The organism is Streptomyces sp. NPDC001714, from assembly GCF_042892755.1.
Classification (GTDB): Bacteria; Actinomycetota; Actinomycetes; order Streptomycetales; family Streptomycetaceae; genus Streptomyces.
This window is the reverse complement of sequence record NZ_JBIAUL010000011.1, coordinates 1-203,024: the sequence shown is the minus strand read 5'-3', so window position 1 is coordinate 203,024 and position 203,024 is coordinate 1. Positions and strand designations below refer to the sequence as shown.

The following is a 203,024-nucleotide window of genomic DNA, read 5'->3' as shown; positions in this document are numbered from 1 at the left end:
GCGGGGAACTGCGCGAGAACCCACGACGCGCCCGCACCCGACCGCCGGCCTCAGCCCGGCTCGGGGGCGCGGGGAACTGCGCGAGAACCCACGACGCGCCCGCACCCGACCGCCGGCCTCAGCCCGGCTCGGGGGCGCGGGGAACTGCGCGAGAACCCACGACGCACCGGCACCCGACCGCCGGCCTCAGCCCGGCTCGGGGGCGCGGGGAACTGCGCGAACCCGCAGCCCACCCGCACCCCGCAAACGCGGCCCGACGCTACGCCGTGACCTCCGAGCGGTCCCCGCCCCACAGCGTGTGGAACGCCCCCTCCCGGTCCACCCTCCGGTACGTGTGCGCCCCGAAGAAGTCCCGCTGCCCCTGCGTCAGCGCCGCAGGCAACCGCTCCGCCCGCAACGCGTCGTAGTACGCCAGCGCCGCCGAGAACCCAGGCACGGCAACCCCCTCCCGCGTCGCCGCGACGACCACCTCACGCCAGTCGTCCTGCGCCTCCGCGATCTCCCGCGCGAACGTCTCGTCCGACAGCAGGCTCGGCAGGTCCGCCCGCGCGTCGTACGCCGCCCGGATCCGGTCCAGGAACGCCGCCCGGATGATGCAGCCGCCGCGCCAGATCGAGGACACCGCCCCGAGGTCGATGTCCCAGTCGTACTCGTCGCTGCCCGCCTGGATCTCGTGGAAGCCCTGCGTGTACGACACGATCTTCGACGCGTACAGCGCCTGCTCCACCCGGTCCGCGAACGCCCCCGCCTCCGCCTCGGACAGCGCCTTCGGCTTCGGCCCCGCCAGCCCGCGGGACGCGGCCCGCAGATCGGCGTGACCGGACAGCGAGCGCGCGAAGACCGCCTCGGCGATGCCCGACACCGGCACGCCCAGGTCGAGCGCGATCTGGACGGTCCAGCGGCCGGTACCCTTCTGCTCCGCCTGGTCCACCACCACGTCCACGAACGGCTTGCCGGTCGCGGCGTCCACGTGCGCCAGCACCTCCGCCGTGATCTCGATCAGGTACGAGTCGAGCCGGCCCGTGTTCCACGTGCGGAAGATGTCCGCGATCTGCGCGGGGGAGTACCCGGCGACATCGCGCAGCAACTGGTACGCCTCGCCGATCAGCTGCATGTCGGCGTACTCGATGCCGTTGTGGACCATCTTCACGAAGTGCCCGGCGCCGTCGGGGCCGATGTGTGTCACGCAGGGCGCGCCGTCGGCCGCCTTCGCCGAGATCTTCTCCAGCATCGGGCCCAGCGAGTCGTACGACTCCCTCGGACCGCCCGGCATGATGCTCGGGCCGTGCAGCGCGCCCTCCTCACCGCCGGACACGCCCATGCCCACGAAGTGGATGCCCTGCTCGCGCAGCGCCTTCTCGCGGCGCCGGGTGTCCGCGAAGTGCGCGTTGCCGCCGTCGATGATCATGTCGCCGGGCTCCAGGAGCGGTGCGAACTCCTCGATCACCGCGTCCGTCGGACCGCCCGCCTTGACCATGATGACCAGCCGGCGCGGCCGCTCCAGCGCCGCCACGAACTCCTTGGCGGTCTCGGCCGCGATGAAGTCGCCCTCGTCCCCGAAGTTCTCCACCAACTCGTGTGTCTTCGACACCGTGCGGTTGTGCAACGCCACCGTGTAGCCGTTGCGCGCGAAGTTCCGGGCGAGGTTGCGGCCCATGACCGCGAGACCCGTGACGCCGATCTGCGCCGAAGTGCTCATACCGCCTGCTCCTCAAGAATCAAGTCGATCCCGTAGAACGTGCAAGGGATGCTGCCGCCGCTCATGCCCGCCAGTATTGCCCAAAGGCCATCCTGACCCGCCGTTCGACCGGCCGCACTTGCAGATACGGACCGGACGGGTCCGACGGCTCAGTAACCTCGTGAAACGCTTCCCGGACGTCCCGTCGCACCCATATGGCTGACGGTGTGTCAACGCCCATCCGCTCCAGACCCGTTCGGGCGGGACGGCCGAGCCCCCAGGGGCGAGAGGCGGCTGATTGCCGTCTTGTCATGGCCTGTTCGGGGCACTTACTTTTGGCCTTCCTGACGCGTGTGGCGAGGGGGGCTTCAGACATGGCCGAACGCGGCCGGCACCGCCGGTACCAGCCGAACAGGATCAACCGCGCCTCGCTCACGGTCACGGCGGGCGGCGCCGGCCTCGCGCTCCCGCTCGCCGCCGCCTCGAGCGCCGACGCGGCCTCCGTGTCCACCTGGGACCGGGTCGCCGCCTGCGAGTCCAGCGGCGACTGGGGCATCAACACCGGCAACGGATTCTACGGCGGGCTCCAGTTCACCCAGTCCACCTGGGAGGCCTACGGGGGCACGAGGTACGCGCCGCGCGCCGACCTCGCCACCAAGGACCAGCAGATAGCGGTGGCGGAGAAGGTGCTCGACGGCCAGGGGCCGGGCGCCTGGCCGGTCTGCTCGGTGCGGGCCGGGCTGACCCGCGGCGGCGACACCCCCGACGTGCACACCGAGAGCGCCGCCACCCACCCCGCGACGAACCACGCCGCGAAGAGCTCGGCCAAGAGCTCCGCGAAGAGTTCCGTACGGGACGTACAGCCGCAGACCACACCGCAGTCCAGGGCCGGCAAGGCCGAGATGTACACCGTGGTGCACGGCGACACGCTCTCCGGAATCGCCGAGGAACACGACGTGGCCGGGGGCTGGCACCGGCTGTACGCGGCCAACCGCACGACGGTCGGCCCCGACCCCGACCTGATCCTGCCGGGACAGCGGCTGAGCCTGACGGGCCGGGCCGCACAGGCCGAATCGGCGGCGAAGAAGGCGGCCGCCAAGACCAAGGCCCACCCGAAGACCGAGGCCAGGAGCAGGACCAAGGAAGGGACGGCCAAGGCCGCCACGCACACCGGTCACTCCCTCGTCGCCCCCGTCGACGCCCCGATCGGCACCCCCTACCACGCGGCCGGCTCGCACTGGTCGAAGGGCTACCACACCGGCGTCGACTTCCTCGTGCCCACCGGCACCTCCGTCAGGGCGGTCGAGGCCGGGCAGGTCGTCACGGCGGGCTGGGGCGGCTCCTACGGCTACCAGGTGGTGATCCGGCACGCCGACGGCCGTTACACGCAGTACGGCCATCTGTCGGCGATCTCCGTGCGGGCCGGGCAGAGCGTCTCCACGGGCCGGCGGATCGGCCGTTCGGGCTCCACCGGAAACGCCACGGGCCCGCATCTGCACTTCGAGGTGCGGACGGGGCCCGGTTTCGGCACGGACGTCGACCCGGTCGCCTATCTCCGGGCCGGCGGCGTCAGGATCTGATCCGCAACCGGCGCCGGTCCAGGAGCGGACCGTGCACGTAGTCGGCGGCGGGCAGCAGCACATCGGCCACGGGCGGGACCACGTCCGGCGACGCGGACCCCGACCGCTGCTGCGGCATCTCGACAAGTGAGGTCAACACAGGGTGCCCGGCGGCGTCGTCCACCGGACGGACCGCAGCCGACCCGGCACCCGCCGGCTCGGCCTGCGCCAGTCCCGCCTCGGCCAGTTCCACCAGCGCCTCGACCAGTGGCTCGGGCGACACCTCGGCCACGGCGGACTCCGGCACCGGCCGGGCCGGGTGCGGGGTGCGCTCGATGCGCTCGGTCGTCAGCAGGATCAGGCCGCCCGCCGCCACCACACCGCAGCCCAGCGCCAGCAGGGTGCCCGTCGCTCCGTAGCGGAACGTCTCGCCGAACATCGTGATGCCGACCGCAGCGGCCAGTACCGGGTTGACCACGGTCAGCGTGGCCAGGGGCGCGGCCAGGCCGCCGCCGCGGTAGGCGGCCTGGGAGATCAGGACGCCCGCGACCGCGTAGGCGCCGATCACGGACAGCCAGAGCAGGTCGGCGGTGGCGATCCCGCCGTCCCAGTCGATCGCCACGACCTTGGTGAACACCGAGGACATGCCGAAGGCTATGCCGGACGCGACGGCGAGCAGCACGCTGCGCACCGCGGGGTGGCGGTGCGCGGCCCGGCCCGCGACCATCAGCGCGACGACCGCCGCGCCGGTGACCAGCGCGACCCCGATCCGCCCGGCGGAGTCCAGGGCGTGCGAGTCGGAGGAGCCGACCAGGGAGAGCAGACCCGCCAGACCGACCGTCGCCATGATCGCGCCCCGCCAGGCGGTCGTCCCGGCCCTGCGGCCGACGAACAGGGCCGCCATGGGCAGCGCGAACACGATGGTGAGCGCGCCCAGCGGCTGGACCAGGCTCAGCGGGCCGTAGGCCAGCGCCACCACGTGCAGCAGGCCGCCGAGGCCGTTGAGCGCCATCGCTCCCCACCAGCTCGGGCGGCGCAGCGGCGCGTACGGCTCGTCGGGGGAGGAGACCGCCACCTGCTCCTGCACGATCGCTCCGCCGGCGTAGGCGACGGCGGAGACGAAGGAAAGCAACACGGACAACGCGAGGGCACTCATACTCGGCTCCTCTGCGTCAGGCGGGACCGTGTGGACCCACGCGGTGATCGGTCGGCTTCCATGAGCAACACTCTGCCGGTCCGGGTGCTTCCCGTCGTCGTACCTGAGCACCTAATGGGTCCTACTACCGATGGAGTACGAGGGGATCCCGATCATCCCCAGGGTGGGGGCCGCCGGGTGGAGGCGGTGTGCGTCCGGGACCCCGGGATCCCTGGTACTACTGCTGTTCGTGGACCTGTTCGAGGACCTGGACCCCGGTCTCGCCGCGCTCCGCCCGCTCGGCGGCTTCTTCCTCCTGCGCACCCTCCGATCGGAGGTAGGAGGCTCCGACGCGGCGCGGATCGACGAACTCGCGACGCTGGCAAAGGCCTATAAAAAACTCACATCGGATGTTTATGGAAATGCCCTGACTTTCCGTGTCGATGCCGTCTCGAGGCGTCTGCGTGCCACCGAACCCCGGGTCGCCGCCTCCATCGCCCATCAGGCACTGGCCGCCCGGCTCTGGTCCGTCGCCCTCGGCTGCGCCGTCCGCTACGGCCGCCTTCCCGACCTCGACCCGGGCCTGCTCCGCTGGGACACCGCTGCCACCGCCCCCGACGACCTCTGGCTCACCGAGGTGCGCGCGCTGCCCGGCGCTGCCGACCCGGCCACACTCGCCGACGCGGTCGTACGGGCCGTCGTACGCGGTCACCTCGAACCCCTCGGGGAAGCCCTGCGGGACCGCTACGGTCTCGCCGCGGGCCTGCTGTGGGGCAACGCCGGCTCCGCGCTGGCCGGTGCCGCACGGGAGCTGGACCGCTGGGCGCGTGCGAACGACTGTGCGGATACGGCCGCCCGGACCCGCGCCCTCGCCGACGCCCTCTTCGCGCACCCCCTGCTGAGCGCCACCGGCACCCGCACCGGCCTGGCCTTCCGGCGCCGCAGCTGCTGCCTCTACTACCGGGTACCGGGCGGCGGGGTCTGCGGTGACTGTTGTTTCACACAACCACCGCGCTCTTCCCCGCGCGCCGTATCTGGGTGACCATGGAACAACCGGCCGTGGAGAGCGAGGGGTTGCGGGTGCGAGTCGGACTGCTGACCCGGGAGTACCCCCCGGACGTCTACGGCGGCGCGGGTGTTCACGTGGAGTTCCTCGCCAGGGAGTTGCGGCCCCTGGTCGACCTGGAGGTGCACTGCTGGGGCGAGGGCCGCGGGGTCGGCGTCGTCCGGCACCGTCCCTGGTCCGCCCTGGACACCGCCAACGACGCGCTGCGCACCTTCTCCGTGGATCTCGCCATGGCCGCGGGCCTCGAAGGCCGCGAGCTCGTCCACTCCCACACCTGGTACGCCAACCTGGCCGGCCACGTCGCCAAGATGCTGTACGGCGTCCCGCACGTGGTGACCGCGCACTCGCTGGAGCCGCTGCGGCCCTGGAAGGCCGAGCAACTCGGCGGCGGCTACGCCCTGTCGAGCTGGGCCGAGCGCAGCGCGATCGAGGCCGCCGACGGCGTGATCGCGGTGTCCGGGGCGATGCGCGCGGACATCCTCGACTGCTACCCCGCCCTGGACCCGGCGAAGGTCCACGTCGTGCACAACGGCATCGACGCCGCCCTCTACCGCCCGGACCGCGGCACCGACGTCCTGGCCCGCGTCGGCATCGACCCCGGCCGCCCGTACGTGCTGTTCGTCGGCCGGATCACCCGCCAGAAGGGCGTGCCCCATCTGCTGCGCGCGGTACGGGACATCGACCCGGCGGCGCAGGTCGTGCTGTGTGCGGGGGCGCCCGACACCCCGGAGATCGACCGGGAGTTCCGCGAGCTGTTCGCGGAGCTGAGCCGGGCCCGCGAGGGCGTGCACTGGATCCCGCAGATGCTGCCGCGCGCCGACGTCATCCAACTCCTCACCCACGCGGCCGTGTTCGCCTGCCCCTCGGTCTACGAGCCGCTCGGCATCGTCAACCTGGAGGCGATGGCCTGCGGCACGCCCGTGGTGGCGTCCCGGGTCGGCGGTATCCCCGAGGTCGTCGAGGACGGCAAGACGGGCCTGCTGGTCGACCTGGACGACGACTTCGAGGACGGCCTGGCGCGGGCGCTGGACGCCGTCGTCGGCGACCGGGAGACGGCCCGCCGGATGGGCGAGGCCGGACGGGAGCGCGCCGTGGGGGAGTTCGGCTGGGACGCGGTGGCCCGGCGCACGGTCCGGCTCTACGAGGAGATCCTCAAGCAGGCGTAACGACAGGCGTAACGAACAGGCCGCCTGTTCGACGTGATCCCGGTGCAGGCTTAGTGGATGTGCTCCCAGGGCAAGCATGGAGCACCAGGGTGAGGGGAGCGGCCATGCGTCGTGGTGGACCGTCGGTACTCGGGATCGTGCTCGCCGGCGGAGAGGGCAAGCGCCTGATGCCGTTGACCGCCGACCGAGCCAAACCAGCTGTCACCTTCGGCGGTACCTACCGCCTGGTCGACTTCGTGCTGTCCAACCTCGTCAACGCGGACGTGCTGCGCATCTGCGTGCTGACCCAGTACAAGTCGCACTCGCTGGACCGGCACATCACCACCACCTGGCGGATGTCCAGCCTGCTCGGCAACTACGTCACCCCGGTCCCGGCCCAGCAGCGGCTCGGCCCGCGCTGGTACCTGGGCAGCGCGGACGCCATCCTGCAGTCCCTCAACCTCGTCCACGACGAACAGCCCGACTACGTCGCGGTGTTCGGTGCGGACCATGTCTACCGCATGGACCCCCGGCAGATGCTGGAGCAGCACATCGAGGGCGGCGCCGGGGTCACGGTCGCGGGCATCCGCATCCCGCGCGTGGAGTCCTCGGCGTTCGGTGTGATCACCCCGGGCTCGGACGGGCAGACGATAGAGACCTTCCTGGAGAAGCCCGCCGACCCGCCGGGCCTGCCGGACGCCCCGGACTGCGTCTTCGCCTCCATGGGCAACTACATCTTCACCACCAAGGCCCTGGTGGAGGCCCTGCACCGGGACGCCGAGGACGACGGCTCGGTGCACGACATGGGCGGCTCGATCCTGCCCCAGCTCACCGCCCGCGGCGAGGCCCAGCTCTACGACTTCGGTACCAACCACGTCCCCGGCGAGACCAGCCGCGACCGCGGCTACTGGCGGGACGTCGGCACCCTCGACGCGTACTACGACGCCCACATGGACCTGATCGCCGAGCGGCCCGCCTTCAACCTCTTCAACCGCAGCTGGCCGATCTACACCCACTCGTACCAGCTCTCGCCGGCCCGCTTCAACGCGGGCGGCATGGCGAGCGAGTCCATCATCAGCGCCGGCTGCCTGATCCGGGGCCAGGTCACCCGGTCCGTGCTGTCCCCGGGCGTGCGGGTCGACCCGGGCGCGGTGGTCCAGGGGTCGATCCTGCACGACAACGTGGTCGTGGGCCGGGGCGCGGTGGTGCGCGGCGCGGTGCTGGACAAGAACGTCGAGGTCCCGCCCGGCGCGACGATAGGCGTCAACCCAGAGCGCGACTCGGAGCTGTACACCGTCTCCAAGGGCGGGGTCATCGCCCTCGGAAAGGGGCAGCTGGTCTCGTAGCCCTGCCGCTCGCCATGGGCCCGGCGCCGTCCCCGCGCCGGGCCCGACCCGTACGCGAGCGACGCCCGCGCGAGTGACTCACGCGCGAGCGACGCGCGCGAGTGACTCACATGCGAGCGACTCATGTACGACCGACTCATGTGCGAGCCAGTTCACGCGTGACCCAACTCGTGCGCGACGCGCTGCGAGTGAATAACCCTCATTTGCCGGACTTTGCGCCACTCTCCCCTCACGATGCAGACAGCAATGTCGAACTTCGGAGGTCATCCGACATGAGAGGGACCAGTGGTATGTCACATACCACCTCGGTTCTCCGGCGCACCCGGCTGTGCCTCGCCGCCGCGCTGACAGCGTCCGCGCTGCTCGGCGCCCCGGCCGCGGGGGCCGCCGAATCGGCCGACGGCCACCTCGCCGACCTGGTGAACCCCTTCATCGGCAGCCAGGACGAGGGCAACACGTTCCCCGGCGCGGCCGTGCCCTTCGGCATGGTGCAGCTCTCCCCGGACACCGGGCACAGCACCGGCTACGACTACTCCCAGCACCGGATCCGCGGCTTCTCCCTGGTCCACCTCTCCGGTGTCGGCTGCGCCATCGGCGGTGACCTGCCCGTGCTGCCCACCACCGGGGACGTCACGCAGACGGACTACGCCGAGTACGCCGCCGGGTTCGACCACGCCGACGAGGCGGCGAGCCCCGGCTACTACCGCGTCGGCCTCGACTCGGGCGTGACGGCCGAGCTGACCGCGACCGCCCGCACCGGCGTGCAGCGCTACACCTTCCCGGCCACCGGCAAGGCCAACGTCCTGCTCAACGCCCGCCAGGCGCTGCACAAGCCGGTCGGCAGCGACGTCGAGATCCTCGACGACCACACCGTCCGCACCCGGATCACCGGCCACGGCTTCTGCCGCGAGACCGCCCCGTACACCGTCTACACGGTCACCCGCTTCAGCCGTCCTTTCACCGCGTACGGCACCTGGAACGGCACCGCGGTCACCCCCGGCTCCCGCACCGGCGCCGACGGTGCCTACGTCCGCTTCGACACCACCCGGAACCGCACGGTCGAGGCGACCACCGCCCTGTCGTACGTCGACGCGCACGGCGCCGAAGTCAATCTGCGCGCCGAGGGCGGCCGTTCGTTCGACGCGGTACGGCAGAGCGCGCGGGACGCCTGGGAGCGGCGGCTCGCCGACGTCCGCGTCCAGGGCGGCTCCCCGACCCTGCGCCGTACCTTCTACTCGTCCCTGTACCGCACGTTCCTCGCGCCCAACGTCGGCGAGGACGCCGACGGCCGCTACACCGGCTGGGACCGCCGGATCCACCGCGCCCAGGGGTTCACGCACTACCAGAACTGGTCGCTCTGGGACACCTACCGCACCCAGGCCCAGGCGCTGGCCCTGCTCGCCCCGCGCGAGGCCCGCGACATGGCCCTGTCGGTGCTGAAGATCGACGAGGAGGGCGGCTGGCTGCCCAAGTGGGGCTACGGCACGGTCGAGACGAACATCATGACCGGCGACCCGGTCACCCCCTTCCTGACCACCGCCTACCAGCTGGGCCTGCTCAAGGGCCACGAGGAGCGGGCCTACCGGGCGTTGAGGAAGAACGCCGACGGCGTGCCGCCGGCCGCCAACGCCGGGGTCGGCCGTGAGGCCAACGCCGAGTACCTCGCCGACGGCTTCGCGCCGTACTTCAAGGGTCGCCCGCACACCAAGGTGGGCGACTCCGACTACGACCACGGCGCCTCCGTCACCCTGGAGTACGCGCTGTCCGACGCGATGCTCGGGCAGATGGCCCGGGACCTCGGCCATGTCGAGGACGCGGCCCGGTACGCCACCCGGGCGCAGAACTACCGCAACGTCTTCGACCCCTCCACCGGCTTCTTCCGCGCCCGCGACGCCTCCGGCCTCTTCACCGGCGACCCCGACCCGGCCCGCGGCATCGGCTTCCACGAGGGCACCGCCTGGCAGTACCAGTGGCTCGTCCCACAGGACCTGCCCGGCGTGATCTCCCTGATCGGCGGCGAACGCGCCACCAACGCCCGGCTGGACTCCTTCTTCGCGTACGACAGGCTGCTCGCCGACCCGGAGCGGACCGCGCGCGAGGTGTGGGTGCACGGCAACGCGTACACCTACTACAACGCGGCCGTCTACAACCCCATGAACGAGCCCGACCTGATCGCCCCGTACACCTACCTCTCCACCGGCCAGCCCTGGAAGACCACCGACGTGGTGCACGCGGCGCTGACCCTGTTCACCGACGGCCCGACCGGGATGACCGGCAACGACGACCTCGGCACCATGTCCGCCTGGAACGTCCTGTCGTCCCTCGGCCTCTTCCCCGTGCAGCCCGGCTACGGCACCTGGGGCCTGTCCACGCCCGTCTTCGACCGGGCCGACGTCCGCCTCGACCGCCGCTTCTGGCCGAGCGGCGGGTTCACGGTGACCGCACCGGGCACCTCGGCCGCCGACCGGTACGTACAGTCGGCCCGGACCGACGGATCGGACTACGGCCGTACCTATCTGACGACCGGTGCGCTGCGCTCCCTGCGGTCGCTGGCGTTCACGGTCGGCCCGCGCCCGTCAGAGTGGGGTACGTCACCCGAGGCGGGACCACCGGCGCTGAAGTGACCTCAGGTGTCGCAGGTGTCCCGCCTCTTTCGGAGGAGGCGGGACTTAATCTGCTGTTAACTGAGCGTAGCGTAATCGTACTTGACCGTAATCGTGAGTCGGCGTTTGACTGCTGATCCACCCTCCGTCAACGCGAGGCACCCTTTTTGATGACTGCGACTGCTGACCTGCTCGCCCCGCTCGATCTGGCGTTCTGGAACATCGAGTCCGAACAACACCCGATGCACCTCGGCGCGCTGGGCGTCTTCTCGGCGCACTCGCCGACCGCCGGCGCGCACGCCGCCGACCTGCTGGCGGGCCGGGCCGCCGCCGTGCCCGGACTGCGCATGCGCATCAGAGACGTCTGGCAGCCGTTCGCGTTCGGCAGCGCCGCCCGCGAGACCGACCCGGACTTCGATCCGCTGAACCACGTCCGGCTGCACGCCCCGACCGCCGACTTCCAGACCGTCGCCGGCCGGCTGATGGAGCGTCCGCTGGAGCGCGGCCGGCCGCCGTGGGAGGCGCATGTGCTGCCCGGCGAGGACGGGGTGTCCTTCGCGGTGCTGTTCAAGTTCCACCACGCCCTCGCCGACGGGCTGCGCGCCCTCAAGCTGGCCGCCGGCGTCATGGACCCGCTCGACCTGCCCGTGCGCGCCCCCCGCTCGATCGAGCCGCCGCGCCCGATGCTGGCGCTGCCCGACGTGCGCAGGCTGCCCGAGCTGGTGCGCGGCGCCCTCTCCGACGTGGGCCGGGCCCTCGACATCGGCGCCTCCGTCGCCCTGTCCGCCCTCGGGGTGAGCTCCTCGGCCGCGCTGAGGTCCGAGCCCACCGGCACCCGGAGCATCGCCGGGGTCGACCTCGACATCGACGACGTGCACCGCGTCCGCAAGGCCGTCGGCGGCACCGTCAACGACGTCCTGATCGCCGTCGTCGCCGGCGCCCTGCGCCGCTGGCTGGACGAGCGCGGCGACGGCACCGAGGGCGTCGCCCCGCGTGCCCTGATCCCCGTCTCCAAGCGCCGGCCGCGCACCGCGGCCCCCCAGGGCAACCGGCTCTCCGGGTACCTGATACGGCTTCCGGTCGACAACCCCGACCCGCTCGCCCGCCTCGACCGCGTCCGCACGGCGATGGTGCGCAACAAGGACGCCGGCCCCAACCGGGGCGCCGGTGCCGTCGCCCTGCTCGCCGACCACGTGCCCGCGCTCGGGCACCGGCTCGGCGGGCCGCTCGTCGGCCAGGCCGCCCGGCTCTGGTTCGACATCCTGGTCACGAGCGTGCCGCTGCCAGGCGTCGGCCTGCGCCTCGGAGGTCACCCGCTCACCGCCGTCTACCCGCTGGCCCCGCTCGCGCCCGGCCAGTCCCTGGCGGTCGCCATCTCCACCTACCGCAACCACGTCCACTACGGCCTGGTCGCCGACGCGAGCGCCGTCCCCGACCTCGACGTGCTGGCCCGCGCGGTCACCGACGAGGTGGACTCGCTGATCGCGGTCTGCGATCCATGATCCGGCCGGGTTTGGAGGTATTGCCCGGCGCTCCGTAAAATTCCCGGTTCGAAAGCAGGCGCGAGTCGGAGCGCCGCTGGTGGATCAGGGAAGCGGCAGCGCGATGACGGTGACACAGGACGGCCCGGCGGCCGAGAACGCGGTGCGGGCCGTGGACGAGGCCGTGGACGAGGCCGTGGTCCACGGCCCCGGCATCGACCCCGAGCGGCTCGCCGTCTGCCTCGGCGTGCTCGCCGAACTGGATGAGCTGGAGGTCGACCACCCGGACGCCATCGCGGTGCGCCGGGCCACGGCCGGCATCTACCGCACGGTCAAGCAGCGCCGCCGCCAGGAGCGCCGGGCCGCCAAGACCGCCCACGACAAGGCGGTCACCGAGGCCACCGCGACCGGCTCCGCCCAGCGCATCGACGACGAGACCGAGGGCCTGCTGCCCTCCTCCCGGACCGAGGAGGGCAGGGTCGCGGGCATACTCCAGCGCCCGCGCTCCTGCTACACCTGCAAGACCCGCTACGTCGAGGTCGACTACTTCTACCACCAGCTCTGTCCGGACTGCGCCCGGCTGAACCGCGCCAAGCGCGACGCCCGCGCCGACCTGACCGGCAAGCGCGCCCTGCTCACCGGCGGCCGCGCCAAGATCGGCATGTACATCGCGCTGCGGCTGCTGCGCGACGGCGCCCACACGACGATCACCACGCGCTTCCCGAAGGACGCCATCCGCCGGTTCAAGGCGATGGAGGACTCGGCGGACTGGCTGCACCGCCTGGAGGTCGTCGGCATCGACCTGCGCGACCCGGCGCAGGCCGTCGCCCTCGCGGAGCAGGTCGGCGCGGCGGGCCCGCTCGACATCCTGATCAACAACGCGACGCAGACCGTACGCCGGCTGCCGTCGGCGTACGCGGCCCTGGTCGAGGGCGAGAGCGCCCCGCTGCCCGCCGGTGAGCTCCCCGCCCACCAGGTCATCGGCGCCTTCAACTCCGGCGCCGTCGACGGCCTCGCCGCGCTGCCCCTCGGCACCAGCGGCCTGGACGCGCAGCAGGTCGCCGACCTCGCCCTCGTCGCGGGCAACGCGAGTGTGGCCCGGCACCTCGACGGCACCGCCATCGACGCGGGCGGCCTCGTCCCCGACGTCGTCGACACCAACACCTGGGTGCAGACCATCGACCAGATCTCCCCGGTGGAGCTCCTGGAGACCCAGCTCTGCAACTACACGTCGCCGTTCATCCTGATCAGCGCGCTCCGGCCGGCCATGGCCGAGGCCGCGAAGAAGGCGGCGCGCGGCCGGTCGTACGTGGTCAACGTGTCGGCGATGGAGGGCGTCTTCGGCCGCGGTTACAAGGGCGCCGGGCACCCCAACACCAACGCGGCCAAGGCCGCCATGAACATGGTCACGCGGACCAGCGCGACGGAGATGTTCCAGACCGACGGCATCCTCATGACCTCCGTCGACACGGGGTGGATCACCGACGAGCGACCGCACTTCGACAAGCTGCGGCTGGCCGAGGAGGGCTTCCACGCCCCCCTCGACCTGATCGACGGCGCGGCCCGGGTCTACGACCCGATCGTGCGCGGTGAGGAGGGCGACGACGTGTACGGGGTCTTCCTGAAGGACTACGAGCCGGGCAAGTGGTGAGCCCGGCCTGATCCTCCGGTGGTCCGGCCGGTGGGGGCGGGCGGTTGTGGGATGGGTGCGGGTGGGTGAGGGCTGGTCGCGCAGTTCCTCCCCCGGCCTTCGGCCGGGGGTACCCCCAGTGCCCCTGGGGGGTTGCGCCTGCGGCGTCGAGAGATGGTGCCGGTCGCGCCTAGGTTGCCGTGTGCGCCGCCCGTACCCGGGTACCGCCGTCCACCACCAGGTCCGCTCCCGTCACCCACTCCGCCGCGTCCGAGGCCAGCCACAGCACCGCGCCCGCCACGTCCTCCGGCTCGCCGATCCGCCCCATCGGCAGTCCCGCGGCGATCTCGGCCTCCCGCGGCTCCCACATGAAGCGGGCCATCTCCGTGCGCACCAGCCCCGGCGACACCGAGTTCACCCGGACCCGGGGTGCCAGTTCCCCCGCCAGCTGCTGGGCGAGGTGCAGCAGCGCCGCCTTGCTGGTGCCGTACGCGCCCACGTGGGGGCCGACGTGGGCCGCGCCCTCCGTGCAGATGTTGATCACCGAGCCGCCGTGCTCCCGCATCCAGCCGCGCCACGCGCACTGCGTCAGCCGCAGCGGGGCCTCCACGTTGACCGTGAACGCCTCCCGCCACAGGCCCAGGTCGGCGTCCATGAGCGGGCCGTACGGGCGGTTGGTCGCCGCGTTGTTGACGAGGATGTCCAGCCGTCCGAACTCGGTCAGCGCCAGCCGGGTCAGCTCCCGGGCGTGCTCCGGCTCGGCGACGCTGCCGGCCAGACCGATCCCGCCCAGCTCGGCGGCCGTGCGCCGTACCTCCTCCGGGTCCCGCGCGCTCACGCACACCAGCGCGCCGGCCGCCGCGAGCGCCTCGGCGACCGCGCGCCCGATCCCGCGGGTGCCGCCGGTGACGACGGCCGCCCGGCCCCGGAGCCCGTACGACGGCCCGTACGATGACGTCATCGCCGTACCGTCTCATGACGGAACGTCAGTCGACAGCCCCCAGACGGGAGTTGCGGGTGGCGACCAGTTCCAGGACGGTCCGCCAGTCTTCCAGGACGCCCGCGTCGAAGCCTGCGGTGCGGCTCTCCTCGTCGGCCTGGCGCAGTCGCAGTACGTCGTCGTGGGTGGCGGCGCCGTCCCCGCGGACGAGATGGTAGACGCGTTCCCCGAGGAGGTGGCGTACCGCGTGCGCGGCGCCGTCGGCGGGGCCGAGCAGTTCCTCGATGCCGTGCACCAGGCCTGCCACCTGGAGTTCCTTGTCGGCGGGGCGGCTGCGGCGCAGTAGTGCCGCGGTGCGCAGTGCGCGCTGGTGCCGGCAGGCGTACAGCAGATCCATCAGCTCCTCGACGCTGCGCAGCTCCATGCGTCAGTCCTTCCGCGAGACAGCCGTTGTCCTGCGCCATCGGATCATGTCGAGTTTTCGACCCGGCCAACGCAACCTGAACTGCGCAGCCTGTGAGGGGAGCGGAGCCTGCTCCTTCGAAGATGTGTTCGCGCGCGCAGGTCGAGCGGACTGGCCGTAAACGGGGCATCATGTTACGAACAGGTACATTTCAGGGTCGTCAAAATGCGGAGTGACTCGCGATAGTTACACCTTGTTTGCACTCCCTATCGAGCGGACCCCTGCTCATTTGGTTAATCTGTAGGGGACGGACAGCAACAAGGGGTCCCACCCACACCCACGGTCCGTCCCGGGACAAGCCGGTCGACAACGGCCTGCTCTCTTCTGAGTTACCGGCGCCACCGCGTCCGAACTGGCCTTCAATCCAGACCCAAGCGGGCGCCAAGCACCGGAATGCAGACTGTCCGGTACGCCCCGAGGGTGACCGACACAAAAGGAGTGCGCGGTGACACCTGAGAAGACGAATCGCGAGCAGCGCCCCAAGGAACGCACGGAGCGCGCGGGCAGCCGGCCCGGACAGCTCGGCAGCCTCGACGTGTGGGCCCGGTCCGCCCCGATCCGCCTCGCGGGTTACGAGGAGGATCTCGCCGAGCCCCACATCCTGCCGAGCGTGGACTGACCGGCCGGTCAGTCCCGCCGCGATCGCCGACGCGCATGGGCGTGCGAGACTCACGCCCATGCTGATCAGAGAAGCCGCCGCGGCCGACTGGCCGCAGATCTGGCCCTTCTGGCACCGGATCGTCGCCGCCGCCGAGACCTACGGCTGGGACCCCGACACCTCGGAGCAGGCGGCCCGCACGCTGTGGATGAGCCCGGCGAAACGTGTCTACGTCGCCGAGGATCCCACCGGAGCCGTGGTCGGCTCCGCCTACCTGACCCCCAACTACGGGGGACCCGCCGCAGGCGTCGCCAACGCCGGCTTCATGGTCGATCCCGACCAGGGCGGCCGGGGCATCGGGCGCGCACTCGCCGAGCACGTCCTCGCCGAGGCCCGGGCACACGGCTACCGGGCGATGGTCTTCAACGCAGTCGTCGAGACCAACCCGGCCGTGGCCCTGTGGACCTCCCTGGGCTTCACCATCCTCGGCACCGTCCCGCGGGCCTTCGACCACCCCAGGCACGGTCCGGTCGGCCTGCACATCATGTACCGCGCCCTGTGACCCGGCCGCGCCGCGCCTCGGAGTCCTAGCCGATCAGCGCCTCGGACACCCGCCACAGCCGGGCCGCGTTGTCCCGGTCCAGGGCGTACGGCGCGACCCCGCCGACGGCACCGGCCCGCTCGGTCACCGGCCCGGCCTCCGCGCAGTCCTCGAAGTAGCGGCCGCTGACGCCCGCCACGGTCGGCGAGCCGGCCAGCAGCACCGAGGTCGCGGCGCCCTGCTCCACGGTCTTCTGCGGCGGCAGGGCGATGGCGCCCGACTCGATGAACTCCTCGACCTGCTTCAGGTCCATGTGCCGGGCCAGGTTGGTGTCGGCGATGTTGCCCGGCATCAGGGCGTTGGCCGTGATGCCGTCGTCGGCCCAGCGCTCGGCGGCGGCGACGGCGAACAGGATGTTCGCGGTCTTCGACTGGCCGTAGGAGGTCCACGGGTCGTAGGGGCGGAACCGGTAGTCCAGGTCGTCGAAGACGACGGGGGAGAAGAGGTGGCCGGTGGAGCTGACCGAGACGATCCGGGCGCCGTCCGCCGCCGCCAGCGCCCGGTGGAGGCCGGTGGTGAGGGCGAAGTGGCCCAGGTGGTTGACGCCGAACTGCTGCTCGTGCCCGTCGGGGGTGCGGGTGACCTCTGTCGGGGCCATCACGCCGGCGTTGTTGACGAGGATGTGCAGCGGGCCCTGCCAGTCGGCCACGAAGGCCGCGACGGTCGACCGGTCGGCAAGGTCGAGCCGCCCCACGGTCAACTCACCGGATTCGCAGGGGAGTTCGGCTTCCAGGCGGGCCACCACGCGGTCGCCCGCCTCGGTGTCACGGACGGCCAGGGTGACGTCGGCGCCGGCCGAGGCGAGCGCGCGGGCCGTCTCCACACCGATTCCGGAACTGGCTCCGGTCACCACGGCCCGGCGGCCGTGCAGGTCGACGCCGTCGATGACCTCGGCGGCGGTGGTGGTGGCGCCGAAGGTGCCGGGAGTGTGGGGTACGGACATGGGGGTCTCCTGTGGATGTGTGCGTGGGGGGTGTGACCTCGACGGTCACCTCGTGGGTGCTCAGCCGTTCAAGGTCCCCATGAACTCGGGTGCGTAGCGCTCGCCGGTGACCACGCCGTGCGGGGCGACCGCCTCGATGGCGGCGAGGTCGTCCGCGGTGAGGGCGATGCCGGTCGCGGCGATGTTCTCCTCCAGGTAGCGGCGGCGCTTGGTGCCGGGAATGGCGACCGCGCCCTGGTGCTGGACCCAGGCGAGCGCCAGCTGGGAGGGTGTGACGCCCTTGTCGGCGGCGAGCCGGCGCACCTCGCTGACCACGTCGAGGTTGCGCCGGAAGTTCTCGCCCTGGAAGCGCGGGTCGGTGCGGCGCCAGTCGTCCGCGGCGAAGTCGTCCGGGCTGGTGATCGCGCCGGAGAGGAAGCCGCGCCCCAGCGGGGAGTAGGCGACCAGGCCGATGTTCAGCTCCCTGAGGGTGTCCAGGACGCCGTTGTGCTCGATGCCGCGCTCGAAGAGGGAGTACTCGATCTGCAGGGCGGTGACCGGGTGGACGGCGTGGGCGCGCCGGATGGTCTGCGCGGAGGCCTCGGAGAGGCCGATGTGCCGGATCTTGCCCGCGGCGACCAGCTCGGCCAGGGCGCCGACGGTGTCCTCGATCGGCACCTGGGGGTCGATGCGGTGCAGGTAGTAGAGGTCGACGTGGTCGGTGCCGAGGTGGCGCAGCGACCGGTCCAGGGCGTGGCGCACATACTCCGGCGTGCCGTTCAGGCCGGCCACCTGGCCGTCGTCGGTGATCTCCACCCCCGTCTTGGTCGCGACCACCGCGGACTCCCGGCGCCCGGCCAGCGCCCTGCCGAGCAGCTGCTCGTTCACGAAGGGGCCGTAGCTCTCGGCGGTGTCGAGCAGGGTGACGCCGAGCTCCAGCGCCCGGTCGACGGTGGCCAGCGACTCGGTCTCGTCGGTGGCGCCGTAGAAGGCGCTCATGCCCATGAGGCCGAGGCCCTGGACACCTACGGTCAGGCCCTGGCCGCCCAGTGCGCGCTGTTCCATGAGGTTCCTCGATTCCATAACTAACTGGATAGATACCTGGACCGTAGGTCCTGCCTCGCTGTCATGTCAATAACTAGATAGTTACTTGGTAGGGTAGTGGTCATGTCACGGGATTCCAGTGCCACCAAGGCCCGGCTGCTCGACGCGGCCTTCAGCGAATTCGCCGCGTACGGCATCGCCGGTGCCCGGGTGGACCGGATCGCCGAGACCGCGGGGGCCAACAAGCGGTTGATCTACGTCTATTTCGGCAACAAGGAGCAGCTCTTCGACGAGGTGCTGACCCGGGCGATGACGGCGGGCGCCGAGTCCGTGCCGTTCGACGTCGAGGACCTGCCCGGATACGCCGGCGCGATCTTCGACCACCTCGTGGCACGGCCGGACCTGATGCGCCTACGGCTGTGGAAGCTGCTGGAGCGCCCCTCCGCCACCGGACTCGAACAGGACGCGTTCCGGAACAAGGCCGCCCTCGTGGCCGAGGCGCAGCAGCGCGGCGACCTCGACCCGGCCATGGCCCCCGGCGACCTCCTGACCATGGTGCTGGCGGCGGCCCAGGCCTGGTTCTGGGCCGCCGAGGGCGTCGACCCCAAGGAGGTCGGCGAGTCCTGGCCCGAGGAGCGGCTGGCCCTGCACCGCGCGGCGGTCGTGGAGGCGGCCCGCCGGATGAGCGAGCCCAGGTCCTAGTCGAGCGGCGCCGTCCGCTGCCACGGCCGCAGCGTCTCGAGCTGCTGGGCCACCTCCAGCAGGACCGCCTCCGACCCCGGCCTGCCCACCAGCTGTACGGCGCAGGGGGCGCCCGAGGGCAGTGTGCCGAACGGGACCGACATCGCCGGCCAGCCGGTGAGGTTCCAGGCCGGGGTCAGGGGGGAGTGGTTGGACCCGGCCAGGGCGTTGCGCAGCCAGCCCCGCTCGTGCCAGGGGCCGGCCTTCGGGGCGTGGCGGGCCAGGGCCGGGGTGAGCAGCACGTCGTACTCGGTGAAGAACCGGGTGAGCCGGGCGCGCAGCCGCTCGCGGGAGTCGCCCACCTGGACCCCGCGCAGGAAGCGGCGCCCGATGGCCGCGTGCACCCGGGTCCGCCGGGCCAGCAGGGCGGGGTCCAGGCCGGCCGCGTCCACGGCCGTCCCGGCGGTCCAGTGCCGGATCGCGGTGACACCGATCGACGCCGGGTACGGCGGCTCGGCGCGCCGCACCTCGTGCCCGGTGCCCGACAGCAGCCCGGCCGCCTCCGTCACCGCGTTCGTATACGGTTTGCTCACGGTCACCCCGACCAGCGGGCTGCGCAGCGATACGGCGATCCTCCGCGGCGTGCGCTGCCCGGCACTCCCGAACTCCCTCTCCGCCAGCACCGAGAGCACCAGCCGGACGTCCTCCACGGTGGTCGCCAGCGGCCCGTTCTCCGACATGCCGAACCAGTCGCCGTTGCCGATCCCGGCCGGCACCACGCCGAACCCCGGCTTGATGGTGACCAGACCGCAGTTGGCCGCGGGGATCCGCAGCGAGCCCATGCCGTCGTTGCCGAGGGCGATCGGCGCCAGCCCGGCGGCGACCGCGGCCGCGCTGCCGCCCGAGGAGCCGCCCGCGCTGCGCCGGGTGTCCCACGGGTTGCGGGTGATGCCGTGGGCCCCCTCGGTGGTGCCGAAGACACACAGCTCGGGCACGTTGGTCAGCCCGATGACCACCGCGCCCGCCGCCCGCAGCCGTGCCACGGTGACATGGTCCGCGTCGGCGGGCGTGTCCGGCATCGCGGCCGAACCGTCCAGGTGCGCCTCGCCGCGCACCGCCAGATTGTCCTTCACCGCCAACGGCACCCCGGCAAGGGGGAGTTCGGCGAGGTCGGCGCGGGCCGCGACCTCGTCCGCCTCCGCCAGCGCCGCGTCCGCCCGGACCTTGCGGAACGCGCCGATCCGCCCGTCGAGCCGGGCGATCCGCTCCAGATACCCGGCGACCACCTCCCGCGGAGTGGCCCGCTTCTCGCGTACGGCGGCGGCTGTCTCGGCGGCCGTCCGGCCGGCCCAGTCGGTCACGGGCGCTCCTCGGGGTGTGGGAAGGCGGCTTACTCGTCGGTACGAAAGGGCACTCTGCCCGGCCGCGGGCCCCACGTCGAGGGTCCCGGCTGCTGGTGATGCCGAGTCGATGCGCCACGAACCGAGAGTCGGTGTCGGCACTCGTCCCGCGGATCATCCGACCACTGGTTCAACTCCTGCTGGAGCACGCCCCATTGACAGGCTTCTGAGCCCGCTCAATCATCAGACATCCGATGAATGGAGCCGCGCAATGAGCATGTCTCCTTGTCCGAGACGTCAGGTCCTGGGGATCGCGGCGGGCGCCGCCGCGGCGGCCGCCCTGCCCTTCGCCGTGCCGACCGAGGCGCATGCCGCCGGGACGGCCGATGAGCAGGCCGAAGCGGGGGCCTCGTCGCCCTGGGTGCCCGTCCCCGATCCGATTCCCGTACCGCTCGACTCCCTCTATGACAACGATGGCATCGACACCGCCGCCGCCCGGGGCGGTGACTTCGACGGCTCCGGCTACACGTTCCCGGGCGAGGAACTCCCGGCCGGACGGGTCGAGGTCGACGGCATCCCCTTCGACTTCCCGGCCGCCACGGCGGGCGCCAAGAACAACGTTGTCGCGCTCGGCCAGCGCCTCGATCTCCCCAAGGGCCGCTACCTTTCGGCCCTCTTCCTCACCGCCGGCAGCTACGGCAACGCCTCCGGCACGGCAACCGTCCACTACGCCGACGGCACGACCAGCACCGGCGGCCTGAGCGGCGGCGACTGGTACTCGGTGGGCGGGTCCCTGTCGGCGCCGTACCGCTACCAGCCGGACGGCGGCAAGGACGGGCACAGGGTCGGGATCGGCACCTCAGAGGGTGGATCGACCCGCAGCGCGAGGCCGTCGCCCTGACCCTGCCGGTCACCGGTCCGGCGGAGGCCGGCAAGACCGCCCTGCACGTCTTCGCGCTCTCCCTCCAGCCTGTCGCCCAGCGGCGGGCGCTGGCCCTGCTCGACACCCGGTCCACCAGTTCCCTGCTCGACGCCACCGGCGCCCAGAGCGTCGAGGCCACCGTCGTCAACGCGGGCACCGTCGCGATCCTGGCGGCCGACACGGTGTCCGTACGCGTCGACGTCCCCGGCGCCCGCACCGTCGAGCCCGCCCGCATCCGCCGCCTCGACCCCGGTGAGCAGGCACGCGTCCGCGTCGTTATCCATAACCGTACGGGTACCGCGCAGGATGGTGAGGCGGTCAACTGCGGGTGGAACACGCCCGTTGTCGTCACCGGCCGGAAGCTGGTGCACCGAGTGTCCCGCTCCCGGCCGCCGACGACTCACTCAGGGGCCACCAGGCCCCGTACTGCTCTGGTGCAGCGAAATGCAGCACCATTAACCACTGCGCACCAGCTCGATGCCCGAGTGGTTCAACCGTTCCTTGGCGGCGACCAGGACTGGGACCTGGTGCACCGGCGCACCCCGAACGGTCCTGGGTGCACTGGTCGTCCGCTTTCGCGTCCTGGTCGGCGACGCACATCACGTGTGCGGTCCGTGCCAAGTGGGCGGATTCCCTTGCGACCTGGCCATGTGGACGTGGCCAGAGGCGACGGGGAGGCCCCGAACCATCTCGCTGGTGGAACGGGGGCCCCGACTGCTGACGCCACACCCGGCGTCCCAGGTCGCAAGGGACACGTTACACACCTCCTGGCGTGTCGCATCGTGGGCCGTCGCACCGTTCACTCGATCGTGGTCACCTACGCCAAAGAAGCCTGCCTGCCCAGGAGTTATGCTTCGGGAGCCTCGTGGGCGGGCCACGCCCCGCGTAACCCGTACACCCTGGATCCGCTGCCGTACATGCGACATCGGCGGCGCCAACGACAGCGTCCATGTCCTCGCCGAGTTCTTCAACCACGCCAAGGACCGGGCGCGCCCCGTCGACGTGACCGTCAACGACCGCTCGGGCATCGGCTTCCACGACTACACGACGCCCGAGTACACGACGTACGCCGACACCGTCGTCGCCAAGTGGGAGGCCAGCCGGGGCCTCGACCCCCGCAGTTACGGCTACAACCGGGAGACCCCGGACGACGCCTACATGACCGCCGAGGAGGTCGTGCACAGCCTGGTCGACATCGTCTCCAAGAACGGCAACTTCCTCCTGGACATCGGCCCGCGCGCCGACGGCACCATCCCGGAGATCATGCAGACCCGGCTGCGCGAGACGGGCGCCTGGCTCGCCGTCAACGGCGAGGCGATCTACGCCACCACCTACTGGTCGCGCATGGCCCAGCTCGGCGACGACCTCCGGTTCACGGTCCGCCCGGACGAGGCCTTCTACATCCACTCCCTGACCCGGCCGGGCGCCAGGCTCACCGTCGAGGCACCGGTGCCGATACGCGTCGGCGACAAGGTCACCATGCTCGGCCATGGCAGGCCCCTGACCTGGACGGTCTCCAACGGTGCCCTGGTGATCGACGTGCCCGAGGCGGCCCGCAGGGCGGGCCGGCACGTGTGGGTGTTCAAGGTGGAGTGGCATGCGTGAGGTCGGGCAGAGGCTGCTGCGGCTCCTCGGAACCGCGGCAGTGCTGACCCTGCCGGCGGCACCGACCTCGGCGGTGACGCAGGAGCAGCGGACGGCCACCCCCGTCACCGTACCCGCACTCACCGACTGGACTTCGGCACAAGGGAGTTACGCGTTCGGCTCCGGTACGCGTCTCGTCGCCTCGGACGCGGCCGGGCGCAGGGTCGCCGACACCCTCGCCGACGACCTCCGCGCGGCGGGACACGGCGTGGTCCCGGTCGCCACGGGCGCCGCTTCCCGCCCCGGTGACGTCGTCATCGACGTCCGCCCGTCGGCGCGGTCCACGCTGGGCACCGAGGGCCACGAACTCGCGCCGCCGGTACGGGCCAGGCGCTGGCGGGCCCGGATCACCGGGGCGCGGGCGGAGCCACGGCTTGCGGAGTTCGGGCTGTACCGGTCAGCCGTCCGACCGGACGACACCACCGACATGAGCCCGCAGGTCGAGCGGCAGCAGGGCCTCGATACGTGACAACTCCGCGGGCGTCGGCGCGGGTTCGCAGGCCAGTCGCAGGAGACCCAGGTGGGCATCGGCGGTCGCGTGGGCGGCGAGCAGTCGCTGGGCCGCGTCGATGCGTACCGGGACCGGGGCGTTCGAAGCACCGAGCACCGATCTCAGGGTCCGCCTGGCCACGTCACGCGCCGTGCGCCAGCGCATGAGCTCGCCGGCCGCGCGCACCCGGTGCTGGGCGCCGGCCTGCCCGTCGTCCAGCACCCTGAGGCAGGCGGACTCCGCCTCGCAGCCGATGCCCAGCTCCCCCCAGGCTGACGCGGCGGCGAGATGGGCCTCGGCATCCGTGGTGCCTGGGTGGGAGAGGCCGAGGAGGATCCGGCGCCCCTCGTCCCCCAGATCCTTGGTGAGGAGGGCGGCGGCCTGGGCGCGCACCCCGACCGGGTGGGCCGTGTCCGCGGCCAGGGCACGGGTGAGGGGGACGCGGTTGAACGCGCCGCTCGCCGGGAGGCGCTCGCACACCGCCACGCGGAGTTCGGGCGGGACGGCGGCGTCGGCGGCCAGGGGATACCAGTCGTCGGCCGGATTCCCGGCGGCCACCCGGGCCGCCGCGATCCGCTCCGCGAGCGGCGCCTCGGCGTCCCGCGCCCAGGCCAGCAGGTGTTCCCGGACCTGGTCGGATTCGGCCTCGGTGTGCACCAGCAGCCACAGTTCGCCGAGCTGTGTGACCGCTTCCGGGCGGCGCAGGGCCAGCGACTCGAGCCAGTACGCCGCGGCTTCGCGGGGATCGACTCCGGCGAGGGCGCCCGCCGGAGCGTCGACGCTCTCCTCCTGGCCGACGAACGACTGGGCCTGGAGGAGATCGGGGTGGTGCACGTAGTTGCTGTGACCGCCGAGAGCCAGGTGGAGACCCAGACAGTGCATCCGGTCCGGGGAGACCCCGGCCATCAGGGTCTTCCACCGGGGATACGGAACCAGTCCGAGCAGCTTCTCGCAGGCCCGGGCGCGAGCCGACGGAGCTGCCGCAGGATCCTCCGCGACCGCGCACAGGGCACGCCGGAGCAGCGGCACCACTTCGGCGTCGTCGAACTCCCAGTTGACGTCGAAGTCGAGGAAGGAGTCCGTGGGGACGGTCTCGTCGTCGAGCATCGCGTACAGGCGTCTGCGAAGGATCACCTCCGGAGTCATGGCGTCGGCCAGGGACAGCAGCCGCCACAGGTGCTCGTCCGGCAGCCCGGCCTCGTCGAGAACGCGATGCAGGGTCTCGGACGCGGCGCGCAGGTCGACCTCGGCCAGCTTCTCCAGGGCCTCGATGCGGTACCGCATACCCACCCGCCGGTCCTCGGCGACACGGCGCAGCAGTGTCGAAGCGGTGCCCCGTTCGCCGGAGTTCAGCAGCATGGTCGCCGCGTCCAACCGGGCACCGCCGGGAAGCCCATCGTCCGCCGCGATGCCGCTGACGAGCTCCGCGGCGGCGGCCGGATCCAGCTCCTCCATCGCCTCCGCCGCCTCCAGCCGGTCGGCGGCTCCGATCCCGGGGTCCACCGCGAGGTCCACCAGGGGGGAACGCAGCGACTTCGAGGCGCCCAGAGCGATGAGTGCGGAGACATGTTCGACACGCTCCCCGACGGGGAGCCGAGGATCCTCGAACACCTCCGCCAGCAGGTGCCGGGCGCGGACCGGTTCCCCGACCTCCCGGAGAAGTTCCACACACCGGCCCACATTCCAGCGGTCGGCCCGAAGACCGTTCAGGCAGTCCAGCGCCAGGGCCGGCTGATCGACCCGGACCAGCCGGGTGACCGCCTCCCACCGGTCGTGGTCGGGCAGGCGCCCGTCCCGTGCCGTGCGCTCGACGAGAGCCACGTCGTCGACGAAGCCCACCGCGTAGGAGACGGCACCCTCGGGCGAGCGGGGATCTTCGACGACCTGTGTGGACACGAGACGTCTCGTCTCCATGTCGGTCAGGTGCTTGGTCGCCCAGTGCCGCAGGTACAGGGGCACGGCGGGATCCGAACACAGCGCGGTGAGAGCCTGCGGTGCGACCGGGGTCAGCAGAATGCCCCGCAGCACCCGGAGCATGTGCGGATCGTCCGCCAGCGCCGGGTTGTCGGCCAGCGCGTCGGCCAGGACGGAGAGAGTCGCTTCGGACGAGCCGGTCCACCAGGAACCCAGGTTGTCGTTCACGTGCAGGCGGGGGAAGTCCACCGTGCGCAGCAGCGTCGCGAGCGAGGCCGTTCCGGCTGCCGTGTCCAGTGCGAGCAGGGCGACGGCCGCCTTCTGCCGGGTCGCGGGCACATGACCGGAATCCTCGGCCAGGGCCGTGAGACGACGGCACGCCCCCCGGTGGTCGCCCGCCGACGCCAGCAGTTCCGCCGCGTCGACCCGGACGTCCGCCGGGAGGTCCGGGTCGTCCGCCAGGGCGGTGGCCAGCGCCGCGGCCCCTTCGGTGTGCCGCGCCACCAGGTGCCGCAGTGCATCGACCCGTGCCCGGTGCGCCACACCGGGATCGCCGACGACAGCGACCAGGCCGGACGGGGCGAGCACCGCGTACAAGCGGTCCAGCACCGCTTCCGGCTGGATGTCACCGACGTGGACTCCGCTGTCGTACAGCTTGAGCACGGCTCCTGTGAAACGCGCCGTCAGTTCCTCGTCCGTGACCAGTTCGTCGCTGAGGATCGTGGCGCACAGCAGCAGGTCGCGCCAGCCGCCGCCGTCCACGACGGTGCGCAGGAACTCGGCGATGGGCATGCCCTGTTCGTGCCAGCGGGCGGCCATGAACAGCACCAGGTTGGGGCGTTCGGCCGCGATCGCCCCGCGGACCGTCCGCAGGGCCTCGGGATCCTTGGGGTTGAGGCGGTCGGCGAGGGCGTGCCCGGCCAGATACTCCTGGATGGTGTGGTGGAGGAAGTAGAGGGCGCCGCCGCGCTGCCGGATCAGGCCGGTGAAGGTGAGGGCGCGCAGCACGGTCTCCGGCGGGGTGTACTCGGCCAGCAGCTCCGCCGCCTGGTCGAGCAGGGGGCGCGCGTCTCCGCTCTGGCGCAGTTCGGCCACGGGGTGCAGCACGTCGTAGACCCGCTCCAGCAGGTCCGGGGTGATGCCGTGCGGGCCCGGGTCGCTGCGCCGGAGGCGCTGGGCCCCCTTCTCACGGAGGATGCCGATGAACCGGGCGTACAGCTCGGCGGGGTTGCGGGGCAGGTCCCGTACGGCGGCGACCGCGCAGATCATCGTCAGGTAGAGCGGATTGCGCGCCACCTCCGCGAGCCGGCCCTGACGCAGGGCCTCGGTGAGCGCGTCCGCCCGCGTCCGGGCGTCCTCGACGCGGAGCGCCGTGAACCAGGTACGGACGAGTTCTCCGACCTCGGCGTGGTCGAATTCGAGCAGAGCGTAGCGCTCCAGCTCGTCCAGCCGGCTCATCTCCGCGGTCACCAGCGACCGGCTCGCCACCACGAACCGCAGATGGGGTTCCCGTGCCCAGCGCTGGATCATCCGGATGACCCGGCTGCGGTCCTCCGGGTCGAGCACCTCGTCGAGTCCGTCGACGCAGACCAGCCAGTCGACGGACGGCATGGGCGCGGACTCGAAGAGTTCCGGCACGGGGGAGCGGCGCAGCCCGGGCAGGTCGCGGGCCAGCGCGTTCGCCAGGGCCTCGGGCAGCGGGCGGTCCACGAGCTGGTCGGCGGTGACCAGGACCGGGATGTACGAGGGGGCCTGTCCGGGGTCGTCGAGCCAGGCGGTGGCCGCCGTGAACGCGAGGCGGCGCAGCAGGCTCGACTTGCCGCTGCCGGCCCCGCCGGTGAACAGGACGTGGCGATGTGCGGTGAGCACGCTCTCGGCGGCGGCGGCGCCGTCACGTCCGGACGGACGGCGGCCGCGGGGGCCGTCGGCGGCGGTCCGGTCCTCGGTGTGTGAGGCTTCCTGACGGACGTACACCGCCGACAGGGGCACGTCCCCCGCGTCCGTGAGCAGGGCGGCGTACGGGTGCTCGTCGGCGGCCTCGCGTGCCGCCTCCAGGTAGTCCCGCAGCTGCGCGGCCGGATACCGGTGGCCTCCCGCCCGTACCTGGCCGTCCGTGAGCGTCTCCAGCCAGGTGACCGGCGCCGGCGGCACGGCACAGCGGGTCAGGATCTCGCCGATCGGGACCATGTGGGCGCTGCCGGCCTTGTCGGAGCGCGCGAGCATCCCGCAGACCGCGCCGGTGCGTTCGTTCACCACCGGGCTGCCGCTGAAACCCTCGCCGACCGGGGTGCCGTAGCCCCGGGGCATGGCCATCGGGTCCTCGAACGCGAGGCGGGAGTCGCCCTGGTACTCAAGTGCGGCCCACTGGCCCGCACGGTAGTGGCCCTTGGGGTGACCGTAGGCCCGGAGCCGGTCGCCCAGGGCGGTGGCCGGGGAGGTGAGCACGTACGGCGTCCCGGCGTCGCACCGCAGGAAGGCCACGTCGAGTCCGTTGTCGGCCCGGTGCCGGTCCTCGTCGGTCACCGTCAGTGTGAACTCCGCCCCGGTCCCGATGCGTCCCCGCACTTCGTCGGCCCCGGTCACCACGTGCGCGCACGTCACCACGACCCCGGGCGCGATCACGAACCCGGTACCCCCCGCATGCCCACCGGGCAGGTCCAGTGCGACGGTCGCCGACTCCAGCAGCCTCCTCCAGCCGTCCACGGCTACGCTCCCCGGACCTCCTCGGCGGTCCACTCCAAGGTCACCTTCCACGCGGACCTGGACGACGCCCTGCCCACGACCGCCAGGAACTGCCCGGTGTCGAAGGAGACGTCGCACCCGAATTCGACCGTCGCCTTCGACGCTCCCGTCTCCCGGAGCCGCGTGCCCATCGCGCGGGCCACCGCCGTGAGGCCGTCGAGGACCGGGTCGAGACTGGGGCGGCGCCAGCCGATCTCCTGTTCCTCGCCCAGGGCGAGTGCCGGCACGCCTTCGCCGGGAGCCACCGACATCAGGATCGTCTGGCCCTCGATGTCGACCGGGACCGTCGTCCGCGTGCCCTCGTCCACTGGCTTCCCCCGTAACAGACCTCAGGTAGACGGCTCATCGTAGCGAGCGGCCGCCCCCGTGCTGCCCCGTACCGTCAGCCGGGGCACCGGCACCCGTACCGCCCGGGCCGAGCCGCCGTCCAGCAGGGCGGTCAGCTCGCGGGCCGCCGTGCGGCCGAACTCCGCGCTGTCGCGGGAGAGGGCGGAGAGCCAGGGCTTGACCATGCGGCACAGGGCCGAGTCCTCCCAGGAGACGACGGAGACGTCGGCGGGGACCGAGTAGCCGAGTTCCGCCGCGGCCGCGACGCCGGCCACCGCCATCACGTCGTTGTCGTAGATCAGGGCCGTCGGGGGCGGGGTCGCGCGCAGGACGCGGCGGGTGACGGCCGCGCCCTCGGCGTCGGAGTAGTCGGTGGTGACCGAGTGGACCTCGGACAGGCCGCGGCGGTCGGCCTCGGCGCGCAGGGTGCGGATCCGGCGCTCGGTGTGCGCGAGGCCGGGCAGGCCGGCGATGTGCACGATGCGCCGGTGGCCGAGACCGGTCAGCTCGTCGACCACCGACGCCATCGCGGCCGCGTCGTCCGCCCAGACCGTGGAGAGTTCGGGGTGGCGTTCGTCGGGGGCGCCGCCGATCACCACGGCGGGCAGGCCCAGTTCGTCGAGCAGGTCGGGGCGGGGGTCGTCGGCGCGCGGGTCGACGACCAGGACGCCGTCGACGCGGTGCTCCGCCCACCAGCGGCGGTAGACCGCGCACTCGTCGGCCACGTCCTCCGCCATCTGGAAGAGCAGACCGAGATGGCGTTCGGCGAGCACCTCCTGGATGCCCGAGACCAGTTGGAGGAAGAAGGAGTCCACGCCCAGCGAGTGCGCGGGACGGGCGAGGACGAAGCCGACGGTGGCCGCGCCCTCGCCGGAGAGGGCGCGGGCGGCCGTGCTGGGACGCCAGCCGAGCTGCTCGGCGACCCGCTGGACCCGGGCCCTGGTCGTCTCGGAGACCCCGGGGCGGCCGTTGAGCGCGAAGGAGACCGCGCTCTCGGAGACGCCGGCGCGGCGCGCGATGTCCTTCATCGTCGGCCGGCGCGCGGGGACGCGTTTCTCCGCCAACTCACTTCCTCATTCGCCTCGGGACCGTGACCTGCTAATGCGCTTGAGTGGCCATACCCTAAAGCGCATTAGCGATCCGTGGCAATACGTTCGTAACACCTTTCTGAGCAGGGGTTTTGAGTCACTAATGACTTTAGCTGCGCCGAATCCATTGACGTGGTGCCAAAACGGCGTGCAAGGTCTGGCGCGGCACCTCCGGCCGACCCCGCCGCAAAGGAGCAACGGACCATGCGCATCTCCCGCAGAGCCTTCGCCCTCGCCGCTGCCGCCGTCCTCGCCCTGCCGCTGAGCGCCTGCGGTTCCGGCGGAGACGACGGCGGTTCCACCGACGCCTCGGGCAAGGTCGAGGGTGACATCACCTTCCAGACCTGGAACCTGCGCGCGAACTTCAAGTCGTACTTCGACGGCCTGGTCGCGGACTTCGAGAAGAAGTACCCCGGCACCCACGTGAAGTGGATCGACCAGCCGGCCGAGGGCTACGCCGACAAGATCAGCGCGGACGCGGCCGGCGGCACCCTCCCCGACGTCGTCAACGTCTCCCCGGACCTGGTCGCCCCGCTCGCCAAGGCGGGCCTCGCCCTCGACCTCGACAAGGCGGCGGCCAAGTACAGGTCCGAGTACCTGGCAGGCGCCTGGGCCAGCCATCAGATACCGGGGACGAGCGGGACGTACGCCTTCCCCTGGTACCTGAACACCGGGCCGCTCTTCTACAACAAGACGCTGTTCGAACAGGCCGGACTCGATCCGGAGCAGCCGCCGAAGACGTACGACCAACTCTTCGCCGACGCGCTGAAGATGGCGCAGCAGAGCGGTGGCAAGGTCGCCACCCTCGCCAACGTGCCGACGATCGAGGACTTCGGGCGGTACGGCTCGCAGCTGATGAACAAGGCGGGGACCGGCTTCGCCTTCAACGACGCGAAGGGCGTCGAACTGCTCACCAAGTACAAGGAGTTGTACGACGCCAAGGCGCTCGACCCGCAGGCACTGACCGCCACCCCCGAGTCCACCGGCAAGAAGTTCCTCACCGGGGCCGTCGCCATGAACCCCGGCAGCGCGCTCGACCTGGACAACTTCAAGAAGCAGGCGCCGAACCTGTACAAGAACATCGGCATCACCGACCAGATCACCAGCACCGGCCACGTCAACATGTACGTGATGGGCGTGATGGTCAACTCCAGGACCAGGCACACGGCGGCCGCCGTCGCCTTCGCGCACTTCGTGACCGACGCGCAGAACCAGATGTCCTTCGCAAGGAAGGTCGCCATCTTCCCGAGCACCGCCGGCTCCCTCGACGACCCGTACTTCACCAAGGAGGACGGCACCGACGAGACCCGGGTGCGCATCGCCGCCGCCAAGTCGCTGAAGAACGCGGTCAACTACACGCCGGTCCTGTTCAGCGACCAGATGAAGACCGCGCTGCGCAACGAGGTCGCCAGGACGCTGCAGGGCAAGGAGAGCCCCAAGGCGGCCCTCGACAACGCTGTCAAGGCCTGCGACCGCCTGCTCCAGCAGGAGGGCTGAGGACCCGATGGCCGGCGTGACTCGCGTGCGGCGCCAACTTCCCACCAGCCCCTGGCTGTTCGCCGCCCCCGGGCTGCTGGTCGTCGGCGCCTTCGTGCTCTACCCCTTCGTCTCGACGGTGGTCAACTCCTTCACGGACCGCCGCACCCTGGTCCCGGGCCGCTTCGTCGGCCTCGCCAACTTCCGCGAGCTGATCCACGACGACATGTTCTGGACCGGCCTGCGCAACAGCACCCTGTACATCGTCGGGGTGGTGCCCGCCCTCGTCGTCCTGCCGCTGCTGCTCGCCCTGCTGGTGCAGAAGAACATCCCCGGCATCACCTTCTTCCGGTCCGCCTTCTACACCCCGGTCGTCGCCTCGGTCGTCGTGGTCGGCCTCATCTGGGTGTGGCTCCTCGACGAACGCGGTCTGGTCAACTCGCTCCTCGAGACCGTCGGGATCGGCCGGGTCGGCTTCCTCAGCGACCAGTGGCTGCTCCTGCTGAGCGCGATGGCGGTCACGGTCTGGAAGGGCCTCGGCTACTACATGATCATCTATCTGGCGGCGCTCGCCGACGTGCCGCGCGAACTGCACGAGGCCGCCGCCGTGGACGGCGCCGGAGCCGTCCGCCGCTTCCTCGCCGTCACCGTGCCCGCGGTCCGCTCCACCATGGTGCTGGTCGCCGCGCTCTCCTCGGTCGCCGCCTTCAAGACGTTCTCCGAGGTCTACCTGCTGGCCGGACCGGACGGCGGCCCGGCCGGCGAGGACACCACCCTCGTGATGCTCGTCCAGCAGACCGGCACCGGACTGACCGGCCGGGTCGGCTACGCCTCGGCGCTCTCCGTCGTCGTCTTCGTGGTGACGGTGGCGCTGATGCTCCTCGTGCTGCGCGCCGACCGGAGGGAGCGGACATGACCGTCACCGAGGAACGCGTGCGGACCGTGCCTCCGGCGAAGGAGGCGCGCGTCACCGACGAACACGGCCGCCGCATCCGGATCGGTGAACTGGCCCTGCGCTACGCCCTGTTGCTGTTCGTCCTGGCCGTCACCGTCGGCCCGTTCCTGTGGCAGCTGTCCACCTCGCTCAAGGGACCGACCGAGGACATCTTCAGCTCGCCGCCCAGCTTCGTGCCGCAACACCCCACGCTGCACAACTACCGGCGGGTCGCCGACACCATCCCCGTGTGGGACTACGCCCTCAACTCCCTGAAGGTCGCGAGCGCGAGCGTGGTCACCAACTGCGTAGGCTCGGCACTCGCCGGGTACGCCCTGGCCCGGCTGCGCTACCGGGGCCGCCGTATCGCCACCCTGGCCTTCATCCTCGCGATGCTCGTGCCGGTGGAGGGCATCATCATCGCCCAGTTCACCACCATGCGCGAACTCGGCCTCAACAACACCCTGATCGGCGTCGTCCTGCCGGGCTCGATCGGCGCCATGAACGTGCTGCTGATGCGCAACGCCTTCCTCAACCTGCCGTACGAGATCGAGGAAGCGGCCTACGTCGACGGCGCCGACGTCTGGCAGCGGTTCCTGCGGATCGCCCTGCCCTCGGTCAGGGGCACCGTCGCCGTCGTCGCGATCTTCGCCTTCATGGGCGCCTGGGACGACTTCCTGTGGCCCCTCATCGTGCTCAGCGACCCCTCCAGGTTCACGCTCACCATCGGCCTCAACTACCTGCACGGCACCTTCGCCAACGACGAGCGCCTCGTCGCCGCCGGCACCGTGATCGCCGTGGCCCCGCTCATCGCCCTGTTCGCCTGCCTCCAGAGGTACTTCTTCCGGGGCGTCGGCGAGGGAGCCGTCAAGGGCTGACCCCCGTCAATCGCCAGCAAGGAACACGCATGCCTCCTGCCGTGCGCTTCGGCGTCAACTACACCCCCAGTGAAGGGTGGTTCCATCACTGGCTCGACTTCGACCTGGACCCGGTGCGCGCCGACCTCGACTCGATCGCCGCACTGGGACTCGACCACATCCGGGTCTTCCCGTTGTGGCCCTACTTCCAGCCCGACCGCACCCTGATCCGCCCCCGTGCGGTGGAGCAGCTCGTCGCCCTCGCCGACGCGGCGGCCGAGCGCGGCCTGGACGTCAACGTCGACGGCCTGCAAGGGCACCTGAGCAGCTTCGACTTCCTGCCCGCCTGGACCCGCACCTGGCACCGGCGCAACCTCTTCACCGACCCGCAGGTCGTCGAGGGCGAGGCCGCCTACCTGCGCACCCTCGCTGCGGCCCTCGCGGACCGGCCCAACTTCATCGGGATGACCATCGGCAACGAGGTCAACCAGTTCGCCGCAGGACCGCACCCCGATCCGGACCGGATCAGCGAAGCGGACGCGGAACAGTGGCTCGTACGGCTGCTGACCGCCTGTGCCGAGGGCGCCCCCGACAGGCTGCACCTGCACGCCTCCTACGACGCCGCCTGGTACCAGGACGACCAGCCCTTCACCCCCGACCACTCCGCCCGCCTCGGCGCGGTCACCGCCGTGCACTCCTGGGTGTTCGACGGCACCGCACAGCGGCACGGCCGCACCGCCCTCCAGACCGAGCAACACGCGGCCTACCTGGTCGAGTTGAGCAAGGCCTGGGCGCAGGACGCGCACCGGCCCGTCTGGCTCCAGGAAGTGGGCGCGCCCGCGCCGCTGATCCCCGCCGAGCACGCGGCCGCCTTCGCCGAGGCGACGATCACCGCCGTCCTGGACTGCCCCGACCTGTGGGGCATCACCTGGTGGTGCTCCCACGACGTCAGCCGGAGCCTCGCCGACTTCCCCGAACTCGAATACGGGCTCGGCCTGCTGACCAACGACCGCAAGCCCAAGGACATCGCCCACGTCCTCGCGGCGGCCGAGCCCGCGGCGGCGCGGACGCGCGGCACCGCACTCGTCGTGCCCGCCGACCCGGCCCTGCGCACCCTGAACGCCCCCGGCGGACCCGTCTTCGACGCCTGGTTCCGGCTCGCCGCCGACGGTGCCCGCCCCACCACCGTCCTCGACACCCGCGCGGCCGACCGGGACCATCTCACCGCGCGCGGCATCACCGAAGTCGTCACACCCGACCAGGTACTCCCCACCCCACAAGGAGACACCCGCTCGTGAACCCCAGCAGACGCACCGTCCTCATCGCCGCCACCGCGGCCGCCTTTTTACCCACCCCCGCCACGGCCGCCACCCAGCAGGCCGGCGAGGCCGCCACCACGGCCACCCCGCCGTACGCCTCCTACTTCTACCCGGACTCGTTCCCCTCCGGCAGCCCGGGCACCGGCATCACCTGGCGCAGCCTGAAGACCTGGACGGCGGCCGGCGACACCGACCTCGCCTTCAACGCGGCCTCCGTGCCGCTCGCCGCCCGCTTCACCCCGACCCCCGCCAACACCACCGCCCGCTCCGGGCAGGCACGCATCCAGACGCTGGTGTCCTTCGGACCGACGTCCGGCAACCCCTCCCAGGGCTCGGCCACCGCCGACTACTACGCCCTCACACACTGGGCCTACCTCGACGAACTGGTCTTCTGGGGCGGCTCGGCGGGCGAGGGGCTGATCCTCGCCCCGAACGCGCCGATCGTCGACGCGGCCCACCGGCACGGCGTACCCGTCCTCGGCAACATCTTCCTGCCGCCCACCGCCTACGGCGGCCAGCTCCAGTGGACCCGCGACCTGGTCCAGACCGACGCCACCGGCCACTACCCCCTTGCGGCCCGACTCGTCGCCCTGGCCGCCGCCTACGGCTTCGACGGCTGGTTCGTGAACGCCGAGACCAGCGGCGGCAACACCGCCCTCGGCACCGCCATGCTCGGCTTCGTCACCGAGCTCAGGTCCCTCGCGGCGGCCCGGGGACAGCGGGTCACCTGGTACGACGCGATGACCGTCAACGGCACGGTCAGCTGGCAGGGCGCGCTGAACAGCCAGAACCAGGCGTTCTTCCAGGCCGCCGACGACATGTTCGTCGACTTCCGGTGGAGCGCCTCGACCCTCGCGTCGTCGGGCACGAAGGCGGTGCAACTCGGACGCAGCCGCTACGCGTTGTGGGCCGGAGTGGATGTCGAGTCCAACGGCTCCAACACCTCCGTGAACTGGGACGCGATGGTGCCCAGCGGCTCGGCGCACCTCACGTCCGTCGGCTTCTACCGGCCCGAGTGGACCCGCAACCACCTGCCCGCGAGCCGTACTCCCGGCGACTTCCACGCCGCCGACGACCGGTTCTGGACCGGGCGGTCACTGGACCCGTCCCGACCCGACGGCACGGACCCATGGCGGGCGCCGGCCGTGTCGGTGGCGGACCGGTCGACGGTGTCGGCGGTGCCGTTCGCGAGCGTCTTCAACACCGGGCACGGGCTGCGCTGGTACGAGGAGGGCGAGGTCACCTCGGACACGGCCTGGAACCACCTCGGCCTGCAGGACCGGCTCCCGTCCCGGCGCTGGGCGGTACGGACGGCCGGCACCCGGCCGACCGTGACCTTCGACTTCGCCGACGCCTGGCGCGGCGGCAGCAGCGTCCTGGTGGACGGGGCCCTGGACCAGCCCGTGGTGCTGGACCTGTACGCGACCCAGTTGCAGATCACCGCACAGACGGTTGTCGAGCTGACGTACCGGACCGACGCTGGGAGCGTGGACGTCGAGCTGGCCATCGCCACCGCCGAGCCGGGCAGCGCCGGCGCGGCACCGCCGTACACCTATCTGCCGGTGGAGTCGGGCGACGGCTGGTCGACCGCGACCGTCCCGCTCACCGGTCTCTCCGGAACGGTCCACGCCCTCGGTGTCCGCCTCACGGCGACCGACGGGCCGGTCCGGTGGCGGCTCGGCGGAATCGCCGTACGGGAGGGGACGAACACCCCCGCCGCTCCCGCCGCTCCCGCCGACCCGCAGATCACCGCGGCCGACGGCGGAAACCTGCGCCTCGCCTGGGGCGCGGCCCCCGGCGCCGTGCGCCACTACACCCTCCACCGCCTCCTCCCCGACGGCACCCGGCGCTTCCTCGGCGCCACCGGCCAGCGGGCCTATTTCCTGACCGCTCTCCAGCCGGAGCAGGGCGAGACGACGGCACGGTTCGAAGTGCGCGCGGTAGGGGAGCTGTACACCTCGTCGGACCCCGTGACCGTCACGCACACCTGGTAACCGGTAACCAACCAACGGAGCACCCCCCATGCATGACGACCGCAGCCTGGTCGAAGCCCGCCTGAGGCGCGTCCTCGACGAGCGCATCCGCCCCGCCGTGTACCCCGAGTCCGTGCCGCTCGACGTCGCGGTGTGGCACGCGCCCGGCGAGCCCGTGCCGGTCGACGAGGGCCTCGCGGCCGAGCCCGAGCCGATCGCGGTGGGCGCCCGGTGGGGTGCTCCGTGGGGCACCAGCTGGTTCCGGGTGACCGGAACCGTCCCCGCACAGTGGGCCGGGCGGACCGTGGAGGCCCTCCTCGACCTCGGCTTCGACGAGAACATGCCCGGCTTCCAGTGCGAGGGCCTGGTCTACCGCCCCGACGGCACCCCGGTGAAGGGGCTCAACCCCCGCAACCAGTGGGTCCGCGTCGGCGCCCCCGTCGAGGGCGGCGAACAGGTCCGGCTGCACATCGAGGCCGCCTCCAACCCCGTCATCCTCGACTACCACCCGTTCCGGCCCACCTGGCTCGGCGACAAGGACACCGCCGGGCAGGAACCGCAGTACACGCTCACCCGGATGGACCTCGCCGTCTTCGACGAGACCGTGTGGCAGCTCGTCATCGACCTGGAGGTGCTCGGCGAGCTGATGGCCGAGCTGCCGGCCGACGCGCAGCGCCGCCACGAGATCCTGCGCGCGGTCGAGCGGGCCCTGGACGCGGTCGACCTCCAGGACGTGAACGGCACGGCGGCCCAGGCCCGTGCCCGCCTCACCGGCGTCCTCTCCGCCCCCGCCGTACCCTCCGCGCACCGGATCAGCGCGGTGGGGCACGCGCACATCGACTCGGCGTGGCTGTGGCCGCTGCGCGAGACGGTCCGCAAGGTGGCCCGCACCACGGCCAACATGACCGCCCTCATCGAGGACGAGCCCGAGTTCGTGTTCGCCATGTCCCAGGCCCAGCAGTGGGCCTGGGTGAAGGAACACCGGCCCGAGGTGTGGGCGCGGGTGAAGAAGGCGGTCGCCGAGGGGCGGTTCGTGCCGGCCGGCGGGATGTGGGTGGAGTCGGACACCAACATGCCGGGTTCGGAGGCGATGGCCCGTCAGTTCGTGCACGGCAAGCGGTTCTTCCTCGAGGAGTTCGGCATCGAGAACGACGAGGCGTGGCTGCCCGACACCTTCGGCTTCGCCGCCGGACTCCCGCAGATCATCAGGGCGGCGGGCTCGACCCGGCTGCTCACCCAGAAGATCTCCTGGTCCCAGACGAACAGGTTCCCGCACCACACCTTCCAGTGGGAGGGCATCGACGGCACCCGGATCTTCACGCACTTCCCGCCCGTCGACACCTACAACTGCTCCATGAAGGGCAGCGAACTCGCCCACGCGGCCCGCAACTTCAAGGACAAGGGCCGCGCCCGGCACTCCCTCGCACCCACCGGATGGGGCGACGGGGGCGGCGGCACGACGCGTGAGATGGTCGCCAAGGCGGCCCGGGCACGGGACCTGGAGGGCTCGCCGACGGTCGTCTGGGAGACCCCGGAGCAGTTCTTCGACAAGGCCGAGGCCGAATACCCGGACCCGCCCGTCTGGGTCGGCGAGCTCTACCTGGAACTGCACCGCGCCACCCTCACCAGCCAGGCGAAGACCAAGCAGGGCAACCGGCGCAGCGAACACCTCCTGCGCGAGGCCGAACTGTGGGCGGCCACGGCGGCCGTACGCACCGGGTTCCCCTACCCCTACGAGGAGTTGGACCGCATCTGGAAGACGGTCCTGCTCCACCAGTTCCACGACATCCTGCCGGGTTCGTCCATCGCCTGGGTGCACCGGGAGGCGAGGGCGACCTACCAGCGGCTCGCGACCGAACTCGACCGGATCATCGACGCGGCCCAGCGAGCCCTGGCGGGGGAGGGCGGCCGGCCGCTGCTGTTCAACGCGGCACCGCACAGCCGGGGCGGCGTCCCCGCCGGGGGCGCGGCGCCGGAGCAGCCGTCCGGCGAGGTGACCGTGTCGGACCGGCCCGAGGGCGGGCACGTCCTCGCCAACGGCCTGCTGCGGATCGAGATCGACGCCCGGGGCCTGGTCGTGTCCGCCTACGACCTCGACGCCGACCGCGAGACCATCGCCCCGGGCGCGGCCGCCAACCTGCTCCAGCTTCACCCGGACTTCCCGAACATGTGGGACGCCTGGGACGTCGACGCCTTCTACCGCAACGCGGTCACGGACCTCACGCAGACCGACGAGCTGACGGCCGGCGAGGAGGGCGTCCGGATCGTGCGCTCCTTCGGCTCGTCCCGGGTCACCCAGGTGCTGTCCCTGTCGCCGGGGGAGCGCCGGCTGCTGATCGACACGGAGGTGGACTGGCACGAGACGGAGAAGTTCCTGAAACTTGCCTTCCCCCTGGACGTGCACGCCGAACGGTACGCGTCGGAGACCCAGTTCGGGCACTTCCACCGCCCGACCCACACCAACACCTCATGGGAGGCGGCGAAGTTCGAGGCCTGCAACCACCGCTTCCTCCACCTCGAGGAACCGGGCTGGGGAGTGGCGATCGTCAATGACTCGACCTACGGCCACGACGTCACGCGCAGCGTCCGCACGGACGGCGACAGGGGTACGACGACGACGGTCCGCGTCTCACTGCTGCGCGCCCCCCGCTTCCCCGACCCCGAGACCGACCAGGGCATCCACCGCTTCCGGCACGCACTGGTACCGGGCGCGGGCATCGCGGACGCGGTCCGGGAGGGCTGGCGGATCAACCTGGCGGAGCGCCGGGTGACGGGAGCGCGAGAGGTGGCCCCGCTGGTCACGGTCGACAACGACGCGGTGGTGATCACGGCCGTGAAGCTGGCCGACGACGGCAGCGGGGATGTGGTGGTCCGCTTGCACGAGGCCCATGGGGGCCGGGCTCGCGCGACGCTGAGGGCGGGCTTCGAGGCCGCGTCCGTCGTGGTGACGGACCTGCTGGAGCGAGTGCTGCCGGACGTGCCGGAGCACCCGGGCGGCGACGTCGAACTCCGCCTTCGTCCGTTCGAGCTGATGACACTGCGCTTCACCAGGCCCTGAGCCGCGCCCCCGACGCAACACCCCCGGACGGCACGCCGTCCGGGGACCCGCGCCTCACGGGGACGGCGGGGGCACCGGCGCGGCCGGTACGGCGTCCTGCGTGACGGCGATGGGCCGGACGGTGCCGTCGCGCAGGACCCGGACCCGGGCTCGGCGGCTCGCCTCGTAGGCATGGTGGTGCGCCTGCGGGAAGTGCATGCTGTCGAGGTCGCCGCCGGGCAGGAAGCGGATCAGCCAGGCGACGGACTCGGGTCCTTCGGTGGCGGCCGCGGTCGCCGTCAGGAGCTTCTCGTAGTCGCTCCGCAGGCTGCCGAAGCCGGCGCTCGGGGTGCTCTGGAAGTACCGGAAGACCGCGTGGGTCCGTGACGGCGGTACGGCATTCGGGATTTCGTACGTATGCAGGTGCTCGCCACTGCTGAGCCGCTGCAGGCAGTCGTCCACCTCGTCCTCCGGAGAGAAGGCGTAGAGCCAGTCCCGTGCCTTCACCCCCTCGGTGCCCGGCAGCTCCGCCCTGGCGCGCAGGTCCTCCACGATGCCCGTGACGCCGTAGGGTGCCAGTACCGAGACCAGCCGGTGCGGGGCGGAGACGGACTCGTCCTCGTCGTCCTGGATGTTCCAGCGGTCCAGGAGGACCACCTCGCCGTTGACGATCGCCGTACGGATGACATCCAGGCCCACCGGCACTCCCCAGGCGGCCAGGGTCGCCGAGGCGGCCACCCTGATGCTCACATCGGGGTGGCGGACGAATCCGTCGAGTTCCTCGGGGTCTCCGGGGCTCTCGTCCAGGCACTCGAGCGCCAGGCAGCGGGCCTGGACCGTCACGGTGTGGTCCCGGACGAGGGCGAGCAGTTCGTCGTGCGGTGCCCGGCCGTGGCCGGCGGCGACATGGTCGCGTACGGCCGTCAGCAGCGCGGTGCCGCTGCCCATGGACCGGAACCGGTCAAGCAGCGTTCGTACCCCCGTGTCACCCGCTGCGTCCAGATATGCCCCGGCCACGTCCTCGTGGTCGAGCGGCCGCTGGAGGAGTCCCAGCAGCCGTTCGGCAGTGCCGGGCTCCCGGGTGTTCTTCAGCGCGTCCCGCACGGCCGCCGCGACGACCTCGAACCACTGGAGGCCCACGCGCCTCTCCAGCGCCCTCAGGAGGACGTCCGCGGGAGCGCCCGCCTGGCCCAGCGCCCGCACGACCAGCGCGATGCCCTTGGCCGACGACCAGGTGCCGCGTCGGGATCCGTCACCCGCGTGCGTGAGCCGCCGCTCCAACTCGGTATGGAGCGCGGGGACCGCGGCCTCCACCCGTAGTGTGCCCAGAGCGGTGATCAGCGCCTCCCGCAGGTAGTCGACGGAGTCGACCCCGCCCAGTGAGAACGCGCCCAGCAGCCGCTCGCCCACCCGTCGGCCGCCGTGCGCCTCCAGGGCCTGGATCAGCGCGAGCCGGGCCTCGCCGTCACGTTGGTCGTCGCAGATGTACGCGACGACCTCGTCCAGCTGCTCGTCCGACCGTGCCATCCCGACCAGTGCCTCGGCCGCCCGGCGCATCTCGTCCAGGTGCTGGGATCTGCCCAGCAGATCCCAGACCGTGGCCACGATCTCCCGCCGCAACGCCACGTCGGCCACTCTGGGGCTCCCCGTCAGACAGCGGGCCGCGAGCAGCAGGTCGGTGTGGAAGAGGTCGTCGTCGGGCAGGACGAGCAGTCCGGAGCCGTCGGTACGCGGCTCGTCCGGCTCCAGTTGCAGCAGCCCCGCCAGCAGCGGGGACGCGTCCGGCAGCACTCCTGCCAGCAGCAGGATCACCTCCTCCCACCACGGGTCGTACCGTGCCGTCACCGCCTGCCGGACCCCCTCCGCACCACGCTCCAGCAGGGCGGCCGCGGTGAAGTGTTCCTGGAGCGTGAGGTGCAGGAAGCCGTACCAGCCGTGCGCCTGTGGTTTGAGCAGACCGTACTGCGCGGCGATCTCGTCGAGGATCGCGCGGCTGTCCTCCGGGGCGAGGTCGATCGTCGGCAGGAAGCGGGCGATCTGGTCCAGGAGATCGTCCTCGGGGAAGTAGCGCAGTCCACGCTGGTGGTAGTGGCGGGCGATCTCCTTCAGCAGATCCTGTTTGCGGTCGGTGGTGAAGCGGCTGTAGCGCGAGATCTTGCGGTGCGCGTCCCACTCGCGGAGCAGGACTTCCACGCACCGCTGGTACAACGCCGCCCGCCGCTCGGGGAGTTCGAGATCCCGTTCGTAGACGATCGCGATCAGGCTGAGCAGCAGCGGATTGGCGGCCAGGGTCTGCAGCCGGCCGTTCGCCGACAGGGCGCGGACCAGGCCGGCCCGGCGACGGTCGTCGGGGCCGAACCAGTTGGAGACGAATGTCTCGATCTGCGGCCACTCGAAGTCCAGCGCCTCCAGTACCTGGAACTGAGGCAGCCCGCCCCGCCAGCCCTGCCGGCGGCATGTCGTGGCGATCGGGGCCCGGGGGAACCGCGTCGCCAGCCGGGCGAGTTCGGCGGTGACCCTGCGGTACGCGCTCTCCGCCTCCCGTGCGCTCTCTCCGCCCAGCACCTCGTCCAGGCCGTCCAGCAGCAGCGCCGCGCTGCCGTCGGTGAGCTTCTCCACGACGTAGTCGCGGGCGTCCTCGAAGCCGTACTGGTCCGCCCAGTGCTCGGCCAGGTGGTCGAGCAGCGACTCGTGCCCGCTCTCGACGAACCGGAACAACTCGACGTACGCCGGGAGCACGGGCAGGGACTCGTGCTCCGACTGAGTGGCCATGCGCAGAGCCAGGTGCCGCAGCATCGTCGTCTTGCCGGCGCCCGGGTCACCCACGACCACGATGCGCCGGTACCGCTGGAGGGCGTCCACGGGCGCGTAGGTGTGGACGGCGGCCTGGGTCTCCGCAGCCGCCCTGGCCTCGGCACGCTCCGCCTCCGTACGCCAGCTCCGACGCTCCGCGTCCGGCCGGTGGGCCTGCCGCTCCACCTCGTCGGCGGACAGGAACCGCAACGGCTGCTGTTCCTGCACGCCCACCTGCACGTACAGTCGCTCCAGTCGCAAGGGCCGCGACATGTCAAGGATGCGCAGGGTCGACAGCTCCTGCACCAGCCGGCCGCAGTACGCCGCCGCCCCCGCCTCCAGGTTGGAGCGCCGGGCCGCCACGCGCCGGGCGGCCTGCTCCCGCTCCTGTTCCTCCTCCCGGGCGGCCCGCCGGCGCTCCCGCTCCGTCTGCTGCCGCTCGTGCTCCCACTCCTGCTCTTTCAACCGCATCTGGGCGACCGTCTCCAGCCGGATCTTCTCCCGTTCCAGGCTCTGGACACGCTGCACCTGCCACAGCGCCACCGCCGCGGCGATCACGGCGGCCAGCAGCCCGCCCAGTGCGGTGACGACGGACGCGCTGTCCAGCGCAAGGTGCTCACCCGACAGCGACACAGGCCCCCGCCCCTCTGTGACGACTCATGTCGATTGTGGCAGCACGCGCAGCCGATGAAACCCCTTTGTCTCTATGCCGGTTGTGGACTTCTCCCAGAACGGCGGGCCCATGGCGTCGGCGAGCTCGCCGGTCCTACGCGCCGAGCTGTGCGCGCAGCCACTCCTCCACCTCACCCACATGCGCGGCCGCCGCAGCCCTCGCCGCCTCCGGATCCCGGGCGACGAGGGCGCGGTGGATCGCCGCATGTTCTCGCCGCGTCCTGTCGAACGCCCCCTCCTCCTCGTACCCCCGCCACACCCGCGCCCGGAACGTCCGCGACGACAGCCCCTCCAGGATCGCGGCCATCGTGTCGTTCCCCGCGGCCCCCGCGATCACCCGGTGGAACGCGAGGTCGTGCGCGAGGATCTCCTCGGGATCGTCGGTCGCGTTCATCGCCGTGAGGTGCTTCTCCACCTCGCCCAGCTGGTCTGCCGTGATCCGCGCGGCGGCGAGCGCCGTCGCCGTCGACTCGAGAACCCGCCGCACCTCCAGCAGCTCCACCAGCCGCGGCCCGCGTGAGAGGTCGGCGACCACACCGAACGTCTCCAGCAGGTCGCCCGCCTCCAGCTGGGTGACGTAGATGCCGGACCCGTGCCGGGCCTCCAGCACGCCCAGGACCGTCAGCGCACGGATCGCCTCGCGCATGGAGCTGCGGGACATGCCCAGCTGGGCGGCGAGATCCCGTTCCGTCGGCAGCCGTTGGCCCGGCTCCAGGCGCCCCTCCGCGATCATCGCCTTGATCCGCTCGATGGCGCGCTGCGTCACCGTGCCCTTCTGTGGCGCCCTCTCGTCCACACCGCTCCTCCTGTCGCCGGTGCGCCGAAGTCTAACCAGCGAGGTGGTCCGACCACTACGCCTCATTGGGTGGGAAATTAGCGTCTGCGGGGTGTTGAAAGGGCAGAGTGGTCTGATAAGTATGCGGGCATCTGCTCGAACACGCTCGATGAGGAGCTGCCAAGATGCCCGGCGGAACACTGAGGAAGCGGAACAGGACCCGGATCATCGGCGCGACGGCCGTGGCCGTCGGAGCCTCGCTCGTGCTCGCTGCCTGCGGCAGCACCAAGGACACCGGCAGCGGCAGCGCCGGAGGCGGTGGCACCGGCAAGGTCGGGGTGATCCTGCCCCTGCTGACCTCGCCGTTCTGGCAGTCGTACAACGACTATGTGCCCAAGATGGCGAAGTCCGAGGGCGTGGACGCGCTGAAGACGGTCAACTCCAACAGTGACCCCTCGCAGCAGATCACCGACATCAACAACGAGCTGAACCAGGGCGTGAAGGGGCTGGTCGTGGCCCCGCTGGACAGCGCCGCCATCGAGGCGGGCCTCGACCAGGCCGAGCGCAAGGGCGTGCCGGTGGTCGCCGTGGACGTCGCGCCCGACAAGGGCAAGGTCGCCATGGTGGTGCGCGCCGACAACGTCGCCTACGGCGAGAAGGCCTGCGACTACCTCGGCCGGCACGTCACCAGCGGCAAGGTCGTGCAGATCATGGGCGACCTGGCCTCGGTCAACGGCCGGGACCGCTCGGAGGCGTTCCGCTCCTGCGTGAAGAAGAAGTACCCGAAGCTCAAGGTCCTGGAGATCCCCGCCAAGTGGGAGTCCGACACGGCCGCCTCCCAGCTGGGCACGCTGCTCAACGCCAACCCCGACATCAAGGGCATCTACATGCAGGCCGGCGGTGTCTACCTCGCGCCCACCCTGCAGACCCTGAAGTCCAAGGGCATGCTCAAGACCGCCGGGCAGAGCGGGCACATAGTGATCGTCTCCAACGACGGCATCCCGCAGGAGTTCGACGCCATCCGCAAGGGCCAGATCGACGCCACCGTCTCCCAGCCCGCCGACGCCTACGCCAAGTACGGCATGTACTACATCAAGGCGGCGATGGAGGGGAAGACGTTCAAGCCGGGTCCGACCGACCACGACTCCACCATCGTCAAGCTGCCGAGCGGGATCCTTGAGGACCAGCTGCCCGCGCCCCTGGTCACCAAGGACAACGTGGACGACCCGAAGCTGTGGGGCAACACGGTCAAATGATCACGCCACTCGTTGAGGCCCGGGACATCGTCAAGCGGTACGGCCCGACCGTCGCCCTCGCCGACGGCCGGCTCACCGTACTGCCGGGCGAGTCCCACGCCCTCGTCGGCCGCAACGGCGCCGGCAAGTCCACCCTGGTCAACGTCCTCACCGGCCTCCAGGCCCCGGACGAGGGCTCGGTCCGCTTCGACGGCGAACCCGCGCCCGCGCTCGGCGACCGGGACGCCTGGCGGCGCAAGGTGGCCTGCGTCTACCAGAAGCCGACCGTCGTACCGGAGCTGACGGTCGCCGAGAACCTCTTCATCAACCGGCAGCCCCTGCACCGGGGTCTCATCAGCTGGCGCCGGCTGCGCAGTGAGGCGGCCGCGCTCCTCGACACCTGGGACGTCCGGGTCGACCCCGAGGCGCGCACCGCCGACCTCAAGGTCGAGGACCGTCAAATGGTCGAGATCGCCCGGGCGTTGAGCTTCGGCGCCCGGTTCATCGTCCTCGACGAGCCGACCGCCCAGCTCGACAACCGGGAGATCGAGCGGCTGTTCAGCCGGATGCGGGCGCTCCAGGACTCGGGCGTGACCTTCCTGTTCATCTCGCACCACCTCCAGGAGGTCTACGAGGTCTGCCAGACCGTCACCGTGCTCCGCGACGCCCGCTGGATCGTCACCGCCCCCGTCGCCGACCTGCCCAGGGCCGCCCTGGTGGAGGCGATGGCGGGGGAGGCGGTGACCCGGCAGGAACTGGCGGCACGGGACGCGGTGGACGCCGAAGCACCCGTCGTCCTCAGCACCAGCGGGCTCACGTCCGAGTCGTACGACCGCATCGATCTCACCGTCCGCAGCGGCGAGGTGGTCGGCCTGGCCGGCACCAGCGGCAGCGGCAAGATCGAACTCGCCGAGACCATCGCCGGGTTGCGCACCCCGACCGGCGGGACCGCACAACTGGAGGAGAAGCAGCTGCCGTTCGGTGACGTGCGGGCCGCGCTCAGAGCGGGCGTCGGCTTCGTGCCCCGCGACCGGCACGACCAGGGACTCGTGGCCGGCATGAGCATCGGCGACAACGCCACCATGACCGTCCTCGACCGGCTCGGCCGCGGCGGGTTCGTCGGCACCGACCGCAAACGCGGCTTCGCCACCGGACTGATCGAACGCCTCGACATCCACGCCGAGGGCCCCGACCAGCCCGTCTCCGACCTGTCCGGCGGGAACGCGCAGAAGGTCGTCATGGCCCGCGCCCTCGCCTCGGAACCCCGGCTGCTGGTCCTGGTCAACCCCACCGCGGGCGTCGACGTGAAGTCCAAGGAGTCCCTGCTGGCCCGCGTGGACAGCGCCCGCGAGGACGGCACCGCCGTGCTGGTCGTCTCCGACGAACTCGACGACCTGCGCCGCTGCGACCGCGTCCTCGTCCTCTTCCACGGCCGGATCGTCGCCGAACACCCGGCCGGCTGGCACGACCACGAGCTGATCGCCTCCATAGAAGGAGTGGACTCCATGCCCGAAGGAGTGGACCATGGCTGAGACCAAGGCCCCGCCGCTCACCCCGGTGCGCTCCCCGGACCCGCGCGCGGCCCGCACCGTCATCCTGCGCCGGGCCCGTGAACTCGCCCTCGTCCCCGCCCTGCTGCTGCTCATGGTGCTCGGCACGGTGGTCAACGACTCGTTCCTCACCGAGCGCAACCTGATCTCCATCCTGGGCGCCTCCGCCGCCCTCGCGATGGTGGTGCTCGCCGAGTCGCTGGTCCTGATCACCGGGAAGTTCGACCTCTCCCTGGAGTCGGTCGTCGGTATCGCGCCCGCCGTCGGCGCCCTCCTGGTGCTGCCGTCGGCCGAGTCCGGCTGGGGCACGGAGTTCCCCGCCGCCCTCGCCATGGTGGCGATCCTGGTCGTCGGCGCGGCGGTCGGCGCCTTCAACGGCATCCTGGTCGTCAAGTTCAAGCTCAACGCGTTCATCGTGACGCTGGCGATGCTGATCGTGCTGCGCGGTGTGCTGGTCGGCGCGACCAAGGGCAAGACCCTGTTCGGGATGCCCGACAGCTTCTTCACCCTGGCCACCACCACGTTTCTCAGCGTCCCCATGTCGGTGTGGCTGGCCGCGGTCGCCTTCGCGGTCACCGGGCTCGTGCTGAAGTACCACCGCGTCGGCCGCGCCCTGTACGCCATCGGCGGCAACGCCGACGCGGCCCGCGCCGCCGGTATCCGCGTCGACCGGGTGATGCTCGGGGTGTTCGTGGTGGCCGGTGTCCTCGCCTCCGTCGGCGGCATCATGCAGACCGGGTACGTGGGCGCGATCAGCGCCAACCAGGGCAACAACATGATCTTCACGGTCTTCGCCGCGGCGGTGATCGGCGGCATCAGCCTGGACGGCGGCAAGGGCACCATGTTCGGCGCCCTGACCGGCGTACTCCTTCTGGGTGTCGTACAGAACCTGCTCACCCTGGCGCAGGTGCCGTCGTTCTGGATCCAGGCCATCTACGGCGGCATCATCCTGGTCGCTCTCATGATCGCCCGTGTCACCACGGGACGGGCCCAGGACTGACCGGACCGCGTCCCGACCTCCTACCGACGGAAAGGCAATCCGTGTCCCCGAGCCCCGCCCGCATCACCGCGGTCGACACCCACGACATCCGCTTCCCCACCTCGCGCGAGCTCGACGGCTCCGACGCGATGAACCCGGACCCCGACTACTCGGCGGCCTATGTCGTGCTGCGCACCGACGCGGGCGACGGGCACGAGGGGCACGGGTTCACGTTCACCATCGGGCGGGGCAACGACGTCCAGGTCGCCGCGATCGACGCGCTGCGGAACCATGTGCTCGGCCGCCCCGTCGACGAGATCTGCGACGACCCCGCATCCCTCTACCGGGACCTGATCGGCGACAGCCAGCTGCGCTGGCTCGGCCCCGAGAAGGGCGTGATGCACATGGCGATCGGCGCGGTGACCAACGCCGTCTGGGACCTCGCCGCCCGCCGCGCCGGCAAGCCCCTGTGGCAGCTGCTCGCCGACGCCGAGCCCGAGTGGATCGTCCGCCAGATCGACTTCCGCTACCTCACCGACGCCCTCACCCCGCAAGAGGCCCTGGCCATCCTCCGGCAGGGCCGGGAAGGCGCCGCGGAGCGGCGGGCCCGCCTCCTGGAGCGCGGCTTCCCCGCCTACACCACCTCCGCCGGCTGGCTCGGCTACGACGACGAGAAGCTCACCCGGCTCGCCGCCCAGGCGGTCGCCGACGGCTTCCGGCAGATCAAGCTGAAGGTCGGCGCCGACCTCGAGGACGACATCCGGCGCTGCCGGGTCGCCCGCCAGGTCGTCGGCCCGGACATCCGCATGGCGATCGACGCCAACCAGCGCTGGAACGTCGACGAGGCGATCCGCTGGACCAAGGCTCTCGCCGGGTTCGACCCGTACTGGATCGAGGAGCCCACCAGCCCCGACGACATCCTCGGCCACGCGGCGATCCGCCGGGCGGTCGCCCCGGTCAAGGTGGCCACCGGAGAGCACGTCCAGAACCGGATCGTCTTCAAGCAACTGCTCCAGGCCGGCGCCCTCGACGTCGTCCAGATCGACGCGGCCCGGGTCGCCGGTGTCAACGAGAACCTCGCCATCCTGCTGCTGGCCGCCAAGTTCGGCGTCCCCGTCTGCCCGCACGCCGGCGGCGTCGGACTGTGCGAACTCGTCCAGCACCTCTCGATGTTCGACTACCTGGCCGTCTCCGGAACCACCGAGGACCGGGTCATCGAGTACGTCGATCACCTGCACGACCACTTCCTCGATCCGGTGGTGATCCGCGAAGGTCATTACACGGCACCCACCGCACCGGGCTTCTCGGCCGCCATGCGACCGGAGTCCGTCGCGGAGTACACCTACCCCGGCGGCACCTTCTGGGCCGCCGACCCCGAAACGCAGAAGGGACAGGCGGCATGACCGACTTCGAGGGTCTGAGGGCCCTGGTCACCGGCGGCGCCTCCGGGATCGGGCGGGCCACCGCCGAGCTGCTCGCCGAGCGCGGTGCCCAGGTCGCCGTCCTCGACCTCGACCCGTCCGCCGTCGAGAAGCCGCTGCTGGGCTTCCGGGCCGACGTCACCGACGACGCCTCCGTGCGCACGGCCGTGGAGAGCGCCGTGGAAGCACTGGGCGGCCTCGACGTCCTCGTCAACAACGCGGGCATCGGCGCCCAGGGCACGGTCGAGGACAACGACGACGACGAGTGGCGCCGCGTCTTCGACGTCAACGTCCTCGGCATGGTCCGCGCCGCGCGCGCCGCCCTCCCGCACCTGCGCCGTTCCGCGCACGCGGCGATCGTCAACACCTGCTCCATCGCCGCCACCGCGGGCCTGCCGCAACGCGCCCTGTACAGCGCCACCAAGGGCGCCGTGTACTCCCTCACCCTGGCCATGGCCGCCGACCACGTCCGCGAGGGGGTCCGCGTCAACTGCGTCAACCCCGGCACGGCGGACACCCCGTGGATCGGCCGCCTCCTTGACCGGGCGTCCGACCCGGCGGCCGAGCGCGCCGCCCTGGAGGCCCGCCAGCCCTCCGGGCGCCTGGTCTCCACCGCCGAGGTCGCCGGTGCCATCGCCTACCTGGCGAGCCCCCTGTCCGGCGCCACCACCGGTACCTCCCTCGCCGTCGACGGCGGCATGCAGGGCCTCAGGCTGCGGCCGGTGGGCCGGTGAACGCCCTCGGCCGCAGCGGCGTCCGGGTCAGCCCGCTGGGCCTCGGCGCCGCCGTGATCGGCAACCTGTACACCGAACTCCCCGACCAGCAGGCGTACGACACCGTCACCGCCGCCTGGCAGCACGGCATCCGCTACTTCGACACCGCGCCCCACTACGGCCTGGGGCTGTCGGAGCGGCGGCTGGGCGAGGCCCTGCGCCGGTACGACCGGGACGCGTACACCCTCTCCACCAAGGTCGGCCGCCGGCTGGAGCCGGGGCCCGGCGACGGGGACGACCTCGCCAACGGCTTCGCCGTCCCGGACACCCTGCGCCGGGTCTGGGACTTCACCGCCGACGGCATCCGCCGCACTCTGGAGGCCAGCCTGCAGCGGCTCGGCCTCGACCGGGTCGACGTCGTCTACCTGCACGACCCCGACGACCACGCCGAACAGGCCTTCCGCGAGGGCTACCCGGCCCTGGAGAAGCTCCGCGCCGAGGGGATCGTGGGTGCGATCGGCGCCGGCATGAACCAGGCGGCGATGCTCACCCGGTTCGTCCGCGACACCGACGTCGACGTGGTGCTGTGCGCGGGCCGCTACACCCTCCTCGACCAGAGCGCCCTCACCGACCTGCTCCCGGCCGCCGCGGACCGCGGCACCTCGGTGGTGATCGGCGGGGCCTTCAACTCCGGGCTGCTGGCCGACCCGAAACCCGACGCCACCTACAACTACGCCCAGGTCTCCGACGAACTGCTGTCCCGCGCCCTGCGCCTCAAGGCCCTCGCGGAAGAGCACGGGACCACGCTGCGCGCCGCCGCCCTCGCCTTCTGCGCGGCGCATCCGGCCGTGGCGAGCGTCCTGGTCGGGGCCCGCTCGGCGGCCGAGATCGCGGACGGGGCGGAGCAGTTCGCCACGCATGTCCCCGCCGCGTTCTGGCAGGAGCTGCACGCCACCGGCCTGCTGCCCGCCGACGCCCCCGTGCCCACGGAGGACCCGTCATGAGAGTCGCCCTGCACACCAGGGTCCGCGCCGACCGCATCCCCGAGTACGAGGCCGCCCACCGCGAGGTCCCCGCCGAACTCACCGACGCCATCCGGGCCGCCGGTGCCACCTCCTGGACCATCTGGCGCAGCGGCACCGACCTCTTCCACGTCCTGGACTGCGCCGACTACGGCCGGCTCCTCGCCGAGCTGGAGAAGCTCCCGGTCAACGTGGCCTGGCAGGCCCGGATGGCCGAACTCCTCGACGTCGTCCACGACTACTCCGAGGCGGGCTCGCAGGCCGGCCTGCCCGTCGTATGGGAGCTGCCATGACGATCGACGCCCACCACCACGTCTGGGACCTCTCGGTACGGGACCAGGACTGGATCACCGGGCCCGAACTCCAGCCGCTCAGAAGGAACTTCACCGTCGAGGACCTCGAACCCGAGGCGGCGGCGGCCGGGGTCACCCGCACGGTGCTCGTCCAGACGATCACCGTCCCCGAGGAGACCCCCGAGTTCCTCGCCCTCGCCGACGCCCACGACCTGGTCGCCGGAGTCGTCGGCTGGACCGACCTGACCCGCCCGGACGTCGCCGACGAGCTCGCCCGCCTGCGCGAACTCCCGGGCGGCTCCCACCTGAAGGGCATCCGCCACCAGGTGCAGGGCGAACCCGACCCGGAGTGGCTGCTGCGCCCGGACGTCGCCCGGGGCCTGGCCGCGCTCGCGGACGCGGGCCTCGTCTACGACCTCATCGTCCAGGGCCACCAGCTCCCGGCCGCCGTCAAGGCCGCCGAGTCCCACCCGGACCTCACCTTCGTCCTCGACCACCTGGGCAAGCCGCCCATCGCCTCCGGCACCCTCGAACCCTGGGCCACCGCCGTCCGCACCCTCGCCGCCCGGCCCAACACCGTCTGCAAGCTCTCCGGCATGGTCACGGAGGCCGACCCCGCCTCCTGGACCGTCGACGACCTGCGCCCGTACGCCGACACGGTCCTGGACGCCTTCGGCCCCGACCGCCTGATGTTCGGCTCGGACTGGCCGGTGTGCGTCCTGGCCGCAAGCTACGGCGAAGTCCTCGACGCGGCGAACCGGTTGGTCGCCCCCGCCGACCGCACCGCCGTCTTCGAGACCACCGCCACCCGCGTCTACGGCCTCTGAGCCGCGCCCGCCAGCCGGGTCGGCGGCAGGTACTCCCGCACGTACGTCCGCTCCCAGCACGCGCCCGTCTCCCGGAGCTCCCGCCAACTGGTGTAGCGGTAGCGGAAGAGACGGGCGCGGACGAAGCGCGGGGGCTCGTCGGGCGGGAAGGGGGAGCGGCGCAGCAGCCGCAGCGTGTCGCGGTCGTTCTCCAGGAGGCGCTCCACCAGACCGCCGAACCAGTCCCCGGCGTACGCGGGGGAGAGGGCGGCGAACCACATCAGCCAGTCCAGGCGGAGGTGGTAGGGCGCGAACTGGCGCGGCCAGTGCCGGGGATCGCCCGGCTTGCCCCTGAACTCGTACTCCCGCCAGTCCGAGTCCTCGCGCGGGGTGCCGTCCAGCGTGCCCTCGACCACCACCTCGTAGCGGATCCGGCTGACGCTGCCGAACGCGCCGTAGGTGTTGACCAGGTGGAGCGGGTCGAAGGAGCGGTTCATGACCTGGCGGCGGGAGATCATGTTCACCACCGGGTGGTAGCTCAGGAACAGAAGCAGCGCGGCCACGGCGAGGACCACCACCTCGTACCAGAGCGGGGTGGGCGGCGCGGTGGTGCGGTCCGTGGGCAGCCGGAGGGCGGACAGGGCCAGCACGATGGTGATCCAGTTCAGCCAGGAGAAGTTCCCGGAGACCACCAGCCACAGCTGGGTGAGGATCATCAGGGACGCGGCCGCCGTCGCGATCGGCTGGGGGGTGAACAGCAGGACGGGGACGACGAGCTGGGTGAGGTGGTTCGCGGCCACCTCGGCCTTGTGCACCGGCCCCGGCAGGTGGTGGAAGAACCAGCTCAGCGGGCCCGGCATCGGCTGGGTCTCGTGGTGGTAGTGCAGGCAGGTCAGCTTGCGCCAGCAGGCGTCCCCGCGCATCTTGATCAGGCCCGCCCCGAACTCCACCCGGAACAGGATCCAGCGCAGCAGGAAGAGCACGACGACCGGCGGGGCCACCTCGTCGTTGCCCAGGAACGCGGCGAGGAAGCCGACCTCCAGGAGCAGGGACTCCCAGCCGAACGCGTACCAGGTCTGGCCGACGTTGACGATCGAGAGGTACAGCGCCCAGGGGACCAGCCACAGCACCATCCCGGCCCACAGCGGGAGTTCGGAGTCCGCGCCCGCCAGCAGCGCCGCCGACACCGCGCAGCCCGCCCAGGCGCAGCCCGCGAAGAGACGGTCCGAGTAGCGCAGCTGGAACAGGCTCGGCGCCCGCCGGAAGGGGACGCGGGCGACGTACCTCGGGATCGGCAGCATCCCGCGCTCGCCCAGCAGGGCCCGGAACTGCAGCGCGGCCGTCAGGAACGCGACGAGGTACACGCCGGCCAGAGCCCGCTGGAAGACCAGCCGGCTCACCCAGTACCCGGGGTCGGTGAACCAGTCCACGGCCGTGCGCTCCTGCCTCTCTCCAGTGTGCGGCCCCGGGATCAGCCGGGGCCTGTCACCCTGTGTACCGCGCCTGCCCGCTTGCGTAACCCGAGCGAGTGAAGCAGACAATAGGGGAAGAATTGCCCGTATGGGGTTCCCCTGGCATGGTGGCCCCATGGCTGACCGGGGAGCGAGCGCTCCGTCACTCCCGGACGACTGGCCCGCCCATCTGGACCACCCGATCCTGGCGCTCAACCACATGGGCACCTTCGACTGGGACCTCGACGCCGGCCTGTTCCACATGGACACCCAGGCGTACGAGGTGTTCGACCTGACCCCCGAGGAGTACGACGGCCGCCCCGAGTCCCTCGCCGTCCGCGTACCCCCTGCCGAGTCCAGCAGGCTGGACGCGGTGGTGTCCCAGGCCATCAAGGACGGCAGCGAGAACTACGGGACGTACTTCCGCATCCGGCGCCGCGACGGCACCCCGCGCTGGACCCACACCCAGGGCTACATCCGGCGCGACCAGACGGGCCGCCCGCGCCGGGTCGTCGGGATCGTCCGGGACGCCACCCAGGAGCTGGAGGACAGCGAGTCCCGGAACCTGCGGGACGCCCAGGGAAAGGCGCTGCGCCGGCAGACCGGCGTCGTCCAGGCGGTCACCGCCGCGCTCGCGCACGCCAGCAGCGTCCAGGAGGTCATCGACGTCCTCAAGGACACCCACGGCGTCCCCAACCTGGGCGCCACCAGCCTGGTGATGGGCCTGGTCGAGGCTGGCCGGATCCGGCTCGTCGCCGAGGGGCCGGCCGGCAGCTTCGTGCCCGGCACCCGGATCACCCGGATAGACGAGCCGTACCCGATGGGCGAGGTGGTGCGGACCCTCAGCCCGTGCTTCATCGAGTCACCGGAGGATTTCGCCGAGGGCTACCCGATACTGTGGCCGCACATCACCGACCTGCACATCACCTCGGCCGCCTATCTGCCCCTGATCGCCCAGGCCCGCCCGATCGGCGCCATGGGCCTGCTCTACAACGACCGGCTCGGTTTCTCCACCGAGGAACGCGCCGTCCTGGTCGCCCTCGGCAGCAGCATCGCGCAGAGCCTGCAGCGGGCCATGCTCTTCGAGCAGGAGAAGGACCTCGCCCAGGGCCTCCAGCAGGCCATGCTGCCGCGCACCATCCCCAGCGTGCCCGGGGCCGACGTCGCCGTCCGCTACCGCTCGGCGAGCGCCGGCGGTTCCCTGGGCCGGGACATCGGCGGCGACTGGTACGACCTCATCCCGCTGCCCGGCGGCCGGGTCGGCGCGGTCATCGGCGACGTCCAGGGCCACGACACCCACGCGGCGGCCGTCATGGGCCAGCTGCGCATCGTGCTGCGCGCCTACGCCGCCGAGGGCCACGCCCCGGCCACCGTGATGGCCCGCGCCTCCGTCTTCCTGGACGAGCTCGACACCGACCGCTTCGCCACCTGCCTGTACGCCGAGGCCGACCTGGCCACCGGCGTCGTCCAGGTGGTCCGTGCCGGGCACATCGACCCGCTGGTCCGCTCCGCCGAGGGCCGCTGCCGCCGGGTTCCCGTCGAGGGCGGGCTGCCGCTCGGCCTGTCCGCCGAGTTCCACAGCCTCGAATACCCGGTGTCCACCCTGGAGCTCGACCCCGGCGAGACGCTGCTGCTGTGCACCGACGGGCTCGTCGAACAGCCCGGCGAGGACCTCGGGGACGGCATGCGGGCCCTGATCGAGCAGGTCGCCGAGGGGCCCGAGGACGTGCGCGACCTCGCCGACCGGCTGATCGAGGTCGCCGACGAGCGGGCCGGTGACGACGACATGGCCCTGCTCCTGCTGCGCCGCCGCGGCTCCGACACCGCGCAGGCCGTCGGCCGCCTCCAGCAGCACGTGGCCTCCGGCGACCCCGAGGCGCTCGCCCTGGCCCGGCACATGGTCCGCGCCGCCGGCCGCGCCTGGGGCGCCGGCGACCGCGCCGACGAGATCGAGCTGGTCGCCGACGAGCTGATCACCAACGCGCTGATGCACACCGAGGGCTCCGCGATCGTCACCCTCAGGGTCCTCGGCGGCGACGACCGCCGGCTGCGCGTCGAGGTCGAGGACTCCTCCAGCGCCCTGCCGCGGCGCCGCGAGGCGGGCGAGGACGGGGTGTCCGGGCGGGGGCTGCTGCTCGTCGACCAGCTCGCCGAGGTGTGGGGCGTGGAGGCGCGTGGCGGCGGCAAGGCGGTGTGGTGCGAGTTCCGGATGGCGGAGAAGGAGGAGGGGGGCAGCGCCCCGTAAGGGGCGCTGGGGGTACCCCCGGCCGAAGGCTGGGGGAGGAACTGCGCGACCAGCCCGCACCGCGCCGCAGACGCCAGACGACCCGATGCGGCACTTCCGGCGGAGCATAGCCGCAGCGGATGGCACCCTGGACGCATGCCCGAACTGCCCGAGGTCGAAGCGCTCAGGGACTTCCTGACCGAGAACCTGGTCGGCCGCCGGATCGTACGCGTGCTGCCGGTCGCCATCAGCGTCCTGAAGACGTACGACCCCCCGGTCGGCGCCTTCGAGGGCAGCGAGGTCGTCGCCGTGCACCGGCACGGCAAGTTCCTGGACGTCGAGGGTGACCGCGGACTGCGGTTCGTGACCCACCTGGCCCGCGCGGGCTGGCTCCAGTGGAAGGACCGGCTCCCGGACGGGCTGCCCCGCCCCGGGAAGGGCCCGCTGGCGCTACGGGCGGCCCTGGAGACCGGCGCGGGCTTCGACCTCACCGAGGCCGGCACCCAGAAGAAGCTGGCCGTGTACGTCGTCCGCGACCCGCAGGACGTCCCCGGTATCGCCCGGCTAGGCCCCGACCCGCTCGCCGCGGACTTCGGCGAGGCCCGCCTGGCGGCCCTGCTGGCGGACGAGCGACGGCAGCTGAAGGGCGCCCTGCGCGACCAGAGCCTGATCGCCGGGGTGGGCAACGCCTACAGCGACGAGATCCTGCACGCGGCGAAGATGTCCCCGTTCAAGCTGGCCGCGTCCCTGACGCCCGAGGAGACGCACCGGCTGTACGAGGCGCTGCGCACCACCCTCACCGAGGCGGTGGAGCGCTCCCACGGCCTGGCGGCGGGGCGGCTCAAGGCCGAGAAGAAGAGCGGGCTGCGGGTCCACGGCCGGACCGGCGAGCCCTGCCCGGTCTGCGGCGACACCATCCGCGAGGTCTCCTTCAGCGACTCCTCGCTGCAGTACTGCCCGACCTGCCAGACCGGCGGCAAGCCGCTCGCGGACCGCCGGATGTCCCGGCTGCTCAGGTAGCCCGTTCTCACTTGGGGTCCAGGGTCACCAGACGCTGCCCGTCCGCGTTGCGCACCTCGTAGCGGTCGATCTCGTCCGCGTGCATCGAGGAGGCGCCCGTCATGGTGCTCACCCGGTCGTCGTGGTCCCGCTCCGCCCAGGTGGTGACGATCTGCTCGGAGCCGTCGTCACCGACGGCGACCAGGCGGCAGGAGCGCGGTCCGTCCGGGTCCTTCACCTCCAGCTCGATCGAGCTGCCGGAGTCCGTGTCCTGCGACTTCACCTGCGCCCAGATGCCGGACTGCGCGTCGGTGGCCGCGGTGACCCGGACGGCCGGCGCGGCGTCGTGAGCGACGTAGGTCGCGATACCGGGGCCGGCGACCGCGAACACCACCGAGGCTGCCAGGCCGTACAGCAGCCTGCGGCGCTTGGCGCGGTGCCGGGTCGCGACCTCGGCGAGCAGCCGGTCGAGCAGCCGGGGCCCGGGCTGGGCCATGGGGTGCACGAAGCGCGGCGTGGCCCGGCGGTACAGCATCAACTGCCGTGCCGCGGGGCCGAACTCGGTCACGTGTGCCGTGCAGCTCGGGCACTCCATGAGATGGTCCTCGAAGCGGAAGGCCTCCGCCTCGTCCAGCACGCCGAGCGCGTACGCGCCGACGTCGCGATGCCTTTCCAGGGACCTCATGCCGAATCCTCGTGCCGATGGGTGCGGGTGGGGGTTACTCGTTGCTCCTTGCTCCCACCCGTACGCAGTCGGCAGCCGTTTCACTCAAGCCACGTACAGAATCGTAATCAACGGATTCGGAGCGGCCGGGCCCGCGGATTGGTCCTGAATCAAAAAAGATGGATGGCGAGGTGTCCCAGCGGCAGACCGAGCCGCCAGGCGGGGGTCCACACCTTCGGTCCGTCGTCCTCGCCGAACACCGAACCGCCGCCCGGCACCGCGTCCAGGTCGGGCGCGAGCAGCTCGGTCTCCTCCAGCCAGCGCCAGGCCGCCGTGGCCAGGTCCAGGTCGGGTGACGGCCCGCCCGACTCGAGCGCCTCGGCGTTCACCACAGCCATACGTTCGCTGACCCAGTCCTGCCACGGCTGGTCGTACGCCGTGAGCGAAAGCCAGTTCTCCAACTGGGACACGACCCGGATGCCCGACAGTTCGCCGTCCGTGTCGGAGAGGAAGATGGTCAGCGCCAGCGCGTCGCGGCCGGCCCGGAACTCGAAGGACGTCGGTGGCATGAGATCGCCGGTGCGCAGCAGCTCGTCGGCGATGTACTCGGCGTACAGCCAGGCCATCGGGACCGCCAGTTCCCCGCTCCCGGCCCCGTCCGTGCTCTCTTGACCTCTGTGCAGCATCCCGTCCTGCCTTCCTCCGGTGCGCGCGTGGCCCCGACCCCGGGTCCGTCCCTCTCCCGGTGCGGAACACGGATGAAGACAGCTGATTGCTCAAACACGGTCCTCAGCAAGGCGCTTTACCGAGGTTTGACCTGGCTTACGGTTTCATCGCAGGTCGGGTGCATAACCGGGCAGAACCCGGCGCAGGGCGCGCAGCGCGTAGTACGCCCGCGATTTCACGGTACCGGGTGGAATCCCCAGGGCCTCGGCGGCTTCCGCCACACTCGCCCCTTGGAAATACACCAGCACCAGGACTTCACGGTGTTCCGGGGTGAGAGTCTTCACAGCCTCCCGGACGTCGAGCGTCGCGGCGGCGCGTTCGGCGTGGTCGCCGGTGGCCCGGGTGTTCTCCAGAACGGCGTCGTGCACCTCGGCGGGTCGCGCCTGCCGGGCCCGGCGCGCGTCGATGGCGAGCCGCCTGCCGACCGTCAGCAGCCAGGGCAGCACGGAGTCGAAGTCGTCGGCGCGCAGCGCCTCGGGATGCTGCCAGGCGCGTACGAGGGTCTCCTGGACGAGGTCCTCGGCCCGCTGCCGGTCCCCGTCGCTGAGCCGCAGCAGCAGCGCGAAGAGCGGTCGGCCGTGCTCGCGCTGGAGCGCGACGAGCTCGTGCTCGGCGGTCGTCGTCCCGTGGGGAAGGGTGGTTCCGGCCGTCATGGCCGTATGGCATCGCAGGGCCCGGCCGGGGGACAGGGGACGTACAGGGATGTGCGGCGGACGGTCGATCGCGTCGGTGAACGGTGCGACGAACGGTCCCTCCCACCCCGTACCCGACCCGGATGGGTCAATCGGGGCGCCTGAGTTGTTTGCGGCCGCCTCCACCTTCGTACCCATTGATCTGTAAATCGGACAAGGCTTGCGACTCTGGGGTACTCCTGATGATCAATCGCAGACGCCAGGCGGCCCTGGCCCTGACCGCCCTGCTCGCCGCCGCTGCCGCCTGTCAGAACCACGTGCGGGAGGAGAACGCCGCTCCGCCCCCGCACCCGGCGCCCGCCGTGCCCGCCACCGGCTTCACCCTCGTCGCCTCCGGTGACGTCATGCCGCAGAACTCCGCGACCGACCACGCGAACTTCGACGCGGGCGGCAACGGCTACGACTTCCGGCCGATGCTGGCCGGTGTCGAACCCGTCGTCTCCCACGCCGACCTGGCGCTCTGTCACCTGGCGACGGTCACCGGCGCGGACGGCGGCCACACCGGCCTCACCTCCCCGCCGCAGCTCGCCGAGGCCCTGGCCGCCACCGGCTACGACGGCTGCTCCACCGCCTCCGACCGCGCCCTCGACGACGGCGCCGCCGGCATCCAGCGCACCCTCGACGCCCTGGACCGGGTGGGCGTCAGGCACTCCGGCACCGCCCGCACCCAGGCCGAGGCCGGCACCCTCACCCTGCTGACCGCGGGCCGCGCCCGGGTGGCCCAGCTCTCCTACACCTATGACGTCAACGGCAACTCCCTGCCGCCCGGCCAGCCCTGGGCGGTCGGCCTCCTCGACGAGAACCGCATCCTCGCCGACGCGCGCGCCGCCCGGCAGGCCGGCGCCGACGTGGTCGTGGTCTCCGTGCACTGGGGCACCGAAGGCACGGACGCCCCCGACCAGCAGCAGCTCGACCTCGCCAAACGGCTCACGGCCGCGCGCACCGGCGGCCGCCCCGACATCGACCTGCTCCTCGGCACCCACGCGCACATCCCGCAGGCCTACGAGAAGGTCAACGGCACCTGGGTGGTCTACGGTCTCGGCGACCAGCTGGCCGGCGAGATGTACAACAGCCAGGGCCGGCAGGACCCGCGCGGCAACCAGTCCACCCTCGCCCGCTTCACCTTCACCCCGCCCACCCGCCCGGGCGGCCGCTGGGAGGTCGCCAAGGCCGAGTTCATCCCGCAGCTGTACGACGTCGACGCCGGCCGGGTCGTCGACCTCAACGCGGCCATCGACCAGGGCGCCGACTTCACCGCCACCCGGGACGCCATCCGCGACGTCGTGCTCAGCCGCGGCGCCGCCAAGGACGGGCTCATCATGGGGGAGTAGCGGCGGTCACCCGGCGCGGCGGCCACCCCGCGCGGCGGTCACTCCACGTCGACGTGGTCGAACGTCTTCAGCAGCTGCTTCAGCACCCGCACGCACGCCGTGATCTCGGCGTCGGTCAGGTCGCCGCCGACCTGCCGGTTCAGGGCGTGCTCGCGGGCCAGCACCGCGGTGATGGTGGCCCGCCCCTCGGCCGTGAGCCGGATCAGGGAGGAGCGCTGGTGCGCCGGGTTGGGGATGACCTCGGCCCAGCCGCGCGCCACCGCGTCGTTCACCATGCGCTGCACGAACTGCCGGCTCAGCGCCATGATCCGGCCCATCTGGGGCACCGTCATGGGCTCGTACCGGCGCAGCAGGTCCAGCACCGAGCGCACCCCGACCGAGGCCCCCTCGATCTGCTCGCCCTGTTCGACCTTGCGGAAGGCGCGCCGGTAGAGCGGGCCGATCAGATCGAACACCTCGGTGATGCGCTCGCCCAGTTCGTCGGGGGCCAGGGGCTTGTCGATGTCGTTCACCCGGCCATCATGCACCGAGCCGTCATGACAACCGAGGTGTCGGAATCACCATGACAACCCGGTTGTCAAAATCTTCCGAAGATGACACCTTGGTTGTCATGAATGGTGCTGCGGACGTCCGCTTCTTCCCGTCCTCCGACGGCGACCTCGCCTACCTCGACACCGGCTCCGGCGACCCGGTGGTCCTGCTCCACTCCGGATACGTCGACCACCGCTTCTGGCACCGGCAGATCCCGGCGCTCGCCGCCGAGTACCGGGTCATCGCCCCGGACGTGCGCGGCCACGGCTTCTCCGCCAACGCGAGCAGGCCGTTCCGGTGGGCCGACGACCTCGCCGCACTCCTGCGCCACCTCGACGTCGGACCCGCCGTCCTCGTCGGTGTCTCGATGGGCGGGGTGATCGCCACCGACACCGTGCTGGAACACCCCGACCTGGTCCGCGCGGTGGTCACCTGCGGGGCGGTGACGGGCGACTTCCGGTACACGGACCCCTGGCACACGGAACTCCAGGCCGAGTACGCCCGCACCCTGGGCGCCGGTGACATCGAGGGCTGGCTCGACGCCTTCGTGAAGGTCGTACCGGGCGAGCACCGCAGTCCCGACGCCGTCGACCCGGAAATCCCGCGCCGGCTGCGGGAGATGGCCCTGCACATGATCTCGAAGCACACCCCCGACGAGCCCGACCGGCTGGTGCGCGTGACCGACTCCTGGTCCCGGGTGCCGAAGATCGACGTCCCGGTGCTCACGATCAACGGCGGTCTGGAACCCGCCGACCTGCTCGCCGCCGCCGAGCGCCTGGCTCGCGAGGTCCCGGACGGCCGCGCCGAGATCGTCGAGGGCACGGACCACTACCCGAACCTGGAGCGGCCCGAGGAGTTCAACGCCCTCCTGCTCGGCTTCCTCCGTGGCCTCTAACCCCCGGCCAGCCGCGACCTCTTGTACGAGTAGCCGAAGTAGGTCACGCACCCGATCACGAACCAGACCGCGAACCGCACCCAGGTCTCCCACTTCAGGAACGTGATCAGCCAGATCGAGAAGACGACACCCAGCGCCGGCACGAACGGCATCCACGGCGTACGGAAGGTGCGCGGCAGCTCCGGCTGCCGGTAGCGCAGCACGATCACCGCCGCGCACACCACCACGAACGCCAGCAGGATGCCGATGTTGGTGAGTTCGGCCGCCTCGCCGATCGGCACGAACCCGGCGAGCAGTGCCGAGGCCACCCCGACGATCCAGGTCACCCGGGTCGGCACGTGCCGCGTCGGGTGCGTCTTCGCGAACCACGCGGGCAGCAGTCCGTCCCGCGACATGCTGAACCACACCCGGGTCACACCCAGCATGAACGTGAACATGACCGTGAGGATGCCGATGATCGCCCCCACCGCGATCACGTCCGCGAGCCCGCTCAGCCCCACCGACTTGAACGCCGTCGAGAAGCCGCTCTCCGGGTCGATGTCCTTGTAGTTCTGCATGCCCGTCAGGACCAGGCAGGCCGCCACGTACAGCACCATCGAGATCGCCAGCGAGTAGATGATCGCCTTCGGCATGTGCCGCTGGGCGTCCTTCGACTCCTCGGCCGCCGTCGACATGGCGTCGTACCCGAAGACCGCGAAGAACACCGTCGCCGCTCCGGTGAACGCGCCGCTGATGCCGAACGGGAAGAAGGGGTGGTAGTTCGACGTGTTGATGTGGAAGACGCCGACAGCGATCACCAGCAGTACCACCAGCACCTTCAGCACCACCACGAACGTCTCGAACCGGGCGGCGCTGCGGATGCCGAGGTTCAGCAGGTAGGCGATGAGGAGACAGAGCGCGGCGGCGAACAGGTCGACCCGGTGGCCGTCGCCGGTGCCGGGGGCGCCCAGCATCCAGTGCGGCAGGTTCGCCCCCATCTCCTCGACCAGGAAGCTGAAGTACCCGGAGATGCCGATCGCGACCACCGCCACGATCGCCGTGTACTCCAGGAGCAGGTCCCAGCCGATGAACCAGCCCGCGAACTCGCCGAGCACCGCGTAGCCGTACGTGTACGCCGACCCCGCCTTGGGGATCAGCCCGGCGAACTCGGCGTACGACAGCGCGGCGCAGGCGCTCGCCACCCCGGCGATGAGGAACGAGACCAGGACGGCGGGCCCTGCCGTCTCGTTGGCGACCGTGCCGGCGAGGGTGAAGATGCCCGCGCCGATGATGCCGCCCACGCCGATCGCGGTGAGCTGCACCAGCCCGAGCGATCTGTCGAGCCGGGCGCCCTCGGTGACCTCCGTCTCCTCGATGTGTTCGATGGGTTTGCGACGGAGAATTCCTTCACCCATGCGGAGCTTGGCCATGTGCCTCACCTCTTCGCCGATCGCGAACGGCTGACGGCCGATCATGATGGCCCAGGGGCGTCAGGGACGGAAGACGCCACGCACGGTCTCGGCCCAGCCCGGCGTCCAGGTGCGGGCGGCGGGGCGCGGCGGGCGGGCCTCGGCGAGATGGGTGCGCAGGGCGGGAAGGGCCGGGTGCGGGTTGGCGGTGGCCCAGAGCAGGGAGTGCGGGTAGAGCGGGGTCGGGTCCACCAGCGGGATCCGGCGCAGGTCGTGGCCGTCCGGCCAGACCAGCCGGGTCTGCTCGCTGACGAGGGTCGCCAGGGTGCCGGAGCCCGCGAGCCCGTCCTGCAGCGCCCCGGAGAAGTTGGGGCCGGAGGAGTCGATGGTGAGTCCGAACTCGGCGGCGAGGGAGGCGTAGTACGCGGCCCACTCGGTGCCCTCCACGATCCCCGGGATCCAGATCCGGTGCCCGGCCAGCTCGCCGGGCGTGACCGAGGTCCGGCTCGCCAGGGCGTGCCCCGGGCCGGTGAGCAGCTGGACGGGTTCGTCGTACACCCGGGCGGCCTCGATGCCCCTCGGCAGTGGCCGGCCCGGCATGGCGACCGCCCGGAAGGACGCGTCGATGGCACCGGAGCGCAGGGCGGTCAGCGCCGATTCCACGTCGAAGAGGGTGACGACGTCCAGGGCGAGGTCCGGGTGCGCCTCGTGGAAGCCGCGCAGCAGCGCCGCCGGGGCGAGCCGGGGGCCGACCACGTCGACCCGCAGCGGGCGCCGGCCGCGCTGTACGGAGGCGACCGCCCGCTCCTCGGCCAGCAGCAGCTCGCGGGCGGGCGGCAGGAAGGCCCGGCCGTCGACGGTCGGCTCGGCGCCCCGGGCGGTCCGGGTGAACAGCCGCACCCCCAGCTCCTTCTCCAGCGCCGCGATCCGCTTCGACACGGCCTGCTGGGTGACCCCCAGCACGGCGGCGGCCTCCTGGAACTGCCCGGAGTCGGCCACGGTGACGAAGGTGCGCACGGCGGTGAGATCCACCTCCACACGGTACAACCGATGGTTGTGGCAGTGCGTCCGGAGGTTGTTTGATTCGGCGACCACCTGCGCGTTTTCATGTCCCGGGTCAACGGGAGGTTGTGCATGGGGCGGCGGTTCGGGTGGCTGTGGGCCGCGTACTCGGTGAGTGCGCTCGGTACGTATCTGGCGTTCGACGCGTTCTCGGTGATCGCCGTCATCGCGCTGCACGCGGGATCCGCCGAGGTGGCGCTGATCGCGGCGGCCGGGCCCGCCGTGGGCGCGGTGGCGGCGGTGCCGCTCGGGCCGTGGGTGGAGTTCCGGCATAAACGGCCGGTGATGATGGCGATGGACCTGATCAGGTTCGCCGCGCTGCTCACCGTCCCGGCCGCCTACGTGCTCGGCGTCCTCGGCATCGGCCAGCTGCTGCTGGTCTCGGTGATCGTCGCGGCCGCCGACATCACCTTCGGCGCGGCCTCCGGCGCCTTCCTGAAGGCCCTCGTCCCGGCCAACCGGCTGCTCACCGCGAACGCCCGGTTCGAGTCCGCCAACTGGACCGCGCTGGTCCTCGGCCCACCCCTCGGCGGCGCCGCGATCGGCCTGTTCGGGCCGGTGACGACCGTCGCGGCGAACGCGGTCAGCTTCCTGCTGTCGGCCCTCGGCATCCGGGCCGTCGGCGGCGACGAGCCCCGCCCCGCACCCAGGGACGCGCAGCGCCTGCGCGCCGCCGACCTGCTCGACGGCTGGCGGTACATCCTCAGCAGCCCGGCCCTGCGCCCCCTCTTCCTCAACAGCCTCGCGGGCAACGCCCTGATCATGGTCGCCGCACCCCTGCTGGCCGTCCTCATGCTCGGCCCGCTCGGCTTCGCCCCCTGGCAGTACGGCCTCGCCTTCGCCGTGCCCTGCCTGGGCGGCCTCCTCGGCGCCCGGATCGCCCGTCCGCTGGTCGCCAGGTACGGGCAGTGGCGGGTGCTGCGCACCGCGAGCGCCCTGCGCGCCGTCTGGCCCCTCGGGCTGGCCTTCGTCGGGCCCGGGCTGTCCGGACTGCTGCTGGTGATGGTCCTGGAGCTCGGGGTGATCACCTGCTCGGCCGTCTACAGCCCGGTGTACGCCACCCGCCGCCTGGAGCACACCCCCGACGACCGGGTCGCCCGCACCCTGTCCGCCTGGTCGGTCACCGGCAAGGCCACCACGGCAGCCATGACCGCCCTGTGGGGCCTGCTGGCGAGCCTCACCGGCCCGCGCAGCGCGATCGCCGTCGCCGGGATCCTGCTCCTGGCGACCCCGCTGCTGCTCCTGCGGGAGACCGCTACGGTACGACCGTCACCGGCCACCGTCCCGCCTTCACCAGACGGATCGCGACCGAGCCGATGAACCGGTGGCCCGCCTGCTCGGAGGCGCCCACGACGACGGCGTCCGCCTTCAGCTCGTCGGCCGCCTTCACCATGCCGCCGTAGGCGTCCCCGCGGAAGGTGTGGAACTCCCAGCGCACCTCGAATATCCCCTTGAGCCGCTCGGCCGCCTCCCGGATCTGCCCGACCAGCTCCTCCGCGATCTCGTCGGTGGTCTCCGCCACCGGGGCCCCGAGCGCCGCGCCGGCCGCCAGGACCGGCTGGACGTACACGATGGCCAGCAGCGCGTGCTGCCGCCGGGCCAGACCCGCGGCGTAGGAGGTCGCGCGCCACGAGGAGTCCGAGCCGTCCATACCGACCACGATGACCTTGGGGCCGTCCGTGCCCCGCTCGAACTTGTGTTGTTCCGCCACGATCCGAGGCTATCGGAATCCGCAGGTCCGGTGGGTGTCCGGGGCCGCGCAGTTCCTCCCCCAGCCTTCGGTCGGGGGACCCCCGGCGCCCCTGAAAGCAGGGGGCTGCACGGCGCCCCGTCAGGGGCGCGGGGAACTGCGCGAGCAGCCCCCACCGGCCCGCACCCGCTCGACGGGCGGGCCCGGCAGGGCCTTCCTACAGTCAGAGACATGAGTGCCGCCGTGGAGCCCGCCACGGGCAGGGAGCCGGCGGGCCCGATACGCCCGCCCCGCGACGGGCGGCTGACCTGGGTGCCGGAGGCCTTCGGAACGTTCTTCGGCGCCCTCGCCCTGCTGTGCGCCCTGCTCTCCTTCATCGCCCCGCTGCGCGTGCTGCTCCGCCCGGTCGTGCACTTCATCGACGCCGTCGTGGTGCCCGTCAGCCCCAACCTGGCGTACGCCGTCTTCCTGTTCCTGCTCGGCGGCGCCACCGCCGCCCGCAAGAAGGTCGCCTGGTGGCTGGTGGTGATCTACCTCGGCCTGCTGGTGCTGGCCGACGTCCTGACCGTCGCCTTCGGCTTCGGCTGGTACCCGTTCAGCTCACTGGTGGTCTGCGGGCTCGCCCTGGCCCTGCTGATCGCGGCCCGCCGGGAGTTCTACGCCGCCTCCCGAAGAGCCGCCGTACGCCGGGCCCTCGCCGTCCTGCTGGTCGGCCTGCTCGTGGCGATCTTGGCCGGCTGGGGCCTGGTCTCCCTCTTCCCCGGCTCGCTCCCGCACGGCCAGCACCTGGCCTGGGCGGCCGACCGGGTCTGCGGCGGACTCGTGTCCGTCCGCACCTACGCAGGACGGCCGCCCCGCTTCGTCTCCTTCCTCCTCGGCCTCTTCGGCGCCCTGGCCCTGCTCAACGCGGCTGCCACCCTGTTCCGTTCGCAGCGCCTGGAAGCCGCCCTGCACGGCGACGAGGAGGCCCGTATCCGCGCCCTCCTCAAGGCCTACGGCTCCCGGGACTCCCTCGGCTACTTCGCCACCCGGCGCGACAAGGCCGTCGTCTTCTCGCCCAGCGGCAAGGCCGCCGTCACCTACCGGGTCGAGGCCGGCGTCTGCCTGGCCAGCGGCGACCCCGTCGGCGACCCGGAGGCCTGGCCGCACGCCATCGCCGCCTGGCTGGACGTGGCCCGCCGGCACGCCTGGGCGCCCGCGGTGATGGGCGCCTCCGAGGACGGCGCCAGGGCCTACGTCCGCGCCGGCCTCGGCGCCCTGCAACTCGGCGACGAGGCGATCCTGCACGTCGCCGGCTTCGACCTGGGCGGCCGGGAGATGCGGGTCACCCGGCAGGCCGTCAACCGCGTCCGGCGCACCGGGGCGACCTGCCGCATCCACCGCCACGCCGCCCTCACCGAGACGGAGATGGAGGAGGTCGTCGACAAGGCCGACGCCTGGCGCGACACCGAGACCGAGCGCGGCTTCTCCATGGCCCTGGACCGGCTCGGCGACCCCGCCGACGGCGACTGCCTGCTCGTCGAGGCCATGGCCGAGGACGGCCGGCTGCTCGCCCTGCTCTCCTTCGTGCCCTGGGGCGGCGACGGCGTCTCCCTCGACCTGATGCGCCGTGACCGCACCGCACCCAACGGGGTCATGGAGTTCATGGTGGCCGAGCTGTGTGCGGCCGCCCCCAAACTGGGCGTGCGCCGCATCTCGCTGAACTTCGCCGTCTTCCGCTCGGTCTTCGAGGAGGGCGCCCGGATCGGTGCCGGACCGGTGCTGCGGCTGTGGCGCCGGCTGCTGCTGTTCTTCTCCCGCTGGTGGCAGCTGGAGGCCCTGTACCGGTCCAACGCCAAGTACCGCCCCGAGTGGTACCCGCGCTTCCTCTGCTACGGCGACGCGGGCTCCCTCGCCCGGATCGGCCTCGCCTCCGGAATCGCCGAAGGCTTCGTCTCCGTACCTTCCCTGCGCAAACTCTGGGGAAAGGGGCACCCGCAGACCGGACCGCGGCCCGTCGAGGCGCCGCCGTCCGCGCCGGTGCCCGGTGTCGACGGAGGGGACGGGACCGGGCCCGGCGCACCGGGCGCCGGCCTGCCGGACCAGTTCCGGGTCCGGCGCCGCAAGCTGGACCGGCTGCGGGCGGCGGGCGTCGACCCCTACCCGGTGGCCGCCGGAGGCCCGCCCCGCGCCCTCGCCGAGGTGCGCGACGGCGAGACGGCCACCGTCGCCGGGCGGATCATGCTGGTCCGCGACTTCGGCGGCATCGTCTTCGTGACGCTGCGCGACTGGTCCGGCGACCGCCAACTCGCCCTCACCCGCGCCGGGTCGGGACCCGCCCTCGACCGGTTCACCGCCGACACCGACATCGGCGACCAGATCACCGCCACCGGCCGCATGGGCGTCAGCGACCAGGGCGAACCGACCCTCTTCGTCACCGACTGGCAGCTCACCGCCAAGTGCCTGCGCCCGCTGCCCGACAAGCACCGCGGGCTCGCCGACCCCGAGGCCCGGGTCCGCCGCCGCTACCTCGACCTCGCCACCAGCCCCGCCGCCCGCGCCGTGGTCCGCACCCGCTCCACCGCCGTACAGGCGCTGCGCCAGGGCCTCCTGGACCGTGGCTACCTGGAGGTCGAGACCCCGATGCTCCAGCAGATCCACGGCGGCGCCAACGCCCGCCCCTTCACCACCCACATCAACGCCTACGACCTCGACCTGCACCTGCGCATCGCCCCCGAGCTGTACCTCAAACGGCTCTGCGTCGGCGGTCTGGAGAAGGTCTTCGAACTCGGCCGGACCTTCCGCAACGAAGGCGTCTCCCACAAGCACAACCCCGAGTTCACGATGCTGGAGGCCTACCAGGCGTACGCCGACTACGACGTGATGCTCGACCTCGCCCGCGAACTGGTCCAGGGCGCCGCGACCGCCGCCTTCGGCACGCCGGTGGCCCGCAGGGACGGGCAGGAGTACGACATCTCGGGCGCCTGGCCGGTCAAGTCCGTGTACGGGGCGATCTCCGAGGTGCTGGGGGAGGAGATCGGCCCCGGCACCGAACTGCTGCGGCTGCACCGGCACTGCGACCGCGTCGGGGTGCCGTACACCGCCGACGACGGGCCCGGCGACGTGGTCCTCGAGATGTACGAGCGTCTGGTGGAGGAACAGACCGGGCTCCCCACCTTCTACAAGGACTTCCCGACCGACGTCTCCCCGCTCACCCGGCAGCACCGTACCGACCCCCGGCTCGCCGAACGCTGGGACCTGGTCGCCTTCGGCACCGAACTCGGCACCGCCTACTCCGAACTGACCGACCCCCTCGAACAGCGCCGCCGGCTCACCGCGCAGTCGCTGCTCGCGGCCGGCGGCGACCCCGAGGCGATGGAACTCGACGAGGACTTCCTCGACGCCCTCGAATACGCGATGCCGCCCACCGGTGGGCTCGGTATCGGCGTCGACCGGCTCGTCATGTTCCTCACCGGACTGACCATCCGCGAGACGCTCCCCTTCCCGCTGGTCCGCCGCCGCTGATGTTCTAGGCCTTTTCTTACCGAAACCTTTTGTTGCTGGTCCGTGCGGGTGCTTTCCCACCGCCGCACCGGTGTTGATGCGCTGCGCCGGAGTCCTGCCGGGCGACTGATGAGTCATGGAGAAGGATCAGTTGTTCACCCGGCGCCGGCTGCTGCTCGCCGGCGGTGCCGCTCTGGGAGCCGCGGGTACCGCGGGCATCGTGCTGGCGGGCAGCGCCGAGGAGACCGCCGGCGGGGTCGCCCCGGCCGCGGGACCGCAGGCCCGCCCGGCGCTCAAGTCCTCCGCCTTCCGGCTCCAGCCGCTCACCGGGTACGGCCCGCCGCCCACCGCGCCGCGCAGGCTCAAGGTCCGCAAGGAACCCATCACGGAGATCTCCCGAAGCGGCAGACGCATGATGCTCACCTTCGACGACGGCCCCAACCCGAACTACACCCCGCACATCCTGGACACCCTCGCCAAGTACCGGGTGCGGGCCATGTTCTTCCTGTGCGGGGAGTGCATCGTCGTCAACCGGGAACTGGTCGCGCGGATGGCCGACGAGGGTCACGTCGTGGGCAACCACACCTGGACGCATCCGCTGCTGACCACCCTGAACCGCCGTGAGATCCGCGACGAGATGACGAGCACCAGCGACGCCATCGAGGACACCTACGGCGAACGCCCGCAGTGGTTCCGGGCCCCCTACGGCGCCTGGAACCGGGCGGCCTTCCAACTCGGCGCCGAGATGGACATGGAGCCGATGGCCTGGACCGTCGACAGCACCGACTGGACCGAACCGGGCACCCGCACCATCGTCGACACCATCGAGAACGGCGCCGCCCCCGGTGTCGTGGTCCTCTCCCACGACGCGGGCGGCGACCGCTCGCAGAGTGTCCAGGCCCTGCGCGAGTACCTGCCGTATCTGCTGGACAACGGCTACCGCCTGACCGTGCCGCGGCGCCGTATGTGAACGGGCCCGTGCCCGCCCGGTGGTGGCCTCAGCGGGCCTCGACCAGGCGGGCGAAGACCACGACGTTCCCGTCGTAGCCGTTCTGCTTCGAGAAACCGCCGCCGCAGGTGATGACCCGCAACTCCGGTGTGCCCTTGGAACCGTAGACCCGGTCGCCCGGGAAGCCGGCCTTCGCGAAGACCTCGATCCCGTAGATCTCGAACACGGCCGTCCGGCCGTCCTGGCGGTCGACCTCGATCCGGTTTCCCTTCTTCAGGGAACCGAGCCCGTAGAAGACCGCCGGGCCCTTCGTGTTGTCGACATGGCCCACGACGACCGACGTGCCCTTTTCCCCGGGCGAGACACCCCCGGTGAACCACCCGGCCAGATTCGGGTCGTCCGGCGGCGGTGCCGCGATCCAGCCGTCCGTGTCCAGACCCACCGGCATCACCGGAGCGTCGACCCGGATCGCCGGGATCCGGATCCGGTCCGCCGCGGCGAACGGCAGCGCGGCGGGTGCCGTGGCGAAGGTGCCCGGAACCGTGGTACGGCTGTCCGGGGCGGCCGCGGAGGCCGGTTGCGGCGGACCGACGTCGAACTCTCCCGAACCGTTCCGAATGAGTGCCAGACCGGTCAGCAGAACGAGCGCTATCACGCCCCAGGGGGCACGCTTCCTCCGTCGCTCCTCCTCTTCGGCCAGCTCGGAAAGCTCGGACGCAGACATTCGCCATCCCCTCTCGACGCGGCCGCCTTCAGGTCCGTATCGCGCATGGCAAAAAGCTAAGTCCCCCGCGCGCGTGCGGCGACGGGGCAACGGGCGAACGGGTGGCCCGCGCGTATTCCGGTGCGCCATCCGAGTTGCCGTTCTCAGGTTTTTTCTGACGGTCCGTGACCTGCGGCAATATCCGATTGTGCGCTTTTCGTTCGGCGTGTCCCCTCACCAGGACGGACCATTCTCGAAATGCGGGCGTGTTCTGGGCATCTGAGGGTCTATTCGGGAGGTGCTTTCTCGCCGATCCACCGGGGACCGTTCCCGGGGTGCCTTCCGCGGAGGAAGAGATGCGAAACTCACGTGCGCTGGCGGCCGCGTGCACCGTGGTCGCCGTTCTCGGCGCCGCCGCCCCGACGGCCGTCGCCGACGGCCTGGGCAACCCCGGCGGCCCGCCCAACACGCAGGCCCCGGTCGTCGGTGGAACGGGCGTCGCCCCCGGGACCGGAGTCGGCGGCGTGGGCGTCGCCCCGGGGGCCGGTGTCGGCGGTGTCGGTGTCGCTCCCGGGGTCGGGGGTGTCGGAGTGGCTCCCGGGTTCGCGGTCCCCGGCGTCGTGGTCCCCGGATACGGGGTGGGCGGGTTCGGCGACGGGCGTTTCAACAACAACCGCGGACGGGGCAGGGACGACTTCGGAGGGCGGGACAGGGACGACTTCCGGGGGCGGGGCGGCGAGGGGCGGTTCGACGAGTTCGGCGGCCGGGGTGACGAGGGACGCTTCGACGACTTCGGCGGCCGGGGCGACGACGGGCGTGACATCGTCGCCCAGCCCCGGTCGATCGCTGCCGGCCAGCGGCTCACCGTCACCGTCAACAACTGCCGCAGCGGCGTCATGACCTCCCGCGCCTTCCGTACGACACCGCTGTTCCCGTTCGGCGGCGACATGGCGCGCGGTGTCGCCACCATCGACCGGAACGCCAGCCCCGGCCCGTACGACCTGACCGTGCGCTGCGACGGGCGCACCCTGCTCCGGCGGGACGCGTTCTTCGTGCTCGGCGGGGTGCGCGGCGGGCTCGGCGGCAGCGTCTCCAGCGGGGCCACCCCGGCCGACATGGCGATCGGCGGCGGCCTGGTGGGCGCGGCCGTGCTCGCCGGCTGCGGGTTCTGGCTGCGCCGCCGGAGCGAGAAGCGGCTCTGACCCGGCGGGCCCTGTCCCGGTCCCGCGGCGGACCGGGACACAGGCCCGCCCGGCCGCATCGTGATCAGGAGCCGTCCTCGCCGGCGTGCCTGCGCGAGCGCCGGTACGCGGTGCCGACCGAGCACACGACGAGCGCCGCGCCGAGGCCGATCTCCTTGAGGTCGAACCCGCCGATGCTGCCGCCCTCACCGGCCTGGACACCACGCCCGGGCGGAAGGGGCTGCGGGTTGAGCGCCTCGCTGCTGCCAAAACCACTGTCCGCGCGGCCGTCGGTACCGGCGTCGGCACGACTGGCCGTGCCGCTGTCGCTGCCGCTGTGCGCGTACGTGGGCTCGTCGGTGCGTCCGTCACCGTGCCCGTCCGTAGCGCCGGCGCTGTCGGTACGTCCGCTTCCGTCACCGTGCTCGTCCGTGTGCCCGTCACCGCGTCCGGCCGACGTGCTGCTCGCGATGGCCAGTTCGGTCGAGGCGCTGGACCCGTCGCAGTTGAACGTCACCCGGTACGACGCCTGCGACTTCGCCGCCCGGTCGACCGTGGCGGTCACCGAGTCCCGTTCCGACGGGATGCGGACCGTGCCGAACAGGCCCGAGGTGACCGTCGCGGCGCCCCGGCAGCCGCTGCCGCGGTCCAGGTGCAGACTCACCCGGCCGCCCGCCACGACGGTGGTGGGCGTGACCCGGAAGCCGAAGGGGGTGCCACCGTCCCGGCCGCTGTCGCTGGTGTCGCTGGCGAGGATGACCGGAGCGCAGAGGGCGAGGGCGCCGAGCCCCAGCAGTGCGGCCGAGGCAACGCGTATCGCGCGCATGGTGGTTCCTCCGGTCCCCGAGGAGCAGCCTGCGGACCTGTTCCGCCAGTGCCGGGAATGCACCTCGATGATCGGAACGCTAGAAACCTCCGCACATGCGCGCGAACGCTGTAGCGCGAACGGGGGAGATGGGTGGGCCGTACGAGGGACGCCGGCGGCGTGGCACGATGCCCCCCGGGACGCCCCCTACCCCTTGATGTGCGGGAAGAGGTTCAGGAACGGCTGCGCCGTCGCCGTGATGCCGCGGCTGTACGGCTCGTCGAAGTCCCAGATCAGGAAGAGCATGAAGGTGATGGTCGCGGAGAACAGGCCGGCGAGGATCAGCTCCCGCCGGGTGCGCCTGATCTGCAGCGCGAAGACCATGCCGATGGTGATGGCGGCTCCGGTCAGCAGCCCGATCCACACCACGTTCGGCATGGTGGCCCCGGTCGAGTCGGCCCGGGCGCTGCGCGCCTGGTCGAGAGCGGCCACCTGGTCCACCAGCGGCTGGTAGGCCTGCGCCTGGAAATCGGTCTTCGGCTCGTAGTCGGTGACGTCCTGGCGGATCTGCGCGAGCAGATCGGCACCGTGCCGGGAGAGCCGGCCGTGGTCGGCCATCTCCTTCCACTCCTTGTCGACGACCTGGGCGGCGTAGGCCTCGACGTCCGCCCGGATCCGGTCACGTGTGTCGGGCGGATACACCCGCACCCGTTCGTAGATCTCGTGCAGCGCCTGTGCCTCGGCCTGCACATGGTCCTGGGCGGCGCTGCGGGCCTCCCAGACCCCGGCCACCGCCAGACCGAGGACGATGGCGTAGATGACGCCGATCCACATGGTCATGTACTCGATGACGTCCGGCGTCTCGGAGGGATCCTCGTCCTCCGCCGCCCTCTTGTCGCGGACGAGGGTGATGATGACGACCACGGCGACGGCCGCGAGCATCGCGAGGACGAGAACAAGCCAATCCGGCAACGGAAGCCTCCAGGAATCAGTGGGCCGGCCGTCAGCGCGCGCGGAACGCGGCGACGGCGATGATCGCGGGTACGGCGATGAGCAGGACGTAGGTGACCGGTGAGGTGCGGTTCGGGGCCGTCGCACCGGTCGACCGGACGTGGTACGGCGGGTAGGTCACCGGGGTCGGCGAGGGCCGCGGGGTGGGCTTCGGCGACGGGGTGGGGGTCGGCGTCGGCTTCGGCCTGGGCCGGGGCGCCGGTGGCGGGGTAGGGGCCGGCGTGGGTTTCGGGGCCGGCGCACGCCGCGGTGGCGGCGGTGCCGGGCGCGGCGCCGGCGGCATGGTGCGCGGGGGCTTCGGTGTCGGCGTGGGTGTGGGCTTCGGGGTCGGCGTGGGCGTCGGGGTCGGGGTCGGCGTGGGGCAGGGCGGCGGGGTGGGCGCCGGACACGGCGGGGGAGTGGGCCAGGAGCCGCCGGCGACGGCCACCGCGTGAATGCCGTCTGGGCCCGTCGAGGCGTAGGCGCAGGCGTCGGCCGACGCCGTGCCGACCGGGCAGCCCACCAGGGTCCATGTCAGCGTCAGCAGGGCCAACACCCTTGGGACGGGCGCGAGTCTGGTCGCATCGGGTGCATGCACGACGGAGATCATGGAGCGTCGGGCGCCGTCGCACGCCGGAGTACCGGGTGATTGGCCCGAACGGGGTACATGTGCCGTAAACCGGTTTGAATCACATCGCATCGCGAATGGCTCGAAGCGTACGCCCGTGCGGGACGCGGTCCGCGGCCACAGCGTCCGGAAAGAAATTTGTGCGCCCGTTGAACACTTCGGCCCCCGGCATCCGTACCTGGTGTCGTGCGGCGGCGCAGAGGCGCTGCAATAACCAGGCGATTATGGGGAGTTGACGATGAAGACCTCGTGGAGGAGCGCCTCGCTGGTGGCCACGGCCGCGGGGGTGATGGTGTTCGCGACGGCGTGCGGTCAGGACAACCCGACCACTCCGTCCTCGGCGGCCCAGAACGTCGGTGCCACGGCACCGGTCGGCATCGGCAGCGTCACCAACCCTTCCGCCTCCACCGGCGCGGGCAACGGCTACGGCGCCGACGGCAGCCAGGCCTCCAGCTCCCCGGCCGCGGTCGCGCCCGCCGGCAAGCTGTCCGTCGCCAACAACCCCGACCTGGGCAAGGTGCTGACCGACGGCAGTGGTCTCACTCTCTACCGTTTTGACGCGGACACCGCCAATCCCCCCAAGTCCAACTGCGACGGCAACTGCGCCACCACCTGGCCGCCGGTGCCCGCCGACGACGCCTCGGCCGGTGCGGGCATCGACAAGTCGCTGCTCGGCGAGGTCACCCGCTCCGACGGCACCAAGCAGCTGACCGTCGCCGGCTGGCCGGTCTACCGCTACGCCAAGGACGTCAACGCCGGTGACGTCAACGGCCAGGGTGTGGGCGGCAAGTGGTTCGCGGCCGCTCCTGACGGCAAGAAGGCCACGCTGGCCTCCCTGCCCGGCCTCTCCGTCCGCAAGGACGCCAAGCTCGGCGACATCATCGTCGACAAGAACGGCATGACGGTCTACCGCTTCATCAAGGACAAGGCGTGGCCCAAGGTCGTCTCGAACTGCACCGGTGACTGCCTGACGAAGTGGCCGGCCGTCGCGGAGGTCTCCTCCAGCGACACGAAGGGCATCGTGAAGAAGGGCCTGATGGGCTTCACCCGCCCCGACAACGGCGCGAAGCAGCAGACGGTCAACTGCTGGCCCATCTACACCTTCTCCGGAGACGCGAAGGCCGGGGACATCAACGGCCAGGGCGTCGGCGGTACTTGGTACGCCGTCTCGCCCGAAGGAAAGCTGGTCGGCGCGCCGGGCCAGTAGGGATCACCTGCCCAGGGTCGATCGCCCCGCCCGCATCCACGTTCGCGCATCGCGGAAGGGAGGGCGGCGGCCGGCGAGAGTCCCGGACGACGACACAACGGCGCACGACCGCCCGCCCCCTCCACACCGCACGGAGGGGGCGGGCTTCTTGGCGTCCCGAGGTGAAGCGCCCCCAAAGGGGCGCGGGGCTGTTCCGATATGCGGCTCCGCCGCGTGGGCGCGAGCAACCACGAACCACTCGCACCCGACGAACGAACCGAACACCCCAAACCGAACACCGAATTCCCAGGCAGTGACCGGGAACGGATGGTCAATTTCCGTTTCGGCTACCCCTGTTCGCAGGCGATCAGTAGCCTCAGCTCGAACACCGGATCGCCTCAGCCTTGGAGAGATACATGGAGCGTCCCGCCTGGGCCCCACGGAGCATCGACATCTCGGTGCCGAGCGTTTCGCGTATCTACGACTTCTACCTGGGCGGTTCGCACAATTTCGAGGTCGACAGGGAAGCGGCCCGCAAGGCGATGACCCACCTGCCCGGCCTGCCGAAGATCATGCAGGCCAACCGCGCCTTCATGCGCCGCGCCGTCCGCCACGCGGTGGGCACCGGCATCGACCAGTTCCTGGACATCGGTTCCGGCATCCCCACCTTCGGCAACGTCCACGAGGTCGCGCAGGCGGCGCACCCCGGCGCCCGTGTGGTGTACGTCGACCACGACCCGGTGGCCGTGGCGCACAGCAACGCCGTCCTGGAGGGCAACGAGCACGCGGACGTGGTCGCCGCCGACCTCCGCAAGCCCCAGGAGATCCTGTCGAGCCCTCAGGTGGAGCGTCTCATCGACCTGAATCGGCCAGTGGCCTTGCTTCTCGTTGCCATACTGCACTTCGTGGAAGACGCGGACGACCCGTACGGGGCAGTGGCACAGCTGCGCGACGCACTCGCGCCCGGCAGCCTGCTTGTTCTCACGCATGCCTCGTACGAGGGAATCCCGTTGCCGGCCGAGCGGGCCGAGGGCGCGGTGGACGTATACAAGGACATTCGCAACCCACTGATCATGCGCTCGCGCGACGAGATCGCGCGGTTCTTCGAGGGGTACGACATGATGGAACCCGGACTGGTGCCGATGCCGCACTGGCGGCCGGAGTCGGCGCCGGAGGACGAGGATCCTTATGCCTTCTCCGGATTCGCCGGCGTGGGGATCGCGGCGTGACCGCGGAGCCGGGCGGCCCGGAGGACAGACTGCGCAGGTTCGCGACGATCTGGAGCCGGGCGGTGTTCCCGGTCACCTCGACGTCCCTGACCCGCCCGGAGTTCGAGGAACAACTCCTCCCGCTGGCCCGCCGGCTGAGCGAGATCCTGCTGGCGCACGGCTTCGACGCCGACGAGGCCCGGCAGGTGGGCGCCGCGCTGATCGACGCGCACTGCACCGATCCCGAGGCGCTGAGCCGCTCCCTCGACTGCGTCGACGCGTACCTGGTTCTGTACTGCGGCGAGGACGGCCCCCAGGACGAGCTGCGGATGCGTTCCTCGCGGATCCAGCACGCGATGGCCGCCGGGTTCGCCCAGGCGCTGCGCGAGCGCACGCTGGCCGAGCAGGAGGCCATCGCCCAGGCCGCGTTGCGCGCGCAGGGCGTGGTCGCGCAGGCGCTGCACGCCAGCGAGGCCCGCTTCCGCGCCGTCTTCGAGGGCGCGGCGATAGGAATCGGCATCGCCGACCTCGAAGGCAACGTCCTGCAGGTGAACGGCGCGCTGCTGCGCATGTTCGGCGGCACCGAGCAGAACGTTCGCGGACGCAAGGTCAGGGAGTGGGTGCACCCCGAGGACGCACCGCAGACCTGGCGGCTCTACGAGGAGCTGGTCCGCGGCGAACGCGAGCACTACCACGTCGAGAAGGCCTTCAACCGCTCCGACGGAACGGTCCTGTGGACCAACCTGACCGTCTCCCTGCTCCGGGACGCGGACGGCGAACCGCAGTACCAGCTGGCCCTCATGGAGGACACCACCGAGCGCCGTCTGCTCAACCTCCGGCTGCGCTACGAGGCCACCCACGACGCGCTCACCGGCCTGCCCAACCGGACGCTGTTCTTCGAACGCCTGGAGAAGGCCCTGTCGGCCGGCGAGGGCCAGCGGTTCGGGCTGTGCTACCTCGACCTGGACGGGTTCAAGACCATCAACGACAGCCTCGGCCACTCGGCCGGCGACCGGCTGCTCGTGGAGGTCGCCGACCGGCTGCAGTCCTGCGCGACCGCGCCCGGTGAGATGGTCGCCCGGCTCGGCGGCGACGAGTTCGTGGCCCTGACCACCGGCCCGGCCACCCAGCGCGAGGTCGACGACCTGGCCGACCGCATCATGAACGCCCTGGTCACCCCGATCAGCATCGACGGCCGTGAGCTCATGGTCCGCGGCTCCATCGGCATCGTCGAGGGCCCGGCTGGCGAGCGCACCCCCGCCGAGGTGCTGCGCAGCGCCGACATCACGATGTACCGGGCCAAGTCGGCGGGCGGCAACCGCTTCGAACTGGCCGACCCCGAGGCGGACGCCCGTGCGATCACCCGGCACGGCCTGACCACGGCGCTGCCGGCCGCCCTGGACCGGAACGAGTTCTTCATCGAGTACCAGCCGCTGGTCCACCTCGGCGACGGCAGTGTCCGCGGCGCCGAGGCCCTGGTCCGCTGGCTGCACCCGCAGCACGGGGTCCTCGGCCCCGACCGGTTCATCCCGCTCGCCGAACACACGGGTCTCATCGTCCCGTTGGGCCGCTGGGTCCTGGAGGAGTCGATCCGCCAGGCCCGCGAGTGGCGAGAACGCTATGGTGAGCACGACAGCGCCGGCCCGCTGCGGATCAACGTCAACCTCTCCCCGTGCCAGCTCTCCCACCCCGGCCTGGTCCAGGACACGGTGGACATCCTGGAGCGCACCGGAGTGGCCCCCGACGCCCTCTGCCTGGAGGTCACCGAGTCCGCGCTCATCGGCGCCGACGACGACCTCCTCAAACCCCTGCGGCGCCTCGCCGAGATGGGCGTGGACATCGCCCTGGACGACTTCGGCACCGGCTACTCGAACCTCGCGAACCTGCGCCGCCTGCCGGTGAGCATCCTCAAGCTGGACCGCTCCTTCACCCAGAGCATGCAGCAGTTCCCCGCCGATCCCGTCGATCTCAAGATCGTGGAGGGCATCGTCACCCTGGCCCACAGTCTGGACCTGGCGGTCACGGTGGAGGGCGTGGAGACGGGGGCCCAGGCGGAACAACTCCGGATACTGGGCTGCGACACCGCCCAGGGCTGGTACTACGCGCGCCCGGGCCCACCGGAACGCCTGCACGAGCTGGCACTGGTGGACGCGACCGGCTGAGCGCCCCCGCGCCGAGGGCGTCGGCCGAGAGGATCCTCCCTCCGGGCCGACGCTCTCGCCCGTTTCCGAGCCGCCCCCGAGACGGCCGGCGGAGCCTTGAGTCCGTCCACCACGCACCGGCATCCGACCACGCGCTGTCACCTCTCCAACAGCATCCGCTGAAGCTCCCGCGCAGCCCGAGGCGGCGCCACATCACTCCGGTGCGCCAACGCGATCGTCCGATGCAACCCCGGCCGAGCCAACGGAGTGACCCGCAACCCCCGCCCCGACCGGGCGGCCACCATCCGCGGCACCACGGCCACCCCCAAACCTGCCCGCACAAACCCCAGCACCGCGTCCATCTCACCCCCCTCCACGGCGAAACCCGGCTCGAACCCGGCGGAGCGACACGCGGCCACGGTCAGCTCCCGCAGGTCGTACCCGTGCCGGAACATCACCAGCCGCTCCCCCTCCAGATCGGAGATCTTCACCCCACCCCGCCCCCGCCCGGGCACCGTCGCCTCCGGCGAGGACACCACCACCAGGTCCTCCCGCAGCAGCTCCACGGTCGTCAGCGCGGGCGACGCCGGCGGCAGCGGCAGCACGATCAGCGCCAGGTCCAGCGCCCCACGCGCCAGTTCCCGTACCAGGTCATGGGAGCCGCTCTCCTCGATCAGCAGCTGGATCCCCGGATACCGGTCGTGGAACGCCCGCAGCACGTCCGGCAGCAACCCGGTGCACAGGCTCGGCGTCGCCCCCAGCCGCACCCGGCCGCTCCGCAGCTGCACCAGCTCCTGCACCTCGTGCCGGGCGGTGTCCGCGTCCGCTAGGATCCGCCGGGCCAGCGGCAGCAGCGCCTCGCCCGCGTCGGTCAGCGTGATGTTCCCGCGCGCCCGCAGGAACAGATCCGCCCCCAGCTCCCGCTCCAGCGCCTTGATCTGCTGGGACAGCGACGGCTGGGCGACATGGACCAGCTCGGCGGCCCGGGTGAAGTGCCGGGTCTCGGCCACGGCGACGAAGTACTGAAGCTGCTGGAACTGCATGGTGACACGATAGCTTCCAGCTATGGAATCCAGCCGTACCATGTCTTGGACCGATCGGGTCATCCGGCCCTAGCGTCGTCCCCATGGCTCTGGCAACGCGGACGGACCGACGGCCGTCCATGGCGCGCACGATGTGGGACAGCTCCGTCGGCAAGAAGACGGTGATGGCCGTGAGCGGCCTGATCATGCTGCTCTACCTGGTCGTCCACATGATCGGGAACCTGAAGATCTACTTCGGGGCGGGCGAGTTCAACCACTACGCCCACTGGCTGCGCACCATCGGCGAACCGTTCATGCACTACGAGTGGACGCTCTGGCTCATCCGGATCGTCCTGGTCGTCGCCGTGGTCGCCCACGCCACGTCCGCCTACCAGCTCAGCCGCCGCGACCTCAAGGCGCGCCCCACCAAGTACGTGCACGGCAGGCCCCGGGCCAGCTACGCCACGCGCACGATGCGCTGGGGCGGGATCATCCTCGGCCTGTTCATCGTCTGGCACATCCTCGACCTGACCACCGGCACCGTGCACTCCGGCGGCTTCCAGGAGGGCCACCCCTACCAGAACGTCGTGGACACCTTCTCCACCTGGTACGGCGACGTCATCTACATCGTCGCGATGCTCGCGCTCGGCCTGCACGTGCGGCACGGGTTCTGGAGCGCCGCCCAGACCCTCGGCGTCGGCAGCCGTACCCGCGACCGCGCCCTCAAGGCCACGGCCAACGTCCTCGCGCTGCTGCTCACGGCCGGTTTCATCGCCGTACCCGTGGGTGTCATGACCGGAGTGGTGAGCTGAACATGACCGAATACGTGAACTACACGACCGGCGAAGCGGTCGCCGACGGCAAGGCCCCCGCCGGACCGGTCAACGAGCGCTGGGACAAGCGCCGTTTCGAGGCCAAGCTGGTCAACCCCGCCAACCGGCGCAAGCACACCGTGATCGTCGTCGGCACCGGCCTGGCCGGTGGCTCCGCCGGCGCCACCCTCGCCGAACAGGGTTACCACGTCGTCCAGTTCTGCTACCAGGACTCCCCGCGCCGCGCCCACTCGATCGCCGCGCAGGGCGGTATCAACGCGGCGAAGAACTACCGCAACGACGGCGACTCCGTCCACCGGCTGTTCTACGACACCGTCAAGGGCGGCGACTTCCGTGCCCGCGAGTCCAACGTCCACCGACTCGCGCAGATCTCCGTCGAGATCATCGACCAGTGCGTGGCGCAGGGCGTGCCGTTCGCCCGCGAGTACGGCGGACTGCTCGACACCCGGTCCTTCGGCGGCGTCCAGGTGTCCCGGACCTTCTACGCCCGCGGCCAGACGGGCCAGCAGTTGCTCCTGGGCGCCTACCAGGCGCTGAGCAGGCAGATCGCCGCCGGGAACGTGGAGATGCACCCGCGCACCGAGATGCTCGACGTGATCGTCGTCGACGGGCGGGCGCGCGGGATCGTGGCCCGGGACCTGATCACCGGCAGGATCGACACGTACTTCGCGGACGCCGTCGTCCTCGCCAGCGGCGGCTACGGCAACGTCTTCTACCTGTCGACGAACGCCATGAACTCCAACGCCACCGCGATCTGGCGGGCGCACCGGCGCGGCGCCTACTTCGCCAACCCGTGCTTCACGCAGATCCACCCCACCTGCATCCCGCGCACCGGAGACCACCAGTCCAAGCTCACCCTGATGAGCGAGTCGCTCCGCAACGACGGCCGGATCTGGGTGCCCAGGGCAAAGGGCGACACCCGGCCCGCGAACCGGATCCCCGAGGACGAGCGCGACTACTACCTGGAGCGCATCTACCCGTCCTTCGGCAACCTGGTCCCGCGCGACATCGCCTCCCGTGCCGCGAAGAACGTCTGCGACGAGGGGCGGGGCGTCGGCCCCGGCGGGCAGGGCGTCTACCTGGACTTCGCCGACGCGATCAAGCGGATGGGCCGGAAGGCCGTCGAGGCGAAGTACGGCAACCTCTTCGACATGTACCAGCGGATCACGGACGAGGACCCGTACGAGGTGCCGATGCGGATCTATCCCGCCGTGCACTACACGATGGGCGGGCTGTGGGTCGACTACGACCTCCAGACCACCGTCCCCGGCCTGTTCGCGGTCGGCGAGGCCAACTTCTCCGACCACGGCGCCAACCGGCTCGGCGCGAGTGCGCTGATGCAGGGCCTGGCCGACGGCTACTTCGTGCTCCCGGCCACCATCAACGACTACCTCGCCCGCAACCCCCACCAGGAGGCGGTGACGGCCGAACACCCCGTCGTCCAGGAGGTGCTGGCCGAGACCGAGGACCGGCTGAACCTGCTGCTGTCCGTCGACGGCGACCGGACGCCGGACTCCTTCCACCGTGAACTCGGCGAGCTGATGTGGGAGTTCTGCGGCATGGCCCGTACGGACGCCGGGCTGCGCAAGGCACTCGAGCGCATCCCGCAGATCCGTGAGGAGTTCTGGCGGCGGATCAAGGTGCCGGGGACCGGCGAGGAGTTCAACCAGTCCCTGGAGAAGGCCAACCGCATCGTCGACTACCTGGAACTGGCCGAGCTGATGTGCCTCGACGCGCTGCACCGCGCCGAGTCCTGCGGCGGCCACTTCCGGGAGGAGTCCCAGACGCCCGACGGCGAGGCCGCCCGCAAGGACGACGAGTTCGCGTACGCGGCCGCCTGGGAGTTCACCGGCACCGGGGACGCCCCGGTACTGCACAAGGAAGACCTGGTCTTCGAGTACGTCCACCCCACCCAGCGGAGCTACGCATGAAGCTCACCCTGCGCGTCTGGCGGCAGCAGAACGCCGACGCCGACGGCGCGATGTCCACGTACGAGGTGGACGGCATCTCCTCCGACATGTCGTTCCTCGAGATGCTCGACACCCTCAACGAGGAGCTCATCCTCAAGGGCGAGGATCCCGTCGCCTTCGACCACGACTGCCGCGAGGGCATCTGCGGCGCGTGCTCCCTGGTGATCAACGGGGACGCGCACGGGCCGGAGCGCACCACCACCTGCCAGCTGCACATGCGGTCCTTCAAGGACGGGGACACGATCGACATCGAGCCGTGGCGGGCGTCGGCGTTCCCGGTGATCAAGGACCTGGTCGTCGACCGGTCGGCGTTCGACCGGATCATCCAGGCCGGCGGGTACATCACCGCGCCGACCGGGGCGGCGCCGGAGGCCCACGCCACGGCGGTGCCGAAGGCCGACGCCGACTTCGCGTTCGAGCACGCGGAGTGCATCGGGTGCGGGGCGTGCGTCGCCGCGTGCCCGAACGGGGCGGCGATGCTGTTCACGTCCGCCAAGGTGAATCACCTGAACGTCCTGCCGCAGGGGGCGCCCGAGCGGGAGACGCGGGTGCTGGACATGGTGGCGCAGATGGATGTGGAGGGGTTCGGGGGCTGCACGCTGACGGGGGAGTGCGCGACGGCCTGTCCCAAGGGGATTCCGCTGATGTCGATCACCAATATGAATCGGGAGTGGCTGCGGGCCAACCGGAAGGTGGGGAAGCGGTAGCGCCGTTGCGGAGTGCTGCGCCGTCGTGGCTGGTCGCGCAGTTCCTCCCCCAGCCTTCGGCCGGGGCACCCCCAGCGCCCCTGGCGGGGCGTGCTGTCCTTCGGGGCGCTGAAAAGTGAAAGACGTTCGCCGTCAGGTGCGGACGGGCGGGGTCGGTGTTGGTGCTCACCGGCCCCGTCTCGCGTCTCTTTACGGGCGTCTGATCACGGTGACGTTACTCTCGGGCGTCTGTGAGTGACCGGAAACGGTCCGACCCCCGGCATTCAGCAGTCCCACATCCACGGGTCCCGCGCACGTCACGCCGAGTCCAGCCTGCCACGGAAGAAAGCAGGTGCAGATTTCCTCAGCTTCCGCTCGGCGCAGGAGACCTCCATGACCGCCATGCCCGCCTCACCCCCCGCTCTCGCCGCCCCGCCCGGGGACTCCGGCTACCTGGTGCAGCTCGCCCGTGACGAGGACGACGTCCGGGCCGCACAGCGGCTGCGCTACCAGGTGTTCGCCGGAGAGATGGGCGCCCGGCTCGACGGGCCGGAGCCGGGACTGGACGTGGACGCCTTCGACGCGTACTGCGACCACCTCCTCATCCGCGAGGCCCTCACCGGCGAGGTCGTCGGCACCTACCGGCTGCTGCCGCCGGAGCGTGCCGCGGTCGCCGGCCGCCTGTACTCCGAGGGCGAGTTCGACCTCAGCCCGCTCGCCCCCATCCGCTCCGGCCTGGTCGAGGTCGGCCGCTCCTGCGTGCACCCCGCCCACCGCGACGGTGCCGTCATCGGCCTGATCTGGGCCGGCATAGCCCGGTACATGGTGGACCGCGGCCATGAGTGGCTGGCCGGCTGCTGCTCCGTCCCGCTCGGCGACGGCGGCGCTCTCGCCGCCGCCACCTGGGACCGGGTGCAGGCCAAGCACCTCGCGCCGGAGGAGTTCCGGGTACGACCGCTGAACCCCTGGGTCCCCGGCGTGCCGGCCCTCGAGGGACGCACCGAGCTGCCCGCCCTGCTGCGCGGTTACCTCCGCCTCGGCGCCTGGGTGTGCGGCGAGCCCGCGCACGACCCGGACTTCGGGGTCGCCGACATGTACGTGCTGCTGTCGATGCGCCGCGTCAACGCGCGCTATCTGCGGCACTTCCTCTCGCTCGTCCCGGCCTGGTGAGCGTCTGGCTGCCCAGCGCGCCCTGCACCCCGGGCGCGTGCGTGGAGCGCACGGGGTCCCTCACGACCCTGCCCCGGGCCGTGCTGCGGTTCGCGGCGGTCGTGGCCCTGATGCTCGTCGCGATCGCGCTGCTGCCGATCGGCTGGGGGTCCCCCCGCTTGCGGGGGAGGATCCCCACCGAGTGGGTGCGCCGGTTCTCCCGGACGCTCGTCCGGGCCGCCGGGGTCCAGGTGCGGATCACCGGCCGTGCGCCGGACAGCGGCGGGGTGCTGCTCGTCGCCAACCACATCTCCTGGATGGACATCCCGCTGCTGGCCGCCGTACGGCCGGCCCGGATGCTCGCCAAGAAGGAGATCCGCGAGTGGCCGGTGGCCGGCGCGCTGGTCGCCGGGGCCGGGGCGCTGTTCATCGACCGGGACCGGCTGCGCGCGCTGCCGGACACGGTCGGCCGGATAGCGGGGGCGCTGCGGGAGGGCGCCGCGGTGGTCGCCTTCCCGGAGGGCAGCACCTGGTGCGGCCGGGCCCAGGGGCGGTTCCGGCGGGCCGTGTTCCAGGCCGCGCTGGATGCCGGCGCGCCCGTGCAGCCGGTGCGGCTGCACTACCGGCTGGAAGCGGGAGCGGCCAGCACCGTGCCCGCCTATGTCGGCGAGGACACGCTGCTGGCCTCCCTGTGGCGAGTGGTGACGACCCGGGGCCTGGTGGCCGAGGTGGACATACGTCCGCTGATACCGGCCGGCAGCCACCCGGACCGTCGTACCCTCGCCCGCGCCGCCCAGCCGGTGACCCACGAGCCGGCCTGGACGCACGCGGCTCTGGTGAGCCCCGAGGGGGCTTCTCAGTGGTCGGTCTCCAAGTGGAGCTTGAGCAAGTCGACACCGTAGTCGCCGCCGTTGGGCGTGCGGATGATGGTGTGGACGTGCTGCTGGGTGGGCGTCCCGTTCGGGCCGCCCATGCCACCGCCGCCCGGCCCGCCGGAGGGCATGGCGCCGGTGGGCTGCCCGGTCATCTGGCCGGTGGGCTGCCCCGAGGGCTGTCCTGAGGGCTGGCCGCCGCCGGTGCCGGTCTTCGTGCCGTAGGCCAGCGGGGACTGGGCGTCGTACTCGATGAGGACGGCCGGGCTGTGCACCCGGTAGTAGAAGGCCGAGGTGTCCTTGGTCTCGCCCAGCCAGTAGAAGTAGGTCTTGTCCAGGTACTTCTCGACCTCCTTCATCTTCACCCCGGCGTGTCCGTCGTCCATGTAGCCGACGTACACGCGGACCAGGTCGAGGAGCTTGTCCTGCTGTGCCGAGGTGAGCTCGGAGCCGGGCAGGCCCTGGTAGGCGAGCTCGAGGTTGTCGGAGCCGGCGCCCGCCTTCATGTCGGTGCCGGACTTGCCCACCTTGGAGTCGATCACCTTGGCGCGCTGGGCCGAGGTGAGGGAGCGCAGCAGGGCCAGACCGGCCTTGGTCTCCGGCTTGAAGAGGGTGATCTTCTCGCCCTTGTAGGTGGCCGAGGTCGGCTCGGAGCCCATGAAGGTCGGCGTCATCACGACCTGGTCGCCGAGGACGAAGTAGTTGATGGCGACATGGTGACCCTCGTACTGGAAGCCCCACGGCTTGCTGGTCGACGGGGTGCCCATGAAGGTGAAGAAGTACGCGCCCTCGGTGAGGGTCTCCCGGTTGCCGCCGTTGTAGTCGCCCAGGAACTGGTTGAGCTTCATGATGTTGCGGGTCTGGGTGAGACCCTTCGCGGACAGCGCGGCACCGAGCAGCGTGTAGCCCAGCTCCCGCTTCGTGTCCGTGATGTCACCCATCCGGACACCCTTGCGCTCGTAGCCGTCGACGTTGCTCCAGGCCAGCCACTCGTCGTCGGCCACGTCGAAGGTGCAGGACTTGCGCTCCTTCGCGCTGAGCCCGTCCAGGAACTCCTGCGCGGCCTTGACGACCTTGTCCGTGGAGACGTCGGTGGAGTGGATCGAGTACAGGTCGTCGACGACCTTGCCGTCCGTGGTGACGCCCGTGAAGTCCTTGTACTTGACCTCGGTCTGGCCGGGGCCCATGCCACCGGCTCCGCCGGGACCGCCCGAAGGCATGCCGCCGTTCGGGCCTCCGGAGGGCGAACTCGACGCGTTCGACGAGCCGTCGGAGCAGCCGGTCATGGTCGCCAGCGCGGCGGCACCGCCGGCGAGCAGGGCCTTGTTCATGAACCAGCGGCGGCTGCGCTCGGCTTCGGGGGTGCGGGGGTGGTGTCCGTGCATGCGCCCAAGGTTCCGGGGCAACCTGAAGCGTTCCTGAAGACCGTCAGGGCAGGGAACGGGACAGATAGGGCGCGGTGACGCTGTTCGCGGCCCGGGCCACCTCGGCCGGCGGGCCCGCCGCCACGATCCGCCCACCCCGGTCCCCGCCGCCCGGCCCCAGGTCGATCACCCAGTCGGCGTCCGCCACGACCGTCATGTCGTGCTCGACCACCACGACCGAGTGCCCGGCGTCGACCAGCCCGTGCAACTGCCGCATCAGCACGTCGACATCGGCGGGGTGCAGTCCCGTCGTCGGCTCGTCGAGCAGATAGAGCGTGTGGCCGCGCCGCCCGCGCTGCAACTCGCCCGCCAGCTTGATGCGCTGGGCCTCGCCGCCGGACAACTCCGTGGCGGGCTGCCCGAGCCGCAGATAGCCGAGGCCCACGTCAAGGAGAGTGGCCAGGCTGCGCGCGACGGACGGGGTGTCCGCGAAGAACTCCGCCGCGCCCGCCACGGTCAGGTCCAGCACCTCGGCGATGTTCCGCCCCCGGTACGTCACTTCGAGCGTCCGAGGGTTGTAGCGCGCCCCGCCGCAGTCCGGGCACGGCGCGTAGGTGCTCGGCAGGAACAGCAGCTCGACGCTGACGAACCCCTCGCCCTGGCAGGTCTCGCACCGGCCGCCGGACACGTTGAAGGAGAACCGCCCGACGCCGTAACCGCGGGCCCGCGCCTGCTCGGTGTCCGCGAACACCTTCCGTACGACGTCGAACAGGCCGGTGTAGGTGGCCAGGTTGGACCGCGGGGTACGGCCGATCGGTTTCTGGTCGACGGAGACCAGGCGGCCGACCTCGGCCGGCTCCTCGGTGATCTCGCCGATCAGCGTCGACTTGCCGGAGCCCGACACCCCGGTGACGGCCGTGAGGACACCGAGCGGGAACTCGGCGGTGACCGCGCGCAGGTTGTGCCGGGTCACCGGGCCGACCCTCAGCCAGTGCTTGACGGGCCGCGGCCGGCGTGCCGGGACGGGATCCCGCGCGAACAGGTAGCGGGCGGTGGCCGACTCCGCGACCCCGGCCAGCTCCGCCACCGGTCCGCTGTGCAGCACCTCGCCGCCGTGCTCTCCGGCCCGTGGACCCACGTCCACCAGCCAGTCGGCGCCGCGCACCACGTCCAGGTGGTGCTCCACCACGAACACCGAGTTCCCGGCCGCCTTCAGCCGCGCCAGCACCGTCAGCAGCGCCGCGGTGTCCGCCGGGTGCAGCCCGGCCGACGGCTCGTCCAGGACGTAGACGACACCGAAGAGCCCGGAGCGCAACTGGGTGGCCAGGCGCAGGCGTTGGAGCTCGCCCGCCGAGAGGGTGGGCGTGGCCCGGTCGAGGCTGAGGTAGCCGAGGCCCAGTTCGGCGACGGGGGCGATGCGGGAGGTGAGGTCCGAGGTGAGGACCCGCACGGTCTCGGACTCGTTCCGGTCGGCGGCGTCGCCCAGAAGTCCGTCCAGCTCGGTCAGCGGCAGCGCGACGAGCTCGGCGATCGTACGGCCCGCGAACGTCACGGCGAGGGCCTCCGGCCGCAGCCTGCTGCCGCCGCACACCGGACAGGGCGCACTGGTCAGGAACCGCTCCGCCTTCGCCCGCAGCGTCGGGCTCTTGGAATCGGAGAAGGTCTTCAGCACGTACCGGCGGGCGCTCATGTACGTGCCCTGGTACGGCCGTTGGATGCGGTCGGCGTCCCGGACCGGGTGCACGGTGACCACCGGCTGCTCGTCCGTGAAGAGGATCCACTCCCGCTGCTCCGCGGGCAGTTCGCGCCACGGCCGGTCGACGTCGTGGCCGAGTGCGTCCAGGATGTCCCGGAGGTTCTTGCCCTGCCAGGCGCCCGGCCAGGCGGCGATCGCGCCCTCGCGGATGGACAGCGACGGGTCGGGGACCAGCGACTCCTCGGTCGTCCGGTGCACCCGGCCCAGACCGTGGCACTCGGGGCAGGCGCCCGCCGCCGTGTTCGGGGAGAACGCGTCGGAATCGAGCCGCCCGGCGCCCGGCGGATAGTCCCCGGCGCGCGAGAACAGCATGCGCAGGGAGTTGGACAGGTTGGTGACCGTGCCGACCGAGGAGCGGGAGGTGGGGGCGGAGCGGCGCTGCTGCAGCGAGACCGCCGGCGGCAGCCCGCTGATCTCGGCGACCTTCGGCGCCCCGACCTGGTGGATCAGCCGGCGCGCGTACGGTGCGACCGACTCGAAGTAGCGCCGCTGGGCCTCGGCGTAGATCGTGCCGAACGCCAGGGACGACTTCCCCGAGCCGGACACACCGGTGAAGACGGCCAGCACGTCCCGGGGGATGTCCACGTCGACGCCCTTGAGGTTGTGCTCACGGGCGCCACGGACGCGGACGTACGGGTCGTGGGGGCTGTGCATCGGACGGACACTCCGTGACGGGCGGCTCGCGGGGCAGGGACAAACCCCGCGATCCTAGCCCGGGCAGCTCTCTACTGCGGAGGGTTGCCCTGCCTCCGCTCCCGCTCGATGTAGTCGTCGGCCTGCTTCTGACCCATGTCGACCTGGGACTGGTACTTGTTTCCGGTCCGCTGGTCGATCATGTCGCCGCCCTTTTGGACGCCCTGTTTGGCCTGGTCCTCATGGCCCTTGAGCATCCCCTTGAGCTTGTCCAGCATGGACATGGCAGCCCTCCTCGCTGGTTGCGGCTTCCACCCCCAGCGTCACCGGCCGGGGCGCCGTCCGCATCTCGGCGGCCGTCCCCGTGCGGGCCCGGCGCGCCTGTGCGAGCTTGGAAGACGCGGATCGCCGCCGATCGCGCAGCCCTCCGGAAAGGCTCTCGCGCAGCCGCCACGCGGCGCCGCCCCGCACAGCCGTCCGCAGAAAGGCCCGGCCCCATGAGCACTTCCGGTTTCGGATTCGGACGCAGTCCCTTCGAGGAGTTCGACGAGCTGATGTCCCGCTTCTTCGGCGGCTCGGGGGCGAGTACCCAGCCCCGCCGCCCGCAGCGCGTGGACATCGGCAGTCTGCTGTCCGAACGGGCCCGGGAGCTGGTCGCGGAGGCCCGGGACCTCGCGGCCGCCGAGGGCAGCGAGGAACTGGACGCCCGGCATCTGCTGGCCGCCGCCACCGCCCACGACTCCACCCGGCGGCTGCTCACCGAGGCGGGCGCCGACCCCGACCAGCTCCGCGAGCGGCTCACCGCCGGCCACGGGGGCGGCGGGAAGTCCGAGCCCACCGCACTCACCCCGGCCGCCAAACGTGCCCTGCTCGACGCCTACCAGATCTCCCGCGCCGAGGGCGCCTCCTACATCGGCCCCGAGCACCTGCTGCGCGCGCTCGCCGCGAACCCGGAGTCGGCGGCCGGGCGGGCGCTCGGCGACAGCGGCTGGGAGCCGACCCGGATGCCGGCCGAGGGCGCGGGGGAGCGCAAGAAGCCCAGCACGACGCCGACCGTCGACGAGTACGGCCGTGATCTCACCGAGGACGCCCGGGCCGGGCGCCTGGACCCGGTGATCGGGCGGGACGAGGAGGTCGAGCAGACCATCGAGGTGCTCTCCCGGCGCAGCAAGAACAACCCGGTGCTGATCGGTGACCCGGGTGTCGGCAAGACCGCCATCGTGGAGGGCATCGCGCAGCGGATCGTCGCCGGGGACGTGCCCAAGACCCTCGAGGGCAAGCGGCTGGTCTCCCTCGACCTGGCCGGGATGGTGGCCGGCACCAAGTACCGGGGCGAGTTCGAGGAACGGCTGAAGAAACTGCTCGACGAGGTCCGCGAGCACGGCAACGAACTCGTCCTGTTCCTGGACGAGTTGCACACCGTGGTGGGCGCCGGAGGCGGTGGCGACGGCACCCTCGACGCCGGCAACATCCTCAAACCCGCCCTGGCCCGCGGCGAGCTGCACCTCATCGGTGCGACCACCGTCGACGAGTACCGCAAGCACATCGAGAAGGACGCGGCCCTGGAGCGCCGGTTCGCGCCCATCCTGGTCGGCGAGCCCACGGTCGACGACACCATCGAGATCCTGCGCGGCCTGCGCGACCGCTACGAGGCCCACCACCAGGTCCGCATCACCGACGAGGCGGTGGTCGCGGCGGCCGAGCTGTCCGACCGGTACATCACCTCCCGGTTCCTGCCCGACAAGGCGATCGACCTGATGGACCAGGCGGCGGCCCGGGTCCGGCTGCGCTCGAAGACCCCGCCCACCGACACCCGGGACATCGAGGACCGGATCGCCGCCCTGAACCGGGAGAAGGACCAGGCCGTCGCCGACGAGGAGTACGAGCGGGCCAAGGAGCTCCGCGACCGCATCAAGGCGACCGAGGCCGAGCTGGACCAGGCCGGCACCACCGAGGAACACGCGCCCAGGGTCACCGCCGAGGACATCGCCGAGGTCGTCTCCCGCACCACCGGCATTCCGGTCGCCCAGCTCACCGAGGAGGAGCGGGAGCGGCTGATGAAGCTGGAGGAGCACCTGCACGAGCGGGTGGTCGGCCAGGACGAGGCGATCACCGCCGTCGCCCGCGCGGTCCGCCGGGCCCGCGCCGGCATGAGCGACCCCGACCGGCCCGTGGGGAGTTTCCTCTTCCTCGGCCCCACCGGCGTCGGCAAGACCGAGCTGGCCCGCGCCCTGGCCGCCGCCCTCTTCGGCGACGAGACCCGGATGATCCGCCTCGACATGAGCGAGTTCCAGGAGCGCCACACGGTCTCCCGGCTGGTCGGCGCCCCGCCCGGATACGTCGGCCACGAGGAGGCCGGCCAGCTCACCGAGGCGGTGCGCAGGCAGCCGTACGCCGTGCTGCTCCTCGACGAGGTGGAGAAGGCGCACCCGGACGTCTTCAACACCCTGCTCCAGCTCCTGGACGACGGCCGCCTCACCGACGCCCAGGGCCGTACCGTCGACTTCAAGAACACCGTCGTCATCATGACGTCGAACATCGGCGCCGACCGCATCCTGGCCGCCGGGACGGAGGACTACACCAAGGTCCGCGAGGCCGTGATGCCGGCTCTGCAGCAGCACTTCCGCCCGGAGTTCCTCAACCGCATCGACGAGATCATCGTCTTCCGCGGCCTGGACCGCACCCAACTCCGCCAGATCGTCGAACTACTGCTGGAACACACTCGGCACCGGCTGCACGCCCAGGACGTCACCCTCGAAGTCACCGACGCGGCCGCCGAGTTGCTCGCCAACCTCGGCCACGAGCCGGACTTCGGCGCCCGTCCGCTGCGCCGCACCATCCAGCGCGAGGTCGACGACCGCCTCGCCGACCTGCTGCTGTCCGGTCAGCTCGTGGCGGGCGAGCGGGCGGTGGTGGACGCGGCGAACGGCGAGATCGTGATCCGCTCCGACAAGCCGGCCACGGTCTGACCGGACAGGTCAGGGGTTCACGATCCCGGCCAGCCGCCGGTACGAGTCCAGCAGCGCCGCACGGTCGTACGTGCTCGTGGTGACCAGCACCTCGTCGGCGCCGGTCTCCTTCAGGACCGTCTCCAGCTCGTGCGCGACCTGGTCCTCGGTGCCGGCGATGTGCCCGGCGAGCCCGGACTCGTAGAAGCCGCGTTCCTTCGCGGTCATGGTCCGGGCCTCGACGGCCTCGGCCGGGGGCAGCGGCGGGAACGCGCCGTGGGTGCGGGAGTACGCCATCGACCAGGCCTCCGGGACGAGCAGCCGACGCGCCGCCTCGGGGGTGTCGGCGACGGCGACCGTCCCCGAGACCACGACGTACGGCTCGGCCGCCCACGGCGAGGGCCGGAAGCGGTCGCGGTAGTGCTCGATCCCGCGCCGCATCTTCTCGCGGCTCCGGAGGTCGCCGATGACCATGGGCAGCCCGGCCCGGGCCGCGATGTCCGCGCCCTCGCCCATCGCCAGCACGAACGGCGGCACGCGCAGCCCCTCCGCCGGGCGGGCCCGCACCCCGGTCGGCGAGGTCCCCTCGAACCAGCCGAGCAGCTCGCCGAGCTGCGCCGCGAAGTCCTCGGCGTCGCCCTTGCCGCGTCCGAGCGCCTTGCGCACGCCGTCGGTGAAACCCACCGACCGGCCGAGCCCCATGTCGATCCGCCCGGGGTACAGCGACTCCAGCACGCCGAACTGCTCGGCCACGACCAGCGGCTGGTGGTTGGGCAGCATGACCCCGCCGGTCCCGACCCGGATGGTCCGGGTCGCGGCGGCCACGGCGGCGGCCAGCACGGTCGGTGCCGAGCCGGCGACCCCGGGCACCCCGTGGTGCTCCGACACCCAGAAGCGGTGGTAGCCGAGCGCCTCCACCTCCCGCGCCAGTGCCACCGTGTCCCGCAGCGCCGCACCGGGTGCGTGCCCCTCCCGGGTGCGGGAGCGGTCGAGGACGGAGAACCGGGTCCGGGCGATGGTTGCGTTCACACAGGGTTCAACAGCCGCGCGGCCACGGGATTCCCGCCGGGCCGGGCCGCGTGGGCACCCTGGGGCCGCCTTCGCCGAACCGCCGGGGTCGTCGCGTTCCGCCTTCGCCGAACTGCCAGGGCCGTCGCGTTCTAGGGTTGCCGGGTGACCGAGAGCAGCAAGCGTCCGATCGCCGTGTTCGACATCGACAACACCCTCGCCGACACCGCGCACCGGCAGCGGTTCCTGGAGTGCAAGCCCCGGGACTGGGACGCGTTCTTCGCGGCCGCGCCGCACGATCCGCCGATCGCGGAGGGGATCGCGCTGGTCGTGGCGAGCGCCGAGGAGTGCGAGATCGTCTATCTCACGGGGCGGCCCGAGCGCTGCCGCCGCGACACGCTGGAGTGGCTCGCCGCGCACGGGCTGCCCGAGGGGCGCGTGCACATGCGGCGCAACGCCGACCGCAGGCCCGCCCGGCACACCAAGCTGGAGATCCTGCGTCGGCTGGCCGAGCGGGGCGAGGTCCGCGTCCTGGTCGATGACGACGAGCTGGTGTGCGACGCCGCCGAACGGGCCGGGTTCACCGTCGTGCGGGCCCGCTGGGCAGACCGCTCGGCCGCGCTGGAACAGGCCCAGGAGGGGGAGGGGCGGACCTGACGGTACGGCGTCAGCCCTCTTCGTCGATGCGGAAGCCCACCTTCAGGCCTACCTGGTAGTGCTCGATCTGCCCGTTCTCGATCTGGCCCCTGACCTGCGTGACCTCGAACCAGTCCAGGTTGCGCAGGGTCTGGTTGGCGCGTGCGACACCGTTGCGGATGGCCTGGTCGATGCCCTCGTGCGAGGTGCCGACGATCTCGGTGACCCGGTAGGTGTGGTTCGTCATCGGGAAGCTCCTCTCGTCGTCACTCCACGGTGCCGCATCCGGAAGCGGAGCGCGAGGCGTCGGTTCCGAAACGCCTACAGCACTTGACCCTCCGTATTGGTCCATACCAAAATCCCGTACACCCGTACGAGCCCCGGTGCTCGTTTCCCCCACGTCGGGCCCTCTTCGCCTGTCCGCCAGACAGAACAGGAACCCCCCGTGAGACATTGCCGCCCGCTCGCCCTCGTCTGTGTGTCCGCCGCCCTGCTGAGCGCCTGTGGAGTCCTGCCGGGCGAAGGGGGTGGGCGCCACACGGTCACGGTCTGGCTGATGCGGAACAGCGCCTCGGCGGACTTCCTGCACCGGTTCACCGCGGACTTCGAGCGCACCCACAAGGACATCCGCCTGGACATCCGCATCCAGGACTGGACCGGCATCGTGGACAAGGTGCAGGCGGCCCTGAAGAGCGACTCCGCCGACGCGCCCGACGTCATCGAGGTCGGCAACACCCAGGTCCCGCAGTACGTGGAGGACGGCCGGCTCACCGACCTCACCCTGGAGTCGATGCGCGACTGGGGCAAGGAGCACTGGCTGCCCGGCCTCGCCGAGCCCGGCCGGGACGACTCCCGCCAGTACGGCATCCCCTGGTACGCCGCCAACCGGGTCGTCATCTACCGCAAGGACCTGTTCGGGAAAGCCGGGATCACCGCCCCGCCGAAGACCCGCCAGCAGTGGCTGGCCGACACCGAGAAGCTCAACTCCGGTGGCGATCAGGGGATCTACCTCGCCGGACAGGACTGGTACACCCTCTCCGGGTTCATCTGGGACGAGGGCGGAGACCTCGCCCAGGAGACGGACGCCGACTGGAAGGGCACCCTCGACAGCCCGGCCGCGCTGCGCGGGATGGACTTCTACCGGCAACTCCAGGCCCTCGGCAAGGGACCCGTCGACGCCGACGAGGAACACCCGCCCCAGGCCCAGGTGTTCGCGGGCGGACAGGTGGCACAGATCGTCGCGGTGCCCGGCCTCGCCCAGTCCATCGTGCAGGAGAACCCCGAACTCAAGGACCAGATCGGCTACTTCCCGGTGCCGGGTCTCACCGCGGCCCACCCGGGTGCCGTCTTCACCGGCGGCTCCGACCTCGTCGTACCGCAGAACACCGACCGGCCCTACGACGCGACCGCCGTCGTCGGCGCGCTGACCGGCGCCAAGTGGGACACCGAACTGGCCCGCACCATGAACTACGTGCCCAACAAGACCACGCTGGCGGGCGCGGTGGCCGGGGAGGAGGGGGTCGCCGCCATGGCGGCGGGTGCCGCACAGGGGCGGGCGACCCCCCACACCCCGGACTGGCCCGCGGTGGAGGCCGACAACCCGATCAAGGGCTACATGACCAAGGTCCTCGACGGAGCGGACCCCGAGACCGAGGCCCGCCGTGCCTCCCGCCGCATCACCGAACTACTCGCACCGGACTTCGGGTGACCCGGCACAAGTGCCCCAAAGGGGCGCTGGGGGTACCCCCGGCCGAAGGCTGGGGGAGGAACTGCGCGACCAGCCACAACGGTGCTGTAGACGACCGACGACATGCCGCGGCACTTTCAGCGGAGCGCTGGGGCGGACCACTCAGCGGGCGACGCTCAGCGACAGCGCGAAGCGCTCCTGCGCGTCGGTCCACCAATGCGTCAGCTCCAGCCCGGCACCGGCCAACTCGGCGGTAACGCCGGCCCGCCGGAACTTCGCCGACACCTCGGTGCGCAGCTCCTCGCCCGCCGCGAAGTCCACGGCCAGGTCGAGCGCGGGCACCTTCACGGTCTGCGACACCCGGGAGCGCAGCCGCATCTCGATCCACTCGTTCTCCGCGTCCCACAGCGCGACATGGTCGAAGGCGTCCGGATCGAAGTCGGCGTCCAGCTCCCGGTCGACGACGGCGAGGACGTTCTTGTTGAACTCGGCCGTCACCCCGGCCGCGTCGTCGTACGCCCGGACCAGCACCCCCTCGTCCTTGACCAGGTCGGTGCCGAGCAGCAGCGCGTCGCCGGGCGCGAGCCGCCGGCGCAGCGAGGCCAGGAACTCCGCCCGCTCGGCGGGCAGCAGGTTGCCGATCGTGCCGCCGAGGAACACCAGCAGCCGGGGCCCCGGCGTCTCGGGCAGCTCCAGGCGGCCGGTGAAGTCGGCGATCAGGGCGTGCACGGACAGCCCCGGCCGCTCCGCGACGAGCGCCTCGCCGGCCTGCGTGAGCGCGCTCTCGCTGACGTCGACCGGGACGTACACCTCGAGGTCGGTGAGCGCGTCGATGAGCAGGCGGGTCTTCTCGGAGGAGCCCGAGCCCAGCTCCACCAGGGTGCGGGCACCGCTCGCGGCGGCGATCTCGCCGGACCGGGTGAGCAGGATCTCCCGCTCGGCCCGGGTCGGGTAGTACTCGGGCAGCTCGGTGATCTGCTCGAACAGCTCGCTGCCCCGGGCGTCGTAGAACCACTTCGGCGGCAGCGTCTTGGGCGTGGCGGTGAGGCCGGTCAGGACATCGGCGCGCAGCGCGGCGTCCGTCGCGTCCTCGGGAAGGGTGCGGGTGACACGGAAGGGACTCACGTACAAGGCTCCTTAGGTGGTACCGATGCCAGGTCCTCGACCGGGGCGAGTACGACGCCCGCGCGGCTCGCGGTGAGCAGCGTGCGGTCGGGGACCTCCTGCCAGCGCGGGTCGTCGTCGTACGGCTCGGAGGCGACGACGGTGCGCAGGCCGGGTTCCGCGAGGTAGTGGAGGCTGTCGCCCCAGGCGGTGGCGGTGATGGTCTCGCCGTCGGTGAGGAGGAGGTTGAGCCGGGCCGCGGGTGCCGCCTCGGCTACCTGCTGAACCGTTTCGGCCAGCGCCGGGCCCGGCTCCGTACCGGACCGCAGCCGGTGCAGGGCCAGCGCCCAGACGAACGCCGAGTCGGTGCGGGCCTCCATCGACAGCAGGTCGGTCGGGGGCAGGAGCGGGACGAGCGGCGCCAGCGACTGCGGCCAGCCGGGGACCGCCCCGTTGTGGCTGAACAGCCAGCGGCCCGCCGCGAACGGCGCCGCCGCGGCCTCCGCGTCCGCGCCCGCCAGGGTCGCGTCCCGGACGGCGGCCAGCAGCGCGCCGGTGCGCACGACCCGGGCCAGGTCGGCGAAGGACTGGTCGGCCCAGATCGGCCCGGCGCGCCGGTAGCGGGCCGGCTGCGGATCGTCCGGGGCGTACCAGCCCACCCCGAAACCGTCCGCGTTGACCGTCCCGTACCGCTGCAGCCGGGGTGCCCACGACTGCCGGTAGAGGGAGTGCGCGGGCTCCACGAGGAGCCGGCCGAGCGGCTCCTCGGGTCCCAGACAGGCCAGGTGACGGCACATCAGGCGGCCTCCGCCGAACGGGCGGTGCGGAAGCCGGAGAAGATCTGCCGCCGGATCGGGTAGTCCCAGTTGCGGAACGTCCCCCGGCAGGCCACCTGGTCCACGGCGAACGAACCGCCGCGCAGCACCTTGTACTCGGGGCCGAAGAACACCTCCGAGTACTCCTTGTACGGGAAGGCGCTGAAGCCGGGGTAGGGGAGGAAGTCGCTGGACGTCCACTCCCACACGTCTCCGATCAACTGCCGTACCCCCAGCGGGGACTCGCCCTCCGGGTAGCTGCCCGCCGGGGCCGGGCGCAGATGCCGCTGGCCCAGGTTGGCGTGGTTCGGGGCCGGGTCGGCGTCACCCCACGGGTAGCGCCGGGACCGGTTCTCGCCGGGGTGGTGCCGGGCGGCCTTCTCCCACTCGGCCTCGGTGGGCAGCCGGCGCCCGGCCCAGCGGGCGTAGGCGTCCGCCTCGTACCAGCACACGTGCAGCACCGGCTCCTCGGGCGGCACGACCTCCGTGACCCCGAACCGGCGGCGCAGCCACTGGTCGCCCTCCCGGTGCCAGAACTGCGGTGCCGAGATGGAGTGCCGCCGGATGTGCGCCCAGCCCTCAGGCGTCCACCAGCGCTCGTTCTCGTAGCCGCCGTCCGCCATGAACTCCAGGTAGCGGCCGTTGGTCACCGGGGTGGTGTCGATCCAGTAGGGCGCCACCTCCCGCCGGTGCGCGGGGCGTTCGTTGTCCAGCGCCCAGGGCTCGGTGGAGGTGCCCATGGTGAACGGGCCGCCGGGGACCAGGACTTCGGACGGGCCGGTGAACGACGGTGCCGGGGCGGGGTCCGGGGCGGTCAGGGCCTGGGGGCCCTTGCGGAGCTGATGGGTGATCAGCATCGTCTCGTCGTGCTGCTGTTCGTGCTGTGCGATCATCCCGAAGGCGAAGCCCGCCTCGGTCAGCCGGGTGCCGCTGAACGCCGCGCCCTCCAGCAGGTCCAGGGCCCGGCCGCGCACCTCCGCCGCGTACTGCCGGGCCTCGGCGGGCGGCAGCAGCGGCAGCGAGGGCCGCTCGGAGCGCGGATGCTCGAAGGCGTCGTAGAGGCTGTCGATCTCCGGGCGCATCGCCTCCCGGCCGCCGACGTTGCGCAGCAGCCAGAGCTCCTCCTGGTTGCCGATGTGCGCGAGGTCCCAGACCAGCGGGGACATCAGCGGGGAGTGCTGGGCGGTGAGGTCGGGCCCCTCCACGCAGCTGGTCAGCAGCGTGGTGCGGTCACGGGCCGTGGTCAGGGACTTCAGTGCCCGGTCCCGCAGGGTCTCGATGTCGATGTCGACGTCGGTCTCGGTCATGCGCTGATGTCCTTCCCATGGGCGCGACCGGCCGTGCCGCGCAGTCGGTCCAGCAGGTCGTCGGCCGGGCAGCGGCCCCGCAGCACGTAGCGGTCCCGGTACGTCGCCACCGCGCCCATGACCTCGGAGCTCGCGCCGATCCTCGGCAGGGCCTCCAGCGCCGCCGTGAAACAGGCGACGGCTGCCTCGTGCAGCTCCGGGTCGCGGAGCCCGCTGCGGGCCGCGTCGATCCACAGCGGATTGTTCGGGGCGGGCCGCGGCCCCGCCCGCTCGGCCAGCGGTTTCACCGTCCGGTACGCGGTCTCGGCGGCCTCCGGGTCGTCGAACAGCGCCGCCGTCACCGCCAGCGGCACCATCCACCCGTCGTCGCCCGGCTGCGCGTCGATCATCCGCAGCTCCAGATGACCGCGCGGCCTGACCGGCGGGAACAGCGTGGTCAGGTGGTACGCCAAATCCGCGCCGGTGGGCGTCCCGGTCCGGGTCCAGGCCCGGAAGGTCAGGCCCTCGGGAACCTCCCAGGGGCCGGCCTCCTGCCGTACGCACATCACCGGTGCGTCCAGGACGTGCCGGGCCCAGGCGGTGCGCGGGTCGCCGTCCAGCGGGGGTCCGCCCGCGCGGCCCGCGCCGATCTCCATCCACAGCAGCTGCCGGGTGGAGACCCAGCCGGTGGGCCGGTGCCCGACCAGCGGGGAGTTCGCGAACGCGGCCACCAGTACCGGGCCCAGCTGATGGGCGAGCCACCAGCGCCGGGTGAACCCGAGCGGGCCGGGCTCCTCGTGGCCGGCGTCCAGGCAGACCTGGACGGACGCCGAGGCGCACATCATGTGACGCCCTGCGGTGCCGGTGCGGTCCAGGCACGTCTCCATCGCGTCGTAGCGCGGCTCGCGCAGGAAGCGACGGGGGGTGTGCCAGGGATCGTGACCGACGCCCACGAGTCCGAGGTCCTGTACGGCGAGGACCTTGCGGACGGCGTCCAGGTCGGCGGAGACGGTGCCGATGCACTCCGTGAGGGAGGCGGCGGGCGGCGAGCTGAGCTCCAGCTGGCCGCCGGGTTCGACGGTGAGCGCCGACCCCAGGGGCACCGTGCGCAGTGCGGCGTAGGCCGCTTCGAGTCGTTCGGGTGTCACCGGGAGCTGCGGGCTGCGCAGCTCGTGGACCAGCCATTCCACTTCGACCCCGAGCGTGCGGGGCGGGCCGGTCTTGAAGCAGATGCCCTTGACCAGGGCCTCCACCTCGGCTTCGGTGACAGCCGTGCGGTCGTCCGAGAAGTCGGTTCTCACCGACCCGTCGGTACAGTCACCGCTGTCGGATATTGAGTCGGACATGTCGGGATCCTCCTGAGATTCCACCATGCCACCGTCCCGGCCGTGGATACGCTCGGGGCGGCATCGTCCGTCCCACCCAAGACCTTCACGTCGTTTCGCACAAGGGCACCTATCGGGACGTTCTAGATCGGTAACCTCTGCTTCCTCACGTGTTTCCGGCCGTTTCGGGCCGAGGAAACTCCGTTGCACGGCACCACCAGCATCGCCCAGGATGCGTGCATGAGCACGACGGGGGAGGCCGCGCGGGCCGCGGTCATGGCGTCCACGGGGGTGGCGCCATGAGTGCGCGCCTGCGCGGTATCGCACGGCAGACCGAAGAGATCGTGGCGGCGGGGAGCTACCGCGCGCCCGACGGCCGGGAGGTCCTCCTGGCCGCCGACATCGCGGCCGCACGGGCGGGGACGCGGCTGTACGGCCCGGAACCGGTGCCGGTCCCGGACACCCTCCCGCCCGCACCGGACACCGTCCTGGAGGTCACCGGCGAGAGCAGCCTGGAGGCCGCCCGCCGCCTCGCCGACGCCCCGGTGGCCGTGCTCAACTTCGCCTCGGCCCGCAATCCGGGCGGCGGCTACCTGAACGGCGCCCAGGCGCAGGAGGAGGCCCTGTGCCGCGCCTCCGCGCTGTACACGTGTGTGCGCGAGGCCGCCGCGTACTACGACCACCACCGCGCGCACCGCGACCCCTTCTACACGGACCGCGTGATCCACTCCCCGGCCGTCCCGGTCTTCCGCGACGACCGCGGCACGCTGCTCGCCGAGCCCTGTCGCGCGGGTTTCCTCACGGCCGCCGCGCCCAACGCGGGCGTGATCCGGCGTACGGCCCCGGAGCGGACCGGCGAACTGCCGCGGGCCCTCGCCGTCCGGGCCGAACGGGTGCTGGAGGTGGCCGCCGCGCACGGCTACCGGCGGCTGGTCCTCGGCGCGTGGGGCTGCGGGGTGTTCCAGAACGACCCCGCACAGGTCGCGGGCGCCTTCCGGGGGCTCCTGGGCCCCGGCGGACGGTTCGCCGGGAGCTTCGAACACGTGGTGTTCGGGGTCCTGGACCGCACGCCGGGATCCGTGGTCCGGGCCGCCTTCGCCGAGGCGTTCCGGCCCGCTGAGGTCTGAGCGGATCCGGAGAAGTCGGCTGCGGTCCCGCGCCCCTTGAGGGGCGCGGGGCTGTATCCGATGTGCGGCTACCGCCGCGTGGGCGCGACCAGCCCCCACCGGCCCGGGGCAGACGAACCGCGCAACCAGCGGAGCGCCTGGCTCAGTTCCAGCCGTAGCGCTCGTGCAGCCGGTGGCGTACCAGGTTGAAGCGACCCCGGTCGAGTGCGCAGGCCTCGCGGCGCATGCCGTCCTCGTGCAGCCGCAGGACGCGGTCCACGTCGACCCAGGAGTCCCGCCCCGTGCGGTCCCACGGCCCGCTCCCGATCGCCACCCATTCCCGGTCGTTGTCGTGGCGCTTGCTGGACAGCTGGACGGCGAGCAGGGTGCCGGCCGCCTCCCGGGCGACGACCAGCACCGGCCGGTCCTTGCCCCGCCCGTCGTTCTCCTCGAAGGGCACCCAGGTCCACACGATCTCACCGGGGTCGGGGTCGCCGTCGTGGGCGGGGGAGTACTCGGTGCGCACCTTGCCGACCTCGTGCGGGTCGGCCTCGGTGGTCGCGGTGGGGCCGTACCGGCCGGGGATGTTGTCGTCGTCGATAAACGCAGTCACGAGGGCACCCTAAGGGGCCTCAGCCTGCGAGAACAGGCGGGGTGCCGGTGCGGCCCAGCTCGCTTCGATCAACTCGGCGGTGCGTCGCGGCGTTCTCCGTCCGCGTCGACCAGCACCGGCTCAACGCGCCGGAACGACAGCAGGGGTGGTCCCGGCACCTCCGGGGCCACCCCTGTGGTTCGGCTGTTACTCGTCGCCCTCCTCCACGGGCACCTTCTGCGTCTTCGGGGGTGTGACCCCGTTGAGGACCGGCGAAGTCCCGCCCGACGCCTGCCCGTTCTGGTTCATCGACGCGAGGAGCTGGCGGGCGAGGCCCAGTCCGGTGCCGCCCATGGTGAGCGCCTTGGCGAACAACTCGGCCATGCCGTCGGCGCCGTTCAGCAGCACCATGTTGTCGACGTTGCCGAAGGCGGAGGCGCCGGCCTTGACGATCTCCGGCCAGTTCTCGGCGAGTTGCTGGGCGACGACCGCCTCCTGGTTCTCCGCGAGGGCGGCGGCACGGGCCTTGATGGCCTCGGCCTCCGCGAGACCCTTCGCCTTGGCCGCCTCGGCCTCCGCCAGCCCCTTGGCCTGCGCGGCGGCCGCCTCGGCCTCCCCGGTGGCCCGGGTCGCCGCCGCGTTGGCCGCACCCCGGGATTTGGTCGCCTCGGCCTCGGCACTCGCGGCCGCCTTGACCCGGGTCGCTTCGGCCACCGCCGCCAGCTCCGTCTCCTTCGCCTTGGCCTGGGCCGCCGAGATACGCGCGTCACGCTCGGCCTCGGCCAGCGTCCGCTTCTCGTAGGCCTTGGCATCGGCCGGCTTGCGGACGTCCGCCTGGAGCTGCTGCTCGCGCCGGTGCGCCTCCAGTTCGGCGACGCGGGTCTCCTGGACGACGACCTCCTGCCGGGCGGCCGCGTCGGCGAGCGGACCCGCCTGACGGGCCTGGGCGGCTGCCTTGTCCCGCTCGGCCTGGTAGCCGGCCTGGAGGATCTCGCTGTCCCGGGTGGCCTCCGCCATCCGGGCGAACGACTGCTGCTCCGCCTCGGTGGCGAGACGGTTCGCCTCCGCCTGCGCGATCCGCGCGTCCCGCTGCACGGCGGCCGCGTGCGGCATCGCCAGGTTCTGGATGTACCCGGTCGGGTCCTCGATCTCGTGGATCTGCAGGGAGTCCACGATGAGTCCCAGCTTCTCCATCTCCGTGCCACAGGCGGCCCGGGTCTGCCCGGTGAGCTTGTCCCGGTCGCGGATCATGTCCTCGACCGTCAACCCGCCCACGATGGACCGCAGATGACCCGCGAACACGTTGTGCACCCGTTCGGACATCATCTTCTGCTGGTCCAGGAAACGGCGGCCCGCGTTGGCGATCGAGACGAAGTCGTCGCCGACCTTGAAGATGACCACACCCCGCACCTTCAGCGGAATGCCCTGCTGCGTCACGCAGTCCACCGACAACTCGGTCTCGTTGAGATCCAGGGACAGCTTGCGCACCGCCTGCACGCCCGGCAGCACCAGCGTGCCGCGCCCCGTGACGATCCGGAACCCCATGCCCTCTTCGAGACCCTCGGTCCGATGCTTCGAACCGGAGATGATGAGCGCCTCGTTCGGCTCGGCGACCCGCCACATCATCTTGAACACACCGATCAGCACGAGCACGGCGAGAACCGCCGCCCCCGCAACGACGCCGACAGCCATCGGCATACGCCCCCTTTGAATGGTGCCCTTTCGGCACCGAACGAAGGGAGTGTGCGCCCGCGCGAGCGCCGGGTGAAGACGCTGGCGATTCCTTGTTGCCATCTTGACGCATACGCCCCTCACCTGGGGCTATGGCCGCTCAACTGTCGTACGCGGGCGTGACGTAGACCGTCCGCGGCGGCAGGTACTCGACCACCATCACCACCGTGCCCTGCTCGATCCGGCCGGTGCCGTCCGCGGCGTACGCGAGGAAGTGCTCGGCGCCCCCGCGCACCCGGACGATCACCTCGCCGACGAGCCCTGGCCCGATCGTTCCGCTGACCCGCCCCACGAGCCCGACCATCGACGCATCGTCCATGGTCAGAGGGTACGGGCAGGTCAAGCGACGGGAAAGTGGCCTGTTCCTACGCGGCAGGGGAGTCGACGGGCGCGGCCTGCGGCGGCCAGAGCTCGTGCCAGCGCAGTTCGGCCTCCAGCTGGGCGGCGACGGAGACCAGCAACGGCTCGCTGTCCGCCGGCCCGAGCAACTGCGCGCCCACCGGCAGTCCGTCCACGAATCCGGCCGGCACGTTCACCCCCGGCCACCCCAGCACGTTCCACGGCCAGGCGTAGGGGCAGGCGGCGATCATCGCCCGGTCGGTGGCGAACTGACCGAGCCCGAGCAGCGCGCCGACGCGGGGCGGGGGAGCGGCGGTGGTCGGCGCGAGGATGACGTCGTACGACGTGAAGAAGGCGCCGATCCGCCGCTGCAGGGTGGCCTCGGCGCGCCGGGCGGCCCGCAGCGGGGCCCCGCCGAGCAGCCGGCCCAGGCGGGCCGCCTCCAGGGTGCGCCGGTCGAGCAGGTCCGGGTGCGGTGCCTCGCGGACGCGTTCGGCGATCCCGACCGTGGCGCGCGGGACGAAGGTGAGCCCGATCCGACCGTAGGGCGGGTCGGCCTCCTCGACGGTGTGGCCCAACGCGGCGAGCCGCTGGGCGAGTTCGAGGACGCGGGTGCGCAGCTCCGGCTGGAGACGGGCGGGGAGCGCGGTGAACGGCGGCTTGAGGGAGAGGGCGACACGCAGCCGCCCGGGGTCGCGGCCGACCGCGTCGCCGAGCGTCAACTGGGCCGGCTGGTGCGGGTCTTGCGGGTGGTTCCCGCTCGCCGCGTCCAGCAGCAGGGCCGCGTCGGCGACCGTGCGGGCCAGGGTGCCGTTGACCGTGATGCCCTGGAAGGACTCGCCGCGCGGCCAGGTGGAGATGCGGCCGCGCTGCGGTTTGATGCCGACGAGATGGGTCCAGGCGGCCGGGATGCGCACGGATCCGGCGCCGTCCGAGCCGAGCGCGGCCGGCACCAGTCCCGCCGCGACGGCGGCCGCCGACCCGCCCGAGGACCCGCCCGGAGTGTGCAGCGGCTGCCACGGGTTGCGGGTGGCGCCGAAGGCCGGTCCCTCGGTGAACGGCCACTGCCCCAGCTCGCAGGTGTTGGTCTTGCCGATGATCACCGCCCCGGCCGCGCGCAGCCGTCGTACCGCCTCCCCGTCCTCCGCCACCGGCGGGAACTCGCCGGGGCAGCCGAAGGCGGTCGGTTCGCCGGCCACGTCCGTGTCGTCCTTCACCGCGACCGGCACCCCGAGCAACGGCCGGCGGACTCCGGCGGCCAACTCCCGGTCGGCGGCGTCCGCTTCGGCGAGGGCGGCGGTACGACGCACGATCCGGAAGGCGTTGAGGGAGCCCTGGGTGGCCTCGATGCGCGCGAGACACTCCTCGGTGAGCTGACGAGAGGTCAGTTCACCTGTGGCCAGGGCGCGTACGGACTCGGCGAGCCCTGCGCAACGGTCGTACGACATACGGTGACCCACCTCCGGGGCGCAGCCTTTACCGGAGAGTAACGTCGATCCGGCTCCCGCAGGACAGGTTTCGCACAGCCGGCGTCCAGCTGCGCCCCAGTCCTGTGCGAAGCATTGACGTGCACCTGCCGCGACTCTTACTTTCTGCGTCGACTTCTCGAACCCAGTTCGAAATACCGGACGCGCCGCTGCGTCCACGTCTGCACGAGCCCCCCGGAGAGCCGCCGTGACCACACGTCCCCCCGCCCCGTCCCGTCGCACCCTGCTGCGCGCGCTGGCCGCCCTGCCCGCGACGGCCCTGGCCCTGGGCGAACTGCCCGGCCTGCTCGGCACGGCCGAGGCCGCCGCCCCCGCGAGCGGCTACGCCACCCGCTACACCATCGTCCCGTTCCTCAACAGCGACGACGGCACGGTGAACGTCTACCAGTCCGACGACGCCACGGACTTCCGCCTCCTGCGGTCCTCGGCCTACACCCCGCCCAGCAACCGCATCCGCGACGCGAGCATCTTCAAGCACACGGACGGCTACTACTACGTCACCTACACCACCCACACCTGGCAGGACGAGAGCACCACGATCGGCTTCGCCCGCAGCGCCGACCGGGTCAACTGGACGTTCCTGTACGACTACACGGTCCCCCTCGCCAACCTGTCCCGGGCCTGGGCGCCCGAGTGGTTCGTGGACGGCGACGGCAGCGTCAACGTCATCGTGTCCTGCTCGACGACCGACGACGAGTGGATCTTCACCCCGTACGTCCTGACCGCGACCGACTCGGCGCTCACGGCCTGGACGTCGCCGGTCGCCCTGTCCGGCATCGGCTCGAACCACATCGACACGTACATCGTGAAGGTCGGCTCGACCTACCACGCGTTCACGAAGAACGAGACGGCGAAGTACATCGAGTACGGCACGGCCGCCAGTCTCAAGGGCCCCTACACGATCTCCAGGACCGGTGACTGGGCGGGCTGGGGCAGCTACCGTGAGGGCCCCTCCGTGATCCAGCTCGACAACGGCGGCTGGCGGATCTTCTTCGACGGCTACGGCGACGGCAACTACTACTACAGCGACAGCTACGACACGTTCGCGACGTGGTCGACGCCGACCGCCCTGCCGACCCTCTCGGGCACGGCCCGGCACTTCACGGTGATCAAGGAGACGGTGTCGGGCGGTGCGTCGGTGACGAAGAACGCGACCCGTTCCTTCCAGTCGGTCAACTACACCACCAGGTACTGGGAGGAGGTGTCCGCCCTCCTCAACCTCCCGGTGGTGACAGGCTCCAGCGCCACCGCCGACAAGCAGGCGGCCACCTTCACGGTCGTCGCGGGCCTCGCCGACGCCAACGGCTGCTCCTTCCGTGACGCCTCCGGCAACTACCTGCGCCACTACGACTTCCGGGGCCGCTTCGACGCGAACGACGGCACGACGACGTTCGCCCAGGACGCCACGTTCATCGCCCGCACGGGCACGGCCGGCGGCTCGGTCCGCTTCGAGTCGTACAACTACCCGGGTTACTACCTCCGCCACTACAACTACCAACTCCGCGTGGACATCTCGAACGGCACGGACCTGTTCCGGCAGGACAGCTCGTTCGTTCCGGTGACGGCCTGGGCCTGACCTGCACCGATTGTCGAGGCGTGGCTTGCCGGGTATCGCCGTCCGACACGGTCCGTATCGGGTTGGGCGGCCTGCGGGAGCCAGGCCGATGCGCAGCCGCAGCGGACGGGGCGGGAGCACTGCTCACGCCCCGTCACTGGCGCCCCGTCCGGCGGAGGCGACTCGGTGGTGCAGTACGGCGACGGCAGGCGGCACCCGCTCAGCGAGCGGTGCCGAAGTCCTGGGTCCAGTAGTCGCCGGGCTGTGCGAGACCGACGCCGATCTCCTTGAACGTGCAGTTGAGGATGTTGGCCCTGTGGCCGGGGCTGGCCATCCAGGCTGCCATGACCTGGTCGGGAGATGCGTAACCGTAGGCCACGTTCTCGCCGTAGGCGCTCCAGGTGTATCCGGCGTTCGTGAGTCGGTCTCCGGGGGAGGAGCCGTCGGACCCGGAGTGCGACATGTTCCGGTGAAGCGCCATGTCCTCACTGTGTGCCTGTGCGACCTTGGAAAGGGTGGCGTTCAGGGTCAGGGCCGAACAGCCGACCTTGCTGCGCTCGGCATTGACGAGTTGCACGACACGAGCGACGACTCCGGACGCCGTGGCGGTGGCCTTCGGAGTGCTCGACGGCTTGGGGGCCGTGGAAGCGCTGGTGGTGGTGTTCCGGGTGCTGGGCGACGCGGTGGTGCTGGGCTTGGGAGCGGTGGTCCGTGCGGTGTGCCGAGGCGGTGTGGCCTTCGGCCTGGGCGCGGTGGTCTTCCCGGCGCTCGTCGCGGGAGCGTGAGGAGTTCTCGTGACACTCGGCGCGGGGGCGTGAGGAGTTCTCGTGGCGCTCGGCGCCGCCGATGCCGTCCACGAGGGCCTGCCGGCCTGTTCGGCGTCCCAGGGGTGACCCCAGTTCGCGTCCTTCCACCAGCCCTTCTTGTTCCACGAGTCGTTCGTTGTGCTGTTCTCGGCGCTGTCGGACCGGTGTCCGCCGCTGTCGGGCCAGTTGGTACAGGCCATGGCGGCGGACGGTATGCCCACGCTGCCCACGGCGACGGCAGCGATGACTATCCGCTGGTAATGCGTGTTCCTACGATGTCTACCCATGCGTAACCCGCTCCTGAGCTGCGGCGGCGTCCTGCGGGTCGTCATTCTTAGGAAGCCTTCACACGGAGCGCAAAGGGCCTCGATACTATTTCGCTTCGTAGGTGTCGGCGGCCTTTGTCATGGGCGCGGGGTGCGCTGGCCCGGCTTCCGGGGCCGCCGCGGAATTCTGTCGGCCCGTCAGAATCCCTACCCGCGTGCAGAACGGGTGGGGGTGGCTTGCAGATGGAAAGCCGTGAATCCAGGCGCGGCGCATGTGCTCCCCAAGCTGGACAAATCCCATATGTCGCCGGAGCGGCTTCTACTATCCGGCACGCCTAGGTCCCGGATTGGTTGTGACGGATGTCACGAAATCCTGCATTCTGGTTCTGGCATGACCTGGATGAAGCGGGTCAGGGCGCGGGGAGCGAAGCTCGTCGGATGAGACGCCGACATAAAACAGCCTGCAGCGGCTGTCTGGTTCACCTCGGCGTCAGGTGTACGAGATCAATCCCGTGCCCTCGGGCGCGGGCGGAGCACCGGCTGCGCCCGGGGTGACGAAGCTTGCACTTTTTCAGTATGCGAAGGGATCCGGCGTTGTCGGCGGCGGTGTCGGCGTGCAGTCGGCGGGACCCGCCAGCTTGATCGGTTCGGCGAGCGCCCAGGAGGCGATGCCTCGACCTCGGTGGGTCCGCCCGACGACATAGGTGACCGTCGCCGTCCCGAAGTTCGCGTCCAGCGGCAGCTGCTGTTTCCGCTGCTCGGGGGAGCGTTGCCGGCGGCCGGCTCCACCCGTCGCTATGCGAGGGAGCGCACTGCGGCCTCGGTCAGGGTGGTCGCGGTTCGTACGGCGCTGGCCACGGCCTGGTCGGGCTCGAGGCCGCACAGATCGGTGAGGGTGAAGAGCGCCTCGGCGCTCACGACCACCGCAAGGTCGCGCTTGAGCTGGGTGAACGCCTCCGGGTCCCGTACGCGGAGCGTGTTTTCAAGAGGCAGGAGCGCATGGTCGATGAGTCCGAAGCGGACGCCGGGGCGTGTGGTCACCGTGTCGGGCCGGGTGATGGTGGCGGCGATCATCGCACGTACCGAACCCTGCCGGGCGAGGATGCCCCGAAGCAGGAACTCGCAGGCGAAGGCGACGCGTTCGACGGGGTCGGTCGAGTCGGCGACCGGTGCGAGCGCCTCCGCGGGGGGCGGCCAGACGCCGGCCAGGGCCTCACTGATCAGCGAGGGGAGATCGGGGAAGTACCGGTAGGCGGTGGCCTCGGAGACCACGGCGGCACGAGCGATCGCCGGCATGGTCACCTCGCCGCCGGTGCCGACGAGTTCCTTGGCGGCGGCCACGATCGCCGCCCGTGTGCGCTGCTTCTGAGCGGTGCGGCCGGCGCCCACCTGTGCCGCCATGGTGGCACTCCTCCCATTGATCGACCCCATCATAACAGTTCACTCTCGTCATGAGAGTGGACTTGCATGAACTCGCCCGGCTCTCTATCTTCATGAGAGTTGACTCTCATGAAGCGTGGAGGAGCAGCCATGAGCACGGTTTCCGTGGTCGGTCCGGACGACGGGGAGACGATCCCGCTGGGCCCCATCCGGTTGCGCATCCTGGAGGACGGCAGTACCACCGGGCACCGCCTCGGGATCGGCGAGATCACCATCGACCCGCACACCGAAGGGCCGCCGCAGCACCGCCATGGCCGGCACGACGAGGGTTTCTACGTCGTCTCCGGCACGGTGCACTTCACCATCGGCGAGACGACGCACGCGGCCCCGGCCGGCACGCTCGCGATGATCCCGCCCGGCGCCCCGCACACGTTCGCCAACCATGGCGACACCCCCGCCGTCGTCCTCAACACCTTCACCCCCGACCTGTACGTGCAGTACTTCCGCGACCTGCGGGACATGATCGCCGACGGCCGGGCGCCGACCCCGGAGTCGACCGTCGCCGTGATGAGCCGCTACGCCACGGTCCCCGCGACCGACTTCGTCTGACAGCGCCACCTCGGCTTCCCCCTGACACAGCTCACCTGAGGAGCACCCCATGGCCCGCACCATCCACACCGTCACGCTCGAGCAGGGCACCCTCGACGTCGCCGTCGATCTCTTCGGGGAGCAGGGGCACCCGTTCCTGCTCCTGCACGGAGGCGGCGGCCCACAGACCGTCACCCCGTTCGCCGGCCTCCTGTCCGAGCGGCGGCCCGCCAGGGTGTTCGCCCCGGTGCACCCCGGCTTCGACGGCACCGTCCGCCCCGAGTGGCTGACCGACGTCACGACCCTGGCCCAGATCTACGCGCAGCTGCTCGACGTCCTGGGGCTGCGGGACGTCGCGGTCGTCGGCAACTCGATAGGCGGCTGGATCGCCGCCGAGCTGGCGGCCCTGGGCAGTGACCGGATCGGCAGCGTCAGCCTCGTCAACGCCGTCGGCATCGACGTCCCCGGCCACCCGATCGCCGACACCTTCTCCCTGACGCCCGTCGAACTGTCCCGGCTCTCCTTCCACGACCCCTCGAAGTTCCGCTTCGACCCCGGCGCGCTGACCGACGCCCAGCGCGCGGTCATGGCCGCCAACCGGGCTGCCCTGCAGGTCTACTCGGGCCCGCACACCATGGCCGACCCCACCCTGCCCGACCGGCTCGCCAAGATCGCCCACCCGACCCTCGTCGCGTGGGGCGCGAGCGACCAGGTCGTGGACGCCGGCTACGGGCGCGCCTACGCGCAGGCGATCCCCGACGCCGAGTTCCGTCTGCTGGAGGGCACCGGGCACATGCCGCAGGCCGAGACGCCCGAGCAACTCCTCCCACTGCTCTGGGACTTCGCCGACGCCCATGCCAAGGAGCGGCCGCAGCACTGACCGGAGAGGAAGTCCGAAGTGCCACGGTTCAGCCGCATGTCCACTGCAGGCTGGTGCCGAGGCTGACCATCAGCACGCTCACGCGGCGGTGCGGGGTTCGAGCGGCTCGGGATGTGCGGGCCGTCACCGGTCGACGGTGGCTCTCGGCCGGACGTCGCAGTGGTCGATCTCGTCCACGCGTCCCGTGCCGGCGACGGGCACTCGGAGTCGCGCTTTGTCCTTCGCGGACACCAGCACCTGATCGGAGGTGTCGATGATGACGAAGCCGTGCTTGTCCCTGAAGCTGATCCTCACGGTGAAGAGGCCGTCGCGCGTGTTCGGATTCCTGACTTCGACGGTGGCGTAGGGGTCTTCCGGGCTTGCGCAGTGCACGAGGACGGCGGTGCCGTTCTTCTGGGGCCGGGCGGTTGCGCCGGAGGAGGACGTGGCGGGGGTGGCAGGGCGGGTGGGCCGCGGACGGTGGGTGCCGGTACTCGTACTCGTCCCGGAGGCGTTCGCGTCCCCGCCGGACGACTCGCCGCCGTGCGAGCCACCGCTGCCCGGGGACGGCGTCGAACTGTCGTGGTCCTGGCGGGAACTGCTGCAACCGCCACCGTCGCTGCTGTGCTGGCCGCGGCCCGACGAGAACCCGGTCAGGGCCAGTACGACCATGGCCGACACCGCGGTGAATCTGAGTCTGCGCCCCCGTGTGTACATGCCGTCACTCTATCCACGGGAGTCGCACCCGCCCCGGCGAGGGCGAGCCGGGGCGGCTCGGTCCCACGTCTGACGCGCTGATCACGGCGTCCCGCCCGCTGGCGCCCTCGGCAACGGGCTCAGGTTCCGGAACGTCGCCGGTGACCGCGGTCCTCAGGCCCGCTCCGGGGCGTGCAGGCCGACGGTGGCCTCCTCGGCCTCCCAGCGCAGCAGGTCGCCCGGCTGGCACTCGAGCACCTCGCAGAGTGCGGCGAGGGTCGCGAACCGTACCGCCTTGGCGCGGCCGTTCTTGAGTACCGCCAGGTTGGCGGGCGTGATGCCCACGCGGTCCGCGAGCTCGCCCACGGACATCTTCCGCCGGGCCAGCATCACGTCGATGTCGACGGCGATCGGCATCAGATCACCTCGTCCAGCTCGGCCTGCATCTGCGCCGCTTCGACGTCGCGCGCGACGGCCTGGGCGAGCAGCATCCGCAGCACGAGCACGATGAGCGCGACCCCGAGGATGGCCACACCGATCCCGCTCATGATGACGGTGACGCCCGGGTCGTCCCGCTGGCCCGGCGCATTGACGGCCGTGACCGCGAACCACAGGAGGGCGGCCCCCACGATCGCGCCGATCACGCCGTCCACGTACCGGAAGGCGGCGTCGGAGAACACGGTTCCGCGCCGCACCATCGTCACGAGCCGCCATACACAGACCAGGGCGACCTGGGCCGCGACCATGCCCAGGATCGTGATCAGGCGCATCGCGGTGAGCGGGAGCGTCCCGTCCTCCGGGTCGTTCCCGCTGACCAACACCCACACCATCCCTGCCTGGACGAACACGGTGCCGGTGAGCACCACCGCGAGCACGGCGCGCAGCGCACGCACTGTCAGCTTTCCCACGACCCATCCTCCCATCGAGTTACGATGGGAATCTATCGAGATTCGATAGGTGAAGCAAGGGCTCACCCCTCGGCGATCCAGCTCGCCTCGGTGTGTGCACGCGGTGAGTCCGGCGCGGTGGGCGGTGGGGGCTGTCGTTCGGTCCGAGGGAACGGCTCAGTCCATCCCGCCGAAGACGTTCTGGTCCCAGTCGATGACGGATCCGGTCACCACCCCGCTGCGGTCGGACAGCAGGAAGACGACGAAGTCGGCGATCTCGTCGACCTGGCCGAGCTTGCCCATGGGCTGCGCCGCGGCGGCCTTCTCCCGCCAGTCGTCGCCGGCGTCGTGGAAGGCGCGCTGGACGGCGTCCTCGCCCTCGGTGTCGGTCCAGCCGATGTTGAGGCCGTTGATCCGGACACGGTCCCAGCGGTGGGCGTGGGCGGCGTTGCGGGTCAGCCCGGCGAGTCCGGCCTTGGCGGCGGAGTACGGCGCCAGGAACGGCGGGCCGCCGTGGGCGCAGTTGGAGATGATGTTGACGATGGTGCCGGGTGCCTTGCGGGCCTTCATGTCGGCGACCGCCGCCTGCATCGAGAAGAACGGCGCCCGCAGATTGATCGCCATGTGCTGGTCGAACAGCTCCGGCGTGGTGTCCAGGAGTGAGCCGCGCGAGGTCAGGCCGGCCGCGTTGACCAGGCAGTCGATCCGCCCGTGCGCCTCCAGGGTGCGTCCGACGGAGCCGCGGGCCTGTGCCGGGTCCGCGAGGTCCGCCCGTACGAAGAGCGCCCCGGTGTCGGCGGCCAGCTTCTCGCCGGTCTCGGCGCGGCGGCCGGTGAGGACGACGGTCGCGCCCTCGCGTACGGCCGCCCGCACGATGCCGGCGCCGACGCCCTGGCTGCCGCCGTTGACGAGGACGACCTTGTCCTGAAGAAGTGCCATGAGTGCGGTGTTCCTTTCAGCCGTGCCGGCGCGCGGCGCCGGCCTGGAGTTCGTGCCCCAGCCGCTCGGGGGTCCAGCCCTCGGCCACGGCCTGCCAGACGGTGTCCGCCTGGGAGGGCGGGGCGAGACCGTCGACCGGAGGGTCGAGGTCCAGGTTGGTGGGGAAGGGGTAGCCCTCGGCGGTGGCGGCGACCACCCGGCGCAGCCAGTCCTCCGAGACGCCCTCGGCCTTGCGGCGCAGCAGCACCGGGAAGAGGGCGTTCGCCATCGCCTCGCGGTCCACCGTCTCCATCGCGCGCCCGAAGGCGGAGGAGATCTGCAGCAGGTTCGCCATGCGGCGGATGCCGGTGGAGCGGTTGTGCCCGGCGGCGTGGAAGAGGGCCGGGTTGAAGAAGGCCGCGTCGCCCTTGTCCAGGGGGAGTTGGACGTGGTGGGCGTCGAAGTACCCGACGAACTCGGGGAGTCGCCAGGCGAGGTAGCCGGGCTCGTACTTCTGGGAGTGCGGGAGGTAGCGGGTCGGGCCGGACTCGACGGGCATGTCGCAGTGCGCGACGGCGCCCTGGAGGGTGAGGACGGGCGACAGGCGGTGGACGTGCGCCGGGTAGGCGGCGGCACGTTCCTGGGAGAGGAACCCGAGGTGGTAGTCGCGGTGCACGCTCTGCGCCGCGCCGCCCGGGTTGACGACGTTGACCTGCGAGGTCACCTGGTAGGCCGGGCCCAGCCAGGCCTCGGCGACCAGCGCGACCATGTCGTTCGCGTAGTAGTCGGCGAACGCCTCGGGCGTCCGCAGGGCCATCTTGTCCAGGGCGTTCCAGACGCGGTCGTTGGCGCCCGGCTTCGCGAAGTGGTCGCCGCGGGCGGCACCGCTCGCGCGCTCCTCCTCGATCAGCGCGGTGAAGGCGTCGGTGGCCCGGTCGACGACGTCCGGGTCGGCGAACGCGCCCTTGAGGACGACGATGCCGGGGCCGTCGAGCAGCGCCCGGACCAACTCGTCCTGGACCCCGCGGCGCCCGTCGGCGGTGGCGGTGAGGGTGCGGAGCCGTTCGCTGTCGTAGAGCGGCACGTTCTGTTCCACGCGCTCCGCCGAGGGGTGGTCGGCGGTGTCGGTCTCCAGCTCGACGAGCGAGCGGAACGCGTCGAGGTCGCAGTCGGCCTCGGTCAGCCGAGTCCGCTGTGCCGTGGTCTGGGAGGGCATCCGGGTCCTTTCGCCGTGCCTGCCTCTCTGCCAGTGTTGAGAACCCGAACCCGTCATTCAATCCTCAGCAGTGCATCAAAAGTCCATCACCATCGGCTGGGATCCGTCATGCGCCACCCCTATACGATCAGGGAAATCGCCCGTCAGGCAGGGCTGAGCACGGCCACGGTCGACCGCGTCCTCCATCAGCGGGGCAACGTGCGGGAGGGCACCGTCCGTGAGGTCCACCAGGCCATCAAGGACCTGGACCGCCAGCAGACCCAGGTCCGCATCGGCGGCCGTACGTTCATGATCGACATCGTGATGCAGGCACCGGAGCGGTTCTCCACCGCCGTACGCGAGGCGCTGTTGGCCGAACTGCCCGCCCTGCACCCGGCCGTCGTGCGCTCCCGCTTCCACTTCCGCGAGACCTGCCCGGCGGCGGACCTGGTCGCCACATTGAACAAGATCGCCAAGCGCGGTACGCAAGGGGTGATCCTCAAGGCCCCCGACGTACCGGAGATCGCGGCCACGGTGGGGCGGCTGGTCGCGGCCGGGATCCCCGTCGTCACCCTGGTGACCGACCTGCCGCACAGCGCCCGCCTGGCCTACGTCGGCATCGACAACCGCGCGGCCGGCGCCACCGCCGCCTACCTGCTCGAACAGTGGCTCGGCGGCCGTCCGGGCAACGTCCTCACCACCATCAGCCGGGGCTCCTTCCGCGGTGAGGAGGAGCGCGAGATGGGTTTCCGCAGCGCGATGCGGCTCGCCGCCCCGCACCGCGCGCTGGTGGAGGTCACGGACAGCGACGGCCTGGACGCCACCCAGCACGACCTGGTGCTGGCGGCCCTCAGGCGCGACGCGGACATCGTCGCCGTCTACTCCATGGGCGGCGGCAACCTCGCCACGCTGGACGCCTTCGACGCCCTGGACAGGCCGTGCGCGGTCTTCGTCGCCCACGACCTCGACCATGACAACACCCGCCTGCTGCGCGAGCGGCGCCTGTCCGCGGTCCTCCACCACGACCTGCGCCAGGACATGCGCCGCGCCTGCCAGACCGTCATGCGGGCCCACAAGGCGCTCCCCGACGACGGCCCGACCCTGCCCTCGGCGATCCAGGTGGTCACCCCCTTCAACCTGCCACCCGGCACGCTGTCCACGGCGTCCGCCGACTGAACGCGCCACGGGTGTTCGAGGAAGAGTGAGCCGGACCGGCTGGTGCGCGCCCCGTTCACGCACATCTTCTCCCTCGACCGGGAGGACCCGGTTCGCGTCCGGGCGCTCCGCATCACCGCGGGTCCGCTCCGCACCGGCACGGTGACGTGACCCGCGCGATCAGCGCCGCCTCCGGTACGACCATCCGGTGCCGATTCCCGCCACGTGCAGAGCCAGGGCGGTCAGTCCCAGCAGCATCAGGTTCGTGGAGGTGAACGTGTCGTTGGTGCTGATGTCCGCCGCGTTGATCAGAAAGGCGATGAAGAACAACACTGCCGCAACGATGCCGGGCATGAGCGGGCTCCTCTCGAAGGGGTGAATCCCGTATGCCCGCACATCACCTCCACAAGCCCGTCGCGCGGTGGTGTGCTCGGTGGGCCGGGCGGCTGACCCAGGTGATCCCGGTGGCGGCTGTCGCGTCCCCGCGGTACGCCCGTTCGTTCCGACCGGCCGCCGGGGGACCCGGCCTTGCCGCTGCCGGCGCCCGTTCGCCCGCGGTTCCACGAGGCGAGGTGACGTGTCCGAGACGACCGCGCCGGCGCTCACACCGGCATCTCGGCCTCCTGGCCGAAGCAGGCCGCTCCGCGACGCGTCCAGGCGCTGTCGTTACCATGGGGCGGGCTGGGCGATCGTGTGGACGTCGCGTACGCGTCGCTGTATCGGCGAGCTGTCGCAGATTCCGCGGGCGCCGTAGGCGCGCAGGCACGTGTCGACGACGCCGACGTAGGTGTCGACCACACACGATCGGCCGGGCGAACCCGGACGGCACCGGCGCGAAGCAGAACGTCGTCACCGGCGCCGACACCCCCACGGGGTTGGCGGTCTGGTGACCGCCGCGGTGACCACGGTCATCGGAGTCCCGTGACCGTCGTCGGATGCGGCCGGACCACGCTCATCGCGGACAGCGATGACCGTGGCGCCGGCCTGGCCGTCGTGTACCGCGGCGGGGCCGGGCCGGGCCGAACTGCCCCGCGCCGCACTGCCGTCGGAGGGCGCTCAGTCGAGACAGAACTCGTTGCCCTCGACGTCCTGCATCAGCAGGCACGACTCGTTCTCCTCATCGGCGAGCAGCAGCCGCACGCGCACCGCGCCGAGCGCGACCAGCCGTGCGCACTCGGCCTCGAGCGTGGCCACGCGCTCCTCACCGACGAGTCCGGTGCCGACCCGTACGTCGAGATGCACCCGGTTCTTGACGACCTTGCCTTCGGGAACGCGCTGGAAGTACAGCCGCGGGCCGACCCCCGAGGGATCGCTGCAGGCGAACCAGGCACCCTGATCCTCGGGAGGCAGCGAGCGGTTGTACTCCTCCCAGGTGGCGAACCCCTCCGGTGGCGGCGGTGCGACGTAGCCCAGCACCTCGCACCAGAAACGAGCGACGCGCTCGGGGTCCGCACAGTCGAAGGTGACCTGGAACTTCTTGATCGATGGCATCGGCGCACCGTAGCAGGGGGCTCTGCCGGCTCCTTCACGTGGTGGGTTCAGGCCACATATACACGGAACGGAACAGGTCAGATACTGTCGACCAGGCCGTTTGGGATCCGCGGGATGGAGACTCGTGGCCCGTTCTTCGACCAGCACGACGACCACCACGACCGGGCGATGACACGCCGCGGCGCGGGCGCGCACGCGACCGGCACGAGCAGGTCATCGACGCGGCCGTAGAGGTCTGTCTCGTGAACGGCTTCGGCCACACGTCGATGGAGGCGATCGCCGTCCGCGCCGGCGTGTCGAAGACCACCGTGTACGAGCGGACCGTCGGCCGTTTCCTGTGATACCGGGTCAATTAGCCTGCGGATTCCTCAATTCGGCGCGACAACCGTGGAAGGCGGTCACAATGTGGCGGTGAGGCCGGTGGTGTGGGGCGCCGGCTGTCGCGTGCTGTGAAAAGAGAGTCCCGTCTCCGGGCAACGGCGTACGCTCCGCGTCGAAGGAGGGTGCCATGGCCGCTCACGCGAAAGCGATCGGGATCTGGTGGCTGGCCACGATGGCTGCCCTGACCACTGCGGTCATCGCGGTCGTCCTCGTCGTCCAGGCCGACTCGGGGGAGGCGTCCCCGCCGCCGCCGTCCCCCCTCACCGCACCGCCGACGAACACGCCCGGCGCGACGAGTGCCGCCCCCTAGGCACCGGACGCGGGCTGCGCGCCGTCAGACCGTCGACAGGTCGATCGCCCGGTCCAGGTCGTGGGGCCGCAGGACGCGCAGGATCGCCTCGAGGAGGTAGTAGTCGGCGTAGGGGAGGGAGATCTCGATGCCGTCCTCGGCGGGGCGGTTGCGGGTGCAGCGGGCCACGACGGCCTCGGCGCGGGTGGAGTGGGTGGTGAGGCAGGTCTCGCACAGCGCGCCGAGGATGCGCAGCGCGGTGGTGCGGTAGGACCGGCTGTCCGTGACGGCGGCCAGGTCGAGCAGCCCGCAGGCCATGACGGTCGCGGCGGAGGCGTCCTTGACGTCGTACGGCTGCTGCGGTGCGCGATAGTCCCAGACGGGCACGTGGTCCGGGCCGAGGGCCTTGACGGCGTAGTCGGCGAGCGCGCGGGCGGTGGCGAGGAACTGGTGGTCACCGGTGCGGCGGTACATCGTGGTGAAGCCGTAGATGCCCCAGGCCTGTCCGCGGGCCCAGCAGGAGGTGGGGCTGTAGCCCTGGACGGTGTTCGGGCCGACGGGGGTGCCGGTGGCGGGGTCCAGGTCGTAGGCGTGCGGGGTGGATCCGTCCGGTCGAGGGAAGAGGCGCTGGGTGGTCTGGGCGTGTCCCACGGCCGCGTCCATGAACGCGCTCTCTCCGGTCTGCCGGGCGGCGAAGACGAGCAGGTCGAGGTTCATCATCGTGTCGATGATCATGCGCCCCGCGTTGTCGGAGGTGGTGAGCGCACCCCAGGCCCGCAGGTAGCGGCCGCGCGGGTTGTAGCGCTGGAGCAGTGAGCGCGCCGCCTGTACGGCGCCGTCCCGCCAGGACGCGTCGCCGGTCAGCCGCCAGGCGGTGACCCAGGACGGGGTGAACAGGAAGCCCAGGTCGTGTGTGCTGGTGTCGTACTGGCGGGGGGCGAGTTTCGCGGCCGACGCCAGGGCGAGGGTGCGCAGGCCGTCGTCGCCGCTGTGGAGCCAGCTCATCCAGAGGACACCGGGCCAGAATCCGCCGACCCAGTCGCCGTTCTGGGAGTAGACCCACTTCTCGAACTTCGTCCCGACGGGGAAGGCGCTCACCCCGGGCGCGACGGCACGGACCTTCGCGACCGCGTAGTCGGCCGCGTCACGCAGCACCGCCTCCGTCGCCACCGGCACCTGGCCGGTGAGCGCCTGCGCGGACTGAGGTACGGCGGCGTACGCCACCGCGGCGCCGCCTGCGGTGGCCAGCACGGCCCTGCGGGACATGTGCATGGGTGCCTTCCTCTCCAACTGAACTGGTGAGTGGGGGAGTTGAAGGAGTCTCGCATGCGGCGGCGTGCGCGTATACACATGTGCGCAAGGTTCAAGTACGTGAACATGCGGGTAGGGGCACGGCCGGCGAAAGGCGTTTTCGAGGGGCCCGGCGTGCGGGTCGCGGGCCCCTCGGGACGGACGGCCGATCGGCCTGTCTAGAGGCTGCGGGCGGTGATGTCGCCCCGGGACGTGGTGGCGCGGATGTCGAGTCCGGCGGTGCCGTCGTTCTTGAGGGTGTTGCTGACCCGGCCGTAGCCGGTGCCGGCGTCCAGGGTGGCCGAGACGCCGGTGGCGGCGGTGACCGAGATGTCGCCGTCCTGGGTGCGGAGTACGAGCGTGCCGCGGGTCGCCTCGTTGATCCGGATGTCGCCCCGGGCGGTGCTGATCTCCGCGGGGCCGCCCAGCCGGCCGACCTCGACATCGCCGTCGGTCGCGGTGAGGCGGAGGCTCGCGGCCTCGTCGATCTTGATCTGGCGGTACGCGCCCTCGAAGACGACCTCGCCGAGGCGCCCGACGCCGCGCAGCTCGGTGCCGGCCGCCTTGGCCTCGACGCCGGAGCCGGCGGGCAGCTGGACGGTGACCTCCACGGAGCCGGAGGGGCCGAAGAGCTGGTTGCCGGGGGTCCCGGCCGTGATCCGCAGGACACCGTCGCCGTAGGCGGCGGTGGTCTGCTCCGCTGCCTTGACGTCGCGGCTCTTGGCGGGGTCGACGGGCAGGACCTCGACGACGGTGTCGGCGCGGTCCGCGGCGATGAACTGGACGCGTCCGGCGGGGATCTCCAGGACGGCGGAGATCGGGGCGGGGGTGTCGAACTTCTGCATCATGGTCTCCCGTTGGCGTTCCTTGTTTCCGACATTGGAAACGCTACGTTGCTTTCCGGGTCGTGACAACGTGCTTGTTGCGTGAGATGAACATAATCGCAGCTCACAACACATAAACTGTTGCAATGGTCCTGAAGATAACGCAACGGGAGATCGTCTATCGTTGCAATGGATTGCGAGTGAACGCTATGCTCGGGAGGCCGGGAACCACCCCGCAGGAACGGCGAGGAGATCGCGATGCCGGGAGGCAGGCTCAGTCAGCAGGAACGCCAGCAGATCGCGCTGGGGCTGGCCGACGGCCTCCCCTATGCCGAGATCGCCCGCCGTATCGACCGGCCGACCTCGACGGTCACGCGTGAGGTGATGCGCAACGGCGGTCCCACCGCCTACCGGGCCGACCTGGCCCACCGTGCCACCGAACGCCGCGCCCACCGGCGGCGGCCCGCCTCCTCCCGGGGGCCGGGCGTGGTCCCGCAGCCGCACGGACGGGACGCCGAGGCCGTCGCCGAGTACGAGGAGACGCTCACCACCGTCTTCATGCAGTCGGGTACGCCCAAGATGATGGCCCGGGTGCTGGCCTGCCTCTGCATCAGCGACGCGGCCGGCCTCACCGCGTCCGAACTCGTCCAGCGGCTCCAGGTCAGTCCGGCGTCCGTCTCCAAGGCGGTCGCGTTCCTCGAGGAGCAGGGGCTCGTCCGCCGGCAGCGCGACGAACGCCGCCGCGAGAGCTACTTCGTCGACGACGACGTCTGGTACCAGTCCATGATGGCCAGCGCGCGCGGCACCGCCCAGATCGCCGAGACCGCACGGCAGGGCGTCACCGTCCTCGGCCCGCACAGCCCCGCCGCCCACCGCCTGGAGAACATCGCCCGCTTCCTCGACTTCGTCAGCGAGAGCATCGCCCGCGCCGCCGAGCAGGCCCGCGAAGTCCTCCACACCAAGCCCGGACCGACCTCCGGCGACATCGGCCGGCCGGGTCCGGACCACCCATAGCCGGTCGGCCGTCCCGGCCGGCGCGACGGCGAGACCCGCTGACTCCCCCGGCCGGCCTCCGGCCAGGGACGATGAGCACGAACCGGGAGGCACCTGGGGTGCGGGCGACAGAGTCGGCCGCCACCGGCCGCCCGGATCGATCTTGGTGGTTCGCGCACCGTTCATAACCCCCTCACCTGCGCGAAGGCGGCCGTTCGGGCCGTGCAGGAAAGGTCCTGGCGGCCTGTCACAACGCAACCCCAGGACGGATTTCGTGACCGAATCACGTGCTCGCCGGTGGCGCCGCAGCCTCCGTGTTCTGCTCGTCGCCGCCGCCGGATCGACGCTGGTCGTCGGCGCCCTGACGGCGTCCCCCGCCCACGCGGCGGCGGCCGACGACATCCGGATCAACGAGGTGGTGACCACCGGGGACGTCAACGACTCCGTGGAGCTCTACAACAAGGGCACCGCCACGGTGGACCTCTCCGGCTGGATCCTCCGGGACGACAACGACAGCTCCAAGTACGCGATAGCCGCCGGGACCACGCTCGCCCCCGGTGGATTCGTCGCCTTCGACGTGCACAACGCCTTCGGCCTGGGCTCCGACGACGAGGCGCGCCTCTACCTCGCGGACGGCACCACCCTGGTCGACAGCTTCGGCTGGACCCAGCACTCCGACCCGTCGTGGTCGCGCTGCCCCGACGGCACCGGTGCCTTCGGTTCGGCCGCGCTGACCCTCGGCGCCGCCAACGACTGCGGCTCCGGCGGCATTTCGGCGACCGCGTGGCCGGGCGGCAGCTCGGTCGCCACCGCCGACGCCAAGAACGCCTTCGGCTCCGACATGAGCGGCCTCTACCAGGAGGGGAGCGTGCTGTGGGCGGCGCAGAACAGCGGAAAGCTGTGGCGGCTGGTGCCCAACGGCTCCACCGCCTGGAAGGCCGACACCACCGACGGTTGGACGTCCGGCAAGACGCTCAAGTTCCCGAGCGGCTCGGGCACGCCCGACGACGAGGGCGTCACACTCACCGGCTCCGGCTCCAGCGGGGGCGTGTACGTGGCGAGTGAGCGCAACGCCGACTCGTCCGGCACCAGCAGGCTCTCCGTCCTCAAGTACGACGTGAGCGGCACCGCCACCACCCTCACCGCCGCCACCGAGTGGAACCTGACCTCCGACCTGCCGTCGGTGGGCTCCAACCTCGGCCTGGAAGGCATCACCTGGATCCCCGACGCCACCCTGACCGCCGCCGGGTTCAAGGACGCCTCGACCGGCGCCCCCTACACCCCGGCGAACTACGGCTCGCACACCGGCGGGGTGTTCTTCGTCGGCGTCGAGGGCACCGGCATGATCTACGGCTACGTCCTCAAGGACGGCGGCACCTTCACCCGCGTGGCGTCCCTCAGCAGCGGCATGGCCGGCGTCATGGAGCTCCAGTGGGAGCCGCAGGCGTCCCGCCTCTGGGTGGTCTGCGACGACACCTGCTCCGGCCGGCACCGGACCCTGCAGATCAACTCCTCCGGTGTCTTCGCCACCACCGCCGTCCACAACCGCCCGACCGGCATGGACAACTTCAACAACGAGGGCTTCGCCGTCTCCGGCTCCGACGCGTGCAGCGGCGGCACCAAGCCGGTGTGGTGGTCCGACGACAGCAACGACAACGGTCACGCGCTGCGCAGGGGCACCCTCACCTGCTGAGGCCCTGCCGGGCCGCCCGCGCCGCGCTGTATCGTACGCGCGGCATCACACGCACCACCGGAACATGCGTCAACTCCCGTACCGGCACGCCGACTTCACCGACGTGCCGGTTCCTTTCGCCGCCCCCGGAGGAACCGTGGCAACCAGCCGCCCCCACCGTTTCCGTGTGCCTCTGACCCGACGCAGATCCCTCGCCGTGACGGTCGCCCTCGCCGCCGTCTGCGGTGCCGGCCTCAGCCGGCCGACTCCCGCCCGCGCGGACGCCGCCTCCGACCGCGCCGCCCTCGCCCAGTGGTGGGCCCCGGTCAACTTCCAGGACGTCGACTCCACCGGCGAGACCGCGCTAGGCGGCAAGTCCGACTACATCACGTCGTACGACTACGACGGCGACCTCAACGGCCGCGACAACTGGGAGGACACCAGCCAGTTCCCGCTCGCGGCACACGTCTACTACTCGGTCGTCCAGACCCCGTCCTTCTCCTACCTGCTGTACACGTACTTCCACCCCCGCGACTGGTCGGACGGCGTCCTCGACAACTACCAGGAGGACCTCACCGAGCACGAGAACGACGCCGAGGGCGTCCTGGTCGTCGTCGCCAACGACGGCTCCGCGCACGGCCGGTTGAAGGCCGCGATCACGGTCGCGCACAGCAACTTCTACTCCTGGGTGCCCGCCGGCAGCGACTTCACCAGCGGCCAGGAGAGCGTCGACGGCACGCTGAAGCTCCAGGGCGACCCGCACGACGACGGCCACGGCCGCCCGTTCACCACCCAGCAGCCCAACACCCACGCCGCCTGGGCCGAGGGCTACCTGTCCCAGGAGCGCAGCCAGTACGCGAGCGGCGACGGCATCGTCTACTACCCCGGCTCCACCGCCGAGGTGCCCTCCGGCTCCAACGACCGCGACGTGCAGTACACCCTGACCGACGTCTTCGCGGCGAACGGCATGTGGGCGAACCGCACCCTCACCACGCTGTTCGCGACCCCCGACAACTTCGCCGGCGACGACAGCTCCAACCCCTACGGTGCCAAGTGCGGCGCGGGCGGCGTCCTCGGCCCGGCCAACGGCGCCTGCGACACCGACGCGGCCAACCCGCCCTGGGCCTGGGACGACGCCGACGACCTGCCCGGCCGGGGCTACCTCGCCACCAACCCCGCCGAACTCGTCTGGGACTACTTCGACTGGCCCGGCAAGCCCGCCTCGCCCGACCTCGCCTACACCTGGGACCAGTACAACGGCGTCACCTCCTGATCAGGCGCCGGGCCCGCCCCGCAACACCGTGGGGCTGGTCTGCCGTACCTGAGGCAGCGTGCCGACCACGCGTTCGCTGAGGCAGACATGGGCCGGACCCGACTGGGTCACCGTCACCGGGCCCGCCGGACCGGGGCCGCGGTGCCGCGCGGGGCTCGACGCGCGCGATCGGCCCGGAGCTGGTGTGCTGGGTGAGGGGGCTTCGGACCCTACCCGTCGTACCCGTTCCGGGAGAGACCCATGAGTATCTACCGAGTCGCGCAGGTGACCGCTCTGGGCGGGCCGTTCGAGATCGTCGAGCGGGAGGTGCCGAGGCCCGGCCCGCGCCATGTGCGGATCGCCGTGGAGGCGTGCGGCATCTGCCACAGCGACACCTTCTTCGTCACCGCCGCGCTGCCCGGTGTCACGTTCCCGGTGGTACCCGGGCACGAGATCGCCGGGCGGATCGAGGAACTCGGCGAGGGCATCGAGGACTGGGGATGGCAGATCGGCGACCGGGTGGGGGTCGGCTGGTTCGGCGGCAGCTGCGGCCACTGCAAGCCCTGCCGCGAGGGCGACTTCATCGTCTGCGAGAACATGAAGACGCCCGGCTGGAACTACGACGGCGGCTTCGGCCAGCAGGTGATCGCGCCGGTCGACGCCCTGGCCCGCATCCCCGACGGGCTGACCTCGGCCGACGCGGCCCCCCTGGGCTGCGCGGGCGTGACCACCTTCAACGGCCTGCGGCGCAGCCCGGCCCGGCCCGGTGACCTGGTCGCCGTCGTCGGCCTCGGCGGGCTCGGCCACCTCGGGGTGAAGTACGCGGTGGCCATGGGCTTCGAGACGGTGGCCGTCGCCCGGGGCGCCGAGAAGGCCGACTTCGCCAAGCAGCTCGGCGCCCACCACTACGTCGACTCCACGGCCGAGACCCCGGTCGCGGAGGCCCTCCAGTCGCTCGGCGGCGCCAAGGCCGTGCTCGCCACCGCGGGCAACTCCCAGGCGATCTCGGCGGCCATGGACGGGCTGGCCCCCCGGGGTGAGCTGGTCGTGATCGGCATCGATGCCGAGCCGCTCGGGGTGAGCCCGTTCCAGCTGGTCGGGACCGCACGGGTGGTCCGCGGCCATCCGTCCGGCACCGCGCAGGAGGTGCAGGACACCATGGACTTCAGCGCCCTGCACGGGATCCGCCCGACGATCGAGGCCGTACCGCTGGAGCAGGCGGACGAGGCCTACCAGAAGATGCTCACCGGAGCCGCGCGCTTCCGGATGGTCCTCACCTACGACTGAGCGTCACGCGTCCCGCACCGGCCGCGCCGCCCTCCTCGCCCAGGCGTACGGGCGTGCGCTCAGCCGCGTCCCGCACCGGCCGCGCCGCCCTCCTCGCCCAGGCGTACGGGCGTGCGCTCAGCCGCGTACCGCACCGGCCGCGCCGCCCTCCTCGCCCAGGCGTACGGGCGTGCCCTCAGCCGCGTACCGCGCGGGCCGCGAGCAGCGCGATGTCGTCCTCGGAGCCGGTCGCCAGGTGCGCGAGGACCGTGTCGAGGATCTTGTCCAGCGGATCGGTGGCGCACAGCGACAGTCCCGTCAGCCGTGCCAGACCGCGGTCGATGTCCTCGCCGCGCCGCTCCACAAGACCGTCCGTGTACAGGAGCAGCACCCCGCCGCGTTCCGGGGTGACGCCCTGCTCGTACCGGCCGAGCCCGCTGCCCAGCGGCGGGCCGACCGGCACCGGGACCAGCCGCATCTCGCCCTCCGGGGTGAGCCAGACCGGCGGCAGGTGGCCGGCGCTGGCGTAGGTGAGCGTGGCGACGCCCGGGTCGCCGAGCGCGAGGAAGCAGGTGGCCACCCGCTCGAAGCCGGAGTCGGCGACCATGCGGTCCGCGTGTTGCAGGATGCGGCGCGGTGAGAGTCCCGCGAGGGCCAGGGCGCGCAGCGTCGAACGGTAGTGGCTCATCGCCACGGCCGCGTCCACACCGTGGCCCATCACGTCCCCGATGACCAGCATCGTGCGGCCGTCGGGCAGTGCGAGGACGTCGTACCAGTCGCCGCCGATCATCGAGCCGTCGTCGGCGGGACGGTAGCGCGCGGTGGTCTCCACACCGGCGTGCTGCTGGAGCTGGCCGGGCTCGGCGAGCAGGGCCCGCTGCAGCTCCAGGGCCATGGTGTGCTCGCGTTCGAAGCGGACCGCCCGGTCCAGGGCACGGGCGGCGCGCGCGGCGAGTTCGCGGGCCACCGTGGCGTCCTCGTTCGAGAACGGCCCGGAGTCCCCGGCCCGGGCCAGCAGCAGGATGCCGAGGACCCGGCCGTCCGAGACCAGGGGGGCGAGCAGCACCGAGTGGACCCGGGCGGTCAGACACGCCTGGGCGGGCGCCCAGCGCGGGATCAGCGAGCGCCACTGCGCCGCGGTGATCGCGTTGCGCCGCCAGATCCGGCCCGCCGCCAGGTTCCGCCGGGTCCCGGTGCCGCGCGGCCAGCCGACCAGTTCGCCGCGCGAGTCGAGGGCCGCCAGCCCCGTGACCAGCCCGGGACGCGTGGCGTACGCCGCGAGCCGGGTCGGCGTCCGCCGCGCCGACACGGTGTCCGGCGGACTGAGCTCCACCCCGGCCGCGTCCGCCAGCTCCGGTACGACGAACTCCGCCAGCTCCCGGCAGGTCCCGGCGACGTCGGTGCCGGTGCCGATCCGGGACGCGGCCGAGTCCAGCAGCGCCAGCCGCCGGTGGGCGCGCTCCAGCTCGTACACGTACTGCTGCGGCTCGCTGATCTCCAGGCCCACCGCGGCGACGCCCACCACCTTGCCCGTGCTGTCCGCGAGCCGGTGGTACACGCACCGCCACTCCCGGACCTGGTACGGCGAGTCCACCCAGGTGCGCCCGGTGACGACGGCCTCGCGCGGCCGTCCGTCGCGGATGACGTCCCGCAGCACCTGGTCGGGCCGCTGGATGTGCGGCAGCACCTCGCGCTGGGTGCGGCCGAGGTACGCGGCGGCGGGCAGGCCCGTAGCCCGGGCCATGTGCGGATTGACGTAGAGGTAGCGCAGCTCGGTGTCGAGGACCGCGAACCCCACGGCCGCGTCCTCGACGATGCCGCGCAGCATGTCGAGGTAGCCGATGCCGACGGGGGGTGCGTCCGCCGCGGCCGAAGCCGGTGTGCCCCGCGCGACCGGTGCGACCTGCGCCTTCGGGGCGTCCTGTGCACCCGGTGACCTCGGTGTGTCCCGTGCGGTCGCTGCCGCCGGTGCGGTCGTCGGTGCCGATGCGGCCCGTCGTCGTGAGGAGGTGTCCCTGTCCACCCGGTCCTCCTCGCCTGCCCCCTCCCTCGGCCGCCCTCATCGTGCAACAGGTCCCGGCACGGCGCATCCCGGGAGGGCGCCGGCCGGCATGCCGGGCGCCTTCGCTCACATCGCCCGGAGCGGGGCTGTGCGGCGGCCTTAACCCCCGTTGATCGGGAGCGGTGACGCCGGCGTAATCAGCCGTACATACGGTCGGGGGCGGATGGAAGAGACTGACCAGCACGAACAGGGGGCGCCCGTGGCCGCGCCGGACTCGCGCAGCACCGACACCGGCAGGGTGCGGACCGTCTGCTCGTACTGCGGGGTCGGCTGCGGCATGGTCCTGGACATCGGCACCGGCCCGGACGGCCGCCGTACCGTCCTGAAGGCCTCCGGCGACAAGGAGCACCCCGCGAACTTCGGCCGGCTGTGCACGAAGGGCGCCACCACCGCCGACATGCTCGCCGCGCCCGGCCGCCTGACCACCGCCCTGCTGCGGCCCGAGCGGGGGGAGGAGGCGGTGCCGTCGGCCGTGGACGCGGCGGTCGCCGAGACCGCGCGGCGGCTGCGCGCGATCGTCGACGAGCACGGACCGGACGCGGTGGCCCTCTACGTCTCCGGCCAGATGAGCCTGGAGGCCCAGTACCTCGCCAACAAGCTCACCAAGGGCTGGCTCCGCACCAACAACATCGAGTCCAACTCCCGGCTGTGCATGGCCAGCGCCGGCACCGGCTACAAGCTCTCCCTCGGCGCCGACGGCCCGCCCGGTTCGTACCAGGACCTCGACAAGGCCGACGTCTTCCTCGTCATCGGCGCCAACATGGCCGACTGCCATCCGATCCTCTTCCTGCGCCTGATGGACCGGGTGAAGGCGGGCGCGAAGCTGATCGTCGTCGACCCGCGCCGTACCGCCACGGCCGCCAAGGCCGACCTGTTCCTGCAGGTCAAGCCCGGCACCGATCTCGCCCTCCTCAACGGCCTGCTCCACCTCCTCCACGAGAACGGGCACACCGACCCCGACTTCATCGCCGCGTACACCGAGGGCTGGGAGGGGATGCCGGAGTTCCTCGCCGACTACCCGCCGGCCGCCGTCGCCGACGTCACCGGGATTCCCGAGGCCGACCTGCGCGCGGCGGCCCGGCTGATCGGCGAGGCGGGGGAGTGGACCAGCTGCTGGACCATGGGCCTCAACCAGTCCACACACGGGACGTGGAACACCAACGCGCTGGTCAACCTGCACCTCGCCACCGGGAAGATCTGCCGCCCCGGCAGCGGCCCGCTCTCCCTCACCGGCCAGCCCAACGCCATGGGCGGCCGCGAGATGGGTTACATGGGACCGGGGCTGCCCGGCCAGCGGTCGGTCCTCGTCGACGCCGACCGCGCGTTCGTCGAGGAGCAGTGGGGGCTGCAGCCCGGCGCCATCCGCGCCGACGGCGTCGGCAAGGGCACCGTCGAGATGTTCCAGAAGATGGCCGACGGCGAGATCAGGGCCTGCTGGATCATCTGCACCAACCCCGTCGCCTCCGTCGCCAACCGCAGGACCGTCATCGAGGGCCTGGAGGCCGCCGAGTTCGTCGTCACCCAGGACGTCTTCACCGACACCGAGACCAACGCCTACGCCGACGTCGTCCTGCCCGCCGCCCTGTGGACCGAGACCGAGGGCGTCCTCGTCAACAGCGAGCGCACCCTCACCCTCGCCCGCCCCGCCGCCGACCCGCCCGGCGAGGCCACCGCCGACTGGCGGCTGATCGCCGGCGTGGCCCGCGCGATGGGATACACGGACGGCTTCTCCTACGACAGCGCGGCGGAGATCTTCGAGGAGATAAAACGCTTCCACAACCCGCAGACCGGCTACGACCTGCGGGGCGTGACCTACGACCGGCTGCGCACCGCCCCCGTCCAGTGGCCGGCCGCCACCGCCGACGGCCCCGACCGCAACCCCGTCCGGTACGTCGGCTCCGACGGTTCCCTCACCTTCCCCACCGCCTCCGGACGCGCCGCCTTCCACGCCCGGCCGCACCTCGATCCCGCCGAGATGCCGGACGACGACTACCCGTTCGTCCTGAACACCGGCCGTCTCCAGCACCAGTGGCACACCCTGACCAAGACCGCGAAGGTCGCCAAGCTGAACAAGCTCAACCCCGGCCCGTTCGTCGAGGTCCACCCCGAGGACGCGGCCGCGCTCGGGCTCGCCGACGGCGACTCCGTGGAGGTCGCCTCGCGGCGCGGCCGGGCGGTGCTGCCGGCGGTCGTCACGGACCGGGTACGGCCCGGCTCCTGCTTCGCGCCCTTCCACTGGAACGACCTGTTCGGCGAGTACCTCAGCGTCAACGCCGTGACCAGCGACGCGGTCGATCCCCTGTCGTTCCAGCCCGAGCTGAAGGTGTGCGCGGTGTCGCTGACCAAGGTGTCCACACCGGTGAGCGTGCGGGCGCCGGGTGCCCAGGAGACCCCGGCCGCCGCCGTCTCACCCGCGGCCGCCGCGGCCGTGCCCGGCGCCGTGCCGCCCTCCGCCGCCTCCGTCTTCGGCCTCGACCCCGCCCCGCCACCCGTCCTCACCGCGCCGGAACGGCAGTACCTGGTCGGCTTCCTCGCCGGCGTCCCGGCCGGCGCCCCGGGCGTCCCCGTGCTGCCGCCGGACGCGCCGTTCAGCCCCGAGCACGCCCTGTGGGTCAACGGCACCCTCGCCGGCATGTACTCGCGGTCCGCCGAGCCCCCGGCTCCGCTGCCCACGCCCGGCCGCCAGGTGGTGGTCCTCTGGGCCTCGCAGACCGGCAACGCGGAGGACTTCGCCGCCACCGCCGCCGAGCGCCTCACCGCGGGCGGCCACGCGGCCTCCCTCGTCGCCATGGACCAGGCCGACCCGGCCGCCCTGCCCACCGGCGCCGACCTGCTCCTGATCACCAGCACCTTCGGCGACGGCGACGCCCCCGACAACGGCGCCGGTTTCTGGGACGGCCTGGCGGCCCTCGACGCCGGGCGCCTCGAAGGCCGCCGGTACGCCGTGCTGGCCTTCGGCGACTCCAGTTACGACGACTTCTGCGGGCACGGCCGGCGCCTGGACAGCCGTATGGACGAACTCGGCGCGGTCCGGATCGCGCCGCGCACCGACTGCGAACCGGACTACGAGACCCAGGCGGAGGCCTGGCTGGACCAGGTGCTGGGCGCGCTCAAGGACGGCTCCGCGCCGCCGGCCCCCGCACCGGCCAAGTCCCGGCGCCCCGCCCCCACCACCGCCCGCCTCGTCGGCAACCGGCTGCTCAGCCTGCCCGGCGCCGGCAAGGAGGTCCGCCGCTTCACCTTCGACACCCGCGACAGCGAGACCCCGCTGGTCTACGAGGCGGGCGACGCGCTCGGCGTCCGTCCCCTCAACTCCCGCGAGCTGGTGGCGGAATGGCTGGACGTGACCGGACTCGACGCCGCAACCGGCGTGCACGTCGACGGAGTCGGCGAAGTCCCCCTCGCCGAGGCCCTCTCCCGCCATCTGGACATCACCCGCGTCACCCCGGACCTGCTCCGCTTCGCCGCCGAACGCACCCGTGACCCGCGCGAGTTGCGGAAGCTGCTGCGCCCCGACAACAAGGACGAGCTGGCCAAGTGGTCCTGGGGACGCCAGGCGGTCGACGTCGTCGCCGAGTTCGGGATCCGCGCCGCCGCCGACGAATGGGTGGGCGTCCTCGGCAGGCTGCAACCGCGCCTCTACTCCATCTCGTCCAGCCCGCTCACCGATCCCCACCAGGTCTCGCTCACCGTCTCCGTCGTCCGCTACGAGAACCTGCACGGCCGGTCCCGGCAGGGCGTCTGCTCGCCGTTCCTCGCCGACGCCGAACCCGGCACACCGGTACCGGTGCACGTCCAGCGCTCCCCGCACTTCCGGCCGCCCGCCGACCCGGCGACCCCCATGGTCATGGTCGGCCCCGGCACCGGCGTGGCACCGTTCGTCGGCTTCCTGGAGGAGCGCCGCGCCCGCGGCCACCGCGCCCCCAACTGGCTGTTCTTCGGCGAACAGCACCGGGCCACCGACTTCTACTACGAGGAGGAGCTCACCGCCCTGCTCACCGAGGGCACCCTGAGCCGCCTCGACACCGCCTTCTCCCGCGACCAGCGCGCCAAGGTCTACGTCCAGGACCGGATGCGCGAACACGGCCCGTTGCTGTGGTCCTGGCTCCAGGACGGCGCCCACTTCTACGTCTGCGGCGACGCCTCCCGGATGGCCAAGGACGTCGACCGGGCCCTCAAGGACATCGCCACCGTGCACGGCGGACTGACCGAGGACGAGGCGACGGTGTACGTCAAGCAGCTGGCCGCGGACAAACGGTACGTCCGGGACGTCTACTGACTTTCCATCAGGTGGTGCATGGTGAGGGCCAGTTGCAGCCGGAACCGGCCCTGCGGGGTCCGCACCGGCCAGCCCAGCAGATGTTCGGCGTGCGTCAACCGGTCCTGGAGCGTGGAGTGATGGACGTTGATGTCGGCGGCCGCCGCCCGCAGGCTCGCCGTCGACGCGACCGCGTGCAGCGTGCGCAACATCCAGGGTGCGTCCGCCGCGGCGGCCCGCACGGCACGGACGTCGGGCGCCGGTTCCGCACCGGGTACGACGAGATCGGCGAGCAGCGCGACCCCGCCCAGCTCGTCGGCGTGCACGACGGGAGGGCCGGACTCCTGCGCCCCGCCGTCGGAGGTGAACCGCAGCGCGGTACGGGCCGCCGCCCAGGACCGGGGGAGGTCCACGGCGGCCACGGCTGTCCCGACCCCCGCACGTCCCACCGGCAGCACCGGCGGAGCGCCGTCGGCCACGATCAGGGGCGGCCCGCCGGCCACCGCCACCGCACGGAACCGCGCCGCCGGGTCGGCGGTGTCCAGGCCGAGCCTGCGGGCCGCGTGCAGCCGGGCCGGTAGCGGGGCGCCGGCGTCCAGGACCGTCTCGACCAGCGCGGGGTCGTCCGCCGGCGGCCCCGGGGCCCGCCCCCGGGTGCGGTCGAGCACGGACCGTACGGCCGCCGAGGCCCGCTCCAGGATCACCGCGTCGACCACGCTCGGACCGTCGGCCCCGGCCCGCTCCAGCCACAGCGCCGGCGGGCCGCCCGGCACCAGCGGCGCGCAGGGCCAGCCCGTCTCGGGCGGGCCGACGGCGTCCGTGCGCCGGCCGTCCGGCTCCACCCGCAGCCGGACCCGCCGCTCCTCGTCGGCCAGCAGCGCCGGACACCCGGCGAGCACGGCGGCCCCGCGCACCAGCGCCTCCAGACCGGCCCGGGCCTCGGCCAGCCGGTCGAAGTAGGCGATCACCGCGACGGCGGCCCCGGCATCCGGGTCCACCGCGGCCAGCCGCCCCGCCAGCTCTTTCATACGGCCATCATGCGCCATCGCGCCGTACGGCGAGGAGCGCCCGGCGCGGCAGGCAACCGATGCGGACGCCCGCCCCTCCTAGGTGTCGAGACCCGCGAGACGCGGCGCCCCACAGCGCCGACACCGGAACCGACCGACAGGAGCCCCCGCTTGGACCGCAACGAGCCCCGGCGGGCCGCCGCCGGACCGTCCCGCCGGAGATTCATGGTCTACACGGTGGCCGCGACCACCCTCACGGTCGCCGCCCCGCTCGGCTGCGACACCTCGCGGGCCGACGGAGCCACCGAGGCCCCCGGCGTCCTGGTCACCGGCACCGACGAGGAGATGCTCGTCCTGGAGGTCACCGCCGCCAACGAGGTCGTCGTACGGCTGCCCCGAGTCGAGGTCGGGCAGGGCATCACCACCGCCGTAGCCATGATGATCGCCGAGGAGCTGGACGCCCGCCTCGCCGACGTGCGGATCCCGCTCGCCGACGCCCGCAGCAAGGGCAACCAGTACACCGGCGGCTCCAGTTCGGTCAGTTCGCTGTACGGCCCGGCCCGGCAGCTGGCCGCCACCGCGCGCGCCCGGCTGGTGACCGCGGCCGCCCGCCGCTGGCGGCTCCCCGCGCGCATCCTGCGCACCTGGAACACCATGGTCGTGGCCCCCGACGGCCGGACGGCCACCTTCGGCTCGCTCACCGCGAGCGCGGCCCGGATCCGCACCCCGGACGTGTCGAGCAAGCCCAAGCCGGCCTCCCGGCACCGGGTGATCGGGAAACCGACGACCAGGATCGACGCCCGGGACATCGTCACCGGCGCCGCGAAGTACGCCGGGGACCTGGCGGTGGCGGGCGCGCTGCCGACCGTGGTGGCCCGGCCCCCGACCCTGCGCGGCAAGCTGCTCTCCCTCGACGACACGGCGGCCCGCGCCCTGCCCGGCGTCCACGCCGTCGTGAGGATCCCGGGCGGGGTCGCCGTCGTGGCGGAGACCTTCCACCACGCCTTCCAGGCCCGGGACGCGCTGAGGATCACCTGGGCCGACGGCCCTCTCGCTCCCCTGTCCGACAAGGAGATCCGCGCCCGGCTGCGGGCCGCGGTGCCCCGGCTCGGCACCCCGCCGCGCGGATCGACGCAGATCGAGGGCGAGTTCGCGTTCGCGTTCGTCAGCCATGCCCCGATGGAGGTGCTCACGGCCGTCGCCGACGTCCGTGCCGACCGGGCCGAGCTGTGGTTCGCCACCCAGACCCCGATGGAGGCCCGCGAGACCGTCGCCGGCCTCCTGGGACTCCCGAACACCGCCGTACGCGTCCATGTGCTGCGCGGTGGCGGCTCGTTCGGGCGGCGCCTCAATTTCGACCAGGCGACCGAGGCCGCGCTCATCTCCAAGGCGGCTCGCCGGCCCGTGAAGCTGATGTGGAGCCGCAACGACGACATCCGGCACGGCAGGATGCGCCCCGCCGACCACCACCGGATCCGGGCCAGCGTCGCCGGGGGGCGAGTGGTGGCCTTCCGGCACATGTCGGCCTCGGTGGGGGAGTCGTCCGACGAGCAGGGCCTGACCGCGCAGTCCGCCACGGTACGTCCGCTGCCCAGTGACAGCGGGCTGTACAACTTCGGCCGGGTGGACGGCGATTCGGGCGGCATCGAACTGCCGGTACCGCTCGGCGCCTGGCGCTCGGTGGATTCCGGGACCATGCGCACGGCGGAGGAGATCGTCGTCGACGACATCGCCCGCGCACTGGGCCGGGACCCGGTCGCCTTCCGCCGTACCACCCTGCGGAGCAAGACGGTGAAGGCCGTCCTCGCCAAGGCGGCCGCCGCCGGGCACTGGGGACGCCGGATGCCCGCCGGCACCGCCCAGGGCGTCGCCGTCCACGAGGAGTACGGCTCCGCCGTCGCCTGCCTGGCCGAGATCGACGCCACCGATCCGAAGAACCCCCGGGTCACCAAGGTGGTGATGGCCGCCGACGTCGGTACGGCCGTCAACCCGCGCGGCCTGGAGGCACAGCTCATGGGCACCGCCGTCGACGGCATCTCCACCGTGCTGCGCGCCGGGCTGCACATCGACCGCGGCGCGGTCCGCGAGGGCAGCTTCGCCGACTTCCACTACGCCCGCCAGCGGCACGCCCCACTGGAGTTCGAGGCGCACATCATCCCGTCCGGCGGGGATCCGGGCGGTGCCGGCGAACTCGGCGTCCCCGCTGCGGCGGGCGCGGTCGCCAACGCCTACGCCCGCGCCACCGGCAGGAAGCCCCGCAGCTTCCCCCTCGACTTCTGACCAGCCTCGTTCCCAACTCCCAGAAGGCACCGATGCGTTCGTATTCGTTCGTCCTCAACGGCAAACCGGTGACGGTCGAGGCCCCCGCCGACATGCCCCTCCTGTGGGTCCTGCGCGACCTGCTCGGCGTCACCGGCCCCAAGTACGGCTGCGGGGTGGGCGTCTGCCGCGCCTGCACCAGCCACCTCGACGGGGAGGAGATCCAGCCGTGCACGGTCCCGGTCGCCGACTGCGCGGACCGCGCGGTCACCACCATCGAGGGCCTGGCCGACGGGGACACCCTGCACCCCGTCCAGCAGGCCTGGCTGGACTGCGACGTGGCCCAGTGCGGGTTCTGCCAGCCCGGCCAGATCATGGCGGCCGCCGCCCTCCTCAAACGCACCCCGCACCCGACGGACGCCGACATCGACGCCATCGAGAACGTCTGCCGCTGCGGCACCTACTCCAGGATCAGGGAGGCGATCAAGCAGGCGTCGGCGAAGGGGGGTTGAGTCCCGGCCCGCTCCACCTCCCCACCACCAGCTCTCCACCTGGCTGATCGGCGAGAACCGAGCGGTCGCCGTGGAGGACCTGGCGGTCAGAGGACTCGCGCGCACCCGGCTGGCCAAGAGCGTTTATGACGCGGGCTGGACGTCGTTCATCAACGGACGTTCATGCAGTCTTGCCCGCTCCAGGCGGGTCAGAAAGGCACGCCAGCGCGCTTGGCCAGCCGGGTCAGCCTCGGATTGCTGCGGCGGTGCAGTGAGGTCAGCACACGCATGAGTTCTTGGCTCGTCGGGTGAACGCGGGCCATCTCGGGAGCTACGTTCCATGCCTCCTCGAGGGCTTCGAGAGCGGAGTCGCGGTCGCCCAGGGCCAGATGAGATCGGCCCAGGTTCATGTGCAGCGGGCCGATGCGGGTCGCGGGCAGTGAGGTGCCCTCCCGGATGAGGTCGTCGGCCGTGTCCAGTGCTCGGCGGTGCTGGTCCATGTCGGAGTACGTCGAGATGACGTGAGTGGCGGTCTGGTCCGGCCCGAAGTGGATGCCGTGCTCGTCGGCGTCCACGCCGTAATCCTCGGCCGTCCGCCATGCCGCCCGGATGTGTTCCCCGGCGGCGGCCTCGTCCTTGAGCCGACCGGCCAGGGTGAGCCCGCGCAGGTGCAGAATGCCCAGACCGAACGCACGGTCGCGACCCTCAAGCGTGGACTCGGCCTCGACGATCGCGCGGTCGACGATCGCCATCCCGCCCGCGAAGTCTCCCGAGTTGAGAAAAGTCCCGGCCTCGTCCCGGGCAGCCACCGTGGCGGCGATCGGGTGCGCGCGCTCTGAAGCCAGCCTCTGCTTCATGACGGCCAGTTCGGCCAGGTGCATCCACCGGAACCTGGCAGCGAGCCAGTACACCACCGAGTACGTGTCGGCTACGCGGGTCCACGCGTCGGGCGACTGCGTGGCGTGCGCGTAGTTGGTCGACTTCGCCAGCACCTCGGGCAGCCTCTGAAGGACTGTCCCCAGCTCGGTGCGGTAGCGGTACTCGTTCAGCCGGTCCAGTTCGCGCGGGAGGTCCTCAGGATGCGGTGGCGGGGCGTCCGGGATGTCGAAGCGACGGATGGCGTGGTTGAGGGCGGCCAGGCTCGCCTCGTCCGTCTTGGCGACGGGTTCCGTGCCCAACAGTTCGTCGAGGGTGAGCCCCATGGCCTGTGCGAGGGATGCGGCGATGCCCTGTGTGAGGGCCCGATCGCCGATCTCGATCTTGCTGAGCAGTGAAACCGACACGCCTGCCCGGCGGGCAAGGGCGACCTGGCTGAGGCCGCGTGCCTTGCGGCAGACGGCCACGTTCGTACCGGGTCCGGGAATCCTGATCGCGCTCATCCTGTACGTCTTCCCCGCTCGACGTCCGTTGCGTCCATCGTCTCACTCTGTCCCTCCCGCTCCAGGCCGTTGTGCAAGAGCTGTGCAAGTTGGGTCTGCACAGCGGGAGTTCTCTTGGGTGACACACGTATGCCCAGGTGGGACGAGGACTCATGACACAGATTGAGAAGCCAGCCACGATGCTCGATCACGGCACCCTGCCGTACCCGCAGGGCACGCTCGTCGAGGACAGAGCCTCGGGACGCACGGGTGAGCTCCAGGACGTGATCGAGGAACGGCTGAAGGACTCCGGCCGGATCGTCAGCCGGACCGCGTACATCCGCCCGCGAGGGGGTGGCATCGAGTGGGACACCCCTTTGGACCACGTCCGTCGCGCCGAGAGCAATTAAGCGTCCCCACGAAACGCGCCGCCCTCGTCGTCCCCGGTGATGTGATCGGTTACGAGGGTCAGTGGCGCAGGGTGAAGACGGTGAGGGCCGATCAGGGACCGATGGGCGGGCTGGCCGTGGTGGTCACCTGGGAGGAGGGCGGCACCGCCCGCTTCCCCTCCGGGGACGAACTCCTCCTCGGCGAACAGGACGCAGACTGACGCGTCTTTTCCCCGGTGAGCGGTGCAGGTGGGCACGTCGCCGGCCGCAGAGACTTTGGGCGGTAGCTGCCATGGGGCGAGTGAACAGGGAGCCTTACGCTCGCCAGCTGATCGGGCAGTCCTTGGAACTTGGACCTACCCGCTGCTGTGCCCGACGGGCCCCCTGTTCTTCGGGCTCGCCCCATGGGAGCTGCGTGAAGTCTCGGAGGTCGTCGACCCTCGGCCCACGATGTCCCAGGACTGCTGCGGCCTAGGGGCGTCCGGCGACCGGACGGGCTCGGCGGTCACGCCGCACGCCCGGCCGGGGCGGCCGGGTGGCCCGGCGCGCCGCAGGCGCGCCCTTGAAAGGAAGTAAAAGCTGTTTCGACCGACACGGGTTGCTGCTGTCCGCTCCCAGTGGAAGTGATCTGCTGCTGTAGTCCAGATCTGGGGTTTTCACTTCGGCTGGGACTGCCTGAGAGCCCCAGGTGTCCCGCTGTAAGTGGTTGCATCGCAGGGGCGTCGTAAGCGGTGCCTTGTGGATCAGATCAGGTGCTGGTGCGGTGAGTTGGGGCTGATCAGATCCGATGCTTCGGCGCGATCGCCAGGAAGGGGGCGTGGCGCGCATCAGCTGATCATGTGGTGTGGAACCGTGAGATCCTCGTGGGCGAACAGACCGGTCAGGGCGATCGGATCCTCTCCAAGACAAGCCTCAGCGACCGTATCGATGAGCCGGTCGTAGTCGGGGCCGGTCTTGCCCTCGTAGGCTCCGGTCATCCGGCCCCACTCGTCCCAGGGCAGCATCTCCCGCTTGCAGAGGGCCGCAAGGTCGCGGACCGCGTTGCCGCTGATCTCGGCAGGTCCCCAGGCGTGATCGGTGCCGAACACCCCGAACAGCTTTGGATCGATCAGTCCCTTGCGGTGCTGTATCCACGCTTCGCCGCCGGTCAGGAACTCGCCCGGTGCGAGGTCTTGCGGGTGCTCGACGTAGCCGTGGTCGAGATGTTCCGTGTCGACGCGTACCCAGCGCCGTTCGTCGGCGTTCCGGTACTCGGTGATCCAGTGGTCGACGCCTCGTCCCTCCAGGAAGCAGGTGCCGAAGCCGCACCTGGCCCTGGAGGGGATGCCCCGCGCCCGAAGGATCGCGCAGGCAATGGTGGCGAAGTGGCGGCACGTGCCCACCACCCTTGTCTCGGGTGCCCGGGCATGGTGCAGGGGAGCGGGGTCCAGCGCGGTCAGCGTGGCGATCAGCTCGTTCACCGGCCGGATGTTCTTCTCCGCGAGCCGCTCGCGGGGAAGGCCGAGGGCGGCGGCGTCGGTCGGCTGGATGACCAGGCTCTGTACGGCAGCACAAATGCCGACCGGGTCCTTCGGTAGGCCCTTGATGAGCCCTAATTGGTCGGCGGCAAGGAGGGTGAGCGGACCGGGCAGGGAGTAATCGAGCGCGTCATCGGTCATGACCGGGGATCGTAGAGGGCCGTTCTGACACAAGGACCGCGTCGCCGAGTTCCACTGAGACTCGACTACTGGGACGACAAGGTCCCCACCTGGCTCGCCCGCCGCCCCTACCCGGGAGCCTGGCCCCCCGCCCCCGACTGTGGCGACCCCCAGCACCTCCACTTCACGTCCAACACCCTCCTGACCCCGACCGCCCCCTGCACCACCCACCCGACCTGCACGGCCATCACCGCCACCGCGGGCCCACGACCGCCGTACCGCAGGGAGCTGGGGCTGGGCCCGCGCTGACCGCGGGCCCGACAGGCGCTCAGCGCGCCAGCATTCGCCGCAGCCAGTCCACATGGGCCGCCCTCGCCGACTGGGACACGGCGGCCTGTGGGGCGAAGCCGTCGAAGCCGTGGAAGCCGCCGGGCCAGACGTGGAGTTCGGCGATGCCGCCGGACTGCCAGATGCGGGAGGCGTAGGTGACGGTCTCGTCGCGGAAGGTCTCGGCGGAGCCGACGTCGAGGAAGGCCGGAGGGAGGTTCGTGAGGTCGGTGGCGCGGGCCGGGGCCGCGTAGGGGGAGACGTCGGGGCCACCCCGGTGTTCGCCCAGCAGGGCGGTCCAGCCGGTCTCGTTGGACGTGTGGTCCCAGACGCCGAGGCCCTTCATCTGGTGGCTGGAGGGGGTGTCGTTGCGGTCGTCGAGCATCGGGCACATCAGCATCTGGCCGATCACGGAAGGACCCCGACGGTCCCTCAGGAGCAGGGCAAGGGCCGCGGTGAGGCCGCCGCCCGCGCTGGCGCCGGCGATCACGATCCGTTCCGGGTCGCCGCCGATCTCCTTCGCGTGCTCCGCCGTCCACAGCAGGCCGGCGTACACGTCCTCGACCGGCGCCGGATGCGGGTGCTCGGGCGCCAGCCGGTACTCCACCGACACCACCACAGCGCCCAGCTCCTTCGCCCAGGCCAGGGGGACGTCCACGCCCACCCGGTTGTTGCCGAGCACCATGCCGCCGCCGTGCACGTGGTAGATCACCGGGAGCGGACCGGAGGCGGCCGGGGCGACCGGGCGGCAGATCAGGAGCGAGATCTCCGGCGCGTCCGCGGGGCCGGGGACCGTACGGTCCTCCACCTCGAACGCGCCCGCCATCGTGAGGTCCAGCTCGGCGAGGAGCTGTATCCCCGCGCCCTGCCGGATCTCGGCGATGTCCGCCATCGTGAACGACGGCGAGATCATGTCCTTGATCAGCTCCAGGGCGGCGGAGAGTTCGGGGTCGAACGGGGGCGGTACGGCGGTCATCGCGGCTCCTCGATGCGGTGTTCTGCGGCTCGTATGCCCATGATCCGGGCAGTCGTGCGCTCCCCGGGGGCCGCCGGACGGCGGAAGCTCCCCGCCATCCGGCGGGTGCCTGTCCGGAAACGTGCCCGGACGCGCCGGGCGGCCGGCGCCGGGGCTTGACTTCGAGCGCGCTCCAGGACCTAGCGTCGAGGAGGCAGACGACGATCAGTGCGGAACACCGGCACGGTACGTCAGTGCGGCACATCAGGGCGGAACGGAGAACGGTCATGCGCGTGGGCGTGCACATCAACCGGTTCAACCATCCCGGCGGCGGACCCGCCCTCGGCGCCGAACTCGCCGCCGCCGGTGCCGCGGCCGAGGCGGCGGGCGTCGGCTGGGTCTCGGTGATGGACCACTACTTCCAGATGGAGTTCAACGGCGGCGCCGAGGACCCCATGCTGGAGGCCTACACCACCCTCGGCTACCTCGCCGGCCGCACCTCCACGGTGCAGCTCGGCGCCCTGGTGACCGGGGTGACGTACCGGCACCCGGGGCTCCTCGCCAAGATCGCCACCACTCTCGACGTGGTGTCGGGCGGCCGGGCCACCCTCGGCATCGGCGCCGCCTGGTACGAGCGTGAGCACCACGGACTCGGCGTGCCCTACCCGCCGCTCGCGGAGCGCTTCGAGCGGCTGGAGGAGACGCTCAGGATCTGCCTGCAGATGTGGGACCCGGAGAACAACGGCCCCTTCGAGGGCCGGTACTACCAGCTCGCCGAGACGCTCTGCGTGCCCGCGCCGGTGAGCACCCCGCGCCCCGAGATCATGATCGGCGGCCAGGGCGAGAAGAAGACCCTGCGCCTGGTCGCCCAGTACGCCGACGCCTGCAACCTCATCCCGTCCTCCCCGGAGGAGCTGCGGCACAAGCTGGAGGTGCTGCGGGGCCACTGCGACGCCGTCGGGCGGGACTACGACACCATCCGCAAGACCATCGCGTACGGTGCCGAGCCGGCCACCGCGGGCGACCTGGACGCCTTCACCCGGGACATCGAGGGCTACGCGAAGCTCGGCCTCGACACCGTCATCCTGTCCCCGCGCCTCGGCGAGACCTCGGGATGGATGGAGACCTTCGCCGCCCCGGCCGTCGAGCGGCTCGCCGGGATCGAGTGACCGGGGGCGGGGCGTGAAAGACGCGAGAGGGGCCGGCGCGTGCCGGCCCCTCTCAGGTGGTGCCTCAGCGGCCCTTTTCAGGTGGTGCCTCAGGCGGCCACGGCCACGTTGCCGTGCAGGCGGGCGACGACCTCGGTCAGCTGGGCGGCGACCTCGCTGTCGTCGGCCGGGTGGGTCTCGGCGAAGCGGGTCACCGAACCGGGGATCGACAGCTTGATGTCCTCGATCACCTTGCCGCCGGCGATGCCCACGGCCTTGCGGGCCTCGTCCTGCGCCCACACGCCGCCGTACTGGCCGAAGGCGGTGCCGATGACGGCGACCGGCTTGCCGCCGAAGGCGCCGGCACCGTACGGGCGGGACAGCCAGTCGATGGCGTTCTTCAGGACGGCCGGGATGGTGCCGTTGTACTCGGGGGAGAAGAGCAGGAACGCGTCGGCGGCCTGGGCGGCCTCGCGCAGCTTCGCGGCGGCGGCCGGGACGTTGCCCGCGACGTCGATGTCCTCGTTGTAGAACGGGATGTCGGCCAGGCCCTCGAAGACCTCGACCACGGCACCCTCGGGGGCGAGCTTGACGGCCGCCTCGGCGAGCTGGCGGTTGTGCGAACCGGCGCGAAGGCTGCCGACGAGCGCAAGGATGCGGACAGACATGGGGAACTCCAAGGGGGGTGAAACACTGCCGTTACAGATCCGGACCGGGGTCCGGTTAATTTGTAACACCCTAAACGGACCTCGGTCCAGTTCTGTTCCCGATGCTTTACGCTGTCTTCATGTCCAGCGTCCTGCCGCCCCTCCCGCAGCCCCAGGAGCCCTTCGACGCCCCCCAGTTGCTCGAGGTCGGGCCCGCTCCCGAAGAGCCGTGCCTGCGTGCCGACGCGGCCCGCAACCGTGCCCGGCTGCTGGAGGCCGCCGCCCGGCTGATCGCCGAGCACGGAGTGGCCGGCGTGACCATGGAGGCGGTGGCAGCGGCGGCCGAGGTGGGCAAGGGCACGGTCTTCCGCCGCTTCGGCGACCGCACCGGACTGCTGATGGCGCTGCTCGACCACTCCTCGCGGCAGCTCCAGGCGGACTTCCTGGGCGGGCCGCCGCCCCTTGGCCCCGGTGCCCCGCCGGTCGAGCGGCTGCGGGCGTTCGGCGTCGCGGTGCTCTACCGCTCGGCCGAGCAGCTGGACCTCCAGCTGGCGGCCCAGCCCGAGCCCACCCGGCGCTACGCCAATCCGCCGATACAGGCGCTGCGCACCCACGTCACCATGCTGCTGCGGCAGATAGAGCCGAACGCGGACTGCGAACTGCTCGCCCAGACACTGCTCGCGTACCTCGACCCCGCCCAGATCCACCACCTGACCAGGCAGTGCGGGATGCCGATGGAGCGCCTGGAGGCCGGCTGGACCGACCTGGTCGACCGCGTCACGCGCACGGCGCCGCCCCGCTGACGTCCGGCCCGGCGGCGGTGAACATGTCGACCAGGCCCTGCGGCGCGTCGGCGCGGAACAGCATGGCGCCGCTCGCCGCGGAGTCCGCGGCGGACCGCTCGGCGCGCGCGAACATCTTCTCCTCGTAGGCGGTCACGGCGGCCTCGGTGTCGCCGGGGTGCGCGACGAGCGCGAGGCCCAGGTCGGCGCCGTCGATCAGCGCCAGGTTGGCGCCCTCGCCAGCGAACGGCGACATCAGGTGCGCCGCGTCACCGAGCAGCGTGACTCCGGGGGCCCGGTCCCAGCGGTGGCCGACCGGCAGGGCGTGGATCCGCCGCGGCACCAGTGGGCCCTCGGCGTCCGCGACCAGCGCCCGCAGGCTCTTGTCCCAGTCGCCGAAGTGGTCGAGCACGGCCCGCTTGGCCGCGTCGGCGTCGGCGAAGTCGATCCCGTCCAGCCACTCCTCGGGCGCCTCCACCGCCGTGTACACGTGCAGGCTGCCGTCGCTCTCCCGGTGGCCGAGGAAGCCCCGGCCCGCGCCGAGCGCGAACAGCATGCCCCCGCCTACCACTTCGGCGCTCACCGGATGCCGTACGTCCGCGTCCGGCAGGTCCGCCTCCACGAACGAGACCCCCGTGTACACGGGCCGCGCGTCCGAGACCAGCGACCGCACCCGGGACCAGGCGCCGTCCGCGCCGACCAGCAGATCGGTCGTGAAGGAGCCGCCGTCCTCGAACGTCACCTCGTGCCGGCCGGCACCGAGCGGGCGGGCGCCGGTGACCTTCGCGCCCCAGCGGATCACGCCCTCCGGCAACGAGCCGATCAGCAGGCGGCGCAGATCGCCCCGGTCGATCTCCGGGCGCCCGCCGGCGCCGTCGTCGGGGAGGTCCAGCAGGACCCGGGCGTCCTTGTCCAGGACCCGTGTCGCCTGGCCGCCCGCGTGGACGTGCGCCAGGAACGCGTCGTACAGCCCGGCCGCGCGCAGCGCCACCTGGCCGGAGTCGTCGTGGATGTCGAGCATGCCGCCCTGGGTGCGGGCCGCGGCGGACGCGTCGAGGTCGAAGACGGCCGCCTCGACGCCGTGCACCCGCAGCACCCGGGCGAGCACGAGCCCGCCGAGCCCGGCACCGACGATCGCGACGGGGTGGTGGGGAGTGGACATGAAGAGCTCCTAGTCACGGGGTTCGGGTACGGGGGTGCGCTCGATGCCGTTGATCAAGGCCTGGAACGCCCAGGACACGCGGGCCTCGGGTGCCCCCGAAAGGAGCACCCCGGAGGCGGCGGCGATGTGCGGGTGGGTACGGTCCGAGACCCGGCTCAGCGCCCGGCCGAGGGCGTCCCAGTCCTCCCGGGACGCCTCGCCCGCGTGCTCGGCGGCGGTCGCGGTGGCGCGCTGGAGCAGCAGGTCGACGCCCCAGGCGGCCCGCTCGCGCGGTACCCCGCCCTCGTCGAGCAGGCCCAGCAGGGTCTCGATCAGGTCCAGGTAGTGCGGGCCGCTCGGCCATGAGGTCAGCGCGGAGCGGGCGAGGCTCGGATACTCCAGGAGCATCCGGGTGTACGCGATGAGCACCCGCTCCAGCCGCTCCCGCCAGTCGCCCTCCGTCGGGGCCGGGCCGACGGTGCCGAGCAGCTCGTCCAGGACCGCCGCGTGCAGCTCGGCGGTGTTGCGGACGTAGACGTACAGCGAGGCCGGCCCGGTGTCGAGGTCCTGGGCCAGGCGCCGCATGGTCACCTTCTGCAGGCCTTCGGCGCGCAGGATCCCGACGGCGGCGGCGACGATGCCCTCCCTGGTCAGGGGCGGCTTGGCGGGACGCTCGCGGCGGGAGCGGGGAGTAGCTGGCATGCGTCTACGATAACGAACATGTTCGTTGCGAACAAGTTCGTGACGAACATGTTCCTACGACTGTAAGGAGCACCCCCGCGCCGGATGAGCCAGGGCCCAACTCGTCGAACCGTCAATCATCTTGCCCCGCCGGTCCCGCCTCCCCGGGCTTCTGCCAAGATGCCGTACGTCATGGTGCACATCCCGAAACCGCCCTCGGCGGCGTCGCCGGTCCCGCGCTCGGTCCCCACGAGTGCCGATGTGGCCCGCCTGGCCGGCGTCTCCCGCGCGACCGTCTCCTACGTCCTCAACAACACCAGTGCCGTCCGGATCAGCGAGCCCACCCGCCGCAGGGTCCACGATGCCGCGAAGGAACTCGGGTACGTCCCCCACGCGGCCGCCCGCAGCCTGCGCGCCGGACACAGCCGGATGGTCCTTATGCCCGCCCCGGCCATCGCGATGGGCCCGCTGTACGGCGAGTTCATCAACGACCTCCAGTGGGCCCTCAGCCGCCTCGACTACACGGTCGTCCAGTTCGGCACCGCGGGCCTCCGCGGAGACGAAGCCGCCCGCGCCTGGGCCGAGTTGAGGCCGGTGGCCGTACTGGCCCCGGACGCCGAGCTCGGCCCCGAGGGCGTCGCGGTCCTCAAGCGGGCCGGCGCCCGCGCCGTGGTCACCTTCGGCCCGGAACGCGTCGAGGGCGCCCACGCCCTGCTGATGGACCACGACGCCGTCGGCCACTGCGCCGGACGCCACCTGTACGCCCGCGGCCGGCGCCGGATCGGCGTGATCGTCCCCGAGGAGACCGGCCTGGAGACCTACTCCCGGCCCCGCCTCGAAGGTGTGCGCCAGGCCCTGCGCGGCACCGACGCCGAGGTGACCGCGGTGCCGCTCGGCTACACGGAACAGTCGGCAGCTGAACTCGCCGCACGCTGGCCGGAGTTGGGGATCGACGCGGTGTTCGCGTACAACGACGAGTACGCGATGCTGTTAATGCGCGCCCTCCAGGACGAGGGCCTGCGCATCCCCGAGGACACCGCGGTGCTCGGCGCCGACGACCTGATGCTCGGACGGCTGTTGCGGCCCCGGCTCTCCACGATCCACATCGCCCTGCCCTCCGGCCCCGACCTCGCCGAGCTGGTCGACCGCGTGGTGCGCGACCCCGGCGGCGAACCGGAGACGCACCGGGTGCTCGGCGCCTCGGTGGTGCAGCGGGAGTCCAGCTGATCGAGCCTTACTCGCCCTGCGCACCGGCCTGCTGCGTGGCGATGCTCTTGCGGACCTCGTCCATGTCCAGCTTGCGGGCCTGGCCGATGACGTCCGTCAGGGCGGCCTCCGGCAGGGCACCCGGCTGGGCGAAGACGGCGACCTGGTCGCGGACGATCATCAGGGTCGGGATCGACTGGATGCCGAAGGCCTGCGCCAGCTCCGGCTGCGCCTCGGTGTCCACCTTGCCGAAGACCAGGTCGGGGTTGTCCTGCGCGGCCTTCTCGTAGACCGGCGCGAACATCCGGCACGGGCCGCACCAGGACGCCCAGAAGTCGATGAGGACGAACTCGTTCTCGGTGACCGTCTGGTCGAAGTTCTCCTTGGTGAGCTCCACGGTGCTGCTCATGCGTGCTTCCCTCTTCCTGACGTGGGGGGCGCCCCGGGGCGGGGCGGAACCGCTCGCGACAACATGTCCGGCCGGGCAGGTATTCCGGCTGCCTACCCGTGTGGCCTCCGCGCACACCAACCGCAAGACTGGCCCCATGACGGAAACGGAATCCATCGCTTACGACGTCGTGGTGCTCGGGGCCGGGCCCGTGGGGGAGAACGTCGCCGACCGCACCCGTGCGGCCGGCCTCACCACCGCGGTCGTGGAGAGCGAACTCGTCGGCGGCGAATGCTCGTACTGGGCCTGTATGCCCAGCAAGGCGCTGCTGCGCCCGGTCATCGCCCAGGCCGACGCCCGCCGCCTGCCCGGCCTCGCCCAGGCGGTCCAGGGCCCCCTCGACGCCCCGGCGGTGCTCGTCCGCCGCAACTACTTCACCTCGAACTGGAAGGACGACGGCCAGGTCGGCTGGCTGAACGGCATCAGCGCCGACCTCTACCGCGGCCACGGCCGCCTCGCCGGGCCCCGCACGGTCACCGTGACCGGCTCCGACGGGACCCTCACCACCCTCACCGCCCGGCACGCGGTGGCCGTCGCCACCGGCACCCGCGCCCAGCTGCCCGACCTGCCCGGCCTCGCCGAGGTGAGGCCCTGGACCAGCCGCGAGGCCACCAGTGCCCAGGAGACGCCCGGCCGGCTGATCGTCGTCGGCGGCAGTGTCGTCGCCACCGAGATGGCGACCGCCTGGCAGGCCCTCGGCTCCCGGGTCACCCTCCTGGTCCGCGGCAAGGGGCTGCTGGGCCGCATGGAGCCGTTCGCCGGCGAACTCGTCGCCGACGCGCTCAAGGAGGCCGGTGTCGACGTCCGCACCGGTACCTCCGTCCGGGCGGTCACCCGCGAGAACGGCACGGTGGTGGCCGTGACCGACGGCGGCGACCGCATCGAGGCCGACGAGATCCTCTTCGCCACCGGACGCGTCCCGCACACCGACGACATCGGCCTCGACACGGTCGGTCTGGAGCCGGGTTCCTGGCTGCCGGTCGACGACACCCTCCTGGTCGAGGGCACCGACTGGCTCTACGCCGTCGGGGACGTCAACCACCGGGCGCTCCTCACCCACCAGGGCAAGTACCAGGCCCGGATCGCGGGCGCGGCGATAGCGGCGCGCGTCGCGGACACGCCGCTCCTGGACGCTCCGTGGGGTGCGCACGTGGCCACCGCCGACCGGCACGCCGTACCGCAGGTCGTCTTCACCGACCCGGAGGCGGCGGCCGTCGGGCTCTCCCTCGCCGAGGCGGAGCAGGCCGGTCACCGGGTGCGGGCCGTCGACGTCGAGTTCTCGTCGGTCGCCGGGGCGGGCCTGTACGCCGACGGCTACAAGGGGCGGGCCCGGATGGTCGTCGACCTGGAGTCGGAGACCCTGCGCGGGGTCACTTTCGTGGGGCCGGGGGTGGGTGAGCTGATCCACTCGGCGACGATCGCCGTGGCCGGGGAGGTGCCGATCAGCCGGTTGTGGCATGCGGTGCCGTCTTATCCGACGTTGAGTGAGGTGTGGTTGCGGCTGCTCGAGGCGTACCGGGGGTAGGGCCGAAGGAGGGGACGGGGCGCGTGGGTTGTCTGCGGGCCGGTGGGGGCTTGTCGCGCAGTTCCTCCCCCTACCTTCGGCCGGGGGGACCCCCAGCGCCCCTGATGAGGCGCGATGGCGCTCAGGGCAGTGTGAAGCCCAGCTCGTCCGCCGCCGTCGCCGGGGTCGGCTGCGTCCAGCGCTCCGCCATGGCGGCGTTGGAGGACAGTGAGCGCAGCTCCGCCCGGTCCAGGTAGAGCGTGCCGTCGAGGTGGTCGGTCTCGTGCTGGACGATGCGGGCCGGCCACCCGGTGAACACCTCGTCCAGCGGGTGCCCGTGCTCGTCCGCGCCGGTCAGCCGGACGCTCGCGGGCCGGGCCACCACCGCCTGCCAGCCCGGCACGCTCAGGCAGCCCTCGAAGAACGCGGCGCGGGCGGTGCCGACGGGTTCGTAGACCGGGTTGACCAGCACCCGGAACGGCTGCGGGACCCGGCCCCGGGCCAGCGCCACCTCCTCCGGCACCGGTGCCGGATCCTCGACGACCGCGATCCGCAGCGGGACGCCGACCTGGGGTGCGGCCAGGCCCACGCCCGGCGCCGCGTGCATGGTGACGCGCAGTGCCTCGACGAGGCGGGCCAGCAGGGCCGGGGCCAACTGGCCGTCGTACGGCTCGGTTCCGCGCCGCAGTACCGGGTCGCCGGCCGCGACGATGGGCAACGGGCCGCCGGGGGCGAGGAGTTCCTCGATCCGCTCGGCAAGGGGTGCGCGATCACGGGGGGATGCCATCGAGCCAGCATGCCATGGCGTGGCCTGTGACTCAGGTCACTTCGACCGTGGGGAACTCCGCCCGGGAGCGGTCCGACTACTGGACCGTCCCCGCTCCGCACCAGTCCCCGGAGAAGCCCTCGATGTCCATCGCCCCCTCGACCTCCCCCGATCCCGGCTCCGCTCGATCGGGGGGACCCCCATCGGACGAGGCCCCGCAACCCACCGCCCCGGCCGCGTCCCCGAGCCGCTGGGCCCCGCTGCGCCCCCTCGTCCTGCGCCTGCACTTCTACGCCGGCGTCCTGGTCGCCCCCTTCCTGCTCGTCGCCGCCGCCACCGGCCTGCTGTACGCCTTCTCCTTCCAGGCCGAGAAGCTGGTGTACACCCATGAGCTGACCGTCCCGGTGGGCGAGCGCAAGCTGCCGATCGGCGAGCAGGTCGCCGCCGCCCGCAAGGCCCACCCCGAGGGCACGGTCTCCGCGATACGGCCGTCGCCCGAGGCGGACGCGACCACCAGGGTGCTGCTGTCGGGTGTGCAGGGCGTGAATCCGGACCACACCCTCGCGGTGTTCGTCGACCCGTACACCGGCAAGGTGCGTGGCGCGCTCGAACAGTACGGCTCGACGGGCGCGCTCCCGTTGCGCACCTGGATCGACGAACTCCACCGCGACCTCCACCTCGGCGACACCGGGCGGCTGTACAGCGAGTTCGCGGCGAGCTGGCTGTGGGTGATCGCGGGCGGCGGCCTGGTGCTGTGGTTCGCCCGGCGGCGGGCGCTGCGCAAGGTGCGCGGCACCAGCGGGCGACGGCGCACGCTGGGCCTGCACGGCACCGTCGGCGTCTGGGCCGCGGCCGGCTTCGTCTTCCTCTCGGCGACCGGCCTGACCTGGTCCACCTACGCCGGCGCCAACATCGACGAGCTGCGCACCTCCCTCGGCCAGGCCACCCCGTCCGTCTCCGCGGCCGCGAGCGGCGGCGAGCACGCGGGACACGGTACGGCGGCCGGGAACGGCGGTGACGCCGAGCACGGCGTCGGCCTGGACAAGGTGCTCGCGGCCGCCCGCGCCGAAGGACTCGGGGACCCCGTCGAGATCGTCCCGCCGGCCGACGCGAAGAGCGCCTACGTGGTGCGGCAGGTCCAGCGCAGCTGGCCCGAGAAGCAGGACTCCGTCGCCGTGGACCCGGGCAACGGCGAGGTGACCGACGTCCTGCGCTTCGCCGACTATCCGGTTCTCGCCAAACTCACCCGCTGGGGCATCGACCTGCACACCGGCATCCTCTTCGGCCTCGTCAACCAGCTCGCCCTGGCCCTGCTCGCGCTCGCCCTGATCCTGCTGATCGTGTGGGGCTACCGCATGTGGTGGCAGCGCGGCCGCGGCTCCGCCTTCGGCCGGCCGGTCCCGCGCGGGTCCTGGGCGGAGGTCCCGCCGTACCTCCTCGTCCCGGCGATGGCGGGGATCGCGGTCCTCGGCTGGTTCGTGCCGCTGCTCGGGATCCCGCTGGCCGCCTTCCTAGCCCTGGACATCGCGCTCGGCGAGATCGCGCACCGTCGCGGCAGGCGGACGTACGGGGGCAGGGCCGGCGTGAAGTAGCGTGGTGAGACACGCTGATGCGCGTGTCACGACACGCTGACGCCGGAGGGAGGCGGGACGATGGCGCGGGCCCGGCGGGGGCAGGGGGAGCTGGAGGGCCAGGTGCTGGGTGCGCTGCGCGAGGCCGGCGGTCCCGTCACCGCCGCCTGGGTGCAGGAGCGGCTCGGCGGCGACCTCGCCTACACCACCGTCGTGACCATCCTGACCCGGCTGCTCGCCAAGGACGTCGTCGCCCGCGAACGGCAGGGCCGCGCCTTCCTGTGGACGCCGACCGCCGACGTGGCCCGGCTCGCCGCCCTGCGGATGCGCCGGCTCCTCGACGGCGAACGGGACCGCGAGGCGGTGCTCGCCAGCTTCGTCACCGCCCTGCCGCCCGGTGACGAGCAGGTGCTGCGGGCCCTGCTGGAGGCCGCCGGACCGGGCCCGGTGAACACTCGGAACGTCCCGCCCACGGACCACGGAGGTACGGAAGACTGACCGCCCATGGGGGTCTTCGTCTTCCTGCCGCTGGTCCTGCCGCTGACCGCGTGGCCCGTCGCCCGGCTGGCCGAGGGGCGGCTGCATCCGCGCACCGCCACCCCGCTGCTCACCGCGATGGCCGTGGTCATGGCCGGGTGCAGCACGCTCTGCCTCGCCCTGCTGATGGTGGTCGGCACCGCCCAGCTCCCCGGCAACCCCTCCCCCAGACTCCGTCCGGGGGGACCCCCACCCGGACGGCTGGTCCGACCCGGAGGTGCGGGCCGCCGTCCCGCACGACGAGATCGCCGGCCGCGCCGCCATCCCCGCCCTCGCCGCGGTCGCGGTCCTGTGCGGCGGGACCCTCCACCGGCACCGCCGGGTCACCCGGCGGGCCCGTCGGACGCTCGCCGCGCTGCCCGGCCGTGCGGTCGCCGTCCTGCCCGACAGCACGCCCTACGCCTACGCGCTCCCCGACCGGATCGTCGTCACGACCGCGCTCCTCGACGGCCTCGCCCCGGGCGAACGCCGGGCCCTGTTCGCCCACGAACGCGCCCACCTCGCGGCCCGGCACCACCGGCACCTGCTCGCCGTCCACCTGGCGGCACGCGCCAACCCCTTCCTGCGCCCCCTGCGCACCGCCGTCCGCTACACGGCCGAGCGCTGGGCGGACGAGGAGGCGGCCCGCTCGGTTGCGGACCGGCGCACGGTCGCGCGGGCCATCGGCAAGGCGGCGCTGCTGTCCGCGGGCACTCCGGCGCCGACGCTGGCCGCGGTGGCCGCCACCGGCCCGGTGCCGCGCCGGGTCGCCGCCCTGCTCGGCCCCGCCCCGGTGGCCCGCAGCTGGCCCTCCGCGTTCACCGCGGCCGGCCTCGCCCTCTGGGGTGCCGCGGCGGGCACCCTCGTGTCGGCGATGTCCTCGGCGAACTCGGCGGTGACGCTGTTCCTGATCCTGCGCGCGGCCGCACCGCTGTGACGTCCGTGCGTACGACGGCGAAAGGGGCCCCCGGCCATGCCGGGAGCCCCTCCTCGTCAGCTGCGGCTCATTCCTCCGGGAAGTCCCCGGCCAGCGCCGAGGCGATCCGCAGATGCGGCTCCGCCTCCTCGTGGCGGGCCTGCCGCTGGAGCGTACGGCCCAGCATCAGCCGGGCGTAGTGCTCGACCGGGTCGCGCTCGATGATCTCGCGCAACTCGGCCTCCGCGCGGCGCAGTTGGGCCGAGTGGTAGTAGGCGCGCGCCAGCAGCAGCCGGGGACCGGTCTGCTCCGGCACCTCCTCGACCAGCCCGGCGAGCACCTGCGCGGCGCCCGTGTAGTCCTTGGCGTCGAAGAACAGCTGGGCCCGGGCCCAGCGCTCGGCGGCGGTTCCCTGGTCGTAGTACGTCGTGTCCACTCGTGACCTCCTTGGACCCCGACAACAGACAGGGTTGGTTGAAAATTCCACCAACTCTGCCGAGGGGCTGGCGGCATGACGCCGGCCGCCTCCGCGCGGGCCCGGTGAGGTCAGGCACCGGCGGCGGGCCCCGTGAAGCGGCCGGGCGTGGTACCGGTGCTGCCCGCTCGCGGGCCACGGCGGTGATGGACCGCACCGCCGGTCATGACGGCCAGGCCCAGGCAGAAGATCAGCGCCAGCGCGAGACCGGCGCAGAAGATCGCCAGCGGGCCGAGCGTGGCGATGTGGTGGTCGAGCACGGACACGGTGTAGCCGGGTCCGCCGGACAGGTTGCCGGCGATCGCCAGGGCGGTGAAGGCGACGGTCGCCGCGAGCAGAAGGAGTCCGAGGAACAGCATCCCAGTCATCTCCTCAGGAAATGGTTCTGCCCCGTCGAGTACCTGCGCTACGGCGGATCACACGGCGTCGCCGGGCTCCGGTGCGGATACTGAACCGACAAGTTGAGTTTTCTTGACAATATTAATTGTCGGCTGGATCCTGGGACCACCGCGAACCGCAGTGGACCCGAGACGGCGAGGAAACCCGATGCGTACCCTGATCAGCACTGCCTTCATCTCTCTCGACGGTGTCGTCGAGGCCCCGGGCGGCGAGCCCGGCTACCGGAACTCCGGGTGGACGTTCAAGGGCGTCGAGTTCGTCCCCGAGGCGTTCGAGATCAAGGAACGCGAGCAGAAGGAGTCGACCGCGGTCCTGATGGGCCGGGCCAGCTACGAGGCGTTCAGCCCGGTGTGGCCGGACATGGCGGAGTTCGCCCACTACAACGCGCTGCCGAAATACGTCGTCTCGACCACCCTCACCGAGGGCGACCTGGTGTCGGACTGGGGTGAGACCACGATCCTGCGCTCGCTCGACGAGGTCGCCGCCCTCAAGGAGACCGAGGGCGGTCCCGTCATCGTCCACGGCAGCGCCTCGCTCCACCGCGCCCTGTCCGACGCGGGCCTGATCGACCGCTACCACCTGCTCGTGTACCCGCTGCTGCTCGGCGCGGGCAAGCGTCTGTTCAGCGCCTCGGACAAGGACACCCGGCAGCTGAAGCTGGTCGAGCACGAGGTCTATGCGAACGGCGTGCAGAAGAACGTCTTCGACGTCGTCCGCTGAGCCGCACCGCGCCGCGCGGCCACCTGGAACACCGCCTTGCCCGCCTCGACGAACGGGGTGAGGCGCGCGCACTCGTCGTACCGGGCGCACTCCTCGTCGACCGCGAAGTCGACGTCGGCGAGCGGCTGCGGGATCTGCGCGAGGGTCGTTCTCGAGATCCACGGACAGGTCGCGTTCATGGGCGATGTCCGCGATCACGGGGTTGCGGCGGAGCCGGCCGGCGGTGAGCCGGAATCCGGTGTCGCCGTAGCCCTCCACCAGGTCGGGCTCCAACGCGTCGGAGTCCTTGTCCCGGCACATGTCAGTGCTGGCAGGCCGGGCACCAGACCGTGCGGCGGCCGGAGACGCGGCGGGAGCGCAGGGGGGTGCCGCAGCGGGGGCAGGCCGGTTCGGTGTCGTCGCGGTGGCCGGTGAGCCAGCCGGGGCGGGGCGGTACGCGGGCGGCGCGGCAGGACGTGGCGAGCACCCGCCGCATCGCCGTGAACACCTGACGTGCCTCGGCCTCGTCGAGGTCCCGCGCCGGCCGCGTCGGGGCGACCCGGGCCCGCCACAGGATCTCGTCGCAGAGCAGGTTCCCGAGGCCGGCGACGGCGGACTGGTCCATCAGCAGCCCCTTGACGGTGCCCCGCCGTCCGGCGAGCAGCGCCAGGAAGTCCTCTCGGTCCAGGTCGAGGGCGTCGGGCCCCAGGCCGGCCAGGATGCGCTCCACCGCCTCGGGTCCGTCCGCGAGGCGTACGCCCTGGAGTTTGCGCTGGTCGCGATAGCGCAGTTGCCGTTCGCCGTCGAGCGTGAGGACGACCCGGTCGTGCCGGTCCAGGGGCTCGTCGGCCGAGGCCGGTATCAGTTTGCCGGTCATGCCGAAGTGCCACACCAGGGCCGGGCCGTCGCCGACCGGTGCGACCAGGAACTTTCCGTGGCGGTGCGGCCGGCCCAGTCGCCGGCCCTCGACCTCCCGCCGCAGCCGCCGCGCGCCGACACCGCGCAGGACGCCCGCGTCCCGCACGTCGACGCGCCGGACGCGGCGCCCCCGGCCGCAGGAGTCCAGCACCTGGCGAAAACCCTCGACGTCCGGCAACTCCGGCATGCTTCCTCCCGGCGGTGCCCCCGGCGGATCGGCGGAACGTCCGTCGTGCATCGTGCTCGCGGACCCCTGCCGGGTAGCCGCGTTCGCCTCCGCCAACCGTCGCGAGGGGCGGGAGCGGGGCGCGGCAGGTCGGAGCCGCCCTTCGACGGCACGGTCCGCCGCATGATCCGTGTCGCCGGGGGGCATCCGGACACTATGGAAGGCGCGCCTGTGATCGTGCAGCCGCCGGGCCCCGACGGCGGCCGGCGGGTCACCATCCGCGGAGAGTACGTCGGCACCGCGTACCACCTGCTCGACATCGTCGAGTTCCTGCGTCGCGCGGGCCTGCCCGAGGCCAGTACGACGGTCGACGACCCCGAGCTGATCGAGTGGCGCGGCATCGGCCCCAAGGCCTGGACCGCCACCGGCTGACCCGGACCGGCTGACCCGAGTCGGCCCCGTACCGCACCGGCGGACTTGTTCGACCCTACGAACTTTCTGTGTGACGGGTACACATCAGCGGAGTCTACTGATAGGAAACCTTCCTATCGATGACCGACCGCAACCCCCCACTGGAGTCCCTGTGCGGAACCCGAACGACACCACCCCGACGAATCCGGTCCTGACCTCCCGCCGCGCGCTGCTCGCCCTGCTCGGAGCGTCCGCCGTAGGTGCCGGAGCCGTGCTGCTGCGCCCGGCGCACGCCTCCGCCGCCGCGACGGCCGCGAGCTGCGTGGGCCTCGACGACCCGGCGAAGAAGGAGATCGCCATGAAGCTGGTGTCGAGCGCGGAGAACTCCTCGCTCGACTGGAAGGCGCAGTACAAGTACATCGAGGACATCGGCGACGGCCGCGGCTACACAGCCGGGATCATCGGCTTCTGCTCCGGCACCGGCGACATGCTCGACCTCGTCCAGCTCTACACCGACCGCAAGCCCGGCAACGTGCTCGCCAAGTACCTCCCCGCCCTGCGCCGGGTCAACGGCACCGACTCGCACAGCGGCCTCGACCCGAACTTCCCGGCGGACTGGCGCAAGGCGGCCCAGGACACCGCCTTCCAGCAGGCGCAGAACGACGAACGCGACCGCGTGTACTTCAACCCGGCCGTGCAGCAGGGCAAGACGGACGGGCTGGGCACGCTGGGGCAGTTCACCTACTACGACGCCATCGTCATGCACGGCGACGGCGACGACGCCACCAGCTTCCGCAACATACGCAAGCGCGCCCTCGGCAAGGCCAAGCCGCCGGCGCAGGGCGGCAACGAGAAGACGTACATCAACGCCTTCCTCGACGCCCGGGTGTGGGCCATGAAGCAGGAGGAGGCGCACAGCGACACCACCAGGGTCGACACCGAGCAGCGGGTCTTCCTGAACAAGGGCAACCTGTGCCTGAACACCCCGCTGGACTGGAAGGTGTACGGCGACAGCTACCACATCGGCTGACACCCCCGGGCTGTCGTACCGCACCCCCATGCGGTACGACAGCCCGGAGGCGGATCCCCCCTCGGAATGGCCCCTACGGCTTGATGCCCACCCCGGTCCACAGGCTGACCTCCGCGTCGGTGGCGGTCGGCTCGGTGTCCGGACGCCAGCGGTGGCCGACGGACACACCGGGTTCGAGCAGTTCCAGCCCGTCGAAGAAGCGCGCCACGTCCGCCCGCGAACGGAACTGCACCGGGGTTCCGGCGTGGTTGTAGATGTCGGTGACCTTCTGCCAGGTGTCCGGGTCGAAGTCGGGCGTGCAGTGGCTCAGGGCCAGCGCGCTGCCCGAGGGAAGCACGGCGAGCAGCCGGTCCACGATCCCGTACGGGTCCTGCGCGTCCGTCACGAAGTGCATCAGCGCGTTGAGGGACAGCGCCACCGGCCGGCCGAGGTCCAGGACCTCCGCCAGTTCGGGGGCGTCGAGCAGCGTCTGCGGGTCGTTGACGTCCGCCTCTATGTAGGTGGTACGGCCCTCCGACGTGCTGCGCATCAGACGCTCGGCGTACTTGAGCACCAGCGGGTCGTTGTCGGCGTACACGACCCGTGCGTCGGGGACCACGGACTGGGCCACCTGGTGCAGGTTCGGCTCGGTGGGGATGCCAGTGCCGATGTCGAGCCACTGCCGGATGCCGTGCTCGCGGGCGAGGACACGCGTCGCCCGGTGCATGAAGGCGCGGTTCTCCCGCGCGCACACGAAGATGCCCGGGTAGGCGGACGCCACGGTCTCGGCCGCCTGCTTGTCGACGTCGAAGTGGTCCTTGCCGCCGAGGTAGTAGTCGTACATGCGGGCGGAGTGGGGCCTGCTGGTGTCGATGTCCCGCGCCGCGGGCGAGTTGGTCATTCCGAACCTTTCAGAGGGGGAGTGTGGGGGAGAGGTCATCCGGTGGTCAGGTGGTCGGCGAGGCCCCGTTTGACCCCCGCGACGAACGCGGTGATCTCCTCCGGGGTGTAGATCAGCGCGGGGCCGGCCGGATCCGTCGACTGGCGCAGGGCGATCCTGCCGTCGGCGAGCTGCTTCGTCTGTACGCACTGACCGCCGTTGGGGCCGCTCCAGGGCGACTCCCAGCCTTGTTCCCCCAGGTCCGATGCGGGCATGCCGTTGTACACGTCGTGGATGCTGCCGTCGAAGGCGGTCATGAGTACTCCTTGCGCATGCGGTTCAGGAGCGCCCTGCTCTGCGCGTCGGAAGTGAGCAGGGACATGCGGTTGTGCGCCTCCAGGTGGGCGGCGACGTCGGAGCGCTGGTCCAGGTACATCGCGCCGGAGAGGACCTCGGTGTAGACGACGTCCGGCAGTTCGGGCTCGGCGAAGCGGAAGTAGGTGAACGGGGCGCACACGCCCACATGGGCACCGGCGGTGAACGGGACGACGTCGACGCTGACGTGCGGCAGCTCCGATGCCTCCAGCAGCCGCTCGATCTGCTCCCGCATCACCTCGGGGCCGCCGACCACCCGGTGCAGCACGGCCTCCTCCATCACCACCCACAGCGTCGGCGCGTCGGAGCGCTCCAGCAGGACCTGACGGCGCAGCCGCAGGTTCACCCGCCGCTCCAGATCCTCGTCGCTGTCGTTGGGGAAACCGCCGCTGAGCACATGGCGCGCGTACTCCCGGGTCTGCAGCAACCCCGTGGCGTAGTGCGGCTCGTACGTGCGCAGGGTCGTCGCGCCGGTCTCCAGGCTCACGTAGGCGCTGAACCAGGTGGGCAGCACATCGCGGTAGGTGTGCCACCAGCCGGGTTCGTTGGCGCGCTCGGCGAAGGCGACGAACTCGTCCCGCTCCTGACGGTCGGCGCCGTAGGTCTCGAGCAGTTTCTCCACGTAGAGGGGTTTGAGGGTGACCTCCGCCTTCTCCAGCCGGCGGATGGTCAGGGGTGTGACCCGAAGGGCCCGCGCCGCGTCGTCCAGTGACACGCCCGCGTCCTGGCGCCGCTCCTGGAGCCTGCGGCCCAGGATCATGCGCAGCACGGTGGGCGCACTGGTGCTCCCCGCGTTCGAACGGCCTTCGCTCACGCCCTACCTCCTGAGGGACTGTCACCCGGACGAGTGTGACAGGCACTTGCTGAAGCAGCCAGACGGATACCGGCATCCTGAAATTATCAGGGAGTCGGTTGCAGCCTGAACTCGCATGCGCGCATGATTACTTGAGTGAATCGCGGTCACGCTCACGGGGATCCCCCGTTCCCCGTGGGGCCGTTGCTCTGACCTGCCCGCTTTGCCTGCTCCGCTCTGTTCTGCTTGCTCTCCGCCGCGCCCGCCTTACGGAAGGCAGCCATCGTGTCCCCCCACGCGACCTCCCCCCGCGACCTGTTGGACGTTGTCGCGCCCGACCAGGCGCACTGGATCGAGCTGCCCTCGCACCGCTCCAGCGTCAGAGTCGCCCGCCGTTCCGTGAGAGCCCGGCTCACCGAGTGGGGCCTCTCCCGCGAGCTGTGCGAGAACGCGGTGCTGCTCGTGTCCGAACTGGCCACCAACGCCGTCATCCACACACTGAGCGTGCGGATCCTGTGCGGCATGGGACTGGTCGCCGACGGATGCCTGCGGCTCGAGGTCCACGACCACGACTACTCCGGCCGCGGCCTGCCCCGGCGCGACCCGGGTCCTGACGACGAGGGCGGCCGGGGGCTGCTGCTCGTCGAGCAACTCGCCGACTCCTGGGGCGTCGACCGGTCGAGGCTCACCAGCGGCCACGCGGTGTGGGCGACGCTGACGGCCTGACGGTGGAGTGAACAAGGAGTCGGAGGGCTGGAGTTGCCGATTTCATGCGGGTGCACGGGCCCGCATATGATCTTGGTCGTGACTGTGCAGAACTCTGACAAAACGCTCTCCCGTAAGCAGCGGCTCCAGGAGAAGCAGCGCCGCCAGCTGGCGGTGGTCGACACCGTGGACAAGGCCGAGGTCAAGCTCCGCAAGGCGGAAGCCGAGCTGGCGGTGGCCGTCGCCGAGGCGGTGCAGGTGTTCGGTGACGAGCGCGCCGCCTCCGAGGGGCTCGACATGCCCGTGGAGACCGTGCGCCGCTTCGTCGGCATCGCGGCACACGAGACCGCCGCGGCGGCGGACGGTGCCGACCACTGACGTGACCTGAGGATCCGTGTCCCCGCGCCGGCGGTGAGAACCCCCGCCGGCGCAGGCACCGATCCCTGTACGACCACCGCACGCCACGGCCGCCCCGTTCCTCGGCCGATGCCGGCGCCCGAGACGGGGGCCGCCGGCCGGGGGGCCGCCGTTCGGGTGATTCGCGCGCTCCGCCTCCGAGCGTGAAACCAAGGGAATCCAGGCCTGACGGCTCACGCCTGGCATGCGTTCACGCCCATGGGACAAGTGGCAGGTAATGCTCTTATCCGGACAAACTGAATCCGCCGGTTCGTGATCAGGAACATCCACGTTCTCCAGGAGATCGCATGGTGGAACACTCCTCCGAGGTCGTTTCGGAGCCGGATGAACCTGCCGTCGCCCTGACCGGCACCGGCCCCAGGGGGGCGGAGACCGAGCGGCGGCTCGCGCGGGCACTGGCCGACCTCCTCGACGCCGAGCATGTCGCGGTCGACGGCCACTTCTTCACCGACCTCGGTGCCAACTCCCTGGTCATGGCCCAGTTCTGCGCACGAATACGCAAGGAGGCCGACCTCCCGTCGCCGTCCATGCGGGACATCTACCGGCACCCCACGATCCAGAGCCTGGCAGCGGCACTCGGCGAGACCGCCCCCGCCCCCGCGGATCCGGTGCCCACCCCGCAGCCGCCCGTGCCGTCGCCGGCACCGGGCCCGCGCGCCGGCCGGTGGAACCATCTGGTCTGCGGAACCCTCCAGTTGCTGGTCTTCCTGGGCTACTCCCTGGTCTCCGGATTCGTCACCGCCGGGGGATACGAGTGGATCGCCTCCGGCAAGGGGCTCGCCGACGTCTACCTGCGCTCACTGCTCTTCGGAAGCTGCGCGTTCGTGGCGCTGTGCGCGTTCCCCGTCGTAGCGAAATGGGTGCTCGTCGGACGCTGGCGACCCCGTGAGTTCCCCGTCTGGGGCCTGACGTATCTGCGGTTCTGGCTCGTCAAGGCGCTGCTGCACGCGAACCCGATGGTCTTCTTCACCGGGACCCCGCTGTACGTGCTGTACCTGCGGGCCCTCGGCGCACGCATCGGCAAGGGCGTCACGATCCTCTCCCACTCCGTCCCCGTCTGCACCGACCTGCTGACCATCGGCGCGGGCACGGTGATCCGCAAGGACTCCTTCTTCCTCGGCTACCGTGCCTGTGCCGGACACATCCAGACCGGCCGCATCACCCTCGGCTCGAACGCCTTCGTCGGCGAGAAGACCGTCCTGGACATCGACACGTCCCTCGGCCACGGCGCCCAGCTCGGCCACTCCTCCGCCCTGCACCGCGGCCAGGCCGTCCCGGACGGCGAACACTGGCACGGATCCCCGGCGGAGCCCACCCGGACCGACTACATCCGGATCGCGCCGGCGAACTGCGGCACCCTGCGCCGCGCCTGGTTCGGCCTCGGCACGCTGCTGCAGCTGGTCTTCCTGTACGTCCCGCTGGCCGTCGGCGGCGTCTACATGTTCTTCACCCAGGTACCGGCGATCGGCAAGCGGCTCGACCCGGCCACCGCCGCGCTCGGCTGGTCGGAACTGCTCCCCGACGCCCTGCTGCTCTCCGCCGTGCTCTTCTTCGGGTTCCTCGTCCTGGGACTGGCGGCCCTGTGCACCCTGCCGCGCCTGGTGGGCCTCGTGGTCAAGCCCGACAAGGTCTATCCGCTCTACGGCTTCCACTACGCACTGCAGCGGACCACGGCCCGCATGACGAACGTCAAGTTCTTCGCCTGGCTCTTCGGCGACAGCTCCTACATCGTGGGCTATCTCCGCGGCATCGGCTACGACCTGTCACGGGTCGAGCAGACCGGGTCGAACTTCGGCACCGAAGTGCAGCACGAGACACCGCTGCTGGTCTCCGTCGGCAGCGGGACGATGGTGGCCGACGGCCTCTCCGTCCTCAACGCCGACTTCTCCAGCACGTCCTTCCGGCTGTCCCGGGCCTCGATCGGGGCGCACAACTTCCTGGGCAACAACATCGCCTACCCGGCGGGCGCCAGGACCGGCGAGAACTGCCTGCTCGCGACGAAGGTGATGGTTCCCCTGGACGGCGAGGTCCGGACCGGCGTGGGGCTTCTCGGCTCACCGTGCTTCGAGATCCCCCGCTCGGTGGACCGCGACGCCCGGTTCGACCATCTCCGGACGGGCGAGACGTTCAGCCGCCGGCTGGCCGCGAAGAACCGCTACAACCTCCGCTCCATGACACTCATGCTGTCCGTGCGCTGGCTGCACGCCTTCGCGCTCACCCTGTTCGGGCTCGCCTCCGTCGACCTGTACGGCGTGCTCGGCCAGGTGGTGATCGCCGGCTACCTGGCGTTCACCCTCGCCTTCTCCGCCGCCTACTTCATCCTGGTGGAGCGCTGCCTCGCCTCGTTCCGCGCGCTGCGCCCCCGGCTGTGCTCCATCTACGACCCGTACTTCTGGTGGCACGAACGGCTGTGGAAGGTGCCGGACCACTTCCTCAACATCTTCAACGGAACCCCGTTCAAGAGCCTGGTCTGGCGGCTGCTCGGGGTGCACATCGGCCGCCGGGTGTTCGACGACGGCTGCTACCTCACCGAGCGGACCCTCGCCACCATCGGCGACGACTGCACCCTCAACGCCGGCAGCAAGATCCAGTGCCACTCGCAGGAGGACGGCACCTTCAAGTCCGACGTCACCACGCTCGGCGCCGGCTGCACGCTGGGCGTCGCCGCCCATGTGCACTACGGCGTGACCATGGGTGACGGCGCGGTCCTCGCGCCCGACTCCTTCCTCATGAAGGGCGAGGAAGTCCCCCCGAACGCCCGGTGGGGCGGCAATCCCGCGGTGGACATGCCGGACGGCGACAGCCGGTCCGCCGGCGTCGCACGGATCACGACAGCAGCCGACGCCGCCACGGCGACCCTGAGCTGAGGAAGGCCATTCCATGGGAACGCGCGTGGAGACGGACCGGGAGTTCTGGACCCGGACACTGACCGCAGGCGGTGCCACCGCCGTGCCCCGCTGGGTCCGGGAACCGGTGTCGGGAACGGCCGGGCACGAGACCCCGCTGCCGGACGACGTGACGCGGACGGTGCGTGAACTGGCCGCGCGGCACGGCCTGTCGGCCGGCACCGTGCTGCTGGCCGCCCACCTCAAGGTGCTGGCCGCGCTCTCCGGCGAAGCGGAGGTGGTCACCGGCCACACCATCGGCACGGACGGCGAACCGCTGCCGTGCCGGGTGCCCGTCCCCTCCGGCAGCTGGGCGGCCCTGCTCGCGGCGGCCGCACACGCCGAGGCGGAGCTGCTGGCGCACCGGGACCACCCGGTGGCCGGGCTGCGCCGCGAACTCGGGCTGACGGAGCCGCCGTACGAGGTCGTCTCGGGTCCCCACGGAGCCGAGGAGACGCACGCCGACGACGGTGTCCTGCACGTGCGCTGGTCCGACCGGGACGGCCGGCTGACGCTGCGCCTGCGGTACCGTACGGACACCCTGGACGCCGAGGCCGCGGCCCGCATCGGCGGCTACCACCTGGCCGCGCTGCGGCTGATGACGGCCGACCCCGACGCCGACCACACCCGGCAGAGCCTGCTGTCGGCCGAGGAACGACGCGAGCAACTGGAAGGCCTGGCCGGGCCGCACCGCCCGCTGCCGGACGCCCGGGCGCACGAACTGTTCGAGCAGCGAGTGCGGGCGCATCCGAAGGCCGTCGCGGCCGTGCACGGCACCCGGGAGTGGACGTACGACGAACTCAACCGGCGCGCCAACCGGCTGGCCCGCGCCCTGCTGGCCAGGGGCCTGGGCCGGGAGGACGTGGTCGCCGTCGTCTCCGAGCGCACCCTCGACTGGCTGGCGGCGGTGCTGGCGGTGTTCAAGGCGGGCGGTGTGTACCTGCCGATCGAACCGCACTTCCCGGCCGGCCGCATCGAGACCACCCTGTCCCGGGCCGGCTGCCGGCTCGCCCTGACCGAGCCGGGCAGCACCGGCACCCTCGACCGGGCGCTGGCCGCCCTGCCGGACGTCGAGAAGCTGCCGTTCGACACGGCGTACGCCGAACCGCACGCCGACCACGATCCCGGGGTCCGCGTCGACGCCGGTCAACTCGCCTACATCTACTTCACCTCCGGCTCCACCGGCGAGCCGAAGGGGGCGATGTGCGAGCACGCGGGCATGCTCAACCACCTCCACGCCAAGATCGACGACCTGGAGATCGGCGAGGGGACCGTGGTCGCGCAGACCGCCCCGCAGTGCTTCGACATCTCCCTGTGGCAGCTCGTCGCCCCGCTGCTGGCGGGCGGGCGGACCCTGCTGGTCGAGCAGGACGTGATCACGGATGTGGCACGGTTCACCGACACCCTGGAACGCGGCCGGGTCGGCGTGGCCCAGCTCGTGCCGTCGTACCTGGAGGTCGTGGTCTCCTACCTGGAGCAGCATCCGCGCACCCTGCCGGACCTGCGGTACGTGTCGGTGACCGGCGAGGCGCTGAAACGGGAACTGGTCCAGCGGTGGCTGGCGGTCCAGCCGGGCATCGGCCTGCTCAACGCCTACGGCCTGACCGAGACGTCCGACGACACCAACCACGAACTCCTCCGCGAGGTGCCCGACCGTGTGCTGCTCGGCCGGCCCGTCAGCAACGTCCGCGTCCACGTCGTCGACGAGCACCTGGCACTGGTGCCGCTGGGCGCCCCCGGACTGATCGCCTTCTCCGGTGTCTGCGTGGGCCGCGGCTACGTCAACGATCCCGAGCGCACCCGGGAGGCGTACCGCACGGACCCCTACCGGCCCGGTGAACGGCTCTACCTGGGCGGCGACTGGGGGCGCTGGCACCCCGGCGGCAAGCTGGAGTTCCTCGGCCGCCGGGACAGCCAGGTCAAGATCCGCGGGTTCCGCATCGAGATCGGCGAGATCGAGAACTGTCTGCTGCGGGTGGCCGGCGTCCGGGACGGCGCGGTGGTCGTCGCCGAGCGGACCGGCGGCGGCAAGCAGCTCATCGCCTTCTACTCCGGCACCCGGCAGCGGCCGGAGGCCCTGCGCGAGGCGCTCGGCGCGGCACTGCCCGCCTACATGGTGCCCTCGGCCTTCCACCGGCAGGACAGCCTTCCGCTGACCGCCAACGGCAAGATCGACAAGAAGGCCCTGACCAAGCTGGCCGAGACCGCCCCGGACGGCGACGCGCACCGGGCGACCGGCCGTACCCACCGGACGGCCGCGGCCCGACTGAGCGCGACCGAGCGGAGAGTGGCCGCGGCCTGGGCCGAACTGCTGGGGGTGCCCGAGGAAGGGATCGGCCGCACCGACCACTTCTTCGACTCCGGCGGCACCTCCCTGACCGCGGTCAGGCTCAGCCTCGCCCTCGACCGCGCGGTCTCCCTGAAGGACATCACCCGGCACCCGGTCCTCGCCGACCTGGCCGCCCTCCTCGACGGCCCGGCCCGGCAGCACCCGGAACTGCTGCTGACCCTGGCGCACGGGAGCGGCACGCCCGACTGCGCCCTGGTGTGCTTCCCGTACGCGGGCGGCAACGCGGTCAACTACCAGCCGATGGCGAGTGCCCTGGCGGGCAGCGGGCTCACCGTCCTCGCCGTGGACCTCCCGGGCCACAACCTGGCCGCGCCCCCCGAGCCGTTCGCGCCCGTCGAGGAGGTGGCCGAGCAGGTCGCCGCCGAGATCACGGCACGCGGACTGACCCGGGTCATGCTCTGGGGCCACTCCTCCGGAGCCGCACCGGCCGTCGAGACGGCCAGGAGGCTCCAGCAGCGGGGCGTACACGTGGAGCGGCTCTTCCTCGGCGCGCAACTGCTCGGCACCGCCGCCGAACGGCGCACGGCCGTCACCGAACTGGCGCACCTGAGCGACGCCGACATCGCGGCGCGCCTGGCCGCGGAGGGCGGCCACCCCGAACTCGCCGAGCTGGACCCGCGGCACGCCGCGCACATCGCCGCCGCCTACCGGCACGACTGCGTCGCGGCGCACCACTACTTCGGCACGGCTCTGGAGACCCCGCCGCCCGTCAAGGTGTCCGCGCCCCTCTCGGTGGTCGTCGCCGCCGACGACCCGCACACGGCGGGCCACGCCCGGCACCACCGGGACTGGCTGCTCCTCGCCGACCGCGTCGAGCTGCACGAACTCGCCGACGGCGGCCATCACTTCCTGCGCACCCGCCCGGCCGAGACCGCGCAGGCCGTCCTGACCACCGTCCTTCCCCTCGCCTCCTCCTGACCCGTCACACCCCGGCGGCCGACCGAAAGGAACCCGAGATGCCGTTCTCATCCCTGGCATCACCGCTCGACGTGCAGGTGCGGCCGGACAAGCCGGCACTGCTGCGCGTCGATCCCCCGGACGACCCACCGAGATGGGCGGCGCAGCACCGCGAAGCACTGCGCGCGCAGGTCACCGAGCACGGGGCACTGGTCGTCCGCGGCCTCGGACTCCGCGACCCCGACCAGGTCGGCGCCGTCTTCGGGCACCTGGCCGGGGAACTCATGACCGAGCGGGAGGCCTTCGCCCCCCGTGAGACCCACCGGCCCGGCGTGTACGCGTCCACGCCCTGGCCGGCCAACCAGCCGATGTGCATGCACCACGAGCTGAGTTACCTCCTCCAGGTGCCCGGCCTCATGCTGTTCGCCTGCCCCACCGCGCCAGAGCAGGGCGGGGCGACGGCGGTGGCCGACGCCGAAGAGGTGCTGCGGGCCCTGCCCGGCGGGCTCGTCGAACGGTTCGAGCGGGAGGGCTGGATCCTGACCCGCAGCTACAACGACGAGATCGGCGCGAGCCTCCAGGAGTCCTTCGGCACCGCCGACCACGCCGAGATCGAGCGCTACTGCCGTGCCAACGCCATCGACTTCACCTGGCAGCCCGACGGCACCCTGCGCACCGAACAGCGCCGCAACGCCGTCGTCCGGCACCCCCGCACCGGCCGGCGCTGCTGGTTCAACCAGATCGCCTTCCTCAACGAGTGGACCCTCGCCCCCGAGGTGCGCGAGTACCTGGTGGACGTCTACGGCGCGGACGGACTGCCGTTCAACACCCGCCACGGCGACGGCAGCCCGATCGGCGAGGACGTGGTCCAGCTGATCAACAGCACCTACGAGGCGCACACCCGGCGCGAACCCTGGCAGCCCGGGGACCTGCTGCTCGTGGACAACATTCGCACCGCGCACAGCAGAGAGGCGTTCACCGGCGAACGGCAGGTGCTCGTCGGCATGGGCGAACCCGTCCGGCCGGCCGAGGACTGCCCGGCCCTGGAGGCGAGCGAGCGATGACCGATGTACTGTCGTCGGCCGCCCGGGCGGCCGGGCCCGAACGGACCACCACGCCGACCTTCGCGGTGATCACCGGTGAGCGGGTACAGCGCGCCCTGAGCGGCCGCGAGAAGGAACTGGTGGAACTGGTCGAGACCGTCTACCGGCTGCACGACGCCGGGGACTCGGTCAACCCGCCGTCGTACTTCCTGCGCTTCGAGGACCGGCCGACCTCGCGGATCATCGCGCTGCCCGCCTCCCTGGGCGGGACGGTCCAGGTGGACGGCCTGAAGTGGATCTCCAGCTTCCCGGAGAACGTGAGCGCCGGGCTGCCGCGGGCCTCCGCGGTGCTCGTCCTCAACGACCACGACACCGGCTACCCGTTCGCCTGTCTGGAGAGCTCGATCATCAGCGCCACCAGGACCGCGGCCTCCGCCGCCCTGGCCGCCGACTGGCTCAGCCGCAACCGCACCCGCCCCACCCGGGTGGGCTTCTTCGGCACGGGCCTGATCGCCCGCTACATCCACACCTTCCTGGCCGGCACCGGCTGGGACTTCGACGAGATCGGCGTCCACGACGTGTCCGCCGACAGCGCCGGCGGCTTCCGCGGCTACCTGGAACAGACCGGCACCGGCGCGCGGATCAGCGTCCACGAGCGTGCCGAGGACCTGGTCCGCGGCAGCGACCTGGTGGTCTTCGCCACCATCGCCGGCCGGCCCCATGTCACGGACCCCGCCTGGTTCACCCACAACCCGCTGGTCCTGCACGTGTCCCTGCGCGACCTCGCCCCCGAGATCCTGCTGGGTGCGGCCAACTTCGTCGACGACGTCGACCACTGCCTCAAGGCCGACACGTCACCCCACCTGGCCGAACAGCTCACCGGCAACCGTGACTTCCTCAACGGAACCCTCGGCGACGTCATGTCCGGCCGGGCCGCCCCACCGCCCGACCGCCCCGTGATCTTCTCGCCCTTCGGACTCGGCGTCCTCGACCTCGCCGTCGGCAAGTACGTCTACGACGAGGTGTCCCGGGCCGGGGACCTCTGTCTCATCGATGACTTCTTCCACGAACTGCGCCGCTACGGCTGAGGCCGTCGTCCTCGGCCCGGCACCAGGAGGCCCGCCGTGCCTGTCATCTCCGCTCCCTACGCCTTCAACGAGGGCGACCTCTATGTCGACCTGGAGTCGATCTGCGGACACCCGCTCTACCTGAAGTGCGAGGCCTTCAACTTCGCCGGATCCATCAAGCTGAAGGCCGCCAACGAGATGGTGGAGAACGCCGAGCGGGACGGAATCCTGACTGCGGACTCCGTCCTCGTCGAGTCCTCCTCCGGCAATCTCGGCGTCGCGCTCAGCATGATCGCCGCGAGCAAGGGCTACCGGTTCCTCTGTGTGACGGACTCCCGTTGCAACCTGTCGACCAGGCTCCTGATGGAGGCGCTCGGCAGCGAGGTGCACATCGTGGCCGACCAGGACTCCAATGGCGGGTTCCTGGGCACGCGGATCGAGTACGTCCGTTCGCTCTGCGACTCGGACGACCGGTACGTGTGGCTCAGCCAGTACACCAACGCGGGCAACTGGACGGCGCACTACCGCACCACCGCCCCGGAGATCGCCCGCCGGTTCCCCGAACTCGACGTGCTGTTCGTCGGGGCGGGCACCACCGGAACCCTGATGGGCTGCGCCCGCTACTTCCGCGAGTGGCACCGGCCGGTGCGGATCGTCGCGGTGGACGCGGCGGGCTCGGTGGCGTTCGGCGGCGAGCCGGGCCGCCGGATGATCCCGGGCCTCGGCATGAGCATGCGCCCGCCGCTGCTCGACGAGTCCTTCGTGGACGAGGTGATCCGGGTGGAGGAGCCGGACACCATCCGGATGTGCCACCGCATGGCCCGGCACGGCTTCCTGTTCGGAGGCTCCACCGGGACCGTGGTCAGCGGCGCGACGGACTGGCTGTCCCGGCACGGCACCCGTGAACTCACCGCGGTCGCCGTCGCACCGGACCTCGGCGAGCGCTACCTCGACACCATCTACCAGACCAACTGGCTGCAGGACCTGTACGGCGACCAGGTGCTGGCCACCGAGGACGGCGACCGGATGCTGGCCACCGAGGACGGCGACCGGATGCTGGCCACCGAGGACGGCGACCGGGTGCCCGGCACCGGGGACGACGGCCAGGTGCCCGGCACCAGGGACACCGCACCGCCGAAGCCCCTGGCCCGGGAGCCCAAGTCCGCCTCCCGGGCACCGGCCCGCCGGCGCAGCAGCACCTGACGGCGGCTCACGCCAAAGCGCGGCCCCTCGGAGACGCCCACGCGGCGGCACCCGGGGGGCCGCGGCGCGCCCGCCGGGCTTCTCAGTAGCGCACGGGCAGGGCGAGCAGGCCGCGGGTACGCATCGACGGACGCCAGCCCAACTGCTCCACCGGCACGTCGAGTTCGAGGCGGGGAAAGCGGTCGAGGAGTGCGCCGAGGGCGATCTCGGTCTCCAGCCGGGCGAGCGGTGCGCCCAGGCAGTAGTGGATGCCGTGGCCGAGGGCCAGATGCCCGGTGGCGTCGCGGCCGAGGTCGAGGCGGTCGGGCTCGGGGAAGCGGCGCGGGTCGCGGTGGGCCGCCGCCAGCGACAGCAGCACCGTCTCGCCCGCCGGGACGGTGACCCCGCCGATGGTGACGTCCTCGGTCGGGAAACGGCGGATGGCGAGGGGCGCGGGCCCGTCGTAGCGGGCCAGTTCCTCCACGGCGGGCCCGAGCCGGTCCGGATCCGCGCGCAGCGCGGCCAGCTGCTCGGGGTTCCGCAGCAGGGCCAGCGTGGCGTTGCCGATCAGATGGACGGTGTTCTCGTACCCGGCGAACAGGATGAGGAAGGCGAGCGACATCAACTCGTCCTCGCTGAGCCGGTCCTCCTCGTCCCGTACGGCGATCATGGCGGAGAGCAGGTCGTCGGCGGGCTCGGCACGCTTGCCGGCGAGCAGCCGGGCGAAGAAGGCCAGCAGCGCCCCGACGGCCTCCCGCACCCGCTCGGGCCGCGCCGGGTCAGGGACGACGAGAGCGTCGGTCCAGGCCCGGAAGTCCGGCCGGTCCTCCTCGGCCACGCCCAGCAGTTCGCAGATCACGGCGATGGGCAGCGGCGCGGCGTAGGCGGTGATCAGATCGGCACGGCCGAGCGGTGCCATGGCGTCGAGCAGTACGCCGGCGGTCCGCCGGACGGGTTCGCGCAGCAGGGCGACACGGCGGGGTGTGAACGCCCGGGACACCAGGCGCCGGACGCGGGTGTGGTCCGGCGGGTCCATGTTCAGCAGGTTGGCGTCGAGCGCGGGCGGCAGTGCGAGCCCGCGGTAGCCGCCGGGCTTGGCGTGGGCCTTGTCGAGGGAGAGCCGCGGGTCGGCCAGGGCCTGCCGCACGTCCTCGTACCGCGTCACCAGCCAGGCCGGCAGCCCGTCGGTGCCGGCGACCCGGTGCACGGGCCCCGCCTCCCGTAGCCGGGCGTACCCGGCATACGGGTCGGCGAGCAGCTCCGCGGGGTCAACGGCGGCCGGAGCGGGGGGTGTTGTACTGGCGTCCATGCCCCAACCCTAGACAGTGCGGGTGCGGGCGGCGGCCGGTCATCCGGAGGCCGGGGCGCCGTCGGCGGCGTCGGGGGAGTGCAGCAGCCGCAGGAACGCCTTGACGCCCGCGATGAGCTCCTGGTTGTCGGTGAGCCGGTTCACCGTGGACTCGAACTGCCGGCCCAGCGCCGCGATCCTGCGGTCCGTCTCCTCGGCCCGCTCGTGCGTGCTCAGCGCCAACGCGTCGACGGTGCGGCGCAGTTCGGCGAGGGCCCGGTACTGTTCCTCCGCCTTCTCCTCCAGGACCCGCGTGCCGACCTCGGCACGGTTCAGCCGGGCGTGCAGCTCGACGACGTCGTCCCGCGGATACGTGACGTCCTTGAGGAGGGTGCCCAGGCGCCTGCGGAGCTGGCCGAAGTACGCGCCGGCCGGCCGGAAGCAGGTGCTCAGCAGGAAGAACGCGGCGAACCAGTACCCCGTGAACGCACCCGTCGCCCAGGTGACCGCGACGACGACCGCCGCCGTCAGGACGTGCCCCGCGACCGCCGCCCGGAGCATCGTACGGGCGATGCGCGCGGCCTCGGCGTCCCGGGCCGCCGGGACCGTCATGCCCTTCTCCCGGCTGACCGCGATCTCGGCGAGGACCGCATGCGCCCGGAAGTACAGGTTCCATGGCAGGGTGAGCAGGAGCAGCAGCCACAGCAGGCTCAGCACACCCGCCCCCACGGCGAACACCACCGCGGGCGGGGCCCCCGCCACGTACGCGAGGACCAACGCGGCGGCCGCCGCCACGACCGCCGCCACCGCCCCTAGAGATCTGCCCATGGTCCGTGTCCCCCCGTCTCCCCGCCCGCACGCCGGCACACCCCATCCTCTCCGCCCCGGCGCGGGGCGGCATGAGTAGCGGTACTCAGGGGAACGCGCGGCATCCGTTCACGGAGCCGGCCCGGATGCCGACGCCGGGAGACCGCAGGCAAGGGCTGCGGGATAGGGTGCACCGGTGGAGCGGATCCTGGTGGTGGGCGTCACGGGGGCGGGCAAGTCCACGCTCGCCCGGACCCTGAGCAGCCGTCTGGGCCTGCCCTACCACGAGATGGACGCCCTGTACTTCGACGGCCCCGGCTGGGCCGTCAACAGCGGACTCGCCGAGGACGTCTCGCGGCTCACCGCCGGACCTCGCTGGATCATCGACTCGCTCGGGTATCCCGACGTCCGGGACCTGCTGTGGGACCGGGCCGACACCGTGATCTGGCTGGACTACCCCAGACGCGTCGTCATGCCCAGGGTGCTGCGGCGGTCCGTCCGGCGCACCGTCACACGCGAGGCCCTCTTCGGCGGCAACAGGGAGACCTGGTCGGGCTGGCTGAGCAGGGAACACCCGGCCTGGTGGGCCTGGTCCCAGCACGGCGCCCGCGGCCGCGAGATCGGGCGCCGGGTCGGCGATCCCGGCTTCGCCCCTCTCGAGACCCTCCGCTTCGGCCACCCCGACGACACGGCGACCTGGCTGGCGTCGCTCGGAGGCGCCGGCTGAGGCGTCAGCGCCCGAACTTCGCGATGGCCGCGGGGGTGACGGGGGTGAAGAAGTTGACGAGGTTGCCGTCGGGGTCGCGGAACAGCAGCGACCGGTTGCCCCAGGGCATCGTGGTGGGCTCGGTGACGAAGTCGGTGACGAAGCCCTTCAGGTTCTGGTGGACGCGGTCCACGTCGTCGACGAGGAACTCGGTGATCACGCTGTGGTTCTCCGCCGGGCGCGCGGAGCCCGGGGCGAACAGCGGGACGGTGCGGGTGCCGGCGATCGCGAGGGTCGCACCGGCCGTCCTGAGTTCGGCGAAGTCCTCGGTGGCCCACGTCGCCCGAGCCCCGGTGGCTCGCTCGTAGAACGCGACGAGGCGCGCCACGTCGCCGGTGATGATGCGGATCGAGACGAAGTCCATGGGATCTCCTTGGCTGTGCTGAAAGGCGTGCACCGCGCAGGCTAGGAGAAATAGCGGACAGAATCGGTCCGGTATTCGCGTTAGGTTGTGTCCATGCCTCGACCCACCGGCCGCGTACTGACCCTCCTGGAGCTGCTGCAGTCGGGCGGCACCCGGACCGTGGCCGAACTCGCCGACCGGCTCGGCGTCGAAGGGCGCACCGTGCGGCGGTACGTGAACCAGCTGATCGACCTGGACGTGCCGGTGGAGTCGGTGCGCGGCCGCTACGGCGGGTACCGGCTCGCCCCCGGGTACCGCCTGCCGCCGCTCATGCTCGGCGACGACGAGGCGCTGGCCGTGCTGCTCGGCCTGGTCGCCGGCCGCCGGGCCGGGCTGACGACGACGGAGCTCACGGCGAGCGAGACGGCGGCGGCGAAGATCCGGCGGGTACTGCCCAAGCACGTCGCCCGTCGGCTCGACACCCTCCTGGAGACTCTCGCCTTCACGGATCAGCCCGGCGAGTCCGACACCCCGGACGCCGGGGTCCTGCTCACCGTCGCCGATGCGGTACGCCACCACCGGCCGGTCTCGATCCGCTACACCGACCGCGAGGGACGGCGCAGCGAACGCACACTGCACGCGTACGGGATCGTCTCCCACGCGGGCCGGTGGTACGTCACGGGCAGGGACGCCTCGGTCGGCGCGGACCGGACCTTCCGGCTCGACCGCATCGCGGACGCGAGGACCCTGCCCGGCTCCTTCGAGGCGCCCGAGGGGCCCGGTCCGGCGGAGCGCGTGCTGTCGGGGTTCGCCACGGCCGAGTACCGGCACGAGGTGACCTTGCGGATCCACGGGACGGCCGAGCAGATCCGGGCCCGCCTGCCCGCGGCCGTCGCGACCCTGGAGGAGCACGAGCCCGCGGCAGGCCGGGACCCGGCGGCCGAGCGCTGGCTGCGCGTCGAGCTGCGGGCGGAGCGGCTCGACTGGCTGCCTCCGGTGCTCGCCGCACTCGACCGGCCGTTCGTCATCGAGCGCCCCGACGAACTGCGCGGTCTCGTCGCCGCCCTCGCCGACCGCCTCGCGTCCTGTGCCCGCCGGGCCTGACGGCGGGTGAGCCGACTCGCATGGCCCTGGGAACAGGACCGCATTTCCGAGATGTTGCGCGAGGTCTTGACGTACCCCGCCCGGTTGCGTAGATATGACTACGCAGTCATGACAGCGCAGTCATACGGCAGGCGGACAGTAGGATTCGGCTGCCGACGATCGGGAGACACCATGACATCAGGGGCAGGGCGCGCCGCGGGGGCCGCACCGCGCAGCGTGGACGTGGCACGCCTGGCCGGCGTGTCGCAGAAGACCGTGTCGCGGGTCATGAACGACGAGCCCTACGTCTCCGCCGATGTGCGCCGTCGTGTTCTGGCGGCCGCCGAAGAACTCGGCTACCGCTCGAACAACGCGGCCCGCGCCCTGGCGTCGGGCCGCACCAGGTCCATCGGAGTGGTGACGCTCGGTACGGCTCTGTACGGTCCGGCCTCGCTGCTCATGGGCATCGAGCGTGCCGTGCGGGACAGCGGCTACGCACTCCGCGTCGTCAACACCATGGAAGGCGAGACAGCGGGCATCGCCGGGGCCGTGGACACGCTCCTCGACCAGGGCGTGGACGGCATCGTCATCTCCGAGCCCATCGACGAGGAGGCCGGTGCGGATCTCTCCTCCCGGGTCGACGTGCCGGTCCTCGTCCTCGGCGCACCCCCACCGTTCGCCGCTCCCCACGTGGTGACCGCCGGGATCGTCTCCAGCCAGATGGCACGGGCCGCCACCGAGCATCTCCTGGAGCTCGGCCACTCCACCGTCCACCACCTTGCCGGCCCGCAGCGTTGGTACTCGGCCCGTGACCGTCTCGACGGATGGCGCTCGGCGCTCGCCGCGCGCGGCCTGGTCCCGCCGCCGGTCGTCGAGGGCGACTGGTCGGCCGCCTCCGGTCATGCGGCCGGCCGAAAGCTGGCCGCCGACCCCGGTGTGACCGCGGTGTTCGCCGCCAACGACGACATGGCCATCGGCCTGATCCGCGCGCTGACGGAAGCCGGGCGGCGGGTGCCGGACGACGTCAGTGTGGTGGGCTTCGACGACATCCCGGTTGCCGCCTACGTGACCCCGCCACTGACCACGGTGCGTCAGCCGTTCGACGCCATGGCGCACGACGGCCTGAAACTCCTGGTGCACGCCATCGAGAGCCCGCAGGCCGAACCCCTGCCGATGACCGACCCACCGGTCGAACTCGTCGTCCGCTCCTCGGCGTCCGCGCCCCCGCGGCGCCACGAGATCCCGGGCCGCGGCCGGGGCGCACGCTCCGCCAGCACCTGACCGTACGCAGCCCGCACCCGACCGCGCGTGGTCCCACCTACGAGTCCCACCTACGAACGGAGCCCGGCCCACACCACACTCACCCGCACCCCTCCGTACTGCCACCGGCGCCTGGGCGCCGCCTCGGCCCACTCCAGCCCCGCGGAGCCCGCGCCAACACCGCCTCCGGCGCCGCCGCCCCGCCTCTTCAGCAGCGTGTACGACCGGTCCCCGGGCCTCGAACAGGCTCCGCAACGGCCGCCGCCGCTCGCTGTCACATCCGTACCGGCGTGACCCCCCTCGGCACCCGTACCCGTCAGGCATGACGCGCGCGGGCCAGAGCCGGCAGGGAGGGTGCCTCTCCTGACAGGGCCCACCCTCCCTGCCCCGCCCGTCATCGCCGCACACGACGCCTCACCCACCCGAATCCAGCACGCCGTCGCCCGGTGTGCCGATCCCTCACACCCTTCTGCGGGAGTTCACCATGTCCGGACCCTTCGTCAGCCCCTCCCCTTCACCTCTGAGCCGTCGCGGTTTCCTCGCCGTCACGGGCGCGCTGTCCCTGGCCGCCACCCTGACCGCGTGCGGCGGTGACGACGGCTCCACCGGCGGTTCCTCCGCCGGGCCGGTCGGCCAGGCCGACATCGACAAGGCCATGAAGACCCCGACCGAGCTGACGTTCTGGACCTGGGTCCCGAACATCGACAAGGAGGTCGCGCTCTTCGAGAAGAAGTACCCGGCCGTCAAGGTCAAGGTCGTCAACGCCGGCCAGGGCACGCCCCAGTACACCAAGCTGCGCACGGCGTTGAAGGCGGGCAGCGGTGCTCCGGACATGGTGCAGCTGGAGTTCCAGGCCATTCCGACGTTCACGGTCACCAACAGCCTGCTGGACCTGCGGCCCTACGGTGCCTCCGCGCTCAAGTCGCGGTTCGTGGACTGGACCTGGGGCCAGGTCAGCGGCAGCGACGGTGAGGTCTGGGCGATCCCCCAGGACACCGGCCCGATGGGCATGCTGTACCGCACGGACATCTTCGACAAGCACGGCATTCAAGTCCCCACCACCTGGACAGAGTTCGCAGCCGCGGCCCGCAAGCTCCACAAGGCCGACCCGGACGTCTACCTCACCAACCTGGCGGCCAACCAGCCCGCCGCCTGGCACGGCCTGCTCTGGCAGGCGGGTGGCAAGCCGTACGTGACCTCGGGCAGGAGCGACATCACCGTCAGCGTCGACGACGCGGTCTCCAGGAAGCTCGGCGACTACTGGGGCGCCCTCGCCAAGGAGGGCGTGATCGGCGTCGAGCCGGACTTCACCGACGGCTGGTACGCCGCGCTCAACAAGGGCAAGTACGCCACCTGGCTCACCGGCGCCTGGGGCCCGGCCTTCCTCTCCGGCTCCGCCAAGGCCACCGCCGGCAAGTGGCGGGTGGCCCCGCTGCCGCAGTGGGACGCCGCCAAGCCCAGCGCGGGCAACTGGGGCGGCTCCACCACCGCGGTCATCCGCTCCACCAAGAACCCGATCGCGGCAGCGGTGTTCGCGCAGTTCCTCAACAGCGACCCCGCCAGCGCCAAGATGTTCGCCACGGAACAGTTCTTCTTCCCGGCGACCAAGGCGCTGCTCGCCGATCCCTCCTTCCTCGGGGCCGCGCCCGCCTTCTACGGCGGCCAGAAGGTCAACCAGGTCTTCGCCGACATCAGCACCGAGGTCGACCCCTCCTTCCAGTGGCCGCCCTTCCTCGACCGGGTGGCCACGGACTGGACCGAGACCGTCGGCAAGTCCCTCGCCGACAAGTCCGACACCGTCCGCGCGCTCGGTTCCTGGCAGTCGCGCATCACGACCTTCGCCAAGAGCCAGGGCTTCACGGTCAAGGGAGGCTGACGATGGCCCCCACCACGGCCCGCCGAGGCCACGGCACGGCAGGCGCGCTGTTCATCGCCCCGTTCATGGCGCTGTTCCTGCTGCTCTTCCTCGCCCCGCTCGGCTACGCCGCCTACCTGAGCCTCTTCCAGGAGCGGCTGATCGGCGGCTCGGCCTTCGTCGGCCTGGACAACTACGTGACGGCCCTGAAGGACCCGCTCCTCCTCAAGGGCATCGGCCGCGTGGCACTGTTCTTCGTCATCCAGGTCCCCGTCATGCTGCTGCTGGCCCTGGTCTTCGCGCTCGCGCTGGACAGCGGCCTGCTGCGGCTGGCCCGGGTCATCCGGCTCGGCATCTTCGTCCCCTACGCCGTCCCGAGCGTCATAGCCGCCCTCATGTGGGGCTACCTGTACGGCCCGGACTTCGGCCCCTTCGCCCAGATCAGCCACGATCTCCACCTGCCGGCCCCGCACTTCCTCAGCGACAGCTGGATGCTCGGCAGCCTCGCGAACATCGTGACCTGGGAGTTCGTCGGCTACAACATGATCATCCTGTACGCGGCCCTGCGCACCGTCCCCGCCGAGCTCTACGAGGCGGCCGCCATGGACGGCGCCGGAGCCTGGCGGATCGCCTGGTCCATCAAACTCCCGGCCCTGCGCCCCGCGTTGACCCTCACCCTGCTGTTCTCGGTGATAGGCAGCTTCCAGCTGTTCAACGAACCGAACCTGCTGATGAAGGTCGCCCCGGACGTCATCGACAGCTCCTACACCGCCAACCTGTACGCCTACTCCGTCGCGTTCATCAGCCAGCAGACCAACTACGCGGCCACGGTGTCCTTCATCCTCGGGCTGGTCATCGTGATCGTGTCGTACGCCTTCCTGCTCACGGCGAACCGCAGGAGGACCTCATGACCACCGTGACCCCCGCGGCCACCACCCCCTCGAAGGCCGAGCGACCGCCCACCGCGGCCCGGGCGCGGCGCCGCCCGTCGGCCCGCCGCCGCAGCACCCCGCTCACGATCGCCATGCTGGCCGTCCTGGCGTACTTCCTGCTGCCCCTGTTCTGGCTGCTCATCGCCTCCACCAAGAGCACCCAGGACCTGTTCAACAGCTTCGGCCTGTGGTTCTCGAACGCCCCGCAGCTGCTGTCGAACATCAAGGCCACCTTCACTCAGGACGACGGCGTCTTCGGCCGCTGGATGCTCAACACCGTCCTGTACGCCGGCGTCAGCGCGGCCGGTGCCGCACTGCTCGCGGCCGCCGCCGGGTACGGCTTCGCCAAGTACCGATTCCGGGGGCACGGCGCCGCCTTCAACCTGGTCCTGGGCGCCATAATGATCCCGACCACCGCGCTGGCCATCCCCACCTACCTGCTCTTCGCCAAGGCGGGCCTGGTCAACACCCCCTGGGCCGTCATCCTGCCCTCCCTCATCAGCCCCTTCGGCCTCTACCTCATGCGGATCTACGCCGAGGACGCCGTCCCCGACAGCATCGTCGAGGCCGCTCGCATGGACGGCGCCGGAGAGGTCCGGATCTTCCTCACCATCGCGCTGCGACTGCTGGCACCCGGCCTGGTGACCGTCGTGCTGTTCACGCTCGTCGCCACCTGGAACAACTACTTCCTGCCGCTGATCATGCTCAACGACCCGAACCTCTACCCCATCACGGTCGGGCTCTCCTCCTGGGCCGCCCAGGCCCAGAACGGCGGCGCCGGAGCCAGCAGCGACATGCTCGCCCTCGTCGTGACCGGCTCCCTGATCTCGATCGTCCCGCTCGTCCTGGCCTTCCTCCTGCTCCAGCGGTACTGGCAGAGCGGCCTGGCCACCGGCGGCGTCAAGCAGTAACACCCCCTATCCTCCGGAGGTTTGTCCATGGCGGATCTGCCCGCCCGTGTCCTGTTCGGTGCTGCCTACTACCACGAGTACCAGCCCGCCTACGGCCCGGACGTCCGGCCCGACGAGCAGCTGAAGAGCGACCTCGACCTGATGGCCGACGCCCGCTTCACCGTGATCCGGGTCGGCGAGTCGGTCTGGTCGACCTGGGAACCCGAGAACGGCCGCTTCGAACTCGACTGGCTCCAGCCGGTGCTGGACGGCGCCCACGAACGTGGCATCTCCGTCATCCTCGGCACCCCCACGTACGCCGTGCCGCCTTGGCTGGCCCGCCAGTACCCCGAGATCACCGGCGAGCGGCGGACCGGCGAGCGCATCGGCTGGGGCGCCCGTCAGGAAGCCGACTTCACCCATCCCGCCTTCCGCTTCCACGCCGAGCGGGTGATCCGCAGGGTCGTGGCCCGGTATGCCGGCCACCCGGCGGTCATCGGCTTCCAGGTCGACAACGAACCCGGTCTGGAGCTCTTCCACAACCACGGCGTCTTCCAGCGCTTCACCGACCACCTGCGCGCCAGGTACGGCGACGTCGAGACCCTCAACCGCGAGTGGGGCCTCGTCTACTGGTCCCACCGCCTGTCCACCTGGGCCGACCTGTGGACCCCGGACGGCAACGCGCAGCCCCAGTACGACGTCGCCTGGCGGGAGTTCCAGGCCCACCAGTGCACCGAGTTCATCGGCTGGCAGGCCGACCTCGTCCGCGAGTACGCCCGGCCCGGACAGTTCGTCACCACCTGCATCTCCTACCCCCGCCCCGCCGTGGCGGACGACGAACTCACCGACCGCCTCGACATCGCGACCGGCAACCCGTACTACGCCATGCAGGACGGTCTCCTGCTCCCCGACCCGACACCCGACGACCACGAGCAGACGTGGATGACGACCGGCCTGTGGGCGCTCTACCAGACCGCCGACCGGATGTTCTCCTCACGCCAGGAGCCCTTCCTGGTGACCGAGACCAACGCGTCCTCCATCGGCTTCCCGTGGGACAACCGCCCCGCCTACGACGGCCAGTGGCGCCAGGCCGCCTGGGCTCTCGTCGGCCGCGGGGCCCGGATGATCGAGTACTGGCAGTGGCAGACCCTGCGCTTCGGCGCGGAGACCTACTGGGGCGGCGTCCTGCCGCACAGTGGCCGACCGGGCCGCACGTATCGTGAACTGGCCGCGCTGGGAACGGACTTCGAGGCCGCCGGACCGCTCGTCGCCGGTCTCGAACCGGACGCCGACATCACGATCGTCTACTCCGCCCCCAGCAAGTGGCTCATGCAGAAGTACCCACCGCTCGCGACCCGCGACGGTGAACCGGACGCGGCCGCCTACCACCGCATCCTCGACCCCTTCTACCGTGGCGCCTTCGACGCCGGCCGCCAGGTCCGCATCGTGCACGCCCGCCAGTTGCACGACCCGCGCGGGGAGCGGGAGGGCCTGGCCCCCCAGGAGGCCGCCCGCCGCCACCCCGTCCTCGTCGTCCCCGCCCTTTACATCGCCGACGACGGCACGCTCGACTGGCTCGCCGCCTACGCCCGGGCCGGCGGTCACCTGGTCCTCGGCCCCCGCACCGGCTACGCCGACCACGAGGCACGGGCCCGGCAGGAGACGGCCCCCGCCCGCCTCACCGACGCCGCGGGAGTGTCGTACGACGAATTCAGCAACCTCACCCACGCCGTCCCGGTCCGCGCCGCACCCGGCAGCCCCCTTTCGCTGCCGGACACCGCGACGGCGACCCACTGGGCCGACGGCCTGACGGTCGCCGACGCCGACGTCCTCGCCGAGTACGAGCACCCGCACTTCGGACGCTGGCCCGCCGTCACCACCCGCGTCCACGGGGAGGGCCGCGTCACGTACGTCGGCACCGTGCCGGGCCGCGACCTCGCCCGCACCGTGGCCGAATGGCTGGTGCCTTCCCCGCGCAGCGGGTGGCGAGACCTCCCGCCTTCCGTCACGGCGACCACCGGGACGTCTCCCGACGGACGCCGCGTACACGTGATCCACAACTGGAGCTGGCAGCAGGCGCGCGTAACGGCCCCGGTTTCCCTGTCCGATGTCCTTGGCTCAGCCACCGTCGCAGTCGGCGCGGCGGTCGACCTGGGCGCCTGGGACGTGCGGGTCTTCGTCACCACTGACGACGACCGGCCGACATCGGACTGAGGCCGGCCGGTATACCCGAGCACTCGACGTGGGCCCCGCTCGGCCGCGACAGCCAGGACCTGGCGCTGGGCGGCTCCGTGACGGTCCCCTCGGAGCCGCGCCACACGCTGGCCGGCGCGTTCACTCTCCGTGGGCGTGGTGTTACCGCAGCTCAGCCAGACGGTGGCTCAGTAGCAGGGGTTGGCGGCGGTGTCCTGAGGCGTGGTCGGGTGTGCCGCGCTCCCCAGGTGTGCAGCCCCGGCCGCGCGGGCACTGTTCGAGAGCAAGGGGGCTCTGCAGGGGACGGGGGGAAACATGGGGGACGGAGTGTTCTCGCGCCTGGAACGGGCCTTCACGGACGGCTGGGACCGCTGGATGCTCAGCCTGGAACGTGAGGACCCGCGCGGCTTCCTCATGGACATGGTCCGCTCGCTCAAGGGACACCGGGAAGACGGCCTCGGCAAGCAGATCGAGAACAAGCACCGCTACATCGGCCTGGGCCCCACCATCGCCTGGCTGCTCACCTCCAAGGACCCCTCCTACCCGGTGGCCTACGACAGCATCGCATCCTTCGGGCGGGTCTGGGACGACTGCTACGGAGCCCTCGGCGACAAGCCCTACCACTACGTCAGCTTCGGGGTGGGCACCGGCGACAAGGACCGCCATGTGCTCGATCGCCTGCAGTCGCACAACGACGGCCTCCTCTACGTGGCCGTGGACATAAGCTCCGCAATGCTCAACCTGGGGACCCACGAGACCCGGCTGCGCCTGCCGGGCCGCACCGTTCCCCTGGAGCTCGACTTCGAGGACAGCACGAGCCTGATGGCGCTGCGCGAGTTCCTCGACGCATTCATCGGCGAGGAGCCGATCCTGTTCAGCCTGCTCGGCAACGCACTCGGCAACGTCGAGGACGACCGCGGCCTGCTGCGCACCCTCGGGCAGGTGCTGCGCCCCCAGGACCGGCTCGCACTGGAAGTGGCCACCACCCAGCGCCTCGACAACGAGGCCACCCAGATCGTCGCCGCCGAACGCAGCGGAAGCCGCCTGTACAACGAATTCGTGACCGCCGCACTGGCGATGTACACCGATCTCACCATCGACACCAACTGGCTCAGCTACACGGCGAAGATCGATGAGGACCACGCCATCCGGGTCGAGGGCCACTACATCAATCGCAGCGGCACCCCGCTGACACTGATGCTGCCCAACCGGGAGACGGTCCCCTACCGGGTCGGCGAGGGTATCCGGGTGCTCCTCGGCCGCCGCTACTCAGAACAGGGTCTGCGCTCGGTGACGGAGGGCGCGGGGCTGCTGGACGTCGTGGCCGAGCAGGGACTGGACCTCGGCGCGGTACGGCGACGGCCCCAGTCGCCGCTCGGATTCGGCGATACGCTGATGCTGCTGCGCCGCGCTCCCTCACCGCCGCCGCCACCCCCGCTCCCGCTGGCTCGGCTCTGGACACCGGCCATGGGCGGCTGAGGTGCTGCGCGTTGCCGTACGCACCACCACTTTCGTGCTGCTGTTCGGCCTAATGGTGCAGTCGGTGTGGTGGTGCTTCATTCCCGACGAACCGATCATGCAGCCGGTCAACGCGCTGCTGGCGGTCAGTGCGGCGATCTCCGGCATCCCTGCGGACCGGCTGGCGACAGCCGCCGAGCGGCGTCGCCGGGCGCTGCTGGCCCTGCGTCATGAACTCGGCAGGAACCGCTCGCTGCTGGCGGACGCCTGCGCACTGGCCCAGCGGCCCGGATACGGCCAGATCTATCCGCGTCTGATCCTGGACGCCCTGGACACCGCCGCCTTGCTGAGCGCGCTCAGCCCGATACGCGACCAGGCCGTCCTGGCCAGGGTGATGGACTGGCGGGGCACCGCGGCCGATCTCAACCGCCGTTTGGAGATGACCGAGCTGCGGCTGTGCTCGGGGGAGCCAGTCGATCGCTCGGAGCTCGCACTGCTGCGGGACATCGCCGGGCGCCCGGACGGCCCCTTCGCCCAGGCATCCTCCTCGCTGGAGGAGTTGCATGAGTCGATAGACCGCTCACTGCGGTGGGGCCGGCGCTGACGGACGGGCGTCCGGTATGGCCCTGTCCTGCAACAAGATCCAGCACCTGTTCATCACGCTCGTCGTCCAGCCCCTCCACGACATCGCTCACCGACCAGCTGGTCACCTCCGACGCCCACAGGGGCCTGGTCAACACGATCGGCGCCACCCTGCCCGGCGCGAGCTGGCAGCGATGCCGCACCCACTACGCCCGCGCGCTACTGAGCCAGGTGCCCAAGTCCCCAGCCCTGGGTGGCCACCCTGTTGCGGACCGATCATCCCGGCCGTTCCGCTGCACCACGGTTGGGTACAGAGATGCTCGATGACCTCCAGTACGTCGTCCTGTTCCCGCTGGACGTATTCGTCCTCGATGATTCCGTCCGAGTCCCCGGTCCCGGCGAGGTCGACACGCGCCGTGGCGAAGCCATGGGCGGCGAGCCATCGATGGGTCATGTCGTCGGGTACGCGGGTCAGATCGGGGCGGCGGTAGGGGAGGTCTTCGAGTGTCACAGGGACGGGCTGCGTTTCGGCCCCGGCGGGAAGGAAGAGCCGCGCGGCGAGCCGTCGGCCGTCGGCCGGCGGGATCCAGTGGGTCTCGATGGTCCTGACGCCGGAGACGTCCATGGTGCTCGTCACCATCTCTCTTCAGAAGCGGGAAGCGGGCTGTCCGTCCGAGTTCAGTGACCCGCGTGCGGGACAGCCGCCGGCTGCACGCCGCTCGCCTCCTCTGCGTCGCCCGCCTCGCGGCAGTGCCGGAACAGTCGTGCGACGGACTCCCGATCGCCTTCAGCGATGTTCATAAAACGGATAAAGTGGTCATAACCCGATGTCCGGGAGGCGAGGTGGTGGCTGGCAACGTGAGGCCCGACAGCCGCGTCAAGCGGCCAGCGGCGCGCCGACGGCTGCTGACAGCCATCGACCATGGGCCGCCGACGGCCGATGCGCTCGACGTCGCCCTTCAGCAGGCGACTGCTGACCTGCACGGTATCGGCGCCCTGGTGCACTGGCGTGCCCCCGGGGCCGACCGGTTGCGTCTGGTCGCGGTCGGCGGGCTCGCCCCGGAGATCGCCGAAACCTGGGCAGATCTCAGCGTGGACAGTGACACCGCCCCCGCCCGTGCCGTGCGTCGTGGTGCCGTCGTCTGGGTGGTAGGGGACGGCCTGGGGACAGGGGCCTCCGGCACCGCGGCGGTGCCGTTTCCCGGTATCGGAAGCTGTCCGGGCACTCTGTCCGTACTCACGGCGGGCCCCGGTGAGCCGGATCCCGACCAGTGGTCGTTCCTCTGCTCCGTGGCGACCTGGGCGGCCGGGAATCCGGCACACGCGCCTCATGTCGTCTCCGTCAGGCACTGGCAGTACGACGCCACGACCGGTTCTGTCACGCTCACCCCGCCCGTCATCGATCTGGCCGGTGCGTCGCAGCCGGCGTTCGACGAGCGAGCGGACCTCGACCGGGACGTCTCCGGCATCGACCCGCGGGTCTTCGCCGCCGACGTCCGCACGGCGCTCCGCAGGGGACGGGTGTACGACGCCGAATACCGTGTGCGCTACACAGACGGCACCGCGGGGTGGGTGCGAGCGCGCGGCCACATCGAGTCGGGCGAGGACGGCGCGACGGCCCGCATGGTGGGGACACTGTGGTTGCCGACGCGTCCGCACCAGGGGGACCATCCGGCCGCCGTCCTGCTGCGCGACATGGGCGAGGCGTTCCTGGCGGTCGACGAGAACTTCCGGATCACGTTCGTCAACAGGGAGGCGGAGCGGGTCCTCGGCCCGGGGCGGACGCTGCTCGGCAGACCTCTCTGGGAGGTCCCCGCCGGAGGCGCGCCCGATCTCGAAGCCCAGTGCCGGCGCGTGGCCGCCGAGCGGAAGGCGATCAGTCTCGATCTCCACTGGCCGACATGCCGACGCATCCACCGGGTCCGGTTCGTTCCGCTGCGCGGCGCCGGCCTGACGGTCTGCTTCGCCTACGGCGCCGACGAACCGGCACCGGCAGCGGGGCGCTCGGCCGGTGAACGGACCGCGGCCGAGCGCAGTGCCCGGATGAGCGAGCTGACCGCGGCGCTGGCCGAGGCTGTCACCTCGGCGGACGTGGTGAAGGCCGTCGCGGACCGGGTCTTGCCTCCCTTCGGTGCCGACGGACTGCTGGTGGACGCACTGGAGGGCAGCCGACTGCATGTGATCGGATCCGTAGGGTACGCCGAGGACTTCCTGCCCATGCTCGACGGGATCTCGCTCAAGACCCACATGGCGATCACCGAAGTGCTCCGCACCCGCACTCCACGGTTCGTCGAATCGGCCGCCGAGTACCACCGGTTCTATCCGGGGTTCGAGACCATAGTGAACGCCTCCGGCAAAAACGCCTGGGTGTTTCTGCCTCTGATCGCCTCCGGGCACACGATCGGCTGCTGTGTGATCTCCTTCTCCCAGCCGCGCTCGTTCAGCGAGGAGGAGCGCACCCTGCTGATAGCTCTGAGCGGGCTGATCGGACAGGCACTGGAGCGGGCCCGGCTCTACGACATGGAGCACAACCGCGCCCAGAACCTCCAGCGCGGCCTGCTCCCCAGGATGCTGCCCGACCTGTCGGCCGCCGTCGCCGCAGCCCGCTACATGCCTGCGGGCAAGGGAGAGGAGGTGGGAGGTGACTGGTACGACCTGATCCCGCTCTCCGGCGACAGGGTCGCGATCGTCATCGGTGACGTCATGGGGCACGGCATAGCGGAGGCCGCCATCATGGCGCAGCTGCGCATGGCGGTCCGCACTCTCGCCGACCTGGAACTGAGTCCGGACGAACTCCTCACACACCTCAGCGAACTGGTCGCGGATCTGGGCGACGACAAGTACGCCACCTGCTCGTACGCCGTGTTCGACCCCGTCACCCGGATCTGTTCGCTCTGCCTGGCCGGTCACCTGCCGCCAGCCGTCGTCCGTCCCGACGGGAGCGTCCACTTCCCGGAGCTGGTCGTCAACCCGCCGTTGGGCGCTGCCGAACCCCCCTTCGAGACAGACGAGCTGCTGCTGCCGGCGGACTGCCTTCTGGTGTTCTTCACGGACGGGCTCGTGGAATCCGCCAGCCGGGACATCGACGAGGGAGTGGCCCAGCTCCGGCAGACGCTGACCGAGGCATGCGCGGAGGCGCCGTACTTCGTCAGCGGGGCCGTGCATGACGACACCGCGCGCCTGGAAGCCCTGTGCGACGTGGTCGTCTCGACGCTGCTGCCCGACTGCGAGCAGACCTGCGACGACGCGGTCCTGCTCGTGACGCGGACCCGGGCCACACCCGCCGACCACGTCGCCTCGTGCAGCCTCCCGGACGATCCGCGGGCCGCAGGCCAGGCACGGGAGTACATCCGTGAACAGCTGTCCGCCTGGGATCTGGACGAGCTCGCCATGACCACCGAGCTCCTGGTGAGCGAGCTGGTCGGCAACGTCATCCGGCATGCCGCCGGCCCCATGCGACTGCGGCTGATCCGCAGCCGCTCCCTGATCTGCGAGGTGTACGACGGAAGTCTCACCAGCCCGCGCATCCGGCGTGCGGCGTTCACCGACGAGGGCGGCCGGGGGCTGCACCTGGTGGCCGCGCTGTCGCGGCGGTGGGGCACGCGCCATCTCGCCGACGGCAAGTGCATCTGGACCGAGCAGGACCTTCCAGCGGTTCTCTGATCCGCTCGCCCATGGCTTTGGACGGGTCGGCGCTCAGTGCCGGGCGGCGTGTCCGGCCAGCACTGTGGCCACGATCTCGGACGGTCTCACCGGCAGTCGTCGCACCCGCATCCCGTACTCCCGAAGGGCGTCGTCGATGGCCGCCGACACCGCCGCCGGGGCCACCATCCGGCCGCCCTCGCCGCCGCCCTTGATGCCGTACTCGGTGAACGGCGAGGGCGTCTGGACATGCCCGACGCGGAACGCCGGAATCTCGTCGGCGGTGGGGATCAGGTACTCCCTGAGGGTCGGGGACCTGAACCGCCCCTCCTCGTCGTAGGCCAGCTCCTCGTAGAGCGCGGTTCCGATGCCCTGCGCGGCGCCGCCGGTGATGTGACCGCCCAGACTCCTGGGGTTCACGATCGTCCCGGCGTCGTGCACGGCCACGTAGTCGAGGAAGGAGGGGATACCGGTGTCGGGGTCGACTTCCATGATCGCGATGTGGCAGGCGTGGCCCATGATCGGGTAGAAAACGCCGAGGTCGGAGCCGTCCGGTGCCGGAAGCGTCGTGTACGGGTGGTCGTAGGTGTAGGACTCTTCCAACCCGCTCGTCATGCCCTCGGGCAGGTTGAGCGCGAAGAAGTAGGCGGTGCCGGCCAGCTCGGCGATGGTCAGTCCCGTCTCCGGGGAGTCCCTGACCTGGACGCGTGCTTCGACCAGTTCGAGATCGTCCTCGGCCACCCCGAGGGTGTGCGCGGCGATGCGGATCAGCTTCTCCCGCAGCTTGCGTGACGCGCCCCGGATCGCGCCGGCCACCATGGCGGTGTAGCGGCTGCCACCCGGGCCGGTGCTGGGAAGCGCATGGGAGGAGTCGGCGTACTGCACGTTCACGCTCTCCGGCGAAATCCCGAACTCCTCGGCGAGCAGGGTGGCGCCCACCGTCTCGGGGCTGTTGCCCCACATCGACTGGCAGTGCAGCAGGAGCTGGAACTGCCCGATGGGATCGATGGTCACCGTCGCGCTTTCGGGAGTGGAGGTGATGGGGAAGGCGGGCTTCTCCATCAGGGCCCAGAATTCGGTGGCGCTGTAGACGCTGCGCTCCTGGACGGTGGCCAGCCCTATGCCGACATGGCGGCCTTCCTCCCTCCGCAGCCGCCGTTGCTCGGCCCGCCACCGGTCCAGGTCGATCATCGACAGGGCCTTGTCCAGCACGGCGGGGTAGTCGCCGCTGTCGTAGAGGTTGCCGCCGGGGATCTTGTACGGGAACTGGTGGGGCTGGATGAAGTTGCGGCGGCGGATCTCCTCGGGGGCGAGTCCGAGCCGGTCCGCGCCCTGGTCGACGAGCCGTTCCAGGACCCAGTTCTGCACCTCCGAGCCGGCGCCGCGGTAGACACTTTGCTGGCATTTGTTGGTCAGCACGGCTCGAAGCCGATACCGCACGTCCCGGAACCGGTACGGGCCGACGATCTGGGAGAAGGCGTTGCCGTGCTGGCCGACGCCGAGCTGCAGGTAGGCGCCGTAGTCGTCGACGACGTCGATGTCGAGGCCGACGATCGTGCCGTCCGCGCGAAAACCCATGCGGGCTTCGTAGATGCGGTCGGAGCCGTGGCTGTCCGAGTTCATCAGGTGGTCGGTGCGGTCCTCGATGTAGGACACCGGACGACTCAGCCGCAGCGCCAGGAAGCCGGCGAGGGTGGGCACCTTGTGCGCGATGGCCTTGCTGCCGAAGCTGCCGCCAGCCGGAACCGGCTTCATCGTCAGCTTGTTCGACGGCACCCTCAGCGCGGCCGCGATCAGGAAGGTGAGGTAGGTGAAGTTGAGCGAGTTGCAGAAGATCTCCAGTACGCCGTTGAAGCCGGGCCGAGCCAGCGCACCGGTGGTCTCCAGCGGCATACCGGCGCAGCGGCCCCAGCGCAGGGTGTCCTCGACGAGGAGATCGGCCCCGGCGAACGCGGCGGTCACGTCGCCGAACTCGAAGGTCCGCTCGAAGCCGATGTTGCTGCCGTGCTCCTCGTGCAGCAGGGCGGCCTCGGGCGCCATGGCCGTCATGGGGTCGGTGACCGGCGGGAGGGGATCGTAGTCGACCTTCAGCAGGTCGACGCCGTCCTCGGCCAGGTACCTGCTCTCCGCGATGACGGCCGCCACGGCCTCGCCGACGTAGCGCACCTTGTCCACGGCCAGCGGGTACTGGGCGATAGTGGGAGGACCGAAATTCACGCAGGGGTCCATTTTCGCCTTGCAGTCCGCCCCGGTGAACACGGCGACGACGCCGGGCAGTTCCAGCGCCTCGGCGGCGTCGACGGATCCGATCCGGGCGTGCGGCAGCGGACTGCGCAGGATCGCGGTGTGCAGCATCCCCGGTACGGCGAGGTCGGCGATGTACCCGCCGCGGCCGACCAGCAGCCGCGGGTCCTCCATCCGCCTGCGGTCCTTGCCGATGTACGTGAAGCCGGATGTGCCCATCGTCAGGGCCTCCTGCCGCGCTGTCGTCGCTCGGCGGACAGGACCGCGCGGACGATGTTCTGGTATCCCGTGCAGCGGCACAGGATTCCGGAGATCTCGTGACGCACCTCGGCATCGGTCAGCTCCCGGCCGGCCCCGACGGCCTCGTCGATGATCTCCTTGGCACGCAGCAGCATCGCGGGCGTGCAGAATCCGCACTGCAGCCCCTGTTCCTCGGCGAAGGCCTCCTGCACCGGGTGCAGCCGTGCCGGGTCGGCGGACAGGCTCTCGACCGTGGCCACCGTGTGCCCGTCGGCCTGCACGGCCAGCATCAGGCAGGAGCGCACGGTGTGACCGTCGAACAGGACCGTGCAGCATCCGCACTCGCCGTGCTCGCATCCCAGGTGTACGCCGACGAGGCCCAGCCCGTCGCGCAGGAAGTCGGCGAGGGTGGTGCGGGTGGACACCTCGTGCGTCACGTCCCGCCCGTTGACGTGCACCGTCACCGTCCGGCGGACGGTGACGTGCCCGGCCGCGGCGCTCACCGAGGGTCACTTCTCTCACGGGCTCGTGCCACGGCGGCGCCGACCGCGCGGCGCACCACGACCGACGCGAGGTGCCGACGGTAGGCGCGGTCGGTCTCCGGGTCGTCCCCGGCGGGCACCTGAGGAGCGATCTGCTGGGCGGCCAGGGCAACCCGCTCCGGGGTCGGGATCTCGTCGGCCAGCGCACGTTCCACGGCGTCGGCGCGAACCGGTGTCTCGGAGATGCCCAGGACCCCGACGGCGACGGAGGTGACGCGGCCGGACTCGTCGAGTCTCACCACCGCCGCGGCTCCGGCGAGGGCGAGGTCACCGGCGCGCCGGGCGACTTCCGCGAAGCCATGGCCCGCGCCGCGCGGTGTCACGGGCCAGCGGACGGCGATCAGGACCTCCTCGGGGCCCAGATCCGTTCTCATCAGGCCCCGGAAGAAGTCACGGGCGGTGACGGCACGAGTGCCCGGCGGCCCCCGCACGACCATCGTCGCGTCGAGCGTGACCGCGATGCACGGCAGTTCGGCGGCGGGGTCGGCGTACGCCAGGCTGCCGCCGACCGTGCCACGGTGGCGGACCTCGACGTGGCCGATGCGTGCGGTGGCCTCCGGCAGCAGGGGGATGAGGGCGTCCGCCAGCGGTTCGTGCTCCAGTTCGTACTGGCGGACCCCGGCGCCGACCTCCAGGGCGTCGTCCCGGCATCCAATGCGCCGCAGCTCGCGGATCCTGTTGATGTCGATCAGCACCGCAGGTCTGACAAGCCGCATGGCGAGGAGCGGAAGAAGGCTCTGTCCGCCCGCCAGGATCAGGGAGTCGGCGCCGTACTCGCTCTTCAGCGCGACGACCTCACCTACGGTTTCCGGATCGCAGTACATGAACGGAGGCGGTTTCATCGCCTCTCCTCGATGCGTGACGTGCGCGCGTAGGCAGCCGTTCTCCTTCCAGTTGACCACATCCGGTGTCATGACGGCGCGCGGTCCCCCGGGGCGGGCCGTCTGATCCACCACACGTGATACGGCGCGCACGGGCAGTCGAGCTCCTTCTCGAAGGCCTCGATCGAGGACGGGCGGCCGACGGGACGTACTGATGTCGCCTCCGGAGATCCCGTGCACGGCGACCAGGGCGACGGTGAGGCGCCCCGGCGAGGTCTCGGCGTGGTCGAGCAGTCGGGACGGCCGATCGCTGGGCACCGGCTTCGGAATGCCCCCTTCAGGTGCACAGGGCGATGGTGTCCTGTCGGCGGGCGTGCACGGACAGGTTTCCACGGCGCCTTCGACCTGCTGCTGCGTGATCTCCCGCAGCGCGGTAGCGCCGTCATTGCCGACGGTCGATCTCCGGCAGGCCCGGCTCAACCTGGTAGTCCGATCGTCGGTCCCTGCCGACTGGAGCGGGGTGCCCCGGGGTGCCTTGGCCGAGGCGCCGAAAACCCGCGGTACCCGCGTCTCCCACACCCGCCCCGAGCACGTGAGGACGTGGTTCTCGCACCGTCTCCAACCGTCCGGAGAACCCGCGGTCGCCCTCAACGGCGTCACCCGCATCGGCGCTGACGCCGAAACCGGGCGGCTCGCTCTGCGGATGCTCCCGCGAGTCTCCGGTTCGGCACCGCACAAGGGCCTGCGTATCGCTCGTGCGGAGATCAAGGGCACCCCCACAGTGGCCGACCCGAAGGCATTCGTCACTGCCCTCACCCGAGGCATCGGCTACGCACGTGCCTGTAGTTGCGGACTGATGCTCGCGCGTTGAACAAGGGCTCACGGCGCCCGCGAACTGCTCCGTCTGCTCCGGGCCACCGTGCTGCCCTCGCCCCGCCGCGACGATCACCTGCTGCACCGGTCCGCCTGGCGCCGCGAACACCAGCACCGCGCGGCCGAAGCACACCGCCGCTGGAACAACATCACCGCCGCCGCGACGACCTGACACGACCGGCGTGATCAAGAACTACAGCTGCCGTGAATGGGCCTGCGATCGTCAGTGTGGCCCGGATAACCCCACCTACGAGATGGCCAAAATGACGCGCGCAGGTTCAATCAGCGAGCCCTCATGGAAGCGGGAAGATCTTCCAGAAAGCGGCTTTCTGGGTTTATTCCGGGAACCATCTGAGATATTATGTAGAATTATGGATTCAAGCCGAGGCGGAGTCGTTTTCGCCGACGCCGGTCGCCATCGGGTACCGCCATGATCTGGGAAATACTGGTCCTGGGTTTTGTACTCAGTCTCGACAATTTCCGGGTATCGATCGCGCTCGGCACGGTCCCATTCGGTTTGAAGCGCGCGGTGCAGGTGGCGCTGACCTTCGGGCTGATGGACGCGATTATGCCCCTGGTCGGGCTGTTGATCGGTCACCAGATCGGGGAGTCCGTCGGGGACGTCGCCGATCTGGGGGGCGCCGCCGCGCTCGGCGGGTATGGTCTCTACCTGGTCATCTCGGCCCTTCGGAACCCCGAGCCGGACGAGTTGGACCACCCGTGGGCGTTGTTCGGCATCCCGTTGAGTCTGAGCCTGGACAACTTGTTCGCCGGGGCGAGCCTGGGGGTCCTTGGGCTCTCCCCGTGGTTCTCGGCCGCCGTCTTCGGTGTCATGACGGCGGCGTTGTCGCTGGTCGGGCTGCAGCTCGGACGTGCTGCGGCGCGTCTCATCCGGATCCGCTCGGACCTGCTGAGCGGGGTCACCTTGATCATCGCCGCTGCGGTGCTGCCGTTGTGGTCCGGTGGCTGAGCCGACCGGGTCGGTGCGCGCGGGGGACCAGCGGAAGATCATCGTCCCGCGAGTCGGCATTGGCGGCCTCGACGGCCTGGGCGACCAGGTCGTGGTCGGGCGACAGGTAGCAGACCGGGTCGGTGCGGGCGGCGTCGCCGGTGAGCAGGAACGCCTGGCAGCGGCACCCGCCGAAGTCCACCTCTCGCCGGAAGCAGCTCCGGCAGGGCTCCGGCATCCAGTCGGTCCCCCGGAACGCGGTCATCACCGGGGACTCGGCCCAGATCCACCGCAGCGAGTCCTCCCGCACGCTGGCCCGCGGCAACGGCAGGGACTGGGCGGCCGGGCAGGGCAGAACGTCGCCGTTCGGCGTCACGGTCAGTTGTCGGGAGGCCCAGCCGCCCATGCAGGGCTTCGGGTAGCGGCTGTAGTAGTCGGGGATGACGTAGATGACGTCCATGCGATCCCGCAGCCGCTCGCGGGCGGCCCGCACGACGGTCTCGGCCGCCTCGAGCTGGGCCCGGCTCGGCAGCAGCGCGTCACGGTTTCGCCAGGCCCAGCCGTAGTACTGGGTGTTGGCCAGCTCCAGCCGGTCGGCGCCCACCTCCTCGGCCAGCCCGATCACCTCGGCGACGCGGTCGATGTTGTGCCGGTGCAGCACCACGTTCATGGTGAGCGGCCAGCCCAGCTCCTTGACCACGCCCATCGCCTCGATCTTGCGCTGGAAGGACGGGGTCCCCGCGATCCGGTCGGACACGGTCGGTTCGTCGGCCTGGATGCTGATCTGCACGTGGTCCAGGCCGGCGGCCCGCAACTGCTCGGCCCTCGGAGGCGAGAGCCCGAGGGCGCTGGTGATCAGATTGGTGTAGAGGCCCAGGTCGTGGGCGTCCGCCACGATCTCCGCCAGATCGCGCCGCAGCAGCGGTTCCCCACCGGACAGATGACACTGCAGAACCCCGAGGTCGCACGCTTGGGCGAGCACCCGCCGCCACTCGTCGGTGGCCAGCTCGTCCTGGTAGCCGGCCATGTTCAACGGGTTGGAGCAGTACGGGCAGGCCAGCGGGCAGCGGTAGGTGAGCTCGGCGAGCAGGCCGTACGGGCTATCCATCGCTGAGCTCCAGCCAGCGCCGGGCGACGAGCCGGTCCAAGAACTGCCGCACCTCGTCCTCGGGGACGGTCTGGTAGCGGGCGCCGAGCTCGGTCACGATCTCGGCCACGGTGTGCCGCCCGTCGCACAGCTCGAGGACGGCCGCGCCGCTGCCGTTCAGCACCACCACCGTCTCGGGGTGCAGCAGGACCTTGCGCTGCCTGGTCCGGCAGAAGGTCAGCCGGACATGGCGCGCAAGCCTGGGCCGGTCCGAGCCGGACACGCCGGGTCGGGTCCTGGTTCTGGTCCGGGTCGTTCCGGTATGGGTCGCGTGCATGGTGGTCACTCCGGGTAGGCCTGGTCGATGGCGTCCATCAGGCTCCACAGGACGTCGCACTTGAACGACAGCGCGTCGACGGCGCGCGCCTGGGACTCGGCGGAGAGGCAGTGTGCGGTGACCACCTCCAAGGCGTGCTCGCAGTCACGTGGAGCCTGCTCCAAGCGGGCACGGAAGTAGACAAGGCCCTCGGGGTCGATCCACGGGTACCACCGCTCGAACGCGGCCAGCCGCGCGGCCATCAGGTCGGGCGCGAACAGCTCGGTGAGCGAGGACGCCACCGCCTCCACCCACGGCCGGGTCCGGGCGAAGTTCACGTAGGCGTCGACGGCGAACCGCACCCCGGGTACCAGGTGCCGGTGGTCCTTCACCTCCTCGCGGGTCAGCCCGGCGGCCTCGCCCAGGCGCAGCCACGCCTCGATGCCGCCCTCGCCGCCGGCGTTGCCGTCGTGGTCGATGATCCGTCGGATCCAGCGGCGGCGGACCTCGAGGTCGGGGCAGTTGGAAAGGATCGCGGCGTCCTTGCGGGGGATGTTCTCCTGGTAGTAGAAGCGATTGGCCACCCAGCCCCGGATCTGCCGACGGCTGAGTCGGCCCGCGTTCATCCGGACGTGGAACGGGTGCTGGTCGTGGTAGCGCCGCGAGTGGGCCCGCAAGATCTCGACGAAGCCGTCGGCGCCGGTTGTGGTGGTCGTTGTCATCACGGCTCTAAACCTGGACCTCGAGGCCGTCCATGGCCACTTCCATGCCGCTCTCCTCCACGGTACGCCGCTCGGGCGCGCCCTCCAGGAGGACCGGGTTGGTGTTGTTCATGTGTACGAAGATCGTCCGCCCCACACCCAGCGACGGGAGCTGCGCCAGGCTGCCGTCCGGGCCGTCGATGGGCAGGTGGCCCATCTCCCGGGACGTCTTGCCGGCCAGGCCGAGCCGTACCAGCTCGTCGTCACGCCAGCAGGTCCCGTCGATCAGCAAGCAATCGCAGCCCTCGATCTCCACGTGCAGCGCCGGTGTCAGCGATTGCACGCCTGGCAGGTACACCAGAGTCCCGCCGCTGCGCTCGTCGGCCAGCCGATAGCCCACGACCCGGCCGTGGTCCACCCCGGTTGCGAACCGGTCGCGCTTGACGGTGGGCACGTCGAAAGCCCGGCAGGACAGACCCTCCGCCAGGGCGAGGTCGGCGTCGGGGATCACCGCATGCCACTCGACCGGGCAGTAGCGCTCGAGCGTACGCAGAATCCCCGAGCCGTCGAACAGGGTCTTGCGCACCGCCTGAGTGGCGTACAGCCGCAGGGCGCGGGCCTCGCGCAACAGCAGCAGGCCCAGCGTGTGGTCCAGCTCGGCGTCGGTGAGCAGCACCGCCTCCAACGGCGTCGTCCGGTCGTCGCGCGGGTGCAGGCCTGGAAAGACCTCGATCTGGGCGCGTACGTCGGGCGAGGCGTTGATGAGGAACCACCGTCGTCGGTCGGCACTGACCGCGACCGACGACTGGGTGCGCGCGAGGCCGGCCCCGGAGCGGACCGCGGCGCACACCGGGCAGCCGCAGTTCCACTGCGGGGAGCCACCCCCCGCCGCCGAGCCCAGCACTCGCAGCAACACGCTGGCACTTCCGTTCATCGAGGATCCGGGTCCGTGAGGATCCAGGTCCGTCGTCGGCGCGGCCGTCCGTGGCCGTCTCGAACCGTCGGAGGGCGCCGGACCAGGTCCGGCGCCCTCCCACCTCCGCTAGTCCTCCAGGTCCTCCAACTGAGCGAGGTACATGGTCACCTCGGCCGCGACTGCGATCTCGTCGAACTCGGGTGTCTCCCACACAGCGAGCTGAGTCTCCATGGAGTCACCTCCTCTCTGGCGGATGCGGCAGGCTCCGGTCAGCGCGCTATGACGGTTCCGGGAGAGCGAAGACGAGCAGGGCGCTTCCGTGCCCCGCGCCGAGCATGCCGGGGAGGAACCCCTCGGCCCAGCCACCCCAGCCGACCGGTACGGCGACGTACTGCCTGCCGTCGACCATGTAGGTGCTCGGGCTGCTGTGGTGGCCGCTTCCGCACTGGAACTGCCACAGCTGTTCCCCGGTGCGGGCGTCGAGCGCGTTGAACTCCCCGGAGGGTTCACCCGCGAACACCAGGTCACCGCCGGTGGACAGCACCGAGGCGCACATCGGGAGTTCGTTGCGCCAGCGCCACTTCTCCTCGCCGGTGGCGTCGAAGGCGCTGATGGACCCCGCCATGTCCTCGATGTCCACCTGAACGCCCGCACCCCAGTACGGGATGCTCTCCTTGAACTCCCGGCGTCGCCGGGTGGCCGTGGCGCCGGTGTCCTGGACCGGGACGTAGAAGAGCCCGGTCTTCGGGCTGTAGGCCGCATGGGTCCATTCCTTGGCGCCGGCCGGACCCGGGTAGAAGTGGACCGGTTCTCCCTCCTTGTCCGGGTACACCTTCGCCGTCACCTTGCCGTCCCTCGTGATCGCTCCCCATGTGATGCGGTCCACGAAGGGGGTGATCCCGACCCTTTCGCCGTTCGTGCGGTCGAGGACGAAGAAGTAGCCGTTCTTGTCGAAGTGCCCGAGCAGTTTGCGCCCGTCCTGCTCGAACAGGATGCACTCGGCGATGCTGTCGTAGTCCCACACGTCGTGCGGGGTGCACTGGTAGTGCCAGCGGATCTGACCGCTGTCGACGTCGACGGCGATGACGCAGTCGGTGAAGAGGTTGTCGCCCTCGCGTACCTCTCCGTCGAAGTCGGGTGCCGGGTTGCCGGTGCCGACGTACAGCAGGTTCGTCTCCGGGTCGAAGGTGCCGGTGACCCAGCAGTTCGCCCCGCCGCGTGCCCAGGCCTCGCCTTCGGCGGGCCAGGTCTCCGATCCCGGCTCCCCGGGCTTCGGCACCGTGTAGCAGCGCCACTGGTGCTCGCCGGTCTCGAGGTCGAACGCGTCGAGGTGGCCGCGTACGCCGAACTCGCCGCCGGAACTCCCGACGATGACCATGTTCTTCACGATCAGCGGGGCGAGCGTGGCGCTCTCCCCGGCCCGGACGTCACCGTAGGTCTTGTCCCAGACCCGATGGCCGGTGGTGGCGTCGAGTGCGAGCACACGAGCATTCGCCGTGACGAAGAAGACCTTCCCCTGAGCCACGGCGACCCCTCGGTTCACGTTCCCGCAGCACAAGGAGACGTCGAAGGGGACCGCATGCTTGTACCGCCAGATCTCCACGCCCGTCTTGGCGTCAAGGGCCCAGACCCAGCCGTCCCAGCCGGAGAGGAACATGACCCCGTCGACGACGATCGGGGTGGCCTCGAACGAGTAGGTCGACGCGCCCGCGATCAGGCCGGTCGTGCCGGCCTGGAAGACCCATGCCGGGACCATGCGCTTGACGTTCTCCGTGTTGATCTGGTCCAGGGGGCTGTACCGCTGCCCGTTGTAGGCGCCGTAGTAGGTGAGCCAGTTCTGGGGTTCCTCGCGGGCATTGAGGATGCGTTCGTAGGTGACTCCGGCCACTACCGGCGGCGCGACATCCCCGCCCGCGGTCTTGCCGGTCAGGCGTCCCTGATCGACAGCAACGCCCGCGTCCACGTAGTCGACGGTCATTTCCTCCACCTCCTGCTTCTTGCTACGGCCGCGGCTGTTCGGGACGGTCGAGGCGAGCCTCCGGCGGAGCGTCTCCCAGGACGACGATGGCGCCGGTCAGCCCCCTGCCCTCGTCATTGCCCGTGGGCGAGCTGAACCAGTAGTAGCCCGGCCCGTCGAGGTTGAGGGTCGCGTGTCCGCGCGAGTGGTTCACGAGCCAGATGAACTTCCGGTCGCCGTTGCTCGGCAGGAGCGCGCAGTGCGTGTTCATGTCGTCATTGATGATCTCGAGTTCGATATCGCCTCCATGGGGCATGACCAGAATGTCGGGATCCCAGGTCAGCTCATCCGGGTGGATGCGAATGGTGGCCTCCATGTGGCCATCCGATTTCTCAGTGGCCTGTCCAATGCGTCCGGTTCCCAGCACTTGCCCGAGCGCTGCCTTGTTCTGTGCGTCCAACCCGATCTTGTCCAGCAGGTCGGACCGCTGCTGCGCGGTCGTCATCGGGGCTTCACTCTCCTCATCCCGAATCCCTGTTTTTCGGAAGAAATGTTCTCCGAATCAACTTTGGCATTTCTTGCGTCGAACGAACCACGCCGAAAAAGGGAGAGAATTTGGTATTCAACAAACACGCTACGCCGGAGGAATCACACCGCCAAGCGCGAGCGCCAGTCCGGGCTGCTCATGCCGTTCGTCCGCGACCGGCTACCGTTCGTACCCCGATGTGCCACCGTTGGGAGAAGCCGGACCGCATCGAGCGAGGTCGTACCGGTCGAGGTTCATGACCTTGGCCCACGCGGCAGCGAAGTCCTGCACGAACTTCTCCCGTGCGTCGTCGCTCGCGTAGACCTCAGCGATGGCACGCAGCTCGGAGTTCGAGCCGAAGACGAGGTCGACGCGGCTACCGGTCCACTTGACCTCGCCGGTAGCGCGGTCGCGGCCTTCGAAGGTTTCCGCGGTCGCGGATGTCGGCTTCCATTCGGTGCCCGTGGCGAGCAGATTCACGAAGAAGTCGTTGGTCAGCGACCCGGGCGCCGAGGTGAAGACGCCCAGCGGCGACTGCTGGTAGTTGGCGCCCAGCACCCGCAGGCCGCCCACGAGGACGGTCATCTCGGGCGCGCTCAGGTTCAGCAGGTTCGCTCGGTCCACGAGCAGGTGCTCCGACGGCAGCCGGTTTCCCTTGCCGCGGTAGTTGCGGAACCCGTCCGCGGTCGGCTCGAGCGGGGCGAAGGACTCCGCATCGGTCCACTCCTGCGTGGCGTCCGTGCGTCCCGGGCTGAAGGGGACCTGGACGTCGTGGCCGGCAGTCTCGGCGGCCTGCTCGACGGCGGCGGCTCCGCCAAGCACGATGAGGTCGGCCAGCGAGATCTTCTTGTCCCCGGTCTCGGAGCTGTTGAAGGACTCCTGGATCCCCTCCAGGATGTGCAGCACTTGTGCCAGCGTGTCAGGGTCGTTGACCTCCCAGCCCCGCTGCGGCTCGAGGCGGATGCGCGCGCCGTTCGCCCCGCCACGCCTGTCGCTGATGCGGAACGTCGAGGCCGACGCCCACGCGGTCGAGACGAGCTGGGAGACGGACAGCCCGGAGGCGAGGACCTGCCTCTTGAGCGCGGCGACGTCAGCCGCCCCGACGAGCTCGTGGTCCACGGCGGGGACCGGGTCCTGCCAGATCAGCGTCTCCCTGGGGACGAGCGGTCCGAGGTAACGCTGGATCGGGCCCATGTCGAGGTGCGTCAGCTTGAACCACGCCCGGGCGAACACATCCGCGAGGTGGTCCGGGTTCTCCAGGAAGCGTGTCGAGATCGACTCGTAGACCGGGTCCAACCGCAGCGCGAGGTCCGTCGTCAGAATCGTCGGGGCGTGTGTCGCCGATGGGTCGTGGGCGTCCGGCACGGTGCCGGCCCCGCCGCCGTCGCGGGGGATCCACTGCCACAGACCGGCGGGGCTCAGCTCCAGGTCCCACTCGTAGCCGAACAGGGTCTCGAAGAAGCTGTTGTCCCACCTCGTCGGGGTGGGTGTCCACGTACCCTCGAGCCCGCTGGTGATGGCGTCCGTGCCCTTTCCGGTGCCGTAGCTGCTCTTCCAGCCCAAGCCCTGCTCCTCAAGGGGGGCGCCCTCGGGTTCGGGGCCGAGGTGGGCGTCCGGGCCGGCCGCGCCGTGGGTCTTGCCGAATGTGTGGCCGCCCGCGATGAGCGCGACGGTCTCCTCGTCGTTCATCCCCATGCGCCGGAACGTCTCGCGGATCTCCCGGGCGGCGGTGAGCGGGTCCGGGACGGTGTTCGGCCCCTCCGGGTTGACGTAGATGAGGCCCATCTGGACCGCGGCCAGAGGGTTCTCCAGCTCCCGGACGCCGCTGTGGCGTTCGTCGCCGAGCCAGGCGCGCTCGGGACCCCAGTAGACGTCCTCGTCGGGCTCCCAGACGTCCTCCCGGCCGCCGGCGAAGCCGAAGGTCGTGAAGCCCATCGTCTCCAGGGCGCGGTTGCCCGCGAAGATCATCAGGTCGGCCCAGGAAATCTTACGGCCGAACTTCTTCTTCACCGGCCAGAGCAGCCGGCGCGCCTTGTCGAGGTTGCGATTGTCCGGCCAGCTGTTCAGCGGCGCGAAACGCTGCATGCCGGCGCCCGCGCCACCGCGGCCGTCGCCGATGCGGTACGTACCCGCACTGTGCCACACCATCCGGATCATGAGCGGCCCGTAGTGGCCGAAGTCGGCCGGCCACCACTCCTGCGACGTCGCCAGCACCTCGTCGACCTCCCGCGCCAGGGCGTCGAGGTCGAGCGTCCGGAACTCCGCGGCGTAGTCGAAATCCTCGCCCATGGGGTCGGCCACGGCGGGGTGTTTCCGGAGAATCGCCAGGTTGAGCCGGTTCGGCCACCAGTCGCGGGTGCTCGCGCCGCCCATCGCGTGGCTGCGGTGCCCGGCCGAGGCAGAGAGGCCGAGGCCGCCCGCGCCCCGGACGTTCATCTCGCCGACAACGGCGTTCGGACTGTCGCCCACGGGACTCTTCCTTCCGGGAACAGCGGTCGCCAGGCCACTCAGATGTCCAGCGCTCGGCGCACGGCCGGGGCGTTCCGCCGGGAAACCGGCACCATCTCGTTCGCCCGGTCGTCCATGACCAGAGACAGCTCGCCCTTGGGCCCGCGCTCTATCTCCCGGATGCGGCTGAGGTTGACCACATACCGGCGGTGCACCCGCAGGAAGCCGACATCCGCCAGCTCACCTTCGAGCTTGTCCAGACTCAAAGAGGCGGCTCGCAATCGCCCCTGATCGGTGGAGAGCCACACATCGTTTCCCTGCGATTCGGCGAAGGAGACTTCCGGCAGCCGCAGCAGAACCATCCGGTTGTCGCGCATCGCGACCAGTCGGCGCGGCTGCGCCCGAGGGTGCGCGGCCCCCTCAGCCTGGGGCAACTGCGCCCCGTCGGAGGCACCGAACGAGACCAGGGTCCCGATCACGTGTCCGGACGAGAAGACGGGTCGGATGCTGATCGATGTCGGCTCGTCGGCGAGGTGGGCGAAGATCTGCGTCGAGCCGACCCAGTCAGGATTGTGGGCTGCCTGCCTGGTGGCATACCGGGCGGCTGTGATCAGTTCGGGCAGTCCTGGGTTCCATCGCAGCGTGGGGTCGACCGCCGGGGTGCGAGCCGGGACGCCCAGGAGCACGCTTGCCATGTCGTCGGCGATCACCACCTTGCCCGCGGCGTCCACCGCTGCGAGCGCCGCACTGGAGCGTGCCCTGGCCTGGGTGTAGGCCGCGACCAATTCGGCACCGCTGTCCCGGGCGCGCCTCTTCAGCGGGTACTGGGTCATGGTGGCCGCGTTCGCCAGCCAGCTTTCCGTGGACGCGGGAAGCCGGCTGCGCCAGCAGCAGATATTCAGGACCGCGATCGGTTCTCTGGTCACCACGTCGCGCACCGCGATGCCCGCGCCGACCCAGTTGTGGAGCGTCTGACACCAGTGCTCCGCGCCCCTGATCGGTACCGGGCCGTGCGCCTCGAGCGCCGTGCCCATGCCGTTCGTACCGACCGCGCACTCGGACCAGCAGAACCAGGGCGCCAGATTGGAGTCGCCCGCTCTGGCGAGCGTGGCCTGATCACCCCACTCGGCCAGGATCCGGCCGGTGGCATCGGTGACAGTGACGACGCCACCGAGGTTGCCCACTTCATGTGCCACGGAGGCAGCACGAAAACCCAGCTCAGCGAATACGACATCGTGCTCGGGCGTATGGCTGGGCTCCGCGACGGCCACCGGAGCCTCGGTGAGGTGAGGATCGACCCGGTATTGCTCTCGGCAGCGATGCCAGGAGATCGCCACCAGGGGCCGGACATCCGGAACCTGATCCTCGCCCTGCACGAACCGTTCCCACGCCGCAAGGACGGTGCCGCCGGCCAGGTTCGCCGCGCCGGGCTCAAGCCGATGTACATCCCTCATGGTTCAGAACCGCCCTTGGTCCATCCCCAACGCCCGACGGCGTGCGGGCTGTCCGCGCCGGTCGCCGCTCCTCGCGGCCGGTCCGGTGGCGGACTGGGCCCCGCGTCGCGCGTCGTCCCGCTTCGTCACTCGTTCCAGGCTGTGTCACAGGCCTGCACTCCCCACCCTAGGTACCGTTGTCGGCCTGCGCACGTCCCTCTCCAGGCCGCGTGCGCGAAATGCCACTTCCTGGCCGGCCCTGGACAGCGCACCCGCGAGCGAGGTGCGCGACGCACGGCAGGCGTCCCCCCGGTTGATCTGCGCTCGGAGCCATTCCGCGGGCTCGCTGTCGCGGCATCGGACGAACTCCTCGCCCCCCGACTCGGCCAGCCGAAGGCCGCCCCTGCGGACCGATGCTGACCTTCTGCTGACCTCGAAGCCCGCGCTATGCGCCTGACCTGCGGGCTCGTCCAAGTATTAGATCTTGGCCTTGAAAATTGTACGAAACACCGAGAAACTCCTCATTTGTCTGCTTCCTGCCAGCTTTTTGCAGGTCAAGGGCGGTCTTCGGCGCGTACAACGATTCGCATGTGCGGTCATTCACGGCAGCTGTAGTTCTTGATCACGCCGGTCGTGTCAGGTCGTCGCGGCGGCGGTGATGTTGTTCCAGCGGCGGTGTGCTTCGGCCGCGCGGTGCTGGTGTTCGCGGCGCCAGGCGGACCGGTGCAGCAGGTGATCGCGGTCGCGGCGGGGCGAGGGCAGCACGGTGGCCCGGAGCAGACGGAGCAGTTCGCGGGCGCCGGCCGGGACGAGTCGGCCGCGGGTGGCCTGGGCGGTGGTGCGCAGGCGGGTGACGGCGAGGACGGCGGCGGCGAGCATGCTGATGAAGGTCCAGCGCATCCAGGAGTTCCAGCAGGTGGTCTGGCCCTGGTCGAGGCCACAGGCACTCTTGCCGAACTGGAAATTCTCTTCGATCTTCCAGCGGCAGCAGATCACCTCGACCAGTGTGGCCAGGGCGCGGGCGCGCTCGAGCATGTCGGCGGCCAGCTGCGGCTTGGTGGCGAACTCCCGTTCGTCGGGAACATGGGTGAGTAGGCGCCGCTCTTCGTCAGCCGCCCAGGTCGCGGGCAGGTACAGCTCCCGGTCGATCACCGCGTGGCCGCGTCGGGAGGCGTAGGTGAGGTGGACGGCGACCTGGCACAGGCCCACTCCGCCCAGGGTCCCTTGGCGTGGATGGTGACGGCGCTGACCGCGACGTCGGTGGTCTGGTGGAGCCAGAGGTCCTGGAGCAGGTCATGGGTCACGACCGTTCATGATCGCGGGCCCGGTGACCCTCCGTGGCATCAGCACCAAAAGTGATCCAGAACCGCCGTAGCCGACACGGGAATGTTCCCTGGAGAAGGCGTTCACGGCGAAGGGGTACGCAGTGCGCCCCGCACGCCGGCCTGGGGTCCGGCCGCCTGATCCTCCTGCTCCCGGACCCGCAGCGATGATCCCGGCCCGGCCGGCAGGTCTATTGCGCAGGTTGCCTGGTGCCACGAGCTGGGACCGTCGCGTGTTGCGTTTGTGGAGACCCGATAACTGGGTCTGCGGTCAGCATGGTTCCCAGGGGGTGGGGATTTTCGCTCGCGCTAGGAGGAGCGGTTCGTAGGTGACTCGCGGTGCGAGGCCGAGACCGCCGAGGTCAGCGTGGCGGGTGAAGCGAGGGTGGAGCCTTCCCGGAGAACCTGACCACCTGTCAGTAAAGTCGGCATTGAGTCAGCATCAGTCCGATCAAAGCTGACTACGGCTGGCGAATCCTGCACTTCGAGGGGTGATGGAACAGGCCGTGTTACGTGGTTTTGCTCTGGCTATCTTGATGAACCGGGCGGGGCGTCTCTCGCCTCGCCCGGTGGCGCGTGTGCAGGGTCGCGAAATCCCAGCTCAGCGCACTCTTCCCCGCGGTTTCAGCGGCACCGGCGGCAGTTCGGGGGCGGGTAGAGGGGCTCCGTCGTAACCCTTCACTTCCCCAAATCGCGACCCGTTCATCCAGTCCTCGCGGGCCTGCTCGATGTCCTCCTGGGTACGCCCGACGAAGTTCCACCACATACCACGCGATCGACGGTTCTTCCCAGGTCAGAGGTATCGCACACCCTCGGGCGTCAGCAAAAGGTCAGCATCGGACGCCGAGGAGTCATCCCCACATGGCAGCACGCACGCTCGCCCGCGGCATGGGCACCTTCTTCAAGGACTGCGAGCACCCTGAGTCCCGCTGGTCGAAGTGCCCGCACGAGTACAAGATCCGGTACCGCAGTGCGGCGGGCAAGCAGGTGGAGGAGTCCGGTTTCGGGACGCAGGACAAGGCGATCGCGCGTTTGACGGAGGTCTACAACCAGAAGAAGGCGGCGCCACACTCCCAGTCGAAGGCGGACCGGATCCAGAAGTACGGGAGGATGCGGTTCGAGGAGTACGTCGAGGAGTGGAAGGCCGGCCAACGGCACTTGGCAGCCTCGTCTCGACGCCACCTCGACTCGCTCTTGGAGCACCACCTTTACCCGGCGCTGGGCAGCCGGCGGATGAACTCCTTCGACCACAAGGTGGCGGACGGTTTCATCCGCACCATGGAACGCAACGGTGCTGGTCTGGCGACCCAGTCCAACGCCTTCGACAAGCTGCGCGCGGTCCTCCTCGACGCGCATCGCCTCGGCCTCTTCTCCGACAACCCCATGGACGGCGTCAAGCCGCCGCAGTACGACCCGGCTCGGGCGGTGATCCCGTCCCTCGAACAGCTGCGAGCGATACGAACCGCCGGTGACGACGCCTTCAAGCTTGTCATCGATTTGATGAGCGGCCGTGGCCTGCGGAACGGCGAGGCGTACGCGGTGAATCTCAACAACTTCGTGGCCGATGACGTGTACCGGATCACCGAACAGGTTGTGCTGTCGACCCGCACGTACGGTCCGCTCAAGCACCACAAGGCGGGGGAGTACCGCGATGTGCCCCTGCCCGCTCGGATCAGGGACACGATCCAGTGGTATGCCGAGAAGTACGGCACGGTTGACGGCTACCTGCTGCGGCAGGAGACCGACCCTCGCAAGCCGTACCCGCATTGGGGAATGGACAACCAATGGCGGCGGATCAGGGCATCGGGCAAGGTGGACATCCCGGAGGGGATGGTCCTCTATGGGAACCGCCACTTCTACGCGTCGAACTGCCTGAGCCACGGCATCCCGATTACGGATGTCGCTGAGTGGATGGGGCACAAGAGCGTCGACGTCACGTTCAAGATCTACCGGCATCTCCTGCCGGGATCGATCGGCAAGGCCGCGCAAGTCCTGAACATGGCACTCGCGGCCTGACGCGAGCGGTGATTCCTGGCCGTGTCGACGGCCAGGAACCGAGCGTGGCGTGCCTCAGCCGAGCCTGTGTTGCCGAGCCCAGGCGTGCACATCGGTGATCTTGAACTGCAGCTTGGCGCTGCGACCATTTCCGAACTTGTAAGGGACGAGTCCGAGTTTGGGTGCGTCTCGGTAGACCCACGTGATCGACATGTTCAGATACTCGGCGGTCTGCTTGGCGCTCATGAACTGGGTGGGCATACAGGGTCCTCAAGGTCGGGTCGAGAAGGCCTGAGTTTTTGCTGCAGACCATGGTTTGCCGAGGCAGTGGATCGAGTGGTAGGGAAGCGGGCAACGGCTACTACTAGCGCGAAGACGTCCAACAGCTTCCTCGGCGTCGGTGTCGCCCAGTCCTCCACCGGCAACGGCGCGGGTGTCATCCAGTGGCACGACCTGAGCGTCGACGACTAGGCCGTTTCGTTTGGATCAGTCGGTCGTTGGTCTGGGTGTGCCGTTAACTGATGCGCAGTGGTCGCGGATCGAGCCGTTGCTCCCTGACCGG

General features: G+C 71.4%; 175 protein-coding genes and 7 pseudogenes. 96 read left to right on the top strand and 86 right to left on the bottom strand.

What is annotated here, in order from left to right; genetic code table 11:
• Positions 1 to 259 precede the first annotated feature (259 nt).
• Positions 260 to 1,699, bottom strand: coding sequence for an NADP-dependent phosphogluconate dehydrogenase (gene gndA, locus ACFY0P_RS27950; protein ID WP_388918652.1), 1,440 nt, complete (start codon positions 1,697 to 1,699; stop codon positions 260 to 262).
• 353 nt (positions 1,700 to 2,052) lie between these two features.
• Here gndA and ACFY0P_RS27945 point away from each other — a divergent pair, with 353 nt between their 5' ends.
• Positions 2,053 to 3,258 carry a transglycosylase family protein gene (locus ACFY0P_RS27945; protein ID WP_388918649.1) on the top strand — a complete coding sequence of 402 codons (1,206 nt, stop codon included), beginning with the start codon at positions 2,053 to 2,055 and terminating at the stop codon, positions 3,256 to 3,258.
• Here ACFY0P_RS27945 and ACFY0P_RS27940 read toward each other — a convergent pair.
• Positions 3,248 to 4,393, bottom strand: coding sequence for a DMT family transporter (locus ACFY0P_RS27940; protein ID WP_388918646.1), 1,146 nt, complete (start codon positions 4,391 to 4,393; stop codon positions 3,248 to 3,250). The two genes, ACFY0P_RS27945 and ACFY0P_RS27940, sit on opposite strands and share 11 nt — an antisense overlap.
• Before the next feature lie 211 nt (positions 4,394 to 4,604).
• Here ACFY0P_RS27940 and ACFY0P_RS27935 point away from each other — a divergent pair, with 211 nt between their 5' ends.
• The 6 genes from ACFY0P_RS27935 to ACFY0P_RS27910 all read left to right on the top strand — a co-directional run bounded on the left by ACFY0P_RS27935 (position 4,605) and on the right by ACFY0P_RS27910 (position 13,664).
• Complete coding sequence (locus tag ACFY0P_RS27935) at positions 4,605 to 5,414, top strand: (2Fe-2S)-binding protein (protein ID WP_388919065.1); 810 nt, start codon at positions 4,605 to 4,607, stop codon at positions 5,412 to 5,414.
• A gap of 38 nt (positions 5,415 to 5,452) precedes the next feature.
• Complete coding sequence (gene glgA / locus ACFY0P_RS27930) at positions 5,453 to 6,604, top strand: glycogen synthase (protein WP_388919062.1); 1,152 nt, start codon at positions 5,453 to 5,455, stop codon at positions 6,602 to 6,604.
• Positions 6,605 to 6,708: 104 nt separating this feature from the next.
• On the top strand, positions 6,709 to 7,929 hold the full coding sequence (glgC, locus tag ACFY0P_RS27925; RefSeq protein WP_388918643.1) for a glucose-1-phosphate adenylyltransferase: 1,221 nt from the start codon (positions 6,709 to 6,711) through the stop codon (positions 7,927 to 7,929).
• 290 nt (positions 7,930 to 8,219) lie between these two features.
• On the top strand, positions 8,220 to 10,553 hold the full coding sequence (locus ACFY0P_RS27920) for a GH92 family glycosyl hydrolase (RefSeq protein ID WP_388918640.1): 2,334 nt from the start codon (positions 8,220 to 8,222) through the stop codon (positions 10,551 to 10,553).
• A gap of 149 nt (positions 10,554 to 10,702) precedes the next feature.
• Positions 10,703 to 12,034, top strand: a complete 1,332-nt coding sequence (locus ACFY0P_RS27915; RefSeq protein ID WP_388918637.1) for a wax ester/triacylglycerol synthase family O-acyltransferase — start codon at positions 10,703 to 10,705, stop codon at positions 12,032 to 12,034.
• Positions 12,035 to 12,137: 103 nt separating this feature from the next.
• Entirely contained in the window at positions 12,138 to 13,664 is a 1,527-nt protein-coding gene (locus tag ACFY0P_RS27910; protein WP_388918634.1) for an SDR family NAD(P)-dependent oxidoreductase, read from the top strand.
• Positions 13,665 to 13,833: 169 nt separating this feature from the next.
• On the opposite strand, the gene ACFY0P_RS27905 is transcribed toward ACFY0P_RS27910, so the two are convergent.
• Together ACFY0P_RS27905 and ACFY0P_RS27900 are read right to left on the bottom strand one after the other, a co-directional pair.
• Positions 13,834 to 14,604 carry an SDR family oxidoreductase gene (locus tag ACFY0P_RS27905; RefSeq protein WP_388918631.1) on the bottom strand — a complete coding sequence of 257 codons (771 nt, stop codon included), beginning with the start codon at positions 14,602 to 14,604 and terminating at the stop codon, positions 13,834 to 13,836.
• Positions 14,605 to 14,629: 25 nt separating this feature from the next.
• Entirely contained in the window at positions 14,630 to 15,007 is a 378-nt protein-coding gene (locus ACFY0P_RS27900) for a hypothetical protein (RefSeq protein ID WP_388918628.1), read from the bottom strand.
• Between the two features lie 484 nt (positions 15,008 to 15,491).
• Here ACFY0P_RS27900 and ACFY0P_RS27895 point away from each other — a divergent pair, with 484 nt between their 5' ends.
• Together ACFY0P_RS27895 and ACFY0P_RS27890 are read left to right on the top strand one after the other, a co-directional pair.
• On the top strand, positions 15,492 to 15,665 hold the full coding sequence (locus ACFY0P_RS27895) for a hypothetical protein (protein WP_189267454.1): 174 nt from the start codon (positions 15,492 to 15,494) through the stop codon (positions 15,663 to 15,665).
• Positions 15,666 to 15,723: 58 nt separating this feature from the next.
• Positions 15,724 to 16,206, top strand: coding sequence for a GNAT family N-acetyltransferase (locus tag ACFY0P_RS27890; protein ID WP_388918624.1), 483 nt, complete (start codon positions 15,724 to 15,726; stop codon positions 16,204 to 16,206).
• Positions 16,207 to 16,231: 25 nt separating this feature from the next.
• On the opposite strand, the gene ACFY0P_RS27885 is transcribed toward ACFY0P_RS27890, so the two are convergent.
• Together ACFY0P_RS27885 and ACFY0P_RS27880 are read right to left on the bottom strand one after the other, a co-directional pair.
• The gene (locus ACFY0P_RS27885) at positions 16,232 to 17,188 is read right to left on the bottom strand and encodes an SDR family NAD(P)-dependent oxidoreductase (protein WP_388918621.1); all 957 of its coding nucleotides are present in this window, start codon (positions 17,186 to 17,188) and stop codon (positions 16,232 to 16,234) included.
• Positions 17,189 to 17,248: 60 nt separating this feature from the next.
• A complete protein-coding gene (locus ACFY0P_RS27880) occupies positions 17,249 to 18,232 on the bottom strand; it encodes an aldo/keto reductase (RefSeq protein ID WP_388918618.1) in 984 nt (327 codons plus the stop codon).
• 102 nt (positions 18,233 to 18,334) lie between these two features.
• Here ACFY0P_RS27880 and ACFY0P_RS27875 point away from each other — a divergent pair, with 102 nt between their 5' ends.
• Entirely contained in the window at positions 18,335 to 18,913 is a 579-nt protein-coding gene (locus ACFY0P_RS27875; protein ID WP_388918615.1) for a TetR family transcriptional regulator, read from the top strand.
• On the opposite strand, the gene ACFY0P_RS27870 is transcribed toward ACFY0P_RS27875, so the two are convergent.
• Positions 18,910 to 20,253, bottom strand: a complete 1,344-nt coding sequence (locus ACFY0P_RS27870) for an amidase (RefSeq protein ID WP_388918612.1) — start codon at positions 20,251 to 20,253, stop codon at positions 18,910 to 18,912. The two genes, ACFY0P_RS27875 and ACFY0P_RS27870, sit on opposite strands and share 4 nt — an antisense overlap.
• 256 nt (positions 20,254 to 20,509) lie before the next feature.
• On the opposite strand from ACFY0P_RS27870, the pseudogene ACFY0P_RS27865 reads away from it, so the two are divergent.
• A pseudogene (locus tag ACFY0P_RS27865) lies at positions 20,510 to 22,759 on the top strand (alpha-L-fucosidase).
• Positions 22,752 to 23,267: a glycoside hydrolase family 20 zincin-like fold domain-containing protein gene (locus tag ACFY0P_RS27860; RefSeq protein WP_388918610.1), complete on the top strand. Its 516-nt coding sequence runs from the start codon at positions 22,752 to 22,754 to the stop codon at positions 23,265 to 23,267. Before ACFY0P_RS27865 ends, ACFY0P_RS27860 begins: the two are co-directional and overlap by 8 nt.
• Here the strand turns inward: ACFY0P_RS27860 and ACFY0P_RS27855 are convergent.
• From ACFY0P_RS27855 to ACFY0P_RS27845, 3 genes are read right to left on the bottom strand one after another with little or no spacing between them, the layout of a single operon-like run.
• Positions 23,196 to 27,905: a trypsin-like peptidase domain-containing protein gene (locus tag ACFY0P_RS27855; RefSeq protein ID WP_388918607.1), complete on the bottom strand. Its 4,710-nt coding sequence runs from the start codon at positions 27,903 to 27,905 to the stop codon at positions 23,196 to 23,198. The genes ACFY0P_RS27860 and ACFY0P_RS27855 overlap by 72 nt on opposite strands.
• A gap of 2 nt (positions 27,906 to 27,907) precedes the next feature.
• Entirely contained in the window at positions 27,908 to 28,252 is a 345-nt protein-coding gene (locus tag ACFY0P_RS27850; RefSeq protein WP_388918604.1) for a CU044_2847 family protein, read from the bottom strand.
• A 21-nt stretch (positions 28,253 to 28,273) separates the two neighbouring features.
• Positions 28,274 to 29,299: a LacI family DNA-binding transcriptional regulator gene (locus ACFY0P_RS27845; RefSeq protein WP_388919059.1), complete on the bottom strand. Its 1,026-nt coding sequence runs from the start codon at positions 29,297 to 29,299 to the stop codon at positions 28,274 to 28,276.
• 264 nt (positions 29,300 to 29,563) lie between these two features.
• Here ACFY0P_RS27845 and ACFY0P_RS27840 point away from each other — a divergent pair, with 264 nt between their 5' ends.
• From ACFY0P_RS27840 to ACFY0P_RS27815, 6 genes are read left to right on the top strand one after another with little or no spacing between them, the layout of a single operon-like run.
• On the top strand, positions 29,564 to 30,856 hold the full coding sequence (locus ACFY0P_RS27840; protein WP_388918601.1) for an ABC transporter substrate-binding protein: 1,293 nt from the start codon (positions 29,564 to 29,566) through the stop codon (positions 30,854 to 30,856).
• Positions 30,857 to 30,863: 7 nt separating this feature from the next.
• On the top strand, positions 30,864 to 31,751 hold the full coding sequence (locus ACFY0P_RS27835) for a carbohydrate ABC transporter permease (protein ID WP_388918598.1): 888 nt from the start codon (positions 30,864 to 30,866) through the stop codon (positions 31,749 to 31,751).
• On the top strand, positions 31,748 to 32,647 hold the full coding sequence (locus ACFY0P_RS27830; protein WP_388918595.1) for a carbohydrate ABC transporter permease: 900 nt from the start codon (positions 31,748 to 31,750) through the stop codon (positions 32,645 to 32,647). The genes ACFY0P_RS27835 and ACFY0P_RS27830 overlap by 4 nt, the downstream gene beginning before the upstream one ends.
• Before the next feature lie 29 nt (positions 32,648 to 32,676).
• Positions 32,677 to 33,924, top strand: coding sequence for a glycosyl hydrolase (locus ACFY0P_RS27825; protein WP_388918592.1), 1,248 nt, complete (start codon positions 32,677 to 32,679; stop codon positions 33,922 to 33,924).
• Positions 33,921 to 35,939, top strand: coding sequence for an endo-beta-N-acetylglucosaminidase (locus ACFY0P_RS27820; protein WP_388918589.1), 2,019 nt, complete (start codon positions 33,921 to 33,923; stop codon positions 35,937 to 35,939). The genes ACFY0P_RS27825 and ACFY0P_RS27820 overlap by 4 nt, the downstream gene beginning before the upstream one ends.
• Positions 35,940 to 35,967: 28 nt before the next feature.
• Entirely contained in the window at positions 35,968 to 38,976 is a 3,009-nt protein-coding gene (locus ACFY0P_RS27815; protein ID WP_388918586.1) for an alpha-mannosidase, read from the top strand.
• Positions 38,977 to 39,030: 54 nt separating this feature from the next.
• On the opposite strand, the gene ACFY0P_RS27810 is transcribed toward ACFY0P_RS27815, so the two are convergent.
• Together ACFY0P_RS27810 and ACFY0P_RS27805 are read right to left on the bottom strand one after the other, a co-directional pair.
• Complete coding sequence (locus ACFY0P_RS27810; RefSeq protein ID WP_388918583.1) at positions 39,031 to 42,381, bottom strand: NACHT domain-containing protein; 3,351 nt, start codon at positions 42,379 to 42,381, stop codon at positions 39,031 to 39,033.
• Positions 42,382 to 42,514: 133 nt separating this feature from the next.
• Complete coding sequence (locus ACFY0P_RS27805) at positions 42,515 to 43,216, bottom strand: FadR/GntR family transcriptional regulator (protein WP_388918580.1); 702 nt, start codon at positions 43,214 to 43,216, stop codon at positions 42,515 to 42,517.
• Positions 43,217 to 43,380: 164 nt separating this feature from the next.
• Here ACFY0P_RS27805 and ACFY0P_RS27800 point away from each other — a divergent pair, with 164 nt between their 5' ends.
• From ACFY0P_RS27800 to ACFY0P_RS27765, 8 genes are read left to right on the top strand one after another with little or no spacing between them, the layout of a single operon-like run.
• Positions 43,381 to 44,451, top strand: coding sequence for a sugar ABC transporter substrate-binding protein (locus ACFY0P_RS27800; protein WP_388918577.1), 1,071 nt, complete (start codon positions 43,381 to 43,383; stop codon positions 44,449 to 44,451).
• Positions 44,448 to 45,962 (top strand): sugar ABC transporter ATP-binding protein, encoded by a 1,515-nt coding sequence (locus ACFY0P_RS27795; RefSeq protein WP_388918574.1) that lies wholly within the window; start codon positions 44,448 to 44,450, stop codon positions 45,960 to 45,962. Before ACFY0P_RS27800 ends, ACFY0P_RS27795 begins: the two co-directional genes overlap by 4 nt.
• Entirely contained in the window at positions 45,955 to 46,980 is a 1,026-nt protein-coding gene (locus tag ACFY0P_RS27790) for an ABC transporter permease (RefSeq protein ID WP_388918572.1), read from the top strand. Before ACFY0P_RS27795 ends, ACFY0P_RS27790 begins: the two co-directional genes overlap by 8 nt.
• Positions 46,981 to 47,021: 41 nt before the next feature.
• On the top strand, positions 47,022 to 48,362 hold the full coding sequence (locus ACFY0P_RS27785) for an L-fuconate dehydratase (protein ID WP_388918570.1): 1,341 nt from the start codon (positions 47,022 to 47,024) through the stop codon (positions 48,360 to 48,362).
• A complete protein-coding gene (locus tag ACFY0P_RS27780; protein ID WP_388918567.1) occupies positions 48,359 to 49,114 on the top strand; it encodes an SDR family NAD(P)-dependent oxidoreductase in 756 nt (251 codons plus the stop codon). Before ACFY0P_RS27785 ends, ACFY0P_RS27780 begins: the two co-directional genes overlap by 4 nt.
• The gene (locus ACFY0P_RS27775) at positions 49,111 to 50,097 is read left to right on the top strand and encodes an aldo/keto reductase (protein WP_388918564.1); all 987 of its coding nucleotides are present in this window, start codon (positions 49,111 to 49,113) and stop codon (positions 50,095 to 50,097) included. The genes ACFY0P_RS27780 and ACFY0P_RS27775 overlap by 4 nt, the downstream gene beginning before the upstream one ends.
• A complete protein-coding gene (locus ACFY0P_RS27770) occupies positions 50,094 to 50,408 on the top strand; it encodes an L-rhamnose mutarotase (RefSeq protein WP_388918561.1) in 315 nt (104 codons plus the stop codon). Before ACFY0P_RS27775 ends, ACFY0P_RS27770 begins: the two co-directional genes overlap by 4 nt.
• A complete protein-coding gene (locus tag ACFY0P_RS27765; RefSeq protein ID WP_388918558.1) occupies positions 50,405 to 51,235 on the top strand; it encodes an amidohydrolase family protein in 831 nt (276 codons plus the stop codon). Before ACFY0P_RS27770 ends, ACFY0P_RS27765 begins: the two co-directional genes overlap by 4 nt.
• Here the strand turns inward: ACFY0P_RS27765 and ACFY0P_RS27760 are convergent.
• The gene (locus tag ACFY0P_RS27760; RefSeq protein WP_388918555.1) at positions 51,223 to 52,644 is read right to left on the bottom strand and encodes a lipase maturation factor family protein; all 1,422 of its coding nucleotides are present in this window, start codon (positions 52,642 to 52,644) and stop codon (positions 51,223 to 51,225) included. The genes ACFY0P_RS27765 and ACFY0P_RS27760 overlap by 13 nt on opposite strands.
• Positions 52,645 to 52,801: 157 nt before the next feature.
• Here ACFY0P_RS27760 and ACFY0P_RS27755 point away from each other — a divergent pair, with 157 nt between their 5' ends.
• On the top strand, positions 52,802 to 54,910 hold the full coding sequence (locus tag ACFY0P_RS27755; protein WP_388918552.1) for a SpoIIE family protein phosphatase: 2,109 nt from the start codon (positions 52,802 to 52,804) through the stop codon (positions 54,908 to 54,910).
• Positions 54,911 to 55,045: 135 nt separating this feature from the next.
• Positions 55,046 to 55,909, top strand: a complete 864-nt coding sequence (locus ACFY0P_RS27750) for an Fpg/Nei family DNA glycosylase (RefSeq protein ID WP_388918549.1) — start codon at positions 55,046 to 55,048, stop codon at positions 55,907 to 55,909.
• A gap of 7 nt (positions 55,910 to 55,916) precedes the next feature.
• Here ACFY0P_RS27750 and ACFY0P_RS27745 read toward each other — a convergent pair whose 3' ends face one another.
• The 3 genes from ACFY0P_RS27745 to ACFY0P_RS27735 form a co-directional block, all read right to left on the bottom strand.
• A complete protein-coding gene (locus tag ACFY0P_RS27745) occupies positions 55,917 to 56,573 on the bottom strand; it encodes a zf-HC2 domain-containing protein (RefSeq protein ID WP_388918546.1) in 657 nt (218 codons plus the stop codon).
• Between the two features lie 149 nt (positions 56,574 to 56,722).
• On the bottom strand, positions 56,723 to 57,238 hold the full coding sequence (locus ACFY0P_RS27740) for a hypothetical protein (RefSeq protein WP_388918543.1): 516 nt from the start codon (positions 57,236 to 57,238) through the stop codon (positions 56,723 to 56,725).
• Positions 57,239 to 57,382: 144 nt separating this feature from the next.
• Positions 57,383 to 57,931 (bottom strand): sigma-70 family RNA polymerase sigma factor, encoded by a 549-nt coding sequence (locus ACFY0P_RS27735; RefSeq protein WP_388918540.1) that lies wholly within the window; start codon positions 57,929 to 57,931, stop codon positions 57,383 to 57,385.
• Between the two features lie 221 nt (positions 57,932 to 58,152).
• On the opposite strand from ACFY0P_RS27735, the gene ACFY0P_RS27730 reads away from it, so the two are divergent.
• Positions 58,153 to 59,301 carry a CapA family protein gene (locus tag ACFY0P_RS27730; protein WP_388918538.1) on the top strand — a complete coding sequence of 383 codons (1,149 nt, stop codon included), beginning with the start codon at positions 58,153 to 58,155 and terminating at the stop codon, positions 59,299 to 59,301.
• A gap of 38 nt (positions 59,302 to 59,339) precedes the next feature.
• Here the strand turns inward: ACFY0P_RS27730 and ACFY0P_RS27725 are convergent, their stop codons facing one another.
• A complete protein-coding gene (locus tag ACFY0P_RS27725) occupies positions 59,340 to 59,813 on the bottom strand; it encodes a MarR family winged helix-turn-helix transcriptional regulator (RefSeq protein ID WP_388918535.1) in 474 nt (157 codons plus the stop codon).
• 98 nt (positions 59,814 to 59,911) lie between these two features.
• Here ACFY0P_RS27725 and ACFY0P_RS27720 point away from each other — a divergent pair, with 98 nt between their 5' ends.
• Positions 59,912 to 60,727, top strand: a complete 816-nt coding sequence (locus ACFY0P_RS27720) for an alpha/beta fold hydrolase (protein WP_388918532.1) — start codon at positions 59,912 to 59,914, stop codon at positions 60,725 to 60,727.
• On the opposite strand, the gene ACFY0P_RS27715 is transcribed toward ACFY0P_RS27720, so the two are convergent.
• Both ACFY0P_RS27715 and ACFY0P_RS27710 read right to left on the bottom strand, forming a co-directional pair.
• Complete coding sequence (locus ACFY0P_RS27715) at positions 60,724 to 62,136, bottom strand: amino acid permease (RefSeq protein WP_388918529.1); 1,413 nt, start codon at positions 62,134 to 62,136, stop codon at positions 60,724 to 60,726. The two genes, ACFY0P_RS27720 and ACFY0P_RS27715, sit on opposite strands and share 4 nt — an antisense overlap.
• A 60-nt stretch (positions 62,137 to 62,196) precedes the next feature.
• Positions 62,197 to 63,147, bottom strand: a complete 951-nt coding sequence (locus ACFY0P_RS27710; protein ID WP_388918526.1) for a LysR family transcriptional regulator — start codon at positions 63,145 to 63,147, stop codon at positions 62,197 to 62,199.
• Positions 63,148 to 63,249: 102 nt separating this feature from the next.
• On the opposite strand from ACFY0P_RS27710, the gene ACFY0P_RS27705 reads away from it, so the two are divergent.
• On the top strand, positions 63,250 to 64,497 hold the full coding sequence (locus ACFY0P_RS27705) for an MFS transporter (protein WP_388918523.1): 1,248 nt from the start codon (positions 63,250 to 63,252) through the stop codon (positions 64,495 to 64,497).
• Here ACFY0P_RS27705 and ACFY0P_RS27700 read toward each other — a convergent pair.
• On the bottom strand, positions 64,433 to 64,888 hold the full coding sequence (locus ACFY0P_RS27700) for a universal stress protein (RefSeq protein WP_388918520.1): 456 nt from the start codon (positions 64,886 to 64,888) through the stop codon (positions 64,433 to 64,435). The genes ACFY0P_RS27705 and ACFY0P_RS27700 overlap by 65 nt on opposite strands.
• A 210-nt stretch (positions 64,889 to 65,098) precedes the next feature.
• Between ACFY0P_RS27700 and lysX the strand changes: the two genes are divergently transcribed.
• Both lysX and ACFY0P_RS27690 read left to right on the top strand, forming a co-directional pair.
• On the top strand, positions 65,099 to 68,371 hold the full coding sequence (gene lysX / locus ACFY0P_RS27695) for a bifunctional lysylphosphatidylglycerol synthetase/lysine--tRNA ligase LysX (RefSeq protein WP_388918516.1): 3,273 nt from the start codon (positions 65,099 to 65,101) through the stop codon (positions 68,369 to 68,371).
• Positions 68,372 to 68,486: 115 nt separating this feature from the next.
• Positions 68,487 to 69,320 carry a polysaccharide deacetylase family protein gene (locus ACFY0P_RS27690; protein WP_388918513.1) on the top strand — a complete coding sequence of 278 codons (834 nt, stop codon included), beginning with the start codon at positions 68,487 to 68,489 and terminating at the stop codon, positions 69,318 to 69,320.
• A gap of 28 nt (positions 69,321 to 69,348) precedes the next feature.
• Here the strand turns inward: ACFY0P_RS27690 and ACFY0P_RS27685 are convergent, their stop codons facing one another.
• Positions 69,349 to 70,023, bottom strand: a complete 675-nt coding sequence (locus ACFY0P_RS27685) for a class F sortase (protein ID WP_388918509.1) — start codon at positions 70,021 to 70,023, stop codon at positions 69,349 to 69,351.
• Between the two features lie 335 nt (positions 70,024 to 70,358).
• On the opposite strand from ACFY0P_RS27685, the gene ACFY0P_RS27680 reads away from it, so the two are divergent.
• The gene (locus ACFY0P_RS27680; RefSeq protein ID WP_388918506.1) at positions 70,359 to 71,204 is read left to right on the top strand and encodes a hypothetical protein; all 846 of its coding nucleotides are present in this window, start codon (positions 70,359 to 70,361) and stop codon (positions 71,202 to 71,204) included.
• 64 nt (positions 71,205 to 71,268) lie between these two features.
• Here the strand turns inward: ACFY0P_RS27680 and ACFY0P_RS27675 are convergent, their stop codons facing one another.
• From ACFY0P_RS27675 to ACFY0P_RS27665, 3 genes are all read right to left on the bottom strand, one after another.
• The gene (locus ACFY0P_RS27675) at positions 71,269 to 72,009 is read right to left on the bottom strand and encodes a hypothetical protein (protein ID WP_388918503.1); all 741 of its coding nucleotides are present in this window, start codon (positions 72,007 to 72,009) and stop codon (positions 71,269 to 71,271) included.
• A 186-nt stretch (positions 72,010 to 72,195) separates the two neighbouring features.
• Positions 72,196 to 72,960: a DUF4239 domain-containing protein gene (locus ACFY0P_RS27670; protein ID WP_388918500.1), complete on the bottom strand. Its 765-nt coding sequence runs from the start codon at positions 72,958 to 72,960 to the stop codon at positions 72,196 to 72,198.
• A gap of 31 nt (positions 72,961 to 72,991) precedes the next feature.
• Complete coding sequence (locus ACFY0P_RS27665) at positions 72,992 to 73,120, bottom strand: hypothetical protein (RefSeq protein ID WP_388918498.1); 129 nt, start codon at positions 73,118 to 73,120, stop codon at positions 72,992 to 72,994.
• A 22-nt stretch (positions 73,121 to 73,142) separates the two neighbouring features.
• On the opposite strand from ACFY0P_RS27665, the gene ACFY0P_RS27660 reads away from it, so the two are divergent.
• The 4 genes from ACFY0P_RS27660 (at position 73,143) to ACFY0P_RS27645 (ending at position 78,162) form a co-directional block, all read left to right on the top strand.
• Positions 73,143 to 73,433, top strand: a complete 291-nt coding sequence (locus tag ACFY0P_RS27660) for a hypothetical protein (protein WP_388918495.1) — start codon at positions 73,143 to 73,145, stop codon at positions 73,431 to 73,433.
• A gap of 411 nt (positions 73,434 to 73,844) precedes the next feature.
• A complete protein-coding gene (locus ACFY0P_RS27655; protein WP_388918493.1) occupies positions 73,845 to 74,813 on the top strand; it encodes an SCO0930 family lipoprotein in 969 nt (322 codons plus the stop codon).
• A 395-nt stretch (positions 74,814 to 75,208) separates the two neighbouring features.
• Positions 75,209 to 76,021, top strand: a complete 813-nt coding sequence (locus ACFY0P_RS27650; protein ID WP_388918490.1) for an SAM-dependent methyltransferase — start codon at positions 75,209 to 75,211, stop codon at positions 76,019 to 76,021.
• Positions 76,018 to 78,162 (top strand): putative bifunctional diguanylate cyclase/phosphodiesterase, encoded by a 2,145-nt coding sequence (locus ACFY0P_RS27645; RefSeq protein WP_388918488.1) that lies wholly within the window; start codon positions 76,018 to 76,020, stop codon positions 78,160 to 78,162. The genes ACFY0P_RS27650 and ACFY0P_RS27645 overlap by 4 nt, the downstream gene beginning before the upstream one ends.
• Before the next feature lie 137 nt (positions 78,163 to 78,299).
• Here the strand turns inward: ACFY0P_RS27645 and ACFY0P_RS27640 are convergent, their stop codons facing one another.
• Positions 78,300 to 79,184 carry a LysR family transcriptional regulator gene (locus tag ACFY0P_RS27640; protein ID WP_388918485.1) on the bottom strand — a complete coding sequence of 295 codons (885 nt, stop codon included), beginning with the start codon at positions 79,182 to 79,184 and terminating at the stop codon, positions 78,300 to 78,302.
• 119 nt (positions 79,185 to 79,303) lie between these two features.
• Between ACFY0P_RS27640 and ACFY0P_RS27635 the strand changes: the two genes are divergently transcribed.
• From ACFY0P_RS27635 to ACFY0P_RS27615, 5 genes are all read left to right on the top strand, one after another.
• Entirely contained in the window at positions 79,304 to 79,975 is a 672-nt protein-coding gene (locus ACFY0P_RS27635) for a succinate dehydrogenase (RefSeq protein WP_388919056.1), read from the top strand.
• A gap of 2 nt (positions 79,976 to 79,977) precedes the next feature.
• Positions 79,978 to 81,927 carry a fumarate reductase/succinate dehydrogenase flavoprotein subunit gene (locus ACFY0P_RS27630; RefSeq protein ID WP_388918482.1) on the top strand — a complete coding sequence of 650 codons (1,950 nt, stop codon included), beginning with the start codon at positions 79,978 to 79,980 and terminating at the stop codon, positions 81,925 to 81,927.
• A complete protein-coding gene (locus ACFY0P_RS27625; RefSeq protein ID WP_388918479.1) occupies positions 81,924 to 82,673 on the top strand; it encodes a succinate dehydrogenase/fumarate reductase iron-sulfur subunit in 750 nt (249 codons plus the stop codon). Before ACFY0P_RS27630 ends, ACFY0P_RS27625 begins: the two co-directional genes overlap by 4 nt.
• A gap of 372 nt (positions 82,674 to 83,045) precedes the next feature.
• On the top strand, positions 83,046 to 83,822 hold the full coding sequence (locus tag ACFY0P_RS27620) for a GNAT family N-acetyltransferase (RefSeq protein WP_388918476.1): 777 nt from the start codon (positions 83,046 to 83,048) through the stop codon (positions 83,820 to 83,822).
• Positions 83,819 to 84,703, top strand: coding sequence for a lysophospholipid acyltransferase family protein (locus ACFY0P_RS27615; RefSeq protein WP_388918473.1), 885 nt, complete (start codon positions 83,819 to 83,821; stop codon positions 84,701 to 84,703). The genes ACFY0P_RS27620 and ACFY0P_RS27615 overlap by 4 nt, the downstream gene beginning before the upstream one ends.
• On the opposite strand, the gene ACFY0P_RS27610 is transcribed toward ACFY0P_RS27615, so the two are convergent.
• From ACFY0P_RS27610 to ACFY0P_RS27600, 3 genes are all read right to left on the bottom strand, one after another.
• Complete coding sequence (locus ACFY0P_RS27610) at positions 84,658 to 86,058, bottom strand: DUF3500 domain-containing protein (RefSeq protein WP_388918470.1); 1,401 nt, start codon at positions 86,056 to 86,058, stop codon at positions 84,658 to 84,660. The two genes, ACFY0P_RS27615 and ACFY0P_RS27610, sit on opposite strands and share 46 nt — an antisense overlap.
• Positions 86,059 to 86,101: 43 nt before the next feature.
• Positions 86,102 to 88,447 (bottom strand): ATP-binding cassette domain-containing protein, encoded by a 2,346-nt coding sequence (locus ACFY0P_RS27605; RefSeq protein ID WP_388918467.1) that lies wholly within the window; start codon positions 88,445 to 88,447, stop codon positions 86,102 to 86,104.
• 71 nt (positions 88,448 to 88,518) lie between these two features.
• Entirely contained in the window at positions 88,519 to 88,710 is a 192-nt protein-coding gene (locus ACFY0P_RS27600; protein WP_351500267.1) for an antitoxin, read from the bottom strand.
• Positions 88,711 to 88,923: 213 nt separating this feature from the next.
• On the opposite strand from ACFY0P_RS27600, the gene ACFY0P_RS27595 reads away from it, so the two are divergent.
• Positions 88,924 to 91,395 carry an ATP-dependent Clp protease ATP-binding subunit gene (locus tag ACFY0P_RS27595; protein ID WP_388918464.1) on the top strand — a complete coding sequence of 824 codons (2,472 nt, stop codon included), beginning with the start codon at positions 88,924 to 88,926 and terminating at the stop codon, positions 91,393 to 91,395.
• Between the two features lie 9 nt (positions 91,396 to 91,404).
• On the opposite strand, the gene ACFY0P_RS27590 is transcribed toward ACFY0P_RS27595, so the two are convergent.
• Positions 91,405 to 92,403, bottom strand: a complete 999-nt coding sequence (locus tag ACFY0P_RS27590; RefSeq protein ID WP_388918461.1) for an LLM class flavin-dependent oxidoreductase — start codon at positions 92,401 to 92,403, stop codon at positions 91,405 to 91,407.
• A 144-nt stretch (positions 92,404 to 92,547) separates the two neighbouring features.
• On the opposite strand from ACFY0P_RS27590, the gene ACFY0P_RS27585 reads away from it, so the two are divergent.
• On the top strand, positions 92,548 to 93,039 hold the full coding sequence (locus tag ACFY0P_RS27585) for a hypothetical protein (RefSeq protein WP_388918458.1): 492 nt from the start codon (positions 92,548 to 92,550) through the stop codon (positions 93,037 to 93,039).
• A gap of 10 nt (positions 93,040 to 93,049) precedes the next feature.
• Here the strand turns inward: ACFY0P_RS27585 and ACFY0P_RS27580 are convergent, their stop codons facing one another.
• On the bottom strand, positions 93,050 to 93,265 hold the full coding sequence (locus tag ACFY0P_RS27580) for a dodecin (protein ID WP_293996087.1): 216 nt from the start codon (positions 93,263 to 93,265) through the stop codon (positions 93,050 to 93,052).
• Positions 93,266 to 93,496: 231 nt separating this feature from the next.
• Here ACFY0P_RS27580 and ACFY0P_RS27575 point away from each other — a divergent pair, with 231 nt between their 5' ends.
• Positions 93,497 to 94,726 carry an extracellular solute-binding protein gene (locus ACFY0P_RS27575; protein WP_388919053.1) on the top strand — a complete coding sequence of 410 codons (1,230 nt, stop codon included), beginning with the start codon at positions 93,497 to 93,499 and terminating at the stop codon, positions 94,724 to 94,726.
• 141 nt (positions 94,727 to 94,867) lie between these two features.
• Here the strand turns inward: ACFY0P_RS27575 and egtD are convergent, their stop codons facing one another.
• From egtD to egtA, 4 genes are read right to left on the bottom strand one after another with little or no spacing between them, the layout of a single operon-like run.
• Positions 94,868 to 95,830 carry an L-histidine N(alpha)-methyltransferase gene (gene egtD, locus ACFY0P_RS27570; RefSeq protein ID WP_388918455.1) on the bottom strand — a complete coding sequence of 321 codons (963 nt, stop codon included), beginning with the start codon at positions 95,828 to 95,830 and terminating at the stop codon, positions 94,868 to 94,870.
• Complete coding sequence (gene egtC, locus ACFY0P_RS27565) at positions 95,827 to 96,606, bottom strand: ergothioneine biosynthesis protein EgtC (protein ID WP_388918452.1); 780 nt, start codon at positions 96,604 to 96,606, stop codon at positions 95,827 to 95,829. The genes egtD and egtC overlap by 4 nt, the downstream gene beginning before the upstream one ends.
• A complete protein-coding gene (egtB, locus tag ACFY0P_RS27560; RefSeq protein WP_388918449.1) occupies positions 96,606 to 97,931 on the bottom strand; it encodes an ergothioneine biosynthesis protein EgtB in 1,326 nt (441 codons plus the stop codon). The genes egtC and egtB overlap by 1 nt, the downstream gene beginning before the upstream one ends.
• Entirely contained in the window at positions 97,928 to 99,256 is a 1,329-nt protein-coding gene (gene egtA, locus ACFY0P_RS27555; RefSeq protein ID WP_388918445.1) for an ergothioneine biosynthesis glutamate--cysteine ligase EgtA, read from the bottom strand. The genes egtB and egtA overlap by 4 nt, the downstream gene beginning before the upstream one ends.
• 278 nt (positions 99,257 to 99,534) lie before the next feature.
• Here egtA and ACFY0P_RS27550 point away from each other — a divergent pair, with 278 nt between their 5' ends.
• Entirely contained in the window at positions 99,535 to 100,362 is an 828-nt protein-coding gene (locus tag ACFY0P_RS27550; RefSeq protein WP_388918442.1) for a TIGR02452 family protein, read from the top strand.
• 142 nt (positions 100,363 to 100,504) lie between these two features.
• Here the strand turns inward: ACFY0P_RS27550 and ACFY0P_RS27545 are convergent, their stop codons facing one another.
• The 4 genes from ACFY0P_RS27545 to ACFY0P_RS27530 form a co-directional block, all read right to left on the bottom strand.
• On the bottom strand, positions 100,505 to 100,954 hold the full coding sequence (locus tag ACFY0P_RS27545) for a type II toxin-antitoxin system PemK/MazF family toxin (RefSeq protein WP_351500287.1): 450 nt from the start codon (positions 100,952 to 100,954) through the stop codon (positions 100,505 to 100,507).
• A 186-nt stretch (positions 100,955 to 101,140) separates the two neighbouring features.
• A complete protein-coding gene (locus ACFY0P_RS27540; RefSeq protein WP_388918439.1) occupies positions 101,141 to 102,631 on the bottom strand; it encodes a flotillin family protein in 1,491 nt (496 codons plus the stop codon).
• A gap of 133 nt (positions 102,632 to 102,764) precedes the next feature.
• Positions 102,765 to 102,983, bottom strand: coding sequence for a hypothetical protein (locus tag ACFY0P_RS27535; RefSeq protein ID WP_388918436.1), 219 nt, complete (start codon positions 102,981 to 102,983; stop codon positions 102,765 to 102,767).
• Positions 102,984 to 103,029: 46 nt separating this feature from the next.
• A complete protein-coding gene (locus tag ACFY0P_RS27530) occupies positions 103,030 to 104,451 on the bottom strand; it encodes an amidase (RefSeq protein WP_388918433.1) in 1,422 nt (473 codons plus the stop codon).
• 226 nt (positions 104,452 to 104,677) lie between these two features.
• Here ACFY0P_RS27530 and ACFY0P_RS27525 point away from each other — a divergent pair, with 226 nt between their 5' ends.
• Complete coding sequence (locus tag ACFY0P_RS27525; protein ID WP_388918430.1) at positions 104,678 to 106,066, top strand: glycoside hydrolase family 43 protein; 1,389 nt, start codon at positions 104,678 to 104,680, stop codon at positions 106,064 to 106,066.
• A 199-nt stretch (positions 106,067 to 106,265) separates the two neighbouring features.
• Here ACFY0P_RS27525 and ACFY0P_RS27520 read toward each other — a convergent pair whose 3' ends face one another.
• The gene (locus tag ACFY0P_RS27520) at positions 106,266 to 106,622 is read right to left on the bottom strand and encodes a CAP domain-containing protein (protein WP_388918427.1); all 357 of its coding nucleotides are present in this window, start codon (positions 106,620 to 106,622) and stop codon (positions 106,266 to 106,268) included.
• Between ACFY0P_RS27520 and ACFY0P_RS27515 the strand changes: the two genes are divergently transcribed.
• Positions 106,561 to 106,830 (top strand): hypothetical protein, encoded by a 270-nt coding sequence (locus ACFY0P_RS27515; RefSeq protein WP_388919089.1) that lies wholly within the window; start codon positions 106,561 to 106,563, stop codon positions 106,828 to 106,830. The two genes, ACFY0P_RS27520 and ACFY0P_RS27515, sit on opposite strands and share 62 nt — an antisense overlap.
• 1,082 nt (positions 106,831 to 107,912) lie before the next feature.
• Here ACFY0P_RS27515 and ACFY0P_RS27510 read toward each other — a convergent pair.
• A complete protein-coding gene (locus ACFY0P_RS27510) occupies positions 107,913 to 108,518 on the bottom strand; it encodes a TetR/AcrR family transcriptional regulator (RefSeq protein ID WP_388918424.1) in 606 nt (201 codons plus the stop codon).
• A 129-nt stretch (positions 108,519 to 108,647) separates the two neighbouring features.
• Here ACFY0P_RS27510 and ACFY0P_RS27505 point away from each other — a divergent pair, with 129 nt between their 5' ends.
• The gene (locus tag ACFY0P_RS27505) at positions 108,648 to 109,106 is read left to right on the top strand and encodes a cupin domain-containing protein (RefSeq protein ID WP_388918421.1); all 459 of its coding nucleotides are present in this window, start codon (positions 108,648 to 108,650) and stop codon (positions 109,104 to 109,106) included.
• Positions 109,107 to 109,155: 49 nt separating this feature from the next.
• Positions 109,156 to 109,965 carry an alpha/beta fold hydrolase gene (locus ACFY0P_RS27500; RefSeq protein ID WP_388918418.1) on the top strand — a complete coding sequence of 270 codons (810 nt, stop codon included), beginning with the start codon at positions 109,156 to 109,158 and terminating at the stop codon, positions 109,963 to 109,965.
• Between the two features lie 123 nt (positions 109,966 to 110,088).
• Here the strand turns inward: ACFY0P_RS27500 and ACFY0P_RS27495 are convergent, their stop codons facing one another.
• From ACFY0P_RS27495 to ACFY0P_RS27475, 5 genes are all read right to left on the bottom strand, one after another.
• Complete coding sequence (locus ACFY0P_RS27495; RefSeq protein WP_388918415.1) at positions 110,089 to 110,661, bottom strand: hypothetical protein; 573 nt, start codon at positions 110,659 to 110,661, stop codon at positions 110,089 to 110,091.
• Between the two features lie 153 nt (positions 110,662 to 110,814).
• On the bottom strand, positions 110,815 to 111,057 hold the full coding sequence (locus ACFY0P_RS27490) for a helix-turn-helix domain-containing protein (RefSeq protein ID WP_388918413.1): 243 nt from the start codon (positions 111,055 to 111,057) through the stop codon (positions 110,815 to 110,817).
• Positions 111,057 to 111,548 carry a DUF2975 domain-containing protein gene (locus ACFY0P_RS27485; RefSeq protein WP_388918410.1) on the bottom strand — a complete coding sequence of 164 codons (492 nt, stop codon included), beginning with the start codon at positions 111,546 to 111,548 and terminating at the stop codon, positions 111,057 to 111,059. Before ACFY0P_RS27485 ends, ACFY0P_RS27490 begins: the two co-directional genes overlap by 1 nt.
• Before the next feature lie 156 nt (positions 111,549 to 111,704).
• A complete protein-coding gene (locus ACFY0P_RS27480) occupies positions 111,705 to 112,466 on the bottom strand; it encodes an SDR family oxidoreductase (RefSeq protein WP_388918407.1) in 762 nt (253 codons plus the stop codon).
• Positions 112,467 to 112,482: 16 nt separating this feature from the next.
• Positions 112,483 to 113,661, bottom strand: a complete 1,179-nt coding sequence (locus tag ACFY0P_RS27475; RefSeq protein ID WP_388918404.1) for a phytanoyl-CoA dioxygenase family protein — start codon at positions 113,659 to 113,661, stop codon at positions 112,483 to 112,485.
• Positions 113,662 to 113,769: 108 nt separating this feature from the next.
• Here ACFY0P_RS27475 and ACFY0P_RS27470 point away from each other — a divergent pair, with 108 nt between their 5' ends.
• Positions 113,770 to 114,816, top strand: a complete 1,047-nt coding sequence (locus ACFY0P_RS27470) for a LacI family DNA-binding transcriptional regulator (RefSeq protein WP_388918401.1) — start codon at positions 113,770 to 113,772, stop codon at positions 114,814 to 114,816.
• Between the two features lie 159 nt (positions 114,817 to 114,975).
• On the opposite strand, the gene ACFY0P_RS27465 is transcribed toward ACFY0P_RS27470, so the two are convergent.
• The 3 genes from ACFY0P_RS27465 to ACFY0P_RS27455 all read right to left on the bottom strand — a co-directional run bounded on the left by ACFY0P_RS27465 (position 114,976) and on the right by ACFY0P_RS27455 (position 116,286).
• On the bottom strand, positions 114,976 to 115,149 hold the full coding sequence (locus tag ACFY0P_RS27465; protein WP_351497320.1) for a hypothetical protein: 174 nt from the start codon (positions 115,147 to 115,149) through the stop codon (positions 114,976 to 114,978).
• 312 nt (positions 115,150 to 115,461) lie between these two features.
• Positions 115,462 to 115,593, bottom strand: coding sequence for a hypothetical protein (locus ACFY0P_RS27460; RefSeq protein ID WP_388918398.1), 132 nt, complete (start codon positions 115,591 to 115,593; stop codon positions 115,462 to 115,464).
• A gap of 258 nt (positions 115,594 to 115,851) precedes the next feature.
• Entirely contained in the window at positions 115,852 to 116,286 is a 435-nt protein-coding gene (locus ACFY0P_RS27455; RefSeq protein WP_388918395.1) for a VOC family protein, read from the bottom strand.
• Here ACFY0P_RS27455 and ACFY0P_RS27450 point away from each other — a divergent pair.
• Positions 116,280 to 116,627 (top strand): TetR/AcrR family transcriptional regulator, encoded by a 348-nt coding sequence (locus ACFY0P_RS27450; RefSeq protein ID WP_388918392.1) that lies wholly within the window; start codon positions 116,280 to 116,282, stop codon positions 116,625 to 116,627. The genes ACFY0P_RS27455 and ACFY0P_RS27450 overlap by 7 nt on opposite strands.
• Positions 116,628 to 116,794: 167 nt before the next feature.
• A complete protein-coding gene (locus tag ACFY0P_RS27445) occupies positions 116,795 to 116,977 on the top strand; it encodes a hypothetical protein (RefSeq protein ID WP_388918389.1) in 183 nt (60 codons plus the stop codon).
• 24 nt (positions 116,978 to 117,001) lie between these two features.
• Here the strand turns inward: ACFY0P_RS27445 and ACFY0P_RS27440 are convergent, their stop codons facing one another.
• Positions 117,002 to 118,228, bottom strand: a complete 1,227-nt coding sequence (locus tag ACFY0P_RS27440) for a glucuronyl hydrolase (RefSeq protein ID WP_388918386.1) — start codon at positions 118,226 to 118,228, stop codon at positions 117,002 to 117,004.
• A gap of 197 nt (positions 118,229 to 118,425) precedes the next feature.
• Positions 118,426 to 119,091, bottom strand: a complete 666-nt coding sequence (locus tag ACFY0P_RS27435) for a DUF4097 family beta strand repeat-containing protein (protein WP_388919050.1) — start codon at positions 119,089 to 119,091, stop codon at positions 118,426 to 118,428.
• Positions 119,092 to 119,328: 237 nt separating this feature from the next.
• On the opposite strand from ACFY0P_RS27435, the gene ACFY0P_RS27430 reads away from it, so the two are divergent.
• The 4 genes from ACFY0P_RS27430 to ACFY0P_RS27415 all read left to right on the top strand — a co-directional run bounded on the left by ACFY0P_RS27430 (position 119,329) and on the right by ACFY0P_RS27415 (position 124,274).
• A complete protein-coding gene (locus tag ACFY0P_RS27430) occupies positions 119,329 to 120,084 on the top strand; it encodes a helix-turn-helix domain-containing protein (RefSeq protein ID WP_388918383.1) in 756 nt (251 codons plus the stop codon).
• A gap of 253 nt (positions 120,085 to 120,337) precedes the next feature.
• Positions 120,338 to 121,756 carry a lamin tail domain-containing protein gene (locus tag ACFY0P_RS27425; RefSeq protein WP_388918380.1) on the top strand — a complete coding sequence of 473 codons (1,419 nt, stop codon included), beginning with the start codon at positions 120,338 to 120,340 and terminating at the stop codon, positions 121,754 to 121,756.
• Positions 121,757 to 121,922: 166 nt separating this feature from the next.
• A complete protein-coding gene (locus tag ACFY0P_RS27420; RefSeq protein ID WP_388918377.1) occupies positions 121,923 to 123,008 on the top strand; it encodes a hypothetical protein in 1,086 nt (361 codons plus the stop codon).
• A 240-nt stretch (positions 123,009 to 123,248) separates the two neighbouring features.
• Positions 123,249 to 124,274: an alcohol dehydrogenase gene (locus ACFY0P_RS27415; RefSeq protein WP_388918373.1), complete on the top strand. Its 1,026-nt coding sequence runs from the start codon at positions 123,249 to 123,251 to the stop codon at positions 124,272 to 124,274.
• A gap of 175 nt (positions 124,275 to 124,449) precedes the next feature.
• Here the strand turns inward: ACFY0P_RS27415 and ACFY0P_RS27410 are convergent, their stop codons facing one another.
• Complete coding sequence (locus tag ACFY0P_RS27410) at positions 124,450 to 126,276, bottom strand: SpoIIE family protein phosphatase (protein ID WP_388918370.1); 1,827 nt, start codon at positions 126,274 to 126,276, stop codon at positions 124,450 to 124,452.
• Positions 126,277 to 126,592: 316 nt separating this feature from the next.
• On the opposite strand from ACFY0P_RS27410, the gene ACFY0P_RS27405 reads away from it, so the two are divergent.
• Positions 126,593 to 130,594, top strand: coding sequence for a molybdopterin-dependent oxidoreductase (locus ACFY0P_RS27405; RefSeq protein WP_388919047.1), 4,002 nt, complete (start codon positions 126,593 to 126,595; stop codon positions 130,592 to 130,594).
• Here the strand turns inward: ACFY0P_RS27405 and ACFY0P_RS27400 are convergent.
• On the bottom strand, positions 130,588 to 131,601 hold the full coding sequence (locus tag ACFY0P_RS27400; RefSeq protein WP_388918367.1) for a helix-turn-helix domain-containing protein: 1,014 nt from the start codon (positions 131,599 to 131,601) through the stop codon (positions 130,588 to 130,590). The genes ACFY0P_RS27405 and ACFY0P_RS27400 overlap by 7 nt on opposite strands.
• Before the next feature lie 204 nt (positions 131,602 to 131,805).
• Between ACFY0P_RS27400 and ACFY0P_RS27395 the strand changes: the two genes are divergently transcribed.
• The 3 genes and pseudogenes from ACFY0P_RS27395 to ACFY0P_RS27385 form a co-directional block, all read left to right on the top strand.
• Positions 131,806 to 133,860, top strand: a complete 2,055-nt coding sequence (locus ACFY0P_RS27395; RefSeq protein WP_388919044.1) for a molybdopterin cofactor-binding domain-containing protein — start codon at positions 131,806 to 131,808, stop codon at positions 133,858 to 133,860.
• 32 nt (positions 133,861 to 133,892) lie between these two features.
• The gene (locus ACFY0P_RS27390) at positions 133,893 to 134,351 is read left to right on the top strand and encodes a (2Fe-2S)-binding protein (protein WP_388918364.1); all 459 of its coding nucleotides are present in this window, start codon (positions 133,893 to 133,895) and stop codon (positions 134,349 to 134,351) included.
• 22 nt (positions 134,352 to 134,373) lie between these two features.
• A pseudogene (locus ACFY0P_RS27385) lies at positions 134,374 to 134,500 on the top strand (RNA-guided endonuclease TnpB family protein); the annotation flags it as partial.
• Positions 134,501 to 134,539: 39 nt separating this feature from the next.
• Here ACFY0P_RS27385 and ACFY0P_RS27380 read toward each other — a convergent pair.
• Positions 134,540 to 135,709, bottom strand: a complete 1,170-nt coding sequence (locus tag ACFY0P_RS27380) for a helix-turn-helix domain-containing protein (RefSeq protein WP_388918361.1) — start codon at positions 135,707 to 135,709, stop codon at positions 134,540 to 134,542.
• A gap of 152 nt (positions 135,710 to 135,861) precedes the next feature.
• Between ACFY0P_RS27380 and ACFY0P_RS27375 the strand changes: the two genes are divergently transcribed.
• Positions 135,862 to 136,098 carry a hypothetical protein gene (locus ACFY0P_RS27375; protein WP_388918358.1) on the top strand — a complete coding sequence of 79 codons (237 nt, stop codon included), beginning with the start codon at positions 135,862 to 135,864 and terminating at the stop codon, positions 136,096 to 136,098.
• Positions 136,099 to 136,904: 806 nt separating this feature from the next.
• On the opposite strand, the gene ACFY0P_RS27370 is transcribed toward ACFY0P_RS27375, so the two are convergent.
• Positions 136,905 to 137,735: a transglutaminase-like domain-containing protein gene (locus tag ACFY0P_RS27370; protein ID WP_388918355.1), complete on the bottom strand. Its 831-nt coding sequence runs from the start codon at positions 137,733 to 137,735 to the stop codon at positions 136,905 to 136,907.
• Positions 137,736 to 138,042: 307 nt separating this feature from the next.
• The gene (locus ACFY0P_RS27365; RefSeq protein ID WP_388918353.1) at positions 138,043 to 139,017 is read right to left on the bottom strand and encodes an alpha/beta hydrolase; all 975 of its coding nucleotides are present in this window, start codon (positions 139,015 to 139,017) and stop codon (positions 138,043 to 138,045) included.
• Between the two features lie 266 nt (positions 139,018 to 139,283).
• Between ACFY0P_RS27365 and ACFY0P_RS27360 the strand changes: the two genes are divergently transcribed.
• Positions 139,284 to 140,165 carry an LLM class F420-dependent oxidoreductase gene (locus ACFY0P_RS27360; RefSeq protein WP_388918350.1) on the top strand — a complete coding sequence of 294 codons (882 nt, stop codon included), beginning with the start codon at positions 139,284 to 139,286 and terminating at the stop codon, positions 140,163 to 140,165.
• 89 nt (positions 140,166 to 140,254) lie between these two features.
• Here ACFY0P_RS27360 and ACFY0P_RS27355 read toward each other — a convergent pair whose 3' ends face one another.
• Positions 140,255 to 140,812 (bottom strand): NAD(P)H-dependent oxidoreductase, encoded by a 558-nt coding sequence (locus ACFY0P_RS27355; protein WP_388918347.1) that lies wholly within the window; start codon positions 140,810 to 140,812, stop codon positions 140,255 to 140,257.
• Between the two features lie 101 nt (positions 140,813 to 140,913).
• Here ACFY0P_RS27355 and ACFY0P_RS27350 point away from each other — a divergent pair, with 101 nt between their 5' ends.
• On the top strand, positions 140,914 to 141,594 hold the full coding sequence (locus ACFY0P_RS27350; RefSeq protein ID WP_388918344.1) for a TetR/AcrR family transcriptional regulator: 681 nt from the start codon (positions 140,914 to 140,916) through the stop codon (positions 141,592 to 141,594).
• Here the strand turns inward: ACFY0P_RS27350 and ACFY0P_RS27345 are convergent.
• Together ACFY0P_RS27345 and ACFY0P_RS27340 are read right to left on the bottom strand one after the other, a co-directional pair.
• A complete protein-coding gene (locus ACFY0P_RS27345; RefSeq protein WP_388918341.1) occupies positions 141,569 to 142,735 on the bottom strand; it encodes an FAD-dependent oxidoreductase in 1,167 nt (388 codons plus the stop codon). The genes ACFY0P_RS27350 and ACFY0P_RS27345 overlap by 26 nt on opposite strands.
• A 9-nt stretch (positions 142,736 to 142,744) precedes the next feature.
• Positions 142,745 to 143,416 carry a TetR/AcrR family transcriptional regulator gene (locus ACFY0P_RS27340; RefSeq protein WP_388918338.1) on the bottom strand — a complete coding sequence of 224 codons (672 nt, stop codon included), beginning with the start codon at positions 143,414 to 143,416 and terminating at the stop codon, positions 142,745 to 142,747.
• Positions 143,417 to 143,575: 159 nt separating this feature from the next.
• On the opposite strand from ACFY0P_RS27340, the gene ACFY0P_RS27335 reads away from it, so the two are divergent.
• The gene (locus ACFY0P_RS27335) at positions 143,576 to 144,622 is read left to right on the top strand and encodes a LacI family DNA-binding transcriptional regulator (protein WP_388918335.1); all 1,047 of its coding nucleotides are present in this window, start codon (positions 143,576 to 143,578) and stop codon (positions 144,620 to 144,622) included.
• A gap of 7 nt (positions 144,623 to 144,629) precedes the next feature.
• Here ACFY0P_RS27335 and trxA read toward each other — a convergent pair whose 3' ends face one another.
• Positions 144,630 to 145,010, bottom strand: a complete 381-nt coding sequence (trxA, locus tag ACFY0P_RS27330) for a thioredoxin (protein ID WP_388918332.1) — start codon at positions 145,008 to 145,010, stop codon at positions 144,630 to 144,632.
• 136 nt (positions 145,011 to 145,146) lie between these two features.
• On the opposite strand from trxA, the gene ACFY0P_RS27325 reads away from it, so the two are divergent.
• The gene (locus ACFY0P_RS27325; protein ID WP_388918329.1) at positions 145,147 to 146,574 is read left to right on the top strand and encodes a dihydrolipoyl dehydrogenase family protein; all 1,428 of its coding nucleotides are present in this window, start codon (positions 145,147 to 145,149) and stop codon (positions 146,572 to 146,574) included.
• A 121-nt stretch (positions 146,575 to 146,695) separates the two neighbouring features.
• On the opposite strand, the gene ACFY0P_RS27320 is transcribed toward ACFY0P_RS27325, so the two are convergent.
• Positions 146,696 to 147,340, bottom strand: coding sequence for a peptide deformylase (locus tag ACFY0P_RS27320; protein ID WP_388918325.1), 645 nt, complete (start codon positions 147,338 to 147,340; stop codon positions 146,696 to 146,698).
• A gap of 122 nt (positions 147,341 to 147,462) precedes the next feature.
• Here ACFY0P_RS27320 and ACFY0P_RS27315 point away from each other — a divergent pair, with 122 nt between their 5' ends.
• From ACFY0P_RS27315 to ACFY0P_RS27305, 3 genes and pseudogenes are all read left to right on the top strand, one after another.
• The gene (locus ACFY0P_RS27315; RefSeq protein ID WP_388919041.1) at positions 147,463 to 148,911 is read left to right on the top strand and encodes a PepSY-associated TM helix domain-containing protein; all 1,449 of its coding nucleotides are present in this window, start codon (positions 147,463 to 147,465) and stop codon (positions 148,909 to 148,911) included.
• A gap of 60 nt (positions 148,912 to 148,971) precedes the next feature.
• Complete coding sequence (locus ACFY0P_RS27310; RefSeq protein WP_388918322.1) at positions 148,972 to 149,388, top strand: BlaI/MecI/CopY family transcriptional regulator; 417 nt, start codon at positions 148,972 to 148,974, stop codon at positions 149,386 to 149,388.
• A 6-nt stretch (positions 149,389 to 149,394) separates the two neighbouring features.
• Positions 149,395 to 150,343, top strand: a pseudogene (locus tag ACFY0P_RS27305) (M56 family metallopeptidase).
• A gap of 67 nt (positions 150,344 to 150,410) precedes the next feature.
• Here ACFY0P_RS27305 and ACFY0P_RS27300 read toward each other — a convergent pair.
• Together ACFY0P_RS27300 and ACFY0P_RS27295 are read right to left on the bottom strand one after the other, a co-directional pair.
• Complete coding sequence (locus ACFY0P_RS27300) at positions 150,411 to 150,758, bottom strand: tetratricopeptide repeat protein (RefSeq protein ID WP_388918319.1); 348 nt, start codon at positions 150,756 to 150,758, stop codon at positions 150,411 to 150,413.
• A 110-nt stretch (positions 150,759 to 150,868) separates the two neighbouring features.
• Positions 150,869 to 151,165 carry a hypothetical protein gene (locus ACFY0P_RS27295; RefSeq protein ID WP_388918316.1) on the bottom strand — a complete coding sequence of 99 codons (297 nt, stop codon included), beginning with the start codon at positions 151,163 to 151,165 and terminating at the stop codon, positions 150,869 to 150,871.
• Between the two features lie 178 nt (positions 151,166 to 151,343).
• On the opposite strand from ACFY0P_RS27295, the gene ACFY0P_RS27290 reads away from it, so the two are divergent.
• Positions 151,344 to 151,916: a dihydrofolate reductase family protein gene (locus tag ACFY0P_RS27290; RefSeq protein ID WP_388918313.1), complete on the top strand. Its 573-nt coding sequence runs from the start codon at positions 151,344 to 151,346 to the stop codon at positions 151,914 to 151,916.
• Positions 151,917 to 151,936: 20 nt separating this feature from the next.
• Here ACFY0P_RS27290 and ACFY0P_RS27285 read toward each other — a convergent pair.
• Positions 151,937 to 152,219, bottom strand: a pseudogene (locus tag ACFY0P_RS27285) (endo alpha-1,4 polygalactosaminidase); the annotation flags it as partial.
• Positions 152,218 to 153,000 carry an Fpg/Nei family DNA glycosylase gene (locus tag ACFY0P_RS27280; RefSeq protein WP_388918310.1) on the bottom strand — a complete coding sequence of 261 codons (783 nt, stop codon included), beginning with the start codon at positions 152,998 to 153,000 and terminating at the stop codon, positions 152,218 to 152,220. The pseudogene ACFY0P_RS27285 and the gene ACFY0P_RS27280, both read right to left, overlap by 2 nt.
• A 210-nt stretch (positions 153,001 to 153,210) precedes the next feature.
• On the opposite strand from ACFY0P_RS27280, the gene ACFY0P_RS27275 reads away from it, so the two are divergent.
• Complete coding sequence (locus ACFY0P_RS27275; RefSeq protein ID WP_388918307.1) at positions 153,211 to 153,411, top strand: hypothetical protein; 201 nt, start codon at positions 153,211 to 153,213, stop codon at positions 153,409 to 153,411.
• Between the two features lie 151 nt (positions 153,412 to 153,562).
• Positions 153,563 to 154,420 carry a chitosanase gene (locus tag ACFY0P_RS27270; protein WP_388918304.1) on the top strand — a complete coding sequence of 286 codons (858 nt, stop codon included), beginning with the start codon at positions 153,563 to 153,565 and terminating at the stop codon, positions 154,418 to 154,420.
• A 73-nt stretch (positions 154,421 to 154,493) separates the two neighbouring features.
• Here ACFY0P_RS27270 and ACFY0P_RS27265 read toward each other — a convergent pair whose 3' ends face one another.
• From ACFY0P_RS27265 to ACFY0P_RS27255, 3 genes are read right to left on the bottom strand one after another with little or no spacing between them, the layout of a single operon-like run.
• Positions 154,494 to 155,300 (bottom strand): SAM-dependent methyltransferase, encoded by an 807-nt coding sequence (locus ACFY0P_RS27265; protein WP_388918301.1) that lies wholly within the window; start codon positions 155,298 to 155,300, stop codon positions 154,494 to 154,496.
• 35 nt (positions 155,301 to 155,335) lie between these two features.
• On the bottom strand, positions 155,336 to 155,596 hold the full coding sequence (locus tag ACFY0P_RS27260; RefSeq protein ID WP_388918299.1) for a DUF397 domain-containing protein: 261 nt from the start codon (positions 155,594 to 155,596) through the stop codon (positions 155,336 to 155,338).
• Entirely contained in the window at positions 155,593 to 156,468 is an 876-nt protein-coding gene (locus ACFY0P_RS27255; RefSeq protein ID WP_388918296.1) for a helix-turn-helix domain-containing protein, read from the bottom strand. Before ACFY0P_RS27255 ends, ACFY0P_RS27260 begins: the two co-directional genes overlap by 4 nt.
• A gap of 264 nt (positions 156,469 to 156,732) precedes the next feature.
• Between ACFY0P_RS27255 and ACFY0P_RS27250 the strand changes: the two genes are divergently transcribed.
• The 7 genes from ACFY0P_RS27250 to sbnA all read left to right on the top strand — a co-directional run bounded on the left by ACFY0P_RS27250 (position 156,733) and on the right by sbnA (position 167,014).
• Positions 156,733 to 157,173, top strand: coding sequence for an ATP-binding protein (locus ACFY0P_RS27250; RefSeq protein ID WP_388918293.1), 441 nt, complete (start codon positions 156,733 to 156,735; stop codon positions 157,171 to 157,173).
• Between the two features lie 78 nt (positions 157,174 to 157,251).
• A complete protein-coding gene (locus ACFY0P_RS27245) occupies positions 157,252 to 157,530 on the top strand; it encodes a hypothetical protein (RefSeq protein ID WP_388918290.1) in 279 nt (92 codons plus the stop codon).
• A gap of 326 nt (positions 157,531 to 157,856) precedes the next feature.
• Entirely contained in the window at positions 157,857 to 160,436 is a 2,580-nt protein-coding gene (locus ACFY0P_RS27240) for a Pls/PosA family non-ribosomal peptide synthetase (protein ID WP_388918287.1), read from the top strand.
• Positions 160,437 to 160,449: 13 nt separating this feature from the next.
• Positions 160,450 to 163,722, top strand: coding sequence for an amino acid adenylation domain-containing protein (locus ACFY0P_RS27235; protein WP_388918284.1), 3,273 nt, complete (start codon positions 160,450 to 160,452; stop codon positions 163,720 to 163,722).
• 38 nt (positions 163,723 to 163,760) lie between these two features.
• Positions 163,761 to 164,765 carry a TauD/TfdA family dioxygenase gene (locus ACFY0P_RS27230; protein WP_388918281.1) on the top strand — a complete coding sequence of 335 codons (1,005 nt, stop codon included), beginning with the start codon at positions 163,761 to 163,763 and terminating at the stop codon, positions 164,763 to 164,765.
• A complete protein-coding gene (gene sbnB, locus ACFY0P_RS27225; RefSeq protein ID WP_388918278.1) occupies positions 164,762 to 165,832 on the top strand; it encodes a 2,3-diaminopropionate biosynthesis protein SbnB in 1,071 nt (356 codons plus the stop codon). The genes ACFY0P_RS27230 and sbnB overlap by 4 nt, the downstream gene beginning before the upstream one ends.
• Before the next feature lie 36 nt (positions 165,833 to 165,868).
• Positions 165,869 to 167,014 (top strand): 2,3-diaminopropionate biosynthesis protein SbnA, encoded by a 1,146-nt coding sequence (gene sbnA, locus ACFY0P_RS27220; RefSeq protein ID WP_388918275.1) that lies wholly within the window; start codon positions 165,869 to 165,871, stop codon positions 167,012 to 167,014.
• A gap of 82 nt (positions 167,015 to 167,096) precedes the next feature.
• Here the strand turns inward: sbnA and ACFY0P_RS27215 are convergent, their stop codons facing one another.
• A complete protein-coding gene (locus ACFY0P_RS27215; protein WP_388918272.1) occupies positions 167,097 to 168,302 on the bottom strand; it encodes a cytochrome P450 in 1,206 nt (401 codons plus the stop codon).
• A 39-nt stretch (positions 168,303 to 168,341) separates the two neighbouring features.
• Positions 168,342 to 169,109 (bottom strand): hypothetical protein, encoded by a 768-nt coding sequence (locus ACFY0P_RS27210; protein WP_388918269.1) that lies wholly within the window; start codon positions 169,107 to 169,109, stop codon positions 168,342 to 168,344.
• Positions 169,110 to 169,284: 175 nt separating this feature from the next.
• Here ACFY0P_RS27210 and ACFY0P_RS27205 point away from each other — a divergent pair, with 175 nt between their 5' ends.
• Positions 169,285 to 169,815 carry an adenylate kinase gene (locus tag ACFY0P_RS27205; RefSeq protein ID WP_388918266.1) on the top strand — a complete coding sequence of 177 codons (531 nt, stop codon included), beginning with the start codon at positions 169,285 to 169,287 and terminating at the stop codon, positions 169,813 to 169,815.
• 4 nt (positions 169,816 to 169,819) lie between these two features.
• Here ACFY0P_RS27205 and ACFY0P_RS27200 read toward each other — a convergent pair whose 3' ends face one another.
• Positions 169,820 to 170,218, bottom strand: coding sequence for a VOC family protein (locus ACFY0P_RS27200; protein ID WP_388918263.1), 399 nt, complete (start codon positions 170,216 to 170,218; stop codon positions 169,820 to 169,822).
• A 93-nt stretch (positions 170,219 to 170,311) separates the two neighbouring features.
• Between ACFY0P_RS27200 and ACFY0P_RS27195 the strand changes: the two genes are divergently transcribed.
• From ACFY0P_RS27195 to ACFY0P_RS27155, 9 genes and pseudogenes are all read left to right on the top strand, one after another.
• Positions 170,312 to 171,301, top strand: coding sequence for a helix-turn-helix transcriptional regulator (locus ACFY0P_RS27195; RefSeq protein ID WP_388918260.1), 990 nt, complete (start codon positions 170,312 to 170,314; stop codon positions 171,299 to 171,301).
• A 171-nt stretch (positions 171,302 to 171,472) separates the two neighbouring features.
• Entirely contained in the window at positions 171,473 to 172,561 is a 1,089-nt protein-coding gene (locus tag ACFY0P_RS27190) for a LacI family DNA-binding transcriptional regulator (protein WP_388918257.1), read from the top strand.
• A gap of 463 nt (positions 172,562 to 173,024) precedes the next feature.
• Positions 173,025 to 174,416, top strand: coding sequence for an ABC transporter substrate-binding protein (locus tag ACFY0P_RS27185; RefSeq protein ID WP_388918254.1), 1,392 nt, complete (start codon positions 173,025 to 173,027; stop codon positions 174,414 to 174,416).
• A 2-nt stretch (positions 174,417 to 174,418) separates the two neighbouring features.
• Complete coding sequence (locus tag ACFY0P_RS27180) at positions 174,419 to 175,306, top strand: carbohydrate ABC transporter permease (RefSeq protein WP_388918251.1); 888 nt, start codon at positions 174,419 to 174,421, stop codon at positions 175,304 to 175,306.
• Entirely contained in the window at positions 175,303 to 176,238 is a 936-nt protein-coding gene (locus tag ACFY0P_RS27175) for a carbohydrate ABC transporter permease (RefSeq protein ID WP_388918248.1), read from the top strand. Before ACFY0P_RS27180 ends, ACFY0P_RS27175 begins: the two co-directional genes overlap by 4 nt.
• Before the next feature lie 27 nt (positions 176,239 to 176,265).
• Positions 176,266 to 178,431 carry a beta-galactosidase gene (locus ACFY0P_RS27170; RefSeq protein ID WP_388918245.1) on the top strand — a complete coding sequence of 722 codons (2,166 nt, stop codon included), beginning with the start codon at positions 176,266 to 176,268 and terminating at the stop codon, positions 178,429 to 178,431.
• Between the two features lie 294 nt (positions 178,432 to 178,725).
• The gene (locus ACFY0P_RS27165) at positions 178,726 to 179,889 is read left to right on the top strand and encodes an L-histidine N(alpha)-methyltransferase (RefSeq protein WP_388918242.1); all 1,164 of its coding nucleotides are present in this window, start codon (positions 178,726 to 178,728) and stop codon (positions 179,887 to 179,889) included.
• Position 179,890: 1 nt separating this feature from the next.
• Positions 179,891 to 180,472, top strand: coding sequence for a hypothetical protein (locus ACFY0P_RS27160; protein ID WP_388918239.1), 582 nt, complete (start codon positions 179,891 to 179,893; stop codon positions 180,470 to 180,472).
• Positions 180,473 to 180,567: 95 nt separating this feature from the next.
• Positions 180,568 to 180,693 (top strand): annotated as a pseudogene (locus ACFY0P_RS27155) (transposase); the annotation flags it as partial.
• An 88-nt stretch (positions 180,694 to 180,781) separates the two neighbouring features.
• On the opposite strand, the pseudogene ACFY0P_RS27150 reads toward ACFY0P_RS27155, so the two are convergent.
• Positions 180,782 to 181,075, bottom strand: a pseudogene (locus ACFY0P_RS27150) (CocE/NonD family hydrolase); the annotation flags it as partial.
• Positions 181,076 to 181,296: 221 nt separating this feature from the next.
• On the opposite strand from ACFY0P_RS27150, the gene ACFY0P_RS27145 reads away from it, so the two are divergent.
• The gene (locus ACFY0P_RS27145; protein WP_388918236.1) at positions 181,297 to 184,113 is read left to right on the top strand and encodes a SpoIIE family protein phosphatase; all 2,817 of its coding nucleotides are present in this window, start codon (positions 181,297 to 181,299) and stop codon (positions 184,111 to 184,113) included.
• 33 nt (positions 184,114 to 184,146) lie between these two features.
• Here ACFY0P_RS27145 and ACFY0P_RS27140 read toward each other — a convergent pair whose 3' ends face one another.
• Genes ACFY0P_RS27140 through ACFY0P_RS27130 form a run of 3 tightly spaced genes read right to left on the bottom strand, consistent with a single transcriptional unit; the run spans position 184,147 to position 187,960 of the window.
• On the bottom strand, positions 184,147 to 186,555 hold the full coding sequence (locus tag ACFY0P_RS27140; RefSeq protein ID WP_388918234.1) for a xanthine dehydrogenase family protein molybdopterin-binding subunit: 2,409 nt from the start codon (positions 186,553 to 186,555) through the stop codon (positions 184,147 to 184,149).
• A gap of 2 nt (positions 186,556 to 186,557) precedes the next feature.
• Positions 186,558 to 187,079 (bottom strand): (2Fe-2S)-binding protein, encoded by a 522-nt coding sequence (locus ACFY0P_RS27135; protein WP_388918231.1) that lies wholly within the window; start codon positions 187,077 to 187,079, stop codon positions 186,558 to 186,560.
• On the bottom strand, positions 187,076 to 187,960 hold the full coding sequence (locus ACFY0P_RS27130) for an FAD binding domain-containing protein (protein WP_388918228.1): 885 nt from the start codon (positions 187,958 to 187,960) through the stop codon (positions 187,076 to 187,078). Before ACFY0P_RS27130 ends, ACFY0P_RS27135 begins: the two co-directional genes overlap by 4 nt.
• 193 nt (positions 187,961 to 188,153) lie before the next feature.
• Here ACFY0P_RS27130 and ACFY0P_RS27125 point away from each other — a divergent pair, with 193 nt between their 5' ends.
• The 3 genes from ACFY0P_RS27125 (at position 188,154) to ACFY0P_RS27115 (ending at position 189,782) form a co-directional block, all read left to right on the top strand.
• Positions 188,154 to 188,810 carry a type I-E CRISPR-associated protein Cas6/Cse3/CasE gene (locus ACFY0P_RS27125; protein ID WP_388918225.1) on the top strand — a complete coding sequence of 219 codons (657 nt, stop codon included), beginning with the start codon at positions 188,154 to 188,156 and terminating at the stop codon, positions 188,808 to 188,810.
• A gap of 48 nt (positions 188,811 to 188,858) precedes the next feature.
• Positions 188,859 to 188,984, top strand: a complete 126-nt coding sequence (locus ACFY0P_RS27120) for a hypothetical protein (RefSeq protein ID WP_388918222.1) — start codon at positions 188,859 to 188,861, stop codon at positions 188,982 to 188,984.
• A 258-nt stretch (positions 188,985 to 189,242) separates the two neighbouring features.
• Positions 189,243 to 189,782 carry a manganese efflux pump MntP family protein gene (locus ACFY0P_RS27115; RefSeq protein ID WP_388918219.1) on the top strand — a complete coding sequence of 180 codons (540 nt, stop codon included), beginning with the start codon at positions 189,243 to 189,245 and terminating at the stop codon, positions 189,780 to 189,782.
• Here ACFY0P_RS27115 and pqqE read toward each other — a convergent pair.
• The 11 genes and pseudogenes from pqqE to ACFY0P_RS27060 all read right to left on the bottom strand — a co-directional run.
• A complete protein-coding gene (pqqE, locus tag ACFY0P_RS27110) occupies positions 189,742 to 190,869 on the bottom strand; it encodes a pyrroloquinoline quinone biosynthesis protein PqqE (protein WP_351498016.1) in 1,128 nt (375 codons plus the stop codon). The genes ACFY0P_RS27115 and pqqE overlap by 41 nt on opposite strands.
• Positions 190,862 to 191,131: a pyrroloquinoline quinone biosynthesis peptide chaperone PqqD gene (gene pqqD, locus ACFY0P_RS27105; protein ID WP_293988689.1), complete on the bottom strand. Its 270-nt coding sequence runs from the start codon at positions 191,129 to 191,131 to the stop codon at positions 190,862 to 190,864. Before pqqD ends, pqqE begins: the two co-directional genes overlap by 8 nt.
• Before the next feature lie 59 nt (positions 191,132 to 191,190).
• The gene (gene pqqC / locus ACFY0P_RS27100; RefSeq protein WP_293988691.1) at positions 191,191 to 191,889 is read right to left on the bottom strand and encodes a pyrroloquinoline-quinone synthase PqqC; all 699 of its coding nucleotides are present in this window, start codon (positions 191,887 to 191,889) and stop codon (positions 191,191 to 191,193) included.
• Between the two features lie 4 nt (positions 191,890 to 191,893).
• Positions 191,894 to 192,799 carry a pyrroloquinoline quinone biosynthesis protein PqqB gene (gene pqqB / locus ACFY0P_RS27095; protein ID WP_388918215.1) on the bottom strand — a complete coding sequence of 302 codons (906 nt, stop codon included), beginning with the start codon at positions 192,797 to 192,799 and terminating at the stop codon, positions 191,894 to 191,896.
• A 108-nt stretch (positions 192,800 to 192,907) separates the two neighbouring features.
• Positions 192,908 to 193,012 carry a pyrroloquinoline quinone precursor peptide PqqA gene (pqqA, locus tag ACFY0P_RS27090; RefSeq protein ID WP_293988696.1) on the bottom strand — a complete coding sequence of 35 codons (105 nt, stop codon included), beginning with the start codon at positions 193,010 to 193,012 and terminating at the stop codon, positions 192,908 to 192,910.
• Positions 193,013 to 193,058: 46 nt separating this feature from the next.
• A complete protein-coding gene (locus ACFY0P_RS27085; RefSeq protein WP_388918212.1) occupies positions 193,059 to 194,759 on the bottom strand; it encodes a PQQ-dependent dehydrogenase, methanol/ethanol family in 1,701 nt (566 codons plus the stop codon).
• 22 nt (positions 194,760 to 194,781) lie between these two features.
• Positions 194,782 to 195,243 carry an MSMEG_3727 family PQQ-associated protein gene (locus tag ACFY0P_RS27080; protein ID WP_293988702.1) on the bottom strand — a complete coding sequence of 154 codons (462 nt, stop codon included), beginning with the start codon at positions 195,241 to 195,243 and terminating at the stop codon, positions 194,782 to 194,784.
• Between the two features lie 201 nt (positions 195,244 to 195,444).
• Complete coding sequence (gene katG / locus ACFY0P_RS27075; protein ID WP_388919039.1) at positions 195,445 to 197,700, bottom strand: catalase/peroxidase HPI; 2,256 nt, start codon at positions 197,698 to 197,700, stop codon at positions 195,445 to 195,447.
• Positions 197,701 to 197,771: 71 nt separating this feature from the next.
• Positions 197,772 to 199,166, bottom strand: a complete 1,395-nt coding sequence (locus ACFY0P_RS27070; protein WP_388918209.1) for a LytTR family transcriptional regulator DNA-binding domain-containing protein — start codon at positions 199,164 to 199,166, stop codon at positions 197,772 to 197,774.
• A 615-nt stretch (positions 199,167 to 199,781) separates the two neighbouring features.
• A complete protein-coding gene (locus ACFY0P_RS27065; RefSeq protein ID WP_388919036.1) occupies positions 199,782 to 200,363 on the bottom strand; it encodes a transposase in 582 nt (193 codons plus the stop codon).
• 705 nt (positions 200,364 to 201,068) lie between these two features.
• Positions 201,069 to 201,233: pseudogene (locus tag ACFY0P_RS27060) on the bottom strand (pirin family protein); the annotation flags it as partial.
• Between the two features lie 95 nt (positions 201,234 to 201,328).
• Between ACFY0P_RS27060 and ACFY0P_RS27055 the strand changes: the two are divergent.
• Positions 201,329 to 202,483 carry a tyrosine-type recombinase/integrase gene (locus ACFY0P_RS27055; protein ID WP_388918206.1) on the top strand — a complete coding sequence of 385 codons (1,155 nt, stop codon included), beginning with the start codon at positions 201,329 to 201,331 and terminating at the stop codon, positions 202,481 to 202,483.
• A gap of 54 nt (positions 202,484 to 202,537) precedes the next feature.
• Here ACFY0P_RS27055 and ACFY0P_RS27050 read toward each other — a convergent pair whose 3' ends face one another.
• Positions 202,538 to 202,723, bottom strand: a complete 186-nt coding sequence (locus ACFY0P_RS27050) for a hypothetical protein (protein WP_388918203.1) — start codon at positions 202,721 to 202,723, stop codon at positions 202,538 to 202,540.
• Between the two features lie 66 nt (positions 202,724 to 202,789).
• On the opposite strand from ACFY0P_RS27050, the gene ACFY0P_RS27045 reads away from it, so the two are divergent.
• Complete coding sequence (locus ACFY0P_RS27045) at positions 202,790 to 202,933, top strand: hypothetical protein (protein WP_388918200.1); 144 nt, start codon at positions 202,790 to 202,792, stop codon at positions 202,931 to 202,933.
• The last annotated feature ends 91 nt before the right edge of the window (positions 202,934 to 203,024 follow it).

Excerpts from the sequence above, each read along its gene's own strand:
- sbnB (WP_388918278.1), top strand. The coding sequence starts at position 164,762 with ATGACCGATGTACTGTCGTCGGCCGCCCGGGCGGCCGGGCCCGAACGG.
- ACFY0P_RS27650 (WP_388918490.1), top strand. The coding sequence starts at position 75,209 with ATGGAGCGTCCCGCCTGGGCCCCACGGAGCATCGACATCTCGGTGCCG.
- ACFY0P_RS27495 (WP_388918415.1), bottom strand. The coding sequence starts at position 110,661 with ATGTACACACGGGGGCGCAGACTCAGATTCACCGCGGTGTCGGCCATG.
- pqqA (WP_293988696.1), bottom strand. The coding sequence starts at position 193,012 with ATGGAGACTCAGCTCGCTGTGTGGGAGACACCCGAGTTCGACGAGATC.
- ACFY0P_RS27915 (WP_388918637.1), top strand. The coding sequence starts at position 10,703 with ATGACTGCGACTGCTGACCTGCTCGCCCCGCTCGATCTGGCGTTCTGG.
- ACFY0P_RS27235 (WP_388918284.1), top strand. The coding sequence starts at position 160,450 with ATGGGAACGCGCGTGGAGACGGACCGGGAGTTCTGGACCCGGACACTG.
- ACFY0P_RS27280 (WP_388918310.1), bottom strand. The coding sequence starts at position 153,000 with ATGCCGGAGTTGCCGGACGTCGAGGGTTTTCGCCAGGTGCTGGACTCC.
- ACFY0P_RS27830 (WP_388918595.1), top strand. The coding sequence starts at position 31,748 with ATGACCGTCACCGAGGAACGCGTGCGGACCGTGCCTCCGGCGAAGGAG.
- ACFY0P_RS27835 (WP_388918598.1), top strand. The coding sequence starts at position 30,864 with ATGGCCGGCGTGACTCGCGTGCGGCGCCAACTTCCCACCAGCCCCTGG.
- ACFY0P_RS27355 (WP_388918347.1), bottom strand. The coding sequence starts at position 140,812 with ATGTCTGTCCGCATCCTTGCGCTCGTCGGCAGCCTTCGCGCCGGTTCG.
- ACFY0P_RS27800 (WP_388918577.1), top strand. The coding sequence starts at position 43,381 with ATGCCCGGCGGAACACTGAGGAAGCGGAACAGGACCCGGATCATCGGC.
- ACFY0P_RS27345 (WP_388918341.1), bottom strand. The coding sequence starts at position 142,735 with ATGTCCACTCCCCACCACCCCGTCGCGATCGTCGGTGCCGGGCTCGGC.
- egtB (WP_388918449.1), bottom strand. The coding sequence starts at position 97,931 with ATGACCGAGACCGACGTCGACATCGACATCGAGACCCTGCGGGACCGG.
- ACFY0P_RS27690 (WP_388918513.1), top strand. The coding sequence starts at position 68,487 with ATGGAGAAGGATCAGTTGTTCACCCGGCGCCGGCTGCTGCTCGCCGGC.
- ACFY0P_RS27170 (WP_388918245.1), top strand. The coding sequence starts at position 176,266 with ATGGCGGATCTGCCCGCCCGTGTCCTGTTCGGTGCTGCCTACTACCAC.
- ACFY0P_RS27605 (WP_388918467.1), bottom strand. The coding sequence starts at position 88,447 with ATGCACAGCCCCCACGACCCGTACGTCCGCGTCCGTGGCGCCCGTGAG.
- ACFY0P_RS27230 (WP_388918281.1), top strand. The coding sequence starts at position 163,761 with ATGCCGTTCTCATCCCTGGCATCACCGCTCGACGTGCAGGTGCGGCCG.
- ACFY0P_RS27540 (WP_388918439.1), bottom strand. The coding sequence starts at position 102,631 with ATGCCGATGGCTGTCGGCGTCGTTGCGGGGGCGGCGGTTCTCGCCGTG.
- ACFY0P_RS27795 (WP_388918574.1), top strand. The coding sequence starts at position 44,448 with ATGATCACGCCACTCGTTGAGGCCCGGGACATCGTCAAGCGGTACGGC.
- ACFY0P_RS27215 (WP_388918272.1), bottom strand. The coding sequence starts at position 168,302 with ATGGACGCCAGTACAACACCCCCCGCTCCGGCCGCCGTTGACCCCGCG.
- ACFY0P_RS27510 (WP_388918424.1), bottom strand. The coding sequence starts at position 108,518 with ATGGCGGCACAGGTGGGCGCCGGCCGCACCGCTCAGAAGCAGCGCACA.
- ACFY0P_RS27080 (WP_293988702.1), bottom strand. The coding sequence starts at position 195,243 with ATGACGACCGCGCAGCAGCGGTCCGACCTGCTGGACAAGATCGGGTTG.
- ACFY0P_RS27500 (WP_388918418.1), top strand. The coding sequence starts at position 109,156 with ATGGCCCGCACCATCCACACCGTCACGCTCGAGCAGGGCACCCTCGAC.
- ACFY0P_RS27595 (WP_388918464.1), top strand. The coding sequence starts at position 88,924 with ATGAGCACTTCCGGTTTCGGATTCGGACGCAGTCCCTTCGAGGAGTTC.
- ACFY0P_RS27315 (WP_388919041.1), top strand. The coding sequence starts at position 147,463 with ATGTCCATCGCCCCCTCGACCTCCCCCGATCCCGGCTCCGCTCGATCG.
- ACFY0P_RS27310 (WP_388918322.1), top strand. The coding sequence starts at position 148,972 with ATGGCGCGGGCCCGGCGGGGGCAGGGGGAGCTGGAGGGCCAGGTGCTG.
- ACFY0P_RS27435 (WP_388919050.1), bottom strand. The coding sequence starts at position 119,091 with ATGCAGAAGTTCGACACCCCCGCCCCGATCTCCGCCGTCCTGGAGATC.
- ACFY0P_RS27675 (WP_388918503.1), bottom strand. The coding sequence starts at position 72,009 with ATGCGCGCGATACGCGTTGCCTCGGCCGCACTGCTGGGGCTCGGCGCC.
- ACFY0P_RS27840 (WP_388918601.1), top strand. The coding sequence starts at position 29,564 with ATGCGCATCTCCCGCAGAGCCTTCGCCCTCGCCGCTGCCGCCGTCCTC.
- ACFY0P_RS27455 (WP_388918395.1), bottom strand. The coding sequence starts at position 116,286 with ATGCCATCGATCAAGAAGTTCCAGGTCACCTTCGACTGTGCGGACCCC.
- ACFY0P_RS27940 (WP_388918646.1), bottom strand. The coding sequence starts at position 4,393 with ATGAGTGCCCTCGCGTTGTCCGTGTTGCTTTCCTTCGTCTCCGCCGTC.
- lysX (WP_388918516.1), top strand. The coding sequence starts at position 65,099 with ATGAGTGCCGCCGTGGAGCCCGCCACGGGCAGGGAGCCGGCGGGCCCG.
- ACFY0P_RS27900 (WP_388918628.1), bottom strand. The coding sequence starts at position 15,007 with ATGGAGCTGCGCAGCGTCGAGGAGCTGATGGATCTGCTGTACGCCTGC.
- ACFY0P_RS27750 (WP_388918549.1), top strand. The coding sequence starts at position 55,046 with ATGCCCGAACTGCCCGAGGTCGAAGCGCTCAGGGACTTCCTGACCGAG.
- ACFY0P_RS27625 (WP_388918479.1), top strand. The coding sequence starts at position 81,924 with ATGAAGCTCACCCTGCGCGTCTGGCGGCAGCAGAACGCCGACGCCGAC.
- egtA (WP_388918445.1), bottom strand. The coding sequence starts at position 99,256 with ATGTCCGACTCAATATCCGACAGCGGTGACTGTACCGACGGGTCGGTG.
- ACFY0P_RS27765 (WP_388918558.1), top strand. The coding sequence starts at position 50,405 with ATGACGATCGACGCCCACCACCACGTCTGGGACCTCTCGGTACGGGAC.
- ACFY0P_RS27715 (WP_388918529.1), bottom strand. The coding sequence starts at position 62,136 with ATGGCCAAGCTCCGCATGGGTGAAGGAATTCTCCGTCGCAAACCCATC.
- ACFY0P_RS27480 (WP_388918407.1), bottom strand. The coding sequence starts at position 112,466 with ATGGCACTTCTTCAGGACAAGGTCGTCCTCGTCAACGGCGGCAGCCAG.
- ACFY0P_RS27825 (WP_388918592.1), top strand. The coding sequence starts at position 32,677 with ATGCCTCCTGCCGTGCGCTTCGGCGTCAACTACACCCCCAGTGAAGGG.
- ACFY0P_RS27730 (WP_388918538.1), top strand. The coding sequence starts at position 58,153 with ATGATCAATCGCAGACGCCAGGCGGCCCTGGCCCTGACCGCCCTGCTC.
- ACFY0P_RS27415 (WP_388918373.1), top strand. The coding sequence starts at position 123,249 with ATGAGTATCTACCGAGTCGCGCAGGTGACCGCTCTGGGCGGGCCGTTC.
- ACFY0P_RS27600 (WP_351500267.1), bottom strand. The coding sequence starts at position 88,710 with ATGTCCATGCTGGACAAGCTCAAGGGGATGCTCAAGGGCCATGAGGAC.
- ACFY0P_RS27680 (WP_388918506.1), top strand. The coding sequence starts at position 70,359 with ATGCGAAACTCACGTGCGCTGGCGGCCGCGTGCACCGTGGTCGCCGTT.
- ACFY0P_RS27685 (WP_388918509.1), bottom strand. The coding sequence starts at position 70,023 with ATGTCTGCGTCCGAGCTTTCCGAGCTGGCCGAAGAGGAGGAGCGACGG.
- ACFY0P_RS27630 (WP_388918482.1), top strand. The coding sequence starts at position 79,978 with ATGACCGAATACGTGAACTACACGACCGGCGAAGCGGTCGCCGACGGC.
- ACFY0P_RS27370 (WP_388918355.1), bottom strand. The coding sequence starts at position 137,735 with ATGACCGATGACGCGCTCGATTACTCCCTGCCCGGTCCGCTCACCCTC.
- ACFY0P_RS27115 (WP_388918219.1), top strand. The coding sequence starts at position 189,243 with ATGATCTGGGAAATACTGGTCCTGGGTTTTGTACTCAGTCTCGACAAT.
- ACFY0P_RS27430 (WP_388918383.1), top strand. The coding sequence starts at position 119,329 with ATGCCGGGAGGCAGGCTCAGTCAGCAGGAACGCCAGCAGATCGCGCTG.
- ACFY0P_RS27210 (WP_388918269.1), bottom strand. The coding sequence starts at position 169,109 with ATGGGCAGATCTCTAGGGGCGGTGGCGGCGGTCGTGGCGGCGGCCGCC.
- ACFY0P_RS27445 (WP_388918389.1), top strand. The coding sequence starts at position 116,795 with ATGGCCGCTCACGCGAAAGCGATCGGGATCTGGTGGCTGGCCACGATG.
- pqqB (WP_388918215.1), bottom strand. The coding sequence starts at position 192,799 with ATGAACGGAAGTGCCAGCGTGTTGCTGCGAGTGCTGGGCTCGGCGGCG.
- ACFY0P_RS27580 (WP_293996087.1), bottom strand. The coding sequence starts at position 93,265 with ATGACGAACCACACCTACCGGGTCACCGAGATCGTCGGCACCTCGCAC.
- ACFY0P_RS27720 (WP_388918532.1), top strand. The coding sequence starts at position 59,912 with ATGAATGGTGCTGCGGACGTCCGCTTCTTCCCGTCCTCCGACGGCGAC.
- ACFY0P_RS27440 (WP_388918386.1), bottom strand. The coding sequence starts at position 118,228 with ATGCACATGTCCCGCAGGGCCGTGCTGGCCACCGCAGGCGGCGCCGCG.
- ACFY0P_RS27185 (WP_388918254.1), top strand. The coding sequence starts at position 173,025 with ATGTCCGGACCCTTCGTCAGCCCCTCCCCTTCACCTCTGAGCCGTCGC.
- ACFY0P_RS27125 (WP_388918225.1), top strand. The coding sequence starts at position 188,154 with ATGTCGCCTCCGGAGATCCCGTGCACGGCGACCAGGGCGACGGTGAGG.
- glgC (WP_388918643.1), top strand. The coding sequence starts at position 6,709 with ATGCGTCGTGGTGGACCGTCGGTACTCGGGATCGTGCTCGCCGGCGGA.
- ACFY0P_RS27400 (WP_388918367.1), bottom strand. The coding sequence starts at position 131,601 with ATGAAAGAGCTGGCGGGGCGGCTGGCCGCGGTGGACCCGGATGCCGGG.
- ACFY0P_RS27620 (WP_388918476.1), top strand. The coding sequence starts at position 83,046 with ATGACCGCCATGCCCGCCTCACCCCCCGCTCTCGCCGCCCCGCCCGGG.
- ACFY0P_RS27535 (WP_388918436.1), bottom strand. The coding sequence starts at position 102,983 with ATGGACGATGCGTCGATGGTCGGGCTCGTGGGGCGGGTCAGCGGAACG.
- ACFY0P_RS27885 (WP_388918621.1), bottom strand. The coding sequence starts at position 17,188 with ATGTCCGTACCCCACACTCCCGGCACCTTCGGCGCCACCACCACCGCC.
- ACFY0P_RS27705 (WP_388918523.1), top strand. The coding sequence starts at position 63,250 with ATGGGGCGGCGGTTCGGGTGGCTGTGGGCCGCGTACTCGGTGAGTGCG.
- ACFY0P_RS27240 (WP_388918287.1), top strand. The coding sequence starts at position 157,857 with ATGGTGGAACACTCCTCCGAGGTCGTTTCGGAGCCGGATGAACCTGCC.
- ACFY0P_RS27505 (WP_388918421.1), top strand. The coding sequence starts at position 108,648 with ATGAGCACGGTTTCCGTGGTCGGTCCGGACGACGGGGAGACGATCCCG.
- ACFY0P_RS27335 (WP_388918335.1), top strand. The coding sequence starts at position 143,576 with ATGCCGTACGTCATGGTGCACATCCCGAAACCGCCCTCGGCGGCGTCG.
- ACFY0P_RS27260 (WP_388918299.1), bottom strand. The coding sequence starts at position 155,596 with ATGACCGCCTTCGACGGCAGCATCCACGACGTGTACAACGGCATGCCC.
- ACFY0P_RS27780 (WP_388918567.1), top strand. The coding sequence starts at position 48,359 with ATGACCGACTTCGAGGGTCTGAGGGCCCTGGTCACCGGCGGCGCCTCC.
- ACFY0P_RS27755 (WP_388918552.1), top strand. The coding sequence starts at position 52,802 with ATGGCTGACCGGGGAGCGAGCGCTCCGTCACTCCCGGACGACTGGCCC.
- ACFY0P_RS27470 (WP_388918401.1), top strand. The coding sequence starts at position 113,770 with ATGCGCCACCCCTATACGATCAGGGAAATCGCCCGTCAGGCAGGGCTG.
- ACFY0P_RS27365 (WP_388918353.1), bottom strand. The coding sequence starts at position 139,017 with ATGACCGCCGTACCGCCCCCGTTCGACCCCGAACTCTCCGCCGCCCTG.
- ACFY0P_RS27055 (WP_388918206.1), top strand. The coding sequence starts at position 201,329 with ATGGCAGCACGCACGCTCGCCCGCGGCATGGGCACCTTCTTCAAGGAC.
- ACFY0P_RS27180 (WP_388918251.1), top strand. The coding sequence starts at position 174,419 with ATGGCCCCCACCACGGCCCGCCGAGGCCACGGCACGGCAGGCGCGCTG.
- ACFY0P_RS27745 (WP_388918546.1), bottom strand. The coding sequence starts at position 56,573 with ATGAGGTCCCTGGAAAGGCATCGCGACGTCGGCGCGTACGCGCTCGGC.
- ACFY0P_RS27175 (WP_388918248.1), top strand. The coding sequence starts at position 175,303 with ATGACCACCGTGACCCCCGCGGCCACCACCCCCTCGAAGGCCGAGCGA.
- ACFY0P_RS27390 (WP_388918364.1), top strand. The coding sequence starts at position 133,893 with ATGCGTTCGTATTCGTTCGTCCTCAACGGCAAACCGGTGACGGTCGAG.
- ACFY0P_RS27770 (WP_388918561.1), top strand. The coding sequence starts at position 50,094 with ATGAGAGTCGCCCTGCACACCAGGGTCCGCGCCGACCGCATCCCCGAG.
- ACFY0P_RS27735 (WP_388918540.1), bottom strand. The coding sequence starts at position 57,931 with ATGACGGCCGGAACCACCCTTCCCCACGGGACGACGACCGCCGAGCAC.
- ACFY0P_RS27610 (WP_388918470.1), bottom strand. The coding sequence starts at position 86,058 with ATGCACGGACACCACCCCCGCACCCCCGAAGCCGAGCGCAGCCGCCGC.
- ACFY0P_RS27320 (WP_388918325.1), bottom strand. The coding sequence starts at position 147,340 with ATGGCATCCCCCCGTGATCGCGCACCCCTTGCCGAGCGGATCGAGGAA.
- ACFY0P_RS27395 (WP_388919044.1), top strand. The coding sequence starts at position 131,806 with ATGGTCTACACGGTGGCCGCGACCACCCTCACGGTCGCCGCCCCGCTC.
- ACFY0P_RS27475 (WP_388918404.1), bottom strand. The coding sequence starts at position 113,661 with ATGCCCTCCCAGACCACGGCACAGCGGACTCGGCTGACCGAGGCCGAC.
- ACFY0P_RS27880 (WP_388918618.1), bottom strand. The coding sequence starts at position 18,232 with ATGGAACAGCGCGCACTGGGCGGCCAGGGCCTGACCGTAGGTGTCCAG.
- ACFY0P_RS27530 (WP_388918433.1), bottom strand. The coding sequence starts at position 104,451 with ATGTCGTACGACCGTTGCGCAGGGCTCGCCGAGTCCGTACGCGCCCTG.
- ACFY0P_RS27740 (WP_388918543.1), bottom strand. The coding sequence starts at position 57,238 with ATGCTGCACAGAGGTCAAGAGAGCACGGACGGGGCCGGGAGCGGGGAA.
- ACFY0P_RS27375 (WP_388918358.1), top strand. The coding sequence starts at position 135,862 with ATGACACAGATTGAGAAGCCAGCCACGATGCTCGATCACGGCACCCTG.
- ACFY0P_RS27550 (WP_388918442.1), top strand. The coding sequence starts at position 99,535 with ATGAGTGCGCGCCTGCGCGGTATCGCACGGCAGACCGAAGAGATCGTG.
- ACFY0P_RS27190 (WP_388918257.1), top strand. The coding sequence starts at position 171,473 with ATGACATCAGGGGCAGGGCGCGCCGCGGGGGCCGCACCGCGCAGCGTG.
- ACFY0P_RS27635 (WP_388919056.1), top strand. The coding sequence starts at position 79,304 with ATGGCGCGCACGATGTGGGACAGCTCCGTCGGCAAGAAGACGGTGATG.
- ACFY0P_RS27945 (WP_388918649.1), top strand. The coding sequence starts at position 2,053 with ATGGCCGAACGCGGCCGGCACCGCCGGTACCAGCCGAACAGGATCAAC.
- trxA (WP_388918332.1), bottom strand. The coding sequence starts at position 145,010 with ATGAGCAGCACCGTGGAGCTCACCAAGGAGAACTTCGACCAGACGGTC.
- ACFY0P_RS27050 (WP_388918203.1), bottom strand. The coding sequence starts at position 202,723 with ATGCCCACCCAGTTCATGAGCGCCAAGCAGACCGCCGAGTATCTGAAC.
- ACFY0P_RS27350 (WP_388918344.1), top strand. The coding sequence starts at position 140,914 with ATGCTTTACGCTGTCTTCATGTCCAGCGTCCTGCCGCCCCTCCCGCAG.
- ACFY0P_RS27845 (WP_388919059.1), bottom strand. The coding sequence starts at position 29,299 with ATGAAGGACATCGCGCGCCGCGCCGGCGTCTCCGAGAGCGCGGTCTCC.
- ACFY0P_RS27360 (WP_388918350.1), top strand. The coding sequence starts at position 139,284 with ATGCGCGTGGGCGTGCACATCAACCGGTTCAACCATCCCGGCGGCGGA.
- ACFY0P_RS27875 (WP_388918615.1), top strand. The coding sequence starts at position 18,335 with ATGTCACGGGATTCCAGTGCCACCAAGGCCCGGCTGCTCGACGCGGCC.
- ACFY0P_RS27195 (WP_388918260.1), top strand. The coding sequence starts at position 170,312 with ATGCCTCGACCCACCGGCCGCGTACTGACCCTCCTGGAGCTGCTGCAG.
- ACFY0P_RS27200 (WP_388918263.1), bottom strand. The coding sequence starts at position 170,218 with ATGGACTTCGTCTCGATCCGCATCATCACCGGCGACGTGGCGCGCCTC.
- ACFY0P_RS27165 (WP_388918242.1), top strand. The coding sequence starts at position 178,726 with ATGGGGGACGGAGTGTTCTCGCGCCTGGAACGGGCCTTCACGGACGGC.
- ACFY0P_RS27290 (WP_388918313.1), top strand. The coding sequence starts at position 151,344 with ATGCGTACCCTGATCAGCACTGCCTTCATCTCTCTCGACGGTGTCGTC.
- gndA (WP_388918652.1), bottom strand. The coding sequence starts at position 1,699 with ATGAGCACTTCGGCGCAGATCGGCGTCACGGGTCTCGCGGTCATGGGC.
- ACFY0P_RS27815 (WP_388918586.1), top strand. The coding sequence starts at position 35,968 with ATGCATGACGACCGCAGCCTGGTCGAAGCCCGCCTGAGGCGCGTCCTC.
- pqqE (WP_351498016.1), bottom strand. The coding sequence starts at position 190,869 with ATGGATAGCCCGTACGGCCTGCTCGCCGAGCTCACCTACCGCTGCCCG.
- katG (WP_388919039.1), bottom strand. The coding sequence starts at position 197,700 with ATGAACGTCCGGGGCGCGGGCGGCCTCGGCCTCTCTGCCTCGGCCGGG.
- ACFY0P_RS27340 (WP_388918338.1), bottom strand. The coding sequence starts at position 143,416 with ATGCCAGCTACTCCCCGCTCCCGCCGCGAGCGTCCCGCCAAGCCGCCC.
- ACFY0P_RS27790 (WP_388918572.1), top strand. The coding sequence starts at position 45,955 with ATGGCTGAGACCAAGGCCCCGCCGCTCACCCCGGTGCGCTCCCCGGAC.
- ACFY0P_RS27920 (WP_388918640.1), top strand. The coding sequence starts at position 8,220 with ATGTCACATACCACCTCGGTTCTCCGGCGCACCCGGCTGTGCCTCGCC.
- ACFY0P_RS27140 (WP_388918234.1), bottom strand. The coding sequence starts at position 186,555 with ATGGGCACATCCGGCTTCACGTACATCGGCAAGGACCGCAGGCGGATG.
- ACFY0P_RS27130 (WP_388918228.1), bottom strand. The coding sequence starts at position 187,960 with ATGAAACCGCCTCCGTTCATGTACTGCGATCCGGAAACCGTAGGTGAG.
- ACFY0P_RS27295 (WP_388918316.1), bottom strand. The coding sequence starts at position 151,165 with ATGACTGGGATGCTGTTCCTCGGACTCCTTCTGCTCGCGGCGACCGTC.
- ACFY0P_RS27325 (WP_388918329.1), top strand. The coding sequence starts at position 145,147 with ATGACGGAAACGGAATCCATCGCTTACGACGTCGTGGTGCTCGGGGCC.
- ACFY0P_RS27860 (WP_388918610.1), top strand. The coding sequence starts at position 22,752 with ATGCGTGAGGTCGGGCAGAGGCTGCTGCGGCTCCTCGGAACCGCGGCA.
- egtC (WP_388918452.1), bottom strand. The coding sequence starts at position 96,606 with ATGTGCCGTCACCTGGCCTGTCTGGGACCCGAGGAGCCGCTCGGCCGG.
- ACFY0P_RS27405 (WP_388919047.1), top strand. The coding sequence starts at position 126,593 with ATGGTCCTGGACATCGGCACCGGCCCGGACGGCCGCCGTACCGTCCTG.
- ACFY0P_RS27890 (WP_388918624.1), top strand. The coding sequence starts at position 15,724 with ATGCTGATCAGAGAAGCCGCCGCGGCCGACTGGCCGCAGATCTGGCCC.
- ACFY0P_RS27490 (WP_388918413.1), bottom strand. The coding sequence starts at position 111,057 with ATGCCGATCGCCGTCGACATCGACGTGATGCTGGCCCGGCGGAAGATG.
- ACFY0P_RS27450 (WP_388918392.1), top strand. The coding sequence starts at position 116,280 with ATGGCATCGGCGCACCGTAGCAGGGGGCTCTGCCGGCTCCTTCACGTG.
- ACFY0P_RS27070 (WP_388918209.1), bottom strand. The coding sequence starts at position 199,166 with ATGAGGGATGTACATCGGCTTGAGCCCGGCGCGGCGAACCTGGCCGGC.
- ACFY0P_RS27380 (WP_388918361.1), bottom strand. The coding sequence starts at position 135,709 with ATGAGCGCGATCAGGATTCCCGGACCCGGTACGAACGTGGCCGTCTGC.
- ACFY0P_RS27640 (WP_388918485.1), bottom strand. The coding sequence starts at position 79,184 with ATGCAGTTCCAGCAGCTTCAGTACTTCGTCGCCGTGGCCGAGACCCGG.
- ACFY0P_RS27265 (WP_388918301.1), bottom strand. The coding sequence starts at position 155,300 with ATGACCAACTCGCCCGCGGCGCGGGACATCGACACCAGCAGGCCCCAC.
- ACFY0P_RS27655 (WP_388918493.1), top strand. The coding sequence starts at position 73,845 with ATGAAGACCTCGTGGAGGAGCGCCTCGCTGGTGGCCACGGCCGCGGGG.
- ACFY0P_RS27910 (WP_388918634.1), top strand. The coding sequence starts at position 12,138 with ATGACGGTGACACAGGACGGCCCGGCGGCCGAGAACGCGGTGCGGGCC.
- ACFY0P_RS27905 (WP_388918631.1), bottom strand. The coding sequence starts at position 14,604 with ATGACGTCATCGTACGGGCCGTCGTACGGGCTCCGGGGCCGGGCGGCC.
- ACFY0P_RS27085 (WP_388918212.1), bottom strand. The coding sequence starts at position 194,759 with ATGACCGTCGACTACGTGGACGCGGGCGTTGCTGTCGATCAGGGACGC.
- ACFY0P_RS27465 (WP_351497320.1), bottom strand. The coding sequence starts at position 115,149 with ATGCCCGGCATCGTTGCGGCAGTGTTGTTCTTCATCGCCTTTCTGATC.